We start from the raw sequence: 162,139 nt of genomic DNA on the forward strand, positions 1-162,139 counted from the left end.
AGCACGGATTCCGGCACGTCGACGGCGCACCGGTCGGCCCGCAGGTCTTCGAGGAGATGCGCCGCTCCGCCGACCCCGGGGTGGCCGAATTCCTCGACCTCGCCCGCATCAAGCCGAATACCCTCGGCAACACCCGGATGCTCCTCGAACTCGGCTGACCGGCCGTAACCCGACCGGACGAGTGCCGTCGACCGTTGATGTACGGCCGCCGCGCAACCGCGACGCACACGCGGGGTTGCCGATATAACACTCCTCGTGATCACCAGCACCGAGGAGGAGCCCGTGCACGCACCGTCCACCATCCGCCGCACCGCCACCGCCGGGGCCGCAACCGCGGCGGCTCTGCTGCTCACCGCAGGTGCAGCGCAGGCCGACCTCGATCCCGAACGGCTGCGGCAGGTCACCGATCAGTACCTGTTCGAACTGGAGCTCGCCGAGTTCACCGCCGTCCGGGAACAGCAGCCGCATCCGGACCAGCTGGACTGGACCTCGGACAGCTGCTCGCTGTCCCCGGACGAACCGCTCGGCCACGACTTCGCCACCAGCTGCGACCGGCACGACTTCGGCTACCGCAACTACACCCGGCAGGAGCGGTTCACCGAACCGAACCGGGAGTTGATCGACGACCGCTTCCGCGACGACATGTACTCGGTCTGCGGCGGCGATCCGCTGTGCCGGGGGACCGCGGACGTGTACCACTTCGCGGTGCGCCAGTTCGGCGGGGTCGCCAACTCGACCGCCCAGGCCATCGAGATGGCCCAGATCGAACCCGGACGCGGGGCCGACGGCGGATTCCGGGCCACCGACGCGCGCGGCGAGCGGGTGCACCTGCCGGGCTGAGGCTCCACCGATCGGTGCGGCGGCCGGGCCCGGACCCGTCGCACCGATCACGCGGGATGAAAGGGCGGTCCCCGCAACCGGTTCCGTTCGGCGCGATCCGGAGCACGGAAAGCCCCGGGGAGACGACGTTCCCGCGACGTCAGGACTCCTCGTCGGCCTCCGGTGGTGGTCCACCGCGGATGGCGGTGAGCGCACCGTCGAGCTCGTCCGGCTTGACCAGCACCTCGCGCGCCTTGGATCCCTCGGAAGGTCCCACCACGCCACGGGATTCCAGCAGGTCCATCAACCGTCCGGCCTTGGCGAACCCCACCCGCAGCTTGCGCTGCAGCATCGAGGTCGAGCCGAACTGGCTGGTGACCACGAGCTCGGTGGCTTGCAGCAGGACGTCGAGGTCGTCGCCGATGTCCGAGTCGACCTGCTTGCTCTCGCCCTGCTTGGCGGTGGTGACGCCCTCGGTGTAATCCGGTTCGGCCTGCTCCTTGGTGAACGCGACGATCCGGTGGATCTCGTCGTCGCTGACGAACGAGCCCTGCACCCGGGCGGGCCGGGATCCGCCCATCGGCAGGTAGAGCGCGTCGCCCATGCCGATGAGCTTCTCCGCGCCGGGCTGGTCCAGGATCACCCGCGAGTCGGTCAGCGAGGAGGTGGCGAACGCCAGCCGGGACGGGACGTTCGTCTTGATGAGCCCGGTGACCACGTCGACCGACGGGCGCTGCGTGGCGAGCACGAGGTGGATGCCCGCGGCGCGCGCCTTCTGCGTGATCCGCACGACCGCGTCTTCGACGTCGCGCGGCGCGGTCATCATCAGGTCGGCCAGCTCGTCCACGATCGCCAAGATGTAGGGGTATGGCCGGTATTCGCGTTCGCTGCCGGGTGGTGCGGTGATCTCCCCGCTGCGCACCTTCGCGTTGAAGTCGTCGATGTGCCGCACCCGGTTGGCCTGCATGTCCTGGTAGCGCTGCTCCATCTCCTCGACGAGCCAGGCGAGCGCGGCGGCGGCCTTCTTCGGCTGGGTGATGATCGGCGTGATCAGGTGCGGAATGCCCTCGTACGGCGTGAGTTCGACCATCTTCGGGTCGATCAGGACCATCCGCACCTCCTGCGGAGTGGCCCTGGCCAGCAGTGAGACCAGCATCGAGTTCACGAAGCTCGACTTGCCCGAACCCGTCGAACCGGCCACCAGCAGGTGCGGCATCTTCGCCAGGTTGGCGGTGACCATGTGGCCCTCGATGTCCTTGCCCAGCCCCATGACCAGCGGGTGCGAATCATCGGCCGCCTTGGGCGAGCGCAGCACGTCGCCGAGCCGCACCATCTCCCGGTCGGTGTTGGGCACCTCGATGCCGACCGCCGACTTGCCCGGGATCGGCGCGAGCAGCCGCACGTTGTCCGTGGCCGCGGCGTAGGCGATGTTCTTGGTCAGCTGGGTGATCTTCTCGACCTTGACCCCGGGCCCCAGCTCGACCTCGTAGCGGGTGACCGTCGGCCCGCGGACGAATCCGGTCACCTGGGCGTCGATGTTGAACTGCTCCAGCACCCCGGTGATGGCCTCGATCATCGCGTCGTTGGCCTTGCTGCGGGTCTTGGGCGGTTCGCCGTCGGTGAGCACGTCCAGCGTCGGCAGCCGGTAGTCGCCCTCCACATCCCGGCTGATGGTGATCTTGTCGTCCGGAGCGGACGCCTGCTCCGGGGCGGCTGCGGGAACGGCGGAGGGCTCGGTCTTGTCCTTGCCGGAGCGCTTGCTCGTGTCCTTGCCGGACCGCTCCGCCTTCTCCGGCTCCGCCGACTCGTCCAGCGGCAGCTCCGGCTGCTCGGACATGGCCGCCTGGCGCCGCTTCGCCGGCCTACGCAGCTTGACGTCGGTGGGCTCGCCCTCGGAGGTACCGGCCTCCGGCCGCGTGTCCTCGCCGAACCGGCGGATCCGCGCGGGCACCTCGCGGACCGGCGTGCCGGTGAGCAGCAGCAGCCCGAACACCCCCACCAGCAGCAGCACCGGAACGGCCACCCACGCGGTGAGCCCGTGCGCGAGCGGTCCGCCCGCCACGAAGCCGAGAGCACCGCCCGCGTGCGCCCATTCGGCGGTCTCCAGCGGGGACCCGGACAGGATGTGCAGGGTGCCCAGCGTGGTGAAGACCAGCAGCAGGCTGCCGAGCACCACGCGCGGACGGGCTTCCGGGCTGGTCTCGGTGCGCATCAGCAGCACGGCGACCGCCAGCAGCACCACCGGCAGCACCACAGCCGCGGAACCGATGACCGAACGCAGCGCCCAGTCCAGCCATTGCCCGACGGGACCACCGGCCCGCCACCACACACCGGCGGCGGCCACCACGGCGATCGTCAGGGAGAACAGCGCCAGCCCGTCCCTGCGGTGGGCGGCGTCGAGTTCGCGGGTCCGGCCGAGCGCCCGCACGACGCTGCCCAGCCCCCGCGCGAAACCGCCCTGGCGCGCGGACTTCCTCGTCGCGGTAGAACGCTTCCGCGAGCCGGAGCTGCGCTGGGCCGGTGCGTGCGTCGAACCGGACCGCGGCTTGCTGCTGGTCGACGTTTTCGTCCCGGACGACTTCTTCCCGGACGACTTGGTGCCGGATGTGGCCCTGGATTTCGACGATCCGCCCCCGGAACCAGCGGAGGCGGATCCCCCGCGCGTTGCGTTGCGTCCCCCGCTCGATGTCCGGCTCGCCATGGGCCACACGGTATCTCCAGCCACCTCTCGCGTCACAACAGCCGCAGCAGGCCCCGGTCCTGCGGGCTGCGCGGTGCGGGCTGTTGCGGCGTCGTCGCGCGTGCGATCCTCGACCATCATGGTTGCCCTGCCCTCGTCCCCGAACGACCCGACACGCCGAGTCGACCCGGAGCAGCTGTACCGCAGCGCTCCCCGGTTGTGGCGGGCGGCGCTGCGGGTGGACCGCCTGGTGGTGGCGGCCACCGGCCGGCTGGAGGTCAGCGGGGACGTGACCGACGCGGTGCGCGGCGGTCCGGTGCTGCTGGCGGCCAACCACATCGGCAACGTCGACGCGCTGGTGCTGATGGCGGCCTGCGCGCGGCAGCGGATCCCGGTGCGCTTCCTGGCCACCGGCGGCCTGTTCGACACCCCGGTCCTCGGGCACCTGCTGCGCGCGACCGGTCACGTCCGCGCCGATCGCGGCACCCGGACGGTCGCCGAGGCGCTCGACCGGGTCGTGCACGCGCTGGCCGACGATCCCCGCCCGGTGCTGGTCTACCCGGAGGGCCGGATCAGCCGGGAACCCGGGCTGTGGCCGGAACGCGGCAAGACCGGCATCTCCCGGATGGCGCTGGCCTCGGGCGCCGCGGTGATCCCGGTCAGCCAGTGGGGCGCGCACGAGGCGATCGACTACGGGGCGGTACGCCCGGGCAGCGCCCGGGACATCCTGGCACTGGCCGGTTCCTGGGTGCGCGCGCTGCGCAGGCGTCCGCGGCTGCGGGTGCACTTCGGCGCTCCGGTGGACCTGTCCGGGCTGTCAGCCGAACGCACCGGGGACGCCGCTCGCGCCCGGGACCGCATCATGCGGGCGATCACCGCGGGACTGGTGGAGCTGCGCCCGGACGAACCGGACACCCCGGCCCACGTCGACCCGACCCGGCCCACCACGGGCAAGCGCAGTCCGTGGCGGCCCTGACCGCTACCCGGACCGCCCCCGGCGCAGGGCCAGCTGGTTGAGCCCCCAGAACACGAGACCGGTACCGAGCAGCACCGCGACCACGACGTACTCGGCCGGATCGCGACCGGTCAGCGGGCTGGCGAAGAACGCGCAGCTGAGCGCGCCGAGCACCGGAACCGCCGTGGGCGCGCGGAAGTGCTCGTGGTCGGCGGGTTCCCGCCGCAGCACCAGCACCGCGACGTTGACCACCGCGAACACGATCAGCAGCAGCAGCGAGGTCGTCCCGCCCAGTGCCGAGATGTCCAGCGCCGCGACCAGTCCGATGCCGAGCAGGCTGGTGAACAGGATCGCCGCCCAGGGCGTGCGGCGGGTGCGGTGCACCGTGCCGAAGGCGGCCGGGATGAGCCCTTCCCGCGCCATCCCGTACAGCAACCTGCTGGCCATCATCATGTTGATCAGCGCCGAGTTGACCACCGAGAACAGCGCGATCGCCGCGAAGGCCAGCAGCGGGAACCACGGCGCCCCGGCGCGGACGACCTCCAGCAGCGGCGCGGTGGAGCCCGCCAGCACGTGCACCGGGACCAGCAGCGACGACGCGACGGCCACCAGCAGGTAGATGGCCGCGCAGATGACGATCCCGGTGAGGATCGCCCGCGGGAAGATCCGCACCGGATCCCGGGTCTCCTCGACCATGTTCACCGAATCCTCGAATCCGACCAGCGAGAAGAAGGCCAGCGCGGTGGCCGAGGTCACGCCGAAGAACACGCCCGCCTCGGAGTTGACCTCCAGCAACCGCGCGGGTTCGCCCGCGCCCTGCACGACCGCGAGGAACCCGACGGCGATCACCACGAGCAGCCCGGTGAGCTCGACGGCGGTCAGCAGCACGTTGAGCTTCACCGATACGCCCACGCCGCGGAAGTTGATCACCGCGATCAGGGCCAGGAAGCCGAAGGCGACCAGACTCTCCGGCGCGCTGACGAATTCCTGCAGGTAGTCCCCGCTGAACGCTTCCGCCGCCGAGGCCGCCGAGGTGATCCCGGAGCACATCACCGCGAAGGCGACCAGGAACGTGAGCAGGTGCACGCCGAACGCGCGGTGGGTGTACAGCGCAGCCCCGGCCGCCCGCGGGTACTTGCCCACGAGTTCGAGGTAGCTGAACGCGGTCAGGAAGGCCAGCGCGAAGGCGATGAGGAAGGGCAGCCACAGGGCACCGCCGACCAGCCCGGCGACCTTGCCGGTCAGCGAGTAGATGCTCGCCCCGAGGATGTCGCCCACCACGAACAACAGCAGCAGCTTGGGTCCCATGACGCGGGCCAGCTGCGGCTCGCCGTCCCGTTCCGGGGTGACCGTCGTCGACATGGCAACGGAGTTTGCCTCAGTGACGTATGAGACAACAATAGTTCGCGCATTACGAGCTCGCTGCATCGCCGTTTCCGTCGGCGCACCACGAGGATTTCGCTGACCAGCGGATCGAACCCACGAGGAGGCGTGCAACTCAGTTTGCAGGGTCCTCTTGCAGTGCATGCCGCGTCGTGCAAGCCTCGAATCGGATGACTAGCGTCCGGGGAGGAGCGCGGAACATTGACCCGGCACTCGGCAACACTCGCCGTCAACGAGCGACTGCAGGCCAAGCGGAACGCCGGCGAGGAGGTGCTGCACCTGGGCTTCGGCGAAGCGGGCCTGCCGGTACCGCCGGGCGCGGCCGAGGTGCTGGCCCGGTCGGCCGGGCACAACGCGTACGGACCGGTCGCCGGTTCCGAACGGGCGCGCCGCGCGGCGGCCGGCTTCTTCGACCGCCGAGGACTGCCCACCGATCCCGACCGGGTCCTGTTCGCCCCGGGCAGCAAGGCGCTGCTGTTCGGCCTGCTCGCCGCACTACCGGGCGGGGTCGTGCTGCCGCAGCCGTCCTGGGTCAGCTACGCGGCGCAGGCCGCGCTGCTGCACGAGCGGATCCACTGGGTACCGGTCCCCGCCGAGGCCGGCGGCGTGCCCGATCCGGATCTGCTGGAACGGGCCCTGGTCCGGGCCGAGGCGGACGGACAGCGGCCAAGCAGCCTGGTGCTCACGCTGCCGGACAACCCGACCGGCACCCTCGCCCCGCCGGACCTGGTGCGCCGGGTGTGCGCGGTCGCCGAACGGCACGATCTGCTGGTCATCTCGGACGAGATCTACCGGGATCTGGCTACCGGGGAGCTGCGCAGCCCGGCCGAGCTGCTGCCCGAACGCACCGTGGTCACCTGCGGGCTGAGCAAGAGCACGGCACTCGGCGGCTACCGCATCGGGTTCGCCCGGCTGCCGACCGGCGAACTCGGCGCGCGGCTGCACGAGGAGCTGCTCGGGATCGCCAGCGAGATCTGGTCCGGCCTGGCCGCGCCGATGCAGGACGTCGCCGCCTGGGTGCTGGACGATCCCGCCGAGGTCACCGAGCACATCGCCGCGTCCAGCCGCCTGCACCGCGCGGTGGCCGGAGCCGTGCACGCGGAGTTCCGGACGGCGGGCGCGGTCTGCCGCGAGCCCACCGCCGCGTTCTACCTCTACCCGGACCTGGAACCGCTGCGCCCCGCGCTGGCCGCACGCGGCGCGGACACCGGACCCGCGGTCGCCGAACTGCTGCTCGACCGGCACGGCGTGGGCGTGCTCGCCGGCGCCGAATTCGGCGATCCGGAGCACGCGCTGCGTTTCCGGGTGGCCACCAGCCTGCTCTACGGCGAAACCCCCGAGCAGCGCAGGCAAGCACTGCACAGCCGAGACCCGTTGGCACTGCCGTGGATCCGCGGCTCGCTCGACAACCTGCGCGCGGCACTGCGGGATGTGGCCGGCTGAACCCGCGCACGCGACGGGGCGCCGGCCTCCCGTACAGGAGACCGGCGCCCCGTCCGCGGTCCGAAAGGAAGAAGACTCAGTGGTCGTCGATCGGCGCGTTGACACAGTCGGTGTCCTCAGGCGACCCAACCGAGAGGTTCGCGCCCAGGGCAGCCACGTCGTTGCCGCACAGCTGGACCGGCAAGACGCTGACGTTGTCATCGTTGAGGAGGTTGACCCCGTCGTTGTCCGCGCTGTCGGCGAACGCCGGAGAACCGATCGCCAACACAGCCGCGGCCGCAGCGGAAACGCCGAGAAGTCGAGTCGTAGTACGCACCGAAGACCCCAATCTCCAGAGAGGACATGTCACCGGCGCAATGGACCGCGCTGTTCAGGCGGACACGTTTCCGCGCCGGTGCTTCGTACCTTGGCAGTCACTCCACGGGACAGCCCGCTGAGTCCTCCGAACGAGAACCAGGTTCATCCACGGCGGCGAGGAGGTAGACGGTGCGTGACCGGGATCCGGCAGCGGCACTCCGCCGGATTTCACCCGGCGGAGCGGCAAATCAGGATCCGACGGGCAGCACGGTCGGTACGATCATCGGGCGGCGCCGGTAGGTATCGGCCACCCACTTGCCGACCACGCGGCGAACGGCCTGCGCGATCCGGTGCGTATCGGTGATGCCCTCGCCCTCGGTGCGCGCGAGCTCCATCTCCACCATGGACACCACGTCGTCCAGTGCCTTGGGGTCGTCGGAGAAGCCGCGCCCGGAGACCGTCGGCGGCGAGACCGCGCGACCGGTGCCCGCCTCGACCGCCACGGTGATCGCGATGAACCCGCCCTCGCCGAGGATCAACCGGTCGGACAGCGTCGACTCGCCGACGTCGCCGACCGAGAGCCCGTCCACGTAGACGTGCCCCACCTCGACCCGGCCCGCGATGCTGGCGAGCCCGTCGACCAGGTCCACGATCACGCCGTCCTCGGCGATGGCGATGCGGTCCGGCGAGACTCCGGTCAACCGCGCCAGTTCCGCGTTCGCACGCAGGTGGCGCCACTCCCCGTGCACCGGCATGACGTTGCTCGGGCGCACCGCGTTGTACAGGTAGAGCAGCTCGCCGGCCGAGGCGTGCCCGGACACGTGCACCTTGGCCCCGCCCTGGTGCACCACGTCGGCGCCGAGCCGGACGAGCCCGTTGACGACGCCGAACACGGCGGTTTCGTTGCCCGGGATCAGCGAGCTGGCCAGCACCACGGTGTCGCCGGAACGGATCTTGATCTGCTTGTGCTCGCCGCGGGCCATCCGGGACAGCGCCGACAACGGCTCGCCCTGCGAACCGGTCGAGACGAACACGACCTGGTCCTCGGGCATCTCCAGCGCCGCGTCCAGGTCCACCAGCAGGCCGTCCGGCACCCGCAGGATGCCGAGGTCGGCGGCGATGCCCATGTTGCGCACCATCGACCGGCCGACGAAGCAGACCTTGCGGCCGTGCTTGTCGACCACGTCGAGCGCCTGCTGCACGCGGTGCACATGGCTGGCGAAGCACGCGACGATCACCCGCTGGGTGGCCTTGCCGACCACATCGTCGAGCACCGGGCCAATCTCGCGCTCCGGTGTGACGAACCCCGGGACCTCGGCGTTCGTGGAGTCCAGCAGGAACAGGTCCACGCCCTCGTCGCCGAGGCGGGAGAACCCGGCCAGGTCGGTGAGCCTGCCGTCCAGCGGCAGCTGGTCGAGCTTGATGTCCCCGGAGTGCAGCACGACACCGGCGGGCGTGCGGATGGCCACCGCCAACGCATCCGGGATCGAGTGGTTGACCGCGAAGAATTCCAGATCGAACGGGCCGTGCTCGCTGCGCTGACCCTCGGCGACCTCGACGAGCACCGGGTCCAGCCGGTGCTCGCGGCACTTGGCGGCCAGCAGGGCCAGCGTGAACGTGGAGCCCACCACAGGGATGTCCGGGCGCATCTTGAGCAGGAACGGGACCGCGCCGATGTGGTCTTCGTGACCGTGCGTGAGCACCAGCGCGTCGATCTCGTCCAACCGGTCCTCGATCGCGGCGAAGTCCGGCAGGATCAGGTCCACGCCGGGCGCGTCGTCCTCGGGGAAGAGCACGCCGCAGTCCACGACCAGCAGCCGCCCGCCGTGCTCGAACACGGTCATGTTCCGGCCGACCTCACCGATCCCCCCGAGTGCGACCACGCGCAGGCCGCCGGGATCCAGCGGCGGTGGCGCCACCGCCGAGACCGGGGCTACCGGCTGGGACTCGGTGGCTGTCGGCTTGGTGTTCAACGCTGGGTCACCTCTGCTGCTGCGTCCGGATTGACCAGTACGAGACCAGCATCCCACAGGTCGCTCGTGATCAACCGAACCTGCTCGTCGGTCGCGGCGGGCAGCGGCAGGCGGGGCTGACCGGTCTCGTACCCGCACAATCGCATGGCGGTCTTGGCGAAGATGACTCCGCCGACGAAGTTCATCGAGCGGTACACCGGGAGCAGTCCATTGTGGATTTCGCGCGCCGCGGCGACGTCCCCGGATTCGAAGGAATCCAGCATTCGCCGCAACCGGTCGCCGACCACGTGCCCGATCACGCTGACGAAACCGACCGCGCCGACCGACAACCACGGCAGGTTCAGCGGGTCCTCACCGGAGTAGTACGCCAGATCCGTCCCGGCCAGCACCTCGCTGCCCGCCATCAGGTCGTGCTTGGAGTCCTTGACCGCCTGGATGCGCGGGTGCTCGGCGAGCCGCTTGAGCGTGTCCGTCTGAATCGGCACCACCGAGCGCGGCGGGATGTCGTAGAGCATCACCGGCAGGTCGGTGGCATCGGCCACCGTCCAGAAATGCTGGTAGAGCCCTTCCTGCGGAGGTCGCGAGTAATACGGGGTGACGACCAGCAGCGCGTGCGCTCCGGCCTTCTCCGCCGCGCGCGCCAGCTCCACGGAGTGCTCGGTGTTGTTCGTCCCGGCACCGGCCAGCACCGTCGCCCGGTCGCCCACGGCCTCGGCGACGGCTCGCAGCAGCCGCTCCTTCTCCGCGTCGGTGGTCGTCGGGCTCTCCCCGGTGGTTCCGTTGACCACGAGACCGTCGTTGCCGACGTTGTCGACCAGATGCGTGGCCAACTCCTGGGCCAGGTCCAGATCGAGGTTCCCGTCCTGGTCGAACGGGGTGACCATGGCGGTGAGCACACGGCCGAACGGGCGGCCGGGACTGGCGGTCGGACAGGTGGTCATGGCCATGACGTTACCTAACGACCGCCCAGGTCAACGCGACCGGATCGGCGAACGCGAGACGCCTTCGGAAAACTGCCGCCGCACCCGGCACGCGCCCGGCGGATTTCCGCGCACCCGGCACCGCGGGCGGGCCGATTTCGCGCACCGGCCCCGCGGCTCGCTTCGGCGGCGGCCCGCCCCGCGGCGGGGCGCGCGGCCCGCACCGCCGAGCGAACCCGTCGGAGAACAGCCGCTAGAAGGTCCGGCGCAGGTCCTGCATCGCCACCACGTCCGCGTCGTTGCCCTCGAACTCCACCCGGGCCGGGCGGGAGAAGGCGTGCAACACGAGCTCGCTGGGCTCACCGACGATGCGGACCGTACGCGGACCGCGCTTGGCCTGCAGCTCCGTGCCGTCCGGGCGCCGCAGCACCACGCCCACCGGACTGCGGCCGTAGAACACTTTCGCCATCCGGGTCAGCGACTTCCACAGCCCCTCTTCCCGGTCCGCGTCGGTCGGGCGCGGCTGCCAGTCCGGTTCCGCGCGCCGTACGTCCTCGTGGTGCACGTAGAACTCGGCGGCGTTGACCGTCTCGTCCACGGCGCCGAACGACAGCGGGTTCCACTTCTGCGGCCCCTGCCGGACCTCGTCCACCAGTTCCGCCCAGGACTTCCCGCGCACCTCGTTCTCCACCCGCTCGCCCCGATCGGCGAGCGCCTTCACGAACTGACCGGCCATCGCATCCGGGCGGCGCTCGCGCACCACCAGGTGCACCGCGAGGTCCTTGGTCGTCCACCCCGCGCACAGCGTCGGGGCATCGGGACCGACGCGCTCGAAGAGATCGCTCAATTGCCGACGTTCATCACTGGCCACACCCATGGGCCCACTCTAGCCACCGGGCGATCCGATCGCCGCGGGTGATCACGCGGTGGCCGGCGTGCGCAACCGGCTGCCGTCAGCCGCGTAGAGCACGCAGTGCACCTGCTGCGACCCCTCGTCGTCGGTGGTGAAGTCGATCGACCCGGCGTGCCCGCGCTTGAGGTCCCAGCGCTGCTCGTCCGGGACCAGCGCGGCGAACCGCAGCGTTTCGTCCCGGCCGGGGAACACGATCTGGTCCGACTCGAAATGGCTGGCGCAGAAGGCCGCGCCGTAGTCCGCCAGGACCTCGGCGCCGGGGTAGCCGACGTCGTCGTCGCCGAACGGGGACCCGGAGGTGAACACCTCGAAGTCGTGCGACTCCGCGCAGTCGGCCTCGGCGTCGGCGGTCAGCTCCGCCCCGGCCGCGACCTCACCGGAACCGCACTGCCCGGCCTCCAGCTCGAAGGCCGGCAATTCGGATTCCTCGCCGTAGAACAGCACCGGGTCCATCGCCTCCGGACCGCCGTCCGGTGCAGCGCTGACCCGGCCGAGCGCGAACGCGGTGCCCAGCAGCAGCGCACCGACCAGCGCCGCAGCACCGATCAGCCGGCCGCGCGACCGGATGCGCACCGGCACGCGCACCCGGGTGGGGTCGGGCAGCCGGCTCGTCCCGCCCGGGACGCGGCCGGGAACCGAGTGCGCAGGTTCCTCGGCACCGGATCCCGCCGTCCCCGCCAGCAGCGCGCGCACTCGTTCGGCGGTCAGCCGGGCGTCCGGATCCGGCACCAGCAAACCGATGATCACCGCGCCGAGCGCGCCGTGCGGCGCGGAAAGCCGGGGCGCCTCGGTGAGCACGGCGTGCAGCGTGGCGGCGGTGGTCGGGCGCTCGTAGGGCATCCAGCCCTCCAGCGCGAAGAACAGCACCGCGCCCAGCGACCACAGATCGCTCGCCGGCGCGGCATCGGCACCGCGGATCCGCTCCGGGGCGATGAACGACGCGGACCCGACGAGGATTCCGCTGCTGGTCAGCCGCGGATCCTCCCGGTCCTGCGCGATGCCGAAATCGGCCAGCTTGACCCGGTCACCGCACACCATGATGTTGCTGGGCTTGACGTCCCGGTGCACCACGCCGGCGCGGTGCGCCGCGTCCAGCGCGGACAGCAGCTGCTCGGCGAGCGCCCCGACCTGCGCCGCAGGCAGCGGGCCGTCCCGCTCCACGAGCTCGGCGAGCGTGGGCGCCCGCACCAGCTCCATCACGATGCAGGTGGGGCCGTCCCCGGTGAGCACGTCGTGCACGGTGACCACGCCCGGATCGCTGAGCCGGCCCGCGGTGCGCACCTCGCGCAGCACGCGCTCCTCGGACACGGCCCGCGCCTCCGGATCGCGCGTCTCCGGCGGGTGCAGCTCCTTGAGCGCGACGTCACGTCCGATGACCTCGTCGCGGGCCCGCCAGACGACGCCCATCCCGCCGCGTCCCAGCTCGTCGAGGAGCCGGTACCGGCCACCCACCAGCCGCTGCTGCCCGGTGCCGGGCTCCGGACCGCTTTCCTGCACCGCTCGTTCCTCCCGTGCGCCGACCGACCGCGACCGCGTCGCGTCGATCTTCATCCAATCAGATGATCACGGCACGATCGGCACGATCCGGGCGATGCGGATCCGCCGGGGCGCGGCGCTCAGCCCTCCGCGACGAACGGGCTGGACGCGACCTCGGAACCGTCCTTGAGCGCGGTGATCTCGAAGTCGCCGAACACGTTCGGCACGGCCTTCTGCAGGTGCCGCAAGCACTCGACGGCCAGCCAGCGGATCTCCACGTCCGCGTGCTCCGAAGCGCGCATCGCGATGAAGTGCCGCCACGCCCGGTAGTTCCCGGTGACCACGATCCTGGTCTCGGTGGCATTGGGCAGCACCGAACGCGCCGCCTGCCGGGCCTGCTTGCGGCGCAGCGTGGCCTTCGGTTCGTCTGCGAACTTCTCCTGCAGCGCCGCGAGCAGATCGGTGTAGGCGGCCACGCTTGCCTCGGTCGCCGCGGTGAACTTCGCGTGCAACTCCGGGTCCTCGGCGATCACGTCCGGCTCGACCATCGCCGCGTCGCGCTCGGGCACGTAGCGCTGGGACAGCTGCGAGTAGGAGAAGTGCCGGTGCCGGATCAGCTCGTGGGTCAGCGAGCGGGACATCCCGGTCAGGTAGAACGTCACGGTCCCGTGTTCGAGCACCGACAGGTGCCCGACTTCCAGGATGTGCTGCAAATAACCGGAATTGGTCGCGGTTGCCGGGTTCGGCTTGCTCCACGACTGGTAGCAGGCCCGCCCCGCGAACTCGGCCAGCGCCTGACCGCCGTCCGCATCGGTCGACCACTCGATGTCTTCCGGCGGGAAGAACTCGGTCTTGCCGATCAACTGCACCTTCGGCCGCACGATCTCGGTCACGACGGGCGGGCCCCTTCCTGGATCTCCTGCATTCGAACGCCTGCCATCCCGCCGGCCGGCCTCGCGGCCCCGCCGAGCGGCGGAAGCGGTGTGCGGTGGCGCGGGCGGGCGCTGGACTCCCCTGTTGCCCGCCGAGCGTAACCGCCCGCACCGACGATCCGGCCGCGGCACCGGATGACACCAGGAAGCCGGTTGCACGACGTCATACCTGGTGCCATTCTGATGTCATGGATTTGAGCCCGTACCTCGACCAGCTGCGCGCGGATCTGAGTTCGGCGGCCTCCGCCGGCGATGAGCAGACCAGGCACACCGCCGCAGTGCTGTCCGCGGCCCTGGAACCGGCCGCGCGGTTGGCGGTGATGAACGCGCTGTCCGACCTCGCCGCGGAAGTCACCACCCAGCTGGACGGCCAGGTGGTCGACGTCCGGCTGGACGGCCGCGATGTGCGTGTGGTGGTCAGCGGTGGTCCGGACTCCCCGGCGACCGAGCACGAAGAACCGCTGCCGCCTCCGCCGAACCTGGACAGCGGCGATATCAGCCGCATCACGCTGCGGCTGCTCGACGAGATCAAGGGCCAGGCCGAGCAGGCCGCATCCACCCAGGGCGTCTCGCTGAACACCTGGGTCGCCCAAGCAGTCCAGACGGCGCTGCGCGGCGGCGCCGCACGCGGACCGAACCAGAGCGGGACCGGCTCGGGGGCGCCGTCCGGACCGCCGGGAAGCCGGGGTGACCGCATCCGCGGCTGGGTCCGCCCCTGACCACTCGGCAGCAGTCGCACCGGCCGTCGGCGAACGGCCCTGATCAGGCGAAAGGCCACGGCGATGAGCACGGAACGGATCCCGGGCGAGGAACCCGAGGACACCCGGCGCAGGAAGTCGCGCGCGGGACGCGATGATCCGGCCGACCTGGTGCGCACCCAGGACTTCGAGGTCACCGGCCCGATCGGCGTCGACGTCAACAACGGTCTCGGCCCCATCGAGGTGGAGCTGGTGCCCACCGAGCTCGTGCACGTCGAGGTGCGGCACGACCCGGCGGCCACCGGCCTAGACCTGCGCGGCGGGATCGCCGGCCTGCTGAACTGGGTCGGCGAGCAGTTCGGCGAAGCGGGCGCGCGGGCCGGTCTGGACGCCGAGCGGCTGCGCACGCCGCGGGAGCCGGTCGCCGAGGCCGTCCGGCGCACCCGCATCGACCTGACCGGCAACCGGCTGGCGGTGCGCACCCCCGGCACCGCCCCGCTGCGCGGCGTCCCGCTCGCGGTGCGCGTGACGGCCCCGGAGTCGTCCAGCGTGAGCATCCACACCAGCTCCGGAGAGGTCGCGGTGACCGGTCGCGCCGGGCGGATCAGCGTGCAGTCCGGCTCCGGCACGGTCGCCGTCGAGCGCGCCGAAGATCGCGCCACCGTGCGGTCCGGCGCCGGGCAGCTGCGCCTCGGTGACATGGCGGGCGGCGTGCACGCCCGCAGCGGCAACGGGGACATCGAGATCGGCGAGCTGGCCGCCGCCTCGACCGTGGCCACCGGCAGCGGGGACGTCTGGCTGGGCTCGGTGCGCGCGGACGTCCTGGTGCGCTCCGGTGGCGGCGACGTGACCGTCTCGGACGCGGCCACCGGTCAGGTGGAGCTGATCACCGGTTCCGGCGAGGTTCACGCCGCGATCCGCCGAGGCGCGCTGGCCGAGGTCGACCTGTCCTCGTCCACCGGCGCGGCGCGCAGCGATCTGGACGTCACCGACCAGCCGCCCGACGACCAGGCCGGGCTCCGGATCTACGGCCGCAGCGGCACCGGCGACGTCGTGCTCACCTCGGCGACCTGACGGCCGAGCGGCGGGGGATCAGCGCAACGCGGGGACGAGCGCCCCGGCAAGATCCCCGCGCTCGCCCACCACGACGTCGTCCAGTCCCAGCCACTCCGCCATCTCGCGCAGCGCCGCCACCAGCTCGACGACCACCTCGGCCCGGTCGGTGCCCGGCTCGGCGAACGCACCCGGCACCCGGAGCACCCCGGCCGCGCGGTCGGCCTTCAGGTCCACCCGCGCCACCAACCGGCCGTCGAGCAGGAACGGGAACACGTAGTACCCGTAGCGCCGACTGGCTTGCGGGACGTAGATCTCGATGCGGTAGCGGAACCCGAACACACGCTCGGCGCGCTGCCGCTCCCAGATGAGCGGGTCGAACGGGCACAGCAGCGCCCGTCCGGTGATCTCGCGCGGCGCGCGGGCCGCGGTGTGCCGGTACGCGGTGCGGTCCCAGCCACGCACCGCGACCGGTTCGAGCGCACCGGCCTCGACCAGCTCGGTCACCGCGCGGCGCGAACGCTGCGGATCCAGCCGGTAGTAGTCGCGCAGATCGGGTTCGGTGGCCACGCCCAGCGCCTGCGCCGACCGCTCCACCAACTCGCGGATCGCGACCTCCTCGTCCGGTTCGGAGCCCAGCACCGACGCGGGCAACACCCGCTCCGGCAGCTCGTAGAGCCGCTCGAAGCCGCGCCGCGCGCCGGTGGTCAGGTGCCCGGTGGCGAACAGCAGCTCGCAGGCGCGCTTGGTGTCCGTGCGGTTCCACCACGGACCGCTGCCGCGCCGACGCCCGCCGCCGAGCTCGCGCTCCAACGTGCCTGCGCCCACCGGCCCGAGCCCCTTGACCCCGGCCAGCACGTCCTCCACCAGTTGCGGGGCGCGGTCCAGCAGTTCGCGGGCGTGCCTGCGCCACGATCCGCCGTGCTCGCGCATCCGCCAGCGCAGCAGCGGCCAGTCCTGCACCGGCAGCAGCGACGCCTCGTGCGCCCAGTACTCGGCGAGCAACCGCGGCCGCCGCGGGCCGTGCGACCAGGCGGCGTCGTCGAGGAGTTCGGCGGCGTACGGCCCGATCCGGCTGAACACCGGCATGTAGTGCGCGCGCACCGCCACGTTCACCGAGTCCAGTTGCAGCAGTTTCGTGCGGGACAGCACCCGGCGCAGGTGGGTGCGGGTCGGGGCACCGCGCGGCCGCGGATCGGCGAACCCCTGCGCGGCCAGCGCGATGCGCCTGGCCCGGTCGGCGCTCATGGTCTGCACGGGCACATCGTGCCAGCGGACCCCGACAGCGCGGTCCGCGCCCGCGCGATCACCCGGCGTGCCTGACCCGGCGCGGCAGCGCGCGTTAGGTTGGGGCATGGCCGATGCCGATGTGCGCACCGCAGGACCCGCCGACGCCGACGAGATCACGCGCATCCAGGTCAGCACCTGGCGCACCGCCTACCGGGAACTGCTGCACCCGGACGTGCTGGACGGGCTGGATCCGGACACCGCGCGCAACGCTTGGCGGCAGACGCTGGTCGACGGACCGGCCGCCGTGCTGCTGGCGACCGAGGGCGGTGTCCCGGTCGGGTTCTGCGCGAGCGGCCCCGCCCCGGAACCCGAAGCGGCCGCCGCCGACGGCGCGATCCCGGACGACCTGGCGGACACGGTGCTGGTCAGCACGCTTCTCGTGGAACCCCGCTGGGGCAGGCGCGGGCACGGTGGCCGGTTGCTCGCCGCCGCCGCCCAGCAGGCGACCCTGCGCGGTGCCGCGCGCGGAATCACCTGGGTCCCGGAAGCCGACGCGGCCTCGACCGCGTTCTTCCGGCACGCGGGCTGGGACCCGGACGGCACGGTGCGCACCCTGGACGCGGGAGGGATCCCGTTGCGCGAACTGAGGCTGTCCGGCAGCTTGGACCTGCATCTGACCACGGCCGCGGCGGGCTGACCTGCCGGAACTCCCGCGCCGCTGCGCCGGGTGCACCCACCTTTCCCCGGGGGGTCGCGTTGCTCGCCGTGCTCGGTCTGCTGTCCGCGACGTTCGGCGTCGCGATGTGCTCGGCCGTGCTCCCGCTGATCAGCATCGAACTGTTCACGCTCGGCGTGGTGCTGCACGGGACCGATGTGCCCTGGTGGATCCTGGCGCTGGTCATCGCCGCCGGGCAGATCGCGGGCAAGCTGCTGCACTACGGCGCCGCCCGTGGAGCGATCCGGCTGCCCGCGCTGCTGACCCGCCGCGGTCGCGCGCCGCACGAGGGCACCTGGCGCAGCAGGCTGGAGTCGTTCCGCACCCGCTGCCGGCGGCGTCCGGTGTGGACCGGCGGAGTGCTGCTGATCAGCGCGCTGGCCAGCCTGCCGCCGTTCGCCGCAATGGCGATGGTGGCCGGCTGGGCGAAGGTGCCGATCACGCTGTTCCTGGTCACCGGGTTCGCGGGACGATTCGCGCGGTTCGGCGCGCTGGCCGCGGCCCCGGCTGCGATGGGTCCGCTGCTCTGACGCCGGTCAGTGCTGCTCAGGCCCGGTCGACGTCTCCCGCCGTTCGAGGTCGATGGCGTGCCGCATGGTCTTGCGGCCCCGGTTGCGGTCCCCGGCAAGGTCGTAGGCCTGGGCCAGCGCGAACCACGGGCGCCAGTCGTCCGGATCGGCCTCCACCGCGGCCTGGCAGGACGCGAACCACTCGTCGGCGGCGTCCCGCCGCACCCGGCCGGACGGCAACGTGGGCAGGTGCGAGACGTCGGGCAGCGCGTCCTCGTCGTGCAGCCTGCGCGCGAGGCGCTCGGTGTTCGCCCCGAACCGCAGCTGGTCGGCGACCAGCACGCCGCCGAGCACCGGCAGCACGAAGATGGCCAGCCCGAGCAGCACGAACACCGGCTGCCCGCTGGCGATCATGGTGATCGCCCGCTCGCCCATCAACACCAGGTAGACCAGCAGCGCCAGCGCCACCACGAACGACGACGTGCGGGCGTTGAGCAGCCTGCGACCCCGGTTGTCCTTCGCCACGGCTCAGCACCCCCCGACGTGCCGCGATGCGCTCCGCACGGCGGTCACAGGCCCATGAGCTCGTCGAGGCCCACCGTCAGGCCGGGGCGGGACCCCACCTCGCGCACCGCCAGCAGCACACCCGGCATGAACGAGCGGCGATCGTAGGAATCGTGCCGGATCGTCAGCGACTCCCCGTCGGCGCCGAACAGCACCTCCTGGTGCGCGACCAGACCGGCCATCCGCACCGAATGGACGTGCACACCGTCCACATCGGCCCCGCGCGCACCGTCCAGCTCCTTGGTGGTCGCATCCGGCATGTCGTCCAAACCCGCGTCCGCCCGCGCCTGCCCGATGACCTGCGCGGTGCGCGCGGCGGTCCCGGACGGCGCATCGGCCTTGCGCGGGTGGTGCAGCTCCACGATCTCCGCGGAGTCGAAGTAGCGCGCCGCGATCTCGGCGAACTTCATGGACAGCACCGCGCCGATCCCGAAGTTCGGCGCGATCAGCACGCCCACGCCCGGGTGTTCGGCCAGCAGCGCCCGGATCGCGTCGTGCTCGGCCGGGCCGAGCCCGCTGGTGCCCACGACGACGTGGATGCCGTGCTGCACGCAGAACCGGATGTTGTCCATCGCCGAGTCGGGATGCGTGAGCTCCACCGCCACCCGGGCGCCCGCGTCGAGCAGACCGTCGAGGCCGTCCTCGCGAGTGACGGCGGCGACCAGCTCCAGGTCCGGGGCCTCGTCGACGGCGCGCACCGCCTCGGCACCCATCCGGCCGCGTGCACCCAGCACACCGACCCCGACCGGGTTTGCGGATGGTGAACTCACCTGACGACGACCTCTCCACGCGACGACAACGCATCTCGGAGTCTATGCGCCGCACCGCGCGCCCGGCCTGCGCGGGCCCGGGTCACGGCAGGACGCCGTCCGGGAGTTCGGCCGCGTGCTCGAACGGGCCGACGACCGCGGTGGTCAGCGGCCGGCGCAGCAGATCGGCCGCGACCTCGGCGACGCCGTCCGCGGTGACCTCGTCGATGCGCTGCAGGGTTTGCTCCACGCTGAAGTGCCGCCCGTAGTTGAGCTCGACCTTGCCGATGCGGCTCATTCGGGCGGCGCTGTCCTCCAGTCCCAGCACGAGAGCTCCGCGCAACTGGGCCTTGCCGCGCTCGACCTCCTGGTCGGCGAGACCTTCGGCGGCGACCTCGGCCAGCACCTGCCGGATCACGGCACCGACCTCACCGATCCGGTCCGTCGTGCTGCCCGCGTACACCGAGAACGTCCCGGCGTCCGCGTAAGCGCTGGTGCCCGAATACACCGAGTAGGCCAGTCCGCGGCGCTCGCGGACCTCCTGGAACAGCCGCGAGCTCATCCCGCCGCCCAGAGCGGCGTTGAGCACACCCAGCGCGAAGCGGCGCTCGTCGTACCGGTCCGGCGCCCGGCAGCCCAGCAGCAGGTGCGCCTGCTCGGTGTCGTCCGGGTGCAGCACCAGCGGCTGCTGGCGGGGCAGGCGGGTGCGGCCGCCGCGCGGAGGCGTCGGACTGATGTCCCCGCTCAGCCGCTCACCCAGCGCCTTGCGCACCCGGCGCACCACCGCCGCGTGCTCGACGTTGCCGGACGCGGCCAGCACCATCCGCGGCATCGTGTACGAGCGGCGGTAGAAGCCGTGCACCCGCGCGCGGGTCATCGCGCTGATCGACTCCTCGGTGCCCAGCACGGACCGGCCGAGCGGGTGCTCACCGAGCACCGCCGAGGTGAACGATTCGTAGAGCAGGTCCTCGGGATCGTCGTCGCGCATCGCGATCTCTTCGAGCACCACGCCCCGCTCGACCTCGACATCGGATGCGGCGTTGACCGCGTCGAACACCACATCGCAGAGCAGGTCCACCGCCAGCGGCAGGTCTTCGTCGAGCACGTGCGCGTAGTAGCAGGTGTGCTCCTTGGCGGTGAACGCGTTGAGCTCCCCGCCGACCGCGTCGACCTCCTGCGCGATGTCCATCGCGCTGCGCCGGGCGGTGCCCTTGAACAGCAGGTGCTCCAGGTAGTGCGCCGCCCCGGCTTGCGGCGGCCGCTCGTCCCGGGATCCGACGCCGACCCAGATGCCCACCGACGCCGACCGGACACCCGGAACCGGCTCGGTGACCACGCGCAACCCGCCCGGGAGCACGGTGCGCCGGACGTCGGCACCGTCACCGCCCTTGGCCAGCGTCCGGGTGGTCCCCGGCCGTTGCAGGTGTGCCGAGCGCGTCTGCTGCCTCATGTCCCCAGCCGTGTGTCGCCGATCAGGTGCGGGCGGGTCGCCCGGCACAACGATACGACCCGCGCCCGGCCGGCCGCGGCGCCCCGCGACCGGCTCCCGCCACGCACAGCAGCGCGGCCCGCCCCGGACGATCCGGGACGGGCCGCGTCGGGACTGCTCAGCGGATCACTCCTCGGCGGTGTCCGCCTCGGCGGCCTCCGCGGATTCCTCGCCGCCCTCGGCGCCCTCGGCGCCTTCCTCGTCGACCAGCACCAGGCTGATCTTGCCGCGGCTGTCGATGTCGGCGATCTCCACGCGCAGCTTGTCGCCGACGTTGACCACGTCCTCGACCTTGCCGATGCGCTTGCCGTTGCCCAGCTTGGAGATGTGCACCAGGCCGTCCTTGCCCGGCAGCAGCGAGACGAACGCGCCGAACGCGGCCGTCTTGACGACCGTGCCCAGGAAGCGCTCGCCGACCTTGGGCAGCTGCGGGTTGGCGATGGCGTTGATCTTGTCGATCGCGGCGTCCGCGGACGGACCGTCGGCGGCACCGACGTAGATCGTGCCGTCGTCCTCGATGGTGATCTCGGCGCCGGTCTCCTCGGTGATCGTGTTGATCATCTTGCCCTTGGGCCCGATGACCTCGCCGATCTTGTCCACCGGGATGTTGAGCGCGGTCACCCGCGGCGCGTGCGGGCTCATCTCGTCCGGCGAGCCGATGGCCTCGGCCATCACGTCCAGGATGGTCAGCCGCGCGTCCCGCGCCTGGCCCAGGGCCTGCGCCAGCACCTCGGACGGGATGCCGTCCAGCTTGGTGTCCAGCTGCAGGGCGGTGACGAACTCCGAGGTGCCCGCCACCTTGAAGTCCATGTCACCGAAGGCGTCCTCCGCGCCGAGGATGTCGGTCAGCGCCACGTACTGGGTCTGGCCGTCGACCTCGTCGGAGACCAGGCCCATCGCGATGCCCGCGACCGGGGCCTTGAGCGGGACACCGGCGTTGAACAGGGACAGCGTCGAAGCGCAGACCGAGCCCATCGAGGTCGACCCGTTGGAGCCCAGCGCCTCGGACACCTGCCGCAGCGCGTACGGGAAGTCGTCCCGGGACGGCAGCACCGGCAGCAGCGCCCGCTCGGCCAGCGCACCGTGCCCGATCTCCCGGCGCTTCGGGCTGCCCACCCGGCCGGTCTCCCCGGTGGAGAACGGCGGGAAGTTGTAGTGGTGCATGTACCGCTTCGTCGTCTCCGGGGACAACGAGTCGATGGTCTGCTCCAACCGCAGCATGTTCAGCGTGGACACACCCATGATCTGGGTCTCGCCGCGCTCGAACAGGGCCGAACCGTGCGCCCGCGGGATCACGCCCACCTCGGCGGACAGGCTGCGGATGTCGGTGAGGCCGCGGCCGTCGATGCGCACCTGGTCGCGGATGATGCGCTGGCGCACCTGCTTCTTGGTCAGCGCCTTGAACGCGGCGCCGACCTCCTTCTCCCGGCCCGCGAACTGCTGGCCTTCCTCGACGCCGACCTTGTCCAGCACCTGGGCCTTGACCTCGTCGAGCCGGTCCTCGCGCTCCTGCTTGCCGCTGATCTTGAGCGCCTCGGCCAGCTCACCGGCACCGGCCTGCTCGACCGCGGTGTAGATGTCCTCGGCGTAGGCCGGGAACACCGGGTAGTCCTCGGTGGACTTGCCGCCCGCCTGCGCCAGCTGCTGCTGGGCCTCGCACAAGGTGCGGATGAACGGCTTGGCGGCCTCCAGGCCCTCGGCGACGACCTCTTCGGTCGGCGCCTGCACGCCCTCGGCCAGCAGCTCGGTGGTGTTCTCGGTGGCCTCGGCCTCGACCATCATGATCGCCACGTCGTCGCCCACGATGCGGCCGGCGACGACCATGTTGAACACGGCCCGCTCCAGCTGGTCGTGCGACGGGAAGGCGACCCACTGGCCGTCGATCAGGGCCATCCGGGTGCCGCCGATCGGGCCGGAGAACGGCAGGCCGGACAGCTGGGTGGAGGCCGACGCGGCGTTGATCGCCAGCACGTCGTACAGGTCGTTCGGGCGCAGGCTCATCACCGTGACCACGACCTGGACCTCGTTGCGCAGGTTGTCCACGAAGGTCGGGCGCAGCGGCCGGTCGATGAGCCGGCAGGTCAGGATCGCGTCGGTGGAGGGGCGCCCCTCCCGGCGGAAGAACGAGCCCGGGATGCGCCCGGCCGCGTACATCCGCTCCTCGACGTCGACGGTCAGCGGGAAGAAGTCGAAGTTCTCCTTCGGCTGCTTGGACGCCGTGGTGGCCGACAGCAGCATCGTCTCGTCGTCCAGGTAGGCGGCGACGCTGCCCGCGGCCTGCTTCGCCAGCCTGCCCGTCTCGAAGCGGACGGTGCGCGTGCCGAACGCGCCGTTGTCCAGCACGGCAGTGGCTTCGTACACGCCCTCGTCGATCGACTGGGGTTCGGTCAAGATCTACTCCTCGTTCCGGCGAGTCCCACGGGCGCGGAAACGGGGTCCGACGAGGCCGGCCATCGATCGAAGCCCTCGGGCGCGTCGAGGACGTGCCCGGGAGCCACTACCGAGGACCGGCGGACGACTGGTTTCCCGGCCACCGTGGGCGCTCTGTTGTTCGTACGGCGGCGCCGCAGCGCCGTCCGGTGCTTCACGCACCGAGGGGAGCGGCCGACGACCGCTCCCCTCCGGTGTTCGTCAACGACGCAGACCGAGCCGCTGGATCAGCGAACGGTACCGCGCGATGTCCACCTTGATCAGGTAGTTGAGCAGACGGCGGCGCCGACCGACCATCAGCAGCAGACCACGACGCGAGTGGTGGTCGTGCTTGTGCTGCTTCAGGTGCTCGGTCAACCCGACGATCCGCTTGGTCAGCAGCGCAACCTGCGCCTCCGGCGAACCCGTGTCGCCGTCCTTGAGGCCGTACTCGGCCAGGATCTGCTTCTTCTCCGCAGTGGACAAAGCCACGAGCTGACTCCCCTTGTTGATTGTCCCGTGCCACTTGCACCCGTCGGGCCACATCCGCCCTCGTCGGGCCGGTGGGCTCCCCGAAGCGCCGACCAGCGGCGGCTCCCGGTGAGTACCGTTCGGCTCGACCACGGGTCACGACCGGTGGCCGACGCGGACCGCCAGCACTGCTACGTACGAGCTGCGACGCACACGTCTCGCCCCGAGGGCGGAACGGATCTGCCGCGCGGGCGAACGGTCGAGCCACCGCGGATCCCGGCCACCACGGACTGCAGCCGGATCCACCGTTCAGGATAGCAGGGGGACCAACGCCCCGGATTCACCCCGAGCGTCCGCGGGTCACCGGCACGCGGTGCACCGTGCGGTACTCGCGACCGCCCGCGCGCTGCTCGCTGCGCACCAGGGCGAGTTCGTCCGCGGTCCACCAGGGACCGGCGTAGCCGTCCAGCAGACCGGTCAACGCTGCGCGGTCGGCCCGCCCGGCCGCCCAGCGCGCGACGGTCAGGTGCGCCCGGTGCGCCTCCGGATCGCCGCCGGCGGCCCGCACCAGCTCGCGCAGGGCCCGCCCGTCCTCGGCGCCGGCCGGCCGCACCCCCGCCCAGAGGACACCGCGGAACACTCCGGCCCCGGCCACCCGCAGCGCGGGCGGGTACGCCGCCGCGCGGGCAGCCCCGGCCTCCAGCCGCTCGGCGAGGTCGTGCTCATCGGCATCGTCGCCGTGGAAGCACAGCGTCAGATGCCAGCGCGCGGACGGCACGAAGCGGAACGTGCGCAGCCCTGCCGTGGCCGCGGCGACCCGGTGCTCGTCGAGCGCGGCCAGCGCCGCCACCAGGTCGTCGACCGCCTCCGCGGACGGCCACAGCGCGGTGAACAACCGCACGGTTCGCCTCCCGTCGCTACCCGTCGCCGTTGGCCGCCCGGCGGAGCAGGCCGGCCAGGCCCGGGTGCCCCGCCTCCAGCAGTTCGGCGGCCGACTCCAGCTCACTGGGCCGCGCCAGCTCGCGCAGCACCGGCCAGCAGACTTCCTCCCCGTTGGCCGCCGCGACCGGCAGGTTGTCCCTGCCCAGCGACGGCCGCGAGTTCCGCACGTCCTCCAGCGCTTGGTCGATCGCCTCGGCCTCCCCAGCCGCCACTCCCGGGATCAGCACCTTGCGCTCCAGGATGACCAGGCGGGCCAGCACCGAGGGATTCCCGATCTTGGCCCGGCGCCCGCTCATCACCTGGCTCAGCATGGGCGCGCTGATGCCCAGCACCTCGGCCAACTGGGCCTGCGAGATCCGGAATGCCACGACCAGGCGCCGCACCCGGTCGCCGAGCGGCTCGCCGTACCACTGGCGCTGTAACGCCAGGTTCCGCTGGACGGTCCTGCCCTCCGCCAACTTCGCTCCCCAGTGTTGTCGGATGTCCCGCTGTTGTCGATATGCCGCTCTCGTCGAACGTGCCGCGCGGCGGCCCCGGGGGTCTGCGCGAGCTCGGACGTCCCGCGCCGCGCGACGCGACCCCGATGCCGCGACCCCGATACCTGCGACACGTGCCGGGGAACCGGCGCCGGAGTCCGGGCGCCCTCCACCGGGAACCGCGTCCGAGCACGGCGCCGCGCCCCGAATCCTGCCACGTCACGGCACACGCGGTGCCGGGTTCGCCGATCTGCCCCAGCACGCCCCACGCACGACCCTGCCGGTGCGGGGTCCGGCCGGTCTCACCGCGGCGTGCCGAGCACGCGCCGGGTCTCGACGACGTCCTCGTTCATCTGCGCGATCAGCGCGTCGACCCCGTCGAAGCGCTCCATGGACCGGAGCCTGGCCACGAAGTCGAGATCCACGTGCTCGCCGTAGAAGTCGGTGTCCACGTCCAGCACGTAGGACTCCACCGTGCGCTCGGTCCCGGAGAACGTGGGATTGCTGCCCACCGACACCGCGGCGGCCAGCGTCCGCCCCTGCTCGGCCGACCCCCGGCGGCGATGGGTGAACCAGCACGCGTACACCCCGTCGGCCGGGATGGCGGCGTGCGGCGGTGTGGACAGGTTGGCCGTGGGGAAACCCAGCTCGGCCCCGCCGCGGCCCGCCCCGCGGACCACGATGCCCTCCAACCGGTGGCTGCGCCCCAGCGCGGATGCCGCCGCGACCACGTCCCCGGCATCGATGCAGGCCCGGATGTAGGTCGACGAGAAGGTCACCGCGGGATCGTCCGCCTCGTCGCCGCGGCGCACCGGACCGGCGACCAGCGCATCGGAGGCCACCTCGAACCCGAACCGCTCGCCCAGCTCGGCCAGCAGCCCGATGTCGCCGGCCGCCTTGTGCCCGAAGGTGAAGTTCTCGCCGACCACGATCTCGGCCGCGTGCAGCCGCTCCACCAGGATCGAGTGCACGAACTCCTCCGGGGGGACCCGGGACAGCTCGCGCGTGAACGGCACGACGCAGAACACATCCACCCCGAGCTGCTCGGCCAGTTCGGCCCTGCGGCGCAGCGTGGTCAGCTGCGCCGGATGGCTGCCCGGGCGCACGACCTCGGACGGATGCGGGTCGAAGGTGACCAGCACGCACGGCAGGTCCCGCTTGCGGGCTCGCTGCACGGCGTGCGCGATGAGCTGCTGATGCCCTCGATGCACCCCGTCGAACACGCCGATGGTGACCACGCACCGGCCCCAGTCACCGGGGAGCTGTTCCAAACCGCGCCAACGCTGCACGGCTGGCAAGCCTACTGCTCCGCCCGCGGGCTCCACCGCACCGTCCGGAATCGGCGACCGCGGGTCATCCCGCGGGGACGATCACCAGCACCGGCTTGGCCGCGCGACCCCGATCCTGCACCAGTGCCACCGCCCGGCCGCGCGGGTCGAACATCCCGTAGGTGCCGTCCACCCCGGCGGCGGTGACCTGCTGGCCGTGCGACAGCGCCCGCGCGGTGCGCTCGTCGACGTCGCGCCGCGGGAAAGCCGCCTCGACGGCCCGATCGATGTCCAGGGACAGCCCGGGCTCGTCCGCCAGGTGGTCCAGCGTGCGGGCGGTGGCCAGCCCGAACGGGCCGACCCGGGTCCGGCGCAGCTCGCCCAGGTGCCCGCCGACACCCAGCGCGGCGCCGAGGTCGCGGGCCAGCGCACGCACGTACGTGCCCGAGGAGCACTCCACCAGCACGTCCAGCTCCGTGCTGCTCGCGCAGCGGCGCAGCGCGAGCAGGTCGAACCGGGTCACCGAGACCGGGCGGGCCGCCAGTTCCACCTGCTCACCCGCGCGGGCCAGCTCGTAGGCGCGGCGCCCGTCGACCTTGACCGCGCTCACCGCGCTCGGCACCTGCTGGATGTCCCCGGTCAGCTCGGCGATCCCGGCGCGCACCGCCTCCTCGCCGACTGCGCTGCCGTCCGCCTCGGCGAGGACCTCGCCCTCGGCGTCGTCGGTCGTGGTCGAGGCACCGAGCCGGATCGTGGCCAGGTACGCCTTGGTGTCCAGAGCCAGGTGCCCGAGCAGCTTGGTGGCCCGTTCCAGCCCCAGCACCAGCACTCCGGTGGCCATCGGGTCCAGGGTGCCCGCATGGCCGACGCGCCGGGTGCCCATAATCCGCCGCACCCGGGAGACGACATCGTGCGAGGTCATCCCGGCGGGCTTGTCCACGATCAGCAGACCGGGGTCGACAGCGGTGGCGGGAGTGCGGGCGCGTTCGGACACGGCTGCCCATCATCCTCGACGCGCTCCGCTCGCCGGCGGCCGGGGAGCCCGGATCAGCTCCCGGCCCGGACGGCACCCACCCGCGCCCACTTCCCCGACCGGGCCCGGAGCAGCAAGGTGACCAGCCGGAGCACCATGAACAGCGACAGCCCGGTCCAGATCCCCATGAGCCCCCAGCCGAACGCCAGCGACAGCCAGATCATCGGCAGGTAGCCGATCACCGCGCTCAGGATCGTGGCCGTGCGCAGGTAGGCGGCGTCCCCGGCGCCGAGGAAGACGCCGTCCAGCGCGAAAACGACCCCGGCCACCGGCTGCAGCCCGACGAAGAACCACCACGCCGCGGGCACCACCGCCAGCACCGCCGCATCGGCCGTGAACAGCGGGGGCAGCACACCGGCCAGAGCCGCGAACAGCGTTCCCAACAGGATGCCGAAACCCAGCCCGTACCAAGTGATCTGCCGGGCGATGCTCTTCGCGCGCGGAGCCGAGCCGGCCCCCAACGCCGCCCCGACCAGCGACTGCGCAGCGATCGCCAACGAGTCCAGCACCAGGGACAGGAACGTCCACAGCTGCCAGACCACCTGGTGCGCGGCCGCCGTTTCCGCACCGGTCCGGGCGGCGACCGAGGTCGCGGACAGGAAGCACGCTTGGAAGGCCAGCGTGCGCAGCACCAGGTCCCGGCCGAGCCCGAGTTGGGCGCGCATCTGCGCCGGAACGGGCCGCAGCGGGACCCGCTCGACGATCAGCGCCCGGATGAACAGGGACGCGGCGATCGACTGGCCGACGAGGTTGGCCACCGCGGAGCCTTCCAGTCCCCACCCGACCGGATAGACCAGCACCGGGCACAGCACCGCGGACACGCCGTTGCCCGCGAGCACGTAGCGCAGCGGGCGGACCGTGTCCTGCACACCGCGCATCCAGCCGTTGCCGGCCAGGGTCACCAGGACCATCGGCGCTCCGCACAGCGCCACCCGCAACCAGGACGCCGCGGCATCGGCCACCGGGCCCGGACCGGCGAGCAGTTCGGCCACCGGGACGGCCAGCAGTTGGGCCAGCACCAGCAGCACCGCGCCGACACCGAGGCCCAACCAGGTCGCCTGCACGCCCTCGGCCACGGCCGCCGCGCGCTGCCCCGCGCCGTGCAACCGGGCGGTGCGCGCCGTCGTGCCATAGCTGAGGAACGTCAGCTGGGTGGACACGAGGGTGAACAGCGTGCCGCCCAGGGACAGCCCGGCCAGTGGCACGGCACCCAGATGCCCGACCACCGCGGTGTCCACCAGCACGTACAGCGGTTCGGCGGCCAGCACGCCAAGGGCAGGCACCGCCAGCCCCAGCAGACGCCGCGGCGCGACGCGCTCGGCAGGATCGGACACGGCAACTCCCAGCAGACAACCCCGGCGGGACCGCGGGAAGGCTACCGGCGCGCGATCCGGGGGCCGGGGTGAGGCTCCCGGTCAGCCCTCCGCCAGCGCCGCCCGCAGCTCGCGCAGGATCACCGCGGGTTCCGCGCGGGAGGTGAATCCGGAAGCCAACCGGTGCCCGCCCCCGCCGCACGCGGTCGCGGCACGGCCCACGTCCACCCGGCTGTCCGCACGCAGCGAGACCGACCAGATCCCCGGCGCGGTCTCCTTGAGCACCGCGGCCACCTCGGCTTCCGACGTGGTCCGCAGGAGGTCGATGACGCTGTCCACGTCCTCCCCGCGCACCCGGCACATCGCCGACCACGGCACGGCCGCGTGCACCAGGCCCAGGCCCGCGGCGGCATCCGGTTCCAGATGCGCGTCCGCGAGCACCTCGGACAGCACGCCGAGCCAGGTGAACGGGTGGTCGTCCAGCAACGGGCGCAGGATCGCGTCCGGGTCGATGCCGGTGGACAGCAGCCGGGCCGCCACCCGGTACGCCTGCACCCCGGCGGCCCGGAAGGAGCGGGTATCGGTCGCCAGCCCCGCGTAGAGGCAGCGCGCCACCTGCCGGTCGAGCTCACCGCCGAGCTCGTCGACGAGCCGCAGCGCGAGCAGCGCGGTCGCCTCGGCCCGCTCGTCGATGATGTTGACGGTGCCGTAGCGGGGATTGCCCACGTGGTGGTCGAGGACCACCACCGGACCACCCGCACCAGCGGTCGCGGCGACCCGGTCGGCCAGCGGGCCGAGCCGTTCCAAGCTGCCGGTGTCGCACACCACGAGCGCGGACGGCGTCGCGGGGACCTGGTGCACCGGGACCAGCAGCCCGTCGGTGTCCAGTGCGCGCAGCGCTTCCGCCGGTTCCGCGGGCGCGCCGAACGCCACGCGCACCACCGCGCCCTGCCGCTGCAGCACCCGCCCCAGCGCCAACGCGCTGCCGAGCGCATCGGCATCCGGGTTGACGTGCGCGAACAGCGTCACGTCGGGTGCGGCGGACAGGATCCGGGCCGCTGCGGCGAACTCGCCCGGCTCCGGACCGACCTGCGGATCACCACCGGGTGGGTCCGCAGCGGGGTCGGTATCGGGCTGCCCGCGCACAGGTTCACCTCCAGACGAGGGCGGCCGCTCGGCCGCCATCACCCAACCGATCCCATGCGGACCCGCCGCTCAACCACTCTGTGAGCCACCGCGCAGATCGGCACCCGAAATCGGGTCGGCCCCTGCACCACCGGTGTCCGCACCGTCATCCGCGGTGTCGGGCTCCTCGTGCTCCGGGCGGTACGGATCGGCGTCCCCCGCGGGCTGGGCTCCGGAGGCCAGCCGCGCGACCTCGGCATCGGCTTCCTTCGCGCGGGCCAGCAGCTCGTCCATCCGGCGCGCGTTGTCCGGCAGGGTGTCGGCGACGAAGGTCAGCGTCGGGGTGAAGCGCACCCCGGTCTGCTGCCCGACCCGCGAGCGCAGCACACCGGTGGCGCTGCTCAGCGCGGCCTCGGTCGAGGCGTAGTCGGCGTCATCGCCGAAGACGGTGTAGTAGACGGTGGCGTCGCGCAGGTCCGGCGTCACCCGGGCGTCGGTGATCGTCACCATCGCCAACCGGGGGTCCTTGACCTCGTGCTCAAGTCCGGAAGCCACGATCTGGGCGATGCGCTTGGCCAGCTTGCGGGCGCGTGCCGTATCGGCCACGGCGCACCTCCTTCGGATATAGCGATGTTGGGAATGCTTGCTCGGCGGTGCGGGCGGCGAACCCCACTGAAAGCGGCTGCCCCGCTGCGGACGCGGCGTTAGTCATCCGGCCCCAGCATCCGGTGCCTGGCGGAGAGCAGATCCAGTTCCGGGCGCGCGGCGACGAGCCGCTCGCACGCCTCCAGGACTTCGCGCACGTGCACCGCGTCCCCCGCCACGGCGGCCATGCCCAGCTGGGCCCGCCGGTGCAGGTTCTGGTCGCCGGTCTCGGCCGCTGCCACGTCGAACCGGCGCCGCAGCTCGGCGATCACCGGTCGCACGGCGGAGCGCTTCTGCTTCAGCGAGTGGACGTCACCGAACAGCACGTCCAGCTCCAGCGCTCCCACGTACATGGGCGTGTCCTCACACTGGGCGGATCCGGGCGGGGACCTGGTCGTCAGGCCCCCGCCCGGCGTCCGGATCAGGTGCGCGGCTTCTCGCGCATCTCGTAGGTCTCGACGAAGTCGCCGACCTTGATGTCGTTGTACGACCCCAGGGTCAGACCGCACTCGAAACCGTCGCGGACCTCGGTCGCGTCGTCCTTGAACCTCTTCAGCGAGTTGACCGTGAGGTTCTCGGCGACCACCACGTTGTCGCGCAGCAACCGGGCCTTGGCGTTGCGCCGCATGATCCCGTCGGTGACCATGCAACCCGCGATGCTGCCCACCTTCGAGGACTTGAAGACCTCGCGGACCTCCGCCCGGCCGAGCTCGTGCTCCTCGTACTCGGGCTTGAGCATGCCCTTGAGGGCCTGCTCGATGTCCTCGGTGGCGCGGTAGATGACCGAGTAGTACCGGATCTCCACGCCCTCGCGGTTGGCGACCTCGGCCGCCTTGCCCTCGGCCCGGACGTTGAAGCCCAGGACGATGGTGTTCTCCGCGGTGGCGAGGTTGATGTCCGACTCGTTGATGCCACCGACGCCCCGGTGGATCACCCGCAGCTCGACCTCTTCACCCACGTCGATCTTCGACAGGGACTCTTCGAGGGCTTCGACCGTCCCCGAGTTGTCACCCTTGATGATCAGGTTGAGCTGGTTGGTGTCCTTGAGGACCTTGTCCAGGTCCTCCAGGCTGACCCGCTTGCGCTTGGCGGCGTTGGCGGCCTCGCGCAGCCGGGCACCCCGGCGGTCGGCGATCTGGCGCGCGGTCCGGTCCTCCTCGACCACGAGGAACGTGTCGCCGGCTCCCGGCACCGAGGTGAACCCGATGACCTGCACCGGCCGCGAGGGCAGCGCCTCCGGCACGTCCTCGTCGTTCTCGTCGATCATCCGGCGGACACGCCCGTAGGCACCGCCGGCGACCACCGAGTCACCGACCTTGAGCGTTCCGCGCTGCACCAGCACCGTGGCCACCGGTCCGCGACCGCGGTCCAGGTGCGCCTCGATGGCCACACCCTGCGCGGACATGTTCCGGTTGGCCCGCAGGTCCAGCGTCGCGTCCGCGGTGAGCAGCACCGCTTCCAGCACGCTTTCGATGTTCTGACCCTGCTTGGCGGAGATGTCCACGAACATCGTTTCGCCGCCGTACTCCTCGGCGATGAGGTTGTACTCGGTCAGCTGCTGGCGGACCTTGTCCGGGTTGGCGCCCTCGACGTCGATCTTGTTGACCGCGACGACGATCGGCACGCCCGCGATCTGGGCGTGGTTGATCGCTTCCACCGTCTGCGGCATGACGCCGTCGTCGGCGGCGACCACCAGGACCGCGATGTCGGTCGACTTCGCACCGCGAGCACGCATGGCGGTGAACGCTTCGTGCCCCGGGGTGTCGATGAACGTGACCGGGCGCTCGACGCCCTCCAGCTCGGTGACCACCTGGTAGGCACCGATGTGCTGGGTGATGCCGCCGGCCTCGCCCGCCTGCACGTTCGCCTTGCGGATGGTGTCCAGCAGCCGGGTCTTGCCGTGGTCGACGTGACCCATCACGGTCACCACCGGCGGACGGGCCGCCAGCTGCTCGTCCGAGCTGTTCGGGTCGCCGAAGTTGATGTCGAACGACTCCAGCAGCTCCCGGTCCTCGTCCTCCGGGCTGACCATCTCGACCTTGTAGTTCATCTCCTGGCCGAGGAGCTCCAGCACCTCGTCGGAGACGGACTGGGTCGCGGTGACCATCTCACCGAGGTGGAACATCGCCTGCACCAGCGAAGCCGGGTTGGCGTTGATCTTCTCGGCGAAGTCGGTGAGCGAAGCACCGCGGCGCAGGCGCAGCGTGTCGCCGTTGCCGCGCGGGAGGCGGACGCCGCCGACCGACGGCGCCTGCATGTTCTCCATGTACTCCTGGCGCTTCTGCCGCTTCGACTTGCGACCGCGCTTGGCCGGACCGCCGGGCCGCCCGAAGGCACCCGCCGTACCGCCACGACCGCCGCCGGGACGACCGCCGCCGCCCGGACGACCGCGGAAACCGCCGCCGGCCGGGGCGCCGCCACCACCGGGCGGGCCACCGCCACCGGGACGACCACCGCCGCCACCACCGGGTCCACCGCGACCGCCGCCACCGGGACGACCGCCGCCGGGACCACCGGGTCCACCGCCGGGACCGCCACGGCCACCGCCGCCACCACGACCAGCACCGGGACCACTGCCGCCGCGCGGCGGGCGGGGCGGCATCATGCCCGGGTTCGGACGCGGGGGCATCATGCCCGGGTTCGGACGGGAACCGTCGCCCTCACCGCGCGGCTGCGAGCCCGCGGCCGGAGCGGTTCCAGCTCCCTGACCACCCTGCTGGCCGCCCTGCTGCTGGCCACCGCCCTGGCGCTGCTTGCCGGGACCCTGACCGCCGCCCTGCTTGCCACCGCCCTGGCCGGACCGCGGAGGGCGCTGCTGCGGCGAACCGCTGCCGACGCCGAACGGGTTGTTGCCGACGCGCGGGGACCGCGGACCGGGCTTGGGGGCCTGCGGACGCGGCGGCACCACACCGGCGTCGCCCTCGGCGTCGCCGCCCTGCTTCGGACCGGGCTTGGGGCCGGGCTTCGGGCCCGGCTTCGGGCCGGGCTTGGGCTCGGCCTTGGCGGCCGGGGCCTGCTCGCCCTGCTGCTGGTCACCGGCCGGTTCTGCCTTCGGCTCCGGCTCAGGCTCGGGCTCCGGCTTCGCGCTCGGCCGCGGGCCCGGCTTGGGACCGGGCTTGGGGCCCGGCTTCGGCCGATCGCCCGCCGGCTGCTCCGGGCGCGGACCGGGCTTGGGCGCGGCCGGGGCCGAACCCTGCTCGGACGCGGCGGGAGCGGACGCTTCCTTGCCGCCGGACTCGCCCTTCTTCGCCGCGGGCTTGACATACGCGTCCCGCAGCCTGCGCGCGACCGGGGCTTCCACGGTGGACGACGCCGACTTCACGTACTCGCCCTGTTCGGCGAGCTTGTTGAGAACTTCCTTGCTGGTTACGCCGAGCTCTTTGGCGAGCTCGTGTACGCGGGCCTTGCCTGCCACTGCTCTCCTCATCTGGTGAGGCCGGGCGGCAGTCCCGCACGACCTCGTCCTATCGCCGATGCGCGTTCATGGCTTCAGCTTCACGGCTGATTCATGACGGGTCGACCTGCTTTCCTTCTGATGCCTGGCGCGGGACGGATCCCGCGTCGGTCATGACGTGAGCCCCCTGACCCGAGGACCGGCCGCTCAGGTGTTCCTGCACGACCGAGGTGTCGACCGGGCCGGCCACGCGCAGCGCGCGCGGAAAAGCCCGCCGACGTTCCGCTCGGCGGAGGCACTTCGGGTCGGGGTGCACCCAGGCGCCCCGACCCCGCCGCCGACGCCCGGGATCGGGAACCGCAACGGAACCCGACGGACCGGACTCGGCAACCACACGTAGTAGCTCGCTGTTCGACGTGCGGTGACGACAACCCACACAGGTACGCACCGGCACCGGCTGCACACCGGCCGCGCCGGACACACTGCTGCGGATCACCGCTCCCCTCGCGTAGAACTGCCCGTGATTCTAACCCTAGGACCTCACTCGGCCGAACCCACGGTCGGCAGCTCGTCCACCACGGGCTCCAGACCCGGGTCGGCCCCCGTGGGCACCACCGGCGCATTGCCCGCCGACGTGGTCGGCGAACTGGGATCGGCGTCACTGCGGATGTCGATCCGCCAGCCGGTCAGCCGCGCGGCCAGCCGTGCGTTCTGACCTTCCTTGCCGATGGCCAGCGAGAGCTGGAAGTCCGGCACGATCACGCGCGCGGTCTTGGTCCGCTCGTCGACGACCTCCACCGAGACTACCTTCGCCGGGGAGAGCGCGTTGCCGACGAACGTGGCCGGGTCCTCGGAGAAGTCGATGATGTCGATCTTCTCCCCGCCCAGCTCGCTCATGACGTTGCGTACCCGGGCCCCCATCGGTCCGATGCAGGCACCCTTGGCGTTGACCCCGCTGACCGCCGAACGCACCGCGATCTTGGACCGGTGCCCGGCCTCGCGGGCCACCGCCGGGATCTCCACCGTGCCGTCGGCGATCTCCGGGACCTCCAGGGCGAACAGCCTGCGCACCAGGTTGGGATGCGTGCGCGAGAGCGTGATCTGCGGGCCGCGCGTGCTGCGCGAGACCCCGACCACGTACGACTTCACCCGGGTGCCGTGCTCGTAGTTCTCCCCGGGCACCTGCTCGGCGGTGGGGATGATGCCTTCGCTCTCCCCCACCTGGACGATGACCATCCCGCGCGAGTTCGCCCGGGCGTCGCGCTGGATGACGCCGCCCAGGATCTCGCCCTCCTTGGCGGAGAACTCGCCGTAGGTCCGCTCGTGCTCCGCGTCGCGCAACCGCTGCAGGATCACCTGGCGCGCGGTCGTCGCGGCGATACGGCCGAACCCCTCGGGGGTGTCGTCCCATTCCTCTTCCGCGGTCCCATCCGGTGCCAGGCTGTGCGCGAGCACCCGGACGATGCCGGTCTTGCGATCGACCTCCACCCGAGCGTGCGGCTGGTGCCCCTCGGTGTGGCGGTAAGCGGTGAGCAGTGCCGATTCGATCGCTTCAAGGACCGTTTCGAACGGGATGTCCTTGTCGCGTTCAATCGCCCGCAGCGCCGCGATGTCGACGTTCACCTCGACTCCTCCGTGTCTTCCCGGTCGTCCCCCTGCTGGGAAACGCCGCCCGCAGCCCGGTCGAGCTTCTTCAGCTCCTCCGCCGGTGGTTGCTGGAACTCCACCTCGACCACCGCGCGCTCAACCTCACGGTAAGCCACTGTGCGCAGTTCTCCACCGGTCAGCACCAGCACAGCGTCCTCGTCGGCCGCACCCACGCGGGCGTGCATCGCCGCACCATCGGCCAGCTTGATCTTCACGAGCCGGTTGCGCGCCCGCCGCCAGTGCCGGGGCCGGGTCAGCGGCCGGTCCACGCCGGGCGAGGTCACTTCGAGGGTGTAGGACCCGGCGAGCACGTGCTCGTGCGCATCCAGGACCTCGGAAACGGCATGGCTGACGTCGGAGATCTCGTCGAGCCCGACCCCGTCGTCGGAGTCGATCACGACCTTGACCTGCCGGCGCCGGCCGGCCTGCTGCACGTCGAACTCCTCCAGGTCGAAGCCCGTCCGAGACACGGCCTCGGCCACGACGGGCTCCAGCTGCGCGACGACCTCACCGCGCGGCGGGCTGGACACGTTGGCACTCCTCGGGGTTCGGCTGGCGGTCCTGGCGGACCGGTGGACGATGAGCTCGCGGCGGCGGAAACGTCCCGCCCGGTTGCCGGCGCGCGGGACCCGCGACCGGTGCTGCCCGTGCCGGCCGCGGCCGTCCAGCGTATCGCGTCCGTTCCCGCTGCGGCTCGGCGTGGCACCCTTCGATCGACGGATCGCAGCTGGTACGCGCCGACCGGGCCCGCACCCGATCCGCCGGGCCGATCACTGGCAGGATGGGTGATCGTGGATGCCCCCTCCAGCACCCGGCACACCCGGGCGACCCCGTCCCGCCGGGGTCTGCTCCGCCTGCTCGCGGCGGCACCGGCGCTGGCGCTGACGGCCACGGCCTGCGCCGGCGACGACGACCCGGATCCGCTGGTCCGCCCGGCCCGCGCCGCGAAGTCCGATGCCGCGCAGGCCCGGGCGATCGCGCAGCAGCACCCCGAGTTGGCCGAGGCCGCGGAGGAGGTCGACCGGGTCCGCTCGGCGCACGCCCGCTCCCTGCTGCGCGAGATCGACCGGGTCGCCCCGCGGGACCCGCAGGACCCGTCCCCGGTCCCCGATCCGCCGCCCGGCCGGGCACCGGGGAGTTCGGAGGCCGCGAGCGAGGAGCTGCGCACCGCACTGCACACCGCCCAGCGCTCGGCCGCGGACCTGGCCGTCGGCTTGCCCCCGAACCGGTGCGGGCTGGTCGGTTCGGTCGCAGCCGGGTGCGCGAGCCTGCTGGAGGTACTCGGATGAGCGACCCCGCACCCGAAGCCGTCGAAGCCCTGCGCAGCGCACTGCAGGCCGAGCACGCGGCGCTGTGGACCTGCGGGCTGGCCACCGCGTTCGCCGGCGCGGAACGGGTGAGCAGCGCCGTCCACGAGGCGACCGCCCAGCACGAGCGCCTCCGGGACGGCGCCGAGCAAGCGCTGCGCCGCATCGGGCAGACCCCGCCCGCGGCACGCCCGGCCTACGACGTGGGCAGCAGGCCGGAGGACGAGAACTCGATGATCCGCGTGCTGATCACCGCCGAGACGGACTGCCAGGTGGGCTGGCGCTCGGTGCTGGACACCGCCGGGGACCGCGGGGTGCGCGAACTCGCCCTGGACGGCCTGACCACCGCGGCCACCCGCGCCACGCGGTGGCGGATCACCGTCGGCGAGCGCCCGGCGGCCGCACCGCTGCCCGGTGATCCGCGCAGCTGAGCGCGCGCCGACTGCCGGACCGGGTCACTGGTCGTCCTGCTTCTGCCCGAGGTTGAGCGCGTCCTGGGTGACCTGCAGCAAGGTCGGATCCTTGCGCGGGGTGTCCTGGTCGAAGTACGCGGAGTCGCCGATGACCACGAGCCTGCCCTGCCGCTCCGATCCGTAGGCGCGATCGCCCAGCGGCGGCATCTCCTCGGTGCCCGCCCGGCCGTCGTCGACCAGGTCGCGGATGTTGCCGGTCCCGTCCCGGGTGGTGAGCTCGTCCAGGCTGCGTGCGGTCGCCTCGTCCGGCATGAGCACCGTGACCACCGACGTGAGCGCCCGTTCCCCGTCGGGCAGCGTCGTCGTGTACAGCGCGCGGGTGAGGTGCTCGCACTCGGAATCGCCGAAGAACTCCTGGATGCGGTCGGTGGAGACCTGCTGGCATCCCTGGAACGCCTCTTCCCGGTGCACCGGCTGGAAGTCGTGCTGGGTCTGCGGCTCCGGTGGCGGAGCCGCCTCCTCGTCACCGCCGGGCCGCACGACCAACCACAGCAGCCCGGAGATCAGCGACACGGCGAACAGCGCGAGCCCGCGCAGCACCCAACCACCGGGGGTGATCTTGCCGCGCTGCCCGCCGGGTCCCGGACCGCCCACCGGCGGTTGCTGGTTGGTCGGCGGGTAACCGGGCGGAGGGCCGCCTCCCGGCGGCGGCGCGGGGTGGGCTCCCCCGTGTCCCGGGTGCGGGCCCGGCTGGCCGGGAGCCGCGAAGGCCGGGCGCGTGGCGTCCGGCGGATTCGTCGGCGCGCGGTCGGGCCTGATCCGGGAATTGTCGCGCCGCAGCGGGGTGGTCTCACGCTGCGTGTTCGTCTGCGAACCCGGCATCTCGTCGGGCGCACCTGTTGGATCCGGCACGGGTGAACACGGTAGCGGGTTCCGGCTGCGGAGCGAACACCACGCAGCTGCCGATCCGGGCACACCCGGTGGCCACCGGGTGTCACCCGCGCAGCGCGCGGACCGCCATCCCGAGGTCGCGGCGATCGTTGTACAGGTGGAACGCCAATCGGGCCCGTCCCGCGCGCACGGCGCAGCGCACCCCGGCGCCGGTGAGTTCGGCCACCGCGGCCGGGTCGTCGAGCTGCACGATCGCCGATCCCGCAGGCGGCAGGCCCAGTTCGGCGCGCAGTTCGTCGGCCAGTCCGGCGCAGTGCGCGCGGACCTGCTCCGGATCCAGCTCGGCCAACCAGGGAACCGCGGCCGCCGCTCCGACCTGCGCCAACCACACCGGGGAGAGGTCCAGGGACCGCGCGTCAGCGGCCAACCGCAGCGGCAGCCCGTAGGTGGTGTCCCAGCGGTCCTCGCCGGCGAACCAGTTCGCCGCGCCGGGACGCAGCGCCGGGGCCTCCGGATGCGCGGCCAGCCAGGACGCCCCGCGCGGCGACAGCAGCCACTTGTACCCGGCGCAGACCACCCAATCCGCCCAGTCCAGGCGGGACGGCAGCCAACCGAGCGCCTGGGTGGCGTCCACCAGCACCCGCGTCCCGCCCGCCCGCGCCGCCGCGCGCAGCGCGTCCAGGTCGGCGAGCCGGCCGTCCGCCGACTGCACCGCGCTGACCGCCACCAGGTCGTGCTCGGCGGCCAGTCCGGGCAGATCGGCCAGCTCCGCTTCGGTGACCCGCACCCCGCGGTCGGCGTGCGCGGCGAACGGGAAGGTGACGCTGGTGAACTCGCCGCGCGCGGTGAGCACGCTGCTGCCCGGCTGCAGACCGGCCGCCACCAGGCCGACCAGCTGCGAGACGGTGGCACCCGACGCGATCCGCTCGGCCGGCACACCCAGCAGCCCGGCGAATGCCGCGCGGGCCCGCTGCACCGACTCGTCGAACTCACCCGCCGTACTGCGCCCGCCGCTCCAGCGCTGCACGGCCTCGGTCACCGCGCGGGCGACGGGAGCGGGCGGAATCCCGATGCTGGCCGTGTTGAGGTAGCCGTCCGGCACGTCGAACTCGGTTCCGAATGCTGTTCGCACGGACACACCGTCGACCCGTCGGGCCACCGTGGCAAGACCCCCGGCGATTTACCGTGGTGACATGCGGAGCGAGGAGATCGAGGTCCGGACCGGGGCGCACGAGGTCGTGCACGACATGACCGACGAGTGCGGCCGGTTCCTGCGTTCGGCCGGTGCTGCGGACGGGTTGCTGCACGTCTGGGTCCCGCACGCCACCGCGGGACTGGCCGTCATCGAGACCGGCGCGGGCAGCGACGACGACCTGCTCGCCGCGCTGCGCGACCTGCTGCCCAAGGACTCGCGCTGGCAGCACCGGCACGGCTCGCCCGGGCACGGGCGCGACCACGTACTGCCCGCGCTGGTACCGCCGGACCTGACCGTCCCGGTCCTCGGCGGACGACTCGCGCTGGGAACGTGGCAGTCCGTCTGCCTCGTGGACACGAACGTCGACAACCCGGTCCGCACGGTGCGGCTGAGCTTCCTGGCGGGCTGACCCGCCGCAGCGGCGTGCCAGCATGGTGGCGTGACGCGATACGTGCTCTGGGACATCGACCTGACCCTGGTGGACGCGCGGGGATTCGGCACCCGCTGGTACGCGCGCGCCCTGGCCGAGGTCACCGGCCTGCAGCTGGAACGCATGCCGGACACCGCCGGGCGCACCGAACTCGCGATCGCCTCCGACGTGCTGCGCGTGCACGGGGTCGCCGTCGAGGAGACCACGGTGGCCGCGCTGTTCGACGCGCTCGACGCAGCGGTGGCCGACACCCGGGAGGAACTCGCCCGCGACGGCCGCGCCATGCCCGGTGCGCAGCGGGCCCTGCACGCCGCGTCCGAGGAGTTCGTGCAGACCGCGGTCACCGGCAACCTGCACCAGGTCGCGCGGCACAAGGTCGGCGCGTTCGGGCTGGACCGGCACCTGGACCTGGACATCGGCGGGTTCGGCGCGGACTCGGTGCACCGGCACGAGCTGATCACCGCCGCGATGGCCAAGGCGGGCGCCAAGCACGGCACCCCACCGGCCGCCGGATCGGTGGTGGTCGTGGGCGACACCCCGCACGATGTGGCCGGGGCGCTGCACCACGGGGCCGTGGCGGTCGGCGTCGCCACCGGAGGCAGCAGCACCGATCAGCTGCGCGCGGCAGGGGCCGCGGCGGTGCTGCCGGATCTCACCGACACCACCGCCGTGCTCGCCGCGCTGCGGTCCTGACCGGGTTCAGCCGCGAACCAGACCGATCAGGTGCCCGACCGCCTGCTCGGCGGGAACCTCGGTGCGCTCGCCCGAAGCCCGGTCCTTGACCTCCACGACACCGTTGGCCAGGCCCTTGCCCACCACCAGGATCGTGGGCACCCCGACCAGCTCGGCGTCGGTGAACTTGACGCCCGGTGAGACGGTGCGGTCGTCGAGGATCACCTCGACACCGGCGGTGTCCAGTTCCGCGGCGATGCGCTCGGCGCCCTCGCGCACGCTGTCGTCCTTGCCCGCGATCACCACGTGCACGTCGGCGGGGGCGAGTTCGCGCGGCCAGATCAGCCCGGACTCGTCGTGGCTCTGCTCGGCGACCGCGGCGACCAGGCGGGACACGCCGACGCCGTAGGACCCCATGGTGATCCGCTTCGGCTTGCCGTCCTGGCCGAGCGCGTCCAGCGAGATCGCGTCGGTGTACTTGGTGCCCAGCTGGAAGATGTGCCCGATCTCGATGCCGCGCGCGGTCACCAGCGTGCCTTGGCCGTCCGGGGACGGATCGCCTTCGCGCACCTCGGCGGCCTCGATCGTGCCGTCCGGCTGGAAATCCCTGCCGCAGACCAGGTCCAGCACATGGTGGTCCGGGCGGTCGGCACCGGTCGCCCACGCGGTCCCGGGAACCACTCGCGGATCGACCAGGTATCGAACCTCGTTGTCCTGCAGCGCCTTCGGTCCCACGTAGCCCTTCACCAGGAACGGGTTCCGGGCGAAGTCGGCTTCGTCGAGCAGTTCCACCGCGGCCGGTTCCAGCGACGCTTCCAGCCGCTTCATGTCGACCTCGCGGTCGCCCGGGACGCCGACACCGAGCAGCGACCACTCCTCCGCGCCGGGCAGGCGAGTCTTGACCAGCACGTTCTTCAACGTGTCGGCCGCCGTGAACTTCCGCTCGGTGTGCGCGTTGAGGTGGTCGACCAGGGTCTCGATGGTCGGGGTGTCCGGCGTGTGGTGCACCTCCGCAGCCGGTTTGTCCGCAATGGACTCCGCGGGCGGCGCGGGGGTGGTCACCGCTTCGACGTTGGCCGCGAAATCGGACCCGGTGCTGCGCACGTAGGTGTCCTCACCGGTCTCGCTGTCGGCGAGGAACTCCTCGGACGCCGAACCGCCCATCGCACCGGAAGTCGCCGCGACGATCACGTAGCGCAAACCGACGCGGTCGAAGATGCGGATGTAGGCGTCCCGGTGCAGCTCGTAGCTCACCTGCAGGCCCTCGTCGGTCGTGTCGAACGAGTAGGAGTCCTTCATGACGAACTCGCGCCCGCGCAAGATCCCCGCCCGAGGGCGCTCCTCGTCCCGGTACTTGGTCTGGATCTGGTACAGCACCACCGGGTAATCCTTGTAGGAGCTGTATTCGCCCTTGACCGTCTGCGCGAAGATCTCCTCGTGCGTCGGCCCGAGCAGGTAGTCACCGCCCTTGCGGTCGTTGAGCCGGAACATGTTCGGCCCGTACTCGGTCCACCGGCCGGTCTGCTCGTAGGGCTCCTTGGGCAGCAGCGCGGGCAGGTGGATCTCCTGGCCGCCGATGGCGTCCATCTCCTCGCGCACGACCTGCTCGGTCCGGCGCAGCACCCGCAGCCCCAGCGGCAGCCACGAGTAGATCCCGGGGGCGACGCGGCGCACGTATCCGGCTCGGACGAGCAGCTTGTGACTCGGCACCTCGGCGTCGGCCGGATCCTCGCGCAGGGTACGCAGGAACAGCGTCGACATCCTCGTAATCACGGTTTCTGGCTCCTCGTCCGGGCTCGTTCGTCAGCAGCAGGGTAGCGACCAGTGCTGCACTCGCCACCAGCGGATACCCGCGCGCGGCGGGATGCGGTCGCGAAGGTCTTGTGCGCGGCGCGCGGGTGCGGTTACCTCGGGTGAGCGGCACCGCGAGCAGCGGACCGCCCGCCGGCCCGAGGGGGTTGCCATGCGCTCACCGCGCGATGTGCGCACCGGAGGTCGCGCGGCCGAACTGCGGCTGCGCGCGCAACTGCTCGCCCAGGGCGGCGCGACCTGGGCGATGGCGCGCCGCGGCGACCGGATGGCGCGGCTGCTGCACCGGCCGTGGCGTGACGATCCGTACGAGGTGTACCGGCAGTTGCGCGAGCGGGGGCCGCTGGTGCGCAGCAAGCTGGGCGTTTTCGGGTGCACCACGCACGAGCTGTGCGAGCAGGTGTTGCGGGACAAGCGGTTCGGGGTGCGCACCAGCGACGGGTCCTACGGCGATCCCACCGCTGCGGCCGTCGACCTGCAGCTGTCCCTGCTGGAACTGGATCCGCCGGAGCACACCCGGCTGCGCAAGCTCGCCGCTCCGCTGTTCCGCCCGCGCAAGATGGCCGAGTACCAGCAGCTCATCACCGACACCACGCACGAGCTGCTGGACGCGGCGGCCGCGCGCGGACGGTTCGACCTGGTCCGCGACTTCGCTACGCCGCTGCCAATCCGGGTGATCTGCGCCCTGCTGGGTCTGGAGGGCGTGGACGCGCAGCGAATGGCCCGGCACGGCGCCGTGTTGGGCGCGGCGCTGGACGGAGTGCGTTCGGTGCAGCACCTGCGGGACATGCGCGCGTCGCTCACCGAGCTCGATGCGATGTTCACCGGGTTGATCGAGCAGCGCAGGCAGGATCCCGGTACCGATGCGATCAGCGATCTGGCCGCGCATCTCGACGAGGGCGCGCTCACCGGTGCGGAACTGGTGCAGCTGTGCGATGTGCTGCTGGTGGCCGGTTTCGAGACCACGGTCAACCTGATCGGCAACGGCTCGCTCGCGTTGCTGCGCCACCCCCGGCAGTGGGACGCGCTGCGCGCCGACCCCGCGCTGGCCGCGGGGGTGGCCGAGGAGACGTTGCGCTGGGATCCACCGGTGCAGATGACGATGCGGATCGCGCACGAACCGGTGGAGCTGGCCGGATGGGAGCTGCGGGTGGACAACCCGGTGCTGGTGCTGCTCGGCGCGGCCGGGCGCGATCCCGCGGTGCACCCGGAACCGGACGTGTTCGACATCCACCGGGTCGATCGCGCGGAGCACCTGGCCTTCTCGTCTGGGATCCACTACTGCGTGGGCGCACCGCTGGCCCGCATCGAGGCCGAGTCCGCCTTCCGCGGGCTCGCCGAGCGGCTGCCGGGGCTGCGGCTGCGCGGTCCGGTACGCAGGCGGCCCACCTCGGTGATCCACGGTCCGGCCCAGCTTCCGGTGGAGGTCGCCGCGGACCGCGTTCCCGGCTGAGCAAGCCACCGATCTTGCTGAGCAGACCTCCCGAAGTTCAGCCGATCAGGTTGTCTTGCGGGTCGGAGCGGGTTCGGCTGCATCCAGCGCGGGGTCCGGGCCCTCTGTACGGGCATGGACGAGATGTGTGCCCCGCCGCGGCCCCCGCGGCCGGACGCGGCGGCGTTGGGGCCAGGGCGGACCCGCACCGCCGCGCAAGCCCCGCCGCAACGGTCTCTAGGCTGGTGGTGTGCTGGTGCTGCTGCCCCCTTCGGAGACCAAGGCGGCCGGAGGCTCCGGCCCCGCGCTGGACCTGGATTCGCTGTCGTACCCGGACCTGAACCCGACGCGCCGCAAGCTGCTGGAGGCGCTGTCCACGCTGGCCGACGACGTGCCCGCCAGCCTGGACGCCCTCGGCCTGTCCGAGCGGCAGGTCGACGAGGTCGCGCGCAACGCCGAGTTGTGGGACGCCCCCACCGCCCCGGCGCTAGAGCGCTACACGGGCGTGCTCTACGACGCCCTGGACGTCGGCTCGCTGGATCCCGGGCAGCGAGAGCGCGCCGACCGGCGCCTGGCGGTGGCCTCGGCGCTGTTCGGGATGGTGCGCGGGGGCGACCGGATCCCGGGCTACCGGTTGTCCGGGGGCAGCTCGCTCCCCGGCGTGGGGTCGCTGCGCTCCACCTGGCGCCCGGTGCTGGAGCCGGTGCTGGCCGAGGGGGACGACCTGCTGCTGGACATGCGCTCCGGTGCCTACGCGGCGCTGGCGCGGACCCCGCACGCGATCGGCGTGCGGGTGCTGTCCGAGGACCCGAGCGGGAAGCGCAAGGTGATCAGCCACCACAACAAGGCGCACAAGGGCGGGCTTGCCCGGGCCCTGGCCCGCTCGCCCGCGGAGCCCGAGTCCGCAGCGGACGTGATCGAGGTCGCCGAACAGGCGGGCCTGCACGTGGAGCGCGAGGGCGAGCACGGGCTCTGCGTGGTCGTGCGGACCTAGCGTTCCGGCGCTCCGGCCGACTCAGGCGGTCAGGAACCGTACAGCCCGGCCACCGGGCCGATGACCACCACCGCGGGTGGCTTGACCTCCTGCGTGCGGACGTCGTCGGCAACCGCGTCGAGCGTGCTGCGCAGTGCGCGCTGCCCCGGCGTCGTGCCCTCCTGCACCACCGCGACCGGGGTATCACCGGGACGCCCGTTGTCGAGGAGGACTTTCGCGAACTCGCCGATCCGGTGCACGGCCATGAGCAGTACGAGGGTTCCGCTCAGCCGGGCGAGCGCGGGCCAGTCCACCAGGCTGCGCTCGTCGCCCGGTGCCACGTGCCCGGAGACCACCACGACCTCGTGCGCGACTCCGCGGTGCGTGACCGGCACGTCCGCTTCGGCCGGCGCGGCGAAGGCGCTGGTGATACCGGGTACGACCGTCACCGGGACACCCGCCTCGGTGCAGGCGAGCAGTTCCTCGAAACCGCGGCCGAACACGTACGGATCGCCGCCCTTCAACCGGGCCACGAACTTGCCGGCGCGCACGCTGTCGATCAGCGTCCGGTTGATGACCTCCTGGTTGGCGGCTCGCCCGTACGGGATCTTGGAGACATCGACGACCTCCACGTCCGGCCCGAGCTCCTCCAGCAGCTCGGGCGGAGCGAGGTGATCGGCGAGCACGAGATCGGCCTTGGCGAGCATCCGCCGTCCGCGCACGGTGATCAGGTCGGTGGCCCCGGGGCCGCCGCCGATCAGGGCAACCCCGGGCGCCGGGGGCTCGGTGTGCTCGTCCACGACTCCCGACTGCAGCGCTTCCAGCAGGCCGTCGCGCACGGCGGCCGAACGCCGCGGGCGCCCACCGGCGAGCACGCCCAGCAGCAGACCGTCGTGCTCGGCCGTGGCCGGGGTGACTGCGCTGCCCTGCTCGGCGTTGTCCGAGCGCACGCAGAAAACCCTGCTGCGCTCGGCTTCCGCACCGACCGCCGCGTTGACCGGATCCGGGCCCGCCGCGGCGACCGCGTACCAGGCTCCGTCCAGGTCACCGTCCCGGTACTCCCGGCGCGACCAGGTGATCTCCCCGGCATCGGCCAGCGCCTCGACGGCCGGGGTCGCCTCCGGGGCGATCACCTCGACGACCGCGCCGGCCCCGATCAACCGGGGCAGCCTGCGCTGCGCGACGGGTCCGGCGCCGACGACGACCACCCGCCGCCCGGACAGGTCCAGTCCGGCGAGGTAGTGGTCGTCCCGGGGATGTTGTTCAGCTGGTGTGACCATGTGCGTGTCCGTGTCCATGACCGTGGCAGGTCGGATCGTAGGGGTGGTACGGCGTCTGCGGGCGTCCGGCTTCTCCGCGAAACCGGGCATCAGCACCCGGTAGGCACCGGTGCCGCAGTCCAGCCGGGTATCGCCGCGCAGGGCTCGCGGTCGCGCTCGACCACGAGGTCGACGAGCGCAGCGCAATCCCCGCGGTCTCCGGCTACCCGAACGTCGATGTCCGGGTGCGGACGGCGCGTGCTCGCGCGCCCCGGCGACGGCGATCTGCGGGAGACCTCTCGTGGCACCGGGAGCACGGCGCGACCACGATCCGCTTCGCAGTCGGCTCGCAGACCTGCTCGGTGCTCCCGGGCACATCCGGCGCGGCGAGGGAGCGGAACGCCGACCCCACGGTCGCGAACCCGCTGGTGTCCGGCAAGGGGCGGGAGACCTCGCCCACCGAGTGCCGGGCGCAGCCGATCGGCCAGGCCACTCGGTTCGAGCACCGCGGTGGGTGCGTTGCCCACGAGCCGCACCGCGCCGTCCGGGTGCTGTTCGGCGGTCATGGGTGTCTCCGGTGGGCTGGCGGGAACGGTGGATGCGGTGCACCCCTGGGTCGGCGGATCCCCGACGAGGACCGCCTCGCGCGCGACGAGCGGGCGTCGTTCGGAACCCGGTGTCCACACAGGACTGCCGGATCGGTCCGGCGCGACATGCCCGGCATGCGAGGCCACGACCTCCTGGGTTTTCCGCCCGAGGGGCTCGGTTCCGCGCGACGCGGCGCGTCGCGGGGCCGGCGTGGAGTCGTCCGGTTCCCGGATCATCGCGGTCTCCCCGCCTTCCGGCCGATGCGGCCGTGGCTCGGTGTGGGGCCACTTCCCGGTCACAGCGGCGGGACCGTCCCGGTCTCGCACCGGGTTCCTCCACCGCGCGGCCGGTGTATCTTCACCCGCGACGAACCCGAGGTCAAACCTGGTGAATTCGGTCACCCGGCAGTTCGAGTCACTCCGACAGGTGACACAGCCCTTCCGCCGGTCACCGGAACCGGCGCATGCTGGGAGGCACTCCGGTCCGCACCGGAGCGCGGACCGCCGGGTCGCCAGGGAGGTCGCCATGAACGAGACCCGAGATATCAGCGTGCACATCCAGGTCGTCGAAGCCGGCGCGAAGACGAGCGCGGACGTGGGGATCACCACCGGCGGCGGGCAGCCGTTGCACGGGCACGGGACGGCTCGGCGCCATCCGGACGATCCGGAGGTCCCGCAGATCGGCGACGAGATCGCCATCGCCCGCGCCATGCTCGAACTGGCGCACAAGATGCTGGACACCGCCGCGCACGACATCGGCGAGCGGATGAATCGCCGGGTGAAGTTGCCCGCCTGACCCCGGGCCCCCGCCTGACCCCGGGCCCCCGCCTGACCCCGGGTCGCCGCCCGGCCCCGGGTCGCCGCCCGGCCCCGGGTCTCCGACTGACGCGCGGCCGCAGGCGCGGGTCAGCCGAAGAACGCCGCCCGGATCGCGTCCCACGTCGCGTGCACGTGCCGCCGCTCGGTGCCCGCCGCGCCGATCGCCATCCGCACCTGCACGCGACCGTCCACTTCGGTATGGGTGAGGTACGCGTTTCCCGCGCTGTTGAGCGCTTCCAGCCGGTCGAGCACACGCCGGTCCGCCGCAGCGGGATCCAGGTCCGGATACCGCGGCCGGAAGCAGACCAGCCCGAACACCGGTTCTTCCAGCAGTTCGAACCGGTCGTCCGCGGCAACCTCCCCGGCGAACTCCCGCGCGAGCTCGACCCCGCTGCGGATGTGCTCGCGCAAGCCCTCCGCTCCGTACCAGCGCAGCACCGACCACAGCTTCAGCGCGCGGAACCGGCGCCCCAGCGGCACCTGCCAATCCCGGTAGTCGATCACCGCCCCGGACTCGCTGGCCGGGTTGCGCAGGTATTCCGGCGTGCTGGACAGCGCCTGCACCAGCGGCCCGCGGTCGGCCACCCACAGCACGCTGCAGTCGAAGTTCGTCAGCAACCACTTGTGCGGATCGGTGCAATACGAGTCGGCGCATTCGGCCACACCGTCGCTGATCCACCGCAATTCCGGGCACACGGCGGCGACTCCGGCGTAAGCGGCATCCACGTGCAGCCACACGCCCCGTTCGCGGCACACCTCGCCCACCTGGCGGACCGGATCCACCGCGGTGGTCGACGTGGTACCGATGCTGGCGCACACCAGGGCGGGAACGACCCCGGCCGCGGCGTCGGCGGCGATGGCGCGGTCCAGCTCCTGCGGATCGAGTCCGCGGGTGCGCGGATCGGTGCCGATCACCCGCACGTTGTCCTCGCCGATCCCGCTGATCCGCGCCGCGCGGGCCAGCGAGGCGTGCGTGTGCTCGGAAACGTACATCGCGTAGCGGCCGGTGATCCCCTCCGCGGCGACCCGACCACCGCTCGCGCGGTGCAGCGCGGCCAGGCAAGCGACCAGCGCGGCACCGGACGCGGAGTCCTGGATGATGCCGCCGCCCGCGGCATCGGTGCGGAAGTGCGGCGGCAGACCCAACAACTCGGCCAGCCAGTCCACCGCCAGCGCCTCCAGCTCGGTGCAGGCCGGGCTGGTGGCCCAGAGCATGCCCTGCACACCGAGCCCGCTGGACAGCAGATCTCCCAGCACCGCAGGACCACTGGCACCGGACGGGAAGTAGGCGAAGAACGCCGGGTGCTGCCAATGCGTGATGCCGGGCAGCAGGACCTCGTCCAGGTCGCCGAGCACCTGCTCGAAACCCGTACCGCGTTCCGGCGGATGCGCGGGCAGTCGGTCGCGCACCCACCCCGGTTCGACCGGGGAACGCACCGGGTACGACTCGATGCCCGCCCGGTAGTCGGCGATCCAGTCGACGACCTGCTTGCCCAGTTCCCGGAACTCCTCCGGTGACATGTGCCCGCTCATCCGCCGGAGCCTCGCACGACCCGGCGCGCGGGGTCAGCGGATCAGGGCAACGCCGAGCACATCGATCGCGGGGAACGGGCAGATGGGCAGGCACGCGGCGCCGTCGCGGGAGCCGGCGCGCGGATCACTCGGCGGCCATCCACCGGTACCCGCCCGGGGTGACCATCCGCCCACCGATCACCGAACTCTGCGAGGAGCCGACCAGGACCGTGGTGCACGCGTCGACCTCCGCCGCGTCGAACTCGCCGATCGGTGCGCACCACACCCGCGGACCGTCCCGGCTCGCCCTTCGGACGGCCCCGACCGGAGTCGTGGCCGGGCGGTGCTCGGCGAGGATCTGCAGCGCCCGCGGCAGCTGCCAGTCGTGCTGCCGGGACCGCGGGTCGTAGAAGCACACGGCGAGATCGCCTTCGGCCGCCGCACGCACCCGCCGCTCGATGACCTCCCACGGGGTGTGCCGATCGGACAGGCTGATCAACGCGTGGTCCTGGCCGAGCGGAGCGCCGAGCAGCGCCGCGGCCGACAGCGCCGCGGTGATGCCGGGTACGCCCACGTACTCGATGTCCGCACCGGCCCGCTCCAGCGCGGGACCGGCCACCGCGTACACGCCCGCGTCCCCGGAACCGATCAACGCCACCGCATTCCCGCCGCGCGCCAGCCGGACCGCCTCGGCGGCGAGCTGCTCCGCGGCAGGCCCACCGCTGCGCAGTTCGGTACCCGGGCGCAGCAGGTGCCGGACCTGTTCCAGGCACCGGTCCGGGCCCACGACGATCGAGGCGCGGCGCAGTTCGGCCTCGGCCCGCGGAGTGCGCAGCTCGCCGTCGCCGGGACCGACCCCGACGATGGCGAGGCGGCCGCGCGGGCGCACCCGGGCCGCGGCCACCGTCACCTGGTCACCCTTGATCTTCGGCACCGCGAGTTCCACCGGACCGCCCGCGGCGATCTCCTGCGCACCGCGCAGCGCTGCCGCCTCGGCCACGCTGGGCGTGCCGGCCGCATCGCGCACGGTCTCGCTGGGGTGCGGCACGTCCACCGCGGCCAGCGCGTCGGCCGGGTAGGTCAGCAGCGGCAGCTCCTCCCCGCCGTCGCGGGAGTGCCAGAACCCCAGGTCCTGAGCCGCCTCCAGGATCCCCCGCTCGTCGGCCTTGCGGTCGACGCTGGCCAGCGACCGGATCGCTCGCGGGTCCAGCCCGTAGCGCCGCTCCAACGCGGCGACCGCCTCGGTGACCGCGGTGCGCGAAACCCCGCGCATCGAGCCGATTCCTACGACGAGCGTGCGCGGGATCAAGCGCAGCACCCGCTCGTCCGGGCGGTCCCGGGCAACGCCGTCGTCGATGACGATCGTCCACATCGGATCCGGCACATCGGTCCCGACATTGCCGGGCAGCGCGGGAAGTGGGAAACCGAGCGGGTTCTCCAGCCGCACCGGCAGCCCGTCGAGCACGGCCGTTCCGCACTCGGCCGGGTCTCCGTCGGCGGTGGCGTCGAGCACGCCGACCAGCTCGTCCAGCGGGGTGCTGCCGGTGCTGTCGCCGGCGGTGGTGACGACAGGAGTGCAGCCCAGCGCATCAGCCACCTGCTCGGCCAGCGCGTGTCCGCGGCGCGCGGGCCCGCCGGTCAGCGCGATCGCGAACCGCTGCGCCTCGTCCACGCACACCACGCCCGGATCGGTGTGCACGTCCTGCAGCAGCGGCGCCACGAGGCGCAGCACGGCCTCGCTACCCAGGAAGAACACCGCTGCGTCCAGCCGATCCCATACCCGGCGCAGCGCCGGGGCGAGCGGGCCGTCCACGACCATCGCCTCCGGGCCCACGCGGATGGCCAGGTCCGCCGCCGCGCGTCGTCCGGCGGCGGTGACCGCGAACAGACCGATCACGACGTGCTGCTCCTCCAGTCCGGTTGGCGCCCGTGCGGGCTGCTCACCCGTCCGTCGCGGGCTTGCGGGAACCGCACAGCAGCACCACCGGATCGGCCGCCTCCAACCGCGAGGAGCCGTCCGGCAGCTCGGCGAGCCTGCTGGCGGCCAGCTGCACGCCGTCGACCTCGTAGTCGGCGGCGCGCAGCGCCTCGCGAGCCGGGGCCACCCGGTCCAACGCGGCCAGGGCCACCACGACCCGGGACGCACCGACGTGCGCACAGGCGGTGACGACGTCGTTCCCGCCGCCACCGACGAAAACCGCATCGGGCCGCGGCAGGCCGCGCAACGCCTGCGGTGCGCTGCCCTCCTCGATCCGCACGTCCACCCCGTGCCCGGCGGCATTGGTGATCATCCGCACGACCTGGTTCTCGTCGGACTCGATCGCGACCACCGCTGCGCCGAGGCGGGCGCACTCGACGGCCACCGAGCCGGAACCCGCGCCCACGTCCCACACGAGCGCGCCCGCACGCGGAGCCAACCGTGCCAGCGCCACCGACCGCACCTCGGCCTTGGTGATCATGCCGTCGCGGTGGGAGAACTCGTCCTCGGACAGCGCCCACCCGGTTTCCGGCGGCAGCGGTTCCCCGCCGGCCGCCCAGCCGCGCGGCGGCACCTCGTCCGGTTCGGCCAGGCACAGCACCACGTTCGGCTCCCGCCAGGTTCGCTGCGCCGCATCGGCGGGATCGATCGTCACCACCGACTCGTGCTCCCCGCCGAGGTCCTCGCCCACGACCAGCGTGCGCCGCCAGCCGGCCAGCCCGGAACCGATCTGCGCGGGACCGGCTTTGGGGGCGGTCAACACCGCGACCGCGTGCCGGGCCCGGCAGACGTTGATGGCGCGCGTGAGGTCGCGCCCGTACGCGCTGACCACGGCGACGTCGTCCCAGGAGCGCCCGGCGGCGGCCATCAGCCGCTGCACGCTGGAGGTCGCGGGCAGCACCGAGCAGCGGATGCCGCGCTCGCGCAGCGCCCGCACGGCGCCGAAGAAGCCGGGGTCACCCGAAGCCAGGACCACACCCCGCTCTTCGCCGGACAGCGACGCCAGGGCGTTGAGCGCGGGGTCCAGCGGGCCGAGTTCGAAGGTCCGCACCTGCGCGGGTGCGTGCGCGCGAAGATGTTTCCCGCCGCCGACCACCAGCTGCGCGGACTCCAGCACTTCGGCGCTGCCCGGCGGAAGCCGGTCCCCGTCGACACCGATCACCGTGACTGCCACGTCACCCACCTCGCTTCCGTGGCCGCGACCACGCGCTCTCCCCGGAAGTCCACCATGCCGACCCGGGCGCGCGGCCTGCGGCGCTACTGTTCGCTGAACCGCTCCCATACTCCTGCGACCGGGCCGCACAACCGTTCCGCACACGCCGGGACGACCCCCGGCGGACTGGCACACCACCTCGGCGCGGAGTCACTGCTCGCGATCATCCGTCTTGGCCGCGGACGTGTCCGCTGCGGGCTTCGCGGTCGACCTCGCACTCTTCCTGCCGGCGCTCTGCTTGCCGGTTCCCGTCGACTTCGACGACTTCGCACCGGTTTTCGCCGGAGCCTTGCCCGACCCGGATCCGGCACCACGGCCCTTCCCGGACGTGCCCGCGGGCTGCTGCACCGGGACCGCAGGTTCGGACTCCGCAGGTTCGGACTCCGCGGCCTCGCCCTGGGCCGACTCGGACTGGGTCGACTCGGACTGGGTCGACTCGGATGGGGCCGACTCGGATAGGGCGGGTTCCGGCTCTGCCGGGTCGAACAGGTCGGGCTGGGCCTCCTCGGCATCGCGCTCGGTGGCCTTGGACACCGCGACCCGCGCCGCCCCGCGCGCGGTCTCCTGCCAATCGCGCACGGCCCACCAGGCCACATCCGAGTCCCGCACCCGGGCGGTTCCGCCCGACTCCGCCCCGGAGTCCGCGCTGCCGGAACCGCCGCGTGCGGGGCTGCGCGTGCCGGTCCACTCGGCGCGCGGCTCGCGGCTCGGCTGCTCGTCCCCGCGGCGGAGGGCGTGGGAGCGCCCGGCGTGGTACAGGCGCGAGCGGACGCCGCCGGTGGTGAGCCCGTTGCCGACGAGGAACAGCGTGTGCCGCCAGAGCTTGTGCTCCTTGACCGTGCGGGTGAGCTCGCCGAGCGTGGTGCGCAGGATCAGCTCGTCCGGCCAGGTCACCTTGTAGGCGACGACGACCGGAGTGTCGTCCGTGTACCCGCCGGCCTGCAATTCCTCCACCATCTGCCCGGTGCGCGCCGCGGACAGGAACAGCACCATCGTCGTGCCGTGCTTGGCGAACTCGCGCACCTTCTCCCCGTCGGGCATCGGCGTCTTGCCGCCCTCCAAGCGGGTCAACACCAGCGACTGCGCGACCTCGGGCACGGTCAGCTCGCGCCCGACCGACGCGGCGGCGGCGGAGAACGCGGCCACACCGGGCACGATCTCGACCTGCAACGCCATCCGCACGCACACGTCGTACTGCTCCTGCACCGCGCTCCACAGCGACGGATCGCCGGAGTGCACGCGTGCCACGGCGAGCCGATCGCGTTCGGCGCGGCGGTAGATCTCCAGGGCCTGCTCGTGGGTGAGCTGCGAGGAGTCGACCAGCTCGGCATCGGCGCGGGCGTGCTCCCGCACGCACTCGGGCGCGACCAGGCTGGCCGCCCACACCACGATGTCGGCCTCGGCGATCCGGCGCGCACCGCGCACCGTGATCAGGTCGGCCGCACCGGGCCCGGCACCGATGAACGAAATCCGGCCAGTCACCATTGTTCTCCTCTTCCACCTCTGAGCGGGAGCACTACCGCGGTGGACAGGTACGGGGCAGCGTCCACTTCGGACACATCGGCGCGCGGGAGCACTCGCGCATCCGGCGTTCCCCGATGCTCGGCGCGGACCGCGCGGTCCAGCACCCCGATCTCGGCGATCGCGAACGCAGCTCGCCGAGCCGGCGGCCACCTTGTGTAGATCACGACCGTACCCGGGGCGCGCAACGTCTCCTGCAACGCGGTCGCGTCCCCGCACGACCGGCGGCGCGGGGCGCGGACCGGCTCGCCGGTCAGCGCGCTACCGCGCCGACGCTGCGGTCGTCCGCACGGCTGGCCGCCCGAACCCCCGCACCGCCGGCCGTACAGCGGGTTCCGCAACCAAGGGGCAACGGGAATCGAAAACCGTTGCCACCCAAAGCATCTCGTTCAGAATGACTCGGTTGCGCAGCTGCGGGCCGCCCGGACTCGCGCTCACTCCGTCGAAGCTCACCGCGCGCACGCGGCGACGAACCGGGACACCGAGTCCGGCGCCCCGGCCGGATGGGTGTGCAGGTAGGAGGCGTGCACCCCGCCGACGACATACCCCTCCGGACCGCCGTACCGGAACCAGGCCGGGCGGTCACCGCTGGCCGGATCCATGGTCGTGCGGTGGAATTCGTGCCCGCTGACGCGCGCTCCTTCCGGGAACAGAGCGGAATCGCTCGCCGCGACCGCATCGCGGTAGCCGAGGGTCAGCCGCGACGCCATCCGCGCACGCCCCGGGACGACACCGCACAGCGGATGGCCGTCGAGTTCCTCGGCGAGGTACAGCAGGCCGCCGCACTCGGCCTGCACCGGCGCCCCCGATGCGGCCAGCTCGGCGATCTCACGGCGCAGCGCGGAATTCGCGGACAGCTCGGCAGCGTGCTGTTCGGGGAAACCGCCGGGCAGCACCAGCCCGCGGGTCCGCTCCGGCAGCCGCTCGTCGCGCAGCGGGTCGACCGCGACGACCTGTGCTCCCGCGGCTTCCAGCAGCTCCACGTGCTCGGCGTAGGCGAAGGTGAACGCGCTGCCGCCCGCGATCGCGACGACGGGCCGCCGATCAGCAGGTTCGACCTCCGCCGCGGCGTCCCAGACCGGACCGGGCAGCTCGGGGGCGCTGCGCGCCAGGGACAGCACCGCGTCCAGATCGGTGCCGCGCTCGACGACGTCGGCCATCGCGTCCACCGCATCCTGCGCGCGGCGCCCGTGTTCGGCGGCGGTGATCAGCCCGAGGTGCCGCGAAGGCACCACGACCTCCTCGTCCCGGCCCAGCACGCCCAGCACCGGCAGGCCAACGCTGTCCGCGGCCTCGCGGAGCACCTGCTCGTGGCGCGGGGAGCCGACCCGGTTGAGCAGCACACCGCCCACCCGGACCTGCGGGCGGTGACTGCGGAAACCGTGCAGCAACGCAGCGAGGCTGTGCCCGAAACCCTGACCGTCGACGACCAGCACCACCGGCGCGGCCAGCAGTTCGGCGACGTGCGCGGTGGATCCGGGTGCCACATCCGCGTCCCCGGTGCCGATGCGCCCGTCGAACAGGCCCATCACGCCCTCCACCACCGCGAGCTCGGATCCGGCGCAACCGTGCCGGAACAGCGGGCCGATGCGCTCCTCGCCGACCAGCACCGGATCCAGGTTGCGCCCCGGCGATCCTGCCGCGAGGCGGTGGTAGCCGGGGTCGATGAAGTCCGGGCCGACCTTGAACGGGGCCACCCGGGTACCCCGCCGGCGCAGCGCGGCGAGCAGTCCGGTGGCCACGATCGTCTTGCCCTGCCCGGAGGCGGGGGCGGCGACGACCAGACGCGGGCTCACCACTCGATTCCCTTCTGCCCCTTCTGCCCATCGTCCATCGGGTGCTTGACCTTGCTGGTCTGCATGACCAGATCGGCGGCGTCGATGAGCTGCTGCGGGGCGTAGCGCCCGGTGATCACCACGTGCTGGTGCCCTTCCCTGCGGTTCAGCACGTCGACCACCTCGGCCACGTCGACCCAGCCCCAGTGCAGCGGATAGGTGAACTCGTCGAGCACGTAGATGCCGTGCTGCTGCTCGCCGATCCGCCGGGCGATCTCCTGCCAGCCCTCCAGGGCGGCCGCGGCGTGGTCTTCCTCAGTGCCCTTCTTGCGGGACCAGGACCAGCCCTCGCCCATCTTGTGCCACTCGACGGGGCCGCCTTCGCCGGACTGCTCGTGCAGCCGGCCGAGCGCGCGGAAGGCCGATTCCTCCCCGACGCGCCACTTGGCGGACTTCACGAACTGGAACACGCCGACCGACCAGCCTTGGTTCCATCCGCGCAGGGCGAGCCCGAAGGCTGCGGTGGACTTGCCCTTCATCTCACCGGTGTGCACCACGACCAGCGGCCGGTTACGGCGCTGCCGCGTGGTGAGACCGTCTGCCGGCACTGCTGTCGGCTGTCCTTGTGGCATGGATCGACCCCAAGCGGTTGTCCGAGCCCGTCCGGGTTCCCGCCGCGCACTCGCGGACGGCCGGGCCGAGCTGCTTTCGTTATCTCTTGCGCGCGCCTCCGGCGGCGCAGCCGGTTCCACGTCCGCCGACCCGCACCGGGGCGGTCGCCCATCGGCGAGCCCGAGCGGGCGGCCGCCGGACCGGTTCCGGTCCTCGCACGTCAAAAGCCCCCGCACTCAACCGGCCTGGGGGTCGCCGGGAGCGCGGGGGCTCCTGTGAAGTCCACCCCTGGGGGTCAGGTGGACAGCGGCCACCGTACCAACCCGTTCACCGGCGAGGCGCGGAATCCGGGGAATCTCGTAACCAAAACGAGATCAAGCTGCGCGCGCATCACCACCCTGCGCGGCGCGGACGACACCGGCCACGCTGTCGGCCGAGAGCTCTTCCAGCCGCAGGCAGGATCCGCCCATCGCCGCGGCCAGCCGACCGGCCAGACCGAGGCGCACCGCCCCCGACTCGCAGTCCACGACGACCGAGGCGGCACCGGTCCCGGCGAGCAACCCGGCAGCGCGGAGCGCGTCATCGACGGCGGCCCTGCTGCCCGAGCCCGCGGATCCCCCGGTCGGCACGGTCGCCTTGCCGTCGGTGAGCAGCACCAGGAGCGGGCGCCGCTGCGGATCGCGCATCCGCTCGGTGCGCACCACACCGCGCGTCTTCAGGAGGCCGTCCGCCAGCGGGGTGCGTCCGCCGGTGCGCAGCCCGCGCATCCGCGCAGCCGCCACGTCCACCGAGTTGGTGGGCGGCAGCGCCAGTTCGGCGCCCTCGCCGCGGAACGTGACCACGCCGACCTTGTCCCGGCGCTGGTAAGCGTCCAGCAGCAGGGACAGCACGGCGCCGCTGACGGCCGACATCCGTTCCCGAGCCGCCATCGAGCCGGACGCGTCGACGGCGAACAGCACCAGGTTGCCCTCGCGACCCTCCCGGACGGCACGCCGGACGTCCCCGCCGCGCAGCACCAATCCCGGACCGGTGCGGCCGCGCTCGACCTGGTGCGGCGCGGCGGCGGCCAGCGTGGACTGCAGGTGGATCCCGGACCCGTCCGAAGTGGACGATCGGACGGTGCGCCCGGTCCGCGAGCGGGAACGGGACCGCCGCCCGGGGGCTCCGTCGCCCACGCCCGGCACTTCGAGCAGCCGCGCGCGGAATGCGGGTTCCGGGGCTGCGGGCGAGCGCTCCTTGGGCGCCGTGCCGTTCTCGTCCGGATCGCCTTCCGGCGGCACCGCACCCGATCCGGAGTCACCGGAGGGACCGCTGGGGTCCTCCGGCGGTCGGCCGCCGCCTCCGTCCGGACCACCACCGCCGTCCGGGCCGTCGCCGTCCGGGCCACCGTCATCCGGGCCGTCCGGCGGGTCCTGGTCCCCGTCGTCGGCCTGTTCGGCGGCCTCGGACATCGCCTGCTGCAACTGGTCTTCGGACATGCCGGGCTCGTCGAACGGATCCCGGCGGCGGCGGTGCGGCAGCGCCAGGCGCGCGGCCACTTCCACATCGGCTTCGGCGACCGCCTCGGCTCCGCGCCAGGCGGCGTGCGCGATGGCGGTGCGCGCGAGCACGAGATCGGCGCGCATGCCGTCGACGTCGAACGAGGCGCACAGCGCGGAGATCCGGCGCACCTCGGAATCGGGCAGCACGACCGACTCCACCCGACCGCGCGCTGCGGCGATGCTGCCGGCCAGGTCCGCGTCGGCCTCGGCCCACCGGTCGGCGAACCCTTCCGGATCCGCTTCGAACGCGAGCCTGCGCCGCACCACCTCGGTGCGCGTGGCGACCTCGCGGGAGGCCGAGACCTGCACGGTGAGCCCGAACCGGTCCAGCAGCTGCGGGCGCAGCTCGCCCTCCTCCGGGTTCATCGTGCCGACGAGCAGGAACGACGCCGCGTGCGACACGGACACGCCCTCCCGCTCGATGTGCGCGCGCCCCATGGCGGCGGCATCCAGCAGCAGGTCGACCAGGTGGTCGTGCAGCAGGTTCACTTCGTCGACGTAGAGCACGCCGCGGTGCGCGGCCGCGAGCAGACCCGGCTGGAACGCCCGCACGCCCTCGGTGAGGGCGCGCTCCAGGTCCAGCGAGCCGATCAGCCGGTCCTCCGTAGCCCCCACCGGCAGTTCGACCAGCTGCGCGGGCCGGTTCTGCCCCTGCACTCGGGTGTGCGGACCGTCCGGGCACTGCGGGTCGGGATCACCGGCCGCGCACCCGAAGCGGCACCCCGTCACCACGTCCACCGCGGGCAGCAGCGCGGCCAGCGCGCGCACCACGGTCGACTTGGCGGTCCCCTTCTCACCGCGCACCAGCACTCCGCCGATCCGCGGATGCACCGCGTTGAGCACGAGGGCGAGCCGGAGATCGTCGTGACCGACCACGGCGGAGAACGGGTACCGCGCAGCAGCTGCTGTCATGCCAGGTGTTCCTTCCTCGGGTATCGGACGCCCCGAATGGCGGGAACAAGGGACGCAGTGTCCTGACTCCCGGTTCAGCGCATCCTCCTGGCCTTCCCAGAACCCTGGCCTTCCCAGAACCTGCTCCGGTGGCGGGAGTCGGAGAACGCTCCCCGGTCACAGTGGCGCCGACCGTGCCGGATTCGCACCGGCTTCCTGACGCACCCTTGCTTGGACCGCTCTGCATCGTCGCAGAACCGCCGCAGCGCACCCAAGCTCCCGCAGCAACCGCGAGATCTTCCCCACTGCGGATGGCACACCCGGGCACCGGTCGGAAGCCGCGGGTGAACGGCGTCGCGCCGGACGATCACCTGCCGCCGGAGGCGGGCCTGCGCATGTCCACATGCGGGATCCCGTCCTCCAGGTACTGCTCGGCGCACTCGGTGAATCCGAAGCCCCGGTAGAAGTCGACGGCGTAGGTCTGGGCGGACAGCACCACAGGTGCGCGCTGGGCCTCGGCCACGGCGGCGCGCATGACCTTGCGCGCGAGACCGAACCCGCGCGCGTCGGCGGAGGTGCACACCCGGCCGATCCGGACCGAGCCGTCGCCCTCCTCCAGCAGCCGCAGGTAGGCGAGCACGTAGCCGTCCGCGGAGTCGATCCAGAAGTGCCGCGTGGTCGCTTCCAGATCGCGACCGTCCAGCTCGTGGTACGGACACCCCTGCTCGACCACGAACACGTCGATCCGCAGGCGCAGCATCCGGTAGAAGTCGGCCGCGTCAAGATCCGCCGTGTAGGCGCGATGCACGGCCGTTGCGAGGGGCTGGAGGGTCACCTTTGCCTGGATATCACAGCTGAGCGCCGCGCAGCGCACTCACCTGCGCGCGGAGTTGTGTACGCCACGCCGGAGCGTCGCCATCCGGACGCGGCGCCGGGCCGAGCTCACAGCTGGGCGGCCAGCTCCGCCGAGTACCCGGACACCTTGGTGTAGACACCCGGCGTGCCCGGCCTGCCGCAGCCCGTGCCGTAGGACACCACCCCGGCGAGCTCGCCGTCCACGACGAACGGTCCGCCGGAGTCGCCCGCGCAGGCATCGCGCCCGCCTTCGGGCACGCCGGCGCAGAACATCCCGCGCTCGTCGAACTCCGAGTAGGCGTGCCCGCACTCACGTCCGCTGGTCACCGGCACATCCACCGAACGCAGCACACCGGACGGCGCACCGTCCTCGCTGGTGCGCCCCCAGCCGTAGACGGTGCCGGTCGTGCCGGGCCGGTAGGCCGAATCGTCCGCAGCACCGACCACGCCGAGAGGCTGCTGCGGGAGCGGATCGCGCAACGTGAGCACCGCGAGGTCGTCACCCGAGGTGTAGCCGCGGTATTCGGGATGCACCCAGACGTCCTCGACCTCGGCCACCGAGCCGTTCTGCGAGCTCAGATCCGCCCGGCCCGCCACGGCGCGCAGCGAGCCCGGGGACCGCTCGTCGCCGGTGACGGAACTCGTGGCGCAGTGCGCCGCGGTGATCACCTTGACCTCGCTCACCAGCGCCCCACCGCAGAACTGCCGTCCCGATGAGTCCGTGATCGCGACCGCCCAGGGTGCCTGGTCGGTGGACGTCTCCGCGCCGCCGAGCACCCGGGCCTGCGGTTGGTCATCGGTCACCGCGGCGGCGGGTACGCCGGTGAGCGCCCCCGCGGCCACCGTCCCGGCGGCCATCGTTCCTGTCAGCAGCAGGCGCAGCGCGGAACCACCGCGAGACCGCACGCCCCCACCCGCTGCACCTTCAGCGTCCTCCACGGCACTTCGCACGCCGGTCCTCCAGAGCAGTTCGTCGGCCGCCGTCCTCACGCGGCTGGCGACGGCTCACCGTAGTGGCCCGATCACGCGGTGATCACGAGGTGCAGATCACATCTGCACAGGAGGATATTTCGTTAGACTGTCAGTCAGCGAAAATATTTCCTCCAGCCCTCGTAGAGCAGAGCAGTTGATCCGGATTACTTGGTCAGGCTGCGGATGTTCCGACGGCTACGGCAGACCCGCCCGGGGGATGATCACCGCCCGATCCAGTGAGGCCCAGCCCCACCACGCCGGACCGCGCACCCGCGGCCGGGCGCACCACGACCCGAGAACCGGGAGGAACGACCGTGCTCGACATGACACCGCTGCCCGCCTTCCTGCTGGCCGCGGCCGTGGTGACCCTGACGCCGGGCGTGGACGCGTTCCTGCTGCTGCGCACTTCGCTGCGCACCGGACGCCGCGCCGGGCTGCTGGCGCTCGCCGGCATCCATTCGGCCAGCGCGGTGCAGGTCGCCGTGGTCATCTCGGGGCTCGGAGCACTGATCACCAGCAACCCAGCGGTGCTCACCGCGCTGAAGTGGATCGGGGCCGGCTACCTCGTCTACCTCGCAGCGACGATCGCGCGCGGGCTGTGGCTGACCCGTCGGGAAGCCGGCCCCGGAGCACTCGGCGGGGAGGTCGCCGACCCGGCCAACCCGTTCGCCCGCGGTTTCCTGAGCAACATCACCAACCCGAAGATGCTGCTGTTCAGCCTGGCGTTCCTCCCGCAGTTCATCGGCGCGGCCGCGCAGCCGACCGCCCAGCTCGTGTTCCTCGGGGTGGTCTTCCTCGTCGTGGCCGCGATCTGGGAACTGGCCATCGTGCTCGGCGCTGCGCGCATCGCCGGCCGACTGCGCCGCCCCGGGGTGGCCAGGTCGCTGGACGCGGTCAGCGCGACCGCCTTCCTGACCATCTCGGTGGGTCTGGTCGCCGGCTGACCCGGGCCGCGGTCCGGCGCACCGCCGCGACCCGGGGTCGAGCCGGACCGGATCAGGTCAGCTGGGCCTGGATATCCTGGTGGTAGCGCGCGACCTCGGTGTACACACCGGGCTCGCCTGGCCGGGCGCACCCGTTGCCGAACGAGACGATCCCGATCAGCCGATCACCGGCCACCAGCGGTCCGCCGGAATCGCCCTGGCAGCTGTCCACCCCGCCCTGCGGCACGCCCGCGCAGACCATCGCGTCCGCGGTGAACGATCCGCTGTAGGCCCGGCCGCACTCCTCGTCGGAGACCAGTGGCACGTCCGCGCGCCGCAGGACGTCGGATTGCGATCCGCCCTCCTCGGTCGCGCCCCAGCCGTACACCTGGGCTTGCGTGCCCGGTTGATACAGCCCGCGGTCCTGCGGCCCTGCGGGCTCCAGCGGGGGTTCGGGTACCTCGCCGGCCAGGGTCAGCACGGCGACATCGGCTCCGCTGCCGGGTTCGGTGAACTCCGGGTGGACCCAGATGTCGGCGACGTCGACGGTGGTGCCGGCCTGGGAGTTCTTGTCCTCCCGCCCGGAGACCACCCGCAGGGTGGAAGGCGTCTCCCCGGTCATGCAGTGCGCAGCGGTGATGACCTTGTTCGCCCGGGCGATGGTGCCACCGCAGAACTGGTTGCCCTGCGCGTCGACCAGGAACGCGACGAAGGGGCTGTCCGCGATGCCCGTCGGCTGGCCGCCCACGATCGGTGGCGCCTTGGCCGAAACCGGATCCTGGTCGACCGCACCCACCGGCGCAGCCAGCAGAGCCGAGGACAACACCCCTGCGGCCAGCACTCCCAACGCGGAGAAAATGCGGCATCGTGCACGTGCCATTTCGCTGCCTCCTCACCCGGAGCAACCCGGCGCGGTCGGCTCGACCGGCCCCCTCCGGCTCGACAAAGTGTCCACGAAGAAGAGGGGGACGGCCCGCCGATGGATACACCCCGACCGATCACCGCCACCTGATCAGGTGATCCACAGCGCGGGGCACATCACTCGGCGGAACGACTGGCTCGTCCACTTCGGACTGATCGGCGGCGCGTATCCGGCTCAGTAACCGGCTTCGCGATCCACGAGCCCCAGCAGCGGCTCACCGGCCATCCGGCGGCGGACATTCTCCTCCACGCGCCTGGCCAGGGCGGGCATCAGCAGCGAAGCGGGATTGGCCTGGTGCGGCGAGATAATCGCGCGCGGGTGGTCGAACAGCGGATGCCCGGCCGGCAGCGGTTCCGGCTCGGTGACGTCCAGGGCCGCACCGCCGATGCGCTCCTCGTCCAACGCCGCCACCAGCGCCTCGGTGTCCACCAGCGAGCCGCGCGCCACGTTGATCAGCCACGCGCCCGGTTTCATCGACTCCAGCGCGGCCCGGTCGATCAGCCGGTCGGTCTCCGCGGTCGCCGGCGCCGCCACCACGACGAAGTCGGACTCCGCGAGAACGGTGCGCAGACCCTCGGGATCGGCCGCCCGCCAGGTCTGCTCGGCACCGGCGACCGGTTTGCCCGAGCGGTTGGTCGCCAGCACCCGCACGCCGAACGGCCGCAGCAGCCCGATCAGCGCCCGGCCGATCCCGCCGGCACCGACGATGCCGACGGTCGATCCGAACAGGCCGCGCATGCCCTCCGGCGCCGTCCACTCGTGCGCCCGGGCCATGCGGTGCAACTGGCGCGCGCCGGTGAGCATCAGCCCGAGCGAGTGCTCGGCGACCGTCTCCGCGTAGGTGCCCACCGCCGAGGTGAACGTGATGCCCTCGCGCAGGGCGCCCGCAGCCACCCACGGCTCGATGCCGGCGAACGGGAGCTGCACCCATTCCAGGCCCGGGTGGTCGTACTCCGCGAACCGCTCGGGCCCGGCTCCGAACCAGACCAGCGCCGAAGCCTCTTCCAGCGGCGCCGTTTCGGCCCCCGCGTCGAGCACCGCGCGCTTGAGCTCGGGGGTTTCCACCGGACCAATGTGGACGTGCACTGCTTCTCCAATGCTGAGTGGTGACCGGGCGCAGCCTAGTCACTCCGGCGGGCGACCGGCCACCGGCGTACCCACCGGCGTCGCGTTCGCGAGCTCGCCGAGTTGACCCGGTCCGGGGACGGTTGTTCTAGGGTGGCACCGGTGATCGCGCACCGTTGACGCGGACCGGCTCGCCGCCGGCGGGCACGGCCCCCCGCCCGGTGCGCTCCGCGGTGGATCGACCGCCGCCCTCGGAGATGAGGAGGATGCTGCATGAGCCTGGAACGCCCCGTCGACCCGGACCCGTACTCGCTGCTGCCCCCGGTCCCGGCCTTCACCGTCACGTCCACCGACGTGACCGATGGCCAGCCGATGAGCCAGGACCACGCCTACGACGGCATGGGCGCGGGTGGCGGGAACGTGTCCCCGCAGCTGAGCTGGGAGGGATTCCCGGAATCCGCGAAGAGCTTCGTGGTGACCTGCTTCGACCCGGATGCCCCGATCCCCGGTGGCTTCTGGCACTGGGTCCTGGTGGACGTGCCGGTGTCGGTGACCGAGCTGTCCCGCGACGCCGGTTCGCGGGACGGCGGTGTCCCGGAAGGAGCCTTCCACGTCGCCAACGACCTCGGTGAGCGGGCGTTCGGCGGCGCTGCCCCGCCGCCCGGCGACCGGCCGCACCGCTACTACTTCGTGGTGCACGCCGTGGACACCGACAAGCTCGGCGTCGACGAGAACGCCAGCCCGGCGGTGGTGAGCTTCAACCTCGCGTTCCACACCGTGGCGCGCGCGGTGATCACGCCCACCTACCAGGCGTGATCCCCCGGCACCGGGGCCGCCGCGCTGCGGCCGTCCCCGGTGCTCCCGCGCCCACCCCCCGGTTCACCCGGTCGCGCTGAATCCACGCGGCGGTCCCGGCCCTCTTATCTACGGCCAGAGATCGCGCGCAGGTTCGGGGGACCGCAGATGAGTGCACTGCCGGGGTGGTACGCCACCGTGATCGCCTGCTGCGCGGCAGCGCTGGGCTTGGCTCCGCTCGTGGCCGCGCAGCACCGCAGGTGCGGGCAGCTGCACCCGCGCGCCTGCGCGGGAGCGATGGCGGTCCTGCTGTACGCGGCCGGACTCGCCTGCTACGTGTTCTGGCCGCACCCGCCGACCGGCTGCGCCGCGGCGCAGTGGCGGCTCCTGTCCGGCCTCGGCGAGGCCGAGCACGCCCGCCAGTTCGCCGCCAACATCGCGCTGTTCGTCCCGCTCGGCGTGCTCGTGCGCCGGTACCGCGGAACCCGCGCGACCGCTGTCGGCGCCGGTGCCGCGGTATCGCTGCTCGTGGAACACGCGCAGCTGACCGGATTCTGGTCACTGCTGCCCTGCGCCTACCGCGTGTTCGACGTCGACGACCTGCTCACCAACACCTGCGGAAGCGCGCTCGGCGCGCTGGCACCGGCGGCTCCTCCGCGACCCCCGCCGGATGTCCGATCGGCCCGGTCCGCGACCCCCGGGCGCAGGGTGCTGGGCATGGCGTGCGATCTGACGCTGCTGCTGTCCGCGTCCGCGATCAGCGCGGCGGTGCTGACCGGCGGGCACTCCCCGGGCTGGCGGCGCGCGGGGGCCTGCTGGTTCATCCCGGCGCTGCTGGCCCTGGCAGTGCTGCTGGCCGGCCGCGGGACCTCGCTCGGCCAACGGGCCGTGTTGCTCGGCGCCGCGCCGACCCCGCATCCCCTCCGGTCATGCGTGCTGCGCTGGGGTTGCGGATGCGGTGGTCTCGCCGCCGCGCTCGGGTGCGCCGAGCTCCGCGATGCGGCCGACGGAGCACCCGCGGCGGCGCTGGTCGCGGTGTATTGCCTGCTGCACGGCGGCGCCGCGTTCACCGGCGGCGACGTCCGCGGAATCTCCGGACGCCTCGCGGGGTTGCACTTCAGCGACCTCCGAACGGCGGGCCGATCCACTCCCGCCCCGACATGATGCAGGATGAACCCGTGCGGCATTTCGATCTCGTGATCATCGGCTCCGGATCCGGCAATTCCATCCCGGACGAGCGATTCGACGACTGGAACGTGGCCATCGTCGACAAGGGCATCGGCCCCGACTCGGCGTACGGCGGAACCTGCCTGAACGTGGGCTGCATCCCGACCAAGATGTTCGTGCACACCGCCGACGTGGCCGGTGCACCGGTCGAGGGCGAGCGGCTCGGCGTCGATCTGGAGCTGCAGCGGGTGCGCTGGCCCGATATCCGGGACCGGATCTTCGGGCGGATCGACGCGATCTCCAGCGGCGGCCGGCACTACCGCATGTTCGACAACGAGAACGTGACCCTGTTCGAGGGCGTCGCGCGCTTCACCGGGCAGCGGGAGCTGACCGTGGACACCGCGCACGGACCGGAGACGATCACCGCCGACCGGGTGGTGATCGCCGCAGGAACCCGGCCGCTCGCCCCCGCGGTGCCCGGGCTGGACGAGATCGACTACCACACCAGCGATTCGGTGATGCGGTTGGCCGAACTGCCCAGCAGCATGATCGTCATGGGCACCGGGTTCATCGGCGCCGAGCTCGCGCACGTCTTCGCCGCACTCGGCGTGCAGGTGACCATGATCGGCCGGTCCGGCCGCCTGCTGCGCGGCGAGGACGAGGCCGTCTCCGAGCGGATCACCGAACTGGCCGCGCGGCAGTGGGACCTGCGACTGAACCGCAAGGCGACCTCGGTGGAGCGCGACGCCGACGGCGTCTTGCTGCACCTGGAAGGCCCGGAAGGCGCCGAGGTCGTGGCCGCCGAGCAGCTGCTGATCGCGGTGGGCCGCACCCCGAACTCGGACCTGCTGGACGTGCAGCAGGCAGGCGTCACGACCGATCCGGACGGCAAGGTCGTGGTGGACGCCCAGCAGCGCACCTCGGCGGACGGGGTGTGGGCGCTGGGCGATGTCAGCTCCGCCTACGAGCTCAAACACGTGGCCAACCACGAGGAACGGGTCGTGCAGCACAACCTGCTGCACCCGGACGACCCGGTGGAGTCGGACCACCGCGTCGTCCCGCACGCCGTGTTCACCTCACCGCAGATCGCCTCGGTCGGACTGACCGAGCAGCAGGCCCGCGACCGCGGGATCGAGTACGTGACCGCGACCCAGGACTACGGCGGGATCGCCTACGGCTGGGCGATGGAGGACACCACCGGTTTCGCGAAGCTGCTGGCCGATCCGGACACCGGCCAGCTGCTCGGGGCGCACATCATCGGGCCGCAGGCACCCACGGTCGTCCAGCCGCTGATCCAGGCGATGCAGTTCGGCCTGGACGCCCGCGCGATGGCCCGCGGGCAGTACTGGATCCACCCCGCCATGCCCGAACTCGTGGAGAACGCGCTGTTGAACCTGCCGCTGCGCTGAACCCGCCACCGGCGCGGCGGTTTCCCCGGACCCCGCTGGAGCACGCGGGTCAGGGTGCCGGGATCGCGGCCGTGGTGTGCCGCCCTAGCCGGACCAGTCCGCCCAGTCCCCGGGCCCGGCGTAGTCGGTGCCCATGTCGAAGGCGGCTACCGCCGTCGGCGCCGTCCACGCCGCGGAGATCACCCCCGCGCGCATGGCGCCGCTACCGGGCCCCGCCGGCTCCAGGCGCACCGACGGCGCGCCGAACCGGGTGATCACCACCTCGTCGCCCGACTCGACCCGGTCCATCAGCTCAGTGAGGCGTGCCGCGGCTTCGTCCGCGGTGAATTCGACGGCCATGCCACGACGTTACCCGCATCACACCGGCTCGGGCAGGATGCCGGCGGGGCCGATGGTGCGCAGCCCGCCCGGCACCCCGCCGTCCAGCAGCGCACGCAGCGCCCCGGTGTCCAGATGCTGCTCGACGAGATCCCCGAGCAGATCGAGCTGACCCGCGCGCACCGCGGCGAACGAGGTGTCCGCGGCGACCCGGAACCCGTCCCGGCCCGACCATCGGGCAGCCCGCTGCAGGAAATCCCGGCGGAAACCGTCGTTCTCGAACAATCCGTGCCAGTGCGTACCCAGCACCGGTCCGGCCACCCCGCCTTCCGTCCCACCGCCGTCCAACGCGACCAGCGGCGCCACCTCCTCCGCGCCGCGGACCAGGCCGTGGTGGATCTCGTACCCGCGCACCGGGTGCCCGAATGCGGTCCCCGCCGGATTGGTCAGCGTCTTGCGGGTGGCGAACTCGATCTCGCCGGGGAGCAGGCCCAACCCGTCCACCGCACCGGAGCGGCTCTCCACGTGATCGGTGATCCGGCGGGTGAGCATCTGGAATCCGCCGCAGATTCCGGCCACCGGCCAGCCGCTGCGCGCGTGCTGGACGACCGCGTCGGCCAGTCCGGTGCGGCGCAGCCAATCCAGGTCGGCGACGGTGGACTTCGATCCGGGCAGCACCACCAGATCCGCATCGGTCAGCCGCGACGGCTCGGTGACGAACCGGACCGCGACCCCGGGTTCGGCGGCGAGCGCCTCCACATCCGTGGCGTTGGAGATCCGCGGGAGCTTGGGCACGGCGACCCGCAACCACTGGTCGCCGTGCGGCGGTGCCGGTCTGCCCAGCACACCGTCCGCGGCGTAGGACAGCGAATCCTCGGCGTCCAGCCACAGCTCCTCGGCCCACGGCAGCACCCCGTGCACCGGTCGACCGGTCAGCGCGCGCAGCTGGTCCAGCCCGGGTTCGAGCAGTTCCGGCGCTCCGCGGAACTTGTTCACCAGGAAACCCGCCACCAGGGCCTGATCGGCGGCGTCGAGCAGCGCCAGGGTGCCGAACAGCTGCGCGAAGACCCCGCCGCGGTCGATGTCGCCGACCACCAGCACGGGAAGCCCCGCAGCGCGGGCCAATCCCATGTTGGCGATGTCGGTCTCGCGCAGGTTGATCTCAGCGGGCGATCCGGCGCCTTCGCAGATCACGTAGTCGTGCTCGGCGCGCAACCGCTCCAGGGAGGCGGCGACCACGTCGAGCAACGCGGCCTTGCGGCTGCGGTAGGACATCGCGGTCACGTCCCCGGCGACCTCGCCGAGCACCACGACCTGCGAACTCCGATCACTGCCTGGTTTGAGCAGCACCGGGTTGAACCGCACCGAGGGCTGCACACCGCACGCGGCGGCCTGCACGGCCTGCGCGCGCCCGATCTCCCCGCCGTCCGGGGTGACCACCGAGTTGTTGGACATGTTCTGCGCCTTGAACGGCGCCACGGACGCGCCGCTGCGAGCCAGCCAGCGGCAGATCCCGGCGGTCACGACGCTCTTGCCCGCGTCCGAGGTCGTCCCGGCAACAAGGAGTGCGTTCACGACGACGTTCCTACCCGACTCCCCAGCGTGCGCAGAACTCGCCCGCGGGTCACGGCGAGCTGCGGATCACGCGCGGGTGAGGATCTCGTTGCCGTCCGCGGTGATCAGGATCGTGTGCTCGAACTGCGCGGTCCAGCTCTTGTCCTTGGTGGTGACCGTCCAGTCGTCGTCCCACACGTCGTACTGGTGGGTGCCGAGGGTGATCATCGGCTCGATGGTGAAGGTCATGCCGGGTTCCAGGACCGTCTGCACCGAAGGCTCGTCGTAGTGCAAGATCACCAGCCCGCTGTGGAACGAGCGGCCGATCCCGTGTCCGGTGAAGTCGCGCACCACGCCGTAGTCGAACCGCTTGGCGTAGGACTCGATCACCCGGCCGATGACGTTGAGCTCGCGTCCCGGCTTGGCGGCCTTGATTCCGCGCATCATCGCCTCGTGCGTGCGCTCCACGAGCAGCCGGACTTCCTCGGCGACCTCGCCCGCCGGGAAGGTGGCGTTGGTGTCCCCGTGCACGCCGCCGACATACCCGGTGACGTCGACGTTGACGATGTCGCCATCCTCGATCACCGTCGAGTCCGGGATCCCGTGGCAGATGACCTCGTTCAGCGAGGTGCAGCAGGACTTCGGGAATCCGCGGTACCCGAGCGTGGACGGGTAGACGCCGTTGTCGCAGAAGAACTCGTGCACGACCGCGTCGATGTCGTCGGTCTTGGCCCCGGGCCGGACGGCATCGCCCGCTGCGGCCAGCGCCTGCGCCGCGAGTTTGCCCGCGACCCGCATCGCCTCGATGACCTCGGCCGACTGCACGTCCGGTTCGGTGCCGCGCGCCGGAGCCGGCTTGTCCACGTACTCCGGGCGTTCGATGCTCGCGGGGACGGGGCGGCGGGGTGTCTGGACACCTGGGGTCAGCGGGGCGCGTACCGGCATGACCACACTGTAGAACGTGCCGCACCGCCGCGGTCGGCCCGCATCCCGCCAGCGGGCCGGGCTATGGCCGATCGCACATCACGGTTCGGCCGCCAGCCGGGACCCGGGCGATGCGGTGCGCAATCCGGCATCGGCCGCCGCCGCCAGCAGCACCGGCTCGTAGGAGACGTAGGCGTGCAGCCCCTCGGCGCGACTGACCGCGGTGCCCAGGTGCAGTGCCTGCAGCGGATCCACCTGCAACCGAATCGCGGTGGCCGCGTCCAGCGCCGCGTCGTCGACCGGCAGCTGCTCGATCTTGGACAGCACGATCGACGCGAGATCCTCCGCGGCAGGACCTTCGGCGCGCAGCGCACGCAGCACCTCTGCGCGCGAGATCGCGCTGGTCGTGCGCGCATGCTGCCTGCGCGCGAGCACCCACTCGCTCAACGCCGAGCTCTCGGGTTCGGGCGCGATGAGCTTGACCAGGGCAGAGGCATCCAGGTAGATCAACAGCCCTCCCGTTCGAACCGCAGGCGCGATGGCGCGTGCAGCGAACAACTTAGCACTGCGTGCTCAGCGCGTAACTCCCCGAACACGTGACGCATTCGCGAAAATCCGGACCGCGCAGCGTCACGTTCCCTCCAAGAACCGCTGCGCGGCCTGCAGCGCCGGGGCGGATTCCTCGGAATCGGTGGTGAGCACGGCGAAGGCCACATCCTCCCGGTAACCGGCGAACCAGCCGTGCGCCCGCGTCCCGTCACCGAACTGGGCTGTGCCCGTCTTGCCCACGACCTCGCCCGACCCGGACAGCACGGATCCGGTCCCGGAGGTGACGACCTCCCGCATCATCGAGCGCAACTGGTCGAGGACCGGACCGGGCAACGGTTCCGGCGGCGGCTGCGTACCGGTGTGCTCGCCCCGGATCAGCGACGGGACGGGCATCCGCCCCTCGGCGACCGCGGCGGTGGCCAACGCCATGCCGAACGGGCTCGCCAACACCTCGCCTTGCCCGATGCCGTTCTCCGCCCGCTGGACCGTGGTGTCGGCCTCCGGTGCCTGACCGGTGATGGTGGTGGCTCCGGGCATCTCGAAGTCCGCGCCGATGCCAAGCTGCCCCGCCGCGCGGGTGAGGTCACCGGCGGGCATGTCCACCGCGAGCTGGGCGAACGAGGTGTTGCAGGACTCGGCGAAGGCCGTGTGCAGCGGAACGGTGCCCAGATCGAACTCATCGGCGTTGGGCAGCACGCGGCCGTCGAACTCCTTGCGCGGCGGGCACTCGACCGGGGTGCCCGCGTCGACTCGACCGGATTGCAGCGCCGCCGCGGCGGTGGCGATCTTGAACGTCGAACCCGGCGGGTACTGCCCGGTCAGCGCCACCGGCCCCTGGGCGTCGGCCGGATCGTTCTGCGCGACCGCCACAAGTCCACCGGTGGACGGGCGCACCGCCACCAGCATCGCGGGCGTCTCGACCGGGTCGAGCGCGTCCTCTGCGGCCTGCTGGGCCTGCTCGCTGAGCGTGACCTGGGTCGGCGGCACCGGGCGTTGCGCGACCTGGTGCAACTGCTCGACCTCGGCGCCGTCCCGTCCCGCCACGTACACGCGCCAACCGGCGTTGCGCTGCACCTGCTCGTCGACACGGCTCGCAACTCCGGACAGCACCTGGTCGCCGAAGCCGCGCTCCGGAGCGATCAACCGGGTGTTCCCGCCGAGCCGGACGCCGGGCAGGTCCTGGATGTCCTCCTGCACCTGCGCGTAGTCGTCCGGGCGCAGGGTGACCGCGGTATAGGGCTGCCCCGGTGGTGCCTGCCGCGCGCCTTCCAGGATGGACTCCCGGTTGATGGCGGGATCGACGCCGCTCAGCGCGTCGCCGAGCTGCCCGGCCACCGCGTCGAGATCGCCCGCTTCTGCCGGCTGCAGGCTGACGGTGACCAGTTCCGCGGGCTGCATCAGCTCGTTGCCGTCCCGGTCCAGCACCGGCGGTGGCTGCGGGGGCTGCTCGGCGAACACGGGCACCTGCCCCCGCCGCAGGTCCGGATGAACGACCGACGGCGACCAGTGCACCTCGGGCCCCTGCTCCCCCTCGACCAGGCGCAGCCCGCTGGGATAGCGCCATTCCTTGCCGGGCCCGAAGTTCCAAGTCCAGTCGAACCGGGCCACCGGTGCGCCCTGCTCGTCCTCGGTGACCTCCTGGATCTGCGCAGCCGCGGACTCCGGGTCGAGCCCGCGGTGCACGGCTTCCAGCGCGGACCGGGCGGCGGCCGGATCATCGGTGAGCCGTGCCGCTTCGGCGGCGTCCCCGGCTGCGACCGCGTTGAGGAAGGCTCCCGCCACCTCGTCCTCCGATGGCCCGCTGCTGCAGGCCGCAACCGGGAGCAGGAGCAGAGCCGCCGCACCGCCGAAGATCCGCACCAACCTCATGCGGCCGAGTATGCCCGGGTGGACCGACCGGGTCAGCACGTCCGGTGCCGACCGCGGGCAGGAAGCCCGATCAAGTGAAGATCAGAACAGCACGGTGCTGAACGATCCGACGTTGCGGAAGCCGATCTTGTCGTACGAGCGCCGGGCCCCGGTGTTGAAATCGTTGACGTACAGGCTCGCCGTCCGGCCCAGTCCGCGCACCAGGCGGTCGACCACCGCGGCGGTGCCGATCGTGCCCAGTCCCGCCGCGCGCCGATCCGGGTGCACCCACACGCCCTGGATCTGGCCGACCGTGCGGGACAGCGCGCCGATCTCGGCCTTGAACACGACCTCGCCGCCTTCGAACCGGGCGAAGGCCCGCCCACCGGCGATCAGGTCCGCGACGCGCGCCCGGTAGGCGGCCGCACCACCCCCGCTGTACGGGTCGACGCCGACCTCTTCGGTGAACATCGCCACCGCCGCGGGCAGGTAGCGCTCCAGTTCGTCCGGTCGAACGGGGCGCACCAGCGGATCCGGGGTCACCGCGGGCTGACCGGACAGCGCCAGCAGCGGCTGCTCGGCGCGCACCTCCCGCGCGGGCCCCCAGTCGGCGGCCACCTCGCCCCACAGGTTCAGCACCTGCTCGGCCGGGCCGACCAGCGACGAGCACATCCGCCTGCGGCGCAGCACCCGCTCGGCGAACGCGCGCATCGCATCCGGACCGCCGCGCAGCGGGACCAGGTTGGCGCCGGAGAAGCACAGCCCGGCGAGGTCCTCGCCGTAGCCCCACATCTCGCCACCCAGCCGCAGCGGGTGCAGGCCGGCTTCTTCGACGCGCGCGGCGACCATGCAGGCCGCGACGGGCGCGGCGTCGAGCGCGGAACGCACCAGCAGCGAGTCGCGTTCCTCCAGGAGCCGAGTGCCGGCGAGCTTGAGCACGCGCCAAGCGTGCCACGAACACCGCCCCGCGGTCGGCCCGGTACGCGATGGCACCGCACTCCCCCGCTCGGACTCACCCGTTCAGGCGAGTGCCGCGGGTTCGCTCAGCCGACGGACACGACCGGCGATTCCCCGTCGTCGGTCTCCATGCCCTCGGCGAGGCGCATGGCCTCCTCGATCAGCGTCTCCACGATCTGGTGCTCCGGAACGGTCTTGATGACCTCGCCCTTGACGAAGATCTGGCCCTTGCCGTTGCCGGACGCCACGCCGAGATCGGCGTCCCGGGCTTCGCCGGGCCCGTTGACCACGCAGCCCATGACCGCCACGCGCAGCGGGACCTCCATGCCCTCCAGCCCGGCGGTGACCTCGTCCGCGAGCTTGTACACGTCCACCTGGGCACGTCCGCAGGACGGGCAGGACACGATCTCCAGCTTGCGCGGGCGCAGGTTCAACGACTCCAGGATCTGCTGGCCGACCTTGACCTCCTCGGCCGGCGGGGCCGACAGCGAGACGCGGATGGTGTCGCCGATGCCCTGGCGCAGCAGCGCACCGAACGCCACCGAAGACTTGATCGTGCCCTGGAACGCCGGGCCGGCCTCGGTCACGCCCAGGTGCAGCGGGTAGTCGCACTGCTCGGCGAGGAGCTCGTAGGCGCGCACCATGACCACGGGGTCGTTGTGCTTGACCGAGATCTTGATGTCGTTGAAGTCGTGCTCCGCGAACAGGCTCGCCTCCCACAGCGCCGACTCGGCGAGCGCCTCCGGAGTGGCCTTGCCGTGCTTGGCCATCAGCCGCTTGTCCAGCGAACCGGCATTGACCCCGATCCGGATCGGGGTGCCGTGGTCCTTCGCCGCGTGGGCGATCTCCTTGACCTGGTCGTCGAACTTGCGGATGTTGCCCGGGTTGACCCGCACCCCGGCGCAGCCCGCCTCGATGGCGGCGAAGACGTACTTCGGCTGGAAGTGGATGTCGGCGATGACCGGGATCTTCGACTTCTGCGCGATGATCGGGAGCGCCTCGGCGTCGTCCGCGGTCGGGCAGGCGACCCGCACGATGTCGCAGCCGGAGGCGGTCAGCTCCGCGATCTGCTGCAGGGTGCCATTGATGTCGGTGGTGTTGGTGGTCGTCATGCTCTGCACGGAGATGGGCGACTCGCTGCCCACTCCGACCGGCCCGACCTGCAACTGCCGGGTCTTGCGCCGTTCCGCGAGCACCGGAGCCGGGTTCGCGGGCATGCCCAGATCGACGGTCATCGAGTCTTCTCCACCTTCGGTGTCTTCGGGGACGGCACCCACCGCCCGGGCACCACGATACCGGGCGGAAATCATCCGGCCGGACGCTACGGGGGCTGCAGTCGTCACGTTCCGTGGTGTTCACCGCGCGTTCTTCGGCCACGCGAGGGGTGGACTGGACCGTGCGCATGGCACATCGGGCGCCGCCCGTGGTCCCGCACCGGTCTCGCCTTCGGCACGGCCGAGCGCCGCCCGCCGTACCCGAAGGCCACCCGTGCCGTTCGGGTGAGATTCGCCCGACCCCGCCCCAGGCTGTGCCGAACCGCCGCTGACGAAGCGGTCCCTAGAAGAACGTCACCGGGTTCACGATGTCGGCCACGAGCACCAGCAACGAGTAGGCGATGAACAGCAGGCTGACGCAGTAGGCCAGCGGCATCAGCCGCGCAGTGTCGAACGGACCGGGATCGGGCCTGCGGAAGATCCCGGCGAACCGCTTGCGGAGCGACTCCCAGGACGCACCGGCGACGTGCCCGCCGTCCAGCGGCAGCAGCGGCAGCATGTTGAACACGAACAACGACAGGTTCACGCCGGCCAGCAGGTTGAACAGCATCATTACCCGGCCGTCGGCGCTGATCTGGTCGGTGGACAGCACCTCGCCGCCCAGCCGGCTGGCACCCACGATCCCGACCGGCGAGTCCTCGGCCCGTTCCTCACCGCCGATCGCGCTGACCAGGTCGGGCACCCGCTGCGGCAGCTCGATGACCTTCTGCGCGGTCAACGTCACGAACCCGCCGATGGTGTCGACGACCCCGGGGATGTCCTGCTTCACGATCGGCTGGGTCGGGCTGAGCCCGAGGAAACCGACCCGCTCGTAGTCGCTGGGCGAGTTCGGCTTGGGCCGCTCGGTCTGCATGAGCGTGGCTTCCAGCGGGACCTCCTGCCCCCCGCGCTCCACGACCACCGGCACGGTGCCGTGCGAGTCCCGGATGCCTTGCTGCAGGTCTTCCCACTCGTCGTAGCGCTGGCCGTTGAACTCCACGATCCGGTCGCCGGGCTGGAAACCCGCGGCGGCCGCGGGCGCGGCGGGCGCTCCCGGCGGGCATTCCGCGGTGTTCTGCGCGTCGCCGGGCAGCACGCACTCGTTGACCTCGCCGACGGTGGTGGTCGGCTGGGCGATGCCGTGCCCCATGAGGATCGCGGTGAAGATGCCCACGGCCAGGATGAGGTTCATCACCGGGCCCGCCAGCATGACGATGATCCGCTTCCACGGCTTGCGCTGGTAGAACTGCCGGTGCGCGTCCTCGGGCGGCACCTCCTCCGCGGCCGCTTCCCGGGCGTCCTCGATCATGACGCGCCACGGCGCAGAGGAGGCAGTGCGGCCGTACTCCTCGTCCTGCTTCGGCGGGAACATCCCGATCATCCGGATGTAGCCGCCGAACGGGATGGCCTTGATCCCGTACTCGGTATCGCCCTTCTTCGTCGACCACAGCGTCCGGCCGAAACCGACCATGTACTGGGTGACCTTGATCCCGAACATCTTGGCGGTGAGCATGTGGCCGAGCTCGTGCCAGGCGATCGAGAACAGCAGACCCAGGAAGAAGACGACGATGCCAATCACGACCAGCATCTACTGCACCTTCCTCGCGGTGATCAGCTCGTCGGCGCGCACGCGCGCCCATTCCTCGGCCGCGAACACGTCGTCCAAACCTGCCGGTGCCGCCTTCCACCGATCCGCATCGGCCAGCACACGTCCCACAGTGTGCACGATCTCGGTGAAACCCAGCCGCCCGTCGACGAACGCGGCCAGTGCTTGCTCGTTGGCGGCGTTGTAGACCGCGGGCAGGCAACCGCCGCCGCTGCCGGCGTGCCGGGCCAGCTCGACCGCGGGGAAGGCTTCGTCGTCGACCGGCTCGAAGGTCCACTCCTGGGCCGTGCTGAAATCCAGCGCCGGCGCGGCATCCGGCACCCGGCGGGGCCAGTCCAGCCCCAGGGCGATCGGGATGCGCATGTTCGGCGGACTCGCCTGCGCCAGAGTGGATCCGTCGAGGAACGTCACCATCGAATGCACGATGGACTGCGGGTGCACCACGACGTCGATCCGGTCGTAGTCCACGCCGAACAGCAGGTGCGCCTCGATCAGTTCCAGTCCCTTGTTGACCAACGTCGCCGAATTGATGGTGACCACGTCGCCCATCGACCAGGTCGGGTGCGCCAGGGCCTGCTGCACCGTGACGTCGACCAGGTCCGCCCGCTTGCGCCCGCGGAACGGTCCGCCCGAGGCGGTGAGCACCAGCCGGGACACCTCGGCACCGCGGCCGCCGCCCAGCGACTGCGCCAGAGCCGAGTGCTCGGAGTCGACCGGGACGATCTGGCCCCTGCTGGCGGCGTCGAGCACCAGCGGTCCGCCGGCGATCAGCGATTCCTTGTTCGCCAGTGCCAGCTGCGCTCCGGTCGCCAGCGCGTGCAGGGTCAGCGGCAGTCCGCGCGAGCCGTCCACTCCGTTGAGCACGACGTCGGCCGGGGTGCTGTCGATGAGCTCGGTCACCGCGCCCGGACCGGTCAGCAGCCGGGGCATCCGGAACTGCGCGCCCAGGCCGCTGCGGTCGGCCGCATCGCGCAGCGCCCGTTCGACCTCCTCCCGCGCGTCCGCCCCCACGGCCACCGCACCGACGTGGAAGCGCACGGCCTGCTCGGCCAGCGCACGCGGGTCGCGCCCGCCCGCGGCCAAACCGGCGACGCGGAACCGGTCCGGGTTGCGGTCGATGAGGTCCAGGGCCTGCGTTCCGATGGATCCGGTGGAACCCAGTACCAGCACGCTCCGGGGAGCGTCGGCCCGTTCCCGGTCTGCGGGTTGCTGCAGGGTCGCGGCGGGGGCTGCGGTGTCGGGGTACATCGCCGCCATTCTCCCCGAAGCAGGTGAGCCCCGGCCGCTCGCGGTGCACAAATCACGATTGCCGGTCATCGTCATCGGGCATTCCGCAGGAACCGGGCGTGGCGAACCCGGTGCGCGGAGTAGCCGCGGTCGGGTCCGCAGACCGGCGGGCCGGGGAGGAAGGACCGCGCACCGGGCGCCTGCGAACACGTGCTGCAGCACCTCGTGCGCCGTCCGCGCGCGGGCAGGCGCGAGCTCGCGCGCGGACGGCGTGTGCAAGGATGTGACCATGGGGCAGCGGCCTCGCACCGCAGCTCCGGATCGCGCATCGTCCGCCGGCCGGCGGCCGGTCTGGCACAGGAGGGGATCATGGCGAGCACCGAGCTGGAGAAGAAGCCCGGCCAAGCCGTCGACCCGGCCGAGGAACCGTCGGTCGAGTGGGGCTGGCACGGAGGCTTCCCGAAGGGCACGCAGATCGGTGGCTGGATCTCCGTGATCGCCATGGTGTTCATGCTCTTCGACAACCACCAGGGCATCGTCAGCGGCGGGGACGCCTTCAAGATCGAGGACTTCTACCTCATCGGCATCACGCTTGCCCTGGTCGCCGGGCTGTTCTACGACCTGCGCAAGAAGAAGCGCGCCCGCGGCTGAACCCGCGCACCCGACCGCCCTCGCTCGCGCGGGGGCGGTTTTTCCTGCTCCGCACCGGGTGCGGCCCGGCTCACTCCTCGGCGGCGAGTTGACCGCAAGCCGCGGCGATCTCCTGGCCGCGGGTATCGCGCACCGTGCACGGCACCCCCGCCGCGCGCACCCGCCGGACGAACTCCCGCTCCACCGGCTTGGGGCTGGCATCCCACTCCGAACCCGGCGTGGGGTTCAGCGGGATGAGGTTGACGTGCGCGAACTGCCCGAGGTGCCGGTGCAGCAGCTTGCCCAGCAAGTCGGCCCGCCAGGCGTGGTCGTTGACATCGCGAATCAGCGCGTACTCGATGGACACCCGGCGGCCGGTGTTGTCGGCATACCCGCGGGCGGCGTCGAGGACCTCGGCCACCTTCCACCGGTTGTTGACCGGGACCAGCGTGTCGCGCAACTCGTCGTCCGGAGTGTGCAGGGACACCGCCAACGTGACGTTGAGGTCCTCGGCGATCATCTTCCGGATCGCGGGCACCAGGCCGACCGTGGACACGGTGACCGAGCGCTGGGACAGGCCCAGACCGTCCGGGGCCGGGTCGCAGATCCGGTGCACCGCGTCGATCACGCGGCGGTAGTTGGCCAGCGGTTCGCCCATGCCCATGAACACGACGTTGGACAGCCGGCCCGGACCGCCGGGCACCTCGCCGTCGCGCATCATCGCCGCGGACGCGCGCACCTGGTCCACGATCTCGGCGGTGGACAGGTTGCGCTGCAGCCCGCCCTGGCCGGTCGCGCAGAACGGGCAAGCCATCCCGCAGCCCGCCTGGCTGGAGACGCACACCGTCGCGCGGTCCGGATAGCGCATCAGCACGCTTTCCAGCATCGTCCCGTCGTGTGCCCGCCACAGGGTCTTGCGGGTCGTGCCCTCGTCCGTGTCCACGTTGCGCACCGGGGACAGCAGCTGAGGCAGGAGCTGCTGCCCGAGCTGCTCCCTGCTGGCCGCGGGCAGATCGGTCATCGCGGCCGAGTCGGCGTTGAGCCGCCCGAAGTAGTGCTGGGCGAGCTGGCGCGCGCGGAACGCCTTCTCCCCCAGCTCGGTCACGGCCGCGCGCCGCTCGGCGGCGGACATGTCGGCCAGGTGGCGCGGCGGCATGCCCCGGCGCGGGGCGTCGAAGACGAGGGGGAGCGATGAGGTCGCAGGCATAACGCTGCCCAGTGTCCCACGTGCGAGCCCGATCACCGCACCTTGGTTGCCCACCGGCGGCGGGGTACGGTTTCGCCGTGACGAAATCGAGTGAATCGGCTCGACGAAACCTGTTCGTCGTCGTGCTGGTGCTGTGCGTGTCCGCCACCGGCTGCACCACGGCCACCGAGTCGCGGGACGACGAGCGCAAGCAGGTCGTCACCACGTTCACCGTCCTGGCCGATATGGCGCGCAACGTGGCCGGGGACCGCATCGACGTGCACTCCATCACCAAGCCCGGCGCCGAGGTGCACGGTTACGACCCCACGCCCAGCGACATGCTCGATGCCGCCAAGGCCGACCTCGTCCTGGACAACGGCCTGGGCCTGGAGAGCTGGTTCGGCCGGTTCGTCGAGCGCAGCGAAGCCCGACACGTCACGGTCAGCGAGGGCATCACCCCGATCCCGATCGCCGCGGGCGACCGGCAGGGCAGCACCGACCCCTCCAGCAGCACCGATCCCCCCGGCGGGGCCAACCCGCACGCGTGGATGTCCCCGCGCGAAGCCGCCGTCTACGTGGACAACATCCGGGACGCCTTCATCCGCCTGGATCCGGGAGGAGAACCCGTGTACCGCAGCAACGCCGAGCACTACCGGCAGCAGCTGGACCAGGTGGACCGGTACCTGCACCGCGAGCTCGACACGGTACCGGACCGGCACCGGGCCCTGGTGACCTGCGAAGGTGCCTTCTCCTACCTGGCCCGCGACGCCGGGCTCGACGAGGCGTACCTGTGGCCGGTCAACAGCGGCGAGGAGGGCACACCGCAGCAGATCACCGACACGACCAGGTTCGTGCGCGAGAGCGGTGTCCCCGCCGTGTTCTGCGAATCCACTGTCAGCGACAAGGCCCAGCGCCAGGTCGCCGCCGAGACCGGCGCGCGGCTGGGCCCCGAGCTCTACGTCGACTCGCTGTCCGGCCCGGAAGGGCCCGTGCCGACCTACCTGGACCTGCTGCGGCACGACGCGCGCAGCATCGTCGCGGCGCTGCGGGGTGAGCATCGGTGAGCGGGGACAACACCGCAGCGGCCCCGGCCGTCCAGGTAGCGGACCTGACCGTGCGCTACGGCAGCACGCGGGCCCTCGACCACGTCTCGCTGCAGGTCGGTACCACGCGCATCTGCGGACTGCTCGGCGTGAACGGGTCCGGGAAGTCCACGCTGTTCAAGACGCTCACCGGCCTGGTGCGCGCCGACTCGGGCAGCATCCGGCTGCTGGACCGCGAACCGCGGCGGGCCCGCAAGGACGGGCTGATCGCCTACGTGCCGCAGTCCGAGGCGGTCGACTGGACATTCCCGGTCACCGTCACCGAGGTGGTGATGATGGGCCGGTACGGGCACCTCGGACCGACCCGATCGCCGCGCCGGGCGGACCGGGACGCCGTCGCAGCGGCGCTGGAACGCGTCGGGCTGGCCGAGCAGGCCCACGCCTCGATCGGCGCGTTGTCCGGCGGACAGCGCAAGCGGGCGTTCGTGGCGCGCGGGATCGCGCAGCAGGCCCGGCTCGTGCTGCTGGACGAGCCGTTCGCCGGGGTGGACAAGAGATCGGAAGCGATGATCAGCGGGGTACTGCGCGAACTCCGCGACGAGGGGCGCACGGTGGTCATCTCCACGCACGACCTGGCCAGCGTGCCCGCGCTGTGCGACGAAGCGGTGCTGCTGCACCAGCGGGTCGTCGCGCACGGCCCGGTCGACGAGGTGCTCGCACCCGAGGTGCTGGCGCGCACCTTCGGTGCGGATTCGGATCCGGAGGCGGCATGACCGGGATCTGGGAGTCGGTGATCGAACCCCTGCAGTTCGGGTTCATGCAGCGGGCCCTGCTGATCAGCGTGGTCGCCGCGCTGGTGTGCGCGCTGCTGTCCTGCTGGGTGACGCTGATCGGCTGGTCGCTGCTCGGCGACGCCGTGTCGCACGCCGTGTTGCCCGGGGTGGTGTTGGCCTACGTGCTGTCCGTGCCGTTCTCGGTGGGCGCGTTCGTGTTCGGCGCGCTGGCCGTCGCACTGATCGCCGGGGTCCGCTCGACGACCCGGATCAAGGGCGATGCGGCGATCGGGGTCGTGTTCACCGGGTTGTTCGCATTGGGCATGGTGCTGATCTCCCGGATCCCCAGCCAGGTCGACCTCGACCACATCCTGTTCGGCAACGTGCTCGGCGTGACCGACGGCGACATCTTCCAGGTGCTGGTCATCGCCGTGCTGGTCCTGGTGCTGGCCCTGGTGAAACGACGCGACCTGACGCTCTACGCGTTCGATCCCACCCACGCGCACGCGATCGGGCTGAGCCCCCGCCGGATCGGTGCGCTGCTGCTGACGATGCTGGCGCTGACCGTGGTGGTGGCCCTGCAGGCGGTCGGCGTCATCCTGGTGACCGCGATGCTGATCACACCCGGCGCGACCGCGTTCCTGCTCACTCGGCGGTTCGGCCGGATGCTGTCGGTCGCGGCGGCGCTCTCGGTGCTGTCCGCCGTGGCGGGCACGTACCTCAGCTTCTACGCAGACGCGTCGACCGGTGGCATGATCGTGCTGTGCCAGACCGTCGTGTTCGCAATCGCCTACCTCGCGGCGCCGCGAGAAGGGCTCGTGGCGCGCCTCGCCCGCAGGCGCAGCCCCACCAGCGGGCGTGTCGAACACGAGGCCGCTCCGCCCGTATCGTGAAGGCATGACGAGCATGGCCGAGCGCCCCTCGCCGTCCGTCGAGGACTACCTCCGGGCGATCTACGGGCTGAGCGAGCGGGGCGTGCCCGTCACGAACGCGACGCTGACCCACCGGCTGGGGCTGAGCCCCTCCTCCGTGTCGGGCATGCTCAACAAGCTCGCGCAGCTCGGACTGGTCACGCACGTGCGCTACCGCAGCGTCGAGCTGACCACCGACGGCCGCAGGCTGGCCTACGAGGTGCTGCGCCGGCACCGGCTCATCGAGCTGTTCCTGGTCGAGGAGCTCGACTACACCTGGGACGAGGTACACCACGAGGCCGATGTGCTGGAGCACGCCGTCTCGGACGAACTCGTCGAGCACATCTCGGCCAAGCTGGGCCATCCGACGCACGATCCGCACGGCGACCCCATCCCCAGCTCGGACGGCGTGGTCGAGATGCCCACGACGCTGCTGCTGGACCAGGCCGATCCGGGGACCGTGGGCACGATCGCCCGCGTCTGGGACACCGATTCGGAGCTGCTGCGCTACCTCACCGACAACGGCATGGTGCTGGGCGCGCGGATCGAGATCGTGGAGCGCAAACCGTTCGGCGGCCCGCTCGTCGCGCACGTCGGCGAACCGCCGGAGGCCGAGACGCACTTCCTGGGCACCGAGATCGCCGCGGCGCTGTCGATCAGCGTGCACCGGTGACCCGCTCGGCCACCGCGTTCCCCGGGGCCTGCTCGGACTGCTCCTCCCCGTAGAGCTGCTCGGTCACCAGTCTGCTGCGCAGCTCGTCGGTCCGGTGCGCACCCAGCACGGCCAGCAGCAGGTCGAAGCGGCTGTCCGTGAGCGCGACCACGGCGTACCCGAACCCCGCGATACCGGCGAAGATCAGCACTCCCGCCGACCAGGTCGGCGCCCCTTCGGCGATGAGCACGACCGCGAGCGCGAGTACCAGAGCGGAGGCGAAGCCGAGGCTCCGGGCGATCGCCACGTGCACGACCATCGAGCGGAACACCGGGTACTGCTCGCGCAGCTGGCGCATGATCCTGGTGCGTTCATGCCGGTCCAGGTCCGCGAGCTGGTTCAACCCCGCGGTGACCGGCCCGGCCGCGCGGTCGGCCATACCCGCTCCCGTCGCTCCTCGGTGTGCACATCGGTTCCTCAGACATGCCGCACCGCACACTGAGTGACCAGGCCAGTCGACCACGTCCGCCAGCAGTGGATCAAGGCTGCATTCGGCGGCGCCGACCCTGCGATGAAGGCCGCAGTTCCGCTCGGTCCACCGGCTGCGCCACCGGGTCGGCGCGCCCAGACTGGGCGCATCCACTTCGTGCGGAAAGGCGGTCGATGATGGCGATTCCGGTGGGTGCCCCGGCTTGGATGGACCTGGCGGCCGACGACCTGCCCGGTCGGCGCGACTTCTACACCGCGTTGCTGGGCTGGCGCTGGACCGAACGTCCGGACTACAGCGTCGCCACCAAAGACGCGGTACCGGTGGCCGGGCTGCGCCCGCGCGAGCATCCCGAGCCCGAGGCATGGACGCTCTACCTGGAATGCGGCGGCGCCCGCGAATCGGTGCAGCGCATCCGGGATCTCGGCGGCAAGGTCCTCGTGGCACCGACGGACACGCCGGCCGACGAGACGTTCCTGGTTGCCGAAGACCCGTCCGGCGCGCCCGTCGGGCTCTGGCACGCTCCGCCGAACGGCGCCTTCGGTCGCGATCACGCGGGAATGCTGTGCTGGGCGGAGCTGCACACCCCGGACGGAGCGGCGGCCGATCCCTTCTACCGCGATCTGCTCGGGTACACCCAGGAACAGATCGGCGAACCGAGCGGGGTGTTCGATTACACCGTCTGGTATCTCGACGACCTGCCCGCGCTCGGGCGGTTCGAGACGACCGGGGCGCTCAGCGAGCAGAGTCCGGGCTGGCAGGTGTACATGCAGGTCAACCCGGATCAGGACGTGGACACCACCACCTCCCGCGCTGCCCAGCTGGGCGGATCGGTGCGCCGGGAACCGTCGGACTCGCCGCACGGCCGGACCGCCCTGCTCACCGATCCGGCCGGTACCGCGTTCTTCGTGATCGACACCTCGGCACGCACCGGCGAGTGACGGGGCTCAGCCGCCCACCAAGCCGGACGGCTTGTGCCGAACCCGCACCCGGTACCCGACCGGCAGCGCGCACCCGGGGGTGCGCCGCATCGCGCGCTCGGCCACCCGGGCGGAGAACTCGATGCGCAGCACGGCTGCCAGGCTCTCCCGGTCGTCGAAGCGCCACAGCGTGTCCACCGCGGTACTGCGGAAGCCGTGCAGCTCGAAGAACCGCTCGATCTCCGCCGGGTCCAGCTGCGGTGCGTCCGCGCGCATCCACCCGCCGTAGGGTTCGGCGGCCAGGTCCAGGTCCACGACCACCAGCGCACCGCCCGGCCGCAGCACCCGCTCGGCCTCGGCCAGTCCCGGCTCGCACCCGGGTCCGAAGAAGTAGGCGGTGCGCGCGTGCACGAGATCGACGCTGCCGTCGCCCAGCGGCAGCCGCTGGGCGGGGGCCGTGCGCACGTCCACTCCCGGAACCCCGGTGAGGCGCTCCCGGGCCCGCTCGGCCAGCGGCGCGTGCGGTTCGACGCCCACGACGGTGCGCGCGGTCGCCGCGAACAGCGGCAGGTGGAATCCGTCCCCGCATCCGACGTCGACCACGTCGGCACCGGACCAGCGGCACCGGGCGCCCAGCTCCTGCCAGATCGCCCCGGTGTTGTCCTGGGCCCGGTTCTCCAGCTCGTAGACGTCCGGCCAGTGCCAGATGTTCGGGCTGGGTGTGACCTCCGGGCGCGCCCGCTCGGTGCGGCTGCCGAACATCAGGCCGGGACCAGCCAGAACAGCATCATCCAGGCGACCACCGCCGACGGGAGCAGCGAGTCCATCCGGTCCATCAGCCCACCGTGCCCGGGCAGCATGGTGCCCATGTCCTTGATTCCCAGATCGCGCTTGATCAGCGACTCCATCAGGTCACCGATGGTCGCGCTGCACACGAGGGCGATGCCGAACAGCGCACCCTGCCACCACTGCCCGCCGAGCAGCAGCGTCACGGACAGCGCCCCGGACACCAGCCCGAACAGCATCGAGCCGGCGAAGCCCTCCCAGGACTTCTTCGGGCTGACCTTCGGCGCCATCGGGTGCTTGCCCAGCAGCACGCCGAAGATGTAGCCGCCGGTATCCGAGGCGACCACGCCGATCATGAAGCACAGCGCGCGGAACGCACCGTCGTCCGGCGGCACCAGCATCGCGGCGAACGCGGCGAACAGCCCCACGTAGGCGGCGGTGAACACCGAGGCCGTGACATCGCGCAGGTAACCCTCGGCGCCGTGCCGGAACCGCCACGCCAGACACACGAGCGTGGTGATCACGAACGCGATCAGCGCGCCCCGCAAGCCGAACGGCCAGGACAACCAGATCGTCGCCTGCCCGCCGACCAGGACCGGGACCAGCGATACCCGGATGCCGGCCCCGCGATTGAGCGCACCGGCGAGCTCGGCGGCAGCGACACCGGCAGCCGCGGCCACCACCCCGATGAACAGGAACCGGACCGTGATCAGCGAGACGATGATCGCGGCACCGAGCACCACTCCGACGGCGATCGCGGCGCGCAGATCACGTCCCGCCCTGGACGGCCGCGACGGCGGACCCGGGGCGTCAGTTGCCATTCCGGACTCACCTTCGCGTTGGCCGGCCGTCACCACTCCGAAACCCTGTCCTCATGAAGTCATCCCATTGTGCGGTGTGGGCGCATCTACATCCGCTCGCGGGGCAGCACCGGCCACCCCCGAGCTCCGATCCGCTCGGCATCAGCGCGCCCGGCCCCGGGGGCGGGGCCTCGATGCGCAGCTGCTCCACCCGCGGGCGCCCGGCCCGCGGGTCTGCCGCTCCGCGCCCGGATGGCGCTGGACGACCCCCACCGGCCGAGGATGCGCCGCACCACCTCGGCTCGCACGCGCTGCAGCGGCCGCGCGCCGAGGCGCGCAGGCCGCGGGTGCTCAGACCTCCAGCAGCTCGGCTTCCTTGTTCTTGACGAGGTCGTCGACCTGCGCGACGTAGCGGTGCGTGATGTTCTCCAGCTCCTTCTCGCCGCGGGTCCCCTCGTCCTCGCCGGCCTCGCCGTCCTTGACGACCCGGTCGATCTCCTCCTTGACCTTCCGGCGGATGCCGCGCAGCGTGATCTTGGCGTCCTCGCCCTTCTGCTTGGCGAGCTTGACCATCTCCTTGCGCCGCTCCTCGGTCATCTGCGGGATCACGACGCGGATCAGCTGGCCGTCGTTGGAGGGATTCACGCCGAGGTCGGAGTCGCGGATGGCGGTCTCCATCGCCTTGAGCTGGCTGGCGTCGTAGGGCTTGATCACGACCATCCGCGCCTCGGGCACGGAGATGCTGGCCAGTTGGTTCAACGGCGTCGGCGAACCGTAGTACTCGACGACGATGCCGGAGAACATCGCGGGGTTCGCGCGGCCGGTGCGCACCGTGGCCAGGTCGTCCTTGGCCACCTGCACCGCCTTTTGCATCTTCTCCTCGCCGTCGAGGAGAGCTTCGTCGATCACGGTTGCTCCTTAGGTCTGCCAACCGGTGGACATTGCAAGTGTCGCCTGCTGCGCTGCGCGGGCCGCACGGGCCCGGCACCTACCGCCAGGATCCCAGCCCGCCCGGACGTTCTCCTGGACCGGGGTGTTGCTGGGCCGGCGTGCTCACCGGGCCGGTGTGCTCACTGGGCTGGTGTGCTCACTGGGCTGGTGTGCTGACCAATGTCCCGATCTTCTCACCGCCGACGGCCCGCGCGATGTTGCCGTCTTCCAGCAAGTTGAACACGAGGATCGGCAGGTGGTTGTCCATGCACAAGCTGAACGCGGTCGTATCGGCCACCTTCAGCCCGCGCTCCAGCACCTCGCGGTGCGTGATGCCGTCGAACAACCGGGCTTCCGGATCGGTCTTGGGGTCGGCCGTGTAGACGCCGTCGACGCCCTTGGCCATGAGCACCACCTCGCACCCGATCTCCAGCGCGCGCTGCGCGGCGGTCGTGTCGGTAGAGAAGTACGGCATACCGGTGCCCGCACCGAAGATGACCACGCGGCCCTTCTCCATGTGCCGCATCGCCCGGCGCGGAATGTAGGGCTCAGCGACCTGGCCCATCTCGATGGCGGTCATCACCCGCGTGTCGACGCCGTGCTCGCGCTCCAGGAAGTCCTGCAGGGCCAGGCAGTTCATCACCGTGCCGAGCATGGCCATGTAGTCGCCGCGCGCACGTTCCATCCCGCGCTGCTGCAGTTCGGCGCCGCGGAAGAAGTTGCCGCCGCCGATCACGATGGCGACCTCGGCACCGTCCGCGACCACTTCGGCGATCTGCCTGGCCACAGTGCCGACCACGTCCGGATCGATCCCGACGCTCCCCCCGCCGAACATCTCACCGCCCAGCTTCAGCATCACTCTGCCGTAGCCGTGGTGCGAAGCGCCGTCATCGGTCACTGGATTCCTCCCGCGAGGTTCATCGATGCCTTCATCTGGCGGTGGTCCACCGCTGTCCGGTCGCCGCGGAGGCGAGCGCTTCCGAGAAAACGCCCCGCCTTGCGGACGAAGGCGGGGCGCGGGTGCCGGATGCCCGGCTGTCCGGTCCGACCGGGGCGAACCCGGCCGGACCGGTGGACGAGGTGCTCGTCCGCCACCCGGGACCCGGGCGGCGCAGGCGACGGTCAGGACTGGCCGACCTCGAAGCGGACGAAGTTGCGCACGGTCACGCCGGCCTCGTCGAGCAGGGCCTGGACGGTCTTCTTGTTGTCCTGCACGGACGGCTGGTCCAGCAGCACGTTCTCCTTGAAGTACCCGTTCAAGCGACCCTCGATGATCTTGGGCATGGCCTTCTCCGGCTTGCCCTCGGCCTTGGCCGTCTCCTCGGCGATGCGCCGCTCGTTGGCCACGACGTCCTCCGGGACGTCCTCGCGGGTCAGGTAGACGGGCTTGAGCGCCGCGACCTGCATGGCCACCCCGCGGGCGGTCTCGCTGTCCGAACCGGTGTACTCGACCAGCACACCGACCGCGGGCGGCAGGTCCCCGGAGCGGCGGTGCAGGTAGGTGGCCACCTCGCCGTCCAGGTTCGCGACCCGGCGCAGCTCCAGCTTCTCGCCGATCTTGGCCGAGAGGTCGTGGATGACGTCGCCCACCGTCTTGCCGTCCAGCGGCGCGGCGGCGGCGGACTCCAGGTCACCGGCACCGGCGGCCTTGAGCGCGCCGACGACCTTGTTGGCCAGTTCGACGAACTCGTCGTTCTTGGCCACGAAGTCGGTCTCGCTGTTGAGCTCGATCATGACCCCGCCGTCGGCGGCGATCAGGCCCTCGGCAGTGCTGCGCTCGGCGCGCTTGCCGACGTCCTTGGCGCCCTTGATGCGCAGGGCTTCCACGGCCTTGTCGAAGTCGCCGTCCGCTTCTTCGAGCGACTTCTTGCAGTCCATCATGCCGGCGCCGGTCATCTCGCGGAGACGCTTGACGTCGGCCGCACTGAAGTTAGCCATAGTGCGTTATCCGTTCTGTGTCGTACGCAGCGGGAAAACGATCATGCACGAACGCGGCGGGCACCGGTCGCGGCACTCCGGGCCGGTTCGCGGGCGCAGTTCCGCACCGGGCGCGGCACCTCCCAGTGTGCCGGGCACGCGGCCGGACCGCGCTGCGCACCCGCAACCGGGGCGGGTGCGCAGCGGCGGATCAGGACTGCGCGGGCTGCTCTCCGGAGCCCTCGGCACCCTGGCCGGACCCGGCGAGCAGCTCCTTCTCCCACTCGGCCAGCGGCTCGCTGCCCGTGGACTCCTTCTCCTCGCCCTCGGCAGCGCCGTTGCTGCGGCCGCTGCGGGCCATCAGGCCCTCGGCGACACCGTCGGCCAAGACGCGGGTGAGCAGCGCGGCCGAGCGGATGGCGTCGTCGTTGCCCGGGATCGGGTAGTCGACCTCGTCCGGGTCACAGTTCGTGTCCAGGATCGCCACGACCGGGATGCCCAGCTTGCGGGCCTCGCCGACGGCGATGTGCTCCTTCTTGGTGTCCACGATCCACACGGCACTAGGCACCCTGCTCATGTCGCGGATACCGCCGAGCGTCTTCTCCAGCTTGTCCTTCTCGCGGGTCAGCATCAAGATTTCCTTCTTGGTGCGGCCCTCGAAGCCACCGGTCTGCTCCATGCTCTCCAGCTCCTTGAGCCGCTGGAGACGCCGGTGCACGGTCTGGAAGTTGGTGAGCATGCCACCCAGCCAGCGCTGGTTGACGAACGGCATGCCGACCCGCTGGGCCTGCTCGGCGATGGCTTCCTGCGCCTGCTTCTTGGTGCCGACGAACAGGATCGTCCCGCCGTGCGCGACCGTCTGCTTGACGAAGTCGAAGGCGCCGTCGATGTAGGACAGCGTCTGCTGCAGGTCGATGATGTAGATGCCGTTGCGCTCGGTGAAGATGTAGCGCTTCATCTTCGGGTTCCACCGACGGGTCTGGTGCCCGAAGTGCACGCCGCTGTCGAGCAGCTGCTTCATGGTGACGACGGCCATGGCCTGATTCGCACCTCGTGTGTCGGGCGCGCCGAAGCGCGCGGTTCGGTTGACGCGGCGAGCCGGGTGGCCCACCGCCCTGGTGCCCGCCCGAGCGCTCCACCCCGCTCGAAACCGAGCGGGGACCGCGGAGCCCCCGGTACCGTCGCGCAGACCTGCGGGACGCCGTCCCGTCAGATGCTCGCGATGGGGTTGTGCGCAGGCACGCGAAGTCGGTTCGTGCGGACACGAAACCGCCAGGACAGTGTACTCGATCCCGCCGCGCTTCCGAGCTCTGGACCGAATCCGTCCACAGATGTCCGCTTCATCCACAGATCGGCGACTTCGGACTGCCGCCCGCAGCTATCGTCTCCCCAGGCTGGAGGGGTGCCCAACGCCGTTCCACCCCTCGTGCGCACCTGGTGCGCCCTCTGCCTGCTGCTGATCTGCTCCGCGACCGCGTTCGCGGTCGCGGCACCACCGCCGGCACCGCGGCCCGCCGCGGGACCTGCTCCGGCGGGCGGCCTCCGCTGGCCGCTGGATCCACCGCCGGAGGTGCTCCGCCCGTTCGAAGAGCCGGACGTCCCGTTCGGCCCGGGCCACCGCGGCGTCGACCTGCTGGCCGGACCGGGCCAGCCCGTGCTGGCGGCCGGACCGGGTCGCGTGGTGCACGCGGGGGTCGTGGCCGGTCGCGGGGTCGTGTCGGTCCAGCACCACGACGACCTGCGCACGACCTACGAACCGGTGCATCCGGGGATTGCCGCCGGTGCGGAGGTGGACGCCGGGCAGCAGATCGCCGAGGTGGCACCCGATCACGCCGGCTGCAGCGCACCACCCGGTGCGGCCTGCCTGCACTGGGGCGCCCGACAGGGCGCCCGCTACGAGGACCCGCTGCGGTTGGTCACCTCGGGACGCGTGCGACTGCTGCCGTGGACGGACGCGCCCGGGACGGGTGGTCCGGCGTGAAGCGCGCGGCCACCCGTCTTCGAACTCCCCAGCGTCGAACACTCCGCCAGCGAACACCCCGCCGCCGAACCGGCCGGAGCAGCCGCGCCCGCTGCGCATCCGGAACCCGCTGGTCCGGTTCAGGTCTGCTCGGTGAGCTTGCTGCGCAGACGCAGCACGGCTCGGGTGTGCAGTTGGCACACTCGGGACTCGGTGACGCCCAGCACTCGCCCGATCTCGGCGAGCGTCAGGTTTTCGAAATAGTAGAGGGTCACCACGACCCGGTCGCGCTCGCTGAGCCGTTCCACCGCTTCGGCCAACTGCCTGCGGCTGTCCCGGTCGACCAGGGCCGTCACCGGATCTTCCGCGCTGTCGTCGGCGAGCGTCTCAGCCAGCGACGCCTGCGACGAACCGGCCCCGATCAGGTCGTCGAGCGCGACCACGCTGGTCATCTGCAGCTGCGCGAACAGTTCGCGCAGGTCTTCGACGGACAGCTCCAATTCGTCGGCGAGCTCCACGTCGGTGGCGGTGCGCTGCAGCTTCGCCTCCAGGCGCTCCAACGCCCGTTCGACGTCGCGGGCGCGGCTGCGGACCGAGCGCGGGACCCAGTCCTGGGCACGCAGGTCATCCAGGATCGCGCCACGGATCCGCTGCATCGCGTACGTCTCGAACTTCAGCCCGCGCTCGGGCTCGAACTTCTCGATCGCGTCGACCAGGCCGAAGATGCCCGACTGGATCAGGTCGGAGACCTCCACGTGCGAGGGCAGGCCGGTCCCGACCCGCCCGGCTACGTACTTCACCAACGGTGCGTAGTGCAGTACCAACCGGTCGCGCAATTCCTGGTCCCGGCGTTCACCGAACGCCTGCCACAGCGCCACGATGCCCGCTTCGACTTCGTCCGCCCGGCGCTGATCGCCGTTGGCGTGCCCGCCGAACGCCGCGTCCGCCGCACCGGGCGGGAGTGTTCCGCTCGGGTGAGCACCGCCATCGTCGGTGACCCCGTTCGTCGAGCCGCTGGACGCGTTCACCCGCAGCGCGGCGGACTGCGCGTTCTTCCCCGCCGCCACCTCATCGGAGTCGCTCCTGACCTGGTCAGGAGCGCGGGTGGGTTCGGTCATGAATCGCCTTCAGCCGTTCGACGGTCACATGGGTGTAAAGCTGGGTCGCTGCGAGCGTAGCGTGACCGAGCAACTCCTGAACGCTACGGAGGTCGGCACCGCCTTCCAGCAAATGGGTCGCCGCCGAATGGCGGAACCCATGCGGTCCGATGTCCGGGGCCCCGGGGACGGAGCCCACTGCGTCGTGCGCGAGTCGCCGCACCGCGCGCTGGTCCAAACGCCGCCCGCGCACGCCGAGGAAGAGCGCCGCCCCCGAGGAGTCGCCGCACAGCAGCGGCCTTCCGCCAGCCAGCCACTTCTGCAGCGCCTCGTCGGCCGGTGCGCCGAAGGGGACGGTGCGCTCCCGATCCCCTTTGCCGACCACCTGCACCACGCGGTGCTCCCGGTCGACGTCGTCCACGTCCAGTCCGCACAACTCGCCCACTCGGACGCCGGTGGCGTAGAGCAGTTCGAGCACCGCGTGGTCACGCAGAGCAACCGGGTCCTCCTGCTGAGCCCCCGCCGCCGCGGCATGCAGGGCGTCATCGGCCTGATCGGTGCGCAGCACCGGGGGGAGATCGCGCTGTGTGGCCGGGGACGCCAGCCGCAGCCCCGGATCGACCGCGAGCAGACCGGAACGCACCGCCCATGCGGTGAACACCCGCGCGGACGCGGTTCGACGGGCGAGCGTCGAACGGCTCGCCCCGCCGTCGAGCTGGCTCGACAGCCACTGACGCAACGCGGTGACGTCCAGCCCGGCCAGCACCGGATCCCCCGGGCCCGGCAGGCCGCTCAGCAGCGACACCACATCACCGACGTATCCCCGCACGGTGTGGTTGGACAGTCCTCGCTCCAAGGCCAGATGCCGTTCAAAACCGTCGACCGCGGCAGCGAAGGGCTCGGGCAGGTGCGACCGAGCTGCCCGCAGGTCCGGTCGTGGTCGACCGGCGGAGTGCGAACGGGCCATGCCGTCGACGCTCGTCCTTGGACCGCCACTGGTCAAGCATCGCCACGCCTACCGGTGATCATTTCGTCGGCGACGAAACGGACCGCCGCCGGACCGAACCGATGTTCACATGGCGGACCAGCCTCCCTCGCAGCGCACGGCAGCGCCGTCCAGCTCCAGCTCGGGCAACAGAGCCCGCACCTTGTGCAGTGGCAGCCCCGAATCCCGCGCCAGCTCCTCGGCCGGCGCGGCCCCGGACACCGGTAGGGCGTCGTGCAGTCGCCGCACCTCCGGGCGCAGCGCGTCTCCTCGCCGTTCGGCGGACTCGGCTGCCGCAGGCGGCGATACGCCCAACCGACCGAGCGCTTCCAGCACGTCGGGCACACCGGTCGCCAACACGGCCCCGCCCGAACGGATCAGCTCGTGGCAACCGACGGAGTTCACCGCCGTCACCGGGCCGGGCACCGCCAGGACGTGCCGACCGAGAAGGTCGGCGGTATGCGCCGTGTTCGCCGCGCCGCTGCGTGCCCCGGCTTCCACGACCACGGTGGCTGTCCCCAACGCGGCGATCAGCCGGTTGCGGACCAGGAACCGGTGCTTGCGCGGCCGTGTTCCCGGCGGGTATTCGCTGAGCACGGCTCCGCACTGGCCGATGACGCGCAGCAACCTCGCGTGCCCGGCCGGATAGTCGACGTCCACTCCGCAGGCGAGCACGGCCACGGTCGTGCGCTCCGCGGCGAGCGCTCCGCGGTGTGCGGCCCCATCGATGCCGTACGCGGCCCCGGACACGACCGGGAACCCGGCTGCTGCGAGCCCGTGGCCGAACTCCGCGGCGACGTGCTCCCCGTAGCCGCTGGCCGCCCGGGCCCCCACCACCGCCACGCCCGGTTCGGTCAGCGCAGGCGCGACAGCGCCCGCCCGGACCCACAGCGCCAAGGGTTCGGCCACTCCGGGTAGGCCCACCTCGCGCGCACCCGCCAGCGCCGCCATCGGAGCTGCGGGCCACTCCGCGGATTCGGGTACCACGAGCCGGGCGCCACTGCGCGCGGCTTGGTCGAGCAGCAGCGCCCCGTCCACATGCCGACGGCGCGCGGCGACCTCGTCGGCGACCTCGGCCGGTTCGCGCGCAGAGCGCACCGCCTCGGCGGCCGCGACCGCACCCTTCTCCGCGACGAATCCGGCCAGTCGAACCGCGGGCGGTTCCGCCACCGCGGACAGGTAGGCGCGGTCCACCAGCACCTGCTCGGAGGCCGACATCAGACCGCCCTCCGATCCCGGTAGTCCAACGCGGTGGCCACGTGCTCCCGATCGGGCCGATCCGCCCCGGCCAGATCGGCCAGCGTCCACGCGACGCGCAGGCACCGGTCGGCACCGCGCGCCGTGACGGCACCGGACTCCAAAGCGCGGTCGAGCAGCGCGGTCTCCCGCGGCGGCAATGCGAAATCCCTGCGCAGAACCGGTCCGGGCACCTCCGTGTTGGTCCGCCAACCGTGCTCGGACCACCTCGCGGCCGCAGCGATGCGGGCCCGCGCCACCCGTTCACGCACTGCCGCCGTCGTCTCCGGCTCCGCCCCGCCGCGCAAGGCGAACGCGGTGATCGGTCGCATGTGCACGCGCAGGTCCACCCGGTCCAGCAGCGGACCCGACAGCTTGCCGAGGTAGCGGCGCCGCGCCTGCGGCGGGCATTGGCAATCGATCTCACGGGCCGGCGCGCACGGGCACGGGTTGGTAGCCAGCACCAGTTGGAACCGAGCCGGGTAGCGCAGCGTGCCGTCCCGTCGGGCCAGCCGGATCTCGCCTTCCTCCAGTGCCGTGCGCAAGGCCTCGAGTCGTTGCGTGCCCAGCTCGCACGCCTCGTCCAGCAGCAGCACCCCGCGGTGGGCCCGGCTGATCGCACCGGGTTTCGCCATCCCCGAACCGCCGCCGATCAGCGCCGGCACCGACGCCGAGGCATGCGGAGCCACGAACGGCGGGGTGCGCACGAGCTCGGGATCGGACCGGAGGTCGCCGGCCACCGAGCGGATGGTCGTCGCCTCCAGCGCGTCCTGCCCGGTCAGTTCCGGGAGCAAACCGCACAGGCACTTGGCCAGCATCGACTTGCCGGTACCCGGTGGGCCGACCATGAGCAGGTGGTGCCCGCCGGCCGCCGCCACTTCCAGAGCGAACCTCGCCTCCGGCTGCCCGCGCACATCGGCAAGGTCGGCGGGCGGGACGGACGGCGGCACCTGCTGGTTCGGGGCCGGGCAGCGCTCCAGCTCCGCCAAATCGCGCAACCAGGCGATGACGTCGCTGAGGTGCTCGGCGCCGCGCACGTCCATCCCCTCGACGAGCGCGGCTTCGGCCAACCCCGCTGCGGGCACGACCGCACACCGCACGCCGGCCTCCCGGGCCGCGACCAACGCGGGCAGCAGCCCGTCGGCGTGGCGGATACGCCCGTCGAGCGCGAGTTCGCCGAACAGCACCGTGCCCGCCAACCGCTGCGGCGGTACGTGCTCGGCACCGGCCAGGACGGCACATGCCAGCGCGAGGTCGAACGAGGTGCCGGTCTTCGGTACGGCGGCAGGCGACAACGCCAACGTGACGCAGGTCGCCGGCCACTGCTCCCGGCAGTTCTCGATGGCCGAGCGCACGCGGTTCTTCGACTCCTGCAAGGCGGAGTCAGGCAAACCCAGCAGCTGCACCGACGGCAGCCCGCCGCCGCGGACATCGGCTTCGACCTCGACGAGCACCCCGTCGACACCGACCAGCGCAACGGCCCAGGTCTTGCGGAGCGCCATCTAGAACACCCCCGCCAAGTGCTCGATGCGCGCCCGCCGGCCCGGTGGCCACAGCACGGACACCACGTCGAAGCGCACCCGGCAGCCCACCAGCTGCCTGCTCCCCAGCCACGAACGCGCGAGGGTGCGAATCCGGTTGGTCTTGTCCCGCGTCATCGCCGCCAGCGGCCCCCCGTAATCAGGCCCGGAGCGCGCTTTGACTTCGCAGAAGACGACGGTGTCGCCGTCGGTTGCCACGATGTCGAGTTCCCCCAGTTCGCAGCGCCAGTTCCGATCGAGAATGGTCAATCCGGTGGTCTCCAGGAATTCCGCGGCGAGTCGTTCTGCATGCACGCCGAGGGCGTGCCGCCGCCCCCTGGTGTCGTCATCGGACAACGTCCCGATGACAGGTTCCCTGCGCACGTGTCCTCCCGTTGGTCCCTGCCGCCCAGGCGCGTTGCCACCGGGCAGCGCACGAGGAGCGGTTTCCAGTTCGGCCGCACCAGCGACCTCGATCACCAACGTGCCCGGCGCCGCCGAAGTCCACCAGGGAGCACACGCACATCTGTGGACAATTCCCCGCGCTGTGGACAACCACGAGCGAAAAGCGTCCGGACAACAAAAAAGCGGCTCGAATGGTCGATGACCATTCGAGCCGCAGAACAACTCGAATCGAATGCCCGCCCGCACACCCGGCGGACGGCGAATCAGCTACCGAACGGCCCATCCTCCGGGAGGCGGAGCTCCGACTTCTCCAGCTCCTCCACGTTGACGTCCTTGAAGGTGATGACCCGGACGTTCTTCACGAACCGCGCAGGCCGGTACATGTCCCAGACCCACGCGTCCGACATGGCCACCTCGAAGTAGACCTCGGAGTCGGAGTTGCGGACCTGCACATCCACTGCGTTGGCCAGGTAGAAGCGCCGCTCGGTCTCCACGACGTAAGTGAACTGACCGACGATGTCGCGGTACTCCTTGTAGAGCTGCAGCTCCATCTCGGTCTCGTACTTCTCGAGATCCTCGGCGCTCATCGCTGTGCGAGCCCTTCTGCGTTGCCGTACGGACTACAACGGCCCATTGTCCACCACATCCCCCTGCGAAGCATCGAACAAACCGGGCTTGCTGCTGACCGTCCGCGGGGAGCGCATGCCGTGCTCCTTGGCCGCGGCGGCGACGTTGGCGTAGGACCACCGGTGCTCCTCGCACGGGCCGAGCTCGGCCATCCGCGCCGAGTGCACAGGGGTGCTGTAGCCCTTGTGCTCGTCGAACCCGTAGCCCGGGAACCGGCGGTGCAAGCCCTCCGACATCAACCGGTCCCTGGTGACCTTGGCCAACACGGATGCCGCCGCCACGCAGGCGGCCACGAGATCACCCTTCACCACGGCGACGCTGGGCGAAGACAGCCCCTGCACCCGGAACCCGTCGGTGAGCACATAGCCGGGCTGCACGCCGAGCCGGGCCACCGCGCGACGCATCCCCTCCAGGTTCGCGACGTGGATCCCCAGCGCATCGACCTCGTCAGCCGGAATCTCCACGGTCGACCAGCTCAGCGCCCGCCGGGTGATCGTGTCGAACAGCCGGTCCCGTTCGCTCCCGGTGAGCACCTTGGAGTCCGTCAACCCTTCGAAGCGCCGCCCATCGCCCGGCTTGAGCGCGCACGCTCCGACGACGAGCGGGCCTGCGCACGCCCCGCGCCCGGCCTCGTCGACCCCGGCGACCGGGCCCAGCCCCCTCCTGTCGAGCGCGCTCTGCAGCGCCCAGTTGCCACTGCTGCGGCGAATCACCGTCCGTGGCGGACGGACACCCGCCAGCCGTGCCGTCACCGTCAGTGCAGCTCCTGCGAACGTCGGTCAGTTGCCTCACCGACGAGCTTACGGCCTGCGCGCACCACGGGGAACGCCGCGGCGACCCCGACGCCGAGCGGCACCCCTGCCTGCCAGCCCGGCGCAGCCAGCGCCTGGGCCTGCGGATCCGGCTCGGGGATGTTCTGCCAGCGAGTCGGCGGCAGCACGATGACCTGCGCCTTGCCGATCACGTTGTCGACGGGGACGGCACCGGCGGGACCGCCGCCGCCCTGCACGCGCGAGTCGGCGGAATCGTTGCGGTTGTCCCCCATGACCCACAGGTGCCCGGGCGGAACGGTCACCGACTCGAACTCCTCCTGACCGACGCCGCGGCCCGGCTCCCAGTGGATGTAGGGCTCGTTCAGCGGTTCGCCGTCCACGAGCACCCGGTTCTGCGTGTCGCAGCACTCGACCGTCTGGCCGCCCACCGCCACGACACGCTTCACGAAGTCCTTCTCGTCCGGCGCGCCGAAGCCCAGCAGCGACGTGACCTGCTGGAAGAAGCCGACGACCGGATTGGTCGTCTCCGGGGTCTGGAACTCGTTCTGCCCCCAGGCCTGCGGACCGCGGAACACCACGACGTCCCCCGGACTCGGGTCACCGAACCGGTAGCTGATCTTGTCCACCAGCACCCGGTCGTTGTTGCACCCGGGGCAGCCGTGCAGCGTCTCCTCCATGGACTGCGACGGGATCACGTACACCCGCGCCACGAACGCCTGAATGAGCACGGTGAGTACGAGCGCCGTCACGATGAGGATCGGCAGTTCGCGCCAGAACGAGCCCTTCTTGCCATCCCCGCTTCTGCCCCGTCGGGAGCGCCGCCGGGGCTCCTCGGCAGCACCGCCCGGGTACTGCGACCCTTGGGGCTCTTCCTCTGGTCCGGTGGAGCGCATGACGTCGGCCACCCGGCCAGGCTACTGGAACGGCACGCGGACCCCACGCGCTCCCCCGGCGGAAACATCGGCGACACCAGGCCGGTGACGAGGAGTTTCACCACTCGCGGCGGCACATCCCGGCCCAATCGGGCTTTTCCGGCAGCTCGTGCGAGCATCGATGATCACTCGAAGGTGGGCGGAACGCGAATCGGCCCGGGTACGCAGCAGTACCCGGGCCGGTGCGCCGTCGTGCACGGCGGCGTCAGGAAGCGGCGGTCTCCCGCTTCTCCTTGATCTTCGCCGCCTTGCCGCGCCGGTCGCGCAGGTAGTAGAGCTTCGCCCGTCGCACGTCACCGCGCGCCACGACCTCGATCTTGGCGATGTTGGGGGTGTGGACCGGGAAAGTCCGCTCCACGCCGACCCCGAAGGAAACCTTGCGCACGGTGAAGGTCTCCCGGATGCCACCGCCCTGGCGGCGGATCACAGCGCCCTGGAAGACCTGGGTCCGCTCCCGCGAACCCTCGATGACGCGGACGTGGACCTTGAGCGTGTCGCCGGGCCGAAAGGCCGGGATGTCAGAACGCAGCGACTGGGCGTCGAGCGCGTCCAGGGTGTTCATCGGTGGTCCGTCCTCATCCGTGTCGATGGCACCCGTGTTCTCGCATGCCGATGGCCCAACATCCGCTGGGCACCGCCTGACACGGGGGTGAACTGCCTCTTGAGCACGCCGGATCATTTTCCTTCCGGCGGCAACAACCGTTCCAGTGTGCCAGATCCGCTTTCGGGCGCCCAAACCGACCCCTGTGCGGGGGTTCAGCGCTCCGCGTCTCCGGCTTCCCGGGACTGGTCGGAATGCTCCGACTCCTGCAGTGTATCCAGCAACCTGCGGTCAGCCGCGTCCAGGGTCCCCTCCGGCAGTCCGCGCAGCAGATCGGGTCGCCGGCGCGCGGTGCGGACCAGTGCCTGGTCCCGCCGCCAGCGGTCCACCGCGGCGTGGTTACCCGAGCGGAGCACGTCCGGCACCGGGTGATTCCGCCACACCTCGGGACGCGTGTAGCAGGGCCCTTCGAGCAGCCCGTCGGAGAACGAGTCCTGCTCGGCGGAGAGCGGGTTGCCCAGCACACCGGGCAGCAGCCGCGTCACGGCCTCGATCATCACCAGCGCCGCCGCCTCGCCACCGACCAGCACGTAGTCGCCGATCGAGACCTCCTCGACCGGCATCCGCTCGGCCGCGTCGTCGATGACCCGCTGGTCGATGCCCTCGTAGCGCCCGCAGCCGAACAGCAGCCACGGTTCCTCGGCCCACCGCCGCGCGGTGTCCTGGGTGAACGGCCGGCCCGCCGGGGTCGGCACGACCAACCGCGGGAGCCGCTCGTCGGAACCGACCACCGCGTCCAGCGCCTCGCCCCAGACCTGCGGCTTCATTACCATGCCGGGTCCGCCGCCGTAGGGGCTGTCGTCCACCGAGCGGTGAACGTCGTGCGTGAAATCCCGCAGATCGTGCACGCCGACCGAGATCCGCTCCTGCTCGATTGCCTTGCCCAGCAGCGCTTCGCGCAGCGGGTTCAGGTAGTCGGGGAAGATCGTGAGCACGTCGATGCGCATCGGCTGTCCAGGAATCCGGGATGGTCGAGGGGACGGCCACACCCGCCCCGGGATGCTGGCCGGCTCAGGGCAGGCCAGCTCGGGGCAAGGCGGCTCGGGACGGGCGTCAGCTCGGGTCGAGCAGGCCTTCCGGCGGGTCCACCACCAGGTGCCCGCCCGGCACGTCGACCTCGGGCACGATCTCACCGACGAACGGGACGAGGACCTCGCGCTGCTCACCGGCGTCCACCGCCAGCAGCTCACCGGCCGGTGTGTGCACCACGTCGCGCACCACACCAACCTGCTCGCCGGTGGTGGTCAGCACGCGCAGCCCCTCCAGGTCCCGGTCGTGGAACTCGTCCGGATCCTCGATCGGTTCGAGCACGTCCGCGCTGACGGTGAGCACCGCACCCCGCACGTCCTCGGCCGCGTCGCGCCCGTCGACCTCCTCCGCGCGCAGCAGCAGCCGCCCGGCGTGCGGCCGGGCGGCTGCCACGGTGATCCGGCGCGCACCGGGCGTACCGGTGCGCCACTGCAGGTCCAGCACCGAGCCGGGCGCGAAGCGGAGCTCGGGGCTGTCGGTGAGCACCTCCACCACGAGCTCCCCGCGGATGCCGTGCGGCTTGACCACGCGGCCGACGGCGAGGGCACCGGAATCCTGCTCGGACATGTTCGCGCTCAACGGTCGGTGTCGACCACGTCCACGCGGATGCCGCGTCCCCCGATGCCGGACATCACGGTGCGCAGCGCAGTGGCGGTACGCCCGCTGCGGCCGATCACCTTGCCCAGGTCGTCCGGGTGGACGTGCACCTCAAGGGTGCTTCCGCGCCTGGTCGTGACCGACTGCACCCGAACGTCGTCCGGGTTGTCGACGATCCCGCGCACCAGGTGTTCGAGCGCGTCAGCCGCGACTGTCACGCCTGGCCTTCCTCGGCGGGCTGCTCCTCAGCCTTGTCCTCGGCCTTCTTGCCACCCTTCTTCTTCTGGGTGGTGGCCTGCGGCGAAGGCTCGTCGCCCGCGGCGGCGAGGGCTTCCTCGAACAGCTCCTGCTTGGTCTTCTTGGCCTCGGGCTGCTTGAGCGAGCCCTGGTCACCCGGCAGGTTGTGGAACTTCTGCCAGTCACCGGTCGCCCGCAGGATGCCCTGCACCGGCTCGGTCGGCTGCGCGCCGACTCCCAGCCAGTACTGGGCCCGCTCGGAGTCGACCTCGATGCGGCTCGGGGTCTCCTTGGGGTGGTACTGCCCGATCGTCTCGATCGCCCGGCCGTTGCGGCGAGTGCGGGCGTCGGCGACGACGATGCGGTAGTGCGGCTCGCGGATCTTACCGATCCGCGCCAGCTTGATCTTCACAGCCACGGGTGCTGGTGCTCCTCAGACTCTCGTTAGTGCCTCGGCGAGCAGGCCAAGCCGCGTGGGGTGACGGATGGAATGCTCGTACGTCAAAACGCCCCGCACGGTGAGAGGGACCGCGCACGGCGAACAGCCACTCATTGTGCCAGACCCCGCAGGTCGCCACGTCCGCGACCTCCCCCATCGGCCCGCGCGAACCGCCGCCGCGCACACGACTCAGCCCGGCAGCAGGCCCAGCGAGATCAGCAGCAATCCGAGGGCGGGCAGGAAGTTGTTCACCTGGTGGGCCACCACGCTGGCGGTGAGCCTGCCGGTCACCATGCGCGCCACACCGATCGGGATCGCCACCACGAGCAGCAGCGCGGTGCGTTCCGGCTCCAGGTGGCCGATGGCGAAGATCGCGGTGCTGAGCACGAACACGTTGAGCTGGCTCCAACGCATCCGTTCCATCGCACCCCAGAGCAGCCCGCGGTACACCAGCTCCTCGCACACCGGCGCCACCAGCCAGATGTGCAGGAAGATCAGCACGGCCAGCGCCGGGGGTAACCGCACACCGGCCAGCAGACCGCTCACCGCGGAACCGGCGTCGCCCGGCTCCATCCAGCGCATCCACAGCGTGGTGGCCAGCATGGTGGACACGAGCCCGACCCCGCCGATGGCCAGCCCGGTGCGCACGTCCTGCCAATGCCAGCGCAGTCCGAAATCGACACGCGGCCCGTTGCCGCGGACCAGGGTCACCAGCACCGCCGCACCGCCGGCGACCAGGGTGGGCAGCACCAGCGTGACCACCAGCGACAGCGCGCCGGGGCTGCCGAAACCCGCGGCCAGCAGCACCGATACCAGCAGGAACAGCGCCTGCACCAGGAGGAACGCCCCCAGACCCCACCGGTGCGTGCGCCGGTGGGGCGGCGGGGATAGCAGCGCATGCGCGCCGGAGACGTTCCCGGCTGGTTCCGGCGGGTGTGCTGCGTTCACGAGCGCCTCCGCGTGCCCGGGCGGCCGGACCGGATCCGGCGTTGCGTGACCCGCCGAAGTTCGGTCAGCGCGCGACGATCAGCACCGGCGGGTGCGCAAGACTACCCCGGTCGGCGAGCCCGGAACCCCAAAGTCCGCCTGGCCGAGCGACCTGCCGAGTCACCCGGCGACGGCGAACAGCAGCAGCGCGGGCAGGAAGTTGTTCGTGGCGTGCGCGATCATGCTCGCGGCGACGCGACCGGTGATCATCCTGGCCATGCCCATCGCGATACCGCCCAGGAACAGCACCGGCAGCCGCCAGTCCTCCTGGTGGATCAGCGCGAAGACCAACGCGGTCAGCACCAGGATCGTCCAGCGCGGGATGCGGTAGTGCTCCAGCGCACCCCACAGCGCCCCGCGCATCAGCAACTCCTCGGTCAGCGGCGCCCCGAGGAAGGCGAACAGCGCGAACAGGAACAGCCAGACGGTGCGTTCGCCGTCCATGAGCCGGGTCAGCTCCGACTCGGGGAGCGGACCGGACACCGCGATGATGATCAGCGAGAGCGTCCAGGACCCCAGCAGCGCGAGCCCACCGCAAGCGAGCCCGACCTTCCAGTCACGCAGCGTGGGCCGGATACCGAAGTCCGAGCGCAGCCCGCGCCCCCGCCACCAGGAGAAGACCGCGGGAACCAGACCGAGCACAACGTTCGGCGCGAAGGCGATCAGCAGCAGCGGACCGGTTTGCGGCGGCGCGGCGGGGTCGAATCCCTGGCCGCGCTCCGGGCTCACGGCGCTGAGGATGAGCCCGACGAGGTAGTAGCCGCCGTAGCCGAGGAAGAACGCGGCAAACCCCCAGGCCAGCGAGCCGCGGCGCGCCGCCTCCAACTGGCCCTCCCAGAACCGCGGATGCAGTTCACGCCCTTCGGCATCGGCCACCGGACGGGTCGGCCGGCTGTGCTGCGCGGGCACCGAGCGGTCCGCGGGCCGCTCGTCCGAACCGGCCCCCTCCGTTTCGTCCACGCTGCTCCTCTCGACCCGCCCAGCGTAGGCGGAACGGACGAGGCTCGCGGTGATCAGGCCACCACGCGACCGCGCAGCAGGATCCGTTCCGGGTGGCGCAGCGCGCCGAGGTCGCGGCGGGGGTCGGCCGTGCAGCACACCAGGTCGGCGGAAGCTCCGTGCGCCAGCCCGTCGCCGACGAGCCATTCGCGGGCGTTCCAGCTTCCTGCGCCGATCGCGGCGTGCGCCGACATGCCCACCCGCTGCAGGGCGGCGATCTCGTCGACCAGCCTGCCGTGCGCGATACCGCCGCCCGCGTCGGTTCCGGCGTAGACCGGCACGCCCGCCTCGACGGCCTCGGCGACGGTCCGGTCGCCGCGCTCGTACAGCGCGGTCATGTGCGCCGCGTAATCCGGGTACTTCGACGCCTCCGCGGCGAACCCGGGGAAGTTCTCGATGTTGATGAGCGTGGGCACGAGCGCCGTGCCCTGCGCCGCCATCGTCCGCACGGTCCCGTCGGTCAGGCCGGTGCCGTGCTCGATGCAGTCGATGCCCGCGGCCAGCAGGTCCGGCAGCGCCTCCTCACCGAACACGTGCGCGGTGACCCGCGCGCCCTTCTCGTGCGCGGTGGAGATCGCCTCGGCGAGCACGTCCCGGCTCCACAGCGGGGCCAGATCGCCGGTGGAGCGGTCGATCCAGTCCCCGACGAGCTTGACCCAGCCGTCGCCGTAGTCGGCCTGCTCGGCGACCGCTCCCGGCAGCAGCTCCTCGTGCTCCAGCTCATCGGACAGGTATCGGATGTAGCGCTTCGGCCGACCCAGGTGCCGCCCGGCGCGCAGGATCCGCGGCAGGTCGTCGCGCTCCTGCAACGGGCGGGTGTCGATCGGCGCGCCGCAGTCGCGGATCAGCAGAGTTCCCGCGTCCCGGTCGGTTTCGGCCTGCACCGCGGCTTCGGCCAGGTCCACCGGCCCCTGCGGGCCGATGCCGACGTGGCAGTGCGCGTCCACCAGACCGGGCAGCAGGTAGCCGCCGTCGAACACGGTCTCCGCGTCCGGGACCGGCTCGTGGCTGATCCGGCCGTCGCTGATCCAGAGGTCGCGCTGCTCGTCCGCGGGCAGCACGACCCCGCGCAGGTGCAGCGCGGTCACTTCTTCTTGTTCTTACCGAAGTTGAGCTTGGAGGGGTCGAAACCGGGAGGCAGCTCGTTCATGCCGCCGTCGAGCTTGGACAGGTCGGGGCCGCCGCCCGCGCCGGGCATCCCGCCGGGGGGCAGTCCCGGCATCCCGCCGGGCATGCCCTTCATGCCCTTGGCCGGGGTCGGGCCGCCCTTGCCCTTCTTGCCCTTCTTCCCCTTCTTGCCCTTCTTCGACTTGGTGCCGCCGCCACCGCCGCCGAAGCCGCCGAACTGCCCGGCCATCTGCTGCATCATCTTGCGCGCTTCGAAAAACCGGTTGACCAGGTCGTTGATATCGCTGATCTGCACGCCGGAACCGCGCGCGATGCGCTGCCTGCGCGAGGCGTTGATGATCTTCGGGTCCGCCCGCTCGGCGGGGGTCATCCCGCGGATGATCGCCTGCACCCGGTCGAGATGTCCCTCGTCGAAGTTGGCCAGCTGGTCCTTCATCTGCCCCGCGCCCGGCAGCATGCCCAGCAGGTTCTGCAGCGGCCCCATCTTGCGGACCGCCTGCATCTGCTCCAGGAAGTCCTCCAGGGTCAGCTGCCCGCTGCCCAGCTTCTCCGCCGCCTGCTCGGCCTGCTCGGCGTCGAACGCCTGCTCGGCCTGCTCGATGAGCGTGAGCATGTCGCCCATGCCCAGGATCCGGTTGGCCATCCGGTCCGGGTGGAAGACGTCGAAGTCCTCCAGCTTCTCCCCGCTGGAGGCGAACAGGATCGGCTGGCCGGTGACCTCGCGCACCGACAGCGCGGCACCACCGCGGGCGTCGCCGTCGAGCTTGGTGAGCACCACGCCGGAGAAGCCCACACCGTCGCGGAACGCCTCGGCGGTGTTGACCGCGTCCTGCCCGACCATCGCGTCGAGCACGAACAGCACCTCGTTGGGCTCGACCGCGTCCCGGATGTCGGCGGCCTGCTTCATCATCTCCTCGTCGACACCGAGGCGGCCCGCGGTGTCGACGATGAGGATGTCGTGCTGGGTGCGCTGGGCCTCGTCGATACTCCTGCGCGCGACCTCGACCGGGTCTCCGACGCCGTTGCCCGGTTCGGGCGCGTACACCGACACGCCGGCCCGCTCGCCGACCACCTGCAGCTGGTTGACCGCGTTCGGCCGCTGCAGGTCGCAGGCCACCAGCTGCGGGGTGTGCCCCTGCTCGGCGAACCAGCGCGCCAGCTTGCCCGCCAGGGTGGTCTTACCGGAGCCCTGCAGACCCGCCAGCATGATGATCGTCGGGGGGTTCTTGGCGTGTTCCAGCCGCCGGGTCTCCCCGCCGAGGACGCCCACCAGCTCCTCGTTGACGATCTTCACGACCTGCTGCGCCGGGTTCAGCGCCTGCGAGACCTCGGCTCCCTTGGCCCGCTCCTTGACACCCTTGATGAAGCTGCGCACCACCGGAAGCGCGACGTCTGCTTCGAGCAGGGCGATGCGGATCTCCCGCGCGGTGGCGTCGATGTCGGCATCGGAGAGCCGACCCTTGCCGCGCAGGTTCGTCAGGACCGAAGTGAGCCGGTCGGAAAGAGTGTCGAACACGGGATCACGGGCTCCAGAGTCGTGGATGAACCTGAGTACCTAGCCGAAGGGTAACCGGCCGGGGAAACCACCCGACGCCGGACGCGGGCGGGTCTGGCCCGTCCGGTCCGGCGTCCTGCGGTTCCGCCCGGTCAGCTCCGAGGCTCAGCTGCGGGTGAAGTCCCCGCGGCGCTTGCCCGCACCACCCCGAGCGGGCTGCGGTGCGCGCTGCTGGCCCTTGCGCGGCTGGCGCGACTTGTCCCGGTTGCCGTCCCGGCCGCCGCCACCGGTGCGACGGGGGCGCCGCGCGATGACCTCGCCATCGGCCCGGCTGATCCGCAGACCGCGCCCGGCCACCTGGGTGCCGCGCAGCTTGCCGAGCATGTCGTCCGGCAGGCCCGCGGGCAGCTCGATGAGCGTGTGCTCGTTGCGGATGTCGATGTGCCCGATGTGCTTGCTGGCCAGGCCGCCCTCGTTGGTCAGCGCGCCGACCAGCGCCCGCGGCGTGACGCGGTTCCGCCTGCCGACCTCGACCCGGTAGGTCTCGGTGTCCGCGGACCGCGGCTCGAAGTTCGACGCGGCGGGCTGGTCGATCTGCTCCGGCTCCAGCAGCAGCGGCCGGTCGCCCTGGGCCATGCTCGCCAGGGCCGCGGCGATCTGCTCGGCGGGAACGCCGTGCTCGCGCTCGTAGTTGCGCACCAGCTCCTGGAACACGTCCAGCCCGTCGGCGGCCAGCGTGCGGGTGATGGTCTCCGAGAACCGGGCCAGCCGCCGCTCGTTGACCGCCTCCACGGACGGCAGCTCCATCTGCTCGATGGTCTGCCGGGTGGCCTTCTCGATGGACCGCAGCAGGTTGCGCTCGCGCGGGGAGACGAACAGGATCGCCTGCCCGCTGCGCCCGGCGCGGCCGGTGCGGCCGACCCGGTGCACGTACGACTCGGTGTCGTGCGGGATGTCGTAGTTGAACACGTGCGAGATGCGCTCGACGTCCAGCCCGCGAGCGGCCACGTCGGTGGCCACCAGGATGTCGATGCGGCCGTCCCGGAGTTGGCCGATGGTGCGCTCGCGCTGCGGCTGGGCGATGTCGCCGTTGATCGCCTGCGCGCTGTGCCCGCGCGCCTGCAGCTTCTCCGCGAGTTCCTCGGTGAGCTGCTTGGTGCGCACGAACACGATCATCGCGTCGAACGGCTCGACTTCCAGGATCCTGGTCAGCGCTTCCAGCTTCTGCGTGCCGCGGACCGGGACGTAGCGCTGGGTGATGTTGGTCGCCGTGCTGGTCTTGGTCTTGACCGAGATCTCGGCGGGATCGTTGAGGTAGGACTGGCTGATCTTGCGGATGCCGGTGGGCATGGTCGCCGAGAACAGGGCGACCTGGCGGCCGGCGGGCACCGACTGCAGGATCTTCTCCACGTCCTCGATGAAGCCCATCCGCAGCATCTCATCGGCCTCGTCGAGCACGAGGTGCTTGAGCGCGGACAGGTCCAGCGACCCCTTCTCCAGGTGGTCGATCAGCCGGCCCGGGGTGCCGACCACGATCTGCGGACCGCGCCGCAGACCGGCCAGCTGCGGGCCGTAGCTCTGGCCGCCGTAGATGGGCAGCACGTTGAGCCCGGGCATGTTGGCCGAGTAGGTCTGGAACGCGTCCGAGACCTGGATGGCCAGTTCCCGGGTGGGGGCGAGCACCAGGGCCTGCGGCCGGTGCACGTCGACGTCGATACGGGAGAGCACCGGCAGCGCGAAGGCCGCGGTCTTGCCCGTGCCGGTCTGCGCCAGGCCCAGGACGTCCCGGCCCTCCAGAAGCAGCGGGATGGTCTGTTCCTGGATGGGGGAAGGCGTCTCGTACCCGATCTCGGTCAGGGTCGAAAGGACGCGCGGATCGAGATCGAGTTCGTCGAATGTCGGCATGCTGGAAGCGGGTCTCCTCGCCAGGGGTCGTCAGGAGGCTGATGGGTCGCGGTCGCGGATCGTTGCCGCTCGTGGTCCGGGAGTCCGGCGGTTGGCCGGCTGCACTGCACCGGGAGCCGACCGCGTGCGTCGAACCGCGCTCACCTGGACCCACACCTGTCGCCAGTCACCCGCAGCTCGATACTTCAGCCCGGTGTCGCGGAGGCCCGCGGCACCGGGGCTCCAGCCTAGCGATCGCCGCCGCGGCCGTGCCCGCCACCCCGCCGAACGGGATGAAGCTCACCGTGCGCGGCCACCCGCACACCGCGTCCGGCCTGCGTGCGGGACAGCAGGTGCACCCGGTGCCAGCCGCGGAGTGGCCGCCCGTCCAGCAGCCTGCGGTGCATCCGCAGCGCCCGCCGCACGTGCCTGCGGAAGGAGCGCTCGCGGATCATCCGGCCGCGGGCGCGCTGGCCGGCCAGCGCCTCGTGCGGTTCGGCGTGCAGCCACACCAGCACCCGCTCGCGCCGGGTGGCGGCGCCGAACAGCGCCAGCAGCGCCCGGGTGCTGCGCCGGGTGGCCGGCTCGTGCGCCACGACGGGCGCACCCGAGACCGCGCAGCACCAGAGGATGCGCGCCCGGTGCGCGAAGTGCACCAGCGGCCGGTACCAGCGGTACGGCAGCCGACCCAGCGGGCCGTGGCGCAGCCGCGCCCGCACCTGGTCGGAATCCAGCACCGGCCAGCCCGCGGGCGCCCGCAGCCGGGCCAGGACCGTGCTCTTGCCCGCGCCGGGCATCCCGGCCAGCACGACGAGGGAGCGGCGACCGACGCGCAACTCCGGGGGTAAGCATGCCTCGACGGGCGCATCCGAAACGTCCACGACGTAGCCAGGCTACCCGGTTGTCGATCTTGGTCCTCGCCTGCGAGCGGCCCGACCGCCGCTATGCCGACGGGGTGGCCCGCCTCCCCCGCGCGGGCCACCCCGTCCTTTCCCCCAACAGCGCGCGTGCCGCCGGTGCTCCCCGCCCGACCCCCAGAACGGGCGGGGCTCTCACCGCCTCCCCGCGATCACCGCGTCATGACAAGGAGTCTGCCGGTCCGAACGGCGCGCGGGCACCGTGAACCCCCTCGAATCCCGCTGCGTAGTGCTACGCAGATATCGCCGGGGGTGATCACTCGCCGCTGCCCGCGAGACGAAAGAGCCCGCCCCGGAGCGGGACGGGCGGGTGCGGACACGCATCCGGGGGTGCGGCGAAGCGCACCCCCGGACACCGCGCTACGCGGCTAGATCGCGTCCTCCCCGACCTCCCCGGTGCGGACCCGGGTGACCGAGTCCACCGACGTCACCCACACCTTGCCGTCACCCACCTCGCCGGTGCGCGCGGCCGTACTGATGCCGTCCACCACTTTGTCCACAGTGGATTCACCGACCAGGATCTCCACCCGGGACTTCTCGATGAAGTCCACGGGGTACTCGGCACCCCGGTAGACTTCGGTGCGCCCCTTCTGCCTGCCGTAGCCGTGCACCCTGCTGACCGTCATGCCGAGCACACCCAGCCTGCCGAGTGATTCCTTGATCTCGTCCATTTTGGACGGTTGAACGATCGCCGTCACCAACTTCATCTCGGGCTCGCCTCCAGTTCGCGGTCGACATCGCCTTCGGCCACCGCCGCACGGCGGCCCACCGGGTCGTCCCCGAAGTGGTAAGCGGCCTCGGCGTGCTCCGTCTCGTCCATGCCCACGGCCTCGTCGTCGACGGTGGCGCGGAAACCGACCAGTGCCTTGACCACCAGCGCCAGCACCAGGCTGACCACGAAGGAGTAGGCGAGCACGGCGATCGCACCGACCGCCTGGCGCCCCAGCTGATCGACACCACCGCCGTAGAACAGGCCGACCACACCCTCCGGAGCGTCCGGCGAGGCGAACAGGCCGACCAGCAACGTGCCGACCAGACCACCGATGAGGTGCACACCCACCACGTCGAGCGAGTCGTCGTAGCGGAACCGGAACTTGAGGCTCACCGCCAGCGCGCAGACCGCACCGGTGATCGCGCCCACCGCGATCGCGCCGAGCGGCGTCACCGAGGAGCAGGCCGGGGTGATCGCCACAAGACCGGCCACGATGCCCGACGCCGCGCCGAGCGTGGTGGCATGCCCGTCGCGGAAGCGCTCCACGACCAGCCAGCCCAGCATCGCCGCACTGGTGGCCACCAGCGTGTTCACCAGCACCGTCGCCGCGGACGCGTCCGCGGCCAGTGCCGAACCGGCGTTGAACCCGAACCAGCCGAACCACAGCAGTCCCGCGCCGAGCACGACGAACGGCAGGTTGTGCGGCTTGCCCGGGTCCTTCGGCCAACCGGTGCGCCGCCCCAGGACCAGGGCCAGCGCCAGCGCGGCGGCACCCGCGTTGATGTGCACCGCGGTACCACCGGCGAAATCGACCGCCTCCAGGCTGTTGGCGATCCACCCGCCCCGGACCGAGCCGTCGTCCTCGTCGAAAGCGAACACCCAGTGCGCGACCGGGAAGTAGACGATCACGGCCCACAGCACCGTGAACAGCAGCCACGGGCCGAAGCGGGCGCGATCGGCGATCGCACCGGCGATCAGCGCGACCGTGAGGATCGCGAACATGGCCTGGAAACCGACGAAGGCCATCGTCGGGATGGTGCCCGACAACTGGTCGTCACCGAGCAGCTGGCCGAGTCCGAAGAACTCCGCGGGATTTCCCAGCAGGCCCATGCCCACATCGTTGCCGAACGCCATGGAATAGCCCACCAGCACCCACAGCACACCGACGACGCCGATGCTGCCCAAGCACATCATCAGCATGTTCAGCACGCCGCGCGAACGCACCATGCCGCCGTAGAAGAAAGCCAAGCCGGGCGTCATGAGCAGCACCAGAGCCGCGCTCATGAGCACCCAAGCGGTGTCACCTGAATTCACATTGCCTCCCCGTGCGGACCGAGTTGCGCCGCAGTCTGGGGAGTTCCTGTTTCCGGCGATCCGTCGTGCCGTTGCGAGTGCGTGAAAACCCCGCCGCTCCCGGTTACGACGGGATTTTCAGATCAACTCCGCGTTTCGCAATCGACCACCGAGGGCACCTGCACCGGCCGCGCGGCGAACATCCCGGCGACCAACCAACCTGCGCAGCAGGCCAGCAGCAGCACCAGCGGAGCGGTCCATCCTCCGGAGGACTCGTGCACCAGACCGATCAGCAGCGGACCCGCCGCGGCGATGAGATATCCGCCACCCTGGGCCATTCCGGACAGCGCCGCGGTGGTGTCGCTGTCCGGGGCGCGCAACCCGAACAGCGTCAGCGCGAGCCCGAACGCACCACCCTGCGCCACACCGAGCACGACGGTGAAGATCCACAGCCACGCGCCCCCCGGCCCGAGCACGATCCCGGTGAAGCCCACCACGACGAACACCACCAGCACGCCCACGAGCGGACGCTGGTCGCGCAACCTGCGGCACAGCGCCGGGATGAGCATCGAGCCCACCGCCTGCACCCCGGCCTGCACGCCGAGCGCCAGACCGGCCAGCTCCGGGGCCATCCCGCGGCTCTGCAGCATCAACGGGAGCCAGCCGAACACCACGTAGGCCATCGCCGATTGCAGACCCATGAACACGGTGACCTGCCAGGCCAGCGGATTCCGCCACAGCAGGCCCGGGCTGGACGGCAGCGGCGGGACCCCGGCACCGCGGCGCAGCACCACGGCACCGATCAGCAGCGCGACGAGCACCGGAACCGCCAGCAGACCGAGCGGGGCTCGCCACGGCGAGTCCAGCGCACCGGCGATCGGCACCACCGCGCTGGCCGCGACCGCACCGCCGAGGGTCAGGCAGACCGTGTAGGCGGCGGTCACCAGTGCCACGGAATCCGGGAAGTCCCGCTTGATCAGGCCCGGCAGCGCCACGTTGGCCACCGCGATCCCGGCGCCCACGATCACCGTGCCCGCCAGCAGCGTCCACGCCGGCCCCGCGGCCCGCAGCGCGTTGCCCACCAGCAGCACCACCAGGCAGCCGACCAGCACCCGCTCATCACCGAACCGGCGGCGCAGGTGCGGGGCCACGAAAGCGAACGCCCCCAGGCACACCACCGGCAGCGTGGTCAGCACCCCCGCGAAAGCCGGGGACGCGCCGAGTCCGCGCTGGATATCCGCCAGCAGCGGCGCCACCGCGGTGAACGGCGGACGCAACGCCAACGCGACGACCACCACGAGCAAGAGCGTGACGGCTCCGGCCGTGCGAGACACCGGCGGCTGCCGGACTTCGGTACTCACTGCGAACTCTCCCCCTCGGGCGTGCTCCGCGGCCGCGGTGCGGCGACACGGGTCCGGTCAGCGCCGCTCGCCCAGCATGTCGCCGAGCGAGCGCAGACTGGGTTCGATCACTTCCTGCACGGCTGCCATGGCGGCGGCCGGGTCTGCCGATTCGATGGCCTCCAGCAAGCTCCGGTGCGCATGCGGCCCCGCCTCGGCCAGCTCGCCGTGCGTGCGCAGCTGCGCCAACCCCTCCCGCAGCCTGCCGAGCAGGTAGCGGTACATCTCCAGCAGCAGCGGGTTGTGCGCCGCCTCGACGATCGCGCAGTGGAAGTCCGCGTCGGCGCTGCCGAATTCCTCCGGCGAGTGCGCCCGGTCCCGCGCGTCCAGCAGCGCGCGCAGCCGTGCCAGGTCGTCCTCGTCGCGGCGCAAGGCCGCCAGTCGAGCAGCCTGCACGTCGTAGGCCAACTGCACCTCGAAGACGTCGCGCAGCTCGGCCAGCCGCAGCTGGCGCAGCATCGGCACCGGATCCGCTGCGCTGACCACGAACGTGCCCGCACCCTGCCGGGTCTCCAGCGTCCCCAGGTGCACCAGCGCGCGGACCGCTTCGCGCACGACCGCGCGGCTGACCCCGAGCTCGGCCACCAGCTCGTGCTCGGTGGGTATGCGCTCGCCGGGAGCCCACGCGCCGGCGGCCAGCTGCTCGTTGAGCTGCCCGATCACCTCGTCCACCGAGGACCGCCGACCGACCGATCGCATACCGGGACACTATGTCGGACATCAGTCATTAGACAACTGCCCTCGGCATGGTCCTCGTCTCACCGACCCCCGAACGACGACGGGCCCCGGAGCGGTCACCGCCCCGAGGCCCGGAAGTCGCCGCTCGGCTCAGTCCAGCAGCGCGTCCACGAACGCCCCCGGCTCGAACGGCGCCAGATCGTCCGGGCCCTCGCCGAGCCCGACGAGCTTCACCGGCACGCCGAGCTCGCGCTGCACCTGGAAGACGATGCCGCCCTTGGCCGTTCCGTCCAGCTTGGTCAGCACGATGCCGGTCACGTCCACCACGTCCGAAAACACGCGCGCCTGGGTCAGGCCGTTCTGCCCGGTGGTCGCGTCCAGCACCAGCAGTACCTCGTCGACCTGGGCGCGCTTGTCCACCACGCGCTTGACCTTGCCCAGCTCGTCCATCAGGCCGGTCTTGGTGTGCAGCCGGCCCGCGGTGTCCACCAGCACGGTGTCCACGCCGGTGTCCGCGCCGCGGCTGACCGCCTCGAAGGCGACGCTGGCCGGGTCGGCTCCCTCGTTGCCGCGCACGACCTCGGCGCCCACCCGGTGGCCCCAGGTGGCCAGCTGCTCGACCGCGGCGGCGCGGAACGTGTCGGCCGCGCCGAGCAGCACTGTGCGCCCGTCGGCGACCAGCACCCTCGCCAGCTTCCCGGTCGTGGTGGTCTTGCCGGTGCCATTGACCCCGACGACCAGCAGCACCGCGGGTTTGCCGCCGTCGGCGGGATCGCCGTGCGGCAGCGCCTGCAACGAGCGCTCCATGTCCGGGCCCAGCTGGTCCACCAGAACCTCGCGCAGCAGCGCCCGCGCCTGATCCGCGGTGCGCACCCCGCGCGAGGCGATCTCGGTGCGCAACCGCTCGATGACCTCGGTCGTGGTGGCCGCGCCGAGATCGGCCATCAGCAGCGTGTCCTCGATCTCCTCCCAGGAGTCCTCGTCGAGGTCACCGGCGCCCAGCAGGCCGAGCAGGCCCTGACCGAACGTGGAACGCGACCGGGACAGCCGTCCGCGCATCCGCTCCAGCCGACCCGAGGTGGGGGCGATCTCCTCGCGCTCCTCGGCCGGTGCCGCCGGTTCCGGGGCAGGCTGCTCGGGCGCCGCGATTTCCGGCGCTGCGGGCTCGGGCTCTGCGGGTTCCGCCGGGGCCGACTGCTCGGGCACCTGCGTCGCGGTGTCATCGGTCGCGGCGGACTGGTCCGCGGCCCGGGTCTCCGGTTCGGGTGGGGTCTCCGGTTCTGCCGCGGTCTCCGGTTCGGCCGGGGCTTCCTGTTCCGGCACCCGCGCAGCGGTCTCGTCGGTCGTCGCGGCAGGCTCCTCGGGGAGCTCGACGTCGACGATCCCCTGCCGCTCGGCGTCACGCGGTACCGCGGCGTCATCGCCGATCCCGGGCTTGCCTTCCTCGGTGCGCTCGCCGTCCGACTCCTCGGCGGGCCGCGGCGATGCCGTCGTCGCACCTGCGCCGCTGGACAGGCTGATGCCGCCCCCGGCCTGATAACCGCCGCCCTGCGCGGAATCGGACTTGGTGGTGATCTCCTCGGATTCGCTGAGGTCGATCCGCCTGCGGCGGCCGAGCACGATCCCGGCGACCACGGCGACCGCCAGCACCACGACGACGGCGACGATGATCACGATCAGGGTAGTGGTATCCACCCGGCTATCCTCCCACCTGCTGATTCACTCGCCCGAACACGCCCCGCCGCGCCGACCGGTGCGATGCCGGAGTTCCCCGGACCGGGTGCGAAACACCCCGGCCGAACCGCGCCAAGTCCTTGCACCGGGCACCTCGCGTGCAATACACCACAACGGTGCGCGCGTGGCGGGTGATCGGGATGCTGTCCGGCACGTCGATGGACGGCATCGACGTGGCCGCCGCCGAAGTGGTCCTGGACGGAACCACGATCCGGCTGCGCCACCTGGGCAGCACCAGCACGCCCTACCCCGCCGGCCTGCGCGACGAGCTCGTGCGCGCCACGTCCGGCAGGGACTGCGACGCCGGCGCGCTGTGCCGGCTGGACACCCGGATCGGCGAGCGGTTCGCGCGGGCCGCCGTCGCGGGCACCGAGCTCGCCGGGGGCCGGGCCGATCTGGTGGCCTCGCTCGGCCAGACCGCGCACCACTGGATCGACGCGCACGGCCGCGCCCGCGGCACCCTGCAACTGGGGGCGCCCGCGTGGATCGCCGAACGCACCGGCCTGCCGGTCGTCGCCGACTTCCGCGCCCGGGACGTCGCCGCGGGCGGGCAGGGCGCACCGCTGGCGGCGGTGCTGGACGCGCTGTGGCTGCCCGGGACCGGATTCGCCGATGTGGCGCTGAACCTCGGCGGGATCGCCAACCTCACCCTCGCGCGTCCCGGCAGGACGCTGGCCTTCGACACCGGCCCCGGCAACGCGCTGCTGGACCTCGCCGCGCAGCGGGCGACCGGGATCCCGCAGGACGCGGGCGGCGCGCTGGCCGGCTCCGGGCATGTTCACGCGGATCTGCTCGACCTGCTGCTGGACGATCCCTACTACCGCAGGTCGCCGCCGAAATCCACCGGCAAGGAGCACTTCGGGGCAGCGCACCTGGACGCCGCGCTGCACCGGCTCGGCACCCCGATCGACGCGGCCGACCTGCTCGCGACGTTGACCGAACTGACCGCGGAGACCGCGGCGGCCGCCTGCCGCGACCTCGGTGCCGCGGGCGTGGTCGTGTCCGGCGGCGGGGTGCACAACCCGGTGCTGCTGACCGCCCTGCGCTCCCGGCTGGACCCGATCCCGCTGCGCACCAGCGACGAGTTCGGGATGCCCGCCGACGACAAGGAAGCCTTGCTGACCGCACTGCTGGGCGTGCTCACCTGGCACGGGATCGCCGCGGACGTGCCCGCCGCCACCGGCGCCGCCGGCCCCCGGCTGCTGGGCAGCGTCACGCCCGGGGCCGAACCGCTGCGCATGCCCGAACCGGCCGAGCAGCGCCCGCGCGAACTGCTCGTCCTGCCCGCCGAGACCGAACCGGAGCAGCCATGAGAGCCCTCGACCTGACCGTGATCGTGGTGTACCTGGCGGCGATGCCGGTACTCGGTGTCCTGCTCAGCGGTCGCCAGCGCAGCGCGCAGGACTACTTCGTCGGTGACCGCAAGCTGCCGTGGTGGGCGGTGTGCTTCTCCGTGGTGGCCACCGAGACCTCGACGCTGACGGTGATCAGCGTGCCCACCGTCGCCTACCTGGGCACCTTCACCTACCTGCAGCTGGCCGTGGGCTACGTGCTCGGCCGGTTCCTGGTGGCCTACGTGCTGCTTCCGAAGTACTGGGCCGGGAACCTGGTCAGCGCCTACGAATTCCTCGGCCGGCGGTTCGGCGGCGGCATGCAGGGCACGGCATCGGTGACGTTCCTGGTGACCCGGCTGCTGGCCGACGGCCTGCGGCTGTTCGCCACCGCGATCCCGGTGAAGGTGATGCTGGAGCTCTCCGGGCTGGACGTCTCCTACTGGCAGATCGTGACCGCGCTGGCCGTGCTCACGGTGATCTACACCTACCTCGGCGGGATCCGCGCGGTGGTGTGGGTCGACGTGGTGCAGATGGCCGTGTACGTGGGCGGGGCGATCGTCGCGGCTGTCGTGCTGGCCGGGCAGCTGCCCGCGGACTGGATGGCGAGCGCCGCCGAACAGGGCAAGTTCCAACTGCTCGACTTCGCATCCCCGGTGGCCGTCGAGCAGTACGCCTTCCTGACCGCGGTCGTCGGCGGTGCCGTGTTCACCATGGCCTCGCACGGCGCGGACCAGTTGATGGTGCAGCGCCTGCTGGCGTGCCGGAACCTGCGGGAGAGCCAGCTGGCACTGATCGTCAGCGGATTCGTCGTGCTGCTGCAGTTCGGCCTGTTCCTGCTGATCGGCAGCATGCTGTGGTCGCACTACGCCGGGGCGAGCCCCGACTCCCTGGGGCTGTCCAGCGATGACGAGCTCTTCCCCCGGTTCATCGTCACCGAGCTGCCGCCCGGGCTGTCCGGACTGCTCATCGCCGGGATCCTGGCCGCGGCGATGAGCACGCTGTCCTCCTCGCTGAACTCGCTGTCCACCTCCACGGTCAGCGACCTGTACCGGAGGTTCACCGGCAGCGATCGGACGGATCCCGCCGTGCTGCGGCTGGGCAAGGTCTGGACGCTGGTGTGGGCCGTGGTCTTCGTGCTGTTCGCGTCCCTGTTCAGCGGGACGGACAACCCGGTGGTGGAGGTCGGGCTGAGCATCGCCAGCTACACCTACGGCTCGCTGCTCGGCGCGTTCCTGCTCGGCCTGCTGGTCAAGCGCGCGCGGCAACGCGATGCGGTGATCGCGTTCCTGGTCACGCTGGTGGTCGTGCTGTACCTGGCCTTCGGTGTGTCGTTCCCGGACGGCGAGGGCGGTTCGGCTCCGCTGGCGTTCCCCTGGTACACGCCGATCGGTGTGCTGGTGACCCTGGTCGTCGGCGGGGCGCTGTCCCTCCTGCCCCGCTCGCGGCGCACCGCCGAGCGGACCGCCGACGACACCCCGGCGCGGTGAGCTGATCGAAAGATCCCGCACGGCACGGCCGTCCGGAGCTACCCTGCACCGGCGAGCACGCCGCGTACCGGCGGCGACCGGCACCAGGAGGGGGCTGGGGATGCAGGACCAGCACACCGGCGTGCGGGACCTGGAGCGCTACGCCGACGGGCAGCTGGACGGCATCGAGTGGGTCGCCGTGCACGCCCACGTGCAGGAGTGCGAGCCGTGCGGGCGGCTGGCCGAGCAGGCGCAGTGGTTCGCGGAGCACCGCAACGCCGAGCCCGCGGACTTCGACCCCGCTGACTTCGAGGACGGGGACTTCGAGAGCTGGGACGTCGAAAACCCGGATTGGCCCGCGGATCCGCTGCCCGCCCCCGCCGAGGTGCACCCGCCGGGTTGGTCGGTGGTCGCCGGTGCCGCCGCGGTCGCCGCCCTGGTCGCCTTCGCGGTCGGCCGCGCGCTCGGCGCGGGCTGAGCGGAACCGGGCTCAGTCCGCGGCCGGGTCCGCCGGAGCTTCGGCAGCGGAATCCGCTTCCGGCGCACCGACTCCCGCGTCCGCACCGGGATCCACCTCCGCCGCGGGATCCGGGCGGCGCCCGCCTTCCCCGTGCAACCGCTGCGAGATGACCTGCGTGATGCCGTCGCCGCGCATGGTGACGCCGTAGAGCGCGTCGGCGATCTCCATCGTCGGCTTCTGGTGCGTGATGATGAGCAGCTGCGAGGTACCGCGCAGCTGGTCCAGCAAGGTGATCAACCGCCGCAGGTTCGTGTCGTCCAGCGCGGCCTCGACCTCGTCGAGCACGTAGAACGGCGACGGCCTGGCCCGGAAGATCGCCACCAGCATGGCCACCGCGGTCAGCGACTTCTCGCCACCGGACAGCAGGGACAGCCGCTTGACCTTCTTGCCCGGCGGCCGCGCCTCGACCTCGACGCCGGTGCTCAGCGGATCCTCCGGATCGGTGAGCGTCAACCGCCCCTCCCCGCCGGGGAACAGCACCTCGAAGACCTTCTTGAACTCCTCGGCCACGTCGTGGAACGCGGAGGTGAAGACTTCCAGGATCTTCTCGTCGACCTCCTTGACCACGCCGAGCAGGTCGCGCCGAGTCTCCTTGACGTCCTCCAGCTGCGTGGACAGGAACTTGTAGCGCTCCTCCAGCGCCGCGTACTCCTCCAGCGCCAGCGGATTGACCTTGCCCAGCAGCGACAGGTCCTTCTCCGCCTTCTTCGCCCGACGCTCCTGGGTGTCCCGGTCGTAGGGCACCGACGGCGGCGCGCTGACCTGGTCGCCGCGCTCCTTGGCCGCTTCGTACTCGGCGACCTCGGCCGGGCTCGGCGGCACCGCGACCTCCGGGCCGTACTCCTGGGCGAGGTCATCCAGCCCGATGCCGAAGTCCTCGATGGCCTTGGTCTCCCACTGCTCGATCTTGAGCCGCTGCTCGGCGCGCACCACCTCGTCTCGGTGCACCGCGTCGGTGAGCTTCTCCAACTCGCCGGAGAGCTCGCGCACCCGGCTGCGCACCGCGCTGAGCGCCTGCTCGTGCTCGGCCTGCAGCGCCTGCACCCGGTCCCGCTCGGAGGTGGCGGCCTGCAGCGAACGGGAGATCCGCGCCAGCGCGGTCTCACTGCCCTCGACCACCGTCGCCGCGACCCGGGCCGCCTTCTCCCGCGCCTTGCGCGCGGCTTCGGCGCGCGCCCGCGACTCCCGCTCGTGCCGCGCGGTGCGGCGCAGCTGATCGGCCCTGCCCTGCACTGCCCGAGCGCGTTCCTCGGCGGTGCGCAGCGCCAGGCCGGCGTCCATCTCCTGCTGGCGCAGCTCGGTGAGCTCGGCGTTGAGCCGGTCGCGCTCGGCGGTGTCCGGTTCGGCGGCCTCCTCCTGCTCGGACTTGACCGCCGACAGCCGCTCCTCCAGCTCGGCGAGCTTGGCCAGCGCCTGCTCGCGCGACTGCTCGACCTTCGCGCGCTGCTGGCGCACCCGCTCCACTTCGGACGCCGCGGACTTCGCGGCCTTCTCCAGGCTGGACAACCGCTCGGAGCTGCGGGCCTTGCGCACCTTGGCGTCGTTGATCTGCTCCTGCACGGCACGGACCTCATCGCGGCGCGCCTGCTCGTCGGCCCGCGCACCCTCCAACGCAGCCGAATGCTGTTCGAGCTTGCGCTGCGCGGCGAGCAGCTGCTCGTTCGCCTCGTCGACCGCGGCCTGCACCTCGATCATGCTCTGCTGGTCGTCGGAACCGCCGCTGGCCCAGTGCGCGCCGAGCACGTCCCCGCTGCGCGTGACCGCGCGGACGTCCGGGTTCGCGGCCACCAGGTCACCCGCCGCCGCCAGGTCATCCACCACGGCGACCCGGTCCAGTGCGCTGGTCAGACCGGCCAGCACGGAATCCGGGGCCTCGACCAGGTCCACGGCCCACGCGGCACCGGCGGGCAGCTGCGGCCAGCCGTCCCGCCCTCCCGCAGCGCCGGAACCACCGACCAGCACCCCGGCCCGGCCGGACTCGTCGGTCTTGAGCAGCTGCACCGCGGTCACCGCGTCCGGGACACCGGTCACGGCGACCGCGTCGGCCACGGCGCCGAGCGCGGCGGCCAGCGCGGCCTCGGCGCCGGATTCCACGGTCAGCAGCGAGGCCACCGAACCCAGCAGTCCGGGCACGCGCTCGCCCGCGGCCATGAGCGCACCGGCGCCGTCCTTGCGCTGCAGCCCCATCGACAGCGCGTCCACCCGGGCCTGCCAGGAGGCGATCTCCCGCTCCGCGGCGCGCTCGGCCTTGACCAGCTCCTCGACCCGGGTCCGCGCGGCGTCGCGGGCCTCGGCGGCGCCCACCCGGCGCTCCTCCAGTCCCGCGTCGTCCTCGTCGTACCCGCCGGTCTCGGCAGCGGCCTCGGAGTGTGCGCGCTCGGCTTCGGCGGCGCGCTCGGCCGCCTCCTCCAGCGTCACCGATAGCCGCTGGCCCTCCTCCGCGGTCGCCGATGCCTTGCTGCGCATCGACTCGACCTCACCGGAGAGCCGGGCCACGCCCTCCCGCCGGTCGGCGATGGCGCGCACCGCGGCCATGTGCGCCTGTTCGGCCTGCTGCAGCCCGGTTTCCGCCTCGGCCCGGCGCTGCGCGATGCCGTCGCGGTTCTCCCGCGCCTGCTCCATCGCCTCGCGCAGCTCGATCTCCTGCTCGGCGGCCTCCTCCGCTTCGGCTTCCAGCTGCTCGGGATCGCGGCCCTGCCGGTGCTCCTCGGTCTGCGCGGTGAGGTGCCGGTGGCGCTCGGCGGCCAGCCGCAGCGTGCCGTTGAGCCGCTCCTCCAGCGCAGACAGCCGGTACCAGGTGTCCTGGGCCTGGTTGAGCTTCGGCGCGTCGGCGGCGACCTGCTCCTCCAGGGTCTTCTCCTCGGACTGCACGTACTGCAGGTCGCGCTCCACCTCGGTGCGGCGGGCGCGCGCGGCTTCCTGGTCGGCCTCGTCGCGGGCGAGTTCCGCACGAGCGCTGAGCAGGTCGTCGGCCAGCAGTCGCAGCCGGGCGTCGCGCAGGTCGGCCTGCACGGTCTGCGCCTTGCGGGCGATCTCGGCCTGCTTGCCCAGCGGCTTGAGCTGCCGGCGCAACTCGCTGGTGAGGTCGGTCAACCTGGTCAGGTTGGCCTGCATCGAATCCAGCTTGCGCAAGGCCTTCTCCTTGCGCTTGCGGTGCTTGAGCACGCCCGCAGCTTCCTCGATGAGCCGGCGGTGCTCGTCCGGTTTGGCCTGCAGGATCGTGGACAGTTGTCCCTGCCCGACGATCACGTGCATCTCCCGGCCGATGCCGGAGTCGGACAGCAGTTCCTGCACGTCCATCAACCGGCAGGTGTTGCCGTTGATCTCGTACTCGCTGGCGCCGTCGCGGAACATGCGCCGGGTGATCGAGACCTCGGTGTACTCGATGGGCAGCGCGCCGTCGGCGTTGTCGATGGTCAGCGTGACCTCGGCGCGGCCCAGCGGAGCCCGCCCGGAGGTCCCGGCGAAGATGACGTCCTCCATCTTGCCGCCGCGCAGGGCTTTCGCGCCCTGCTCGCCCATGACCCAGGTCAGCGCGTCCAGCACGTTGGACTTGCCGGACCCGTTGGGGCCCACCACGCAGGTGATGCCGGGTTCGAAGCGCAGCGTGGTGGCCGAGGCGAAGGACTTGAAACCCTTCAGCGTCAGGCTCTTGAGGTGCACGGCTGGCGATCGACCTTTCCGCCTGGTCGGCACGGCGTCCGGTGGGGTGCGCCGCGAGCCTACCGCTCACCGCACCCGGCCCGGTGCACAACCGCGGATTGCGCGTTTCGGCGCGGGTTCAGCGCTCCACGAAGTCGGTCAGACCACCCCGGGGGTCCGACCACTGCTCCGCGACGTGGTCCACGCGGCCCGGGGTCCGCTCCGAGCGCAGCAGGGCCAGCAGCTGCTCGCACGCCTCGCGCGGACCTTCGGCGACCACCTCCACCCGGGAGGCCGGCAGGTTGGCCGCACTGCCCACGAGGCCGAGTTCCAGTGCGCGGGAGCGGGTCCACCAGCGGAAACCCACTCCCTGCACGTGGCCGTGCACCCATGCGGTCAGCCGTGTTCGTTGCGCATCCGTCACCCCCGCATGATGCCTCGGCGGCGCCCGCGGGAAACCCGCCGGGCCCGCGCGCGGGACCTGGGCTACGCACGGGCGGCTCGGATCGCTACGGTTGCTCGCGCAGGACGGACCTGGGGGTGGCAGATGGATCCGCTTCAGCAGCAGGAGCGCGACGCCGGACCGAAGCGCTTCGTCGTACTGGCCGCGTCCGGCCTGGCCGCGGCGACGATCTTCGCCACGACCGCGGCCATGGTGGCCGGGTCGGGGCAGCGCGAGGAGGCGAGCCCGGACATCGTGGTGACCCCGACGTCGTCCGCGAGCAGCGCGCCCGGCTCCACCTTCCGGCCGGCCGCACCCCCGCCACCGCCACCACCCGCGGACGCACCCGGTCCCACGACGGCGAGCAGCAGCGCGGCGGAGACGGCGAGTTCCACCGCGGATCCGGCCCCACCGCCCGAACCGCCGCAGGACACCCCGTCCGCCCCACCACCCGAGCCGACCGACCCGCCGCGGCCGACCGGCACCTCGGATCCGGGCGAACCCACGACCGAGCCGACCGAGCCGCCGAGCAGCAGCACGCCTCCGCCGGAACCGACCGAACCGACCGAGGAACCAACGGAGCCGACCGGGCCGCCCACGGAGACCACGGGTCCGCCGACCTCCCCGACGGAGTCCCCGGCATGACCGACCTGGCCGTGCACGCCTGCCGGTCGCTGTGCTCCTGGCACCGCACGCCGCGCGAGTTGGACGGGCTGCCGCTGCTGGCCTGCCGCGGCTGCGGCTCGCAGTGGGTGCGCAGCGAGCCGTGGACACCGATCGACCACACCGGGCGCATCCCGGACGACGTCCGCAGCGAGCTGCGCCGCTGAACGCGGTCAGCCCGGGTCGCCGCGCACCACGAGATCGGCGCGGTCGCTGGTGGCCGCCACCAGCCCGGCGTTGCGCTCATCGCTGCGCAGCACCCACCGCCGGGCCTGCTCCGGGGTGCGGCCGTGCCGCACGTGCCGGTCGATCAGCCGCCGCACGCGCAGCTCCTCGTCCGGGGCGAGGTACCAGCACTCGTCCAGCAGCCCGGGCACCTGCGACCAGGGTTCGCGGTCCAGCAGCAGGTAGTTGCCCTCGGTGATGACCAGCGGGACCTCGGCCGGGACGGCGATCTCGGCGGCGAAGGACTCCTCGACCTCGCGGTGGAAGCGCGGTGCGTACACCGTGCCCCGCCCGCCCGCGCGCAGCCGGCGCAGCAGCGCGACGTACCCGGCGGCGTCGAAGGTTTCCGGCGCTCCCTTGCGCTCGGCGAGTCCGAGCCGGTCCAGTTCAGCGTTGGCGAGATGGAACCCGTCCATCGGGACGATGACGGCCGCGGGCCCGAGCTCGGCCAGCACGGCTTCGGCCACGGTCCCCTTGCCCGCGCCCGGCGCCCCGGTGATGCCCAGCACGCTGCGACGCCCGGTTTCGGCGAGCGCACGAGCGCGGGCGAACAACTCCGCCATCGGGGTCACAGCGCACCGCCCTTCCGCGAGACCCGGCCGCACGGGGCCGGTCCGGGCCGCCGCCGCGGCACCGGTGCCGGCAAGATACCGGTGCGCCGCGGGTAGGCGGTCAACCCCGGTCGAGGACGTCGAACAGCTCGATGACGTATTCGGCGATGCGCGCGTTGTCGGCGGGAGCGACGGTGCTCCACTCCCGGCGATCGGCGGCACCGCGCAGCACGTGCAGGTAGCGCCCGCCGGGGGTGTCGTGGAAACCCACCACTCCGCGGGCGCGTTCGGCGCGGCCGCCGCGGCGGTCGGCCATCTGGGCGCCGAACTGACCGCGCATGCCCATCCCGGAGACCATGTTCGCGACGTCCACCGCGTCGTCCGGGGCAACGCCCAGCGCACGCAGTTCATACCCGAGCTCCTGCGGGTCGTCCGGCCCGACGAGGCGACCGGCCTCCCGCAAGTGCTCGTTCGGCAGACTCACCGAGCGCCCCGCCCCCGCGGCGGCGTCCCCGGCGACGGACACCGCCGCCTCCACCAGGCCGCCCGGCCGGATCGGGTGCAGTTCGACGAGGTCGGTGTCCACGATCGCCAGCACGGCCGCGGCACCCGCCGCAGCCTGGGCGCGGATCGGGCGGTCGGCCCAGATCCGGACGTCCACCGAGCGGTGCGGGCGGTCGAGGGCGGCCAGCAGGTCGGCCAGGTCCGGTGCGGCGCGGTCGCGGCCGGGTTCGGCCAGTCCGCGGGCGCGCAGTTCCGACCAGACCTGCGCCACGAGGTGCGCGCGCTCGGCCCCGGTCGTGCCCGGGCTGGGCACGTCGAGCACCAGGGCGCGCCGGTCGGTGCGACCTTCGGCCGCACAGACGACGTCGAATTCGGCGCTGGAGAGCACGACCGGTTCGCCGACCGCTCCGGGACGGGTCACCGCGGCTCCCACTCCTGGTCATCGGGGTCGATGGTCCCGGCACCGATCACCGGGGGCGCTGCCGCGCGGCCGTCGTCGAACGGAGTCACCGGCACATCGGCGGATGCGTCCGCCGCGGAGGCGTCGTCCGGCACTTCCGCCTCCGGCGCGGGAGGTTCCAGCACCCCGCCGGGCACCCGGTCGACCGGATGGGGCTCCGTCGCGGCGAACCCGTCCGCCGCGCTCGGCGCCGAACCGCGGGGGCGACCGCCGGCACCCGCTCCGCCCGCACCCATCATCGGCGGCATCGCCATCGCCGCGGATCCGGCCAGCGCAGCACCGCCTCCGCCGACGCCGACGGCGGTGCCCGCGTCCGGCTCGGCGGTTCCGGGCTCCGCCGCGGCGTCGGCGTTCTGCACCGCGGTGCCCGCGGGATCGTGCTCCGCGAACCGCCCCAGAGCCGCATCCCGATAGTTCTCCAGCGCAGCTCGGGTAGCGCGCTGCTGCTCGTCGGCGCGTTCGGCGCCTGCGTGCTGGTCGTGCTCGTAGCCGAACGGGCTGCGCGGCCACTCGGAGAGGTCGGTGGCCGGTGCCGCGGGGTCACCGGCACCGGGCAACGCGTTGCGCACCGCTTCGTAGTCGTGCTGCAGCCCGGAGAGCCCGTCCGCGGCCGCGGTCAGCGCCTGGCGGGACTCCTGCAGACCGGCGGCGTGCTGCCGGGCGGAATCGCGCGCCTGCTCGGCGGCTTCGCCCTGCCAGGCGGCGGACAGCCGGTCGGTGCTGGTGCGCAGCACGTCCTCCAGCTCGGCCACGATCCGGTCGGCCTCGGCCAGGTCCGCGTGCGCCTGCTGCACCGCCTGCGCTCCACGCCCGGACCGCAACCGCTCGGCGAATTGCGCCAGCTGCGCGAGCCCGAATCCGTCGAACCGCAGATCGCGCGCTGCTTCGAATTCCGATTCCGCCACCGGTTTCCCCACTCTCACGCCTCGCGCTGGAGCTGCTGCAGCGGATGCGCGGCTCCCGCCTCGGCGGCCGCGTATTCGTCGGCGATGTGGTCCAGCCGACGGCACCATTCCTCGATCTCCGCCACCCGCTGCAGCAGCGCCCCGAAGTGCGACCGCTCCCCGGCGACGAGGGTCTCCTGCCACCTCTGCGCGGCGGCGGTGCTGACCGGATCGGCTGCCGGGGGAAGCACCTGGACGCGATCGCGGAGCTCGACCAGCCGTTCGCGCGCGTGCTGCGCCGCCGCGCGCACGTCCGCGGCGGCCACTTGGATGCCGTCCGGATCGACGTCGACACCGGCCGGCGGAGTGGACGGGGACATCGCGCAACTCCCGGGTGTCGGCAGTGATCGAGCGGGTCGGCCGCCGACCTTAGCACCAGCCCGGAATCCGGATCAGCGCTTCACGACCCGGCGGGGCAATTGTTCGAATGCGGCGCTTTTCGCACGTCGTGGACGTTTTGTGCGTGGGAGGCTTCACTCCGGAAACTGGTTTCATCGATGCAACAAACTCGTTAACATGGCTAATTAAGTGGGCACCGGAACACGAACCGGGCGAAAGCGCTTTCCCGCCCGCTCGGCGGCCCACCCCGCGAACAGCGGGCACCACTCTCCGAACCGCGAGGAGTTCAGCCATGTGCGGCATCTCCGGCTGGATCGACTTCCAGCGCGACCTGACCCGCGAACAACCGACCATCGATGCGATGTGCGCGACGATGAGCTGCCGCGGCCCCGACGCCGGCGGCACCTGGGTGCGCACGCACGCGGCACTGGGCCACCGCAGGCTCGCCATCATCGACCTGCCCGGCGGCACGCAGCCCATGCAGGCCGAGACGCCGGACGGCGCGGTCGCCATCGTCTACAGCGGTGAGGCGTACAACTACGACGAGCTGCGCGCCGAACTCCGCCGCCGCGGGCACCGCTTCGACACCGACAGCGACACCGAGGTCGTGCTGCACGGCTACCTCGAATGGGGCGCCCAGGTCGCCGAGCACCTCAACGGCATGTTCGCCTTCGCCGTCTGGGACGCGCGCGAAGACCGGTTGCTGCTGATCCGCGACCGCATGGGCATCAAACCGCTGTACTACTACCCCACCGAGCACGGCGTGCTGTTCGGCTCCGAACCCAAGGCGATCCTGGCCAACCCGCTGGCCGAGAAGGTCGTCGACGCCGACGGGCTGCGCGAGCTGTTCGCCATGGTCAAAACCCCCCGCCAGGCCGTGTGGGCCGGGATGCGCGAGGTCGAGCCGGGCACCGTGCTGACCGCCGACCGCACCGGGCTGCACGAGCACACCTACTGGCGGCTGCAGGCCAACCAGCACACCGACGACCAAGACGGCAGCGTCGCCCACGTGCGCGAGCTGCTCGACGACATCGTCTCCCGGCAACTCATCTCGGACGTGCCGCGCTGCGTGCTGCTGTCCGGCGGGCTCGACTCCAGCGCGATCACCGCGCTCGCCGGCCGGCAGCTCGCGGCGAGCGGTGAGCAGCTCCGCAGCTTCGCGGTGGACTTCCTGGGGCAGACCGAGAACTTCGTGCCGGACCCGATGCGCGCCACCCCGGATGGTCCCTACGTGCGGGACGTCGCCGAGCACGTCGGATCCGCGCACAGCGATATCGTGCTCGACCCGGACGCGCTGGCCGATCCGGAGGTCCGCCGGGCCGCCGTGGCGGCGCGCGACTTCCCGATGGGGCTCGGCGATATGGACCAGTCGCTGTACCTGCTGTTCAAGGCCATCCGCGAGCACTCCACCGTGGCGCTGTCCGGGGAGTCCGCCGATGAGGTCTTCGGCGGGTACAAGTGGTTCCACGATCCGCAGGTGCAGCGGGCCGACACGTTCCCGTGGCTGGCCGCCGTCCAGGAACAGGGCGCGCACAGCAGCGTGCTGTCCCCGGAGGTCGCCTCCGCCCTGGACCTGGAGTCCTACGTGGCCGACAGCTACCGCACCGCACGCTCGGCAGTCCCGGAACTGCCCGGAGAAAGCGATTTCGAGCGGCGCATGCGGGTGATCTGCTACCTGCACCTGACCCGCTTCGTGCGGATCCTGCTGGACCGCAAGGACCGGATGAGCATGGCCGTCGGGCTGGAAGTCCGCGTCCCGTTCTGCGACCACAGGCTGGTGGAGTACGCGTTCAACGCGCCCTGGTCGCTGAAGACGTTCGACGGGCGGGAGAAGAGTCTGCTGCGCCGCGCGACCGCTGACACGCTGCCGCGGTCGGTGGTGGACCGGGTGAAAAGCCCGTATCCGTCCACTCAGGACCCGAAGTACGTGGCCGCGCTGCAGAGCCAGGTGGCGCAGCTGCTGTCCGAAGACAACCCGGCGCTGTCCCTGCTCGACGAGCAGACCCTGCGCAGCCAGACCGAGGCGGACACCGCGCAGCTGGACCCCGCCGCCAGGTACGCGTTCGAACGCGCGCTGGACATGAGCGTCTGGTTCGACCAGCACCAGCCCGCCGTGAAGCTCTGACGAACCCCGGCCCCGCGCCCCACCACAAGGGCGCGGGGCCGTCCGTCAGCTGCGCGGTTGCGGTTGGCAGACGGGGCAGCTGTAGGCGGAGCGGTTCATGAACGGATCCCGGCGGACGGCGGCCCCGCACCGCGGGCAGGCACCGTCGGCCTTGCCGTACACGGCCAGCGAGCGGTCGAAGTAGCCCGACTCACCGTTGACGTTGACGTAGAGCGCGTCGAACGACGTACCGCCCGCATCCAACGCATCGCGCATCACCGCGGTGACTTCGGCGAGCAGCTCGCGGATCCGCTCGGCGGGCAGCTCGGCCGTGGGCTCGGCCCAGTGCAGCCGCGCGCGCCAGAGCGCCTCGTCGGCGTAGATGTTGCCGATCCCGGAGACCAGTCCCTGGTCCAGCAACGCCCGTTTGATCCCGGTGCGCCTGCGCCGGATGCGGGCGACCAGGTCCGCCACATCGAAACCGGGATCCATCGGATCGGGTGCGATGTGCGCGATGGGCTGCGGCACGTGCCCGCCCCCGGTCTCGACCAGCTCGGCCAGGTGCAGCCCGCCGAACGTGCGCTGGTCCACGAACCGCAGCTGCGGCCCGTCGTCGGTGAACCGCACCCGCACCCGCAGGTGCTTCTCGTCCGGAGCACCCGCGGGCTGGAACAGCAGCTGACCGCTCATCCCCAGGTGCGTCACCACCGCCTCGGACCGGTCCAGCACCAACCACAGGTACTTGCCCCGGCGGCGCACCGCGGTCACCTCACGACCGGCCAACCGGGCGGTGAAATCCCGCGGGCCGGGCAGATGCCTGCGCACCGCGCGCGGATGCAGAACCTCGGCACCGGACACGGTGCGTCCGACCGCGTGCTCGGCGACTCCGCGGCGGACGACCTCGACTTCTGGAAGTTCTGGCACGCCGACATCCTCGCCCACGCCGCGCGGGCACCCGCGGGCCGGGCCGTCGTGGACGCAGTCAGGCGGAAGCGGAGTCCGCGGAACCCGCCTGCTCGCCGGACTGCTCCCCGCGCTTCTCGGCGGACAGCGCGCGCCAGGCAGCCTCGGCGGCCTTCTGCTCGGCTTCCTTCTTCGTGGTGCCGTCCCCGCGTCCCAGGTCTCGGCCGCCCACGGAGACGTAGGCGCTGAACTCCTTGCGGTGGTCCGGGCCCTCTTCCTCGACCCGGTACTCCGGCACGCCGAGCGCGTCGGCCGCGGTGAGCTCCTGCAGGCTCGTCTTCCAGTCCAGCCCTGCCCCGCGGCGGGGCGCCTCGGCCAGCAGCGGCTCGAACAGCCGGTGGATGGCATCGCGCGCGACACCGATCCCGTTCTGCAGGTAGACGGCACCGAGCACCGCCTCCAGCCCGTCGGCCAGAATGCTCGCCTTGTCCCGGCCGCCGGTCAGCTCTTCCCCCCGGCCGAGCAGCAGGTACTGCCCCAGACCGCCGTCGCCGAGACCGCGCGCCACGCTCGCCAGCGCGTGCATGTTGACCACGCTCGCCCGCAGCTTCGCCAGGTGCCCCTCGGGCAGGTCGGGATGCTCGGTGTAGAGCCGGTCGGTGATCACCAGGCCGAGTACCGCGTCGCCCAGGAACTCCAGTCGCTCGTTCGGCGGCAGACCGCCGTTCTCATACGCGTACGAGCGATGGGTGAGGGCGAGCGTGAGCAGCTCGGCGTCGAGCTCGACGCCGAGCGCTGCCAACAACGGGGCCCGGTCGACGTTCCGCGCCCGCGACTGCTTTCCCCCCACTACACGACCACCGATCAAGCAGGCTGCGTGACCTGGCGGCCCGCGTACTGACCGCAGGTCGGGCAGACCACGTGCGGCAGCTTCGGCTCACGGCAGGAGCGGTTGGAGCACTCCACCAGCGTCGGCGCCGAGGTCTTCCACTGCGACCGGCGGTGACGGGTGTTCGACCGGGACATCTTGCGCTTGGGGACGGCCACGACTAGTTCTCCTCCTCGGTACCGCCGAACCGCTCTTTCAACGCGGCCCAGCGGGGGTCAATCGTCTCATGCGTGTGGTCGGCGTCGAGTTCGGCCCACTTCGCACCGCACCCGGAGCACAGTCCCGGGCAGTCCGGGGAGCAGACCGGGGCCGACGGCAAGGACAGCAGCACGGCGTCGCGCACCACCGGCCCCAGGTCGATCAGATCGTCCACGATCCGCTCGACCTCGTCCTCGTCGGTGCTGGAATCGGTGGCGCTGTCCGGATAGGCGAACAGCTCCCTGACCTGCACCTCCACCTCATCCGCGACCGGGTCGAGGCACCGGGCGCACTCGCCGGTCAGCTGCGCGGACGCGGTCCCGGACACCAGGATGCCCTCGACCACCGATTCGGCCAGCAGGTCGAGCTCCACCGGATCGCCCTCGGCGACCTTGATCAGATCCAGCCCGAAACCGGCCGGCGCCGGGGCGCTGCGCTGGTAGGAACGGCTGCTGCCCGGCTGGTGGCCGATCTCACGGGCGTCGATCACCCACGGTCCACCCTGCGGGGTGCGCGCTTCGTGGTTCTGCGACATCAGTACCGACAGTGCTTTCGACGAGGTGATCTGTTCCGACCTGTTGGTCGACCGGGCTCCGGCCGACGCGGCCGTCCGGGTCGCGCACCGGACCGGCGGGACCGGTCGGTGGCCGTCACCCGAGGCCAGCCAAACCAGCGTACGCGACGCGCGAAGCACGACGACAGCAGGTCCACCGACGCCGGAACCGGTCGCGAGCGGCTCAATTGCTGTCCGCGGAGCTCTCCGGACGCCACTCCTCGTAGTCGAACGGCGCGCTCATCGGGCTGCGCAACTGCTGGCGTCCCTTGCCGACCGTGCGCAGCGTGCGCCCGAGCAGGTCCTCGAACTCGGCCAGCCGCGAGTCCACGTAGGAGTCGCAGTCCCCGCGCAGCCGCTCCGCGTCCTCGTGCGCCTGCTCGACGATCCGCTTGGACTCGACGTTGGCGGCGTGCACGACCTCGGTGTCGGCGACGAGCTTGGCCTGCTCCGACTTGCCCTCGTGCACCGACTGGTCGTACGCGGCGCGGCCGGCCTGGACCATCCGGTCGGCCTCGGACTGCGCCCGGCTGACGTGATCCTCGTACTCGCGCTGCCCGGAAGTGACGGTCTGCTCGGCCTGCGCCCGGGCGTCGGCGAGCAGCGCGTCGGCCTGCTCGCGCGCCTCGGCCAGCATCTGCTCGGCCTCCGCGCGGGCGGAGGAAACCGTGCGCTCGGCCTCGGTGCGGGAGTCGGTCAGCGACTTGTCGGCCTTGGACTCGGCGGTGGAGATGACCTCGTCGCGGTGGTCGAGGACGTCCTGCGCATCGTCCATCTCCTTCGGGATGGCGTCGCGGACGTCGTCCAGCAGTTCCAGCACGTCCCCGCGCGGAACCACGCAGCCGGACGTCATCGGCACGCCGCGCGCCTCCTCGACGATCGTCACGAGCTCGTCGAGCGCCTCGAACACCCGGTACACCTTGATCTCCCTGCAGTCGTGGCCGCCGCGGAGGCAAGCATCTCAGACACCCGCAGCCGACGATCACGGGCTGTCGCACGTCCAGTCTGCCCGCACCGGCCCGGTGCGCGCGGCAAATCGGCGACCCGCGTGTCCGCGCACGCGCGCGGACCGGGCCCGGCCGCGCGGGGCCGGGCCCGGTCCGGGCGGGCGCGGTCAGGCGTTGGTGTCGGTGATGCGGAAGCTCTCGTAGTGGTCGTCGGTGTAGAAGAACTCGCCGCCCTCGCCCACGACGAAGCGGCGCGCTCCGCGGTCCGGACTGCCCGGCGTCTCCACCGTGTACTCCCGGTAGTAGCCGTCATCGCAGTCGGGCAGGATGCCCTCCCGGTTCTGGAAGACCTCGTCGTCCTGCGGGTACGGGTACGGGCCGCCCTGCTCGATCAGACCGACCGTGTCGGCTGCCTCCGGCGGCAGCGCGGACAGGTCCACCTGCTCGAACTCGGCGGTGTCCCCGCACGGGGCCTGCTGGACGACGCCGACAGCGCCCCGGTCCGGGGACAGCGCTGCTGCGGTGGCCTGGACCCCGAGCAGGCCCGCCATCGCGAGCAGACCCGCCAGCAGGAGCCCGGCTGCTTTCGTGGTGATCCACTTCATGGTCGAGCACGGTACCGACACCGGATGATCACGGAGCGGAATTGGCGTGAACCCGAAGTGTCCGGACCGGCGCACTCCCAGCCCGGGATCAGGACAGTTCGGCGAGCCGTTCGCGCATCCGCTGCTCGATGGTCGGCGGCAGCAGCTCGGAGACATCGCCGCCGTAGGTGGCGACCTCCTTGACCAGCGAGCTGGCCAGGAAGCTGTAGACCGGGTTGGTGGACATGAACAGCGTCTCCACCCCGGACAGCCGCTGGTTCATCTGCGCCATCTGCAGCTCGTAGTCGAAATCGCTGACGGCGCGCAGCCCCTTGACGATCGCCCCGATGCCGTTGGTCTTGCAGTAGTCGACCAGCAGGCCGTGCCAGGAGTCGATCCGCACGTTCGGGTAGCCCGCGGTGACCTCGCGCAGCATCTCCAGCCGCTCTTCGACGGAGAACAGCGTCTTCTTGCTCTTGTTGATCAGCACGGCGATCGTGACCTCGTCGAACTGGCGGGCGGCCCGCTCGATGATGTCCAGATGCCCGTTGGTCACCGGGTCGTACGAACCCGGGCACACCGCACGCCTCATGAGGGCGCACGGTAGCACCGCGGCCACACCGGCCGGACAGGCGCGTGGCGCGGGTCACCGCAGGCCAACGGCCGGGTTTCCGCCGCGGGCCCGGTCAGTCGCCGTGCTCGGCCCGGTGCACCTCGGTCTCGCCGTAGCGGCGGGAGCGCAGCGGTCGCAGCGGCTCCGGCCAGTCCGGCGGTTCGCCGCGCGCGGACCGCTCGACGACCACCAGTGTTCCCGGCGCGGTCCAGCCGTTGCGCACCAGCAGTTCCAGCACCTGCGCCAACTCGGCACCGGGGACGTCGTAGGGCGGATCGCACAGCACCACGTCGCACGGCTCGTCCGGCGCTTCGGCCAGCGCGGTGCGCGCGGTCACCTGCAGCACGGCGGCCCCGGGCAGGCCGAGCGCGGTGACGTTCTTGCGCAGCAGACCGGCGGCCCGGCGATCGGACTCCACGAACACCGCCCGCGCGGCACCGCGGGACAGCGCTTCGAGGCCCAGCGCCCCCGAACCGGCGTAGAGGTCGAGCACGCGGGCACCGGCCAGCTGCACGGTCGACTCCAACGAGCTGAACAGCGCCTCGCGCACCCGGTCGGAGGTGGGCCGGGTACCGCGCTGCGGCACCTCGATGCGCCTTCCCCCGGCGGTGCCGGCCACGATCCGCGTCACCGGTTCATCGTGGCACCGGCCCGGTCCCCCGGCGGCGGCGGGCCGTCGGCGGGCGACCGCCACCGGTGCCGGTCACCCGTCAATGCGGGCGAATCCGCCCAGGTCCGGGACCCAGCGGTGGTACTCGTTCCAGCGCGCGCCGGTGTCCTGATCGGTCAGCGTGACCGCGACATCGCCGTGCCAGGTGGTGAAGTCCACCGGCACCTGCCGCCAGGTGCCCGGGGAGACCACCGTGCCCAGCGGCACGACCGACCCGTCGGGCGATCTGGTCAGCGCCACCAGCGCTGTGGAGTACTCCGAGCGGGGCGGACCGCAGTCGACCAGGGCCAGCACGTCCTCGGTGCCATCCCCGGTCACGTCGGCATAGTCGATCCCGCGTTCGGGCGTGAACCGGTAGACCCAGCCGTCCGTGCGGGCCGCGCCCCCGCTGAACCGCACGTGCTGCTGCGGACACGGCCCGACCCGCGGGACCTCGAATTCCGCATCGTGCCAATCGATCCCGCGCACATCCGCGGCCGGCTGCGCGGTGGCCGGGGCGGCGACCGCTGCCGGTGCGAGCACGAGCAGAACCGCGCCGGCGGCGCGCAGAGCGACAATGAGCATCGATACCCCCGGTGATCGCCTTCGCCGTACAACCTAGCGGCACCGGCGGCTCGCGGGGGTTCCCCGATGGAGTGCATCTGCCTGGCGGACGAACCCGCCCACGCGGCTGCGGGATCCATCTGCCCACGCGGCTGCGGGCTCCATCTGCCCACGCGGCTGCGGGATCCATCTGCCCACGCGGCTGCGGGCTCCATCTGCCCACGCGGCTGCGGGATCCATCTGCCCACGCGGCTGCGGGGCGGGGAGAACCTCCCCGCCCCGCGCGCGCTCAGCCGAGCTCGATGATGAGATCGCCGCCCTCGACCTGCTGTACGCGGCCGATGGCCAGCCGCTTGACCTGACCGGCCTGCGGTGCGGTGATCGCAGCCTCCATCTTCATCGCCTCGATGCTGGCCACGGTCTGCCCGGCCTCCACCCGGTCGCCTTCCCCGGCGGAGAGGGTGACCACCCCGGCGAACGGTGCCGGGACGTGGCCGGCGTTGTTCCGGTCGGCCTTCTCCGCGACCGGCAGCTCGGAGGCCACCGAGCGGTCCCGCACCTGGATCGGACGCAGCTGCCCGTTGAGCGTGGCCATGACGGTGCGGATCCCGCGCTCGTCCGGTTCGCTGATCGCCTCCAGCCCGATCAGCAGCCGCACACCGGGCTCCAGGTCCACCGAGTATTCCTCCCCGGCCCGCAGTCCGTAGAAGAAGTCCTTGCTGCGCAGCAACGACGTATCGCCGTAGGCCTCGCGGTGCTGGTCGAACTCCTGGGTGGGCTTGGGGAACAGCAGCCGGTTGAGCGTGCCGCGCCGGTTCTCGCGCAACCCCTGCTGGTCCTCTTCGGACAGATCGGCGAGCGTGCGCTCCACGGTGCGCCCCTCCAGGGCGCGGGTGCGGAACGGCTCCGGCCAGCCCGCGGGCGGCTCGCCGAGCTCGCCCTGCAGGAAGCCGATGACCGAGTCCGGGATGTCGAACCGCCGCGGGTCGGCCTCGAAGTCGGCCGGTGCCACCCCGGCGCCGACCAGGTGCAGCGCGAGATCGCCGACGACCTTCGAGGACGGGGTGACCTTGACCAGCCTGCCCAGGATGCGGTCGGCCGCGGCGTACATCGCCTCGATCTCCTCGAACTTGTCGCCGAGGCCGAGCGCGACCGCCTGGGTGCGCAGGTTGGACAGCTGCCCGCCGGGGATCTCGTGCGAGTAGACGCGGCCGGTGGGCGCGGCGAGCCCGGCTTCGAACGGCTGGTAGACCTTGCGCACCGATTCCCAGTAGGGCTCCAAATCGCAGACGGCGCCCAGGTCGAGCCCGGTGGCCCGCTCGGTGTGGTCGGTGGCGGCCACCACCGAGGACAGCGGGGGCTGCGAGGTGGTGCCGGCCACCGAGGCGGTCGCACCGTCCACGGCGTCCACACCGGACTGGATCGCGGAGAGGTAGGAGGCCAGCTGCCCACCGGGCGTGTCGTGCGTGTGCAGGTGCACCGGCAAGTCGAACTCGCTGCGCAGCGCGGTCACCAGCTGCGCCGCTGCCGGGGGCCGCAGCAGCCCGGCCATGTCCTTGATGGCCAGCACGTGCGCACCGGCGTCCACGATCTGCTCGGCCAGCCGCAGGTAGTAGTCCAGCGTGTAGAGGTCCTCGGCCGGATCGGCGAGGTCCGCGGTGTAGCACAGCGCGACCTCGGCGACCGACTTCCCGGTGGCGCGCACCGCATCGATGGCCGGGCGCATCTGCTCGACATCGTTGAGCGCGTCGAAGATGCGGAAGATGTCGATGCCGGTGTCGGTGGCCTCCTGCACGAAGTGCTCGGTCACCTCGGCCGGGTAGGGCGTGTAGCCGACGGTGTTCCGGCCGCGCAGCAGCATCTGCAGGCAGATGTTGGGCACGGCCTCGCGCAGCTTGGCCAGCCGCTCCCACGGGTCCTCGGCCAGGAACCGCAGCGCGACGTCGTAGGTGGCACCGCCCCACGCCTCCAGGGACAGCAGCTCCGGCGTCATCCGGGCGACGTAGGGCGCCACCGCCACCAGGTCCTTGGTGCGCACCCGGGTGGCCAGCAGCGATTGGTGCGCGTCGCGGAAGGTGGTGTCGGTGACCCGTACGCCGTCGGATTCGCGCAGCCAGCGGGCGAATCCCTCCGGGCCGAGCTCGGTGAGCTGCTGCTTGGACCCGGCGGGCGGCGCGGCCGACATGTCCACGCGTGCGGGCAGCTTGTGCGCGGGATCGGCGGTGTCCGGCCGGTTCCCGTTCGGCCGGTTGACCGTCACGTCGGCGAGGTAGTTCAGCAGACGGGTCCCGCGGTCGGCCGAGTGCCGCGCGGTCAGCAGCTGCGGGCGCTCGTCGATGAACGAGGTGGTGATCCGCCCGACCGCGAAGTCCGGGTCATCGAGCACCGCCTGCAGGAACGGGATGTTCGTGGACACCCCGCGGATGCGGAACTCGGCGACCGCGCGCCGGGCCCGGGCCACGGCGGTGTCGAAATCGCGCCCGCGGCAGGAGAGTTTGACGAGCATCGAGTCGAAGTGCGCGCTGACGCTGGTCCCCGCGAACGCCGTCCCGCCGTCCAGCCGGATGCCCGCGCCGCCCGGGGACCGGTAGGCGCTGATCATCCCGGTGTCCGGGCGGAAACCGTTGGCCGGATCCTCGGTGGTGATGCGGCACTGCAGCGCGGCGCCGCGCAGCGAGATGGTCTCCTGGGTCATGCCCAGGTCGCGCAGGGTCTCGCCCCCGGCCACGCGCAGCTGGGACTGGACCAGGTCGGCGTCGGTGACCTCCTCGGTCACCGTGTGCTCGACCTGGATGCGCGGGTTCATCTCGATGAACACGTGCCGGCCCTGCTCGTCGACGAGGAACTCGACGGTGCCCGCGTTGACGTAGCCGATCCGGCGGGCGAACGCGACGGCGTCGGCGCAGATCCGCTCGCGCAGCTGCGGATCCAGGTTCGGCGCGGGCGCGATCTCGACGACCTTCTGGTGCCGGCGCTGCACCGAGCAGTCCCGCTCGTACAGGTGCACCACGTCGCCGGCGCCGTCCGCGAGGATCTGCACCTCGATGTGCCGCGGGTTGACCACCGCCTGCTCCAGGAAGACGGTGGGATCGCCGAACGCGGACTCGGCTTCGCGCATCGCCGCTTCCAGCGCCTCGCGCAGCGCACCCGGGTCGTCCACCCGGCGCATGCCGCGGCCGCCGCCGCCGGCGACGGCCTTGACGAACACCGGGTAGGTCATCTGCTCGGCCGCGGACAGCAGTTCGTCGAGGTCGGCCGAGGGTGCCGAGGACTCCAGCACCGGCACGCCCGCCGCGCGGGCCGCGGCCACCGCGGTGGCCTTGTTGCCGGTCATCTGCAGGATCTCGTGGCCGGGCCCGACGAACGTGATGCCCGCTTGCGCGCACGCGCGGGCGAGGTCCGGGTTCTCGGACAGGAATCCGTAGCCGGGGTAGATGGCGTCGGCACCGGATTCGCGCGCCGCCGCGATGATCTCGTCGACCGAGAGGTAGGCGCGGACGGGATGGCCGGGTTCCCCGATCTCGTACGACTCGTCGGCCTTGAGCCGATGCAGCGAGTTCCGGTCTTCGTGCGGGAACACCGCGACCGTGCCCGCGCCGAGCTCGTACGCGGCGCGGAACGCGCGGATCGCGATCTCGCCGCGGTTGGCGACGAGGACCTTGCGGAACATCCGGCTACCTCCTGAACAGGTATCGGTGGGCGCCGAAACACTACCGCGAAAATTCCCCTTTCCGGGAGAACCCGCGGCGTGACGGAAAACGCTCAACGCTCATGAGCTGCACAAATGTCGACACCGCACAAGGATCACCCCGAAGAAAGTCTGCGGAATTTCTGGTCCGGCCAAAGCGGAAACCGCCCGGCGAGCGCGTTCCCGCCCCGAGCCTGCCCGCACCGCGGTCGCGCGGCCACCGCGCAGCGGTCAGCTCTTCTCCAGATAGCCGGCGCGGTCCTCGGCCACGACCTCGGCCACCATCCGCGCCAGACCCGGGTGCGCGCCCAGCTGCGGGTCCCCGGCCACCACCGACTCCGCCTCAGCCCGGGCCTCGGCGATCACGTCCTCGTCGCGCAGCAGGGACAGCATCTTCAGCCCGGATCGGCGGCCGGACTGGCTGGCACCGAGCACATCGCCTTCCCGCCGCAGCTGCAGGTCCAGCCGGGCGAGCTCGAAACCGTCGGTGGTGGAGGCGACCGCGTCCAGCCGCTCCCGCGTGGTGGTGCCGGCCGGAATCGCGGTGACCAGCAGGCACAGCCCCGGAGCGCTACCCCGGCCCACCCGGCCGCGCAGCTGGTGCAGCTGGCTGACGCCGAACCGGTCGGCATCCATGATCACCATCGCCGTCGCGTTGGGCACGTTGACGCCGACCTCCACGACCGTCGTGGCCACCAGCACGTCCACCTCCCCGGCGGCGAACGCGCGCATCACCGCGTCCTTGTCCTCGGCGGGCAGCCTGCCGTGCAGCACACCGAGGCGTAGCCCGGACAGCGGACCGGTGCGCAGCTGCTCGGCGACGTCGAGCACCGACACCGGCTGGCGGCGGCCGTCATCGCCGTCGGCCCCCGCGTCCTCGGTGTCGACCTCCTCGGTCTCGTCCACATCGGACCCGCGCTTTCCCCGCGACGCAGCGGGTTTCGACTCCTCATCACCGATCCGCGGGCACACCACGTACACCTGGTGCCCGGCGGCGACCTCCTCGCGGACCCGCTGCCAGGCCCGGTCCAGCCACCCCGGTTTCTCCGCGGCGGGCACGACGCTGGTGCTGATCGGCGACCGCCCCTGCGGCAGCTCGCGCAGCGCCGAGGTCTGCAGATCGCCGTACACCGTCATCGCCACGGTCCGCGGGATCGGCGTCGCCGTCATCACCAGCACGTGCGGGCTGACCCCGTCGCCGGCCCTGCCACGCAGCGCGTCCCGCTGCTCCACCCCGAACCGGTGCTGCTCGTCGACGACCACCAGCCCGAGCTCGGCGAAACCGACCCGGTCCTGGATCAGCGCGTGCGTGCCGACCACGATCCCCGCCGCACCCGACGCAGCGTCCAGCAGCGCCTGCTTGCGCTGCGCGGCGGGCAGCGAACCGGTCAGCAGCGCGATCCGCGTCGCCGTCGCGGCACCGTCCAGCTCCCCGGCCCGACCCAGCTCGCCGAGCAGCTCGGCCAGCGACCGCGCGTGCTGCGCCGCCAGCACCTCGGTCGGCGCCAGCATCGCCGCCTGCCTGCCGGAATCGACCACCTGCAGCATCGCGCGCAGCGCCACGACCGTCTTGCCGCTGCCCACCTCGCCCTGCACCAGCCGGTTCATCGGGTGCTCCGCGGCGAGGTCGGCCGCGATCCGCTCGCCGATCTCGCGCTGCCCAGCGGTGAGGGAGAACGGGATCCGCTCGTCGAACGCAGCCAGCAGCCCGTCCTCGCGCAGCGGAGCGGACGGTGCCGGGTGCTCTTCGGCGGCGCTGCGCGACTGGGCCAGCACCAGTTGCACCGCCAGCGCCTCGTCCCACTTCAACCGTTCCTGCGCCGCCTGGACCTCGCCGTGGTCCTGCGGCTGGTGGATCTTGCGCAGGGCGTCCTCCAGCCCGGTCAGCCCGTGCCTGCGGCGCAGCTCGTCGGGCAGCGGGTCCTGCATCCCGTCCCAGACCTCCAGCACCTGGCGCACGCAGCGCGCGATCGACCAGGACGGCAACCCCTGCGCCGACGGATAAACGGGGAGCAGCGCGCCGGCGAAGTCCTCGGCGACCGAGGAAACGTCGGCGTCCTCGGTGAACAGCTGGTACTCGGGATGCGCGAGCTGCAGGTTGCCGCGGTAGGAGGTGACCTTGCCCGCGAACATCCCGCGGCGGCCCGCGACCAGTTCCCGCTCGCGCCACGCCTGGTTGAAGAAGGTGCACAGCAGTGAGCGGTGGCCGTCGGTGATGCGGGCCTCCACGATCGTCCCGCGGCGCGCGCGCATGCTGCGCTTGCTCACCCGGTCCACCTTGGCCAGCACCGTGGCGTGCTCGTCGATCTCCAGGCCCGCGATCGCGGTCAGCTCGCCGCGCTCGGCGTATCGGCGCGGGTAGTGGCGCAGCAGATCACCGACCGACACCAGACCCAGCGCGGACTCCAGCGCCTTGCCCGTCTTGGCCCCGAGCACCCGCCCGAGATCCGTGTCCCACGTGGTCACCGCTGTCCTCCGCCTGCCGGTGCGCGCCCGCCGGTCACCGAGCGCAGCAGCGATTGTCCCCCGGCACGGCGCCGCTGCGGTGATCAGGTTCCGGCGCGCTCACGCCGTCCCGCGATCCGGTTCCACCGCCCGGCGCCAGCCCAGCCAGCCCAACACCAAGGCGGCCACTAGCACCCAGCCCGCCCCGCCGAGCTGCTCGACGTCCCGGTAATCGTCCACGTCGAGGTTGGCCACCAGGACGCGCAGCACGTCGCCGGCCAGCACCGCACCGAACGCCCCGAGCGCCGCACCGGCCCACTTCCCGGGGTTGCGGCGGGGAATGCCGCGGTGCGCCAAGGCGCTCCAGACGAGCACGATCAACGACCACCAGGCCAGCCGGCCGATCAGGTAGTCGCCGAGGGCGCTGGATTCCTCCGCCGCTCCCGAGGAGGCCCAGCCGACCGCGATGCGGTCCGGAAGGTAGCCCTGCAGCAGCAGCGGGACACCGGCGATGATCAGGGCCACGAACAACGACCAGCTCAGCAGCAGGTACCGGCCGCGCAGGCGCACATCCCCTCCCCGGTCGCTCCGATGATCGCGGGCGCGCCGTCGCGCGCCGACACGACCGGACCATACCGGCAGCTACCGGAGCCGGTGACCAGCGCTCATCCCGCGCGCGTGCCGTCCGCGGACAGCAGCGCGGTCACCACGTCCGCGCCGCGCTCGGGCTCCTCGGCGCTGACCACGAAATCCCGCCCGGAATCCAGCTGCAGCACCAGGCTCGGCCCGCCGCGCAGCATCACCGCGGTGAACCCGGGCATCCAGCGATAGCCCCATCCGCCCGCTTCCAGCGGGTGCCGCTCCTCGGCGCGCGCACCGCGGATCCGGTGCAGCGGCAACCGCCGCACCGGCCAGCGCTGCGGACCGAGGCCGATCCGGACCCCGGACTCGTCGACCTGGACCCGGGCGCTGGACAACCCCAGGCAGGTCAGTGCGGCCACGACCAGCAGCAACGGCGCGTACCACGGTCCGAACAGCGCGGCGGGCACCGCGGCGGCGGGCAGCGCGGCGCTGACCACCAGCAGGACCGGACTGCTCACCGCCGAGACCCACACGGCCCGGTGCCCCGGCGGCAGCCGCAGCCCGGAACCGGCGCCGTCCGGGTCCTGCTGCGCGGGAACGCGGCGGCGGACCAGCCACCAGCCCAGCCCAGCCGCCGCGGCGGCCAGCGCGAGCACCGGGACGACCTGCCAGTGCACCGGATCGGCATCCACCCACCGCGTTGCGTCCACATTGGACAGCAGGGTTACCGCCTGCAGGCCGAGGACGAACACCGCGCCACCGCTCAGCGCCGCCGCAGCAGCCGGGCGGGTGCGCGCCCGGGAACCGGACCGCAGCTCGGTGACCAGCGCGAAGGCGACGACGGCCAGCCACAGGACCAGCAGGGCCGCCACGTGCGCGCCCAGCCCGAGCGCGCCGTCCGGCGACCCGCCCGGCCCCCAGTGGGTGGCCAGCGGATCGGGCAACCGGTCCCGGACGGCGAGCGCCGGCGCGACCGTCGCGGCGGATACCACTCCCGCCCCGAGTGCACCTGCCGTGGCGAACCTGCTCACGCGTCCTCCATCTCCCGCAGCCAGGCGCGGATGTCCTCGGGTCCGCAGCCGTGCTGCCGCGCGTCGGCGAGCAGCCCGCGGAGGCGTTCCCGCAGCTGCCCGCGCGGATCCGGGCGCTCCAGCACCGTCACCCCGCGGCCGCGACGGAACTCCAGCAGCCCTTCGTCGCGCAGCCCCCGCAGCGCGCGCAGCACCGTGTTCGCGTTGATCTGCAGCGCTGCGGCCAGGTCCCGAGCGGGCGGGAGCCGGTCGCCGGGCCGGATCTCCCCGTCGGCGATGGCCCGCCGCACCGCATCGGCGGCCTGCTCGTGCAACGGCCGCTCGTCGGACAGGTCCACGGACAACAACATGGTGCTAATGACACTAGCACCATTCATTCGATCCCGGGAGCTCCGGCGTCACTCCACGCCCAGCAGCAGCACCGACCCGGAGCACCCGGCCGGATAGCAGGCCAGCTCCACCTCCGGCCGGGTGCGGCGCAAGTGCTCGGCCAGCAACTCGCCCGTCGACTCCTCCGGCACCAGCGCGGTGAGCAGCTCCCCGCCGTTGGCCAGCATCCGGTCCACCAGCTCCCGGGCGCCCCGCGGCAGATCGGCCGCGATCAACACCACCTCGTCGTCGACCAGACCCAGCACGTCCCCGGGCACGCACCTGCCCACCCAGGTCAGCGCCTCGGCATCGGCCACCCGCAGCTCGCCGCGCCGGGTCGCCGCGGCCGCCTCGGCCATGGCGACCTGGTCATCGGCCCGGCGCCGGCCGGGATCGTGCACGGCCAGCGCGGACATGCCCTGCACCGGGGACGCCGTGGGCAGCACCACCACGTCCTGGTCCGCGCCGAACACCGCGCGCTCGGCCAGCGCCGCCGTGCGCCCGTCGTTGGTGAGCACCACCACGTGCTCGGCGCCGGTCGAGCGCACCGCCTCGACCAGGCCCGCCGGGGACAGGTCCGCGTCCGCGCGCAGCACATCGGCCCCTTCTGCCGCGAACAGCTCCCCGGTCTGCGCGTCCGGGACGCAGGCGAGCACAGCCACGTCCCGGTTGAGGCCCGCGCGCTGGTCGGCGAAGCGGGTGACCTTGATCCGGTGCACGTGGCCCGCCGCGATCCCCGCCTCCACGGCCGCCCCGATGTCGGCGCAGTGCACGTGGACCAGCCAGGAGTCCTGCTCCCCGACCACGGACACGCAGTCGCCGAGCCCGGCCAGCCGGTCGCGCAGCTCGGCCGCCGCCTGCTCACCGGGGCCGTTCAGCAGGTACATGACCTCGTAGTCGAACGCGGACTCGTGCTGCAATCCGGACGACGCCGCACCGGGCGCGGTGGGCGCGTCGGGAGCCACCCGCTTGCCGTCGTGCACCACCGCGTGCAGCGCGTCCAGCAGCAGTACGAGCCCGCGCCCGCCCGCATCGACCACGCCGGCCTCGCGCAGCACCGGCAGCTGCCCGGTGGTGGCTTGCAGCGCCTCGGCCGCGGCCCGGGTCGCCTCGTGCACGGCCTCCGGCAACGGCGCGCCGCCCGGAACGGCCTGCGCGGCCGCCTCCAGCACGGTCAGCAGGGTGCCGGGAACCGGGTCGGCGACGGCTGCTGCGGCGTGCTCGTGCGCGCTGCGCAGCGACTGCGCGAACACCGCGCCGTCGATCGACGCCGCCTGCCCGCACCCCTCAGCCACCCCGCGCACGGCTTGGGACAGCAGGATGCCCGAGTTGCCGCACGCACCGTCCCGGGCGCCGCGGGCGAGCGCGGCGATGACCCCGCCCACGGTCTCCGGTTCGGCGGCGTCCAGCGCGGCCACCGCGGAGCGCATCGTGGCCAGCAGGTTCGTCCCGGTATCGCTGTCGGCGACCGGGTAGAGGTTGATCCGGTCGATCGCGTCGCGCTCGGCGATGAGCCCGGCCAGCACGAGATCGGCCCACCTGCGCGCCCCCGCAGCGTTCAGCGTCCGCAACACCAGGACCTCCCGCGGTCGCCCGTCCGTCGCAGGCGACACTAGGCGACGGGACCCGGACCGGTGCGCCCTCGGGGCCGCCGCACCCTGCGGAGACCGCAGCTGCGGGGGTGGGCTACACTCGTCGGGTCCCGGGTGGTGCCCGGGTGGCGATGACCGAGCCAACCGGGAGCCCGGTTTCGATACCGCCGGTAGGGCGGTGGCGCGGCAAGCACAGTCGTCTCCGGGAGACGCCGACCCATGCGGGTGTTTGCGTGGCTTCATCGCCGCAACCGTCAACGCAAAGTTAGGGGTGTCTGACGTGGCTGCCGTTTGCGACGTCTGCGGTAAGGGACCAGGCTTCGGCAACTCGGTCTCGCACTCCCACCGGAAGACCAGGCGCCGGTGGAACCCGAACATCCAGACCGTGCACGCCAAGATCGGTCTTTCCCAGCGCAAGCGCATGAACGTGTGCACCTCGTGCATCAAGGCCGGCAAGGTCGCACGCGGCTGAAGCACGCGCCGGCGCAGCGCGCGGGGATCCGCTTCCGGTTGCTCCGGTGGGCGGGTTCCAGGACCCCGAGGCAGAGCCTCGGGGTTTTCTGCTTTTCCGGGGGACTTCTTCGACCGCGGACGCGCGGGGCCCGGCTAGGGCAGCTTCCAGTCGACCGGGTCGGCACCCTTGCGCTGCAGGATCTCGTTGACCCGGCTGAACGGGCGGGAGCCGAAGAAGCCGCGGTCGGCCGACATCGGGCTGGGATGCGATGACTCGACGCACTCCACCCCGGGCATCAGTGGGCGCAGATCGCGCGCGTCCCGCCCCCACAGCACCGCCACCATCGGCTCCTCGCGGGCCGCGAGCGCGCGGATGGCCTGCGCGGTGACGTCCTCCCAGCCCTTGCCGCGGTGCGATCCGGGCTTGTGCGGGCGCACGGTCAGCGCGCGGTTGAGCAGCAGCACGCCCTGCTCGGTCCACGGCGAGAGGTCCCCGCTGGACGGCTGCGGGTGTCCGAGGTCCTCGGCGTACTCGCGGAAGATGTTCACCAGGCTGCGCGGCGGCCGCACGTCCGGAGCCACGGAGAAGCTCAGCCCCACCGGGTGACCGGGCGTCGGGTACGGGTCCTGCCCGACGATCAGCACGCGCACGCCGTGGAACGGCTGCTGGAACGCACGCAGCACGTTCTGCGGAGCAGGGAGGTACTCGCGCCCCTCGGCGATCTCGCCGCGCAGGAACTCACCCGCCGCGGCGATCCGGTCCGCCACGGGTTCCAGTGCCTCCGCCCACCCGGGCTCGACCAGTTCGCGCAGGGGTTGTGCGGCCATGGCCGATCACGATAGCGAGGAGCTCGGCGCGCGTGCCGAGCGCCCCCGCGCCGGCGCCAACCGCGCCGACGGCGACGCGGCCACGCGCGGTTAGCGCATCCGCCCGGAAAGACAAGTGGTGCACATCACGTTCCGTAGCGGTAGGGCGTGGCGCGATCTGGCTCACGCGGGCGATGAGTGCGGTGTGCGGCGCGTCGTTTGCGCCCGTCACGAGCTCGGTTCCGTTGTCAAATCCGACAGCGCCGATTCGGCGGCATCCCCGGCACGCGCGGTGACCTTTTGCATAACGGAAATCCGATCGGAATCCCCGAATTTCCTTTCCTTGCTGGCTGCACCCGCACTGCTGGGCTAGGTTCTGCCTATTCGAGAGCGAGATGACGGCGTGGACGACCGTGACCCCGGAGGTGGCCGGCAGACTCATGGCTGAGCAGAAAACGAACGAAGCCCCGGAACAACGATCCCTGCTGCGGCGGGCGGTCGGTGCCGCGGCGATCGGCAACTTCACCGAGTGGTACGACTTCGGGGTCTACGCCTACGTCGCCGTGTACATCGGCCACCAGTTCTTCCCCGGGCCGTGGGAGGTCGCGTCGGCGTTCGGCGTGTTCGCCCTCTCCTTCCTCTTCCGCCCGCTGGGCAGCCTGTTCTTCGGCCCACTGGGCGACCGGATCGGTAGGCAGCGGGTCCTGGCGATCACCATCCTGCTGATGTCCGGGTCGACGTTCCTGATCGGACTCCTGCCGACGTACCAGGCGATCGGGTTGCTGGCACCGGTGCTGCTGCTGTTGTGCCGCATGCTGCAGGGGTTCTCCACCGGCGGCGAATACGGCGGGGCCGCGACCTACATCGCGGAGTTCTCACCGGACAAGCGGCGCGGTTTCTGGGGCGCCTGGCTGGAATTCGGCACGCTGGGCGGGTTCGGATTTGGCGCGCTGGTGCCCACGATCCTGATCCTGAGCCTGGACACCGCGTCGATGGAGGAATGGGGCTGGCGGATCCCGTTCCTGATCGCCGGTCCGCTGGGCCTGATCGGGCTGTACCTGCGGCACAAGCTGGAGGACACGCCGGCGTTCAACGCGCTCAAGGAGAACCAGCGGGTGGAGAAGGCCCCGCTGCGTGCCCTGATCGTCGGGTGGTGGCGCCAGCTGCTGATCCTGATGGGGATCGTGCTGCTGATCAACATCGCCAACTACACGATCCTGACCTACATGGAGACGTACCTGCTCGACACGCTCGACGTGCCGGAGGAGCGGAAGTACGAGGTCCTGCTGCCGCTGCTGCTCGCGGTGGCGTTCATGATGCTGATCATCATCCCGATCGGCGCGCTGTCCGACCGGGTGGGCCGCAAACCGCTGTTCCTGTCCGCGGCGATCTGCTTCCTGGTGCTGCCGATCCCGGCGTTCATGCTCATCGCGCAGGGCACCATGCTCACCACGCTGCTCGGGCTGATGCTGCTGGGCATCGGGCACGTGCAGCTCGTGGGCCCGCTGGCGGCGACGCTGCCCGCGATGTTCCCGACGAAGGTGCGCTACGGCGCGTTCGCGATCGGCTACAACGTTTCCACCGCGGCCTTCGGCGGTACGGCACCGCTGGTCAACGACTACTTCGTCGGGACGACCGGCAACACGTTCTTCCCCGCCTTCTACCTGATGGCGGCAGCGGCGGTCGCGCTCATCCCGATCCTGCTGATGAAGGAGACCGTGGGCAAACCGCTGATGGAGGACGACCCGGCCCGCCCCGCGGCGACCGGTTCCTGATCCCCACGCAGCACGACCCCGGTGCCACCGCGCGCCGGGGTCGTGCTGCGCTCAGCGGCGCCAGTGCTCCCAGCCGCTGCCGCCCTCGTACTCCCGGCCGTCCACGGTCACCCCGGCGCCCTCATCCACCGCACCGACCGCGGTCCAGCCCTCCGGCAGCTCGGCACCCGGCGGGAAGGTCGCCGCCAGCGCCTGGTCCTCCCCGCCGGTGAGCACCCAGTGCCGGGCGTCGGCACCCAGGGCCGAGGCCACTTCGGACAGCCGCTGCGGAACGGGAAGCTGGTCGGTGCGCACGTCGACGCCCACTCCGGACGCGGCAGCGATGTGGCCCAGGTCGGCGAGCAGCCCGTCCGAGATGTCGATCATCGACGTCGCCCCGGCAGCGGCGGCCGCGGGCCCGGCCGCGTAGGGCGGTTCCGGCACCCGGTGCGCGCCGACGACGGCCACCGGGGAGCGGAAACCGCGGCCCAGCACCGCCAGACCGGCCGCGGCCCAGCCGAGCCGCCCGGCCACCGCGAGCACATCGCCGGAGCGCGCCCCGGCGCGGGTAACCGGCACCCGGCCGCGCAGATCGCCGAGCGCGGTCACCGAGATCGTCACCGCCTGGGCGGACACCATGTCCCCGCCGACCAGACCGATCCCGACCTGCTGTGCCTCTTCCCACATGCCTGCGGCCAGCTCGTCGATCACCTCGGCCGGCGTCTCCGGCGAGCAGCCGAGCCCGACCAGCAGCCCGGTCGGCACCGCGCCCATCGCAGCGATGTCCGAGAGGTTCACCGCGACCGCTTTGCGCCCCACCTGCCGCGGAGTCGACCAGTCGAAACGGAAGTGCACCTGTTCCACGAGAACATCGGTGGCGGCCACGACCCGGCCGTCCGGGGCGGCCAGCACGGCGGCGTCATCGCCCGGGCCGAGCAGCGTTCCGGCGGAGTGGTCCCGCCCGGATGTGACGCGATCGATGAGACCGAACTCACCCACCTGGGCAACGGTCTCCGCGTCGTATGACGAATCCGGACCCAACTCAGACCTTCCTTCCTTGAGCGTCCGCTCGGCCCGATGGGGTAACTTTCTGCGAGTTTCCTACCCGAGAGCATGGGCAGAACGAAGGGGCACGCCGTGGTTCAGGCTTACATCCTCATCCAGACCGAAGTCGGCAAGGCCGCGGCCGTGGCCGCCGAGATCGCGGGTTCGCCCGGAGTCCTCAGCGCCGAGGACGTCACCGGCCCCTACGACGTGATCGTGCGCGCCGAGGCGGAGAACGTCGACCAGCTCGGCAAGATGGTCACCTCGCGGATCCAGGAGACCGAGGGGATCACCCGCACGCTGACCTGCCCGGTCGTCCACCTGTGACGGTCCCCGGCCGCCGGACAGCCCGGCGGGTCGGCGTGCTGTAGTGGAGACGTGGTTCAGCAAGCATCCGGAGTGCCCCGGCCGGTGTTGATCGCGGCGCTCGTCCTGGGCGTCCTCCTGGCCCTGACCGTGGCCGGCATCGGGATCGCGGGCCAGTACACCTCGGCGCAGCAGCGGGAAGCCGCCGCTGCCGCCGAGCAGGCGCGGCGCAGCGGACCGCTGCCGCTGGCGCCGGTGCCCGCGCCGGAAGCCGGTTCGGCGGAGTGCCGCGAGGTGCTGGCGGCCGCACCGGACGAGCTGACCATCGGCGACGCCCGGGTCCCGCACCGCGCACTGGCCGATCCGGCGCCGCAGGCCACCGTGGCCTGGGGCGACGCCGAGCACGACCCGGTGACGCTGCGCTGCGGGATCGACGCCCCGGCCGAACTCACCCCGACCTCGCCGCTGGCGGAGGTCTCCGGGGTGAGCTGGTTGGAGATCAACGAGGGCGGTGACACCACCTGGCTGGCCGTCGATCGCCCGGTGTACGTGGCGTTGAGCACGCCGGAGGGCACCGGAACCGGGACGCTGCAGGACATTTCGGCGATCCTGCGCGAACGGCTGCCCGAGCGCCCGGTCCTCCCGTAACCTGCGCCGCGGGTCGCGGTCACCGCAGGCCGGTGCCGCGGGCCAGCGCCGTGTCCACCAGGGTGCTCAGCAGCGCGGCGTAGTCGATGCCGGTATGCGCCCACATCCGCGGGTACAGCGAGATCGAGGTGAACCCGGGCATCGTGTTGACCTCGTTGACGATCACCTCGCCCGTGTCGGACAGGAAGAAGTCCACCCGGGCCAGACCCTGGCAGTCCAGCGCGGTGAACGCCCGCTCCGCCGCGGTGCGCATCCGCTCGATGTCCGCATCGGCGATCTTGGCCGGCAGGTCGAATTCGGTGACGTCGTCGAGGTACTTGGACTCGAAGTCGTACCAGTCGCTGTCGCCGGTGACGCGCAGTTCCGCCGGGAAGGACGCCTGGACCCGGCCGTCCGGGAACTCCAGCACGCCGCACTCGATCTCCCGGCCGGTCACGGCGGATTCGATGATGACCTTCGGGTCGGTGCGCCGCGCCTCGGCGATCGCCTCGTCCAGCCCGGCCCAGTCGGTGACCTTCGTGATGCCCAGCGAGGAGCCCGCCCGCGCCGGCTTGACGAAGACCGGCAGCCCGAGCCGCCCGCGCCGAGCATCGTCCAAAGTGGACTCACCGCGGCGGAGCACCTCGTAGGTGCCGACCGAAAGCCCCTCGGCGGCCAGCAGCTTCTTGGTGTATTCCTTGTCCATCGACACCGCGCTGGACAGCACGCCCGCACCGACGTACGGGACGTCAGCCATCTCCAGCAGGCCCTGGATGGTGCCGTCCTCGCCGAAAGCCCCGTGCAGCACCGGGAAGACCACGTCCACCCCGGACAGCACCTCACCACCGCGGCCGGGCTCCATCAGCACCAGCTCGCGCCGCGTCGCATCGCCGGGCAGCGCGACCGGGGTCCCGCCGGCGACCTCCGGCTCCTCGCGGTCGTGGATCGCCAGCTGCGCCGGATCGTCGGTGCCGAGCACCCACGCCCCGTCCCGGGTGATGCCCACCGGCACGACCTCGAAGCGGTCCGGGTCGAGGTGCTGGAGGACGCTGCCCGCGGACACGCAGGAGATGCCGTGCTCGGTGCTGCGCCCGCCGAACACGACGGCCACCCGGGTCTTGCGCTGTGTCATGCGCCGGACGATACCTGCCCCGGGCGGACCGGCGAATCACGCGTCACCCGCACAACCGGGCCAGCACGCGCACGGCCGCGGTCAGCTCCGCGCGCGAACACGCGGCGTAGCCGAGCGCCAGGCCGAACCACCGCTGCGGCCCCGCGTGGTGCCTGCGCAGCCCATCCAGCACGAGCCCGTGCTCGGCGCCGCGCTCGACCAGGTCCCGCTCCCCGTCCGCATCCGCGCGCGGCAGCACCACGTGCGCACCCGCCTGGTCGCCGAAGACCCGCGTGCCCACCGAGCCGAGATGGTCGACGACGAGCGCGCGACGCTGGGACAGCTCGCGGCGCACCCGGCGCAGATGCCGCCCCAGATCGCCGTTGCGCGCGAGTTCGGCGAGCACCACCTGCCCCGCCGCCGAGGGCGCCGTCCCGGTCCGGTCCCGGTGCTCCAGCACTGCGCGCACCACGTCCGGCGGTCCCAGCATCCAGCCGACCCCCAGCGTCGGGGTGAGGATCTTGCTGGTGGTGCCCAAGTGCACCACCACGTCCGGCGCCATGGACGCCAGCACCGGCAGCGGCGAGACGTCGTAGCGGAGTTCGCCGTCGTAGTCGTCCTCCACGATCAACCAGCCCGCGCGCCGGGCGCGTTCCACGAGCTCCACCCGGCGCTGCGCGGGCAGCCGCCCGCCGAGCGGGTACTGGTGCGCCGGCGAGCAGTACACCGCCTGCACCCCGTCCGGGATCCGATCCACCACCACGCCGGACTCGTCCACCGGGACGGGCAGGACCCGCAGGCCCGCGGCACGCAGCGCACCCACCGCCCGCTGGTACCCGGGTTCCTCCACCGCCACCGGGCGGTCATCGAGCACCGCCGCCGCCAGCTCCAGCAGCGCCGCGGTCGTACCGGCCGTGGCCAGCACCTGGTCCGCCGCGCCGGGCACCACGAGCCCCCGGTGCCGCAGCAGGTGCTCCACGACCGCGTCCCGGTAGTCCGCCCGCCCCGCGCGGTCCCGATGGGCGTCCGGGCCGGAGTCGGCGGCCGCGCGCCACGCCCGCCGCCACGCCGCGCGGTCGATGCCATCCGCCCACGGCACGCCCGGAGTCAGCACCGCCTGCCCGGGTGGACCGGGGTCGCGGCCCGCGCGCGAGACCGGTGCCGTCGGCGCGGTCCCGGGAGGACTGGTGGTCACGAAGGTGCCGGAACCGCGTTTGCCGGTGATCCAGCCCTCCGCGTGCAGCTGGTCGTAGGCCGCGGCGGTGACGCTGCGGCTGACCGCCAGGTGCCCGGCCAGCGCGCGGGTGGACGGCAACCTGTCCCCGCTGCGCAGGTTTCCCCGGGCCGCCGCCGCGCGCAGCTGTTCGGCCAGCTGCACCGCCAGCGGTCGCCCGTCCGCGCGGGACAGCTCGATGGCCAGTTCCAGCAGCGGCGAGCTCGCCGCGGGCACCCGTGCCGCGCCGTGGGGAGGTGGCATTCCACGATTGTCGCCGACCGGCGCGGACACCATGCCACTCGCACCGGCGGGATCAGCCGATGCGCCGCAGCCCGGTCACCGGATCGTCGGCGTAGCGGCGCATCCCGGTGCGCCCAGGGCGGTAGACGTGGATGCTCACCGCCGGATCCGGCCCGTCGTTGTGCACCTGGTGCACGTAGTCCGGGCCGAACACGCGGGACTGGCCCGCGGTCAACTGGTGCAGCACCTCGCCACCCGCCCGGCGCACCACGCGCTCGCGCAGGTTGCCGGACACCAGGGTGAACGCACCGGTGGCGCCCGCGTGGTCGTGCAGTTCGGTGTGCTGGCCCGGCAACCAGCTCAGCAGCCACGCCTCGTGGTCGCGGGTGCGTTCCAGCAGGCCGACCCAGCGCTGCTCCGGGTCGTAGCGCAGCATGTGCGCCCACGCGGCGCGGTCGGCGGCGAGTTCGGCGGCGATCCGGACCGGGTGGGCGGTGGACAGGTCCGCGGAGGCGGCAACGGTGTTCGGCGGAACGGCGAACAAGGTGGAGTGCCCTTCGAGATCGTGGCGGCGGCAGGCGGCGCGCAGGGGCGCCACCCGCGTGGCGGGAGCAGATCAGCGGGAAGGACAGCTACACAGCGCGCTGGCGACGCGGCGGAGGTCGATGTGACCCCGCTTCGACGTCATGGCGCGCAACAACACGCCCGAAACGAAACCAGCGCGGACAGGCGCGGTCAACCGGATCCGGGTCAGCTCACACCGACGTGACGGTGTCGAGGGCACGCAGCACATCGGCGACGAGGTCAGCCGGATCCTCACACCCGCAGGAGAAGCGCACGAAACCCCCCGATACCGGATCGCCGAACTGGGCCCGGCGGTCCACCGTGCTGTGCAGCCCGCCGAAACTGGTCGCGGCCACCACGAGTTCGCTGCGGCGCACGAAATCCTCGACCGCGGCCGCATCGGCGAGCTCGAAGTGCAGCACGCCACCGAACCGGCGCATCTGCCGGGAGGCCAGTTCGTGATCGCGGTCGTGCGGGTCCCCGGTCCAGCGCAGACCGGTCACCGCCGGATGGTCGCGCAGCGCGTCGACGAGCGCGGCCGCGTTCTCCGCCTGGCGACGCAGCCGCAGGTCCAACGTGCCCATGCTGCGGTGCACCAGCCACGTCTCGAACGGGCCCGGGATGGCGCCGCTGAGCGTGCGCGCCCGGCGCAACCGCTCGGCCAGCTGCTCGTCGCGGACCGAGACGTGCCCCATGAGCACATCGCTGTGCCCGGACAGCGCCTTGGTGTCGCTGGCCAGCGCGATATCGGCACCCAGCTCCAGGGGGCGCTGCCCCAGCGGGGTCGCGGTCGTGTTGTCCACCGCCAACAGCGCACCGGCCGCATGCGCCCGCCGCGCCAGCTCGGCGATGTCGCAGACGTCCAGCCCGGGGTTGGACGGGGTCTCCAGCAGCACCAGCCGCACCCCGTCGAACAACTCGTCCGACCACGGGCCGGGCGTGGGCACCTCGCGCACGTCCAGCGCCAGGTCCGCCAGCTGGTCGTGCACCAGATCGCGCGTCGCGTAATACCCGTCGCTGGGGATCACCAGGCCGTCCCCGCTGCGCAGCACGGTGCGCAGCAGGGTGTGCACCGCCGCCATGCCCGAGGGCAGCAGCACGCACTGCCCGCCGTCGAGTTCGCCGACGGCCGTCTCCAGCGCGCGCCACGTGGGATTGCCCGCCCGGCCGTAGAAGTCCGCGCCCTGCTCCTGGCCGCCCAGGTGGTACGGCGCGGCGAACACCGGCCCGCCCAGCAGCGGCATTCCGGTCGCCGGTTCCGGGTGCCCCCCGTGCACGCAGCGCGTCCCGTCGCCGAACTCCGCACCGTCGAACGTCGAAGCGCTGAACGTCGGGAAATCCACGACCCCTCCCCTCCGCCGGGTCACTCCGGCTTGCGTTCCCGACCCAGCAGTTCGGCCGCCGCGGGCCCGGGCTGCAGTCCTTCGTGGCACACCCGGTGCACCACATCGGTGATCGGCATCTCCACGTCGTAGCGCTCGGCGAGCTGGCGGATCGACGAGCACGACTTCACGCCCTCGGCCACCTGGCCGTGCGCGGCTTCCTGCGCCTGCGCCAGGGTCTCGCCGAGCCCCAGCCGCTCGCCGAACGTGCGGTTGCGCGACAGCGGGGACATGCAGGTCGCCGACAGGTCGCCCAAGCCCGCCAGCCCGGCGAAGGTCATCGGCTCGGCCCCGGCCGCCACGCCCAGCCGGGTCGTCTCGGCCAGGCCGCGGGTGATCAGCGAGGACATCGTGTTGTCGCCGTAGCCCAGTCCCACGGAGATCCCGCAGGCGAGCGCGATGACGTTCTTGCAGGCACCGGCCAGCTCGATGCCGATCAGATCGGTGTTGGTGTACGGCCGGAAATACGGGGTGGAGCACGCCAGCTGCAGGTCCACCGCGCGCTCGTGGTCGGCGCAGGCCACCACGGTGGCCGTGGGGTGCTCGGCGGCGATCTCCTTGGCCAGGTTCGGCCCGGAAACCACGGCCACCTGCTCGGCGGGCACGTCGGCGACCTCGCCAATCACCTGGCTCATCCGCTTCACCGTGCTCAGCTCCACGCCCTTGGCCAGGCTCACCAGGGTCGCGCCCGCGGGCAGCAGCGGTTGCCAGCCGGCCAGGTTCTCGCGCAGCGACTGGCTCGGCACCGCGAGCACCACCGCGCCGGCACCGTGCAGCGCCTCGGCCGCGTCCGAACTGGCGCGCAACCGGTCCGGCAACCGGATTCCGGGCAGGTAGTCCGGATTCTCCCCGCTGTCGTTGATCGCCTTGGCCACCTCGGGCCGCCGCGCCCACAGCACCACATCGCCGCCCGCATCGGCGAGGACCTTCGCGAAGGTGGTGCCCCACGAGCCGGCCCCGAGGACCGCGATGCGCTCAGGCCGCGCCATCGTCGTCCCGGGCCTGGTCCGCAGCGCCCTTGCGCGCGGGCGAGTAGAAGGCCTCCGGCGGCTGCTCCCCGCGGATCCCGCCGAGCAGCTCCCGCGAACGCGACATGGCCAGCCTGGCGACCTCGCGCAGCACCGCGGTGTCGTGCTCGCCGCCCCGGTACTGCTCCAGGTCGAGGGGTTCGCCGAACGCGTAGGTCACCTGCTTGCGCGGGAACGGGCGGAACCGCTTGTTGTACCCGTCGTAGATGTCGCGGGTTCCCCAGCGCGCGGCCGGGATGACCGGGACGTCGTTGCGCAGGGCTAGCTGCGCCACCCCGAGCTTGGGGTTCATCGGCCAGCCGGTGGGATCCTTGGTGATGGTGCCGTCCGGGTAGATGATCAGCACCTTGCCGCGCTGCAGCGCGTCGTGCGCAGCCTGCAGGCTGCGCCGCGCGTCGGTGCTGCCGCGGTGCACCGGGATCTGGTCGACCCCGGTGAGCACGCCGCCCAGCACCGGGACCTTCCACAGCGAGCTCTTGGCCAGGAACCGCGGGACGCGCGCACCGCGGTGCACCGCGACGGCGTCGAAGACCGGGTCCAGGTGCGACACGTGGTTGAGCACCACCAGCGCGGGCCCGTCGGCGGGCACGTTGTGCAGACCGGTCACCCGGGTGCGGGCCAGCAGCCCGGTCGCCGGGTAGAACACGACCCGAGCCAGGCCGAGCCAGAACTTCCCGGTGCCCTTGGCCTTCTCACTGGTCCGTCTCCGCTGGCGCCGGAGACTCCTCGGTTCCGCCACGGCAACTCCTCTTCATCCTCCGCGAGCCCGGGCCAAGGTACCTCTCCCCGCGCCGGCAGCGGGCAGCCGGAACCCGCCCGGCCCGGTCGAGGCCGGGCCGCGGGACGGCAAGATTGTGCCGTGGCCACCCGTTCGCACCTGCTCGTGCCCATCAAACCGCTGCACGCGGCCAAGTCGCGGTTGCGCGGCGCCGCCGACGGCGGGCGGGGCAGCCCCCGCGCGCACGCGGACCTGGTCGCCGCAGTGGCGTTGGACACAATGGAAGCGGCCCGGCAGGCCGACGGCGTGCAGGTGGTCATGGTGAGTTCGGATCCGGAGCTGACCGGGATCGTCGCGGCCGCGGGCGTTCCGGTGCTGCCGGACGTCCCGGCCGCCGGGCTCAACCCCGCACTCCGGTGCGCCGAGTCGGCGCTGCGCGCGCAGGAGCGGGTGCGGCGGATCGGGGCGCTGCACGGCGACCTGCCCGCGCTGCGTCCCGCGGAGCTGACCGCGGCGCTGCGGGCCGCGGGCGAGGACCGCGCGTTCTGCCCGGACCGGCACGGCACCGGCACCACGCTGCTGCTGGCCGCCGCGGGAGACGCGCTCGATCCGGCGTTCGGCCCCGGTTCCGCCCGAGCGCACGCGCGCTCCGGGGCGCGGCGGCTGGACGGCCCGTGGCCGTCGGTGCGCTGCGACGTGGACACCGCGGCGGACCTGCGGGCCGCGCGATCCCTCGGCCTGGGACCGCGCACCGCGAGCCTGCCCGCAGCCGACTGACCGGCCGCAGCGGCCACCGGTGTCCGGTGCGCGGACCGACCGCCGGGGATGCGCGACAATGGCCGTGTGAGCACCGGAACCAGCGATCTCGGGCCCGAGCAGAACTCCGACGGCACGCGGATACCGGCGGCGCCACCGGCCGTCACCCGGGCCGCCGCCAGCACCGACCTGCCCGAGGACCGCTACCTCAACCGCGAACTGTCCTGGCTCGACTTCAACGCCCGGGTGCTCGCGGTGGCCGAGGACCGCTCGCAGCCGGTGCTGGAACGCGCCCGCTTCATGGCGATCTTCGCGTCCAACCTGGACGAGTTCTACATGGTGCGGGTGGCCGGGCTGAAGCGCCGCGAGCAGACCGGGCTGTCCGTGCGCAGCGCGGATGGCCTGACCCCGCACGAGCAGCTGGCCCGGATCTCGGCCCGCAACCAGGACCTGGTGCAGCGGCTGGGCCACGTCTACCTCGACGAACTCGTTCCGGTCCTGGCGGCCAACGGCATCCGCGTCCTGCACTGGGACCAGCTGGACGCGTTCGAGCAGGAGCGGCTGACGAGCTACTTCCAGGACCACGTCTTCCCGGTGCTGACCCCGCTGGCCGTCGACCCGGCCCACCCGTTCCCGTACATCTCCGGGCTGTCGCTGAACCTCGCGGTCACCGTCGCGGATCCGGACGATGGGGTGCGCCGCTTCGCGCGGGTGAAGGTCCCGGACAACGTGGCGCGGCTGATCCGGGTCGAGGACGACCGCGCCGAGGAGCAGGCCACGTTCCTGCCCCTGGAAGACCTCATCGCCGCGCACCTGGACAAGCTGTTCCCGGGCATGGACGTCACCGAGCACCACATCTTCCGGGTCACCCGCAATGCGGACCTGGAGGTCGAGGAGGACCGGGACGAGGACCTGTTGCAGGCGATGGAGCGGGAGCTGGCCCGCCGCCGGTTCGGCCCCCCGGTGCGCCTGGAGATCACCGAGACCATGACCGAGCACATGCTCGAACTGCTGCTGCGCGAGCTGGAGGTGGACCGCCGGGACGTGGTCGAGGTCAAGGGACTGCTCGATCCGTCCTGCCTGTTCCAGCTGGACAAGCTGCAGCGCCCGGAGCTCAAGCTGCCCCCGTTCGTGCCCGCCACGCACCCCGCTTTCGCGGAAGGCCAGTTGTCCCAGTCCATCTTCGCCACGCTGCGCGAGGAGGACGTGCTGCTGCACCACCCCTACGATTCGTTCTCCACCACGGTGCAGCGGTTCATCGAGCACGCCGCCGCGGATCCCCGCGTGCTGGCGATCAAGCAGACGCTGTACCGCACGTCGGGCGATTCCCCGATCGTCAACGCGCTCATCGACGCCGCCGAAGCGGGCAAGCAGGTGGTGGCGCTGGTGGAGCTCAAGGCGCGCTTCGACGAGCAGGCCAACATCCAATGGGCCCGCGCCCTGGAGCAGTCCGGGGTGCACGTGGTCTACGGACTGGTGGGGCTCAAGACGCACTGCAAGACCGCGCTCGTGGTGCGCCAGGAAGGCTCCACGATCCGACGCTACTGCCACTTGGGCACCGGCAACTACAACCCGAAGACCGCACGCATGTACGAGGACCTCGGGCTGCTGACCGCGGATCCGGACGTCGGCTCGGACCTGACCGACCTGTTCAACGTGCTCACCGGGTACGCCCGGCACGGCGAGTACCGGCGGATCCTCGTGTCGCCGCAGGGCATCCGCAACGGCATCGTGGAACGGGTGGAAGCCGAGATCGAGCACGCGCGGGTCGGCGAACCCAGCGGGATCCGGATGAAGCTCAACAGCCTGGTGGACGAACAGATCATCGACGCCCTCTACCGCGCGTCGCAGGCGGGCGTGCCCGTGCGGATCGTGGTGCGCGGGATCTGCGCGCTGAAAGCGGGTGTGGCCGGGCTCAGCGACAACATCGAAGTGCGCTCGATCCTGGGTCGGTTCCTGGAGCACTCGCGGGTGTTCCACTTCGTCGGCGCCGACGAGCACTGGGTCGGCAGCGCGGACATGATGCACCGCAACCTCGACCGGCGCATCGAGACCCAGGTGCGGGTCACCGACCCGAAGCTGACGGCGCAGCTGGAGGCGATCCTGGACTCCGCGCTGGATCCGTTCACCCGGTGCTGGGTGCTCAACGCGAAGGGCGACTGGGAGGCGTCACCGCGGGAGGGCGAACGCGTGCGCGACCACCAGGTGGAGCTGCTCCGCAGGCACGGTGCGAAGGTGTCGTGACGTGGATTCCGCGCAGCGGCCGCAGGCCGCAGAACCCAGGCAGGAAACGCCCGCACCGACCGGCGACGAGCTCAGCACCGCCATCCGCGCCGCGGGCGCCGTGCTCTGGCGGCCCCGGGCGGACCGCGGTGCAGCACCGCAGCCCGCCGCGGACGCGATCGAGGTCGCCCTGGTGCACCGCCCGCGCTACGACGACTGGTCCCTGCCCAAGGGCAAGCTCGATCCGGGCGAACTGGCCCAGCACGCCGCGGTGCGCGAGGTCGCCGAGGAGACCGGTTTCCGGTGCGCGCTGTCCCGGTTCCTGCTGCGCTTGGGGTACACGGTTCCCGCGGGCGACGGGCGGGCCGGCAAAGCGGTGGACTACTTCGCGGCCCGGGCGGTCGGCGGCTCTTTCGCGCCGAACGAAGAAGTGGACGAACTGCGCTGGGTGAGCGCGTCGCGCGCGCGGGAAATGCTCAGCTACCCGCCGGATGCCCGGGTGCTGGACGCGTTCAACCGGCTGCCCGCCGATGTGGCCACGGTGCTGCTGGTGCGGCACGCGAAAGCGGGCAGTCGTTCCGAATGGGACGGCGAGGACGCGATGCGTCCGTTGAGCCCGGCCGGAATGCGCCAGCGCGCCGCGCTGCATTCCCTGCTTCCGTTGTTCGGACCGGAACGGGTGTATTCGGCTCCGCGGGTGCGCTGCGAACAAACGGTCGCACCGGTGGCCGATGATCTCGGAATCGGCATTGCGGCGGAACCGGCGCTTTCCGAGGAGAGTTACCGGGCGAATCCCGCGGCGGCACTGGACCGACTGCTCCGCATCGCGGAGGGCACCGGCCCCGCCGTGGTCTGCAGCCAGGGCGGGGTGATCCCGGATCTCGTCGCCCGCGCGGCCGGGCTGGGCGGTCTGCACCTGGGTGATGTGGCCAGCAAGAAGGGCAGCGTGTGGGCCCTGACGTTCACCCGGGACCGGGAGGCGGTCAACGGCAGCGGCCCCGGTCTGCACCTCGCGACCGCCGATTACACCGCCGACCCGCTCACCGGCGCGGACGAGGACTCGGCGGACTGACCGCGCGCCCGGAACCCGTCGCCGTCCGGCCACGCCGCGTCCGGTGGGCGCCCACCGCGGCCGCCGGGCCGCGCGGCCGTGCGCGGCGGCGGACCGAAACCGGGGCCGGATGCCCCGGATCGGCGAGCCCGGTACCCGCTGGACCGGTGCCGCCCGGGTGCGGTCGTCCCGGACGCCGTGCAGAGCCCCGGACACCGCGCAGGACCGTGCGCCGTGCGGGGCCCGACCGGCGCCGTGCAGGGCTCTGGTCGTGCCGTGTGGGCGGTGTGCGCCGCCGGCGGGCAAATCCCTTGCCCCAACCCGCCGAACGGCTCCACGGGGATTTCACGGCACGATGTGGCCTTCTCGGGCCGGCACCGGATTCGCGCCCGATGCCATGAGCGGGCGGCTCCGCCCCGTTCGGGGTCAGGACGCCGCCCGCTCGGCCCACCGGTCCTCGTTGCCGCGTCGAGAGCTCACTTCTTCGTGGACTTGCGCGTGGTGGTCGCCTTCTTGGCGGCCGGACGCGCGGTGCTCTTGGCCGTCGTGGACTTGGCGGTGGACTTGGTCGCCGCCTTCGGCGCCGACTTAGCGGTGCTGGCCTTCGACGTGCTGGCCTTCGAAGTGCTGGCCTTCGGCGCCGCCTTGGCGGTGCCGGCCTTCGACGTGCTCGCCTTGGCGGTGCTCGTCTTGGCGGTGCCGGCCTTCGACGTGCTGGCCTTGGTGGTGGACGCCTTGGTCGTCGACTTGGCCGCGGTCTTCGGCGCCGCCTTGGCGGTGCTCGCCCGCTTGGTGGTACCGGCCGACTTGGTCGCCGTGCTGCGGGTTCCCGCGGTCTTCGTCGCGGTGGACCGGGTAGCGGTGGTCGTCGCCTTCGAGCGGGTGCCCGCCGCCGTGCGCGTGGTCGCACCCCGCGTGGTGGCCGCCTTGGCGGAGGAAACGCGCGGGAGCTTGCGCTGGCCGCCCACGACTTCCTTGAACTGGGTGCCGGCGCGGAAAGCCGGAACGTTGGTCTTCTTGACCTTCACCGACTCACCGGTGCGCGGGTTGCGAGCGGTGCGCGCGGCACGGGCCCGCTTCTCGAAAACCCCGAAGCCGGTGATGTTGACCTTCTCGCCTTTGTTGACGTTGCGGACGATGATGTCCACGACGTTTTCGACGGCCTGGCTGGCGGTCTTCTTGTCGCCGAGGCGTTCTGCCAGTGCCTCGATGAGTTGGGCCTTGTTCACTTCAGTCCCTCCCAGGACATAACAACGGCCCCGTTGGGCCGACTCAATGTCAACGGTAAAGCCCCGAACAAACAAATGCCATTCGCCACGCCTCATTTTTTCGTTGGGGCGTGGGCTAATCGGGGCGGCCCAAGGGGGTCCGCGCAGCTGTGGAGCAACTGTTCAGTTCTTCGGCCTGGAGCGGCTTTTCCCTTTCACAGCGGGAAAAACCGCTCCAGGGCGGGAGGTCGGTCAGTCCGCCGACGGCTTCAGCGCAACGGGCTTGAACGTCGGGCGCCGTTGCTCAAAAGTGTCGATCGTCTCGGCGTGCCGAAGGGTCAGGCCGATGTCGTCGAGCCCCTCCAGCAGCCGCCAGCGGGTGTAGTCGTCGACCTCGAACGGCACCGTGAGGTCCTTGGCGTGCACGGTCCGTTGCTCCAAGTCCACCGTCACGGCGGTACCGGGCTCGTTCTCCAGCAACTTCCACAGCAGCTCCACATCGGACTGCGAGCACTGCGCCGCGAGCAGTCCCTGCTTGCCCGCGTTGCCGCGGAAGATGTCCGCGAATCGCGCGGAGATCACCACCCGGAAGCCGTAGTCGTGCAGCGCCCAGACGGCGTGCTCGCGGGAAGAACCGGTGCCGAAGTCCGGCCCGGCGACCAGGACGCTGCCGTTGCGGAAGGGCTCCTGGTTGAGCACGAAGTCGTCGTCGGAGCGCCAGGCCGAGAACAGGGCGTCCTCGAAGCCGGTGCGGGCCACGCGCTTGAGGTAGACGGCGGGGATGATCTGGTCGGTGTCCACGTTGGACCGGCGAAGCGGGACCCCGACCCCGGTGTGGGTCTTGAACGGTTCCATCGTCACTGCTCCTGGCTGGTGTTCGGCTGCCCGCCGCGCACGGCGGGAGTTCGGGTTCGTGCGCTCTGCGCGGAAGTGCGGCCGACCGGGGCCGCGAATTCGCCCCGACGGCGGTACCGGGCGCTCCGCGCAGCGCGAAAGGCGCTGTGGCGGTGCCTCAGTCGAGATCGCCGGGCGCGGCGAGCGTCCCCCGCACTGCGGTCGCCGCGGCCACCAGCGGCGAAACCAGGTGCGTCCGTCCCCCCTTGCCCTGGCGGCCCTCGAAGTTCCGGTTCGAGGTCGACGCGCTCCGCTCCCCCGGCGTCAGCTGGTCCGGGTTCATACCCAGGCACATCGAACAACCGGCCGAACGCCATTCCGCGCCGGCGTCCGAGAAAACCCGGTCCAGCCCCTCGGACTCCGCCTGCCGACGGACCTTCATCGATCCGGGGACCACGAGCATCCGCACATCACCGGAGATCCGCTTGCCGCGCAGCACTTCCGCCGCCGCGCGCAGGTCCTCGATGCGGCCGTTCGTGCACGACCCGAGGAAGACCGTGTCGATCCGCACATCGCGCAGCGGAGTACCCGGCGCGAGGTCCATGTACGCGAGCGCCTTCTCGGCCGCGGCGCGGGCGCCTTCGTCGGCGATGCGCTCCGGATCGGGCACGTCGGCCCCGAGCGGCAGTCCCTGCCCCGGGTTGGTGCCCCAGGTGACGAACGGGCTGAGTTCGTCGGCGTCGATGGTGACTTCGGCGTCGAAGACGGCATCCGAGTCGGTGCGCAGGGTCTTCCAGTACTCCACCGCCGCGTCCCAGTCGGAGCCCTCCGGCGCGTGCGAGCGCCCCTTGAGGTACTCGAAAGTCGTTTCGTCGGGCGCGATCATGCCCGCGCGAGCACCGGCTTCGATGGACATGTTGCAGATCGTCATCCGCGCTTCCATCGACAGCTGCCGGATCGCTTCGCCGCGGTACTCCAGCACGTAGCCCTGCCCGCCGCCGGTCCCGATCTCGGCGATGACGGCCAGGATCACGTCCTTGCTCGTCACACCGGGTTTGAGCGTGCCATCGATGTTGATGGCCATCGTCTTGAACGGGTTCAGCGGCAGCGTCTGGGTGGCCAGCACGTGCTCGACCTCCGAGGTGCCGATGCCGAAAGCCAGCGCGCCGAACGCACCGTGCGTGGAGGTGTGACTGTCCCCGCAGACCACGGTGGCACCGGGCTGGGTCAGGCCGAGCTGCGGACCGACGACGTGCACGATGCCCTGCTCGCTATCGCCCATCGGGTGCAGCCGGACGCCGAACTCCTCGCAGTTCTTGCGCAGCGTGTCGACCTGGGTGCGCGAGACCGGGTCGGCGATCGGCAGATCGACGCCCGTGGTGGGCACGTTGTGGTCCTCGGTGGCCAGGGTCAGATCGGGCCGCCGGACCGGGCGACCGGCCAACCGCAGGCCTTCGAAGGCCTGCGGACTGGTGACTTCGTGCACCAGGTGGAGATCGATGTAGAGCAGGTCGGGCTCCTGGCCCTCGCCGTTGCGCACGATGTGCGCATCCCAGACCTTCTCCGCGAGCGTCTTTCCCATCGCTGCTCCCCGTCGAGATGTCGAGCGACCCGGAGCCGGGCCGCTCCCAGAGAGTGGACTTCTCAGATTCCGAGAAGTTAGTATCGGTTCGTGGGACAGCATAGCGGTATCGGAGTATTGGACAAGGCAGTGGCCGTGTTGCAGGCGGTCGCCACGGAGCCGTGCGGCCTGGCGGAACTGTGCAGCCGCACGGACCTGCCGCGGGCCACCGCGCATCGGCTCGCGGTCGGCCTGGAAGTGCACCGCCTGCTGCGCCGCGGCTCGGACGGCAGGTGGCGCCCCGGCTCCGCCCTGGCCGAGTTCGCGGGCGGAACGGTCGACCCGCTCCTGGAGGCCGCTGCGACGGACCTGCCCAAGTTGCGGGACGCCACCGGGGAGAGCGTGCAGCTGTACCGCCGGGACGGGATGCAGCGGCTGTGCATCGCCACCGCCGAGCCGCCCAGCGGCCTGCGGGACACCGTGCCGGTCGGCACCGCGCTGTCGATGTCGGCGGGTTCGGGCGCGAAGGTGCTCGCGGCGTGGGCGGATCCCGCGACGCAGCGCGCCGTGCTCGCCGAGGCGGTCTTCGGCGAGCGAACGCTGCTGGAGGTGCGCAGGCGCGGCTGGGCGCAGAGCGTCGCCGAGCGGGAGCCCGGTGTGGCCAGCGTCTCGGCGCCGGTCCGCGATGCGGGCGGCAACGTGGCGGCGGCGATCTCGGTATCCGGCCCGGTGGACCGGATGGGCCGGCGCCCCGGCGCGAAATGGGCCGCGGACCTGCTGGCGGCGGCGAATTCGCTGCAGAGCCACATGTAGCGCAGCACAGCGGCTGCGACGGGAGCACGCACTTGGGGCCGGTGCCGAACCGGTTCCGGCCCCGCCGCCGCGGGCATCCTGGCTGCGAAGCCCCGCGGCACCACCTCTTCTCGATCGTGCCGCGCTGGGCACCGGCGTCCCGCGCGATGATCCGGACGATCCCGGCGCGAAAAAACCGGCGCCCGCACGATGTGCGAGCGCCGGTTTCGCGTTGCGTAGTCCCGACGGGATTCGAACCCGCGTTACC

The 162,139-nt window shown here is 72.0% G+C and carries 153 protein-coding genes, 1 pseudogene and 2 riboswitches; of the genes and pseudogenes, 39 read left to right on the forward strand and 115 right to left on the reverse strand.

Annotated features, from left to right (window positions below):
• Window positions 1-158, forward strand: a pseudogene (locus IQ251_RS07475) (amino-acid N-acetyltransferase); the annotation flags it as partial.
• Between the two features lie 97 nt (window positions 159-255).
• Window positions 256-840 (forward strand): phospholipase, encoded by a 585-nt coding sequence (locus IQ251_RS07480; protein WP_370591252.1) that lies wholly within the window; start codon window positions 256-258, stop codon window positions 838-840.
• 139 nt (window positions 841-979) lie between these two features.
• Here IQ251_RS07480 and IQ251_RS07485 read toward each other — a convergent pair whose 3' ends face one another.
• Window positions 980-3,520: a DNA translocase FtsK gene (locus IQ251_RS07485; protein WP_193927743.1), complete on the reverse strand. Its 2,541-nt coding sequence runs from the start codon at window positions 3,518-3,520 to the stop codon at window positions 980-982.
• Window positions 3,521-3,638: 118 nt separating this feature from the next.
• Between IQ251_RS07485 and IQ251_RS07490 the strand changes: the two genes are divergently transcribed.
• Window positions 3,639-4,475: a lysophospholipid acyltransferase family protein gene (locus tag IQ251_RS07490; RefSeq protein WP_193927744.1), complete on the forward strand. Its 837-nt coding sequence runs from the start codon at window positions 3,639-3,641 to the stop codon at window positions 4,473-4,475.
• A 3-nt stretch (window positions 4,476-4,478) separates the two neighbouring features.
• Here IQ251_RS07490 and IQ251_RS07495 read toward each other — a convergent pair whose 3' ends face one another.
• Window positions 4,479-5,816: an APC family permease gene (locus IQ251_RS07495; RefSeq protein ID WP_193927745.1), complete on the reverse strand. Its 1,338-nt coding sequence runs from the start codon at window positions 5,814-5,816 to the stop codon at window positions 4,479-4,481.
• A 222-nt stretch (window positions 5,817-6,038) separates the two neighbouring features.
• Here IQ251_RS07495 and IQ251_RS07500 point away from each other — a divergent pair, with 222 nt between their 5' ends.
• Window positions 6,039-7,280 (forward strand): pyridoxal phosphate-dependent aminotransferase, encoded by a 1,242-nt coding sequence (locus IQ251_RS07500; RefSeq protein WP_193927746.1) that lies wholly within the window; start codon window positions 6,039-6,041, stop codon window positions 7,278-7,280.
• Between the two features lie 76 nt (window positions 7,281-7,356).
• Here the strand turns inward: IQ251_RS07500 and IQ251_RS07505 are convergent, their stop codons facing one another.
• The 6 genes from IQ251_RS07505 to thyX all read right to left on the reverse strand — a co-directional run bounded on the left by IQ251_RS07505 (window position 7,357) and on the right by thyX (window position 13,752).
• Window positions 7,357-7,548 carry a hypothetical protein gene (locus tag IQ251_RS07505; RefSeq protein WP_370591253.1) on the reverse strand — a complete coding sequence of 64 codons (192 nt, stop codon included), beginning with the start codon at window positions 7,546-7,548 and terminating at the stop codon, window positions 7,357-7,359.
• A 277-nt stretch (window positions 7,549-7,825) separates the two neighbouring features.
• Window positions 7,826-9,550, reverse strand: coding sequence for a ribonuclease J (locus IQ251_RS07510; RefSeq protein WP_193927748.1), 1,725 nt, complete (start codon window positions 9,548-9,550; stop codon window positions 7,826-7,828).
• Window positions 9,547-10,491, reverse strand: coding sequence for a 4-hydroxy-tetrahydrodipicolinate synthase (gene dapA, locus IQ251_RS07515; protein WP_193927749.1), 945 nt, complete (start codon window positions 10,489-10,491; stop codon window positions 9,547-9,549). The genes IQ251_RS07510 and dapA overlap by 4 nt, the downstream gene beginning before the upstream one ends.
• A gap of 232 nt (window positions 10,492-10,723) precedes the next feature.
• Window positions 10,724-11,347 (reverse strand): TIGR03085 family metal-binding protein, encoded by a 624-nt coding sequence (locus tag IQ251_RS07520; protein ID WP_193927750.1) that lies wholly within the window; start codon window positions 11,345-11,347, stop codon window positions 10,724-10,726.
• 42 nt (window positions 11,348-11,389) lie between these two features.
• Window positions 11,390-12,880: a serine/threonine-protein kinase gene (locus IQ251_RS07525; protein WP_370591254.1), complete on the reverse strand. Its 1,491-nt coding sequence runs from the start codon at window positions 12,878-12,880 to the stop codon at window positions 11,390-11,392.
• Between the two features lie 119 nt (window positions 12,881-12,999).
• Entirely contained in the window at window positions 13,000-13,752 is a 753-nt protein-coding gene (gene thyX / locus IQ251_RS07530) for an FAD-dependent thymidylate synthase (RefSeq protein WP_193927752.1), read from the reverse strand.
• 227 nt (window positions 13,753-13,979) lie between these two features.
• On the opposite strand from thyX, the gene IQ251_RS07535 reads away from it, so the two are divergent.
• Together IQ251_RS07535 and IQ251_RS07540 are read left to right on the forward strand one after the other, a co-directional pair.
• Window positions 13,980-14,510 carry a toxin-antitoxin system HicB family antitoxin gene (locus IQ251_RS07535; RefSeq protein WP_193927753.1) on the forward strand — a complete coding sequence of 177 codons (531 nt, stop codon included), beginning with the start codon at window positions 13,980-13,982 and terminating at the stop codon, window positions 14,508-14,510.
• 63 nt (window positions 14,511-14,573) lie between these two features.
• On the forward strand, window positions 14,574-15,563 hold the full coding sequence (locus IQ251_RS07540; RefSeq protein ID WP_193927754.1) for a DUF4097 family beta strand repeat-containing protein: 990 nt from the start codon (window positions 14,574-14,576) through the stop codon (window positions 15,561-15,563).
• Between the two features lie 18 nt (window positions 15,564-15,581).
• Here IQ251_RS07540 and IQ251_RS07545 read toward each other — a convergent pair whose 3' ends face one another.
• Window positions 15,582-16,790 (reverse strand): winged helix-turn-helix domain-containing protein, encoded by a 1,209-nt coding sequence (locus tag IQ251_RS07545; RefSeq protein WP_193927871.1) that lies wholly within the window; start codon window positions 16,788-16,790, stop codon window positions 15,582-15,584.
• 106 nt (window positions 16,791-16,896) lie between these two features.
• On the opposite strand from IQ251_RS07545, the gene IQ251_RS07550 reads away from it, so the two are divergent.
• Both IQ251_RS07550 and IQ251_RS07555 read left to right on the forward strand, forming a co-directional pair.
• A complete protein-coding gene (locus IQ251_RS07550) occupies window positions 16,897-17,469 on the forward strand; it encodes a GNAT family N-acetyltransferase (RefSeq protein ID WP_193927755.1) in 573 nt (190 codons plus the stop codon).
• 68 nt (window positions 17,470-17,537) lie between these two features.
• Window positions 17,538-18,017, forward strand: coding sequence for a hypothetical protein (locus tag IQ251_RS07555; protein WP_193927872.1), 480 nt, complete (start codon window positions 17,538-17,540; stop codon window positions 18,015-18,017).
• A 6-nt stretch (window positions 18,018-18,023) separates the two neighbouring features.
• Here the strand turns inward: IQ251_RS07555 and IQ251_RS07560 are convergent, their stop codons facing one another.
• From IQ251_RS07560 to rimP, 17 genes are all read right to left on the reverse strand, one after another.
• Window positions 18,024-18,521, reverse strand: coding sequence for a tetratricopeptide repeat protein (locus tag IQ251_RS07560; RefSeq protein ID WP_193927756.1), 498 nt, complete (start codon window positions 18,519-18,521; stop codon window positions 18,024-18,026).
• A 44-nt stretch (window positions 18,522-18,565) separates the two neighbouring features.
• The gene (gene dapB, locus IQ251_RS07565; protein ID WP_193927757.1) at window positions 18,566-19,330 is read right to left on the reverse strand and encodes a 4-hydroxy-tetrahydrodipicolinate reductase; all 765 of its coding nucleotides are present in this window, start codon (window positions 19,328-19,330) and stop codon (window positions 18,566-18,568) included.
• A gap of 82 nt (window positions 19,331-19,412) precedes the next feature.
• Complete coding sequence (locus IQ251_RS07570) at window positions 19,413-20,759, reverse strand: M16 family metallopeptidase (protein ID WP_193927758.1); 1,347 nt, start codon at window positions 20,757-20,759, stop codon at window positions 19,413-19,415.
• 165 nt (window positions 20,760-20,924) lie between these two features.
• Window positions 20,925-23,189: a polyribonucleotide nucleotidyltransferase gene (locus IQ251_RS07575; RefSeq protein ID WP_193927759.1), complete on the reverse strand. Its 2,265-nt coding sequence runs from the start codon at window positions 23,187-23,189 to the stop codon at window positions 20,925-20,927.
• A gap of 240 nt (window positions 23,190-23,429) precedes the next feature.
• Window positions 23,430-23,699: a 30S ribosomal protein S15 gene (rpsO, locus tag IQ251_RS07580; protein WP_193927760.1), complete on the reverse strand. Its 270-nt coding sequence runs from the start codon at window positions 23,697-23,699 to the stop codon at window positions 23,430-23,432.
• A gap of 319 nt (window positions 23,700-24,018) precedes the next feature.
• Window positions 24,019-24,579, reverse strand: coding sequence for an RNA 2',3'-cyclic phosphodiesterase (gene thpR / locus IQ251_RS07585; RefSeq protein ID WP_193927761.1), 561 nt, complete (start codon window positions 24,577-24,579; stop codon window positions 24,019-24,021).
• A gap of 16 nt (window positions 24,580-24,595) precedes the next feature.
• Window positions 24,596-25,078: a helix-turn-helix domain-containing protein gene (locus tag IQ251_RS07590; protein ID WP_193927762.1), complete on the reverse strand. Its 483-nt coding sequence runs from the start codon at window positions 25,076-25,078 to the stop codon at window positions 24,596-24,598.
• Window positions 25,079-25,398: 320 nt separating this feature from the next.
• A complete protein-coding gene (locus IQ251_RS07595) occupies window positions 25,399-26,385 on the reverse strand; it encodes a bifunctional riboflavin kinase/FAD synthetase (protein ID WP_193927763.1) in 987 nt (328 codons plus the stop codon).
• A gap of 64 nt (window positions 26,386-26,449) precedes the next feature.
• Entirely contained in the window at window positions 26,450-27,358 is a 909-nt protein-coding gene (gene truB / locus IQ251_RS07600) for a tRNA pseudouridine(55) synthase TruB (protein WP_193927764.1), read from the reverse strand.
• A gap of 53 nt (window positions 27,359-27,411) precedes the next feature.
• Entirely contained in the window at window positions 27,412-28,731 is a 1,320-nt protein-coding gene (locus IQ251_RS07605) for an MATE family efflux transporter (RefSeq protein ID WP_193927765.1), read from the reverse strand.
• Between the two features lie 81 nt (window positions 28,732-28,812).
• Window positions 28,813-29,760: a DHH family phosphoesterase gene (locus IQ251_RS07610; protein WP_370591270.1), complete on the reverse strand. Its 948-nt coding sequence runs from the start codon at window positions 29,758-29,760 to the stop codon at window positions 28,813-28,815.
• Window positions 29,761-29,925: 165 nt separating this feature from the next.
• Window positions 29,926-30,441, reverse strand: coding sequence for a 30S ribosome-binding factor RbfA (rbfA, locus tag IQ251_RS07615; RefSeq protein WP_193927767.1), 516 nt, complete (start codon window positions 30,439-30,441; stop codon window positions 29,926-29,928).
• Between the two features lie 98 nt (window positions 30,442-30,539).
• The gene (locus IQ251_RS07620; RefSeq protein ID WP_193927768.1) at window positions 30,540-30,833 is read right to left on the reverse strand and encodes a DUF503 domain-containing protein; all 294 of its coding nucleotides are present in this window, start codon (window positions 30,831-30,833) and stop codon (window positions 30,540-30,542) included.
• 68 nt (window positions 30,834-30,901) lie between these two features.
• A complete protein-coding gene (gene infB / locus IQ251_RS07625) occupies window positions 30,902-33,895 on the reverse strand; it encodes a translation initiation factor IF-2 (protein ID WP_193927769.1) in 2,994 nt (997 codons plus the stop codon).
• A 91-nt stretch (window positions 33,896-33,986) separates the two neighbouring features.
• On the reverse strand, window positions 33,987-34,370 hold the full coding sequence (locus tag IQ251_RS07630; RefSeq protein WP_370591255.1) for a YlxR family protein: 384 nt from the start codon (window positions 34,368-34,370) through the stop codon (window positions 33,987-33,989).
• Between the two features lie 44 nt (window positions 34,371-34,414).
• The gene (gene nusA / locus IQ251_RS07635; protein ID WP_193927770.1) at window positions 34,415-35,497 is read right to left on the reverse strand and encodes a transcription termination factor NusA; all 1,083 of its coding nucleotides are present in this window, start codon (window positions 35,495-35,497) and stop codon (window positions 34,415-34,417) included.
• Window positions 35,494-36,051, reverse strand: coding sequence for a ribosome maturation factor RimP (gene rimP / locus IQ251_RS07640; RefSeq protein WP_193927771.1), 558 nt, complete (start codon window positions 36,049-36,051; stop codon window positions 35,494-35,496). Before rimP ends, nusA begins: the two co-directional genes overlap by 4 nt.
• Window positions 36,052-36,312: 261 nt before the next feature.
• On the opposite strand from rimP, the gene IQ251_RS07645 reads away from it, so the two are divergent.
• On the forward strand, window positions 36,313-36,810 hold the full coding sequence (locus IQ251_RS07645; protein WP_370591256.1) for a twin-arginine translocation signal domain-containing protein: 498 nt from the start codon (window positions 36,313-36,315) through the stop codon (window positions 36,808-36,810).
• Window positions 36,807-37,259, forward strand: a complete 453-nt coding sequence (locus IQ251_RS07650) for a ferritin-like domain-containing protein (protein WP_193927772.1) — start codon at window positions 36,807-36,809, stop codon at window positions 37,257-37,259. Before IQ251_RS07645 ends, IQ251_RS07650 begins: the two co-directional genes overlap by 4 nt.
• Window positions 37,260-37,283: 24 nt before the next feature.
• Here the strand turns inward: IQ251_RS07650 and IQ251_RS07655 are convergent, their stop codons facing one another.
• Window positions 37,284-37,895: a hypothetical protein gene (locus IQ251_RS07655; protein ID WP_228046346.1), complete on the reverse strand. Its 612-nt coding sequence runs from the start codon at window positions 37,893-37,895 to the stop codon at window positions 37,284-37,286.
• A gap of 340 nt (window positions 37,896-38,235) precedes the next feature.
• Window positions 38,236-39,264, reverse strand: coding sequence for an aminotransferase class V-fold PLP-dependent enzyme (locus IQ251_RS07660; protein WP_193927773.1), 1,029 nt, complete (start codon window positions 39,262-39,264; stop codon window positions 38,236-38,238).
• Between the two features lie 61 nt (window positions 39,265-39,325).
• On the opposite strand from IQ251_RS07660, the gene IQ251_RS07665 reads away from it, so the two are divergent.
• On the forward strand, window positions 39,326-39,736 hold the full coding sequence (locus IQ251_RS07665; protein ID WP_193927774.1) for a secondary thiamine-phosphate synthase enzyme YjbQ: 411 nt from the start codon (window positions 39,326-39,328) through the stop codon (window positions 39,734-39,736).
• A 30-nt stretch (window positions 39,737-39,766) separates the two neighbouring features.
• The gene (locus IQ251_RS07670; RefSeq protein ID WP_370591257.1) at window positions 39,767-40,450 is read left to right on the forward strand and encodes an HAD family hydrolase; all 684 of its coding nucleotides are present in this window, start codon (window positions 39,767-39,769) and stop codon (window positions 40,448-40,450) included.
• 6 nt (window positions 40,451-40,456) lie between these two features.
• Here IQ251_RS07670 and IQ251_RS07675 read toward each other — a convergent pair whose 3' ends face one another.
• Window positions 40,457-42,202, reverse strand: a complete 1,746-nt coding sequence (locus tag IQ251_RS07675) for a proline--tRNA ligase (RefSeq protein WP_193927775.1) — start codon at window positions 42,200-42,202, stop codon at window positions 40,457-40,459.
• A gap of 190 nt (window positions 42,203-42,392) precedes the next feature.
• Here IQ251_RS07675 and IQ251_RS07680 point away from each other — a divergent pair, with 190 nt between their 5' ends.
• Both IQ251_RS07680 and yaaA read left to right on the forward strand, forming a co-directional pair.
• The gene (locus tag IQ251_RS07680) at window positions 42,393-43,691 is read left to right on the forward strand and encodes a cytochrome P450 (protein ID WP_193927776.1); all 1,299 of its coding nucleotides are present in this window, start codon (window positions 42,393-42,395) and stop codon (window positions 43,689-43,691) included.
• A 229-nt stretch (window positions 43,692-43,920) separates the two neighbouring features.
• The gene (gene yaaA, locus IQ251_RS07685) at window positions 43,921-44,664 is read left to right on the forward strand and encodes a peroxide stress protein YaaA (RefSeq protein WP_193927777.1); all 744 of its coding nucleotides are present in this window, start codon (window positions 43,921-43,923) and stop codon (window positions 44,662-44,664) included.
• 29 nt (window positions 44,665-44,693) lie between these two features.
• Here the strand turns inward: yaaA and cobA are convergent, their stop codons facing one another.
• Window positions 44,694-45,923, reverse strand: a complete 1,230-nt coding sequence (cobA, locus tag IQ251_RS07690; RefSeq protein ID WP_193927778.1) for a uroporphyrinogen-III C-methyltransferase — start codon at window positions 45,921-45,923, stop codon at window positions 44,694-44,696.
• Between the two features lie 781 nt (window positions 45,924-46,704).
• A riboswitch (cobalamin riboswitch) is annotated at window positions 46,705-46,825 on the reverse strand.
• Between the two features lie 190 nt (window positions 46,826-47,015).
• Between cobA and IQ251_RS07695 the strand changes: the two genes are divergently transcribed.
• Window positions 47,016-47,285: a DUF1876 domain-containing protein gene (locus IQ251_RS07695; protein WP_193927779.1), complete on the forward strand. Its 270-nt coding sequence runs from the start codon at window positions 47,016-47,018 to the stop codon at window positions 47,283-47,285.
• A 110-nt stretch (window positions 47,286-47,395) separates the two neighbouring features.
• On the opposite strand, the gene IQ251_RS07700 is transcribed toward IQ251_RS07695, so the two are convergent.
• The 9 genes from IQ251_RS07700 to IQ251_RS07740 all read right to left on the reverse strand — a co-directional run bounded on the left by IQ251_RS07700 (window position 47,396) and on the right by IQ251_RS07740 (window position 60,112).
• Window positions 47,396-48,829 (reverse strand): aminotransferase class I/II-fold pyridoxal phosphate-dependent enzyme, encoded by a 1,434-nt coding sequence (locus tag IQ251_RS07700; protein ID WP_193927877.1) that lies wholly within the window; start codon window positions 48,827-48,829, stop codon window positions 47,396-47,398.
• Between the two features lie 136 nt (window positions 48,830-48,965).
• Window positions 48,966-50,717, reverse strand: a complete 1,752-nt coding sequence (locus IQ251_RS07705; RefSeq protein ID WP_370591258.1) for a cobalamin biosynthesis protein — start codon at window positions 50,715-50,717, stop codon at window positions 48,966-48,968.
• A gap of 43 nt (window positions 50,718-50,760) precedes the next feature.
• Window positions 50,761-51,972: a precorrin-6y C5,15-methyltransferase (decarboxylating) subunit CbiE gene (gene cbiE, locus IQ251_RS07710; protein ID WP_193927780.1), complete on the reverse strand. Its 1,212-nt coding sequence runs from the start codon at window positions 51,970-51,972 to the stop codon at window positions 50,761-50,763.
• A gap of 189 nt (window positions 51,973-52,161) precedes the next feature.
• Window positions 52,162-53,496, reverse strand: a complete 1,335-nt coding sequence (cobM, locus tag IQ251_RS07715; protein WP_228046347.1) for a precorrin-4 C(11)-methyltransferase — start codon at window positions 53,494-53,496, stop codon at window positions 52,162-52,164.
• A 485-nt stretch (window positions 53,497-53,981) separates the two neighbouring features.
• Entirely contained in the window at window positions 53,982-55,328 is a 1,347-nt protein-coding gene (locus tag IQ251_RS07720; RefSeq protein WP_193927781.1) for a cobyrinic acid a,c-diamide synthase CobB, read from the reverse strand.
• The gene (gene cobO, locus IQ251_RS07725) at window positions 55,325-55,939 is read right to left on the reverse strand and encodes a cob(I)yrinic acid a,c-diamide adenosyltransferase (RefSeq protein ID WP_193927782.1); all 615 of its coding nucleotides are present in this window, start codon (window positions 55,937-55,939) and stop codon (window positions 55,325-55,327) included. Before cobO ends, IQ251_RS07720 begins: the two co-directional genes overlap by 4 nt.
• A gap of 354 nt (window positions 55,940-56,293) precedes the next feature.
• Window positions 56,294-58,372 (reverse strand): magnesium chelatase subunit D family protein, encoded by a 2,079-nt coding sequence (locus IQ251_RS07730; RefSeq protein WP_193927783.1) that lies wholly within the window; start codon window positions 58,370-58,372, stop codon window positions 56,294-56,296.
• 55 nt (window positions 58,373-58,427) lie between these two features.
• Window positions 58,428-58,570: riboswitch (cobalamin riboswitch) on the reverse strand.
• A 148-nt stretch (window positions 58,571-58,718) separates the two neighbouring features.
• Window positions 58,719-59,186 (reverse strand): GNAT family N-acetyltransferase, encoded by a 468-nt coding sequence (locus IQ251_RS07735; protein WP_193927784.1) that lies wholly within the window; start codon window positions 59,184-59,186, stop codon window positions 58,719-58,721.
• A gap of 107 nt (window positions 59,187-59,293) precedes the next feature.
• Window positions 59,294-60,112, reverse strand: a complete 819-nt coding sequence (locus IQ251_RS07740) for a S1 family peptidase (protein WP_370591259.1) — start codon at window positions 60,110-60,112, stop codon at window positions 59,294-59,296.
• 389 nt (window positions 60,113-60,501) lie between these two features.
• On the opposite strand from IQ251_RS07740, the gene IQ251_RS07745 reads away from it, so the two are divergent.
• The gene (locus IQ251_RS07745) at window positions 60,502-61,122 is read left to right on the forward strand and encodes a LysE family translocator (RefSeq protein ID WP_193927881.1); all 621 of its coding nucleotides are present in this window, start codon (window positions 60,502-60,504) and stop codon (window positions 61,120-61,122) included.
• A gap of 52 nt (window positions 61,123-61,174) precedes the next feature.
• On the opposite strand, the gene IQ251_RS07750 is transcribed toward IQ251_RS07745, so the two are convergent.
• A complete protein-coding gene (locus IQ251_RS07750; protein ID WP_193927785.1) occupies window positions 61,175-61,981 on the reverse strand; it encodes a S1 family peptidase in 807 nt (268 codons plus the stop codon).
• Window positions 61,982-62,197: 216 nt separating this feature from the next.
• Window positions 62,198-63,088, reverse strand: a complete 891-nt coding sequence (locus tag IQ251_RS07755; protein ID WP_370591260.1) for an NAD(P)-dependent oxidoreductase — start codon at window positions 63,086-63,088, stop codon at window positions 62,198-62,200.
• A 273-nt stretch (window positions 63,089-63,361) separates the two neighbouring features.
• On the opposite strand from IQ251_RS07755, the gene IQ251_RS07760 reads away from it, so the two are divergent.
• The 3 genes from IQ251_RS07760 (at window position 63,362) to IQ251_RS07770 (ending at window position 66,459) form a co-directional block, all read left to right on the forward strand.
• The gene (locus tag IQ251_RS07760) at window positions 63,362-63,904 is read left to right on the forward strand and encodes a YbhB/YbcL family Raf kinase inhibitor-like protein (RefSeq protein WP_193927787.1); all 543 of its coding nucleotides are present in this window, start codon (window positions 63,362-63,364) and stop codon (window positions 63,902-63,904) included.
• A 147-nt stretch (window positions 63,905-64,051) separates the two neighbouring features.
• Window positions 64,052-65,047, forward strand: coding sequence for a VanZ family protein (locus IQ251_RS07765; protein ID WP_193927788.1), 996 nt, complete (start codon window positions 64,052-64,054; stop codon window positions 65,045-65,047).
• A 14-nt stretch (window positions 65,048-65,061) separates the two neighbouring features.
• Window positions 65,062-66,459: a mycothione reductase gene (locus IQ251_RS07770; protein WP_193927789.1), complete on the forward strand. Its 1,398-nt coding sequence runs from the start codon at window positions 65,062-65,064 to the stop codon at window positions 66,457-66,459.
• A gap of 84 nt (window positions 66,460-66,543) precedes the next feature.
• Here the strand turns inward: IQ251_RS07770 and IQ251_RS07775 are convergent, their stop codons facing one another.
• The 9 genes from IQ251_RS07775 to dxr form a co-directional block, all read right to left on the reverse strand.
• Entirely contained in the window at window positions 66,544-66,798 is a 255-nt protein-coding gene (locus IQ251_RS07775; RefSeq protein ID WP_193927790.1) for a type II toxin-antitoxin system Phd/YefM family antitoxin, read from the reverse strand.
• Window positions 66,799-66,816: 18 nt separating this feature from the next.
• A complete protein-coding gene (locus IQ251_RS07780; RefSeq protein ID WP_193927791.1) occupies window positions 66,817-68,352 on the reverse strand; it encodes a cobyric acid synthase in 1,536 nt (511 codons plus the stop codon).
• Between the two features lie 66 nt (window positions 68,353-68,418).
• Window positions 68,419-69,276, reverse strand: coding sequence for a type I methionyl aminopeptidase (gene map, locus IQ251_RS07785; RefSeq protein ID WP_193927792.1), 858 nt, complete (start codon window positions 69,274-69,276; stop codon window positions 68,419-68,421).
• Between the two features lie 78 nt (window positions 69,277-69,354).
• Complete coding sequence (locus IQ251_RS07790) at window positions 69,355-69,765, reverse strand: PIN domain-containing protein (RefSeq protein WP_193927793.1); 411 nt, start codon at window positions 69,763-69,765, stop codon at window positions 69,355-69,357.
• A 120-nt stretch (window positions 69,766-69,885) separates the two neighbouring features.
• A complete protein-coding gene (locus tag IQ251_RS07795) occupies window positions 69,886-71,673 on the reverse strand; it encodes a penicillin-binding transpeptidase domain-containing protein (protein WP_193927794.1) in 1,788 nt (595 codons plus the stop codon).
• A gap of 81 nt (window positions 71,674-71,754) precedes the next feature.
• Window positions 71,755-72,591: a GNAT family N-acetyltransferase gene (locus IQ251_RS07800; RefSeq protein WP_193927795.1), complete on the reverse strand. Its 837-nt coding sequence runs from the start codon at window positions 72,589-72,591 to the stop codon at window positions 71,755-71,757.
• A gap of 104 nt (window positions 72,592-72,695) precedes the next feature.
• Window positions 72,696-73,844: a flavodoxin-dependent (E)-4-hydroxy-3-methylbut-2-enyl-diphosphate synthase gene (gene ispG / locus IQ251_RS07805; protein WP_193927796.1), complete on the reverse strand. Its 1,149-nt coding sequence runs from the start codon at window positions 73,842-73,844 to the stop codon at window positions 72,696-72,698.
• Window positions 73,845-74,166: 322 nt separating this feature from the next.
• The gene (locus IQ251_RS07810; protein WP_193927797.1) at window positions 74,167-75,450 is read right to left on the reverse strand and encodes a M50 family metallopeptidase; all 1,284 of its coding nucleotides are present in this window, start codon (window positions 75,448-75,450) and stop codon (window positions 74,167-74,169) included.
• Window positions 75,451-76,725 (reverse strand): 1-deoxy-D-xylulose-5-phosphate reductoisomerase, encoded by a 1,275-nt coding sequence (gene dxr, locus IQ251_RS07815; protein WP_193927798.1) that lies wholly within the window; start codon window positions 76,723-76,725, stop codon window positions 75,451-75,453.
• Window positions 76,726-77,064: 339 nt separating this feature from the next.
• Here dxr and IQ251_RS07820 point away from each other — a divergent pair, with 339 nt between their 5' ends.
• Complete coding sequence (locus tag IQ251_RS07820) at window positions 77,065-77,346, forward strand: DUF2631 domain-containing protein (protein WP_193927799.1); 282 nt, start codon at window positions 77,065-77,067, stop codon at window positions 77,344-77,346.
• A gap of 70 nt (window positions 77,347-77,416) precedes the next feature.
• On the opposite strand, the gene rlmN is transcribed toward IQ251_RS07820, so the two are convergent.
• Window positions 77,417-78,532 carry a dual-specificity RNA methyltransferase RlmN gene (rlmN, locus tag IQ251_RS07825; protein ID WP_193927800.1) on the reverse strand — a complete coding sequence of 372 codons (1,116 nt, stop codon included), beginning with the start codon at window positions 78,530-78,532 and terminating at the stop codon, window positions 77,417-77,419.
• A 77-nt stretch (window positions 78,533-78,609) separates the two neighbouring features.
• On the opposite strand from rlmN, the gene IQ251_RS07830 reads away from it, so the two are divergent.
• The 4 genes from IQ251_RS07830 to IQ251_RS07845 are packed head-to-tail and all read left to right on the forward strand — an operon-like array spanning window position 78,610 to window position 81,911.
• Window positions 78,610-79,575, forward strand: a complete 966-nt coding sequence (locus IQ251_RS07830) for a metal ABC transporter substrate-binding protein (protein WP_193927801.1) — start codon at window positions 78,610-78,612, stop codon at window positions 79,573-79,575.
• The gene (locus IQ251_RS07835) at window positions 79,572-80,327 is read left to right on the forward strand and encodes a metal ABC transporter ATP-binding protein (RefSeq protein WP_193927802.1); all 756 of its coding nucleotides are present in this window, start codon (window positions 79,572-79,574) and stop codon (window positions 80,325-80,327) included. The genes IQ251_RS07830 and IQ251_RS07835 overlap by 4 nt, the downstream gene beginning before the upstream one ends.
• Entirely contained in the window at window positions 80,324-81,220 is an 897-nt protein-coding gene (locus IQ251_RS07840; protein WP_193927803.1) for a metal ABC transporter permease, read from the forward strand. Before IQ251_RS07835 ends, IQ251_RS07840 begins: the two co-directional genes overlap by 4 nt.
• Window positions 81,221-81,233: 13 nt before the next feature.
• On the forward strand, window positions 81,234-81,911 hold the full coding sequence (locus IQ251_RS07845; protein WP_370591271.1) for a metal-dependent transcriptional regulator: 678 nt from the start codon (window positions 81,234-81,236) through the stop codon (window positions 81,909-81,911).
• Here the strand turns inward: IQ251_RS07845 and IQ251_RS07850 are convergent.
• On the reverse strand, window positions 81,895-82,329 hold the full coding sequence (locus tag IQ251_RS07850; protein ID WP_193927805.1) for a hypothetical protein: 435 nt from the start codon (window positions 82,327-82,329) through the stop codon (window positions 81,895-81,897). The two genes, IQ251_RS07845 and IQ251_RS07850, sit on opposite strands and share 17 nt — an antisense overlap.
• A 224-nt stretch (window positions 82,330-82,553) precedes the next feature.
• Between IQ251_RS07850 and IQ251_RS07855 the strand changes: the two genes are divergently transcribed.
• On the forward strand, window positions 82,554-83,318 hold the full coding sequence (locus tag IQ251_RS07855) for a VOC family protein (protein ID WP_228046348.1): 765 nt from the start codon (window positions 82,554-82,556) through the stop codon (window positions 83,316-83,318).
• A gap of 6 nt (window positions 83,319-83,324) precedes the next feature.
• Here the strand turns inward: IQ251_RS07855 and IQ251_RS07860 are convergent, their stop codons facing one another.
• The 6 genes from IQ251_RS07860 to rpsB form a co-directional block, all read right to left on the reverse strand.
• Window positions 83,325-84,059, reverse strand: coding sequence for a class I SAM-dependent methyltransferase (locus IQ251_RS07860; RefSeq protein ID WP_193927806.1), 735 nt, complete (start codon window positions 84,057-84,059; stop codon window positions 83,325-83,327).
• Window positions 84,059-84,904, reverse strand: coding sequence for a phosphatidate cytidylyltransferase (locus IQ251_RS07865; RefSeq protein WP_193927807.1), 846 nt, complete (start codon window positions 84,902-84,904; stop codon window positions 84,059-84,061). The genes IQ251_RS07860 and IQ251_RS07865 overlap by 1 nt, the downstream gene beginning before the upstream one ends.
• A gap of 330 nt (window positions 84,905-85,234) precedes the next feature.
• On the reverse strand, window positions 85,235-85,792 hold the full coding sequence (frr, locus tag IQ251_RS07870) for a ribosome recycling factor (protein ID WP_193927808.1): 558 nt from the start codon (window positions 85,790-85,792) through the stop codon (window positions 85,235-85,237).
• 178 nt (window positions 85,793-85,970) lie between these two features.
• Window positions 85,971-86,711, reverse strand: a complete 741-nt coding sequence (gene pyrH / locus IQ251_RS07875; RefSeq protein WP_193927809.1) for a UMP kinase — start codon at window positions 86,709-86,711, stop codon at window positions 85,971-85,973.
• Between the two features lie 224 nt (window positions 86,712-86,935).
• Window positions 86,936-87,751 carry a translation elongation factor Ts gene (gene tsf, locus IQ251_RS07880; protein WP_193927810.1) on the reverse strand — a complete coding sequence of 272 codons (816 nt, stop codon included), beginning with the start codon at window positions 87,749-87,751 and terminating at the stop codon, window positions 86,936-86,938.
• A 190-nt stretch (window positions 87,752-87,941) separates the two neighbouring features.
• The gene (gene rpsB / locus IQ251_RS07885; protein ID WP_193927811.1) at window positions 87,942-88,766 is read right to left on the reverse strand and encodes a 30S ribosomal protein S2; all 825 of its coding nucleotides are present in this window, start codon (window positions 88,764-88,766) and stop codon (window positions 87,942-87,944) included.
• 366 nt (window positions 88,767-89,132) lie between these two features.
• Between rpsB and IQ251_RS19685 the strand changes: the two genes are divergently transcribed.
• Window positions 89,133-89,711, forward strand: a complete 579-nt coding sequence (locus IQ251_RS19685) for a murein hydrolase activator EnvC family protein (protein ID WP_370591261.1) — start codon at window positions 89,133-89,135, stop codon at window positions 89,709-89,711.
• Between the two features lie 119 nt (window positions 89,712-89,830).
• On the opposite strand, the gene whiG is transcribed toward IQ251_RS19685, so the two are convergent.
• From whiG to ftsY, 24 genes are all read right to left on the reverse strand, one after another.
• On the reverse strand, window positions 89,831-90,808 hold the full coding sequence (whiG, locus tag IQ251_RS07895) for an RNA polymerase sigma factor WhiG (protein WP_228046349.1): 978 nt from the start codon (window positions 90,806-90,808) through the stop codon (window positions 89,831-89,833).
• Complete coding sequence (locus IQ251_RS07900; protein WP_193927813.1) at window positions 90,783-91,754, reverse strand: tyrosine recombinase XerC; 972 nt, start codon at window positions 91,752-91,754, stop codon at window positions 90,783-90,785. Before IQ251_RS07900 ends, whiG begins: the two co-directional genes overlap by 26 nt.
• A gap of 105 nt (window positions 91,755-91,859) precedes the next feature.
• Complete coding sequence (dprA, locus tag IQ251_RS07905) at window positions 91,860-92,990, reverse strand: DNA-processing protein DprA (protein ID WP_193927814.1); 1,131 nt, start codon at window positions 92,988-92,990, stop codon at window positions 91,860-91,862.
• Window positions 92,990-94,510, reverse strand: a complete 1,521-nt coding sequence (locus IQ251_RS07910; RefSeq protein WP_193927815.1) for a YifB family Mg chelatase-like AAA ATPase — start codon at window positions 94,508-94,510, stop codon at window positions 92,990-92,992. Before IQ251_RS07910 ends, dprA begins: the two co-directional genes overlap by 1 nt.
• A complete protein-coding gene (locus IQ251_RS07915) occupies window positions 94,511-94,912 on the reverse strand; it encodes a YraN family protein (protein WP_193927816.1) in 402 nt (133 codons plus the stop codon). It abuts the gene before it with no gap.
• A 284-nt stretch (window positions 94,913-95,196) separates the two neighbouring features.
• Window positions 95,197-95,520: a DUF2469 domain-containing protein gene (locus IQ251_RS07920; protein ID WP_193927817.1), complete on the reverse strand. Its 324-nt coding sequence runs from the start codon at window positions 95,518-95,520 to the stop codon at window positions 95,197-95,199.
• Window positions 95,521-95,553: 33 nt separating this feature from the next.
• Complete coding sequence (locus tag IQ251_RS07925) at window positions 95,554-96,312, reverse strand: ribonuclease HII (RefSeq protein WP_370591262.1); 759 nt, start codon at window positions 96,310-96,312, stop codon at window positions 95,554-95,556.
• Between the two features lie 2 nt (window positions 96,313-96,314).
• Window positions 96,315-97,238 (reverse strand): signal peptidase I, encoded by a 924-nt coding sequence (gene lepB / locus IQ251_RS07930; protein WP_370591263.1) that lies wholly within the window; start codon window positions 97,236-97,238, stop codon window positions 96,315-96,317.
• A gap of 232 nt (window positions 97,239-97,470) precedes the next feature.
• Complete coding sequence (rplS, locus tag IQ251_RS07935) at window positions 97,471-97,827, reverse strand: 50S ribosomal protein L19 (RefSeq protein WP_193927818.1); 357 nt, start codon at window positions 97,825-97,827, stop codon at window positions 97,471-97,473.
• Window positions 97,828-98,021: 194 nt separating this feature from the next.
• The gene (gene trmD / locus IQ251_RS07940) at window positions 98,022-98,813 is read right to left on the reverse strand and encodes a tRNA (guanosine(37)-N1)-methyltransferase TrmD (RefSeq protein ID WP_193927819.1); all 792 of its coding nucleotides are present in this window, start codon (window positions 98,811-98,813) and stop codon (window positions 98,022-98,024) included.
• A gap of 106 nt (window positions 98,814-98,919) precedes the next feature.
• Window positions 98,920-99,462 (reverse strand): ribosome maturation factor RimM, encoded by a 543-nt coding sequence (rimM, locus tag IQ251_RS07945; protein ID WP_193927820.1) that lies wholly within the window; start codon window positions 99,460-99,462, stop codon window positions 98,920-98,922.
• An 8-nt stretch (window positions 99,463-99,470) separates the two neighbouring features.
• Complete coding sequence (locus IQ251_RS07950; RefSeq protein WP_193927821.1) at window positions 99,471-99,710, reverse strand: RNA-binding protein; 240 nt, start codon at window positions 99,708-99,710, stop codon at window positions 99,471-99,473.
• A complete protein-coding gene (gene rpsP, locus IQ251_RS07955) occupies window positions 99,707-100,147 on the reverse strand; it encodes a 30S ribosomal protein S16 (protein WP_193927822.1) in 441 nt (146 codons plus the stop codon). Before rpsP ends, IQ251_RS07950 begins: the two co-directional genes overlap by 4 nt.
• Window positions 100,148-100,357: 210 nt before the next feature.
• On the reverse strand, window positions 100,358-101,116 hold the full coding sequence (locus tag IQ251_RS07960) for a CPBP family intramembrane glutamic endopeptidase (protein ID WP_370591264.1): 759 nt from the start codon (window positions 101,114-101,116) through the stop codon (window positions 100,358-100,360).
• A gap of 159 nt (window positions 101,117-101,275) precedes the next feature.
• Complete coding sequence (locus IQ251_RS07965) at window positions 101,276-102,115, reverse strand: CPBP family intramembrane glutamic endopeptidase (protein ID WP_370591265.1); 840 nt, start codon at window positions 102,113-102,115, stop codon at window positions 101,276-101,278.
• Window positions 102,116-102,168: 53 nt separating this feature from the next.
• Complete coding sequence (locus IQ251_RS07970; protein WP_193927823.1) at window positions 102,169-103,242, reverse strand: amidohydrolase family protein; 1,074 nt, start codon at window positions 103,240-103,242, stop codon at window positions 102,169-102,171.
• Window positions 103,239-104,798 (reverse strand): signal recognition particle protein, encoded by a 1,560-nt coding sequence (ffh, locus tag IQ251_RS07975; protein WP_193927824.1) that lies wholly within the window; start codon window positions 104,796-104,798, stop codon window positions 103,239-103,241. The genes IQ251_RS07970 and ffh overlap by 4 nt, the downstream gene beginning before the upstream one ends.
• Before the next feature lie 144 nt (window positions 104,799-104,942).
• A complete protein-coding gene (locus IQ251_RS07980) occupies window positions 104,943-106,682 on the reverse strand; it encodes a DEAD/DEAH box helicase (protein ID WP_193927825.1) in 1,740 nt (579 codons plus the stop codon).
• A 227-nt stretch (window positions 106,683-106,909) separates the two neighbouring features.
• On the reverse strand, window positions 106,910-107,542 hold the full coding sequence (locus tag IQ251_RS07985; RefSeq protein WP_370591266.1) for an AAA family ATPase: 633 nt from the start codon (window positions 107,540-107,542) through the stop codon (window positions 106,910-106,912).
• A gap of 404 nt (window positions 107,543-107,946) precedes the next feature.
• A complete protein-coding gene (locus IQ251_RS07990; RefSeq protein WP_193927826.1) occupies window positions 107,947-108,285 on the reverse strand; it encodes a P-II family nitrogen regulator in 339 nt (112 codons plus the stop codon).
• Window positions 108,282-109,604, reverse strand: coding sequence for an ammonium transporter (locus IQ251_RS07995; RefSeq protein WP_193927827.1), 1,323 nt, complete (start codon window positions 109,602-109,604; stop codon window positions 108,282-108,284). The genes IQ251_RS07990 and IQ251_RS07995 overlap by 4 nt, the downstream gene beginning before the upstream one ends.
• A 122-nt stretch (window positions 109,605-109,726) precedes the next feature.
• Window positions 109,727-110,944, reverse strand: a complete 1,218-nt coding sequence (locus IQ251_RS08000; RefSeq protein WP_193927828.1) for a CynX/NimT family MFS transporter — start codon at window positions 110,942-110,944, stop codon at window positions 109,727-109,729.
• A 57-nt stretch (window positions 110,945-111,001) separates the two neighbouring features.
• Window positions 111,002-111,682 carry a FadR/GntR family transcriptional regulator gene (locus tag IQ251_RS08005; RefSeq protein WP_193927829.1) on the reverse strand — a complete coding sequence of 227 codons (681 nt, stop codon included), beginning with the start codon at window positions 111,680-111,682 and terminating at the stop codon, window positions 111,002-111,004.
• 129 nt (window positions 111,683-111,811) lie between these two features.
• Window positions 111,812-113,356, reverse strand: a complete 1,545-nt coding sequence (gene ftsY, locus IQ251_RS08010; protein WP_193927830.1) for a signal recognition particle-docking protein FtsY — start codon at window positions 113,354-113,356, stop codon at window positions 111,812-111,814.
• Between the two features lie 179 nt (window positions 113,357-113,535).
• Between ftsY and IQ251_RS08015 the strand changes: the two genes are divergently transcribed.
• The 3 genes from IQ251_RS08015 (at window position 113,536) to IQ251_RS08025 (ending at window position 116,673) form a co-directional block, all read left to right on the forward strand.
• The gene (locus IQ251_RS08015; protein ID WP_193927889.1) at window positions 113,536-114,708 is read left to right on the forward strand and encodes an anhydro-N-acetylmuramic acid kinase; all 1,173 of its coding nucleotides are present in this window, start codon (window positions 113,536-113,538) and stop codon (window positions 114,706-114,708) included.
• Entirely contained in the window at window positions 114,705-116,216 is a 1,512-nt protein-coding gene (locus IQ251_RS08020; protein WP_193927831.1) for a sodium:solute symporter, read from the forward strand. Before IQ251_RS08015 ends, IQ251_RS08020 begins: the two co-directional genes overlap by 4 nt.
• A gap of 100 nt (window positions 116,217-116,316) precedes the next feature.
• Window positions 116,317-116,673 carry a hypothetical protein gene (locus tag IQ251_RS08025; RefSeq protein ID WP_193927832.1) on the forward strand — a complete coding sequence of 119 codons (357 nt, stop codon included), beginning with the start codon at window positions 116,317-116,319 and terminating at the stop codon, window positions 116,671-116,673.
• Between the two features lie 12 nt (window positions 116,674-116,685).
• Here IQ251_RS08025 and smc read toward each other — a convergent pair whose 3' ends face one another.
• From smc to IQ251_RS08040, 3 genes are all read right to left on the reverse strand, one after another.
• Entirely contained in the window at window positions 116,686-120,378 is a 3,693-nt protein-coding gene (gene smc, locus IQ251_RS08030; RefSeq protein ID WP_193927833.1) for a chromosome segregation protein SMC, read from the reverse strand.
• A gap of 118 nt (window positions 120,379-120,496) precedes the next feature.
• Complete coding sequence (locus tag IQ251_RS08035) at window positions 120,497-120,781, reverse strand: acylphosphatase (RefSeq protein WP_193927834.1); 285 nt, start codon at window positions 120,779-120,781, stop codon at window positions 120,497-120,499.
• Window positions 120,782-120,915: 134 nt separating this feature from the next.
• Window positions 120,916-121,407, reverse strand: a complete 492-nt coding sequence (locus IQ251_RS08040; RefSeq protein ID WP_193927835.1) for a hypothetical protein — start codon at window positions 121,405-121,407, stop codon at window positions 120,916-120,918.
• A gap of 33 nt (window positions 121,408-121,440) precedes the next feature.
• Between IQ251_RS08040 and IQ251_RS08045 the strand changes: the two genes are divergently transcribed.
• Window positions 121,441-121,629, forward strand: a complete 189-nt coding sequence (locus IQ251_RS08045; RefSeq protein ID WP_193927836.1) for a hypothetical protein — start codon at window positions 121,441-121,443, stop codon at window positions 121,627-121,629.
• 6 nt (window positions 121,630-121,635) lie between these two features.
• Here IQ251_RS08045 and IQ251_RS08050 read toward each other — a convergent pair whose 3' ends face one another.
• From IQ251_RS08050 to IQ251_RS08065, 4 genes are all read right to left on the reverse strand, one after another.
• Window positions 121,636-122,250 (reverse strand): nucleoside/nucleotide kinase family protein, encoded by a 615-nt coding sequence (locus IQ251_RS08050; RefSeq protein ID WP_193927837.1) that lies wholly within the window; start codon window positions 122,248-122,250, stop codon window positions 121,636-121,638.
• A 109-nt stretch (window positions 122,251-122,359) separates the two neighbouring features.
• Entirely contained in the window at window positions 122,360-123,163 is an 804-nt protein-coding gene (locus IQ251_RS08055; protein ID WP_370591267.1) for an ESX secretion-associated protein EspG, read from the reverse strand.
• Window positions 123,160-124,107, reverse strand: a complete 948-nt coding sequence (locus tag IQ251_RS08060; protein ID WP_193927838.1) for a hypothetical protein — start codon at window positions 124,105-124,107, stop codon at window positions 123,160-123,162. The genes IQ251_RS08055 and IQ251_RS08060 overlap by 4 nt, the downstream gene beginning before the upstream one ends.
• 14 nt (window positions 124,108-124,121) lie before the next feature.
• Window positions 124,122-124,466 carry a PE domain-containing protein gene (locus tag IQ251_RS08065; RefSeq protein ID WP_193927839.1) on the reverse strand — a complete coding sequence of 115 codons (345 nt, stop codon included), beginning with the start codon at window positions 124,464-124,466 and terminating at the stop codon, window positions 124,122-124,124.
• Window positions 124,467-124,777: 311 nt separating this feature from the next.
• On the opposite strand from IQ251_RS08065, the gene asnB reads away from it, so the two are divergent.
• Window positions 124,778-126,610: an asparagine synthase (glutamine-hydrolyzing) gene (gene asnB, locus IQ251_RS08070; RefSeq protein ID WP_193927840.1), complete on the forward strand. Its 1,833-nt coding sequence runs from the start codon at window positions 124,778-124,780 to the stop codon at window positions 126,608-126,610.
• A gap of 45 nt (window positions 126,611-126,655) precedes the next feature.
• Here asnB and mutM read toward each other — a convergent pair whose 3' ends face one another.
• The 15 genes from mutM to IQ251_RS08145 all read right to left on the reverse strand — a co-directional run bounded on the left by mutM (window position 126,656) and on the right by IQ251_RS08145 (window position 142,178).
• Window positions 126,656-127,513, reverse strand: a complete 858-nt coding sequence (gene mutM, locus IQ251_RS08075; protein ID WP_193927841.1) for a bifunctional DNA-formamidopyrimidine glycosylase/DNA-(apurinic or apyrimidinic site) lyase — start codon at window positions 127,511-127,513, stop codon at window positions 126,656-126,658.
• A gap of 58 nt (window positions 127,514-127,571) precedes the next feature.
• Window positions 127,572-128,342, reverse strand: coding sequence for a ribonuclease III (gene rnc, locus IQ251_RS08080; protein WP_193927842.1), 771 nt, complete (start codon window positions 128,340-128,342; stop codon window positions 127,572-127,574).
• A gap of 14 nt (window positions 128,343-128,356) precedes the next feature.
• Window positions 128,357-128,539 (reverse strand): 50S ribosomal protein L32, encoded by a 183-nt coding sequence (gene rpmF, locus IQ251_RS08085; protein WP_193927843.1) that lies wholly within the window; start codon window positions 128,537-128,539, stop codon window positions 128,357-128,359.
• 2 nt (window positions 128,540-128,541) lie between these two features.
• The gene (locus IQ251_RS08090; protein WP_193927844.1) at window positions 128,542-129,114 is read right to left on the reverse strand and encodes a YceD family protein; all 573 of its coding nucleotides are present in this window, start codon (window positions 129,112-129,114) and stop codon (window positions 128,542-128,544) included.
• A 202-nt stretch (window positions 129,115-129,316) separates the two neighbouring features.
• Window positions 129,317-130,051 carry a DivIVA domain-containing protein gene (locus IQ251_RS08095; RefSeq protein ID WP_193927845.1) on the reverse strand — a complete coding sequence of 245 codons (735 nt, stop codon included), beginning with the start codon at window positions 130,049-130,051 and terminating at the stop codon, window positions 129,317-129,319.
• 195 nt (window positions 130,052-130,246) lie between these two features.
• Complete coding sequence (locus IQ251_RS08100; protein WP_193927846.1) at window positions 130,247-130,684, reverse strand: guanyl-specific ribonuclease; 438 nt, start codon at window positions 130,682-130,684, stop codon at window positions 130,247-130,249.
• Window positions 130,685-130,772: 88 nt separating this feature from the next.
• Window positions 130,773-131,255 carry a pantetheine-phosphate adenylyltransferase gene (coaD, locus tag IQ251_RS08105; RefSeq protein ID WP_193927847.1) on the reverse strand — a complete coding sequence of 161 codons (483 nt, stop codon included), beginning with the start codon at window positions 131,253-131,255 and terminating at the stop codon, window positions 130,773-130,775.
• 94 nt (window positions 131,256-131,349) lie between these two features.
• Window positions 131,350-131,907 (reverse strand): 16S rRNA (guanine(966)-N(2))-methyltransferase RsmD, encoded by a 558-nt coding sequence (rsmD, locus tag IQ251_RS08110; RefSeq protein ID WP_193927848.1) that lies wholly within the window; start codon window positions 131,905-131,907, stop codon window positions 131,350-131,352.
• Between the two features lie 72 nt (window positions 131,908-131,979).
• Entirely contained in the window at window positions 131,980-132,510 is a 531-nt protein-coding gene (locus IQ251_RS08115) for a hypothetical protein (RefSeq protein WP_228046350.1), read from the reverse strand.
• 268 nt (window positions 132,511-132,778) lie between these two features.
• Window positions 132,779-136,159, reverse strand: coding sequence for a pyruvate carboxylase (locus tag IQ251_RS08120; protein WP_193927849.1), 3,381 nt, complete (start codon window positions 136,157-136,159; stop codon window positions 132,779-132,781).
• A gap of 249 nt (window positions 136,160-136,408) precedes the next feature.
• The gene (gene recG / locus IQ251_RS08125; RefSeq protein ID WP_193927850.1) at window positions 136,409-138,643 is read right to left on the reverse strand and encodes an ATP-dependent DNA helicase RecG; all 2,235 of its coding nucleotides are present in this window, start codon (window positions 138,641-138,643) and stop codon (window positions 136,409-136,411) included.
• Between the two features lie 99 nt (window positions 138,644-138,742).
• Entirely contained in the window at window positions 138,743-139,192 is a 450-nt protein-coding gene (locus tag IQ251_RS08130) for a hypothetical protein (protein ID WP_193927851.1), read from the reverse strand.
• A gap of 95 nt (window positions 139,193-139,287) precedes the next feature.
• Window positions 139,288-140,235 (reverse strand): SdpI family protein, encoded by a 948-nt coding sequence (locus IQ251_RS08135; RefSeq protein ID WP_193927852.1) that lies wholly within the window; start codon window positions 140,233-140,235, stop codon window positions 139,288-139,290.
• Window positions 140,232-140,585 (reverse strand): GntR family transcriptional regulator, encoded by a 354-nt coding sequence (locus IQ251_RS08140; protein ID WP_193927853.1) that lies wholly within the window; start codon window positions 140,583-140,585, stop codon window positions 140,232-140,234. The genes IQ251_RS08135 and IQ251_RS08140 overlap by 4 nt, the downstream gene beginning before the upstream one ends.
• A gap of 48 nt (window positions 140,586-140,633) precedes the next feature.
• Window positions 140,634-142,178, reverse strand: coding sequence for a DAK2 domain-containing protein (locus tag IQ251_RS08145; protein WP_370591268.1), 1,545 nt, complete (start codon window positions 142,176-142,178; stop codon window positions 140,634-140,636).
• 298 nt (window positions 142,179-142,476) lie between these two features.
• On the opposite strand from IQ251_RS08145, the gene rpmB reads away from it, so the two are divergent.
• Window positions 142,477-142,668, forward strand: a complete 192-nt coding sequence (gene rpmB / locus IQ251_RS08150) for a 50S ribosomal protein L28 (protein WP_193927855.1) — start codon at window positions 142,477-142,479, stop codon at window positions 142,666-142,668.
• A gap of 134 nt (window positions 142,669-142,802) precedes the next feature.
• Here rpmB and IQ251_RS08155 read toward each other — a convergent pair whose 3' ends face one another.
• Window positions 142,803-143,477: a uracil-DNA glycosylase gene (locus IQ251_RS08155; protein ID WP_193927856.1), complete on the reverse strand. Its 675-nt coding sequence runs from the start codon at window positions 143,475-143,477 to the stop codon at window positions 142,803-142,805.
• A 419-nt stretch (window positions 143,478-143,896) separates the two neighbouring features.
• Here IQ251_RS08155 and IQ251_RS08160 point away from each other — a divergent pair, with 419 nt between their 5' ends.
• Window positions 143,897-145,231 (forward strand): MFS transporter, encoded by a 1,335-nt coding sequence (locus IQ251_RS08160; RefSeq protein WP_193927857.1) that lies wholly within the window; start codon window positions 143,897-143,899, stop codon window positions 145,229-145,231.
• A gap of 51 nt (window positions 145,232-145,282) precedes the next feature.
• Here IQ251_RS08160 and IQ251_RS08165 read toward each other — a convergent pair whose 3' ends face one another.
• Window positions 145,283-146,251 (reverse strand): thiamine-phosphate kinase, encoded by a 969-nt coding sequence (locus IQ251_RS08165; RefSeq protein ID WP_193927858.1) that lies wholly within the window; start codon window positions 146,249-146,251, stop codon window positions 145,283-145,285.
• Window positions 146,252-146,347: 96 nt separating this feature from the next.
• Here IQ251_RS08165 and IQ251_RS08170 point away from each other — a divergent pair, with 96 nt between their 5' ends.
• Both IQ251_RS08170 and IQ251_RS08175 read left to right on the forward strand, forming a co-directional pair.
• Window positions 146,348-146,581, forward strand: a complete 234-nt coding sequence (locus IQ251_RS08170; RefSeq protein WP_193927892.1) for an Lrp/AsnC ligand binding domain-containing protein — start codon at window positions 146,348-146,350, stop codon at window positions 146,579-146,581.
• Window positions 146,582-146,632: 51 nt separating this feature from the next.
• Window positions 146,633-147,208, forward strand: a complete 576-nt coding sequence (locus IQ251_RS08175) for a DUF3515 domain-containing protein (protein ID WP_370591269.1) — start codon at window positions 146,633-146,635, stop codon at window positions 147,206-147,208.
• Window positions 147,209-147,227: 19 nt separating this feature from the next.
• Here the strand turns inward: IQ251_RS08175 and IQ251_RS08180 are convergent, their stop codons facing one another.
• The 6 genes from IQ251_RS08180 to IQ251_RS08205 all read right to left on the reverse strand — a co-directional run bounded on the left by IQ251_RS08180 (window position 147,228) and on the right by IQ251_RS08205 (window position 153,467).
• A complete protein-coding gene (locus IQ251_RS08180) occupies window positions 147,228-148,319 on the reverse strand; it encodes a D-alanine--D-alanine ligase family protein (protein ID WP_193927859.1) in 1,092 nt (363 codons plus the stop codon).
• Between the two features lie 43 nt (window positions 148,320-148,362).
• Window positions 148,363-149,775: a MocR-like pyridoxine biosynthesis transcription factor PdxR gene (gene pdxR / locus IQ251_RS08185; protein ID WP_193927860.1), complete on the reverse strand. Its 1,413-nt coding sequence runs from the start codon at window positions 149,773-149,775 to the stop codon at window positions 148,363-148,365.
• A 52-nt stretch (window positions 149,776-149,827) separates the two neighbouring features.
• Entirely contained in the window at window positions 149,828-150,298 is a 471-nt protein-coding gene (locus IQ251_RS08190) for a cysteine dioxygenase (protein WP_193927894.1), read from the reverse strand.
• A gap of 211 nt (window positions 150,299-150,509) precedes the next feature.
• Complete coding sequence (locus tag IQ251_RS08195; RefSeq protein ID WP_193927861.1) at window positions 150,510-151,661, reverse strand: cystathionine gamma-lyase; 1,152 nt, start codon at window positions 151,659-151,661, stop codon at window positions 150,510-150,512.
• 20 nt (window positions 151,662-151,681) lie between these two features.
• Window positions 151,682-152,689 (reverse strand): NAD(P)H-dependent glycerol-3-phosphate dehydrogenase, encoded by a 1,008-nt coding sequence (locus IQ251_RS08200; RefSeq protein ID WP_193927862.1) that lies wholly within the window; start codon window positions 152,687-152,689, stop codon window positions 151,682-151,684.
• Entirely contained in the window at window positions 152,676-153,467 is a 792-nt protein-coding gene (locus IQ251_RS08205; RefSeq protein ID WP_193927863.1) for a lysophospholipid acyltransferase family protein, read from the reverse strand. Before IQ251_RS08205 ends, IQ251_RS08200 begins: the two co-directional genes overlap by 14 nt.
• 120 nt (window positions 153,468-153,587) lie before the next feature.
• On the opposite strand from IQ251_RS08205, the gene cofC reads away from it, so the two are divergent.
• From cofC to IQ251_RS08220, 3 genes are all read left to right on the forward strand, one after another.
• A complete protein-coding gene (cofC, locus tag IQ251_RS08210) occupies window positions 153,588-154,223 on the forward strand; it encodes a 2-phospho-L-lactate guanylyltransferase (RefSeq protein WP_193927864.1) in 636 nt (211 codons plus the stop codon).
• A gap of 48 nt (window positions 154,224-154,271) precedes the next feature.
• Window positions 154,272-156,446, forward strand: a complete 2,175-nt coding sequence (locus tag IQ251_RS08215; RefSeq protein WP_193927865.1) for an RNA degradosome polyphosphate kinase — start codon at window positions 154,272-154,274, stop codon at window positions 156,444-156,446.
• A gap of 82 nt (window positions 156,447-156,528) precedes the next feature.
• The gene (locus IQ251_RS08220; RefSeq protein WP_193927895.1) at window positions 156,529-157,497 is read left to right on the forward strand and encodes an NUDIX hydrolase; all 969 of its coding nucleotides are present in this window, start codon (window positions 156,529-156,531) and stop codon (window positions 157,495-157,497) included.
• Between the two features lie 455 nt (window positions 157,498-157,952).
• Here the strand turns inward: IQ251_RS08220 and IQ251_RS08225 are convergent, their stop codons facing one another.
• From IQ251_RS08225 to leuC, 3 genes are all read right to left on the reverse strand, one after another.
• Window positions 157,953-158,705: an HU family DNA-binding protein gene (locus IQ251_RS08225; protein WP_193927866.1), complete on the reverse strand. Its 753-nt coding sequence runs from the start codon at window positions 158,703-158,705 to the stop codon at window positions 157,953-157,955.
• Between the two features lie 231 nt (window positions 158,706-158,936).
• Complete coding sequence (leuD, locus tag IQ251_RS08230; RefSeq protein WP_193927867.1) at window positions 158,937-159,539, reverse strand: 3-isopropylmalate dehydratase small subunit; 603 nt, start codon at window positions 159,537-159,539, stop codon at window positions 158,937-158,939.
• Between the two features lie 157 nt (window positions 159,540-159,696).
• Window positions 159,697-161,100 (reverse strand): 3-isopropylmalate dehydratase large subunit, encoded by a 1,404-nt coding sequence (gene leuC, locus IQ251_RS08235; protein ID WP_193927868.1) that lies wholly within the window; start codon window positions 161,098-161,100, stop codon window positions 159,697-159,699.
• Window positions 161,101-161,190: 90 nt separating this feature from the next.
• Between leuC and IQ251_RS08240 the strand changes: the two genes are divergently transcribed.
• Window positions 161,191-161,892, forward strand: coding sequence for an IclR family transcriptional regulator (locus tag IQ251_RS08240; RefSeq protein ID WP_193927869.1), 702 nt, complete (start codon window positions 161,191-161,193; stop codon window positions 161,890-161,892).
• The last annotated feature ends 247 nt before the right edge of the window (window positions 161,893-162,139 follow it).

Source organism: Saccharopolyspora montiporae, from assembly GCF_015209505.1.
Classification (GTDB): domain Bacteria; phylum Actinomycetota; class Actinomycetes; order Mycobacteriales; family Pseudonocardiaceae; genus Saccharopolyspora; species Saccharopolyspora montiporae.

Coding starts and splice junctions, on each gene's coding strand:
- IQ251_RS07485 (WP_193927743.1), bottom strand. CDS start 3,520: ATGGCGAGCCGGACATCGAGCGGGGGACGCAACGCAACGCGCGGGGGA.
- IQ251_RS07490 (WP_193927744.1), top strand. CDS start 3,639: ATGGTTGCCCTGCCCTCGTCCCCGAACGACCCGACACGCCGAGTCGAC.
- IQ251_RS07495 (WP_193927745.1), bottom strand. CDS start 5,816: ATGTCGACGACGGTCACCCCGGAACGGGACGGCGAGCCGCAGCTGGCC.
- dapA (WP_193927749.1), bottom strand. CDS start 10,491: ATGACCACCTGTCCGACCGCCAGTCCCGGCCGCCCGTTCGGCCGTGTG.
- IQ251_RS07520 (WP_193927750.1), bottom strand. CDS start 11,347: ATGGGTGTGGCCAGTGATGAACGTCGGCAATTGAGCGATCTCTTCGAG.
- IQ251_RS07535 (WP_193927753.1), top strand. CDS start 13,980: ATGGATTTGAGCCCGTACCTCGACCAGCTGCGCGCGGATCTGAGTTCG.
- IQ251_RS07540 (WP_193927754.1), top strand. CDS start 14,574: ATGAGCACGGAACGGATCCCGGGCGAGGAACCCGAGGACACCCGGCGC.
- IQ251_RS07545 (WP_193927871.1), bottom strand. CDS start 16,790: ATGAGCGCCGACCGGGCCAGGCGCATCGCGCTGGCCGCGCAGGGGTTC.
- IQ251_RS07550 (WP_193927755.1), top strand. CDS start 16,897: ATGGCCGATGCCGATGTGCGCACCGCAGGACCCGCCGACGCCGACGAG.
- IQ251_RS07570 (WP_193927758.1), bottom strand. CDS start 20,759: ATGAGGCAGCAGACGCGCTCGGCACACCTGCAACGGCCGGGGACCACC.
- IQ251_RS07620 (WP_193927768.1), bottom strand. CDS start 30,833: ATGTACGTGGGAGCGCTGGAGCTGGACGTGCTGTTCGGTGACGTCCAC.
- IQ251_RS07650 (WP_193927772.1), top strand. CDS start 36,807: ATGAGCGACCCCGCACCCGAAGCCGTCGAAGCCCTGCGCAGCGCACTG.
- IQ251_RS07665 (WP_193927774.1), top strand. CDS start 39,326: ATGCGGAGCGAGGAGATCGAGGTCCGGACCGGGGCGCACGAGGTCGTG.
- IQ251_RS07680 (WP_193927776.1), top strand. CDS start 42,393: ATGCGCTCACCGCGCGATGTGCGCACCGGAGGTCGCGCGGCCGAACTG.
- cobA (WP_193927778.1), bottom strand. CDS start 45,923: ATGGTCACACCAGCTGAACAACATCCCCGGGACGACCACTACCTCGCC.
- IQ251_RS07695 (WP_193927779.1), top strand. CDS start 47,016: ATGAACGAGACCCGAGATATCAGCGTGCACATCCAGGTCGTCGAAGCC.
- IQ251_RS07700 (WP_193927877.1), bottom strand. CDS start 48,829: ATGTCACCGGAGGAGTTCCGGGAACTGGGCAAGCAGGTCGTCGACTGG.
- cobM (WP_228046347.1), bottom strand. CDS start 53,496: ATGGTGACTGGCCGGATTTCGTTCATCGGTGCCGGGCCCGGTGCGGCC.
- cobO (WP_193927782.1), bottom strand. CDS start 55,939: ATGCCACAAGGACAGCCGACAGCAGTGCCGGCAGACGGTCTCACCACG.
- IQ251_RS07730 (WP_193927783.1), bottom strand. CDS start 58,372: ATGACAGCAGCTGCTGCGCGGTACCCGTTCTCCGCCGTGGTCGGTCAC.
- IQ251_RS07745 (WP_193927881.1), top strand. CDS start 60,502: ATGACACCGCTGCCCGCCTTCCTGCTGGCCGCGGCCGTGGTGACCCTG.
- IQ251_RS07750 (WP_193927785.1), bottom strand. CDS start 61,981: ATGGCACGTGCACGATGCCGCATTTTCTCCGCGTTGGGAGTGCTGGCC.
- IQ251_RS07760 (WP_193927787.1), top strand. CDS start 63,362: ATGAGCCTGGAACGCCCCGTCGACCCGGACCCGTACTCGCTGCTGCCC.
- IQ251_RS07765 (WP_193927788.1), top strand. CDS start 64,052: ATGAGTGCACTGCCGGGGTGGTACGCCACCGTGATCGCCTGCTGCGCG.
- IQ251_RS07775 (WP_193927790.1), bottom strand. CDS start 66,798: ATGGCCGTCGAATTCACCGCGGACGAAGCCGCGGCACGCCTCACTGAG.
- map (WP_193927792.1), bottom strand. CDS start 69,276: ATGCCGGTACGCGCCCCGCTGACCCCAGGTGTCCAGACACCCCGCCGC.
- IQ251_RS07795 (WP_193927794.1), bottom strand. CDS start 71,673: ATGAGGTTGGTGCGGATCTTCGGCGGTGCGGCGGCTCTGCTCCTGCTC.
- ispG (WP_193927796.1), bottom strand. CDS start 73,844: ATGACCGTCGATCTGGGCATGCCCGCGAACCCGGCTCCGGTGCTCGCG.
- IQ251_RS07810 (WP_193927797.1), bottom strand. CDS start 75,450: ATGCTGGTCGTGATTGGCATCGTCGTCTTCTTCCTGGGTCTGCTGTTC.
- dxr (WP_193927798.1), bottom strand. CDS start 76,725: ATGGCGGCGATGTACCCCGACACCGCAGCCCCCGCCGCGACCCTGCAG.
- IQ251_RS07820 (WP_193927799.1), top strand. CDS start 77,065: ATGGCGAGCACCGAGCTGGAGAAGAAGCCCGGCCAAGCCGTCGACCCG.
- rlmN (WP_193927800.1), bottom strand. CDS start 78,532: ATGCCTGCGACCTCATCGCTCCCCCTCGTCTTCGACGCCCCGCGCCGG.
- IQ251_RS07840 (WP_193927803.1), top strand. CDS start 80,324: ATGACCGGGATCTGGGAGTCGGTGATCGAACCCCTGCAGTTCGGGTTC.
- IQ251_RS07845 (WP_370591271.1), top strand. CDS start 81,234: ATGGCCGAGCGCCCCTCGCCGTCCGTCGAGGACTACCTCCGGGCGATC.
- IQ251_RS07850 (WP_193927805.1), bottom strand. CDS start 82,329: ATGGCCGACCGCGCGGCCGGGCCGGTCACCGCGGGGTTGAACCAGCTC.
- IQ251_RS07855 (WP_228046348.1), top strand. CDS start 82,554: ATGATGGCGATTCCGGTGGGTGCCCCGGCTTGGATGGACCTGGCGGCC.
- IQ251_RS07860 (WP_193927806.1), bottom strand. CDS start 84,059: ATGTTCGGCAGCCGCACCGAGCGGGCGCGCCCGGAGGTCACACCCAGC.
- IQ251_RS07865 (WP_193927807.1), bottom strand. CDS start 84,904: ATGGCAACTGACGCCCCGGGTCCGCCGTCGCGGCCGTCCAGGGCGGGA.
- tsf (WP_193927810.1), bottom strand. CDS start 87,751: ATGGCTAACTTCAGTGCGGCCGACGTCAAGCGTCTCCGCGAGATGACC.
- rpsB (WP_193927811.1), bottom strand. CDS start 88,766: ATGGCCGTCGTCACCATGAAGCAGCTGCTCGACAGCGGCGTGCACTTC.
- whiG (WP_228046349.1), bottom strand. CDS start 90,808: ATGACCGAACCCACCCGCGCTCCTGACCAGGTCAGGAGCGACTCCGAT.
- IQ251_RS07900 (WP_193927813.1), bottom strand. CDS start 91,754: ATGGCCCGTTCGCACTCCGCCGGTCGACCACGACCGGACCTGCGGGCA.
- dprA (WP_193927814.1), bottom strand. CDS start 92,990: ATGTCGGCCTCCGAGCAGGTGCTGGTGGACCGCGCCTACCTGTCCGCG.
- IQ251_RS07910 (WP_193927815.1), bottom strand. CDS start 94,510: ATGGCGCTCCGCAAGACCTGGGCCGTTGCGCTGGTCGGTGTCGACGGG.
- IQ251_RS07920 (WP_193927817.1), bottom strand. CDS start 95,520: ATGAGCGCCGAGGATCTCGAGAAGTACGAGACCGAGATGGAGCTGCAG.
- rplS (WP_193927818.1), bottom strand. CDS start 97,827: ATGAACACCCTGGACGCGCTCGACGCCCAGTCGCTGCGTTCTGACATC.
- trmD (WP_193927819.1), bottom strand. CDS start 98,813: ATGCGCATCGACGTGCTCACGATCTTCCCCGACTACCTGAACCCGCTG.
- rimM (WP_193927820.1), bottom strand. CDS start 99,462: ATGTCCGAGCAGGATTCCGGTGCCCTCGCCGTCGGCCGCGTGGTCAAG.
- IQ251_RS07980 (WP_193927825.1), bottom strand. CDS start 106,682: ATGCCGACATTCGACGAACTCGATCTCGATCCGCGCGTCCTTTCGACC.
- IQ251_RS07990 (WP_193927826.1), bottom strand. CDS start 108,285: ATGAAGTTGGTGACGGCGATCGTTCAACCGTCCAAAATGGACGAGATC.
- IQ251_RS08005 (WP_193927829.1), bottom strand. CDS start 111,682: ATGCGATCGGTCGGTCGGCGGTCCTCGGTGGACGAGGTGATCGGGCAG.
- IQ251_RS08015 (WP_193927889.1), top strand. CDS start 113,536: ATGCTGTCCGGCACGTCGATGGACGGCATCGACGTGGCCGCCGCCGAA.
- IQ251_RS08020 (WP_193927831.1), top strand. CDS start 114,705: ATGAGAGCCCTCGACCTGACCGTGATCGTGGTGTACCTGGCGGCGATG.
- IQ251_RS08025 (WP_193927832.1), top strand. CDS start 116,317: ATGCAGGACCAGCACACCGGCGTGCGGGACCTGGAGCGCTACGCCGAC.
- IQ251_RS08045 (WP_193927836.1), top strand. CDS start 121,441: ATGACCGACCTGGCCGTGCACGCCTGCCGGTCGCTGTGCTCCTGGCAC.
- IQ251_RS08050 (WP_193927837.1), bottom strand. CDS start 122,250: ATGGCGGAGTTGTTCGCCCGCGCTCGTGCGCTCGCCGAAACCGGGCGT.
- IQ251_RS08065 (WP_193927839.1), bottom strand. CDS start 124,466: ATGTCCCCGTCCACTCCGCCGGCCGGTGTCGACGTCGATCCGGACGGC.
- asnB (WP_193927840.1), top strand. CDS start 124,778: ATGTGCGGCATCTCCGGCTGGATCGACTTCCAGCGCGACCTGACCCGC.
- IQ251_RS08090 (WP_193927844.1), bottom strand. CDS start 129,114: ATGTCGCAGAACCACGAAGCGCGCACCCCGCAGGGTGGACCGTGGGTG.
- IQ251_RS08100 (WP_193927846.1), bottom strand. CDS start 130,684: ATGAAGTGGATCACCACGAAAGCAGCCGGGCTCCTGCTGGCGGGTCTG.
- coaD (WP_193927847.1), bottom strand. CDS start 131,255: ATGAGGCGTGCGGTGTGCCCGGGTTCGTACGACCCGGTGACCAACGGG.
- IQ251_RS08115 (WP_228046350.1), bottom strand. CDS start 132,510: ATGCTCATTGTCGCTCTGCGCGCCGCCGGCGCGGTTCTGCTCGTGCTC.
- IQ251_RS08120 (WP_193927849.1), bottom strand. CDS start 136,159: ATGTTCCGCAAGGTCCTCGTCGCCAACCGCGGCGAGATCGCGATCCGC.
- IQ251_RS08140 (WP_193927853.1), bottom strand. CDS start 140,585: ATGTTGTTGTCCGTGGACCTGTCCGACGAGCGGCCGTTGCACGAGCAG.
- IQ251_RS08155 (WP_193927856.1), bottom strand. CDS start 143,477: ATGGCCGCACAACCCCTGCGCGAACTGGTCGAGCCCGGGTGGGCGGAG.
- IQ251_RS08160 (WP_193927857.1), top strand. CDS start 143,897: ATGGCTGAGCAGAAAACGAACGAAGCCCCGGAACAACGATCCCTGCTG.
- IQ251_RS08180 (WP_193927859.1), bottom strand. CDS start 148,319: ATGACACAGCGCAAGACCCGGGTGGCCGTCGTGTTCGGCGGGCGCAGC.
- pdxR (WP_193927860.1), bottom strand. CDS start 149,775: ATGCCACCTCCCCACGGCGCGGCACGGGTGCCCGCGGCGAGCTCGCCG.
- IQ251_RS08200 (WP_193927862.1), bottom strand. CDS start 152,689: ATGGCGCGGCCTGAGCGCATCGCGGTCCTCGGGGCCGGCTCGTGGGGC.
- IQ251_RS08215 (WP_193927865.1), top strand. CDS start 154,272: ATGCGCGACAATGGCCGTGTGAGCACCGGAACCAGCGATCTCGGGCCC.
- leuD (WP_193927867.1), bottom strand. CDS start 159,539: ATGGAACCGTTCAAGACCCACACCGGGGTCGGGGTCCCGCTTCGCCGG.
- leuC (WP_193927868.1), bottom strand. CDS start 161,100: ATGGGAAAGACGCTCGCGGAGAAGGTCTGGGATGCGCACATCGTGCGC.